This window comes from Chloroflexota bacterium (assembly GCA_009840625.1).
Lineage (GTDB): Bacteria > Chloroflexota > UBA11872 > UBA11872 > VXNJ01 > VXNJ01.
This window is the reverse complement of record VXNJ01000010.1, coordinates 1-230,686: the sequence shown is the minus strand read 5'-3', so window position 1 is coordinate 230,686 and position 230,686 is coordinate 1. Positions and strand designations below refer to the sequence as shown.

The window sequence follows — 230,686 nt, the reverse complement described above, 5'->3', positions numbered from 1 at the left end:
CGATTCGCGGGGTTGACCGCGGTCGTCCGGCGCTGTCCGCGCCGGGGCCCAACTTACGATTTAGGAGGGTGCGCGGCCCGCTGACCGGGCCCGGGGCTTCGATTTGAACCACGAATTCATCGGCGAGTTGGCGATCATCGGCGCGTTGGCGGTGGTGACCACGCTCGGCTTGCACCGGATTGGGCTCCCGCCGATAGCCGGCCTGCTGGTGACCGGCGCAATTGCCGGTCCGCACGGCCTCGGATTGATCGGCGACACCAACCGCATCGAGCAGATCGCCGAACTGGGCGTCATCCTGCTGTTGTTTGCGATCGGGCTGGAATTCTCCCTCTCGCGGCTGCGGTTCATCTGGAAGGCGGTCGCGGTCGGGGGCTCGCTGCAGGTCGGCATCACGACCGCGGCAACCCTGGCGATCCTGATGGCCGCCGGCGAAAGCGCCGAGCGCGGAATCGTTTTCGGCCTCGCGGTGGCGCTCTCCAGCACGGTGCTCGTGCTGCGGGTCCTGTCCGGGCGGGGCGAATTGGCCGCACCGCACGGCCGGTTCATCGTCGGCGCCCTGATCTTCCAGGACCTGCTGGTGATACCGCTCACCGTGCTGATTCCGGTGCTGGCCGGGACTTCGAGCCAGTACTTCCTGCTTGATGCTTCCTGGGCCATTGTCCGGGCCACGATCGTGGTCGTGGCCACCCTGGCGGTGGCCAAGTACCTGGTGCCGCGAATATTCCGCGCCGTCGACGCCACCCGCACGCGCGAGGTGTTCCTGCTCGCGATCGTGGCCGTTGCGCTCGGTTCGGCCTGGGGGATGAACCAGCTGGGGCTCTCGTTTGCGCTGGGCGCCTTCCTGGCCGGCATGCTGCTGGCCGACACCGATTACGGGCATCGTGCCACCAGCGACATCATTCCCCTGCGCGATGCGTTCGCGAGCTTTTTCTTCATCTCGCTGGGGATGATCTTCGACTGGCGAGTCCTCGTCGAATCGCCGGTGCTGGCCATCCTGATCGTCACCGGCCTGGTTTTCGGCAAGGCGCTGATCGCGTCGCTGGCTTCGCTGGCGATGCGGAACCCGGCCGGCGTCGCCTGGCGGTCCGGCATTCACCTTGCCCAATTCGGCGAGTTCGGTTACGTGGTCCTGCTGCTCGGTGCCAGCGCCGGTTTGATCGAATCCTCCGAGGTAAGCCTCATCGTCACGACCGGAGTGCTGAGCATCCTGCTGTCGCGGCTGCTGATGCACTGGGCGGGGGGACTGCACGCCGGGGAGGCGATGCTGCGCCCGCTCGCGCGGCTGCTGCGCGCCCGCGGCGTGGATGAAGCCACCCCCCGGGACTCGACGCTAAGCGACCATGTCGTGATCGCCGGGTACGGGGTCGCCGGACGACTGCTGGCGCAGACGCTGGACCAGGCCGGTTTTCCATATCTGGTGCTCGAACTCGACACCGAGAAAGTCCGGGCCGGCCGGGCCCGCGACGAACCGGTTTACTACGGCGACATTACCAGCCCGGAAGCCCAGGCCCACGCCCGGATCAAGTTCGCCCGCGTGATGGTCCTGCTCATCGATGATCCGTCCGCGATTCAGCGCGCCGTGGTGGCCGCCCATGCCGAGTCGCCGCAGCTGCCGATCCTGGCCCGGGCCCGGAACCTGCGCGAGCGCAACCAGCTGCTCCGGCTCGGCGCCGGCCACGTCGTCTGCGAGGAGCTCGAGAGCGGAGCCGAGATGGCCGCCTGCGTGCTCAAGACCCTGGGCCTGGAAGGCACGTCGATCCGCACCGAGCTGAGCCGCGCCCTGATCCTGACGCAGTCGGAGAACCTTACCGACATGACCGGATCGTGGATCGACTCGGCTGACCGCGAAACGCGCTAGCCGGGAGCATTCGACTCCGCGGCCAGATGCCCTCCGGAGGGGCCGCCGGCACGGCCGTTCATGCCGGTTCAGCCGGCTGAAAGTCGGGGTGCCAGGTCGATAGGTGATCGCGGTGCGTCGGCGAGTAGGCGCCGGGCTTGAAGAACCTGTCGTAGAAGTCAAGATCCAGGTGGTGGACCTGCATGAACCACATAAGGTGCATGGTGTCGACGGTCCCGGGAAACTTCCCGTACGTGTCGTAGATGTAGTTGCAGACTGCCTTGGCGCAGGCTTCCCCCTCCGGGCTGGTGTCGGGGATGCCGGACTCGTACCGTTCGTTGGAAATCGTGTGCGGGACTTGGCCGCCGCGCTCCAGGAACTCGCCGAGTCCGCCGCGGGTGCCCGCGATGATCGAATCCACGGCGGCGTCCATGTCGGCGAAATAGGGCGGGCAGTAGCCCTCGAACACCCCGTCCATTCCCACCGGGTTGCGTACCAGCTGCATCCCCTTCGGAGCCACCGTACGAAACCCCATTTCCTCAAGGACCTCCAGGGACAGGAAGCCGCAGTGCATCCACCCGCCCAGGCCCATCGCCTCGGTCGCCAGGAACATGTTCTGGCAGGCGATCGCCGCCTCGTTGAACGTGAAGTAGATCGCTTCCCGCTCCAGGACCGACAGCGGCAGCGCTTTTTTCTTGTCCAGGAAACCGCTATCGGCCCATTCCTGGGTCCCGGCGGGACGGAAATCGTAGCGATCGTCGACCACGTAGAACCCGCCGCCGGTACCCCCGGCGAACCGGCCGCCCTCGCCGTCGACCATCTGGATGGTCAGGTTGATCAGCGAAGCGCTTACGTCGCAAACCGGCATGAAGAGGGTGCAGCCCGGACGGTTGTTGTCCCAGTAGTTGTGGGCAAACATGGGCGGCGCGCGACGCGGAATGTCAAGCCGGCCGTCCTTTAGTTTCCGGCGGTTCTTAAGGTACTGCGCCACGACTTGCGACCGATCGCCCTCCGATTCGACCTCGCGCATGCGCTTGGCGGCCGAATCCTGCAAGTCCATAACGTAGACCCCGGAATCGTTGGTCAGGAACAACTGCGTCCGATGGACCGAAAGCGCGCTCCCGAACGTGCGGCCCGCGCCGCGGATCATCGCCCCCGGGCGGGCCAGGTCGGAAAGGACCGTTCCCGAAATCCCCATCCCGGCGGCGACCAGCAGCGCTTCCTCCAGCGGGTCGAGCGGCAGCGGGGGCTGTTCGGACTTGTAGCGGAAGGGTCCTTCGTCCAGTTCGAACCCCATTCCGAAACGGCGCGAGCGGCGCCCGTACAGGGCCTCGAACAGCGGGTACTGCCAGACCCGGTTAACGTGCGCCGAATCGTCGGTCGGACCTACCATCTGTCCCTCCTCACCTTGACCGGGTCGCCGCACGACGACCCCGCGACGTTGCGCCACAGGCCTCGACGCACCCGCCCCGGGGAATCGCCCGGCCGGATCGGTCGTTGTCCGCGCCTGATCATCCTATTGCCCGGCCGGATCGGTCGCCGGCGCGTCGGCTGCCAGTCCTAGCGGCGCGCCCGCGCCGGACCTTTACCGCCAACCGCAGAATGAACGGCATCAACAAAATCCCAGCCGGGAAAGCTGAGACGATGACTGATTTTTCGGGCAAGGTCGCGATCGTCACCGGCGGCGCGCTGGGCATCGGCCGGGCCGGCGCCCTGGCCTTTGCGCGCGCCGGAGCGGCGGTCGTGATCGCCGACATAAACGAGCCTGAGGGCAGGCGCACGCTCGCCGACATCGAGGGCGGCGGCGGCCGGGGCCTATTCGTTCAAACCGACATGGGGCACAGCGCCGACTGCAAGGCCTTGGTGGATGCGACCGTGCAAGCGTTCGGGAGCGTCGACATCGTCTTCAACAACGTCGGAATCCAGCCCCCGGATTCCTACGTGGACGCGGTCGAACTGGACGAGGACCTCTGGGACCGGATCATCGCGGTCAACCTCAAGAGCCGCTTCCTGATGGCCAAGTTCGCGATCCCGCACATGCGGGCCCGCGGCGGCGGGGTGATCATCAACACCGCCAGCGTCCAGGGCCTGCAGTCGATGCCCGGGGTTTCGGCTTATGCGGCCAGCAAGGGCGGCGACCTATCGCTCACGCGGCAGCTGGCGATCGATTTCGCCCGCGACAACATCCGCGTATTGGCGATCTGCCCGGGGACCATCGACACCCCGCTGGTTCGCGCCGCCACCACCCACGTCGGCGGCGACATCGATCTGGCGCTCCTCGATTACGGGGAAGACCATCCGCTGGGCAGAGTCGGTCAACCCGAGGAAGTTGCCGCGGTAGCGCTGTTCCTGGCCAGCGAGCAGGCCTCGTTCATGACCGGCAGTCACGTCGATGTCGATGGCGGAATCCTGGCCGTGGGCAACTGGGCCGGCGGCGCCGGGGCACAGACTTAGCCGCCGTCCGCTCCCGCCCGGCCACCGTAGGAGAGTACCCGGGCACCGCTTGAATCGAGCGTGATCAGTACCCTCGATCCGCCCGCTCCGGAAACCCGTTCGGCCAGTTCCCGTAGTTGCTCCGGCTCCATGGTCCCGGCCGTTCCTTCGGCTTCGGCCCAGGCAAAGGTCTCGACCCGGTAACCAAGCGTCCGCTCGATATCGGCGACTATTCCTTCGGCGCCGGGGCCCGAAAGCACCGTCACCGATCGGCGCCGTGGCTTGGCCCGGGCCGGCTCGAGTTCCCGGTCGTTGCGGTTTATGTGCCAGAAGTAAAGCAGGAACGGCAGCGTCGCCGCCGTCGCCCCGACGGCGCCGCGGCCCTCGTACAGGAACTCCAATCCGAAAACCCCGGCCAGGACATCGTTTAGCAGGACGTACAGCAGGAAGCTGAGACTGCCGGTCAGGACGAGCGCGGCGGCGCCGAGAACGCTGAAAACGAATACCTTGCGCGCCACCGCCGATTGCTCTTCACCACCCGGGAGCGCCGCCCTCTGCTGCGCGAGCCGCCAGTACCCCAGGAAGACCGGTGCCCCGACCAGGGCCAGGGCGATCGCGGTCGCGAGCGGGTCAAGCTGCGAGCCGGCGCCGACCAGGATCCCCTCGTCAGATCGCAGGAGCGATTCGGCCAGGTGCGCAGTCGCGATGCCGATCGCCGCCGACAGAGCGGCCAACCCGAACCCGGCCAGGGAGTAGGTGTAGACCCGCGACCCGGAGACCGCTGCCAGCGGCGATTCATCGACTTCTCGCAGCAGAATCGCGCGGTGGTAGACCCAGATCGCCAGCCCGACGACCAGGGTCGCGATCCAGTTGGGCGTGGCCGCAAAGTGCGACGCTGTTTCTTCGGCCGGGTTGCCGATCAGCCAGGTAAGCAGCATCACGCCGACGGCGGTAACCGCGATCATCGACAAGAGGTAACCGCCAAGCAGTGCGGCCGCGTAAACATACGCCTGCCGCAGCGCCGAATCCCCCGAACCGGCGCCGAAGTACAGGAAATGGGTGCTCCAGGCTGCACCGCCGGTCAGCGCCAATGCCAATCCCGAGACCATGGTGTCTCCCCAAAGCCGGGCGTCGGTCGAAAGCAGATCGCCGGGTCCGAATGCCGCCTGGTAGCCGGCATCAACGACTGCGAATACCGCCATTCCGACCCCGGTGGCGCCGATGATTAGGGTGATTGCAGCGGAGCCGTAGACGTAAAAGCGCCGCGCCGCCACGCCGGGGCCGGCCGACACCGGGGCCGAGCCGACGTGCCAGTGGTATACCCACACCGCGCCCCAGACTATGGCGAACGACCAGGCCGAGGGATCGAATTCCCCGCCGCGCCCGATCTCCAGCAACCAACGCACGATCTCGTAGGCGACGACCAGCAGGAATACGCCGGCTATGGCCAGCACCAGATAGACGTACAGGCTGCGCAGCAGCGCCTGGGCCTCGGCCGGGCGGTCCAGCGAGCGCTGGATATGGCGCCAGTGGATCCCCCACACCGCCAGTCCGACGACCGTCAGCGAGATTCCAATCGCCAGCGGCTCGCGCGAGGCCGCGATCACCAGTTCGCCGAATAGGCCCTCGAGCGCGAACCGAACTATGTAGTAGACCCCGCCGGCGCCGACCAGGAGCCCGATCAGGGCGGCCAGGTAGAAATAGCAGCGGCGCACCGACACGGCGATCGGCTCGCCCCCGTTGGCCGCGCCCGCAGCCCTCCGGCGGGAGATCGCAAACGCGATCGCCACCGCTATCACCAGCGGCGAGAGCAGCACGAGAAACGCCAGCGCCACGTCTAGGTCCATCGGTTCGCTCTCAATCTGCGCCCGGCCCGGTCACGGCTGCGGCGGAACCGGCGCTTCGGGAGGCGCGGGCGGATCCGGGCAGCCGTAAAACGGCCGCGGATACTCGCTGAACCGCCATGCCCCGTCACCACCGACCAGCCGATACCGGCGCTCGTGGGTCCACTGATTGGCGGCAAACGGCCCCTCAAACTCTGATTCGGTCACCCGGACCGTCACGATCAAGGTGTCGCCGACCATTTCGGTTCCCTGCAGCGTGACCCGCGCGTCGGCGGAGCTTCGATCGCGGAAGGGCAAATTGTCCTCCAGCGGGCATGCCTGCTGGAGCTCGTCGGACAGCAGCGCGTAGGCGGCGTCCCAATCGCCGGCGGCGACCGCAAGTTCATATTCCTGCACCAAGGCCTCCGCCGACCCTCTCGGGAATTCGGCTTCGCGCTCGACAATGGCGGCGATTGCAGCGGCCAGCATCAGCAGCCCGAGCAGCAGCACCCCGCCCGCCGCCAGCAGGGTTCCTCGCCTTTCCTTAAACCCGTCCACCGCCGCCTCCCTTGTCTCCTCAAACCCCTTACGGTTCCGGAGTTGCGATCGGATCGATTCTCGGTCGCGATGCGGTTCCCGGCAATCGCCGGTTCGGTCGGGCCCCAAACCGGCGAGCCCGTTCCGGAGTCCGGCGCCCCGCGCGCCGCCCAGAATATCGTGCCGACCGGTTTCCGAGAGTGAGCCCCCGATGCCCCTGGCGGTCTACGATTGCCGGACCGACATTGCCAACCTGCTGGTAACGCCGCAGATCCGCGCCCGCTTCATGCGCCTCGAACCCGGCGAGATCGCTGCAACCCACTCGCACGACCTGGGTCAGGAGGTTTTCCTGGTGCTCTCCGGCCGGGCCGAATTCACAATCGCCGGCGAGGTGGCCGAGGTTGGTCCGGGCCAGCTTTGCGTCGCCCTGGTCGACCAGCTCCACTCGGTCCGCGCGCTGGGCGAGGAGCCAATGACCATGTACCTTTCGGTCACCCCGCATATCCAGCCGACGCACACCTTCTGGCGATCGGACGGGCAACGGCTTCCGCACCGCTTCGCGCCGTCGGCAGCGTACGGTCACCGGACCGACAGCGCCACACCGCTGCAAGAACTCCTGAACCGCCTGCAGTCGGCGACCAGGGCACTGCGGGACTCGGCCCAGCACGCCGGTTCGGTCCAGTCCGCCAATTCCGGGGAATTGACGCGGGCGATCGAGGCCGGCGACCTGGAAGGCGCCGACGAACGGCGCGACCTGATCTGGGACGCGCTGTCAGAGGTCCACCGACGGTCGGCCGAACTGGCGGACATCTGGAACCACGTCGCCCCGCGGGCGGGCCGAACATGACTGCGGCCGAGCCCAGGGTCCGGATCGGAGTCATCGGCTGCGGCGCCATCGCCCAGGTCCAGCACCTCCCGTTCCTGTCCGAATTGGCCGAGGAGTTTGAACTGAGAGCGGTCTGCGACGTTTCCCCTGGCGCGGTCGACCACGCCGCCCGGCTGTTCCACGTGCCCTTGAAGTTCACCGATCACCGCGAGATGCTGGCCGCCGACATCGACGCGGTCCTGCTGTGCCAGTCGGATCCGAAGACTGCGGCGATCATCGACTGCCTGGAGGCCGGCAAGCACGTCTTGGTCGAAAAACCGATCTGCTTTTCGCGGGCCGAATCCAGCGCCATCAACGAGGCGGTCGCGAGCGCGGGCAAAGTCGCCCTGGCCGGTTACACCAAGCTCTACGAACCGGCTTTTGAGCGTGCCCGGGGCGAAGTTTCGTCGATGAAGGATGTGCGCTTCGTGCAGGTCAACCACCTGCACCCGAGAAATGACCTGCACGTGGCACAGTTCCGCACTCGGAGCTTCGACGATGTCCCGCCGGCGGTGGTCGAGCAAAACAGCGCCGCCCGCGCGGCGGCGATTCACGAAGCGATTGGTGAAGTCGAGCCGGCGATCATTCGGGCCTTCGGGCTCCTTTCGGGAAGCCTGATCCACGATCTATACGGGCTGCGCGCCCTGTTCGGGCGGCCGGCAACGGTAGCCAGCACCGAGATCTGGCAGGACGGGCTGGCCGTATCAACCACCCTCCAGTACGCTCCGGGGTTTCGCTGCGTGGCCACCTGGGTAGATCTCCCCGACCTGTGGAACTTTCACGAAACGCTGGAGGTCTACAGCCCCCGCAAACGCGTGTTGATCTCCTACGAAACCGGGTTCTCCCGCGCGCACTCCCGGATCCGCATCCACGGCATCGACAAATCAGGTTCGACGTATTCAACCGAGCCGGCCCTGGACTGGGAAAGCCCCTTCCGCCGCGAGCTACGCCATTTCCACGCGTGCATCACGCGCGGCGAGCGGCCCCGTTCGCCGATCAGTGAAACCGGCCATGACATCGATCTGATCATTGAAATCATCAAAGCCCATCTCGATCGGCCCTAGCCAATGAGCCTCCGGGCGCATTCGGCCTGGATCCTGCGCTGATTTTTGGCCCAGGGGCTGTAAACACGACAGGGTCAATCCGCCGGAACCAATTGCCGTGAGCCGGCGATATGGGATCCGGTTTCTTCGATCCGCAGTGTCCCGAATTTCGGTTTCCGGAGGTCCAACGACTATTGACGTCAAGCGTGACATCGTCACCGTCGTTGTCACCGCTGTTTTCGTGATCATCAGCCCAATGTCCACTTATCGTTGTCCAATTGACGGTCATTACGATTCGTGACAGTGTCACTGACATTGTCAACGTACTTGGAGGATCAGGATGCCGGGTTGGAAGGTCCATTTCGACTTAGTTGCGGACCTCTCCCGCCAAGGGCGGCGCGAAAAAATCGCCGCGATCTGCGCAGTCACTCAGGTATTGACTGCCATTCCCATCCCTCCGCATGTGCGCGAGCGCCTGAACAACTTGAACATCATTAGGGCAGTCCGCGGCACGACCGGAATTGAAGGGGTCGAACTCACCGAAGAGGAAGTGGCAGATGTAGTCAATTCCGAACCTAGCGCCCCTGTGCTGCCGGTCGGCCGTGAGCGCGAACAGACTGAGGTGCGGAATGCTTACGCGCTGATACAACGCATCCAGGGACTATTGACGGCCGAGCCCGACCGGCCGCTGACCGAGGAGCTGATCCGCGAATTCCATCAGGTCCTTAGCCAATACATCAGCTACCCCGACAACGATCCAGGCAGGTACCGCCGCCACTCGGCCGTCGAGAGCGGGGGTTCTTTTCGCTACCCGGCGCCGGGTGAGATCCCGGGTCTGATGACTGGATTCATGGACTGGCTGAATCGCGGCAGGGGCCGGTCCCTGGACCCGATCGTGCGGGCGGTCGCGGCCCATTTCCTGTTGGTGAGCATCCACCCGTTTGGAGACGGCAACGGACGCACCGCACGGGCCGTCGAGTGTTACCTGCTTTTTCAGGCACGCATCAACGTGACCGGGTTCTACTCGCTGGCCAACTTCTACTACCAGAATCGAAACGAATACGTCAACCGGTTGAATCAAGTCCGATTCGAATCGGACCCCGACATCGGCCCGTTCATCGACTTCGCACTCGAGGGGTTGATTGCCGAGCTTGAGGAAGTGCGCAGAACGCTGATCGACAAGGTACGAATCAGCGCATTCCGCGACTACGCGATCGACCGGTTGCGGATCGCGGGAAGGCTCGGGACGTCTCCCGGCGAACGTCAATTGTCATTCCTGCTCGAACTCGGTTCTGGAACGGTTGCCTTCGCCGACCTGTTGGGCGGACACCATCCGCTTGCGTTAATCCACCGGCACGTCGGTTCCCGGACGCTGCGCCGCGACCTGCGTGAGCTCGAGGATATGGATCTAATCGTCGTGGAATCCGGCATTGTCCGCGCCCAGCTTGAGATCATGGACCAGTTCACGGCGTGGCCGGAACCCTTTGGCTGAGCAGGCGCCGCTTTCCGGGCGAGGAAGCTGATCGAAACCAGCTGGCTCGTTTGCCGGTAGCGGGTGAGGGCGGATTCCAATCTCGGGCTGCAAACCATGCCGCAGGGCCAGCGACGTTTGATTTTGCCGCTGTTTATGGATTCCGCCTGCGCGGCAGCCAGCGTCCGACCCGTTCGCAGTATCCCGCGTATTCGTCGCCGAACTGCCTGGCCAGGCGCGGTTCCTCGTATATGCGAAGAGATAGAGACAAAAAGGCAAATATCGCAACCCCGTAAATCGCCACCGCGACCGACCCAAAAAGCACCGCCCAGCCGGCAATGATGGCCAGCACCGCCAAGTACATGGGATTGCGAACGTACCGGTAAAGACCACGCGTGACCAATTGCCGGGGAGCGTCCATGGGCGCCGGCGTTCCCCGGCCGAACCGGACAAAGTCCCACGCGCAGCGCGCATACACGGCAACGCCCAGGGCGAACAAAAGCCCGGCGGCCGCGGCCGCCGGGCCGGCCGACACGGACCTATCGCCGGCAAGCAGCAGCGGCACAAGAACCGCGAAAACGCCCTGCGAAATGACCGCAAAGATGGCGGACTTCAGATACAGCATCATGGCGACCGCGGGGCCCGGTCGGTTTCGGAGGACCTGCCGGTACTGGTACCGGGGAGTTCGTTATCCGGAGCGTTCGGCGAGCGTGAGTTCGTGGGCACGGGTTCTTTCTTCGTCAACCGCCTCGAACCAGTCCTGCAGGCGGGCGCCCATCATCGCGACCCGGTCCGGGTGTTCGGCGGCCAGATCGGTACCCTCGAACGGGTCTTCGGCGATGTTGTAGAGCCGCGGCGGCGGCGGGTCGGGGATCACCAACCGCGGATCGGGATCATCCATCAATCCGGTGACGTTCTCGGGGTGGTACTTGTATTCGATGTCGGTCTCCACATAACGCCGGAAGGCCGCCTCGTCGGCCGCCGTCCGGTAGCCGATGTCAAGAACCGGGCGCACCAGCTTCCAGTCGCCGTCGCGCATGGCGGCATTTGTTTCGGCGATCGGCTGATACATGTTCCACTGCCAGAAGCGGGCCGGCGCCGGCCGCGAGCCCTCTCCGCGCAGCTGCCCGAGCACGCTCGCACCGTCCAGCGGCAGGCCTCCGGGCCGCTCGATCCCGGCGGCGTCAAGCAGCGTCGGCAGCCAGTCGCAGAAGTGAACCATTTCCCCGACGCGCAGGCCGTCCCCGGGCAGGCCGTCGGGCCAGCGCAGCAACATCGGCACCCTGATGCCGCCCTCCAGGACCAGCGCCTTGCAACCGCTGAACCCGCAGTTGAACCGCGTAGTGTCGACGCTGACGCCTGCGGGTACCTGGTCGTCGCGCAATCGGAACGCGGGACCGTTGTCCGAGCTGAACATCACCAGCGTGTTCTCGGTCAGGCCGCGGCGGTCGATTTCCTCCAGGATCCGTCCGATCCCGCGATCCATGACCTCGATCATGGCGTAGGTGAGCGCCACTCCCCGCGAGAGCCCCATGGCCTCGTAACGTGCAACTTCGGGCTCGGGCGCCTGGAGCGGTGAATGCGGCGCGTTGTACATCACGGCCAGCAAAAAAGGGTCGGCCTCGTGCCGGGCGATGAACGACAGCGCTTCCTCGGTCAGGACGTCGGTCAGATAGCGTCCGTCGGTCGGTCGGAAGGTGCCGTTAACGTCAAGCCGCCAGCGGTAGTAATCGGCCCAGCCGCCGCGAAACCCGACGAATTCATCGAATCCGCGGGCGTTGGGGTGGTGCAGCGGATCGAGCGCCCCGTTGTGCCACTTGCCGACGAGCCCGGTGGCGTAACCGGCGGATTTGAACGCATCGCCCAGAGTCACCTCGCGGGGCGAGATCCGGTCAAGGCCGCGCGTTTCCTGCGGGGTGATCGCGCCCGTGCGGTGCGGATAGCGGCCGGTCAGCAGCGCCGCGCGCGATGGCGAACACACCGGCGAGCCGGCGTATTGCTGGGTAAGGCACAACCCCTCCCGGGCCAACCGGTCGAGGTGGGGTGTCCGGATGAGGTCGTTGCCGAACGCCCCGAAATCGCCGTAGCCCATGTCGTCGGCGAGGATCAGCAAAACGTTCGGGCCGTTCATCGTGCTCAACCCTCCGCGGGCGGTACCAGCACGCTGAAGCCGATCCGCTTCATTTCGATTCCCTCGACCAGGATGTGGACCGAATGGGGGCCGTAGCGCTGGATCTCCAGATCGTCGAAATTCAATATCAGGGTCTGCGCGGTTTCCAGCTTGGTGGTCGGCTCGGGGATCTCGATCGCCCCCTTGATGCTCACCAGTTCGCCCCCGTCGGCGTCGATGATGTCAAACTGAACCCGCTTGCGCCCGGCCTCGGTCTTGTGGGCCCTGAATCGCGCGACCACGCACAGTCGATGGTGGCGCTGGGGAAGCTCGGCCGCGTAGATTGTGTCGAATCCGATGCCGAGGGCCGAGACCTTGCCGGCTTTTTCGGCATGGTCGCAAAGGAATGCAAAGTCAATATCCATGGGAGCTTTTCCAATTCTGCGGATATCGGGCGGCGGTTCATGTCCGTAACCGGTCGAACGTCGGCCGGGCCAATTCCGGCGGTCCGGACCCGGTGAGCAGCGGTGGCAGCCGCGATCCGGATAACCGCTCCGGCCGCGATTCGGGATCGATGCAAAAGAGCGGCCGGCCGGGACCGGCGGGCCGAGATACGGCCGCGCTGCTTGACGAGCAGATGGCCTACTACCGGGCACGCTCGCCGGAATACGACCAGTGGTGGCTGCGCGCCGGCAAATACGACCGCGGTCCCCGCTTTCTGCGGAGTTGGGACGAGGAGACCGACCAGGTTCGCGCGGCGCTCGATGAATTCGGCCTACGCGGCCGGATCCTCGAAATCGCCTGCGGCACCGGCTGGTGGACCCCGCAGCTGGCCGCCGGCGCCGAGCAGGTTACGGTGATCGACGCCTCCAGCGAGATGCTCGCGCGCTGCCGGGCCCGCATGGCGGCCGCCGGGAGCGATGCGGCGAAGCTGGAGTACCTGCAGTCCGACATATGGGAATGGCTTCCCGAACGCCGGTTTGAGGCGGTGTTTTTCGGATTCTGGCTCTCGCACGTTCCCGAGGTTCGCTTCGACAGCTTCTGGGAACTGGTTGACGGCGCCCTGCTGCCCGGTGGGCGCGTCTTCTTCGTCGATTCGGCCGAATCGACCGGTTCCAGTCGAATCGGGGACCTGGCGGGGACTCCGGAGACCGAGCGGCGAGAACTCAACGACGGTCGGCGCTTTGATGTCGTCAAGCGCTACTTCGAACCCGGATGGCTGCGGCAGCGGCTGGCCGGAATCGGCTGGGACATTCAGGTGCAGCGCACGGCCCGGTTCTTCATATTTGCCCAGGGAGGGCGAATCGCCGACTCCTAGCCCGCGGAGATGCAGCCACCAGCGCCGACGGCACGTGCCCGACGCCTGCCGGGCGCCAGCCCGGGGAATGGCGCTCCGCCGGCCGAGGCGTAGCAAAATGATTCCGGCGATCGGTGGCGGGCGGTAACGATTCCCCGGACTCGCGATTCCTCCCGACCGCGATGGGCCTAAAGGAGCAACAAATTGAAAATCACCGACGTTAAGGTGGATCTCTTCACTTGGCATTCCGAGCCGTGGCAAACCGGCGTCGGAACCCAGTTCAGCGAGAGCCAGCTCGGCCTGGTCAGCGTGGAGACCGATGCCGGCGTGACCGGCAACGCTTTCCTCGGCAGCCTGCATGTGGGTGCCGATCACTACGCCAAGGGGCTCGTCAAGTTCCTCAAGCCGCTGCTGCTGGGCCGCGACCCGCAGGACATCGGCGCGATCTGGTGGGAGATGTGGAAGCAGAACCGGAAAGCTTCGGTCCAGGCGATCGGGGCGGTCGACATCTGCCTCTGGGACATCAACGGCAAGATCGCCAACCAGCCGATCCACCGCCTGCTGGGCACCTGCCGCCATTCGGTGCCGGTTTATTCCTCGACCGCGCACTGGGATTCCGACGCCGAGTACGTCGAGGAGGCGCTCCGGTTCAAGGAGCAGGGCTGGCCCGCCCACAAGATTCATCCGCATGGCCAGCCGGCCGCCGACATCCGGCTCTGCGAGGTGGTGCGCGACGCGGTCGGCGACGATATGAAACTCATGCTCGATTCGATGTGGGCCTACCAGTACGAAGACGCCCTGCGGGTGGGCCGGGCGATCGAAGAGCTGGACTTCTACTGGTACGAAGACCCGCTGGTCGAGGAGGACATCTACAGCTACGTGAAGCTGCACCAGAAACTCGACATCCCGATCATGAGCACCGAGTCGGCGCCGGGCCGGTTCTACGGGATGGCCACCTGGATTACCCAGTACGCCACCGACTACCTGCGCGGCGACGTGGCGGTGACCGCCGGAATCACGCCGCTCCTGCGGCAGTGCAACCTGGCCGAGGGATTCAACATGAAGTGCGAGATCCACCACGGTGGCAATTCGCTCAACAACGTGGCCAACCTGCACGTGACGATGGCCGTCCAGAACTGCGAATTCTTCGAGTTCTTCCCCTGCACCGGGGCCAACATGTACGGGCTGGTGGAGGACATCGACATGACCGGCGGGGTCGTGCACGCTCCCACCGGCCCCGGCCTGGGCTACGAGATCGATATGGACTTGGTGCGGCGCGAGTACACCGCCACGATTTCGTGACCGGGTCAATCGCGCGCTGATGGACGGGGCCGCCATCGGGTCCGCTCGGGCGGGGCGGACAACGTTTTGAAACGCAGTCTGGTGACCGGCGGGGCCGGCTTCCTGGGCCGCCACCTGGTTTCCGGCCTGGCGGCGCTCGGCGACCGCGTCCTGGTGGTCGACACCGCCCCCGGCCCGGTGGATGGAGCGGTCGACCACGTCCGCGCCGACGTGCGCGATAGGGCCGCGATGTTTGAAATCGCGGGGGATTTCCGGCCGCAGATCGTGTATCACCTGGCCGCCCAGGCCGACCCGCGTCGGGCCCACGCGGATCCGGCGTTCGACTTGGACGTCAACGCCGCCGGAACCCTGACTACCGCGCTGGCGGCACTCTCGGCCGGGGCGGAACGGTTCGTGTTCGTCTCAACCGGCGGCGCCATGTACGGCGATCCGGCGGCAGCCCAATTGCCGGTCGGCGAGGACTATCCGCCAGCGCCGGTCTCCCCGTACGGACTGTCCAAATACTGCGCCGAGCTGTACCTGGATCTTCTGGGGCGCACGCGGGGGCTATCGTATTCGATCGTCCGCCCGGGCAACATCTACGGTCCCGGCCAGGACGCCAGCTCCGAGGTCGGGGTAGTCACGATCTTCCTTGACCGGATGCTTACCGGCAAGATTCCGCAGCTGCGCGGCCGCGGGCTGCCGACGCGCGATTACGTCTACGTCGACGACGTGGTTGCAGCGATCCTGCTGGCGGCCGAGCGCGGTGCGCCGCGGCCGTACAACATCGGGTCCGGCCGGCAGACCTCGGTCCGGCAAATATTCGACGAAATCAGCAACCGGCTGGGGTTGGATGTCGAACCGGAATTGGCCGAGCTCTCCCCCGGCGAGGTCGGCCACATGGCGCTGGATTGCAGCGCCGCGGCGCGGGATCTCGGCTGGGCCCCCCGGATTCCTCTCGGCGAAGGATTGGACCGCACTATCGCCTGGGCGCGGCGGCAGTCCGCCAGCGGGGTCCGCGGCTAGGAGACCTCCACCTTAAATTCCGGGTCGATCAGGTACTGGCGAACCTCGTCGAACCGGTCGATCTCGACCAGGGCGACCATTTCGTCGCCGACTTCGAGTTCCAGGTTCGGTTCCAGCGGAATGATCTTGCCGCCGCGGATGACCGCGCAGACACTGCAGCCGTGATCGGCAAGCTTTAGTTCGCGCAGCGGGCGACTCAGCGCGCGCGACTCGGGGGCGAAGCGGAACTCGACCAGTTCGTGTCCGCATTCCTGCAGGCGCATCAGGTGGACTACCCCGCCGCCGGTGCTCACGTCGCGTTCGATCATCGAGAGCACCAAATCGGTCGCGCTGACCATTTCGGTGATGCCCAGGGTCCGGAAAACCGCCGCGTTTTCAGGGTCATTGACCCGGGCGATGATGCGGCAGTTCTCGCCGGCCAGCATCATCGCCAGCTGGGCGATGATCAGGTTGTCCTCGTCGTGGCCGGTCATCGCGCAAACCAGCTGGGCGCGATTGACCCCGGCCTCCTGCAGCCAGCGCCCCTCGCAGGCATCGTGCGAGAGGACCATGCCGCCGAGTTCGGCGTGCAGTTCGCGCGCCCGGGCGGGGTTTTTCTCCAACACCACCACCTCGTTGCCGCGATCCAGCAACTCCTGGGCCAAGTGGTAGCCGACCGTCCCTCCGCCGCAGACGATGATGAACACCGCGCTAGCCGGAATCCTGCAGCGCGTCGCGCAGCATCTGCGCGCCGATCCGCGTCGGGCAAACGGTGCGCAGCCCGAGCGCGGCGTAAGCGTCTGAGCGCACCGGATCGTAGCAGCGCGCAACCACCTGTTGGACGTCATACACGCGCTGGGCGATCTGGGCGATCATGATGTTGGTGTTGTCGCCCTGGGTGGCGGTCACCAGCGCGTCGGCGCTCCGGATGCCGGCGCGCTCAAGGAGCTTGCTGTTCTTGGCGTCGCCGACCATCGTCGACCCTCCGAAATCGGGCGACAGACGCTTGAACGAATCCGCCGAGCGGTCCACTATCACGACCGCGTCGCCGGCCGCGTCCAGCAGGTTCGCGAGCTGCGCGCCGACGCGCCCGCAGCCAATTACGATCACGTATTTGCGGCGCGACCGATCGCTCATCCGGGCTCACCCCGACTGGTTCATTTATCCGGTTTTGGTTCCGCCCGATTCTTGCGCAAACGCTGCGCGTTCGCGCGCCGCCATTCCTCCATGCTGTGCCGCAGGCCGATTTCGGGATGGGCCTGTCCGTAGGCGAAGTCCAGCGGTGCCTCAGGCGGCAGGATCTGCGCGCTTTGCAGAAGCGATTCCATTTTTTCCATGTATTGGGTCAGGGCGCCGATCCGTCGATTCAATTCCGCCTCGCCAAAGTCCCGCACCAGCATGATTTGCCCCAGGCATTCCTCGAATCCGCCGACCGGATCGGGGCGGGCGCGCAGGTACTGAACGCGCTTGTTGGGCCAGGTGAGCCAGGCGCCGTGCCAGGCGAACATGAATTTGAGGAAGTAGTCGATCCCGGCGGCGAAGTGCGCGTGCGCCAGACGCCCGTCGCCGCGCTCGTACCAGGCCAGCGCCTTGGCCGGCCGCAGGTGGTAGTTGACCTGGTAGTAGAGATCGATGAGACGCTCGCGGCGCAGCCGGGCGGGATATTCGGAGACCCGCTCCAGGATCTCGGCACAGGAGCCGTCACGTTCCCAGACCAGCAGGCCGCCGGCCAGCAGGTGGCGCTCGAGTTCGGATGCTTCGCCCGCCGCCAGGCGATCCAGGTCGACCCGCTGCGCGTCCATGTGCAATAGGTCAGGGTCCTTGGGCAGCTGCTCGGAGCGCCCGAAATAGCGTTCGAGCCGCGGCGACCAGACGAAATCGCCCGGCACTACTGCCAGGTCCAGCGGGCGAAAGAGCAGGAACATGTCCACGTCGGAATCGGCGCGGGCGTCCCCGTGGGCGACCGAATCGGTTACGACCGCGCCCCGAAAGCTCGGTTCGCCGGCCAGGCGCGCGGCGATGAAGTCGCGCACTTGGCCGATCTTGCGGCGGCTGTGCGGGTTGTCGGGTGCCGACCGTTGCAAAACGTCTTGGCTCAAGGTCTAGGGTGGTTGCCGGGGCGCCGACAGCCGGTTTGAATCCGGCCGCTCGGCTTACGATTTATTTGGATTTGAAGCGGAGGGTCCAATGCTCTACGAACTTCGCGAGTACTACACCGAACCGGGTCTAATGTACAAGCTACATGCCCGCTTCCGCAACCACACGCTGGCGATCTGGGATCGCCTGGGCATTGAGGTGGTCGGGTTCTGGGAAGAGCTGGTCGGCAACAACCAGCGGCTCACCTACATCATCCGCTTCAATGACATGGCCGACCGCGAGGCCAAGTGGGGGGCATTCATCAGCGACCCCGAATGGCAGCGGGTCAAGGCCGAGACCGAAGCCGACGGGCAATTCGTGTCCTGGGTCGAGAACCGCCTGATGCGGCCGACCGACTACTCCCCGCTCGCCTAAGGGTCTCCGGCTATGGCTTGGGAGCTTGGGAATCCCTTTGACTTGACCGGCAAGGTGGCGCTTGTCACCGGCGGCGGCCGCGGCATCGGCAGCGGTTTTGCCAGGGCGATTGCCAATGCCGGCGCCGACGTCGTGCTGGCCGCCCGGTCCAAGGAGCAGCTTGAATCGGTCGCCGACGACATACGGGCAATGGGCCGACGGGTTGTGGTCGCGCCCACCGACGTCTCCGACCTGGACCAGGTCCGGTCCCTGATGCAGCTGCCGACCGAGGAGCTGGGGCGCTTCGACATCTTTTTCAACAACGCCGGCACCAACCGCCGCCTGCCGATCGCCGAGGCCACTCCCGACGACTGGGATGCGGTCCACGACGTGAACCTGCGGGCGGCGTTCTTTGCCATGAAATACGCGATCGGGCCGATGCTGTCCGGCGGCTACGGGCGAATCATCAATACCGCCTCCTTGACCAGCTTCATCGGCATGGCCGGTAATTCGATGTACGGGGCGTCCAAAGGCGGCGTGGCCCAGATGACCAAGGCGATCGCCACCGAATTGGCCGAGACCCCGATCCGCGTCAACGCGATTGCCCCCGGCTACATCCGCACCGCGATGACGGAGGCCCGTTACCACCAGGACGAGTTCTCTTCGTGGGTGCTTTCCAGGGTGCCCATGCGGCGCTGGGGCGAGCCCGCCGATCTTGGCGGAACGGCAGTGTTCCTATCCTCTCCTGCCTCCGAATACGTCACCGGCCACGTAATCCCGGTCGACGGCGGCTGGATGGGGGCCTAGCAGCCGCAACGCCATGAAATCGGCGCTCCTGATCGGGGCCGGCGGGATAGGCAACGCCTATGCCGCCCGGTTCTTCTCTCACGTTGCCGATCGCGCCCGTATCGGGGCAGTCTGCGACATCGTTCCGGCGGCCCGCGATGCCCTGGGCGACCGCCTGGGGCTGCCGCCCCAGCGGCGTTACGCCGACGCAAGGACCGCGATTGCCGATGCGGACGCAGATTTCTGTCTGATAACGACCCAGCCCTGGTACCACCTAGAACCACTGCTGGAGGCTTGCGCGGCCGGGCTGCCGGTCCTGATGGAAAAGCCGATTACCTCCGAACTCGACCAGCTCGCGCCTATGGCCAAGGCGGTGGCCGGGTCCGGAATCCGCTGCCAGGTTGTGCAGAACTACCGCTACACCAAACGGATGCTCAGGTTCCGCGACCTACTGCGCGAAGGTCGGGTCGGGCGCCTGCAGTACGTGCAGGCGAGATTCGCCGACGACTACCGCGCCTACGGGTCATGGGGCGGGCCCAACCCGTTCCGCCACGAGATGGACGACCCGATGGTCTTGGACGGTTCGATCCATCACCTCGACATGCTCCGCTACCTGACCGGCGGCGACCCGCAGCAGGTATACGGCAGCGCGTTCAACCCGGCCTGGTCTTCTTTCAAGGGGCATTCCGCCGGCCTCTACGTGATCGAATTCGACAACGACACCCGCGCCGCCTACGAGGCCAACCTGCAATCGGCTGGCGAACCCAACAGCTGGTACCGGGAGTACTACCGGGCCGAATGCGAGGACGGGGCGATCACCAGCGTTGACGGCGACACCATCGTCGTCACTCGCGCCGGCGCCGTCGAGGAAGAGATCCCGGTCGGCGAGGATCCGCGCCAGGGACACGCCCGGGTGCTCGAGCAGTTCCTTAACTGGCTGGAGCGCGACATAGAACCCGAATGCACCTTCGCCGACAACCTAAAGAGCGTGGCCTTGATGTTTGCCGCCCGGGCCACCGGGCACAGCCGCCGGGCGGTCTCGGTTGGAGAATTCCTGCCCGGGCCGAACTGAGCGATCAGCCGGTCTGTTCGGCCACCTGCTCAAGGTCGGATCGCACCATCATCGCGATCAGTTCCTCAAAACTCACCCGCGGCCGCCAGCCCAGCTGCGCTTGTGCCTTGGCCGTGTCCCCGCACAGCAGCATCACTTCGGCCGGGCGCCGCATCGCCGGATCGGCGCGGACGTGGTCGCGCCAGCTGAGTCCGGCTTCCGAAAACGCCGTCGCCACCATGTGCTCAACGGTGTGGGTGCGACCGGTCGCAATAACGAAATCGTCCGGCTCGTCCTGCTGCAGCATCAGCCACATCGCCTCGACGTAGTCGCCGGCAAAGCCCCAGTCGCGCCGCGGCGAAAGGTCGCCGAGCCCGATCTCCTCGTCCAGTCCGAGTTTGATCCGCGCCACCGCCCGGGTGACCTTGCGGGTGACGAACTCCAGTCCCCGGCGGGGAGATTCGTGGTTGAAGAGGATTCCGCAGGAAGCGTGCAGCGAATGGCTCTCGCGGTAATTGACGGTAATCCAGTGGCCGTAGGCCTTGGCCACCCCGTAGGGGCTGCGCGGGTGAAAGGGAGTCGTTTCACTTTGCGGGGATTCGGTCACCTGACCGAACATCTCCGAGGAACTGGCCTGATAGAAGCGGATTGAATCGTCGACCGTCATGATCGCCTCCAGCATCCGTAGCGGTCCCAGCCCGGTGACCTGCGCGGTCAGCTCGGGTTGCGACCAGGATGCCTGCACGAAGGAGGCCGCGCCGAGGTTGTAGACCTCATCGGGGCGGTGGTCGGCGAGCACCCGCACCAGCGATCCGCCGTCGGTCAGGTCACCATAAACCAGCCGGATCTGATCGTCGAGATGGGCGATCCGCTCCAAGCGGTCGCTGCTGGCGCGGCGCAGCATCCCGATCACCTCGTAGCCCTTCGACAGCAGGAATTCAGCCAGATAAGAGCCGTCCTGGCCGTTTATCCCGGTAATTAGCGCTTTCGGCAATCTCGGTCCTTATTTCCTCAGGATCTCATCTTCGCCGCCAGCGCGGCCCGCTCGCGCAGCAGGGTGGCGGTGGCGATCGCACAGGCGATGCACATCAGCCCGGCCGACGCCAGCAGGATGACTGCCAAATCGTAAGCCGATTCGGCCACTAAAAGGTAGCCGGCGGTCTGCAGGGCGGCCGCCGGCACCAGCACCCAGGCGATCCAGCGTACGCCGGCGGCGATCAGCATGTAGACCAGGTAAAGGGCGATCGACAGCAGCGTCGCCCCGCCCAGATAGATCTGCAGCAACCCGGCGTCGGCGGCATAGTTGGGCCCCACCAGCGCCAGGTGCAGGAATCCGGGCGCGACCAGCGCCGCCAGCAACGGCCCGGCGGCGATCGCCGCCGCCGCCAGCGAGCCGCGCAGCAGCAGGTTTCGGTCCAGCCGTCCTTCGCCGAACATGTCCCGGAACCGCGGCAAAAGCAACTGCCCGACGGTGAAGCACCCGTAGAAGCTGATCCGGCCCGCGAACGCCGCCGCCACGAATGGTTCCAGGCCGGCCCCGGGAAAGCGCCAGTTGGCGATGATCACGTCCACCGACTGGGCCCCGAAGATCGCGAACGTGGCCGGGACGGTGCCCAGCTGGGTTAGCAGCAGCGCCCCTAGGTTGGGGCTGGCCGGCGCCCGGTCGCCGCCGCGCGGCCGCAGCACCCAGATCCCCAGCCCGATCCCGGCCACGATTCCCAGCGAAAAACCCGAAAGCGCGCCGGTCAGGCCGAACCCGGCGACCACCAGCCCGATCGCGAGCAGCACGCGCGCGCTGGCATCCACCAGCAGGTTGATCCCCAGGGCGATGAACCTCGCCGTCCCCTGCACCGCCCCGCGCGCGGTGGCCAGCACCAGCGACAGCGGCAGGATGCAGAGCAGCGGGACCAGCACCCAGTTGCTCTCGAATCCGAATACCTCGCGCAGCTGTTCCGACAGCAGCGCCAGCAGGATGCTGACCGCCAGGGCGGTGCCGGCCCCGACCGCGTTGGCGCGCAGGGCGAACGACCAGACCGCGGCGCGCTGCCGGGCCGCCGCCAGGGCCCCGGCCCCGACCGCGACCGCAGATTGGAACGCGTGCCCGGGAAAGAGCAGGATGGTCACGAACGAGACCAGCGCCAGCAGCTGGGTGTACTGGTCCGGTTGGAGCAGGCGCGCCATCGAGACCTGGTAGATGAACTGCAGGCCGTTGGCCACCGAGGCCATCAACAGAAAGGCGGTCCCGCCGCTGCCGCTGCCCCAGGCCCAGCGCAGTTGCTTGCGCAGCGTCGCGCCGAGGTTCACGTGAACTCTTGGCGGAACCAGGCCAGGGTCTTGAGCAGGCCGTCCTCAAGCTCAACCCGGGGCTCCCAGCCGAGTTCGGCGCGGGCCCGCGAGATGTCGGGGCAGCGCCGCACCGGATCGTCCGGCGGCATGGGCAGGAACTCCAGCGGCGAATCCGAGCCGGTGGCCGCCAGCACCGCGCGGGCCAGATCGAGCACCGACCGCTCGTCGGGATTGCCCAGGTTGTAGACGCGGCCGCAGGTCCCGGGCACCTCCATCGCCTGCGCGATGCCCTCGGCCAGGTCCTCGACATAGCACCAGCTGCGCGTCTGGCGGCCGTCGCCGTGGATCGGCAACGGACGGCCCTCGAGCGCCCGGCGCAGGAATTCGATCAGAGCCCGGCCATCGTCGGGGTTCATGCCCGGCCCGTAGGTGTTGAAGATCCGCACGATCCGCCCGTCCAGGCCGCGGCGGCGCACCGCGGTCATGGTCAGCGCCTCCCCGAAGCGCTTGCTCTCGTCGTAGCAGGCCCTTTCCCCGACCGGGTTCACGTTCCCGAAGTAGTCCTCGCGCTGGGGGTGCTCCAGGGGATCCCCGTACACCTCCGAGGTCGAGGCGAAGAGGAAGCGCGCGCCGCGCTCCAGGGCCAGCTCGATGAGGTTGGCGGTCCCGCTCGAATTGGCGGCGATGATCGCTTCCGGAATCTCGCTGAAGTGTCGCGGACTGGCCGGCGATGCCAAGTGGAAAACGTTGTCAACCGGCCCGAACTCGAATTCGCCGGTAACGTCGCAGGCAACGTATTCGAACCCGGCTTCGGCGCGCAGGCCGTTGAGATTGGCCTGCGTGGCAGTGGCCAGGTTGTCAGCGCAGATTACCCGGTGGCCGCCGCCGAGCAGCCGCCGGCAGAGCCGCGACCCGATCAGACCGGCACCCCCGGCTACGAGTGAAATCGGCATAGCCATACCTGGAGCGGTCGGGGGATCGGAAGCGCAGCCATCAGGATCGGCGCAGCGGCCGGCGCGTCTGCGGCATTATGGTTGATATTGGGGCTTATATACCAAAGTTGACAGATCATCTCTGGCACTGTAAACTCAGGTATATAGACGAAGGGTAAAACGATGACACAGAAAGCTCCCGGACGACATTACCGCGATGGAATCTCGCTGCTTGAATTAGCAGACATGTTTCCAGACGAAAACGCTGCTCGTGAGTGGTTTGAATGCATTCTGTGGCCGAACGATGAGCGCCCCTGTGCTCGCTGCGGATCAGTCAATACGCACGAAGCCAATCACAAAACGATGCCTTATCGCTGCCGTGATTGCAAGAAGTATTTCAGTGTCAAGACTGGCACTGTAATGGAAGGCTCTCCGCTCCCGCTTCGCAAGTGGGTTTACGCAATCTACTTAGACGTTACTTCGCTCAAGGGCGTTAGCTCCATGAAGTTGCACCGCGACTTGAAAATCACGCAGAAAGCTGCTTGGCACATGCAGCAGCGCATTCGTGAAGCGTTTTCCAAGGGCCCAATAACCCCGTTCGCAGGTCCTGTGGAAGTCGATGAAACCTACATCGGCGGCAAGCGCAAGAACATGCCCAAAAGTCGGCGCAATTTGCTGACTGGGCGCGGCGCGGTTGGCAAGACCGCCGTCGCCGGAATCAGAGATCGCAACACTGGTCATGTCGTTGCTTCTGTCGTTGCTTCTGTCGTTGAACGGACGGACGGCTCGACACTGCGCGGATTCATTCACGAACGAACTCAGCGCGGCGCGACTATCTACACAGACGACGCGAGAGCTTACCAGGGACTTCCGAATCACCAAGCAGTCAAGCACTCGGTTGGCGAATACGTCAATGGGCAAGCTCACACGAACGGACTTGAATCGTTTTGGGCAACGCTAAAGCGTGGTTATCACGGAACGTTCCACCACTTTTCGGCCAAGCACGTTCAGCGCTACGTCAACGAGTTCGCGGGCCGCCACAACATTCGTGATCGCGACACTGTAGAGCAAATGGCGATCATCTCTCGCGGGATGGTCGGCAAGAGACTACGCTACAGGGAATTGATCTCGAATGGCTGAGCCAAACTGGGCAAATCGAACGCTCTTTCATCACGACAACTTAGCAGTTCTGCGCGGAATGAATTCAGAGAGCGTTCATCTAATTGCGACTGATCCGCCGTTCAACAAGGGGCGCGATTTTCACGCGACTCCAGACAGTCTTGCTGCTGGCGCGAAATTTCAAGATCGATGGTCTTGGAAAAACGATGTTGAGGGCGAGTGGATTGATCAAATCAGAGACGATTGCCCCGCCGTTTGGGAAGTAATTGACGCTGCTCGCGCTACTTGGGGCGACGATATGGGCGCATTTCTGTGCTTCATGGGAGTGCGCTTATTGGAAATGCATCGAGTGCTTAGAAAAGACGGAACACTTTATCTGCATTGCGATTCAACTGCCAATCATTACCTGAAAGCACTGCTTGACGCGATTTTTGGCATCAAGCAATTTCTTGGCGAAATCGTCTGGAACAAGCAAAACGGAGTCAAAAGTCGTCGTCGGTGGGGCAACGAAAATGACATGCTGCTCGTCTATTGCGTGCGCATGTCAAAGCACACGTTTAATCCTGATGAACCGATGTGCCGCCGCCCCTTCGCAGAAACAAGCCTCTCAATGCATTTCAATGCGCGAGATGAACACGGCAGACGTTATCGAGAGCGCGTGATTCGCGGCAAAAAGTATCGATACTACGCTGATCACGGACGATTTATCGGCAATCTGTGGGGCGACATTCCCTCAATGCTTGCCAATACACCCCTAAGAAGTGAATCTACTGGCTATCCAACTCAGAAACCGTTAGCACTACTTGAGCGCGTAGTTGTCGCTAGCTCGAACGAAAACGACATAGTGCTTGACCCGTTCTGTGGTTGCGCAACTACTTTGATAGCTGCTGAACGCTTAAAGCGTCAATGGGTTGGTGTCGATATTTGGAATCACGCGCATCAAATCGTAATTGACCGTTTACAGAATGAAGGACTACTAGGTCCCGAAGGCGAACGCGAGTGGCTGATCAATTTCGGTCAAATCCACTATCAAAATACCCCCCCCCTTCCGCACTGACAATGGCGCTCCAGCAGTTCCTGCATTTCAAGTCACAGAGCGTTACGCAGAGCCTCCCGGCAAGCGTATGACTCGTGCTGAAATACTTGATTTTCTGATCGCTCAACACGGCTCGAAGTGCCAGGGTTGCGACCGCGAATTTGACGATCCGCGCTATTTGCAACTCGATCACAACACTCCACGAGCAGACGGCGGAATGAACCACATCACCAATCGTGTATTGCTCTGTGGGCCGTGCAATCAAGTCAAGTCGAATATCTACACGCTTTCTGGTTTGCGGCGCGTGAATCGTCAGCGTGGATACATGGTGAAAGGTGGTGCGTGATGGCGGGTCCTGACAAGATACGCGTAACGGTAGCGAAAGTGCTTCAAACACTTATCGACTTGTGCGAACTTGATTCTGAACAGGATTGGTATTTCCCAGCAGCGCAAGTTGCGCACGAGATGAATGCTGGAAGTGATGGCTACGGCTTTGTCGTCGCCGTGCTAGATACGTGCGTTGAAGAGGGCAAAGCCGTCTCAAAACAAAGTGAATTCGGCACGCTGTATCGTGCAGTGAGCCAAGAAAGAGAAAGCAGTTTTATTCATGTCTGAACAGAAGAAGCGCAAGCGCGGACGGAGAGCTAATTACGGTGCTGCTACACCCAAGCAAGTCGGAGCTGCATTGCTCAACTACCGACCGAAGCCAAAGCAGAAGAAAGCGAAGAAGTGAGATTTGTCAACTTTGGTATATAAGCCCCTTGATATTAGCCGCGACCCGAACCCTTCCTCCAAGAGCACGAGCCGCCCCATGGTCGACAATCCCGCCCGCCTTCTGCTGGGTCCCGGACCCTCACCGGTTGACCCGCGAATTACCGCCGCCATGGGCGAGCCGGTTATCTCGCACGTGGACCCGGTATTCGCCAGGACCCTGCGTGAAACGGCCGATCTGCTGCGGCAGGTGTTCGGCACCGCCAACGAGGTCACATTTGCCGTGTCCGGAACTGGTTTTTCGGGGATGGAGACGGCGCTGATCAACGTCATCGAACCGGACGATACCGTCATCGTCGGTATCAGCGGTTTCTTCGGGGTCAAAGCTCAGGAGATCTGCGAGCGGATGGGGGCAAACACGGTGGTGGCCACGGCCGGCTTCGGCCGCCCGGTGGAGACCGAGGACGTCGTTGAGGCGTTGGACGCCAATCCCGGCGCCAAGGCCGTATTCGTGGTCGCGGCCGAGACCTCGGCCGGGCTGCGGCAGCCGTTGGCCGACATAGCCGAGGCGTGCCACGCCCGCGGCGCGCTGCTGATCGCCGACATGGTCACCCTTCTCGGCGGCGCCGAGGTGAAGGCTGACGAGTGGGGCGTGGACGTGGCCTACGCCGGCAGCCAGAAGTGCATCGGCACCCCGCCCGGGACCGCACCGATCACGTTTTCGCCGCGCGCGGTGGAGGCGATAAAGGCCCGGCGCACACCGGTCGGTTCCTGGTACCTATCGGCCCTGGACATCGCCGCCTACTGGACCGGCGAGATCCCCTATCACCACACGACCTCTTCGCCGGTGATCGTCGGGCTGAAGCGAGCCCTGGAGCTGATCGTGGCCGAAGGGATCGCCGAACGCGCCCTCCGCCACGAGCGCAACGGCGCGGCCCTGCGCGCCGGATTCGAGGCGATGGGCCTGGAGATAGCCAGCCTGGAAGGCCGGCGACTGGGCATGCTGACCCCGGTAGGGATTCCCGACGGGGTCGCCGACGCCGAGTTCCGGGCCGAACTGCTCGAACGCTTCAATACCGAAATCGGCGGCGGGCTGGGCGATTGGGCCGGCAAGGTCTGGCGGATCGGGCTCATGGGATACGGATCCGACCCCAAGAACGTCTACCACGTGCTGAACGCCTTCGAAGTGCTTCTGGCCGAGCGCGGGGTTCAGATCCGGCCCGGGGCGGCCGCGGCGGCGGCTTCGGCGGTTATCACCGCCGGTTGACATCAGCCGGAGAAGGTCAGAAGCCGGTAGCTTCCAGCGCCGCGTCCACAAACCCGAGAAACCGGACCGTTTCCGGCAGGTAATGGTCCGCCAGGCTCTGCGGCGAGATCGCCGGCAGGACCAATTCGCCGTGGTCGATCAAACCGGAATCAAATAGCTGCCCGCGCGGTCCGAACTGCTCGACCAACAACTGCGAGCCCTGATGCGGAAAGTAGGGGTCGCCGCTGAAATGGAACACCACCGCGCGGCCGGTTCCGCCACCGACCCAGAAGGTCGGCGAGAGTTCCGAGAGCAGCATCCTCAGGCGCGGCGGCAGGCCGGCGACGACCGTTGGCACATGGCGGTGGTCGGTTACCCGGAACAACTCCAGCACCGCCCTTCCGCTGCTACTCAGGTGTCCCGTCAGTTCCGGGCCGGCCGAACCCGGGTCGTTGAAAACGGGTTTGAGGCGAACCGCGTCGGCGGGACTTATTTGGGCCAGCACGGTGTCGCGTACGACCTGCCCGACGAAGCCGGCGGGCCGGTAGGGAACGGGTTGTCCGCGGTGCTCGAATTGTCCGGTCAGCACCGCCGCGAGCAGCTGCTGCAGTTCGCCGTAGGGGCCAATCGCCACCACCGGCGGCGGGTCGGCGCGGCGGCTGGCGGCGATCATGCCCAGCGATCCGCCGACCGAGATTCCCACCACTGCGTCGGCCGGATCAGCGCCGCCGATCGCCGCTTCCATAACCCCCACGTCTTGGGCGTGCAGGCGCAATTCGCGGTAGGCGAACAGTTCCGGGACCGCGACCTCGAACCCGACCCGCGCCAGCGACCGAGCCAGCACCACCAGCGGGCCGTAGTTGCGCCCGTCGCGGACTACCCCGTTGGCCAGAACCAGGCGCGGACCGGCCAACCAGCGTCCCGACCCCCAAACGCTGACCGGAAGATCGGTCCCGGCCACCCGCAGAGTGTCGATCTTGAGCTGCGGCGCCGGGGCGTGCCGGGTCACCAGTGCGACATTGCCCGAGGTGGCGTTAAGGGCCACCAATTCCATCCCGCGAAGCTTGCGGTCGATCGGGATCAGGAGCAGCAGGCACACTGCGAGCGGCAGCAGCAGCCAGCGCAACGCTCGCTCGGGACCGCGTCCCGTTTGGCTAACTCCGGGGTCGGCCGATCCGAGCCACCCGGTCCGGCCCTATACCGATTCCGGTTCGGGCTCGGTCGGCGGGCCGGTTAGCGGTTCGTCCGGCTCCTCGTCGGCATCCAGTTTGCGGCGGTATTCGTCATAAACGAACAGGCCTACGGCGATCGCCAGAAGGCCAACGACAACCATGCCGACCAAGGTAAACAGCGCAACGACTAACCTGCCTAGCAATGCGGGCCCTCCTTCGCCGGTGAGTGCGACCTGCGCGGTCGCCAAAGATTTCGAACAGGGCCAAGTTTAGGGCCGGCGCGCTCCGACCGTCGCAAATGGGCCGGATCAGATCCCGAACATCTCGCGGATCGCGGCGCCGGTTCGCTCCAGATACTGGCCGTACGGTGTCGGTTCAAATCCCAGGTCGGTGACCGTATCGGTCGTGTCGTAGTAGTCGAAAGCCCGCGATTCTTCGAGGAATCCGGCATCCTCCGGCGCCATCATCAGCAGCCCGTAATAGTCGGCCGAGTAAGCGCTCCCGCGCATGCGCCAGCTCTCTCCGCCGGCGACGTTGTAGGTCCGACCGACCGTGGAAGGGTCCTTGGCGGCCTTAGCCAGCGGGCCGGCCGCGTCCTCCAACAGCACGAATTCCATGCGCTGATCGGCGGTAAACGGCCAGGGCTGCGGCGGCATGAGCGCCTCAGCCACGGCTACGCCCGAGACCCGGAGGATCGTCACCGGGATTAGCGATTCGGCGATCAGAGCCTCGCTTTCGACCTTGGAGCGTGCGTAACTGCCCACCCCGGCCAGCTCGCGGTCGCAGCTCACCGGAGGCGCGCCCGCCTGCGTGTTGCCGTAGACGACCACCGACGAGGAAAACACCAGGCGTGCATCCGGGCAGCTCGACGCAATCGCCGCCAGCACGCTGGCCGTACCGCCGACGTTCACCTTCAGGGCCAGCGCCTCGTTCTCGTCGGCCACCGGCGGCAGGACCGCCGCCAGGTGGACGACCACATCGCAGCCCGCGAGGGCGCCGGCCACGTATTCACGGTCGGTGATGTCGCCGGGGAATACGTCGATGCCGGCTTCACCGGAAAGGCCCTCGAAGTTGGCCTGCGGCAGGTCCAGGATCCTCAGCCGTGCCCCCCAGGCGCGCAGGTCGGCCGCCACCAGGCGACCGATGCGCCCGGCGCCGCCGGTGATCGCAATCGTCGGGTTGTTCTCAGGCAACTGGCTCGTCCGTTTGGCTGAAAGGGAGCGCGGCACCACCGATTCTGGTCAAACGCGTCCGCGGTCCGACAGCAGGCTTCCGATCTTTTCCTGGGCGGCGTTTTCGGCGGCTGCGATTTCCAGGACCGATTCGGAGAGCGAGGCCAGGAAACCGGGGACCTCTGAATCGGCGATCGGAAAGGACGCCCCGTCCGCGAGTTCGGCACCGAGTTCCTCGATCGCCGCGGCCGCCGCCAGGTTCTGCTCGCCGGCGTCGGGACCGGAATCCAGGTAGCCGGTGCGCGCCGCGGCCAGCCCGCGCCGCAGTTCGGCCAGCGGGGGAACTTCATCCGGCAGGGCCGCGCGGGCCAGTTCCTGCCAGGAGTCCGCCAGCGCGTCGTAATCGCCGGCCAGTTTCACCAGCTCCTTTTCCTCCAGCCGAACGCCGGCCTCGCGCAGGAATTGGGCCATCAGGCGGCGATGCAGGCAGCCGTCGCCGTCATAACTCTCGATAAAGCGCGTGATCGATGCGAGTCCGGCAAGCAGGCGGTGGCCGATCGGAAACGCCGTGGTCCAGGCGTGCTTGCCGCCGGATCCGGCCAGGCGCCGGCCCCAGGTCTCCAGCGCCGCCAGCGAAAAACCGGCCACGCGCGGGTTCTGCAGCGCCCGCCAGCCGTATTCCAGTCCGCCCCATACCAGGTCTTGTAAGCCGGCGTTGACCGGTCCGGGGGCTATTTGCAGCAGGCGGTTGCGGTGTTTGCGTATCCGCGCCCGGGCTTCGGCCAGCGACCCTGCTTCGATGCCGATCGGGTCCGGCGCCAGATCGCCCAGCCAGATTTGTCCGCCGGCCTCCCCGTAGACCGACAGGGTGTGGTACCCGCCGCCTTCCAAAAACCCGCCGAGGCCGCGATACGGCAGCGAACCGGCGTCGACCCAGGCAACCACCGGCCGGCCGCGTTCCAGCCATTGCCCTAGGGTCTTGGCGGCCGCCTTTTTTCCACCGGATTCAAAAACCTCGCATTCGAGGCCCAGCCGGCCGGCCACGCCCCGGTACCAGGCCAGCGAATCATCCCAGTGGCAGCGTCCGGCAAGGTAGAAGGACGAGAAATCGTTCTTCTCGTAGACGAACTGAAACACGCCGCACCCGATGCCGCCCCCGATTCCGAAAAGCATCGCCTCGCTGGCATCGCCGCCGAGTTCGGGTAGCGTTATCCCACAGCCCTCAAGCTGGATCGCCAAAGCCGTACAGTCCGGATCCAAGCCAGGCCGATGCCAAGAAAATTCCCGGTTCAAATTGGCTCCACCTGTTGCTGCGCGCCAGCTCGTGCCGGCGGGCGATATTTTGCCTCGCCGGGTCGGTTGGCGCCCTCGCCGAATGCCCTTTCGCGTACTCTTTGGCGGGCCAGCCCCCTTAGCTCAGTGGATAGAGCACCGGCCTCCGGAGCCGGGTGCAGGCGTTCGAATCGCCTAGGGGGTACCAGGTAGTGCGACAGGCATCCGGCAGCGATCTGCAGGCCCGGTTCGCCGAAATCGTCGGGCCCCGGCGGGTGCGCTCCGACCCGTCTTCGCTGGCCGCTTACGGCATCGATGCCACGGTCGGTTACCGCGGTTATCCGGCGCTGGCGGTTTTCCCAACCACCGCGGCGGCGGCGGCGTCCGCTCTCGCCCTGGCCGGATCGCTCGGCCTGGCCGCAACCGCGCGCGGCGGGGGCACCTCGCTGGCCGCCGGCGCGACCCCGCTGGACGGGTCGATCGTGATCTGCACCGAGCTGATCGATCAACCGTTGGTGGTCGATCCGGATGCCCTGAGCGTGCGTTGCGGCGCGGGCGTAAAGACCGCCCAGATCGATGCCGCCGCTGCCGAATTCGACCTTTTTCTGGCACCGGACCCCGGCGCACGCGCCATATCGGTGATCGGGGGAAACGTTGCCACCAACGCCGGCGGCGCGCTGGGCCTAGCGTACGGCGTGATCCGCCACCACGTCCTAGGGCTCGAATACGCAACCGTGAACGGCCACATCCACCATGTGCGGCGCGGCGGCGCCGACGAGGGAATGGTCGACCTGCTGATTGGATCCGAGGGCACATTGGGCCTGATTACTGCGGTTGACCTGGCGCTGCTGCCGGCCCCGCCCCGCCGCCACAGCCTGGTGGCCCGCTGTGTCGACGCCGCTGCCGCGGCCCGGGCCACGATTGCCCTCCTGGAACGGGGGTTCTTGCCGGCCCGGATCGAATTCATGGACGATGTGGCGGTGCGCGCCGTTCAGGCGGCTCGCGACCGCGGGCTCGACCTGTCGGTCGGGGCCTACCTGTTGATCGAATTCGTCGGCCGGGGATCGCGCCCCCAGCGCCAGGTCGAGGCGGCGCTCAAAGCGTTGCAGGGAACCGGCGGAATCGATGCCGAAAAGGTCGCCGGTCAACGCGAGCGATCCTACTGGGAAGCCCGCCACGCGATCACCTCCTCGCTGGCCCGGGTGCGGCCGGGCAAGATCGGTGAGGACATCTGCCTGCCGCGCACCCGCCTGCCCGATGCGGTCGACCGGATCAAGCAGATCGCCGCCGAGCTGGACCTGCCGATCGCGCTGTTCGGTCATATCGGCGATGGGACCCTGCACCCCAACGTTCTCTACGACCCGCTGGACGAGGACCAACGGCACAGGGCGGCCGCGGCGCTGGGCCGGATTGCCGAGACCAGCATCGAACTGGGTGGGGTTCTCTCCGGGGAGCACGGGCTTGGTCGGGTCAAGCGCGACCATCTGGAGGCGGCTTTCGACTCCGACACCCTGGCCGTGTTCCAGCGTTTGCGCGACGCCGCCGATCCGGGCGCGGTGCTGAACCGGCCGCTTCAGTGGGTTGGGCGTTAGCCGACCGTCGCCGGAGACGAATCCCGTGACTGCTTGAACGTGCCAACCGCCGGGGGTTCGTAGAACGATCCGTCCACGAACTCTTCGGCGGCCTGGAAGGCAGGAATGTTGGCGTAGGCGGCGTTGGGGAACTGGCGGTTGCGCAGGTCATCTCCCAGGAGGCCCAGCTGGATGGGAGCAGCGGGAACGCCGGGATGGAATTCCATCACCGCGGCCTGGAAGTACTGGCGGATGAAACCGGTCGTTTTGGTCGGAATGTGCAGGGTGCCGGGCAGGTTGTTGTCGGCACGCGCTTCAGTCTTGGGGAACCCGAATGACTCCACTCCGCCCAAGTCTTCAAAGAATTTGGCGAATCCGACAATCGTCCCGTCAACCGCGTAGTCGGAAACCTTGTGCCCCCAGGGGCCCAGCAGGGTCCCGGGGAAGTTGTTGAACTTGCCGGGCTCGACCCCCAGGTCCGGGGATCCGTCTTCGCCACCGCCGAAGTAGTCCCAGGCCAGGCGGCGCTCGATTACCCAGATCCCGCCTAGGTCGCCGCGGCGGTGGAAATCGACGACCCCGCGCTGGTAGTACTGGGTAAGCGTGTTCTCCTCAATCACCAGCACCTCGGAGGTCGGCAGGCCCCAACGGGTCACTCCCCCGGTACGGGTGTAGTGGTCCATAAAGTCGGCCGTAAGCCGCTGCCCGTCTACTGTGGCAGAAAGCCGTGGAATGTTGTGGGCCAGGTTGGGGTTTTCGCCGGAGGGGTCTTCCTGGTAATGCGAGTCCTCGATCAGCCAGCTACCGAAGGGTGCCGGCGCCGGGCCGGCGACCGGCGGTGTGCCGCCCCCGTCCTCGCGGATCGTCACCTTGGCGATAGCGATCGTCGTACCGGTCCCATCCAGGCCTGACAACCGCATCGTGAAGGTGTCGTCGAGGCCGTCGTCGATCGTCTCCTCCGGTATGTCGACCGCCACCGCGTAGGTCCCGGAGAAGTTGCGCTCGCGGTCGCCTTCGGCGTAGAGCCGGTAGGTCGCCGGCCGGGCCCGGCCCTCGATCAACCCCGGCAGGTCGACGCTGGCGTCCTCGGCAAACGGGTTGTCCTCGGCCGTGTCCGAGGCCAGGACCTCGAAATCGATCGCCGGACGGTTCACGTTGTTAAAGCTCACGATGAAGGCGAGCGTCCCGCCTTCGGCAACCTCGTAACTGGATCGGTCAAAGCCGTATTCGACGCCGGGCCGGATGAACTGGCTGCTGTCAAGCGCTATCCGCTGGTGTTCCTTGAGGTCCCCGAGCACATGGGCCGGCAAATCGGCGGCCAGGAATTTGTCGCCGGTTCGCGGACCGTGGTTGCCGCGCAGATCGATCAGCACCTCCTGCTCAAGCTCCTCGGGGTAACCAAGAATCCGGTCGGTGCCGATGTCGGCAAAGATCCCACGCGGCAGGGTCGAGAGTTCGTTGCCGGACAGGTCTAGCAGGCGGACCCCGGTGAAACCGTCCAGGTCGCCGGCGGCCAGCGATCGAATCTCTTCGTCGGACAGGTCGAATTCGCCCAATCCGGCAAGGTCGGCGCGCGAGATGTCTCGGCAGCGCGATTCGTCGAGCAGTTCTTCGATGTGGTCGAGGATCGTGCGCGCGCAGACCGGGGTGGTTGGGGAATCGTCGTCGACCACGATGAGGTCGGCTTCGTCACGGCTGCCCGCGCGCCGCAGGTATCCGTCGACATAGTCGTGCAGGGGGGCGTCGCTGTCGCCGAACAGCAGGTCCGCCCGGGCCGGCGCCAGCTTACCCATTTCGGCCCTGTCGTCGGCCACCACCAGGTGCGTGATTTCGATCTTGTCGGGCCGCGAGACGCCTTCGATCTCGTCGTCGTCGTGGACCGGAATCAAGCCCGCGTAAAGCGCGCCCGGGCCGTCGCCAGAGCGGGCGTAGAGCCAGCGCACGTACTCGGCGTCGTCGCGCTGCGATTCGTCGTTTTGCTCGGAGTAGATGCGGTGTCCGAAGTAAAGCTCGGTGGCGGCGCCGATGCGCCGCGCGTCGGCCAGCGCCTGAGCGTCGGGTCGGTCGCCCCAGCTCACCGCCACAAGCACCGCCTGGCCCTCGGTCGTGGTGTAGCGATCCTGGGTCAGCCCGTTGAATGTCCCGCCGCCGTCAAGCACCAGCGTGTAGGAAACGTCGTCGCCGTCGTGGCTGAGCGGGATCGAATCGGGATCGATGTCGGCGACGGTCAAGCCGGTGCCGTCCGGGCCGGGGTTGCCGCGCAGGTCAATGATCAGAAATGGACTGAAGCCGGTGAACTGGTCGGGGTCGGGAGCGAAGCGGGTGATGCCTTTGTCGCGCAGGTCCAGTTCGCCGATCGAGGCTAGTTGCGGGTTGGTGACCTCATCGCACTGCGACCAGTGGATGTCTAGCGCGTCCTCAATGGCGGCCTTCAAATTGGCCTCGAAACCGCAGATGCCAGGCGAGCCGCCGACCCCCACCAGCGCGCTGGCCGGCGTGGACAGGAGGGCCAGCGCCAGCGCCCCCGATGCCAGCAGCAGCAGACGCCGGACGATGCCGGTGCGGCCGACGGTCACGACCGCGGGGAGTTCTGGGTCAATTGCGACACGCACAATTTTCGCCGCGCCGGCAAAGTCCGATGGCGTTCAGGCCAGGCGCCCGAGCAGCCCCGCGGCCTCCTCGGGATCGACCGCGCGCCCACCCGTCCGGTGCCCGGACGGGTCGAAGCAGTAACCGCCGACCTCCCAGAATCCGGCAAAGCCCAGCCCGGCCAATCGCAACAGGGAATCGCCTTCGAAAAGCTCCGGCTCCAGCGGGATGCAGACTCCATCGCAGCCGGCGTTGGCCAGCAGGCGGGTGACCCGCGCGGCCAACCAGAGGGTCCTGGAGCCGCCACCGAACTGGCCGAAGAGCTGGGTGGCGGGCGAGATCGAGCCGGCCCGGAAGGCGCCCTGCATCCGCGAGACCGGGATCTGGCCCGGAGCCGTGCCGGCGTCATCGTCGGCGGTCGCATAGGTGAACGCGCATTCTTCAAAGCGCAACGCCGCAACCCGCGAGACAAGCCCCAGCGGGCCCATTGCTATCGCTACGGTTGGGCCGGTGGCCCGCGCCAGGATCTCCAACGGTCGGAGCGCTTCCCCGGGATGCTGCGGCAGGACCGCGATCTTTGTAATATCCGCTCCGAGCGCGGCCAGGCGCTCGAAGCGCGATTCAAGATCCGGCGGGGTGGAATTGAAATCGTGCTCGGAAACTACGATCTTGGTCCCACCGCGTTCTCCCAGCAGCGGATACAGATCGGCCTCCACGTCGACGTACGCACAACCCAGTTCGATGGCCTGCCTGAGCGGGCGCAGGCGTTCGTCCGGACCGCCGTCGGCAAATCCGCCCTCGGCACGGGCGCGATTGGTGATCAGCAGCGGCGGCCCCTGGGCGGCCGCCAGGACCGGGAGATCGTAGCTGCCCATCATGTCCAGCCGCAGCTCGATCAGATCGGCGCGCCCGGAGAGTTCCCCTAGGCGCACCAGTGCCGCATCGGTATCGGCGGGGCCTATGGCCACCGCAATTGCGCTCATCTGCGTTGTTGGAGGCGGTAAGGCGGAAAATAGTTGCGGCGCCCTGCCGATCCGGCCGGGCCCGCGATCATTTTGCGCTGGCCCGTTCGGGCCGCGTTTCCCCAGGAGCACCCATGGCCAAGGTATTGGGGTTCACCTCGTCCATTTCCGGTCCGCTCGTCGACCGCATTCGCGACATCGTCACCGGCGCCGGACACGAATACGTCCAGGGTCCGTCCTACTTCGGGATTCCCAGCGAAGAAGACGTCACCGACAGCCTGCTTCAGATCATGCCCGAAATCGCCGGAGTCATCCTCGGCGGCCAGCCGGTCAACCGCACGGTCATCGAGCGCTCTCCCGAACTGAAGGTGATCGCCCGCACCGGGGTCGGATTCGACGCCGTCGACCACGAGGCCGCCGCCGAGCACGGCGTGGCGGTGACCATCACCCCGTACGCCAACGCCGATTCGGTGGCCGAGTTCGCGATGCTGCTGGCCTTGGCGCTATCGCGGCAGTTGCCCGGCAACCACAAGAGCGTTGCCTCGGGATCGTTCAAGCGCGTCATGGGGCGTGACATCTTCGGCCAGACCATCGGCATTGTCGGACTGGGCCGGATCGGGCGCCGGGTCACCGAACGCGCCCAGGCCTTCGGCATGAAGGTGATCGCCAACGAGGCCTACCCGGACATGGAGTTCGTCACTTCGCGCGGCATTGAACTGACCGATGTCGACGACCTGGTAAGTCGCGCCGACGTCGTTACCCTGCATGCCCCGAACACCCCCGAGACCTACCACCTGATCAATGCCGAAAGACTGGCGACGATGAAGCCGACCGCCATCCTGGTCAATACCGCGCGCGGCCAGCTCATCGACGAGAAGGCGCTGGCCGCGGCCCTGCGTTCCGGGCAGATCGGCGGAGCCGGCCTGGACGTATTCGAGTCCGAGCCGCTCGAGGACGACTCCCCGCTGCGCGGGCTTGACAACCTGATCATGGCCCCGCACGTGGCCGGGGTCACGTCGGAGTCGACCATGCGCATGGCCGAGGACGCGGCCCATACCGTGGTCGACGTGCTGTCGGGTTCGTGGCCGCGCGAGGTCGTCGTGAACGGCGTCTACAGCCACTAGCGGTGTGCCGCCGGCCCTGATGTGCGCACCACCGGGCAGTTGGGCCCGGCCGTGATCCTCTCGTTCGATCTTGACGGGGTCATCTACCGCGGCAGCAACCTGATCGAGCACGCCGCCGCCGCGGTCAATCAGGCCCGCCGGCACGGATATCCGGTCTACTTCGGGACCAACAACACCCACTACGGGGCCGAGGCGATTGCCGCTCGGCTCAGCGATCTGGGTATTTCGGCCCGGCCCGAAAACGTTGTCTGCGCCGCCGACGCCACCGCCTGGGTCCTGGCCGAGCTGGACCCGCCGGCCCGGCGGGCGCTGGTCATGGGGACCGAGCACCTGGCCGAGGAGATCGAAAAGGCCGGCATCGAAACGGTGCGGTACCTCGACGACGGGTCGGTCGACGTGGTCGTGGCTAGTCTGGACCTGGACCTGAGCTTCCGCGTGCTCTCGCACGCCCATTGGGCCCTGCGCCACGCCGGAGCGCGGCTGGTCGTGCCATCGCACGACCGCAACTTCCCCTGGTCGTCGGGCTCGCTGCCCGGCGGCGGCGCTTTGGCCACGGCGCTGTCCTATTCGGCCGAAGTCGACCCGATCATGGTCGGCAAGCCGGCCACCCGGATGTTCGACGAGATCCTCAAGCGCGAGAACGCCCGGCCCCGCGACCTGGTGCTCGTGGGCGACAACCTGGAGACCGACATCGGCGCCGCCAAGGCGCTGGGGGCGCGCTCGGTGCTGGTCTTTACCGGAGTTTCCGACCGGGCCGATCTGGAGCGCACCGCCGCGGCCGATCGGCCCGACTTCGCGATTCCCGACCTCTCACGGTTCCCGTGGGAGGAGCTGGCCGGGCCCTGAACCGCCCCACCTGATCTGAACGTACTTTTGATTGAATGAGTGAATCGAATTTTCAAACCCCCGGAAAGGGCCGCGGCGGTGCGCTTTGACAGCCTGGGCCAGTTCCTGGACCACCTCGACAAGGCCGGGGAGCTGCGCCGGATAAAGGCGCAGGTCGATCCCGATCTGGAAATCACCGAGATCGCCGACCGGGTGATGGCCGCGCCCGACGGCGGACCGGCGCTGCTATTCGAGAACGTCAAGGGTTCGCCCTTCCCGCTGGCGATCAACGTCTTCGGCTCGGCCCAGCGCACCGCCTGGGCGCTCGGGGCCGAGCAGTGGGGCGAACTCGAGCACCGCATCGCCGCCCTGCTGGACCTGGTCATGGGCGGGCCGCCGCAGGGCATCCGTGCCAAGCTGGCCGCCCTCGGCGATCTCTCCAAGGTCGCCCGCATCCAGCCGCGCCAGGTCTCTTCCGGGCCCTGCCAGGAAGTGGTCGAGACCGAGAACCCTTCGCTGTCCCAGATCCCGATCCAGAAGTGCTGGCCCGAAGACGGCGGCCGCTACATCACCATGCCGCTGGTTTTCACCCATGACCCCGCGACCGGCAAGCGCAACGTCGGCATGTACCGACTGCAGGTCTTCGACGAGCAGACCCTGGGCCTGCACTGGCAGCTGCACAAGGGCGGGCAGGAACATTTCACCCGTTCGCAAGGCACCGAGCGCCTGGAGGTCGCGGTCGCGGTCGGCGCCGAACCGGCCATGATCTACGCGGCGACCGCTCCGCTGCCGCCCGGAATCGACGAGACGGTCTTCGCCGGGTTCCTGCGCCAACGTCCGGTCGAGATGGTAAAAGCGGTCAGCGTCGACGTCCAGGTCCCGGCCAGCGCCGAATTCGTCATCGAGGGCTGGGTCGATCCGGCCGAAATGCGCATCGAGGGACCGTTCGGCGACCACACCGGCGTCTACTCGCTCGAAGACCCCTACCCGGTGTTGCACGTGACCGCCGTAACCCGGCGTCGCGACCCGGTCTACATTTCCACCATCGTGGGCAAGCCGCCCAAGGAGGACCGCTTCCTGGGCGGGGCCACCGAACGCCTCTTCCTGCCGCTGGTGCGCCTGATGATCCCCGAGCTGGTGGACATGCACCTGCCTTACGACTCGGTGTTCCACAATTTCGCCATCGTTTCGATCCGGAAGCGTTATCCCGGCCACGCCCGCAAGGTGATGCACGCAATCTGGGGGCTGGGCCAGTTGATGTTTTCCAAATTCGTAATCGTGGTCGACGAGAACGTTGACGTTCAGAACCTGCGCGAGGTCCTCTGGCGGGTCGGCAACAACGTCGATCCGGCCTACGACATAGAACTCTCCGCCGGGCCGACCGACACGCTAGACCACGCCGCCCGCGAACCGAATTACGCCGGCAAAATCGGCATCGACGCAACCATCAAGCTGGAGTCGGAAGGTTTCCGCCGGCGCTGGCCGCCCGACATCGTAATGGACCCAACAATCACCAAGCTCGTTGATCGCCGCTGGGAGGAGTACGGACTGTGATAGCTACTGCAAGATCGACGATCGCCGCACACCCTTTTTGGGCGCTGCTGATCGCGTTGATCATATTTGTGCCCGCCGGTGGCCTGGCCTGGTGGCTGGGCTCTCCGCTATTCATCGACCAGAGAGTCAACGAGGAGTTCCCGCGCCTGGTCAACGCCACCGTACCCGGCAACATCAATCCGGCCGATGCCGAGGTCGTGATGATGACCATGGAGAAGATCTCCAACCCGGTGGCCGAACCGATGATGGAGCCGGTCACCACGCCGGCCCCGTCGGTCGCGGCTCCGGATGTCGCCGAAGTGCCGGCTGACCCGGTCGCCCTGCTGGAAGGCGGGTTCTTTGGCGCCGACGCGTTCCATCAGGGAGACGGGTCGGCTACCGTCTACGACCTGGGCGACGGGAGCCGGGTGCTCCGGTTCGAGGAATTCGAGGTCACGAACGGACCCGACCTGCGGGTACTGGTCACTCCCGATCCCAACCCCTTCGATCACGCCGCCCTGGTCGAGGCCGGCTACACCGAACTCGGCCGCCTGAAAGGCAACATCGGGAACCAGAACTACGACATTCCGCCCGATGTCGATACCGAATCGATCGGATCGGTGATCATCTACTGCGCGCCATTTCACGTGATCTTCGCCGTTGCCCCGCTAAACGCGGTGTAGGCCGCAAATGGCCGCCCTGCGCGCCGCGCCGCGCCGCCTGTCGGTATATGCCGCCGCGATCCGCTTCGAACACACGGTCTTCGCCCTTCCGTTCGCCTACATGGGCATGCTGCTGGCCGCGGGCGGCTGGCCGGGCTGGGGAGACGCGCTCCTGATAACCGCGGCCATGGCCGGCGCGCGAACCGGCGCCATGGCGGCCAACCGATTGATCGACGCCGAGATCGACGCCCGCAATCCGCGCACCGCCGACCGGGCCCTGGTTACCGGCAGCATGCGGCGCCTGGAGATGGCCGCCCTGCTGGTTGCGGGGTTTACGGTCCTGGTGGTCTGCGCGGCCCTGCTCGACCCGCTGGCCCTGGCGTTGAGCCCGCTGGCGATCGTAATGGTGACCCTCTACCCCTACGCCAAGCGTTTCACCTACCTTTCGCACTGGCTCCTGGGGCTGGCCGATTCGATCGCCGCCGCCGGTGCCTGGATCGCCATCGCCGGCAGCCTTGAACCAGCCGGGGCACTGCTGGCCCTGGCGATGGCGTTCTGGATCGCCGGGTTCGACATCATCTACGCCTGCCAGGACATAAGCGTCGACCGCGCCCAGGGTCTGCATTCGATACCGGCCCGGTTCTCGCTACGCACGGCGCTCTGGCTCTCGCGCGCCTCGCACCTCGTAACCGTGGCATCGCTGACCGGTGTGGGCCTGCTGCTCGGGCTGGCCTGGCCGTTCTGGACGGGAGTAGCGGTGGTGGGTGCAATCCTTGTATACGAGGCGCTGCTGGTGCGGCCCGACGACCTTTCTCGCCTGCAGAAAGCTTTCTTTGAACTCAACAGCTACGTTTCTCTGGCCCTGCTGGCGGCCGTCGTGATCGCGCTGCTGGTGCCGTGAGCGTCACCCCTTCAGGCCGCATTGCGCTCGGGGTATCCGGGGCCTCCGGCGCCGTCCTGGCGCTCCGCCTAGCCGAGGCGGTCCTGGCCGCGGGCTGGGAACTTGAAATCGTTTGTTCGGGGTTCGGTCGCCTGATGTGGCGGTCCGAACTGGGTCGACCCTTCGAGGAGGACCTGCAAGAACTTTCGGCCGCCGGTCCGGTCCGCGCGCACAAGCCGGGCGACCTGGCGTCGCCGCTGGCCTCCGGGTCCTATCCGGTCGACGCCTACGCGATCGTTCCGGCATCAATGGCCACGGTCGCCGCGCTCGCCAGCGGGGTCGGCTCCAATTTGATCCACCGCATGGGTGACGTGGCCATGAAAGAGCGGCGCCGACTGGTGCTAGCTCCTCGGGAAAGTCCGCTCTCGCCGATCCACCTGGCCAACCTATTGCGCCTGGCCGAAGTCGGGGCGATCATTGCCCCGCCCATGCCGGCTTTCTATGAGCGCCCAGACTCGCTCGACGAGGTAATCGAAGCGACCGTCGACCGACTGATGCTCTGGACCGGTGTCAGGACCACCCTGCCACCAGACCGACAATGGCGGTCTGGCCAGTAAGCGGAATCAATCGGAATCGCCGGTGATAGTTGGAATTCGGATTCTGCAGCTGCCCTGGGGCTGCGCTTCCTGCTGTGCAACAGGGGCGGCGAAGGCCCGCCGGCGCGACCTTTGAAGGACTGAATCACGGCGTCCGGCGGCGAACGTTTGTATTTGCCGGGAGATTCGGCGGCGCAACGTCCGCTTGACGGCCAAAGTCCCGTACCCGACCCGATTCCGCCGCAATTTTTCGGCCCGATTGGCACGGTTCGCCGACACCCCGCTCCCGCTCGGACGCCGTGCTCCGGATCGGCCTCCTTTGACGGGCGTGGGCCGAAGTAGTAATCTGCCTTCATGGCAAATCCCAACTCCGAGACACCGGCCGGCTACCTGATCCCGACCGACGGGATACCTCTGGACGTACTCCAAAAAGTGGATGGCGCTAGCCGCCAGCAGATCATCAGCGACACCTATCCGTATCCGACCAAGCTGTCCCGGCGAATGTATGAAACCCAAAAAGCCGAGTTGCAAGCCGAGCTCCTGAAGTTGCAGCGGTGGGTGCAGGAGACCGGCCAGCGCATCGTCTTGATCTTCGAAGGGCGGGACGCCGCCGGCAAGGGCGGGACGATAAAGCGATTCATGGAGCATCTCAATCCCCGCGGGGCTACGCTGGTCGCGCTGCCTGCACCGACCGAGCGCGAGCGGGCCCAGTGGTACTTCCAGCGCTACGTGCAACATTTGCCCGCCGGCGGGGAGATAGTCTTCTTCGACCGCTCGTGGTACAACCGGGCCGTGGTCGAGCCGGTGATGGGGTTTTGCACTCCCGCCGAGACTCTGCGCTTCCTCCGACACGCGGTTGTCTTCGAGGAAATGCTCATCAATGAGGGAATTCACCTCTTCAAATTCTGGTTCTCGGTGAGCCGGGAAGAACAGCTCAGGAGGGTCCTGTCCCGCGCCCGCGACCGGCTAAAGCAGTGGAAGGTCAGCGACGTCGATCTTCGATCTCTGCCCCTCTGGGATGAGTACACCGAGGCCAAGAAGGCAATGTTTGCAGCCACCGATACCAAGGCCTCGCCTTGGGTCGTCATCAAGTCCGACGACAAGAAGCGCGCGCGCCTCAATTGCATGCGCTACGTCCTGCGCAGCTTCGAATACCAGCCGGACGTGGCTCAACGCGTGGCCAAGCCCGACCCCAAACTAATCGGCGCCGCAAAAAAACTCTACGCCAAGGGCGAAGTCTGGTAGTAAGGAGGCGAGGTCCGGCTCAGACATTCGTCTAGCTACCTTGCCCTTCGGTGCACCGGACCGGTAACCCGTCAACGGGGCGCCGGCCGATGCGAATCGGCGCGTCGCAACGCCCACCGCCAACCAATTCCTCGGCCAAGAGGTGGTCATGCCAAAGCAGCCCAACATCCTGATCGTGATGAGCGATGAGCATTCACCGCGCTTCAGCGGCGCCTATGGCCATCCGTTCATCGATACGCCGAACATGCAACGCCTGGCCGACGAGGGAGTCACCTTCGAGAATGCCTACTGCAATTCCCCCGTATGCGCACCGTCCAGGGCTTCGTTCATGGCCGGCCAGCTGTTGCCGAGCGTCGGGGTGTGGGATAACGCCGCCTCCCTGAGCAGCGATGAGGCCACCTGGGCGCATTTGCTAAATGCCGCGGGCTACGAGACCGTTCTGTGCGGCAAGATGCACTTTCAGGGCCCCGATCAATCGCACGGATTCAAGCGCCGCATCCTCTCGGATTGCCACGGCGACTGGGATCTGCGGCTGACCGCCAACTGGTCGGAGTGGCGCCCCGAAAACGCCGCGTTCGGCAAGAACCTCTTCACCGTGGCCGGTCCCGGCGAAGACGATTTCTCGGCCTACGACGAGGCCGCCGCCGCCCGGGCCAGCGGGTACATTCGGGGCCGGGCCGACAGCGATCACCCCTGGGCCATGCTGGTCGGATTCATAACCCCGCATTTCCCGTTCGTGGTGCGCCGCCCCTACTGGAACAAGTACTACCCCGAGCACGCCGACCAGCCGGAAATTCCGGCGCATTTTGAAAGCATGCACCCCCATAACCGGCGCATGGCCGAGTGGTTCTCCTACATCGGCGTCGACCCGGATCTGACCGCTCGCTCGCGGGCCGCCTACTACGGACTGATCGATTACTGCGACTTCCGTCTCGGGCAGGTGCTTGACGCCCTCGAGGAATCCGGACAACTCGACGAGACTCTGGTCGTCTACACGTCCGACCACGGCGACAGCGCCGGCGAGCACGGCATGTGGACCAAGCAAACGTTTTTCGAGGATTCGGTTCGGGTTCCCCTGCATATCCGCTGGCCGGGCAGGGCTCGATCCGGGCTACGCATAAAGCAGCCGGTTTCGCTGGTCGATTTGACGCGCACGATCCTTGACGCGGCCGGCGCCGATTCGCCCGACTTCTGGGCGGGCGAGAGCCTGCTGCCGTTGGCCGACGGAGCCCCGGAGACGGCCGGCGAAGTGATCGCCGACTACACCGCGGTCGCCGCCAAGGGCCCCTGCCGGATGGTGCGCGTCGGCGAGCTCAAATACAACTACTATCACGGCCACGGCAACGATTCCGAGGAATTGTTTGACTTGGCCAGCGACCCCCGCGAGCTTGTAGACCAGGTCCGCAACCCCGAATTCGCCGCAGCGCTCGCCGAACTGCGCGCCCGGGCCATGCGCGACTACGATCCCGACCGGATCTGCGCCCGGGTCCTCCGCTCGCAACAAAAGCGCCGTTTGATCGACGCCGGCCAGGGCCACACCCCGGCGGGATACTGGAAGCCGGGAAACCCCTGACCCCGACCCGGCGCCCGCCGGGCTGGGATCCGACCGCGAAGCAATGAGCGACGACCCTTCGTACACCGTCTATTTCGCCGGCCCCCTTTTCGATCAAAAGGACCTGGCCGGCAACGCCCTGCTCGGATCCCAAATTCACGAGCAGTCCGGCGGCCGCTACCAGTGCATCCTGCCCCAGGACCTCGAGCAGCGCGGCATCGGCCCGATGGGAATCCGCGACCAGGACCTGAAGGCGGTCATGGAGTGCGACCTGGCGCTCTTTAATTTCGACGGTTCGGAGCTCGATTCTGGGACGGTGGTCGAATACGTTTACGCCAAGATGCTGGACATCCCGGCGGTGATCCTGCGGACCGATTTCCGGCATGGCGGCGACCAGCGGCCGGACATGGACCCCTGGAACCTGATGGTCTCGTTTTTTCCGCGCACCCGGATCAGGCACCTGAACGGGATGAGTTGGTACCAGCAATCGCTTGGCGAAGGCGGGGACGCCGCGGCGGTCGCGGCCCGCTACCATCGGCGAATCGCTGGCGAGGTGGTCAAGCTGCTCGACGAGGTTCGCGGCGACACCCCGGTCATGGAGGGCGGACCTGCGGGCGCCGAATGCGCCTACCGCTGGGCGGTGCTCCTCGCCGGCGGCGGCCTGCCTGCCGCAGTTTCCGGAGACGGATCCCTCGACGCGGCCGTCCAAGGCATCGTCTCGCGAAAGTCCGCCCGGGGGCTGCTGCATTGAGTGCGCCCACCCGGAGCCCGACGCTCGTGCCCGCAGCCGAATTTGTTCCAACTTGCAGGCAGCTCGGAATATTGAATCTGGAACTGATCCGATGAAGCTAACGCCCTTCACAATCTATTTCGCCGGCCACCTTTTCGATCACAAGGACCTGGCCGGCAACGCCCTGCTCGGATCCCACATCGACGAGCAGTCCGCGGGCCGCTACCAGTGCATCCTGCCCCAGGACCTTGAGCAGCGCGGCATCGGCCCGATGGGAATCCGCGACCAGGACCTGAAAGCGGTAATGGAGTGCGACCTGGCGCTCTTTAATTTCGACGGGTCGGAGCTGGGTTCGGGCGCGGTAGTCGAGTACATGTACGCCAAGATGCTGGACATCCCGGCGGTTATCCTGCGGACCGATTTCCGGCACGGCGGCGACCAGCGGCCGGACATGGACCCCTGGAACCTGATGGTCTCGTTTTACCCCCGCACTCGCGTAAGGCACTTGGACGGGATGAGCTGGTATCAGCAATCGCTTGGCGAAGGCGGCGACGCGGCGACGGTTTCGGCCCGTTACCACCGGCGGATCGCCAACGCAGTCATAGAGATGCTCGACGAGGTTCGCGGGGATGAACCGGTATTGGAGAGAGGGCGCGAATCTGCGGCCGGCGTTTACCGCTGGGCGGTGCAGTTCGCCGGCGGGGGCCTGGCCCGGTTGCTGGCGAGCGATCAACGTTTGGACGATGTCATCGCGCAAATCGTTGCGCGCAAGATCGACAAGGGCCTGTTGGGTTGACCCCTGCGCGCCCCGCAACCCGCAGTCAGCAGGGCGCCAGCGCGAACGGTTAGGGCGTTGCCGCACCGGCCGGTGACAAATCCAATAGGCCGGCGGCTGGCCCGGAGGGACTGGAATCGGCAAATGGCCCACCCTGCTGGCCAACACCTCCACCCGCTGATCGTTCCCGTCTCCATCGGGATGGCGGTTCGGGGCCGGCGTCCAATCCGGTCTCGGCCCGATTCAAGAGCGGCGGCGGTAAACGCGGCACGCGATCCCGGCGTTGGGTGAAAGTATGTCCGCGGTCAGCTACTTGTTTCAGACAGCTACTTGGTAATACCGTATAGTGGGATCATGGACTTTACGGACAACTGGACGACCCAGTTAAGAAAAGGCGCCCTGGAGCTGTGCATGCTCAACATCGTGGGCCAAGAACCGGTTTACGGATACGAGATCGTCAAACGCCTGCGCGGCGTCGAGGCTCTTGTGATCCGTGAGGGGACCGTTTACCCCATCCTCAGCCGTCTGCGGCGCGAAGGATTGGTGAGCACCACGCTCCGGGAATCGCCGGAAGGACCGGCCCGCAAGTATTACGAGTTGACGCCGCGCGGCAAGCGATTGCGCCAGGAGATGAACCGTTACTGGGTAGTCCTCAAAAAGGGAATGGACGCGCTCAACACGGAGGGTCCGGAATGATGGCGGCGCAACCTACGTTCACCGAAACCGCGCGCAGCGATCTGAAACGTTACCTGCGGCGCGTCAGGCACGCGCTGCGGCCGCACCCATCCGTCGACGCCGACGAGGTGGAGCTCGAAATCAAGGGGCACATCGAGGCCGAGCTGGCAGGCGAGCCCGAACCGGTCACGGCCGAGCGCCTGCACGGCGTCCTTGACCGGCTCGGCAGCCCCAACGACTGGGTCCCGGAGGACGACCTGCCGGCCTGGCGGAAACTGCTGCTCCGCGTCAGTACCGGGCCCGAAGACTGGCGGCTTGCCTATCTCTCGCTCGGCCTGTTCGTAGCAAGCTGGATACTGGCACCGGTTGCCCCGCTGCTCATATTCGCCAGCTTCCTGGTCGCCCGGGCCGGATTGCGGCTGCTCGAGGAACGCGGCGAACCCGCCGGCGCCCGCAAGTGGTTCTTCTACCCGCCGCTGGTGTTCATCTATCTGGTCATCGCGATCATCGCCGTGATATTCCCGCTCGCGGTCACCGTGGGCATGGCGGCGGACCCCAGCCTGCCGCCCGATCTTTACGGCATCCGCGGAGTCGTTTCGGAGTGGATCGACCTGCCGGGCTGGCTGGCGGCGGCCCTGCTGGCCGTGTTGTTTAACGGGATCTGGTGGCTGGGTATCGGACTGGCCCTGGCACGGCTGACACGTGCCTTCCGAGCGGTATTCTGGCCGTTCGCCGAACGGACCCAGAAGCGTCACGGCCTCCGCATCGCTTTGGTCGGCGCCGCCATCGCCGCACTGTCGGGATCAGCCCTCGCGCTGATGGCCTAGGGGGAAGCAAAAGCCGGACCGCAGTTGCGCGGTCGCGCCGTCGCAATAAGGCCCGAGGCGGGTCGGTTGCCGCCCATTGCCGCGTTACCGGATTCGGCGAGATTGCGATCGCCGGGCGGGTCGGAAGTAGACGGCGGCGTACATCTAGGCCATGGCCGCGCTGGCGGCGCGGATCTTTGCCAATTCATCCCCGTCCAGCGGGGTGCTTGCCGCCGCCGCGTTGGCCCTGATCTGGTCGGGCGATTTAGCGCCGGTAATGGCGCAGGTGACTGCGGCATGCGCAAGCACGAACCCGACCGCCTTATCGACGATGCTACGGCCCGATTCGTCCAAATCGCCGACCGCGTCGGCGACTGCCAGCTCTTTCAGGTACAGTTCGCGCCGCTGGCCACCATTCCAGCCAGCGCGGACGAAATCTGCGAACTTGGACCGGGCGTCGTATTTGCCGGTCAGGACCCCCTGGCCCAACGAGCCCCGGATCAGGGTGCCGATATCCCGCTCCTGGCACAAAGGCAGCGCCGCCCGCTCGGCCCCGCGGCGCACGATCGAGTAGTCGATCTGGGCGATCGCGCATTCGCCATCGGCGTCGAATTTGGCAATCACGTCAGCATTGCCCGAGGAGACTCCGAAGTGACGGATCTTGCCCTGTTCGCGCAGGATCCTAAATCCCTCGAGGTAGATCGCCGGGTCTGGAGGATCCTCGTCGTGGCACTGGAAAAGATCAATGTAGTCGGTGCCCAGTCGGTGCAGGCTGGCGTGGCAGGCGTTTACGATGTGCAGCGGGTGGGTGTAGCGCTGGGGATGGCCCTGGCGGTATAGCAGGTGCCCCACTTTCGAGGCAATGAAAACCCTCTGGCGATCGGCACCTAGGGCCTTGCCAAGCCGCTCTTCGCCCAGCAGCGGGCCGTAATTGTCGGCGGTGTCAAATAGGTTGATCCCGGCGTCGAGCGCCGCGCGGACGGTGCCGGTTGCAGTCGCGTCGGACAACTCGCCCCACTGGTTGCCAAGCGCCCAGGTGCCGAAACTGACTGCCGACACTTCCCAGCCGGTCTTGCCCAGGCGGCGGTAATTCACTCAAATTCCCCATGCGCGGATCGGGCGATCGCCCTTTGATTCAGGCTCCATTGTGGGCCCGGCCTGCGCCCTCAAGTCCGCTGCGGGGACGCTCCTGCGGCGAGCGGTCAGGTCATATCGGCGCTGCATTCGCGGATTGTTTCCAGTTCTTCAGAAGTCAGACTGACGGCTCCCGCTGCGGCATTGGCGCGGATCTGCCCGGGTGACTTGGCACCGGTGATGGCGCAGGTTACGGCCGGGTGCGCGAGCACGAACCCCAGCGCCAGTTCGACCAGGCCGCGACCGGGCCGACTCAGCTCGCCAACCGCTGCGGCGACCGCCAGTTCCTTGAGAAACAACTCGCGCCGTTCCCCGTCATTCCAGCCCGAGCGGACCGAGTCGCCAAAGCGAGTCTCCGCGTCGTATTTGCCGGTCAGGACCCCCTGGCCCAGCGAGCCCCGGATCAGGGTTCCGATATCCCGCTCCAGGCACAAGGGCAGCGCCGCCCGCTCGGCCCCGCGGCGCACGATCGAGTAGTCGATCTGGGCGATCGCGCATTCGCCATCGGCGTCGAATTTGGCAATCACGTCAGCATTGCCCGAGGAGACTCCGAAGTGACGGATCTTGCCCTGTTCGCGCAGGATCCCAAATCCCTCCAAAAACACCTCCACGTTGTCCGGGTCGGCCTGGTGGCACTGGTAAAGGTCGATGTAGTCGGTGCCCAGTCGGTGCAGGCTGGCGTGACAGGCGCTGACTATGTGCAGCGGGTGGGTATAAGCCTGGGCATGTCCCTGGCGGTTGCCCAGGTTGCCGACCTTTGTTGCAATGAACACGCTTGACCGCTCCGAACCGAGCGCTTTGCCCAATCGCTCCTCGGCCAGCAGCGGTCCGTAGCCGTCGGCGACGTCGAATAGGTTGATCCCGCAATCCAGCGCCGCTCGCACGGTGTCGCGGGCAGTATCGTTGCTCAGGTCGCCCCACTGGTTGCCCAGCGCCCAGGCGCCCACGCTAACCGGCGAAACGTCCCAGCCGGTCTTGCCAAGTCGGCGATATTCCATTGTTCTGGCCCGCTCTCAATAGCTGCCGCGCGGACTGCCCGGCAGCGAATGCCAGAACACGCCGCGGCGGCGATTCCGCAATTTGATCCGCGACCATTTTGGGTACCGGAGTGTGCGGTAGGCGTCCTAGCCTGTCCAACCGTCGCGGCGCCGGCCCAGTTCCGGCCGGCCGGGGTTGGCGGCCGCATAGGCGCATCCATCCCGCAGCGGGCAGTCGCCGCAAAGCGGGCGCTTGCGGCAGAAGTTCTTGCCGTGCTGGATGAGCAGGGCATGGTATTCGCCGGCCAGTTCGGCGCTCGGAGTGATCGCCGATAGCACTTTTTCGCGCAGGTGGCCACGATCTGGGTCGGGGCCGATCAAGCCCAGCCGGGACCAGATGCGGACGGCATAGGTATCCACGACGAAGGTCGGCCGCCGGGCCGCGAACAACATGATTGCGTCGGCGGTCTCCGGACCGATTCCCCAGCAGGAAAGCAACGCCTCCCGCAGCTGCGGGGCGGGTAGGGCGAGCAGATTGGCCAGCGACCCGTGCTCCAGGCACAGCCTGGCGAATTGCTCCAGTTTGCGGGCTTTCTGGCGGAAGTAGCCGGCCGGCCGGACCAGTTCGGCCAGCTCGGGCGCCGGCACCGCCGCCAGGTCCTCGATCCGGGTCAGATCGGCGTCGGCCAGGCGCTCCAGCGCCCGTGCAGCGTTGCTCCAGTTGGTGTTCTGGCAGAGGATCGCCCCGGCGCAGATGTAGTCGGCCCGGCCGGGCCAGGATTCCGGCCACCAGCGCTGCGGGCCGTAGGCCGAGACCAGGCGGTCGTAGACGTCCAGCAGCCCGCTCGTGGTCGGGCCGCCCGGATCAGTCGCCCGTGAAACCGTACCCATCGGAGCGATCTGCGACCAGGGCGTTGGCGGTGCTGATCAATTCATCAACCGTGATCGCGCCGACCTGGCCGCCGGCCCGCAGCCGTAACGATACCTTGCCGGCGGCAACGTCCCGGTCGCCGGCGATGAGCATGTAGGGAATCTTCTGGTTCTGGGCATGGCGAATCTTGCGGTTCATGCGCTCGGAGCGGGCGTCGACTTCGGCCCGCAGACCGGCTTCGCTCAGCCGAACGGCAACCTGCTGGCAATAGGCCAGGTGACGGTCGGCGATCGGAATGACCTGAACCTGCACCGGGGCCAGCCAGAGCGGGAAGGCGCCGCCGTAGTGCTCGGTGAGGATTGCCGCGAAGCGCTCGATGGAACCCCAGAGCGCCCGGTGCACCATCACCGGACGCTGCCGCGAGCCGTCCTCGGCCTCGTATTCGATTCCGAACCGCTCCGGCAGGTTGAAGTCGACCTGGACGGTCGAGAGCTGCCAGAGCCGCCCGATCGCGTCGCGAATGTGGACGTCGATCTTGGGTCCGTAGAACGCGGCTTCCCCGGGAACCCGTTCATATTCCAGACCCGACCGCGTCAGCGCCTCGACCAGGCCCGATTCGGCCAGCTGCCAGAGATCGTCATCGCCGACGTACTTGTCCTTACCTTCCTCGTCGCGGACGCTCAGGGCCACCTGAAGGTCGGTGAAGCCGAACACCGCGAGCATGTCGCGGGCGATCGTGAGCGCCGCCTCGATCTCGTCGGCGAACTGGTCGCGGCGACAGAAGATGTGGGCATCGTCCTGGGTGAAGCCCCGGACCCGCAGCGCGCCGTGCAGGACCCCCGATTGCTCGTAGCGATAGACGGTTCCCAGTTCGGCATACCGCAGCGGCAGATCGCGGTAGCTGCGCGTGCGCGAGGCGTAGATCTTCACGTGGAAGGGGCAGTTCATCGGCTTGTTGATGAAAGACTGGTTCTCCAGCTCCATCTCCGGGAACAGCCCGTCGCTGTACCAGTGGGTGTGGCCGCTGGTTTCCCAGAGACCCTTGCGCCCGATGTGCGGCGTATAGACGATGTCGTAGCCGCGGTCGCGGTGCTCGGCGCGCCAGTAGTCCTCCATGAGCTCGCGCAGCATCCCGCCGCGCGGATGCCAGAGCACCAGCCCGGCGCCGACTTCCTGGTTGATCGAAAAAAGGTCCAGTTCGCGCGCCAGGCGACGGTGATCGCGGCGCGCCGCCTCCTCCAGGCGTTTCAGGTAGGCCTTGAGCTCGCCCCGGGTCGGAAAGCTGGTCGCGTACAGCCGCTGCAGCTGGGGGTTGTTCTCCGAACCCTTCCAGTAGGCGCCGGCCACCGAAAGCAGCCGGAAGTGGCCCACTCCGGCGGTGCTGGCAACGTGGGGGCCGCGGCAAAGATCCACGAACGGCCCGCAGCGATAGAGCGAAATCTCCTCGCCGGCCTCGATCAGGTCCCTTATCGCCTCGACTTTGTAGTCCTGCCCCATCTCCGCAAAGGATTCGGCGGCCTCGTCGCCGGCGATTACCTCGTATTCGAACGGGTGGGCCGCCTTGGCCAATTTGGCCATTCGTTGTTCGATCTCGGCAAAGTCCTCGGAGCTCAGCGGGCGCGGCAATTCGAAGTCGTAGTAGAAGCCGTCTTCGATCGGAGGGCCGAAGCCGAACTTGGCTTCGGGGAACATCTCCTGAACCGCCGCCGCCATCACGTGGGCACAGGAATGACGCATGCGCTGCAGGTCGTTCATCGGGGGAGCGGGCCGGGGCGGGGCAAAATTTAGCCCCCGATTATCCGAATACGCGAGCCCCGAATAGCCCGGCTGGGACCCCTTGCTTTACCTCATATTGCACCTGGCCGGCATGGTCGCGTTCGTCAACATCGCCCGCTACGCGCGCAACGATCCGCGCGGATTCTTCGTAACCGGGGCCGTCGGTTATTGCTCGGCCGCGGTAATCGCCGCGATCTGGTCGTTGACGCTCCACGGCGGCATTTCACTCGAGCTGCCGGCGGTCCTCTTCGGGGCATTCCAGGGATTTGCCTTCCAGTTCATGTACCTGGTGGTCTTCATCATGGTCGGCCTCGGCGGCATGGCGGTCACCTCCACGATCAATCGCATGACGATACTGGTGCCGACCGTGGGGGCGATCCTGATCTGGGCCGAGCAGCCGACCCCGGAGCGCTACCTGGGCATCGCGGCCATCTTCCTGGCCCTGCCGCTGCTGGGCCTCCAGGCCCAGCGCCGGGCGGTCCAGGCCAAGATGGGCAGCTGGTTGATGCCGCTGCTCGTGCTGGCTTCCTTCTTCCTGCTGGGCGGCGCCGAGCTCGGCGCCAAGTGGTTCGTCGAAGCGCGCGTTGCGGCCTCCCCCTCCGACTACACCTTCTGGCTCTTCCTGGCCGCCGGCGCGAGTTCGCTGATAACCTGGCCGCTGGCCAACCGGATGGCGCGTCGCGAATGGGACCGCACCACGCGGGCGGGCGTTACTCCGGCACCCTTCCAGCTGCAGGTGAGCCCGCGCTCCATCGGGTTCGGCCTCGGCCTGGGAGCGGCCAACTGGGGGCAGGCGACCGCGCTGGTTACGGCCCTGACGGTTTTCGATGCCTCTTTCGTTTTCCCGCTGGCTTCGGCCAGTTTCGTGATCCTGGTCTCGGCAATCGACTTCGTGTTCTGGCGTCAGCGGTTTGCACCGCTGACCGTTCTGGGCCTGGCGATCGCCGCCACCGGGGTTGTGCTGGTCAATCTGGACCTGGGCCTGTCCGGAGTGTTCGGATAGGGGTCCGGCCGGGCCGTGGCGGCGGCGAAAATTGCCTTCCCGACTACGCTTCGGCCAATCAACACCCTGCCTGGCGGGCGCTCCTTGCTTTACCTACTTTTGCATCTGGTCGGGGTGCTGACCTTTGTCAACATCGCCCGCTACGCGCGCAACGACCCGCGCGGATTCTTCGTAACCGGTGCCACCAACTACTCGTTCGCCATGCTGGTCGCCGCCGCCTGGGCGCTGGCGACCCGCGGCGGAATTTCGCTCGAGCCGGCGGCGGTCATTTTCGGCGCCTTCCAAGGATTCACCTACCAGGTCATGTACCTGGTCCTATTCGTCCTCATGGGTCTCGGCGGGCTGGCCATCAGCACCACCATCAACCGCATGGCGATCCTGGTTCCCACCATTTACGCGATCCTGGTCTGGGGCGAACAGCCGACTCCGGAGCGCTACCTGGGAATTGCCGCCATCGTCCTGGCCACGCCGCTGCTGGGACTCGACGCCCAGCGCTACGCGGTCCGCACCAAGCAGGGCGGCTGGCTCCTGCCGGCCATGATCCTCATTTCCTTCGGCCTGCTGGGGGGATCCGAGATCGGCGCCAAGTGGTTCGTCGAGGCCCGCGGCGCGTCCGACCCGGCCGACTACGCCTTCTGGCTGTTTGCCGCCGCCAGCGTATGTTCGCTATTGACTTGGCCCCTGGCCAACCGGATGGCCCGCCGCGAGTGGGAGCGCAACCAGCGCCCGGGCCAGGCCCCGACGCCGTTCAAGGTCCAGGTCAACCCGCGCTCGATAGGGTTCGGGATGGCCCTGGGGACAGCCAACTGGGGCCAGGTGGTCGCCCTGATCTCCGCCCTCACGGTCTTTGACGCCTCGTTTGTTTTCCCGTTCGCCACCGCCAGCATGCTGGTCCTGATTTCAGTCATCGACTACGTCTTCTGGGGACAGCGGTTCTCGAAGGCCACGATTACCGGCCTGGTCGTGGCCGGGGTCGGGGTGGTCCTGATCAATCTCAACCTGGGCTTTGCCGAGGTGTTTTCGTGAACCCGGTGACCCGGCGCGGCGCCTTGCGCCTGCTCGCCGGTTCGCTGGCCTTGGCCGCCTGCGATCAGGCCCCGGCGGGCCGGGTCGGGCGGGCCGAGCGACTCGAGGTCGGCAAGCTATTGCCATCCGCCGCCCTGGAAGATCTGGACGGGACGCCGGTCGAACTCGCCGCCCTGGCGGGAAACCCGATCGTTATCAATTTCTGGGCTAGCTGGTGCGGCCCCTGCCGCCTGGAAATGCCCGAATTCGACCGGATCTGGCGGTCCGGCGAATACCCCGAGCTCGGACTGTTGGCAATCAACGTGGCCGAGGGGTCGTTCGTGGCCAGCCAGTTCGCCGATGAATTGGCGCTGCAGATCCCGGTGGCGCTGGCCGATCGCGCCGTGGCCGCCCGGCTGCTGGGGACCGCCAGCCTGCCGGTGACGGTCTTTGCCGATTCCGACCAGGTAGTCCGCCACATTCGCTTCGGGGTCTTGAACGAGGCAATCCTGCGCGAGCAGATCGAGGCCGCGCAAGCCTGATGCCCTGCGGAGTCTGGCCCAGACCGGCCCCGGCCACTTCGCTTCGGCCGCACTGCGTGAGCGCTGAGGAAGACCGTGAATAACGCACGGCTCGATCGGTACGGGGGCTGGACCGGCAAGAAGTTCTCACCCAGCGGTTACTTTCGGACCGAGAAGGACGGTCGCTGGTGGCTGGTCAGCCCCGAGGGCAACGGCTTTCTCAGCTTCGGCATCAACCACCTGCACCCGGAGTTCTGGAACCAGGCCTACAACCGCGCCGCCTGGCGGGACCGCCTGGGGTTGGACGATCTGGACGGGCCGGGTTTTGCGGTCGCACTAAGGCGGTGGTTCCTCGAAACCTGCCGCGGGTACGGGTTCAATACCGTCGGAGTCCACGCGGATCTGGCGATAGCCAACCTTCCCCGCCCGGCGATGGCCTACATGCTGCCGATCCAGTTCGTCGATATCCCGCACTGGCAGGACGATGTTCCCGATGAGAGCTTCGTCGACGTGTTCGCTCCGGAATTCGAGCGCCGCTGCGACCGGCTGGCGGCCGAAATCGCCGGCCCGGCCCGCCAAGACCCTTATCTGCTCGGTTACGCGATGACCGATTGCCCGTTGCTTACCGAGGAAGACTGCCGCGAGCGTCCCGACACGATCGGCGGCGCCGCGCGCGGGTCCCGGGTCGGCTGGCCGCAACGGTTGCGCAACCTGGGCCAGCGCGCGGCCGGCAAATCCGCCTACGTGGAGACCGTCCGCGGGCTGTACCGCGACGACATCGCGGACTTCAATCGAACCTACGGTACCCGGTTCGACTCATTCGCGGCCCTTGCGCGGACCGCCGACTGGCGGCCGGGCAGCGACCCGGCCAATCCGGACGAGACGCGCGACAACACGGTTTTCCTGCAGCGGGTCGTGGACCGCTACTACCGCACCGCGCGCGATGCGATCACCCGTCACGACCCCAACCACCTCTTCTTCGGCGACAAGCTCAACGCAAACACCGACTCACTCGACACCGTGCTGCCGGTGACCGCCCGTCACACTGACGTGCTCTTCTACCAGATGTACGGACGCTACGCGGCCCAGCAACCAGGCCTTGAACGGTGGGCTGAGAAAGTAGACCTGCCGGTAGTCAACGGCGATTCGGCATACACGATGATCACCGCCGACATGCCCCGCCCGTACGGTCCGGTGGCCGACGATCTGGGCCAGCGCCGCGACTGGACGGTGGAATTCTTCCGCGCGGCGTTCGCCCGGCCCGAATTCGTCGGCTGGCACTACTGCGGCCTGGTCGACGCCCCCAATCGAATCGCCCGCAAGCGCGGCCGTCAGCATTCCGGGCTCATCGACGGATTCGGCGAACCCTACCCGCTGCTCCGCGAGGCGTTGTCGGACTGCGCCGACGAACTGTATCGCCTGGCCGGCGCCGACCAGTAGGTTTGCCTCTCGAACCGCCCGCGCCGGCGTTTACAGGGAGAGCGCCTGCCGCAGCTCCTCGGGGTCGGCGCTCTGGATCCGGAGCGGCGGATCGGAGCGTCCCAGGGCAACCTCCGGGTCCTTCAGGCCGGATCCGGTCAGCACGCAAACCACCCGGGACCCGGCTTGGAGCAGCCCGCGCTCGGCGCGGTCCTTGAGTCCGGCCACCGAGACTGCCGAGGCCGGTTCGCAGAACAATCCCCAGCGGGCCAGCTGGCCGTAAGCCTCGAGAATCTTGGCATCTTCAATGGCCTCGATCGATCCGCCGGCCTCGTCGCGGGCCCGAATTGCCTTTTCCCAGTTTTCGGGGTTCCCAATTTCGAGGGCACTGGCCACGGTGGAGGGATTGGCGACCGGCCGCCCGCTGACTATCGGTGCGGCGCCGGCGGCCTGGAAACCGCGCAGGACCGGCAGCTCATCGATCAGGCCGGCATCGGCGAACTTTGCAAAGCCGCGCCAGTAGGCGTGGATGTTGCCGGCGTTGCCGACCGGAATGTAGAGCTCGTCCGGCGCCGACCCCAGCTCGCTGCAGATTTCAAACGCCGCCGATTGCTGGCCCTGCAGCCGGTACGGGTTGACGGAATTCACGTGCACCACTCCCGGCACCCGCGCGCAGATCTCCTTGGCGACCTCCAGGCGGACATCGAAATTCGCGTCCATTACTACCACGTCCGAGCCGTAGACCTGCGCCTGGGCCAGTTTTCCGCGGGCGATTGCATCCGAGACCAGCACCACGCAGCGCAGCCCGGCCCGGCCGGCGTAGGCCGCTGCCGCTGCCGAGGTGTTGCCGGTCGAGGCGCAGATGACCGTGTGGGCGCCGCCTTCCAGGGCCTTGCTGATCGCCAGCGCCATGCCGCGGTCCTTGAACGATCCGGTCGGGTTGCAGCCGTCGTACTTGGCCCAAACCTGGCCGGCTCCGGTGTCCCGTTCCAGGGCCGGTAGGCGCACCAGCGGCGTATCGCCCTCGCCCAGCGAAACCCTGGGGGTGGAGTCGCCGACCGGCCAGAAGCGCTGCCAGCGCTCGACGACTCCGGGGCGCAGCGGCTCCGGCTTCAGGAGATGTCCTCGATCCGAATCAGGGTCGCGATCCGGTCGGTGATTTCCAGTCCGCCGGCCTCAGCCACCGCTGCCTGCATGTCCTTTTCGACCGCTTGATGGGTAACGATCACGAGCTCGGCCAACGAGGCGTCGTCGTCGGTCTCTTTCTGGGTGACGGCGGCGATCGATACTTCGTGGGCGCCGAACACGCTCCCGATCTGGGCCAGTACGCCCGGCTGGTCCTTGACCCAGAGGCGCAGATAGTAGCGCGAGCGCACCCGCTCGATCGGCCTGAACGAGCAGCTTGCGCCCACCCGCAGCGGCACCCGCGCATGGGCCCCAAGGGCCAGGTTGTGGGCCAGGTCGATCAGGTCGGCCACGATTGCGCTGGCGGTCGGTTCGGGCCCGGCACCGCGGCCGACGAAAGTCGCGTTGCCAATCAGGTCGCCCTGGATCCGAACCGCGTTCTCAACGCCGCCGACCTGGCACAGGAGGCACTCGCGCGGGATCATCGTCGGATGAACGCGGGCCTCGACCGCACCGTCGTTGAGACGGGCGATGGCCAGCAGCTTGATCCCGTAGCCGAGATCGGCCGCGGCCCTGAAGTCGGCGGCAGCCAGACCGGCTATCCCCTCGCGAAAGATGCTCTCCGGCCGGACTTCGATCCCGAACGCCAGGGTCGCGAGCACCGCCAGTTTGTAGGCGGCGTCGTGTCCCTCGATATCGTTGGCCGGATCGGGCTCGGCGTAACCGAGTCGCTGCGCGTCCGCCAGTACCGCGCCGAAGTCGGACCCTTCCGCCGCCATCCGCGTGAGGATGTAGTTGGTGGTGCCGTTGATGATTGCCTCGACCGCCGAAAACTGGTTGGCGGTCAGGTTCTGGCGAAACGGGCCGATCAGCGGAATTCCCGCCCCGACGCTGGCCTCGAAGTAAAGGTCGACGCCGCGTTCGGCGGCATGGGCGAGGAGCTCGGCGCCGTGGTGGGCCATGACTTCCTTGTTGGCAGTTACAACGTGCTTGCCGTTGGAAATCGAGGCTTCGATGAGCTCGCGCGCCGGGTCCAGCCCGCCGAGGAGTTCGATCACCACGTCGATGTCGTCGGCCGCCACGATCCGCTGCGGGTCGGTGGTCAGAACGCCCGACGGCGGGGCAATCGGGCGCGGCCGATTCGGGTCGCGCACCAGGGCCCGCTGCAGCTTTAGCCCGCGGCCGACGGAGGCGGCCAGCTGCTCGCTCTTGTTGAACAGCACCGCCGCCACGCCCGCGCCGACGTTGCCCAGACCGAGCATGCCGACCCGTATGGGGCCCGAATCAGACAATCGATTCCCCGTTTGGGCTGTCGTCCGGGTCGCTTTCATCGTCAGGCAGGACATCGTCGGGCAGGTCGATCAAGCCTTCCTGGTATAGCCATTCGATCGTCTCGTCGAGGCCGTCTTCGACGTCGGTGAATTCCAGGCCCAGCTCCTGGCGCGCCTTGGTGGCGTCGAAGCTGTGTCCGAACAGGGCAAAGTCGATGCCCTGCTTGGTCACCACCGGGGCCTCTCGCGGCCGGAAGATGCGGCGAATCGAGTCCATGTGCTGGAGCAGGCGCAGCTGCCACGCCGAGACCCGCTGCAGGTTGCCCTTCACGCCCGCCACGTCCAGCGCGGCGATCAGGAATTCCTCGCGCGTCATGTTGCCACCGCTGAGGATGTAGCGCTCGCCGGGGCGTCCGCGCTCGTCGGCGGCGATTATTCCCTCGACCACATCGTCGATGAACACGTAAGCCGAATCGGTCGCCAGCGTCGCCACCGGGCGCCCGCTGAGCAACGAAACCAAGCGTCGCCCGTTGTGGCGCAGGTCGCCCGGCCCATAAACCATCGCCGGGCAGACGATCGTGACCGGCAGGCCTCCCTCGGCCTCTTCCAGCACGAACTGTTCGGCCTCCCACTTGGAGCGCTCGTAGGTGGTCAGAAAACTCCCGCGGTGCACTGTGTCCTCGTCGCCGATCTCAAATTGCGGCTGCCCGATCGCCGAAGCCGAGGAAACGTGAACCATCTTTTCGATCCCAGCCGCCGAGGCGGCGTTGAGCACATTGACCGTGCCGCCGGTGTTCACGTCGAAATACTCGCGCTCGTCGGCCAGCCATTCGCTGAACGCCCCCGCTAGGTGGAAAACGCGGCTGCATCCCGCCAATGCCTCGCGCACGTCCTCCGGATCGGTAATGTCGCCCTCCACCAGGTCCAATTCCAGGTCGCCGAGCGCGTCCTCGTCGCTGCCCGGCCGCACCAGGGCGACCAGCTCGTCGCCGCGCTCGGCCAGTCGGCCCGCCAGCCGGCGCCCGATGGTTCCGGTGGCCCCGGTGATCAGAGTTGGCATGCCGGTCAGCGCCCTGCCAGCGCCTGCGCGCTGCGGCCGATAACGTCAATCGCGATCTCTACGTCCGCATCCCCGACTTGGTGGTGCAGGACCAGGCGCGAGACGTTCCCGGAGCGCGCGACCGGCCCGATAAGGACTCCCTCCGAGCGGGTCCGCTCCACCAGCGCGTCGGGACGGATGAGCGATTCATCGATCTCCACGTACACCATGTTGCTGGCCGGTTCGGGATTCCTGACCGCCAGTCCGGGTGCGTCGCCGAGAGCCTGCGCCAACCGGCGCGCGCGGGCGTGGTCGTCGGCTAGCTTGGCCGGCATGTCCTTGAGGGCGATCAAACCGGCCGCAGCGATCACCCCGGCCTGTCGCATTGCCCCGCCAAGCAACTTGCGCTTGCGACGGGCGCGGGCGATGAATGGCGGGTTTCCGACCAGCATCGACCCGACCGGCGCCCCCAGGCCCTTGGACAGGCAGAACTGCACCGAGTCGGCCGCCGCGGTCAGCTCGGCAACGGGGCAGTCCAGGGCGGTGGCGGCATTGAATATGCGCGCCCCGTCGATGTGCAGCGACAGCCCGCGGCTCCGAGCGAGCAGGCCGAGCTCGTCGATCGCCGATTTCGGGGTGGGCAATCCGCCGGCGCCGTTGTGGGTGTTTTCGACCCAGATGAGGCGCGGCTCGGCCAGGTGCGGATCCTCGGGCAGGATCCGTTCCTCGACTAGGTCGGCGGTGAGCATGCCGTCGGGTGTGGGAATCTTCTCCAGCGCAATACCGGCCAGCGCGGCGTATCCGCCCCCCTCGTGGATCCCGACGTGAGCGCCGACTTCGCAATAGGCCAGCTGCCCGGGATTGGTGTGCACCAGGGTGGCAACCGCATTGGCCTGGGTCCCCGAGGCCAGCAGCAGACCGGCCTCCTTGCCGAAGATCTCGGCAGCGGTCGCCTCAAGCTCGTTGACGGTCGGGTCCTCGCCGTAGACGTCGTCGCCGACCTCGGCTTCGGCCATCGCCGCGCGCATCGCCGCGGTCGGGCGGGTCACGGTGTCTGATCGAAGGTCGATCGGCTGGGGCATGGTCGGGGCGAACGGGCTGCGGATTATTGGGAAATCAAGGTGGGCAATCAATCGCTAGTATCGCCCACCCCGCGCCTCCGCCAGCGGCGCGGCGCCAACTGGCCGGCGCCGGCCAGCCCGATCGCCGCCAGCGCCAATCCCAGCAGCGGGGCCGCCAGCGACAGGGCGCCGCCGACCGCAGCCGCAAAATCGGCTCCCGCCAGGGCGCCGAATCGGCCCAGCGCCGGTACCCGCGCCTGGGCCATGTCGGCCAGTTCCAGGCGCAGCCAGTTGATCGCCAGCGCCAACAGCGCTCCGGCCAGGGGGGCCAGGATCCCTTCGCCCAGGAGGGCCCAGCCGCAGGCCGCACCCACCAGGGCCCGCGCCACCCAGCCGACCGGAGTCCAGAAGAACCGCAGGGCCGGCAGCTTGTCCAGCACCAGGTCCACGGCCAGCAGGGCCAGGATCGCCAGCAGCCCGGCCAGGCTGGACAGCGTTTCCCGGGCGGCGAAATCATCTGTTCCGAATCCGATCCCCAGCGCCATTCCCAGGATGGCCAGGGCGATGAACGGAGACATGCCGGCGGCGGCGGCGAGCCCCGCGGCCAGGCTCAGGTCTTCAATCCCCACGCAATCGTCCCCACGCCGCGCCGCCGGCGCTGCGGCAGGCGTAGACCCGAGCTTCCCGGCCGCTGCGACGCCGGTACCCTTCGGCCAGCGCGGCGCTGAACTCGGCGGTTCGGTCCGGCTCAACGAGCGAGACCGTGCAGCCGCCGAATCCGGCCCCGGTAAGCCGTGATCCGATCAGACCGGGCGCATCGTGGGCCGACTCGACCATCGCGTCGAGCTCGGCGGACGATACCTCGAAGTCGTCGCGCAACGATCGGTGCGAGGCGGCCATGGTCTCGCCCATTACCGAGCGCTCGCCCCCTGCGAGTGCCTCGGTCATTACCTCCACGCGGCGGTTTTCGCCGACCACGTGGCGCAGGCGCCGGTAAATGAGCGGCGATAGCTCGGCGCGGCGGTGCTCCAGCATGGCCAGATCGACTTGGCGCAGGCTTTCCAGGTCCGGCGATTTTTCGGCCAGCCTGGCCAGCCCCTGCTCGCATTGCGAGCGCCGCTCGTTGTAGGCAGACGCCGAAAGCCGGCGCTCGGAGCCGGTGTCGGCCACCACTATGGCCAGGTCCCCCAGCGGAATGTGCCGACGGGATCCGTCGCCGCAGTCCAGCAGCATCGCGTGGCCGGGTTGTCCGTGAATGCAGATCGACTGGTCCATCACCCCGCAGGCCAGGCCCACGAATTCGTTCTCGGCCCAGTGACAGGCCGCGACCAGCTGCTCGGGGGACGGATCGATCCCGTTGACCGCGGTCGCGGCCATGGCCGTCGCCCCCTCCAGGGCGGCCGAAGAGGAAAGGCCCGCCGCCACCGGCAGGGTCGAATCGAGGGTCAAGTCAAACCCAGCCCACGGCCGATCGGGCACCGGCGGGCGCGCGAGCGCGGCCAGGACCCCCCGCACGTAGCGGCCGAATTCGGGCCCTCGGCCCTCATCCTCGGAGCCGATGCCGAACTCGTCGGCGGAACCTAGCGAGAGCGATCGCACCCGGACCATTGCGTCGCCGCGCACCCGGACCACGCCCCGGATCTCCAAGTCAAGCGCCACCGGCAGGACCAAGCCTCCGGTGTAGTCGGTGTGTTCGCCGATGAGGTTCACCCGGCCCGGCGCGCGCACCCAGAATTCCGCGCCGCCGGCCTTCTCGGCCAGGTCCGCCGCCCAGGCGGGCGGGCTAACCCGATCTGGCAAAGTACTCGTTAACCGCGTCGTATTCGGCCCGGTCGCCGATATCCCACCAGCGCCCGCCGAAGGTGCAGCCGTACACCGGCGTCTGGCGGTGCGCCCACTGCAGGAACCCGCCGATCAGGTCCAGGTTGTGGCCCTCATCCGAGAAACGCTTGAAAAGCGCAAGATCGGCGGCCCGGTACATGTAGAGGGCCACCACTACGGCGCTGGAGGACGGGTTCGGCGGTTTTTCCACGAACGCGGTGATCCGGGCCTGATCGTCCAGGGTCGCGTTCGAGTAGCGCTTGGCGGTCTCGAGCGACCCCACGTCGTACAGGGCGGCGCATGATCCGCGGGCGGTCAGCAGGTCGGCCATTGGCTGCAGGTCGAAATCAAAGATGTTGTCGCCGGCCATGATCAGCAGGTCGTCGTCGATGGTTTCGTGCTCGATCGCAAAAAGAACGTCGCCGACCGCGCCGAGGCGGTTCTCGTTGGTGGTGGTGCCGTCGTTTAACACCGTGACCGCGCGGTCTCCGCGGTAGCCCGACCGCCAGTCCCGGAAATCGGCGAAGAAGCGGTCGTTGGTCACGATCACGGCCCGATCGACCCGGGTGAGAGCGAACGCCCGTTCCAGTACCCACTCGATCATCGGGCGCCCGGCCACCGGCAGGAGCACCTTGGAGCAGTCGCGGGTCAGCTCACCCAACCGGGTCCCGTAACCTCCGGCCAGAATCAGCGCCTGCACCGGCCCCCTCGCAGCTAGAACGTCACCGGATCAATGATCCCACGGCGCCTCATAGAATCGCTCCCGATCCTGAGATCGCAACCGCCAATTGCACGAGAGGGGCGGCCCGGAAGCCCGGGCGTGAATGGACTCGACCCGCCGCGAACGCGCTCTGGGCACAGCCGGGGTTTTGATCCTCCTGTTGGTTATCTGGCTGGTGGTGACCCGTACCGGTGCCCAGCAGGAACCGCCGGCCGCCGTGCTGGGCCCGATGGTCGATCAGCCCCAGGTGCCCGCACCGACCCTGCCGCCGGCACCGACCGCGGCGCCCACGCCCGAACCCACCGCGATCCCTCTCACCCACCGGGTAGTTGCCGGCGAGACCCTGGCGTCGATTGCCGAACAGTACCGCCTGACACCGGAAGCGATCGCGATTGCCAACGGCATTGAGGACATCAACCAGATCCGGACCGGCCAGCTTCTGAGTCTGCCCGAAGCGGACGTCCCGCTCGAGCTGGCCACCGGCGAGCTGCCCGGCTGCCGTTTTCGGGTGGACTCCGGCGACACGCTATGGGGAATCGCCACCGACTATTCCGTTTCGATCGAGTCCCTCCGCGAGATCAACGGACTCAGCGAGGACCAGAGCCTCCTGATCGGGCAGGTCCTCCAGATCCCGCCCGAATCGCCGGCCTGCTAGGGGGCTTTCAGAAAAAGCAGTTGTGGGCCAGCTCGTCGGCCACGCTTGAGTGGGCGCCGTGCCCGTGAAAGAGCTTTGTCTCCCTGGGCAGGGAGAGGATCTTGGCCCGGACCGCGCCCAGGTGGCCGCGGTAGTACGAGGCCCCCATTCGGGTTCCGCCGACCGAGCCGGCAAAGATCGTATCGCCGGTAAAGACGGCTCCCGGCACGTGCAGTCCGCAGCAGCCGGACGTATGCCCGGGCGCGTGCAGGACCGAGAACCGGTACCGGCCGAGCTCGATCAGGTCGCCGTCGTCGAACCCGATTACCTGCGGCGCTGAAACCCGGTCCACTTCGGAGCTGTGCACGTAAACCGGCACAGCCCCGCGCGCTAGCAGGCCCTCGAGCGAATAGATGTGATCGGCGTCGGCGTGGGTCAACACGATGCCCAGGAGCTGCCGGTCGCCGATCGCCGTCAGCATGTCCTCCAGGGGCGCGCCGCAGTCGATCGCCACGCAGGATTCGCCGTCACCCAGCAGATAGGCCCAGACCCGGTCGGGGGCAAAGTAGAGGCTCTCTACAACCGTCCCGTCACCGAGGTCGGGGTCCGGCCGCTGCGGCAGCCAGCCTTCCTGGGCCAGTTCCCAGAGCTGGGCCGCCCTTAGGCCGAGCGCCTCGGCCAGGGCGCCGGATTCCGATTCGGAAGGGTCGCGCCGGTATCCCTCGAACGCCGCGACGACGGCTGCCTCGACGTCGCTGGCTTCGGCCAACTCCTCGACGCTCAAGCCGTTGCCGCGGCGCGCTTTGCCGATCACGTCGCCAAACTCGTCTTCGAGCATCCACTCCGCCATGGGTGCGCCCTCTCAGCTGCGGACGGCGCCTTCAGGCTTCTGCATAGTCCCAGCGCTCGGCCGCAAATTTGGAATCTTGGGCCGCTAGGTACCCGGCGCGCGTCAACTCGGGTTGGTATTCGTCTACGATTTTGGCCCCGACCGCCGCGTCATCCCAGAGCAAATCGATGACCATGTGCGACATCAGGATTCCGGGGTCGATGTAGGCCCCGTCCAGATCGGCCACCGCCCAGTCCTCGGCGTGATTCGAGCCCACCATGCCGGCCATCTGGGGCTGCAGGACCGGCATGATGCGCGAGAGGTCCCCCATGTCGGTGCTGCCCGGTCTGTGACCTTCATACACGACGCTGCCTTCGCCGAAAAGTGGATGCGCGTTGCGGGCGCAAAGATCGGCCAGGGCCCGGCAGTTGGTCAGCGGCATGTAACCGGGCAGGTTGGCGATCTCGACGCCGGCGCCGAGCGCCATCGCCCCGGCCCGCACGGCCCTGTCCACCTTGGCCTCGGCGCGAGCGATCGCCTCCAGGTTCGCCCCGCGCACGAACGTCTCCATCGTCACCTCGTGCGGTATCACGTTTACGATGTCGCCGCCCCGCGTGATGATGGGGTGTACGCGGGTGCAGTCGGCATCCGGGAAGGTCTCGCGCAGCGCGTTGATCGCGGCCAGCGCGACCTGGGCCGCATATAAAGCGTTGGTGCCAAGGTGGGGCGCCGCCCCGGCGTGGGCGGCGCGACCGAAGAACGTGATCTGCTTTACCGCGCACCCGTTTTCCGATTCGCACAGCATGACCTTGGCCGGCTTGGAGGAGGAGTGCACCAGCACTGCCATATCGATGTCGTCGAAGGCGCCGTCGGCGATCATTTCCGGCTTGCCGCCCAGAAACCGCATCCGTCCCGCATCAACCTGTCGCTTGCGCCAGCCGATCTCGACGTACTCCTCAGCCGGCACCGCCATGAAGACGATTCGTCCGCTGAGACCGGCCAGCAGCTCGGAGCTGGTCAGGGCGCGCGCGGCGGCGGTCATCGTGGCCAGTTGGGCGTTGTGCCCACAGGCGTGGGCGGCGCCGGTTTCCGGGTTGGCGCGCGGGTGCCCGGGCACCCCGATCGCGTCCAGTTCGCCCATCACCGCCACGGTCGGTCCGGGGCGCCCGGTATCGACCACGGCTTTCAGCCCGGTTATTCCCAGTCCGGTGCGGACGTCGAGGCCGATTCCGGACAGCTGTTCATATGTCCGTTCCGAGGTATGGAACTCCTTGAATCCCAGTTCGGGGTCGTCCATCACCGCTTCGCCGAAAGCGATGATCGATTCGCGGGCGCCGGTGATCCGCGCCGTCGCCGCATCCTTGGCCGCCTGCTTGCTTCTGGCCATTGCCAGCACCTGATTGCTGCTTTTTTCCGTATTACTGGCGCCCCGACCGGGGCCGCCCCTTAATCTTGACAATGATGCTTCCAACTCCTCGCTGGGCCCGCGCTCTGCCGACCGTCGCCGGTGCGGTGGCGCTGCTGCTTGGCGTATTGGCCGGATGCGGCGAGGAGGCCGCGCCGGAGCCCGTCGGCACGCCCTCGCTGGATGCCGACCTGTCCGGGCCGATCCGGGTCGAAATCACGACCAACAAGGGTTCACTGGCCGGCGAGCTCTATCCCGACGTCGCCCCATTGGCGGTGGCCAGCTTCGTGCACCTGGCCGAGCAGGAATATTTCGACGGGGTGATCTTCCACCGCATCCTGCCCGGGTTCGTCGTCCAGACCGGCGACCCGACCGGCACCGGCGCCGGCGGCCCCGGATATCAGTTCCCCGACGAGCCGATTCCCGCAAACCTGAGCTACCAGCGCGGCACCCTGGCGATGGCCAACAGCGGACCCAACACCAACGGCAGCCAGTTCTTCATCTGTCTGGCCGACCTGAGCCAGCGTTTGCCCCGCAACTACACCATCTTTGGCCAGATCGACGAAGGCCTGGAAACGCTCGATGCGCTGGCCGGGGTCGGTCTGACCCGCAACCCGGCCACCAACGAACTCTCCAAGCCGACCGAGTCGGTCATTGTCGAGTCGATCCGCATCCAGCGGCCCTAAATCCGGCCGGGCACTCCGGCTGAGTTTTTCAAAGCTTGCCCGCTACCAACATTGCCCGCACGCGTACTATCTCGGATACGTTGAACGGCATCGCCCGGCGTTCAGCGCATGGCCGTTCTTCGGGTCGCTCATTCACAAGGTCCTCGAAGACCTGTTCGGTCGGACTCGCGACCGGGCAGCCTCTTGGGAGTGGCTGCGCGACCGCTTCGAGGAACGCCTCGAGGGCAGTTACGGATTCCTGGTTTCCTCCGACGCGGCCGATTTCCGAGCCCGCGGGTTGGAGATCCTTGGACGCTTCTGGCGCGAACACCGCCCCGCGGTCGGCCACGGCGACCTGGTTGAGGAGCGCTTCCGGGCACAGATAGGCGGGTTCGACGTCAGCGGCGTTATCGACCGCATCGAAATCCGGCCGGGCCGGACCCGAATCGTCGACTACAAGTCCGGCCGGTCCGCCGGCAGCGACCACGATTTCCGCCAACTTGAGTTTTATGCGCTAGCCGCGGACCGGTCCTTGGGTCGACAGCCGGACGCAGTCGCTTACCACTTCTTGGGCGACGGCGTCGTGCTCGAGCGCGAGCCCACCGCCGATTCGCTTGCGGCTACCGAGCAATGGGCCCGCGACCTTGGCCGGGGCATCGCCCGGGCCGACTTCGAACCGCGCCAGGGGCCGCACTGCCCGAACTGCGATTTCTTCCGGGTCTGCGAACCGGGACGCAGTTGGCAAAGGGCTAATCGCGCCGCGCCTTGACCGGAATGCCTGATTAGCAGCGGGCGCACCCGGGGTTCAACGCCGCGCGCGCGTCGAGGCTGTTGAATACGACGCTTAAAGAGCTGTCCGCGTTTCTCGCTCTGCTCTGATGCAGCTGCCAGGCTGCTGGGCCGGCCTAGCCGGCTAGCGGAGCCTCAACATTGACCAGGTCCTCGAATTCGCTCCGGAACTTGCGCAGTGCCCCGACCACCGGCCGGTAGGCGAACTGGCCCAGCCCGCAGAACGAGGAGGCCATCGACTCGCCGATCTCCTCAAGCAGCTCCAGGTCGGCCGGCTCGCCTTCGCCTTCCAGCATCTTTTCCAGGATCTGCACCAGGTTGGGGGTGCCTTCCCGGCAGGGGATGCAGAAGCCGCAGCTTTCTTCCTCGAAGAACAGCGCGTCGCGCAGCGCGGCATCGACCATTGAGACGGTTTCGTCCATCACGATGCAGCCACCGGTCCCCAGGATGGTGTCGTACTGGGCGATGCTGGCGTCCATCCGAGCATCCAGCTCGTCGGCGGTCAGCACCCCGGCCGAGGCGCCGCCCGGTTTGAAGCCCTTGAGCTCGCGCCCCTCCGGCGGTCCGCCGCCGAAATCGTAGATGAGCTCGCGCGCGGTGACTCCCAGCGGGAGTTCGAAAAGCCCGGTGCGCTGAATCGTTCCGGACAGGCAGTAGACCTTGGTTCCGGCGTTCTCGTCGCCAATCCCCAGGTCCTTGAACCATTGCGCGCCGTTCTCCAGGATCGGGGCGATGTTGCAGAAGGTCTCGATGTTGTTGATCGCGGTCGGCTTTGACCAGACGCCGGAGTTGGTCGGAAATGGGGGCTTGAAGCGCGGATTGCCGCGCTTGCCCTCTAGTGAATTGAAAAGGGCCGTTTCCTCGCCGCAGATGTAGGCACCGGCGCCGCGCCGCAGGATCAGGTTCACGGCGTAGCCGGAGCCGAGCGCGTTCTCGCCCAGGATTCCGGCCGCAAAGCACTCATCGAGGGCCGCCTGGACGCGTTCAATCGCCAGTCCGTACTCGCCTCGGATGTAGATATAGCCGGTGTGGGCCCCCACCGCGTACGCGGCGATGATCATGCCTTCGATGAAGTTGTGCGGGTCCTCTTCCAGGATGGCGCGGTTGCAGTAGGTGCCCGGTTCGCTCTCGTCGCCGTTGGCCACGACGTAGCGCGGCAGGTTCGGATCCGAGCGCACGAACTTCCACTTCAGACCGGTCGGGAAGAAGGCCCCGCCGCGGCCCTTGAGTTCGGATTCCTCCATCAGCGAGATGATTGCCGTCGGCTCCATTTCATTGAGCGCGCGGCGAGCCTGCACGTACCCGCCGCTGGCCTGAAAAGACGCCAGGGTGTGCGAGTCGGGCTTGCCCAGATTGCGGTTTACGACCCGGATTTCTTCCATTGCCACCCGCCTATTCGGTGCCCAGGATCTGATCGACGAGCCGGACCGCGCCGGCCTCGTCGATCGGGCCGTGCACGTCCAGCCCGACCAGCAGCGCCGGCTGGCGGTCGCACTGGCCCAGGCAGGAGACGAGCTCCAGCTTCAACTTGCCGTCCGCAGTGCTCTGGCCGTTGCGGATCCCGGCCCGCGCCTCGATTGCGGCCGCAATCCCGGGCGCTCCGGCGATGTGGCAGGAGAGGTCCCGGCACACCCGCACGATGCTGCCGGCCTGCGGTTCGGTATAGAACATCGTGTAGAACGTGACGACCCCAAAGACGTGGGCCTCGGGATAGCCGAGTTCCTCGGCTATCACTTCGATCGATTCGGGGCTCACGTACCCGAAGAGTTCCTGGGCCACGTACAGGGCCTCCATCACCGAACCCGGGTCTTCTTTGAGCGGCGCCAAGCGAGTCCGCAGGGTCTGCAGACGGTCGCTGGCGGGCGCGGGCGAATCGATCATGGCAAGGGTGGGGGTGGCAAGGGCGGGAAATTCTATAGTTGATCTGGGTTCGACCCCTTAGTTAGGTCCATCGGCAGTGTCTTCCAGGCAGCTATCGCGCGCCCAGAAAAACCAGCTCCTCAGCCTCCTGCGGCAGTGGCGCTCGGCATCGCAGGATGTCGATCGATTGCTGGGCGGGGCCGGCTGGACCGGATCCAGTTTCGACATCGCCCAGCTGCGGGCGGCCTGCGACCGGCGCACCGACATCGAGGAAAGCCTCAAGTCGTTTTGGACCGCCGCCGAGAACTGACCCCGGTCGTCCGCCTGGTGGCGGCCCTTCTCCTGCTGGCGACCGCAGTTGCCGGCGCCCCTGTTGCCGGGGCCGCCACGCCGCAGGTCGAGGAAACAATCTACCTGCGCGATGAAATCGGCAACAACCCGATCCTGAGCCACAACATCCCCAATCTCCTGCTCACGATCGACGGTGTCGAGCACCGGGCAACTTTTCGCGACCACTTTCTGGCCACCGGCGCCGAGGCGCGCTGGGGGCTGGCCACCTCCGAGGTCCTGGTCGAGGAGGCTGGATCGCTCACCCAGTACTACCAGCGCGGGGTGGTCGACTATCACCGACGCCCCGATCTGGGCAACGCCTGGGTCCTGGAACGCCGGCTTGCCTGGGACTACGTCGGCGGGGGCCGCGCCAATTCAGTCGATCAGGGGACCGAGCCCGACATCCGGAACCCGCATCCCGGAAGAGAGCTTGGCCCATGGGGCCACCGGGTTTCCGATTTCGACTTGAACGGCAACGAGATCGGATTCCGCCGGTTCTTCGACGAGCTCGGCGGCGTGGCCAGCTTCGGGCTCCCCAAGACGGACGCCCGCATCGATACCGGTTCGCCGGGCACGTTGCTTGCCCCGGGATCCACGACCGGTTTCGTTCGTCAGTACTTCCAGGCCGCGGTGTTCGAACACCACCCGTCCGACCCTCGGGCTCCGGTGAAGCTCTCGCTGCTCGGCGACGTGCTGCGCAACATTTCCTACCCCGACCAGTACTGGTATTCGCTGGTGCCGTTCCGCGGGGCCCCGCCGCTCGCCAAAGGCGACCCCTATGAACTGCTGGAGGTCGTTCCCCCGTCGTCGACACCCTCCCCGGCCAATACCCTGCCGCCCGGGGAACTCTACGCGTTCGGTTCGCGCACCGCCGGTCTGCTGGTGTTCGACGGCGAGGGGTGGCGATCCGTCGAGGTTGCAAATTCCGAACTGCTGTCCGACACCGTCCGATCGGTTACCACCGACCGCCGGCGCGGCCTCTGGTTGGGCACCGACGGCGGGGCCTACTATTTCCCCTACTTTGACCCGGGCGGCAACGTCTTGATCGATGCGGCCGGCTCCGGCCTGGCCGCCAACACCGTGCTCGACGTAAGCACGGATTCGGGGCAGATCGTCCTGCTGGCACTCCAGGATGCCGGTCTGGCCCAGTACATTCAGCCCGTGTTCGGATCCACCCGCGGCTCCTTATCGGACGTCCCCGTCGGCCCCGCCGGCCTGCCCAGCCGGAACGTGCGGTCCGCCGTCCTGGCCAGCGACCGGCCACCCCAAATGTGGGTGGCCACCGACGCCGGACTGGCCCATTTCGACGGCCGCGTTTGGGCCACGATTGACAGCCGCGCCGGGCTTCCCAGCAGTGATATCACCTCGGTCGCAGTAGCCGGGTCCGAGCTCTGGGTGGGTACCGCCGCCGCCGGTCTGGCCGCCTCGCTGACCGGTCTGGCCGGCCCGTTTACCGGCTACGGCCTGGCCGACGGTCTGCCGAGTCTTGCCATCCGGCAAATCCTGGCCGCCAGCGACGGTTCGGTTTGGGTGGGAACCGATTCCGGGCTGGCCGTGATCTCTCCCGGTGAGTTCGACTTCAGCTTTTTTGACGCTGACTCGAGTCAACTTCCCGGTGACGACATCCGCGGCCTGGCCGAGGATTCGACCGGTGCAATCCTCATCGCCACCGACGCCGGGGCGGCCCGATACGATCCGGCCTCCGATTCGTGGGAGGTCTGGAATTCCGCCAATGGCCTGCTCGATGAAGACCTACTGGCGGTTGCCGTAATTCCCGCCCTGGTTTAGTCGGGCCACGGCGTTCGCTGGCTGACGATCCGGTCGGTCGGCCACCAGCGCTCGCGCACCCGGCCGACGAGATATAACGAACCGGTAACACAAACCGCGCCGTGCGGTCCGGCCATCCCGATTGCCGACCGTAGCGCTTCATTTGGATCGGCGATCGCCCGCGCGTTTTCCACCCCGACCAATTCCATGAGATCCCGCGCCGGATAAGCGCGTTTGACGTAAACGTCGGCCTGGGTGAAAACGACCTCATCGGCGGCGGCGGCGATCGGCTCAAGAACTTCCTTGGCTTTCTTGTAACCCATCACCCCTAGCACCGCCACCAGCTTGCGCCGCCCAACGATTCCCGGCAGGGTCCTGGCCAGTGCTGCCGATTTCTGAGGGTTATGCGCCCCGTCGAGGATCACCAGCGGCCTTTTCGACGCCAGCTCCAGGCGGCCCTGCAGGCGCGTCCGGGCCAGCGAGCGGGCCATCGCGTCAATGTCAGGAACCGACACCCCGGCCAGTATTTCCTCCACCGCTCCGCAGGCCAGCGCCGCATTCTCGGCCTGCCAAGCGCCGTCCCCCAGCTCGACCGGTCCCAATCTCAGCGTCTTGCCGCGGTATGTGAAGCTGGTTCGGCCGCCGCCGCGGTTGACCACCCAGTCAGTACCTTCACGCAACCGCTTCAACCGGGCGCCGACCCGGGCGCACTCATCATCGATCGCGGCATCGATTTGTTCTCCCTGGGCAATGGTCACCAGCGGTCTGCCGGCCCGGGCAATACCGGCCTTGTGCCAGGCGATTTCGGCAACGCTTCCGCCAAGCGTTGCCTGGTGATCCAGTCCGACCCTGGTGATCACGCTGACTTCCGGTTCGGTGACGTTGGTCAGGTCATAGCGGGCGCCGGCGCCACACTCGAGCACGAGAAAGTCGGGTTCTGCCCGTGCGAAGTGCCCGAAGGTCAGGGTGACCCAGGCCGACCCGTAACGTAATTCGAATCCCGGGTCGCGCTGGCACATCTTCTCGGCGGCGGTAAACAGCCAGTCGGTCGAGGCGGCAAATTCCTCCGCCGAGGCCAGTTTTTCGCCGAGCACCAGTTTTTCGGTGGGGGACTGTAGGTACGGCGTCTGGTGAAGACCCACCTTGAGACCGCAAGCCTTCAGCAGCGATCCGATCAGCTGCGCCGTCGAACCCTTTCCGGAGGTGCCCGCCACCTGGATCACCGGGTATTGCAGCTGCGGGTTGCCGGCAGCTCTCAACAGCGCGCGCATCCGCCCGAGCCTTGCCTCGCCACGCTCTATTGCCGCGGAGCGCGAGTAACGAGGCGTTGATGCGTCTCCGTACCCGGAGCGGATCAGTCTGAGCAGCCGCGCCTCAGTGGCGGTTACCAGCGCCAGCTGGTCGGCTGCGGGCAGCTGGGTTACCCGACTAGGAAGTACGCCGGAAGCAGAAGCGCGAACACGACCAGGGCGGTGATCGCAATGCGTAGGATGTCGGTCCGTACGTGATCGAGCCGAGGAAGATCATGCTTCGGCGCGCGCCGCGGACTGCCTCTGGCCAACTCGAACTACTCCCTTTGGGGTGGGTTTGCAATCGCTGCCGAACGATTATCCCGGCCAAATTGACGCTGGCTGCAACCCAGCGACCAATAGAACGAATCAAAGTAGATGAATTATTGAGCCGTAAGAGTCCATAGTAGGCGCTGTCGATTGTTCAAACCCACCTTCCGGGCAGGGAGCGGATATCCCGCTCAAGGGTTGTCCAAATGCCTGTCGGTTCGTTTTCAGTGCGGCCACCGCACTGCGGGGATCAAAGCCAGCCGGCGAACTTAGCGAGGTCTTTAAACAGGCTCTGAACGCGGTCGACGGCGCTCCTATCGGGTCGGTCCCGGATCAGGTTGCGAACTGTTTTTCGAGCTCCTCGAACAGGACGCGAGTTTTCCGGTCCTGGGAGATTCGCACGTCGGCGCGGCGGATGGCGTTCAGGATTGTTGAGTGCGTCCGCCCGCCAAGGTACTGTCCGATCGCGGCCAATGGTTGATCGGTAAATTGGCGGAGCGCGAACGCGCACAGGTTGCGGGCTTCGATGACCGAGCGGGAGCGACTGGTGCCGGCGAGCAGCTTGATTTCTACCTGACAGAGGCGCGCGACCGCGGCTATCACCGCGTCAGGGTTGACCGGCGCGTGGGCGGCATCGTCGTAATGCGCCAGCAGCCGGCGTGCTTGATCCGTGGTGATCGACTCGGAGCGCAGTCGGGATTCGGCAACCAGGCGGTTGAAAATCCCGGTCAGCTTGCGAAAGTCGGCGATGTTGGATGATGCCAATGCGGTGCGGACGCCGGTCGGGAGTTCGACGTTGGCCCGCTTGACCAGGTGTTCGACAAAGGCGAGCCGCAACTCGAAACCCGGCGGCTGGATGTCGACGACGATACCGGCGGCGAATCGGGAGCGCAGACGGGCGGGGAGCTCATCCATCTCGGCTGGGCTGCGGTCGCTGGCCAGCACCACCGCGCCGCCGTTGGCGGCGACGGTATCGAAGGTGTGGAACAACTCCTCCTGGGTGGCCCGCTTGCCGGCTACGAAGTAGACGTCATCGAAAAGCACGATGTCAGCCGATCGATAGCGTTTGCGCAGCGATTCGGGTGAATTGTTGCGCAGCGCGCTCACCAGCTGGTTGGTAAACTGCTCAAGCGTGCAGTAAAGGGACCGGCGGTCCCGGCCGGCGGCGGCGGCGATGGCGCGCAGGAGGTGGGTCTTGCCGACTCCGCAGGGTCCGTGCAAGAACAACGGGCTGAACGAGTTATTGCCGTCGGCGATCGATTGGGCGGCGGCGTGGGCGAGCTGGTTCTCGGGGCCGACGACGAAACCATCTATGCTGTACGGGGCGCGCAGGATTGGCGGCGCGGGCTGGGCGCGTGGTTTGGTTGGGTGGGAGGTTCGGCCGTTGGTGCTGCCGGCGGCGAGAGTTTGGTAATTGATCTGCAACTGTCGGCCGGCGGCCGCCGCTACGACGCGCTCGACCTCGGCACCATGCTTGCGCTGGGCGGCGGCGAGGACGAATGCGTTGGGTAGCCCGATGGTGATGGATTCGGAATCACTGGAGAGCAACGCCGATCCCGAAAACCAGGTCGAATACTCATGCTGACCAATAGCGTCGGCGAGCTTGTCGGCGACCTGGGGCCAATTTGTGGATCGAAGCAAAGAGCTCCCTTAAATGTCCGGCGGCGCGGCTGGGGGGCGTTGTGGGCGCAAGGTCAAATTTGCGTTAGTTGTGTGATTTCCGCAACGCTTCAGGCATGCGTGGGAATGTATGGGTTTGTCGATTGAGACCATCCGCCGGGTTGTGGGTCGGATAAGGCTCGGCTCGCGATTTGAAAGGGATGGGAGAACCGCAAAATTTCCTGTCGACAAGGTTTGAACAATTGAGCCGGGCGGTGCGTGTGAAAGTAAATGTCGGGCGCTCGCAAGCGTCGCGGCGGTGCAATGTTGAACGTTTGTCAAGAAATTGCGACGGCCGACCGACATTTAGATTTGTCATAACAAAAGCGCGCGGAGAATTTGGCGGTCGCGGCCCAGCGGGGCGAACGGCGAGAGATTGGGGGCGAGGGTGAACGCGGAACCGATCGAGGGCTACGAGGCCGAGGACCTGGCCCGCCTTATGGCGCTTTTGATCGATTTCCTGTTCGCCGGCGGAACGATCAGCGTGGTCTACGTGATGGCCGCGACGCTGAGCCAGATTCCGGTGATCGGAGGCGGGGTGATATTCATCGCGCTGACGGCGAACGCGGTCATCGGAATCGGATATTGGCCGCTGTTCTACGCGGTGTATGGTGCGAGCCCGGGGAAGGCGGTAATGGGACTGCGGATCGTTGATCGGAAGACCTCTAAACCGGCGGCCAACGAGACGATGGTGATCCGCGGATTGATGCAGGCGTTTCTGTCCCCGGTCTTCGTCGGCGCCATTTACTGGTGGAAGTACCTGGACAGCGATGGATTGACGGTGCACGACCGGGTGACCCAGACCAAGGTCCTGGTGGTGACCAACCCGGCCGACAGCCCCCTGCTGCGGATGCGGCGCGACCTGCTGGCGGCACTGGGGATTCGCCGCTAGCCGGCGGTCAATCGACCAACCGGGACCGTTGCTGGAAGGAGCGCTTGATCTGGCGTAGGTGTGCTCGGTCGTCGGAAGCGGCGGTGGGGAAGAGCGGGCCGGTGGCCAGGTTATAGCGGGATGGTCGGAAAACGGCGGCGTTGGCGCGCATGAAGGAGAGCTGGGCGACAGGGAGGCCCGCGTAAAGGATCAGCGGAGTGCTGCCCAGGTTGGCCAACTCAAGGGTCAGGCAACCGCGGTAGTGTGGATGGACGTATGGAGCGGTGGCGATCACCAGGCCGACCCGGCCGTAGGAGGATCGCGAGGCCACCGTGGCGGCCAGGTCGCCCGGCAGGGCGATGTATTCGAGGGTCGCGGCCAGGATGAGTTCGCCGGGGTGCAGGTTATAGCTCTCGCCAAAGGCGAGCTGGCGCTCTTCGAGCAAACGTGCCACCCCGGTCGGATCGGAGTCGATCAGGTCGATGGCGGCGGTGGCAGTGCGCCGCATGCTGACGAACCGGGTACCCAGGCGTACGTCAATTGCCGAACCGGTCACCCGTGAGGAGCCGAGTGGCACGATCGCGAGGTCTTCGGACTTGTCGGGGCTGAGCAGACGGCGATTGAGCTCCTCGTCGGAGACCGCCGGCAGCGGCAGCGGTTTATCGGTCAAACCGGAGCCCCCTCGAACGCGGCGCCGAAGGAAAGAAGTTCGAGCGCCTTGGTCACCAGTTCGTCTTTGCGCTGCCGCAGCAGCAGGCGGTCGGCGCCGGGTGGACCGGGCAGCCGTACGAAGCGGCGCAGGCGATCGAGTCCGACGTGATTGAACACCGCCGAAGTGGCCAAGATCGCACGGGCGCTCGGCCATTGTTCGGTCTCGGGCGCGCCGATAATCTGGGCCGGCGGAATGCCGTTGCCGAGCAAGTCGAGGAGCGCGGCGGTCTCGGCCGCGCAGTCGGCGGCCCGGTACGGCTCGGGTTCGAGGCGGCGGGCGGTCGCAAGCACGGACTCTAGCTCGTGCGGCGGGATCGCGGCCGCGTTGGCCGGATCCGGGGCGGCCCGCGTCCAGGCCCGCCCCAGCAGGCCCGGCAGATCCGGTCCGTAGCCAAGCTCGGCAAGGGCGTGCCGCACCACGACGATCCGGTCGCTGAAGGCCCCGGCGTCGGATGCCGCGGCGAAGAGTAGTTCGTCCAGATAGGAAAAACCCAGCCGGCGTGCCCCGATAGCGTCGGCGACGTGCGTGCCGCCAGCCGGTGACTCGGTTGCGGCGGCGTCTAGCTCCAACTCCGGGATGGAGTGACCGAGCAGCTGGCAGAGTACGCCGGGGTCACCGGCGCGGGCGGCCGGATAGGACAGGACGATCACGTCGCGGTGGGATAGGTACTCGCCGGGAGCCAACTCGCGCAGGCGCCCGGCAAACTCGCGATCGCCCCCGGTCAGCCGGTCAATCAGGCCGTCCAACAGCCTGCTGATTCGCAGGAAACCGCTTCCCCCGGCGCCTGCGCGGAGGACGACCAGGGAGCCGGGAAATGATCTGTCCACGGCCGCGCTCACCGGGCCGAGCAATTCGGAGTGCGAATGCTGGCTGCGGCGACCGTCGGTCAGCGGCAACAGGTCGCGCATGATTGCATCGAGCTCGCGGTTGGCCAGCCGCAGATCGGGATCGGGCCCCTCCTGTATGTACGCGACCACCAGCGACGCAGCGTGCCCGCCGAGGAAGGCCAGCTCGCGCACCGTCGGGTAGTCGCTGACCGCCGCCAGGCCGAAAAACAGGCGGGCGCCGCAATGCGCGGCGTACTCGGCAGCCGCAGCCGTGGCCGGCCGGAGCGGATCGGTCATGTCCGCCGGTTCCCAGCACCCCGGCCCGGCGACCATCCCATCCCTAGGGGAGGATCAGGAAGTCGCCGTGCAGCCAGTTGCCGTTTGCGGTTTCGTACCAGGTGACCCCGTCGACCTGCTGGGTCTGGCCGGTCAGCTGGACCTGATCGCCGTCAGCCAACTGGGTAACCACCTGGGAATTGGTCAGGCTAGGGGCATCGCGGACATTGAGTTGCGCGCCGCCGGTTGAAACGGTGGCCACGACCGAGGTGTCGGCGGGTTCAGGCGCGGCGCTGCCTTCGGGCGGAATCTGCAATTCCTGGCCGGCGAAGATCTGGCCGGGATCCGAGAGATCGTTGTATTCGGCAAGATCGGCGACGGTCACGCCAAGGCGGCTGGCGATGTCGAAAAGGGTGTCGCCCGACTGCACCGTGTACACCCCGGCCGGCGGTTGCGTCGGCGCGGGCTCCGGCGCCGGAGCAGGCGCCGGGGTCTGCACGACCGGCGGAATTGCAGTGGGCAGCGGCGTGGGGGCCGGGGTGGCCGGCGCGGGCGCCACCGTTGCCGGGTCCGGGTCGGGTGCGATCGTGGCCACCGGTGCGGCGGTGACCGCGGGCGTCGGCGTCGCCACCGCCACATCAACCTCTCCGGCATCGCCACCGAAGAAGGCGTTCACAATGAGAATCACGATCAGGGCGACGATGAAAAGCGGTACCAGCAAGAAAGTCAGAAACAGCCGGTAACGGCGTAATTCGCGCATCATTTTCTAGCCAAACCGCTCCTCGGCAAACGGGTCGCCGCGCATGTGGTAGCCGTTCAGTTCCCAAAAACCGGGCCGGTCGGCGGCGATGAACTCGATCGCGGCCAGCCACTTGGCGCTCTTCCAGGCGTACAGATGGGGTACGATCAACCGCACCGGCGCCCCGTGATCACGGTCGATCGGCTCGCCGTTGCGCTCGAACGCGAATATGTTCTCGGGCCGGTCGAAGTCCTCGAGCAGCAGGTTGGTGGTGTAACCGCCGTAGCAGTGCAGCATGATCGCACTGGCTTCCGGCAGCAGATTTACCCGCTCCATGAGCCGCTTCACCGGAACCCCCGACCAGTCGTTGTCCATCATCGAGAACCTGGTCACACAGTGGAAATCGGCGTGGAAGGTCTCGTATCCAAGTGACTTGAACTGCTCGGCGTCGAAGGTCAATTCCTCTTCCACCAGGCCCTGGACGCTTAGTTGCCAGGCGCTGATTGGAATGTCCGGCGTGGGGCCGTAGGTAAGGACCGGCCAGTTGTCGACCAGGTGCTGTCCGGGCGGGACGCGATCGCCGTAGGCAGCCAATTGCGCGGCGCGGCGCTCCGCCCGCGACTTGGTGCCGAACAAGTCCAAGTAACCGCCCTCCCGATAATCAGCAGCGGGCCCAATTACTAGGTTATTTGATGGATCAATTTTTGCCCCCTTCGGCGACTGAACCCGCATACCGGGTTGACGCCTACCCGCCCGATCTGCCGGGGCTGCCGTGGGTGGTCTACCGGCGTGTCGGCGACAGGCTGCTGCGGCTTTGGTTCCGCTATCCGGAAAAGGCCGCGGACCGGGCCCATCCGGCGGTCCTGTTCTTTTTCGGGGGCGGGTACAGGATCGGCACGCCGACCCAGTTCGACTATCAGGCGCGGGCCCTGGCCGCGGCGGGCGTGGTTGGAATCTTGGCCGATTACCGCGTCGCCAGCCGCGACGGCGTCACCCCGGCCGACTGCGTCGAAGATGCGCGGGCGGCGTTCGCGCTGGTGCGCACCAGCGCGGAGCGGCTGGGCCTGGATGCGGCCCGAATCGCGGCCGCGGGAGGCTCGGCCGGCGGACACCTGGCGGCCGGTCTGTCGACGTTTGCCCGCCCCCAATCCGGCCCGGGGCCCAGTGCCCTGGCACTGTACAACCCCCTGCTGGTCACGGCGCCGCTGCCCGGGATCTTCGAGCTGGACCCGGAACGGGTGGAGTTTTTCGAAAAGGCGATAGGGTGGCCGGCAAAGTCGATTTCGGCAGCCCACCATCTCGGCCCGGACCTGCCGCCGACCCTGATCATGCACGGGGAGGACGACGCCCTGATTCCCTGCGCGTCGGCGTCGGCGTTCGACCGATTGGCCGGCCGGCTCGGCCTGGACTGTCGGCTGATCACCTACCCGGGGGCCGATCACGGCTTCTTCAATGCCGGCGCCAGTCAGGGCAACTCGCGCCTGCGCGATACGACCCGGGAACTACTCCGGTTCCTTGGCCGGATCGGCTGGATCGAAGCAGAGACCGCCGTTTAGACCGGCCAGGCCGGCAATTGCCGCTGCGTACCCTTCGGAGGCCCCGCTGCCCGGGAAACCGGATCCCCAGGCCAGGCGCCGGCCACCCAGCGAATCCTCAAGGCCTGCCAGCGCCTCGGCAAAATCCGCCGCCGCCGGGCTGTCGCCGACGACCAGGATTCCGATCCGGGGGTCGCGGGCGGCGGTCAGCAGCCGGCCGACCGAGCTGCGGGTAACGGCCGAGCGCGGCACCTCCAGGAAGAACCGCCCACCTTCCAAGCCGCTCACATCGGCCGGCTCGGTCAGGTAGATCAGCTTGCCGGCGTCCAGGACCCGCTGGGCGGCTTCAGCGTCCGCGGATAGGGTGGCGGAGTCGAATCGTGCCCCGATTACCCCGGCCTGGCCAATCGCCGGCGAGCCGGCGGCGCAGATCGCGCGCACTTTGTCCGGGTACATCTCCAGCGCGGCGCTCAGATAGGAGTGGTCGAGTCCGTACTGCGGGGGCTGGACGATAACTGCCGCGTCCACGCCGTTGACTCCCATCGTGATCAGGAGTTGTTCAACCGGCGCCGCCGCGGGCGGTTCGCCGGCCTGCGGGTACCGGTAGAGATTGAGCGAAAAGACGCTGGCGAAACCGTCAATGCGCATCAGGCGGCCACCACGCTCAGGATGGCCGAGTCGGACGCATTGCCGGCGGTGTCGATGGCCCGCGCCGAGAGGGTGTGCGGGCCGGCGAAAGCTCGCCAGCTGACGCTGTAGGGCGCCAGCGCGTCGCTGGCGATGCGCAGCCCGTCGACATAGAAGTCGACCCGCGCGACCGCGGCGTTATCGCTGGCCAGGGCGGTCAGCCGATTGGGGCCGGCCGAAATCAGCGGCCCGGGCTCAGACACCGCCAATTGGACTTGCGGCATTTGGCGGTCGATGACCAGCGCGCGCACGATTTCGTCGCTGCTGCCGTCGGGGAATTCGATCCGGGCCCGCAGCATGAGGGGGCCGTCGGGGAGGTCAGCGACCGGCAACCGCCCCAGGACGTCCGGGTCGGATTCCTCCGGCCCCGGCCCCGGGAGGGGCAGCCACTCCGACGGCCGGCGACCGAGTCCGTAGCTCAGGGTCGCGCCGGCACCGCGGCCGCGCACCGCGGTCTCGCTGGAGAGCACCGCCCCGGCCGGCGGGGAGGCCAGGATCAGGCCCGCCGGCGGGCGCAGGAAATCAAGCTCGTCAGCGTATTCGCGCGGTGCCGGCGCGAGCGGATCGTCGCTGGCCTGTTCCTGCTGCCACGACCAGGCTTCGGGTGGCAGCGCGACCGCTATCGTTTCTTCGATTTCGGCGGCAGGGGCGTCGGGGCCGGCGAGTTTGCCGGATGGCCCGTGGATCAACAGCGGCACATGCAGGTCGTCGCTGCCGAAAGGCTCGGTTCCGGCAATGAAAACCTCGCTGATCGGGTTCGGCGAAAAAGGGCCCGGGAGCAGGCCGGAAAGGGGGTCGATCTCAACGTCGATCAGACCCGGCGGGCGCTCGAAGGGTACCGGCTCGGGGGCCAGCCGAGAGTGGGCGATTTCCATGGCCGCGTGCCAGATCGGCAATGCCCCCCGCGAGCCGGGAACGTCGGTCATCGGGGTGTTGTCGGCATTGCCCACCCAGATCGCGGCGGCGAGCTGGGTCGAATAACCGGCGGTGGCGGCATCGCGGAAATCGTTGGTGGTCCCGGTCTTGACCGCAGCCTGGTGCCCGGTGACGAGCATGTTTGCGTTCGGTCCAAAAACCGCCTGGCGGGATACGGCGTCCGACAGGATGTCGGTAATCAGGAAGGCGACCCGTTCGTCGACGGCCGGTTGCGGCGCCTGGCGCTGTGGCCCCGAGACTTCGATTCCGCGGCTGTCGGTTATTTCCAGGATCGGGTTCGGCGGACGGTACAGCCCGCCCTGGCCGAAAGCCCCGTAGGCGCTGGCCAGATCAAGCAGCGGAACCGCTGCCGAGCCGAGCGCGAGCGCCGGCCCGTAGTCGGCCGGCCCCCCGGCGACCGTCAGTCCGAGGGCGCGGGCGGTGTCCAGTGTCGCCTCCACGCCGGCCAGCTGCTGGGCCTTGACGGCGGGAATGTTGAGCGAGTTGGCCAGGGCGAAGCGCATCAGTACCGGCCCCCGGAACCGCAGGTCGTAATTGCCCGGTTCGTAGGGTTCATCGTTTCCGAATTGCGGGATCGAGACCGGCACGTCGTAGAAGAGGGTGGCCGGGGTCTGGCCCTGTTCAAGCAGGGTCGCGTAGGTGAACGGCTTGAAGGCCGAACCGGGCTGGCGCGGCGCCAGGGCCATGTTTACCTGGCCGTCGATGTCTTCGTTTCCGAAATCGACGCTTCCGATCATCATGAGGATGTCGCCGTTGCCCGGGTCGAGCACCACCACCGCGGCATTGTGGGCGTTGTGCCCGCCCGCCAATAGGGTGGCGACGTGCTCGCGGACGACCGCTTCGACTTCGCGTTGAACGTCGAGCCGCAGCGTGGTCCTGACCCGCCAACCCTGGGTGGCCACGTCGGGACCATATCGCTCCTGCAGGTATTCGGCCACGTAGCGGAAGAAGTGCGGGGCCGGACCGAAATCGGGGTCCGGCGACGCAAACACCAGGGTTTCGGCCTTGGCGTCGCGGACGTCGTCGGCGGTGACAAAGCGGTTGCGCTCCATCAGGTCGAGGACGTTGTGCTGGACCCTGGTAGCCGAAGCCAGGTCGGCGAAGGGGTTCAGCGCCGTCGGCGCGCGCGGTATGCCGACCAGCATTGCTGCCTCGGCCAGGCTGAGTTCGTTAACGCTCTTGCCGAAATAGGTATCGGCGGCGGCCGCGATTCCGTAGGCGAGGTTGCCGTAGTTGTTCTGGTTCAGATACAGGGCCAGGATTTCGTCCTTGGCCAGGTCCTGGGAGAGTCGGTAGGCCAGGACCACCTCGCGGAGCTTGCGCTCCAACGTCTGTTCGGGCGAGAGCAGCGAGTTCTTGACCACCTGCTGGGTAATGGTCGAAAAGCCCGACACTATGTCCTGGGCGCGCAGGTTTAGCCAGGCGGCGCGCACCACGGCGCGCAGATCGAACCCCGGGTTGTCATAGAAGCTGGCGTCCTCGGAAGCCACGACCGCGTCCTTGATCAGCTGCGGGATCTGGTCGGGGGCCAGCAGGGTGCGGCGGCCTTCGTCGATCAGTTCGCCTAGTTCGACCCCGTCGGCCGAGTAGATCACCGTGCTTTCGAACAGTTCATCCGAAAAATCGGCGACCGCGCCGACATCCGGCAGGTCCTCGAAGATGGAATTGACGAAGGGTGCCGACAGCAACAGCGCCCCCACCAGGGCCCCCGCCACGAATACGGCGAAAGCGCCCGCCAGCCCCAGCCCGATCGCCGCGACCGACGCCAGCGCCAGCGCCAGGGGTCGCCGGCTCCGGTCCGGCTGGAGATTCAAGCCGCGGTTCAGCATAGGATTCGCGTTCGCAGGGCGGACGGGCTTCTAGGGAATTCTGGGGGCAACCGCGACCCTGCGCCAGCGGCGGCCGGCCGCCGCTGGTATCGGTGGGCGCAACAGGACTTGAACCTGTGACCTCACGGATGTGAACCGTGCGCTCTGGCCAACTGAGCTATGCGCCCGCGCCGCAATTTGATCCACAGCGTGCGAGTCTAGTGCCCTTTCCCGGGCTGCGCCAAAGGTTCTGCCGAAGCTTGCTGGCGGCCGGAGAGCGGCACGGCAAAATTTGATTTGCATGGGCGTGATGACGAAGGAGATTTAGGCGATGGTTGCATCGAAGGGCCGACGGCTGGGCGCGTTCTTGATCGACTCCGTGCTGCTGTCGATTGCCACCGGCCTGTTGGCGGTCGTTTTGTTCGTGTTGGCCTACGGCGCCGACAGCGACGAGGCCTCGGTGGCGATTTTCCTGATCGGCGGACTGTTGGTGCTGGTGCTGGTTTTCGCCTACAAGTTCATCCTGGAACTGACGCCGTGGCGGGCCACCTTCGGGAAGAAGATCCTGGGCATCCGGATCGTGGCGGCCGACGGGTCGGAAGCCGGCGCCGGCGCCATCATCGGGCGCGAACTGCTCTACGTAGTGTTCAGCTCGATTTCAATCGTTAATCTGATCTTCTACATCATGCTGGCGGTCGACGACGATGCCCGCGGCTGGCACGACCATCTGGCCTCGACCAAGGTGGTGATGGGCTAGGAGTCCGCCGCCGCCGACTCTCCGGGGCCGGCGGCGATGCCCGGCCAGTTGAGCATCTGAATCTCGACTTCTTCGCCGCGCCCAACCCGAGCGCAACCCTCGGGGATCACCGCCAGCGCGTCGGCCCGGGCCAGCGAGGACATGATCCCCGAGCCCTGGGCGCCGGTGGGGCGGCATTGGAATTCGCCGTCGCGCTGCCAGACCAGCACGCGGGCGTAGGTCCGGCGCCGCAGGTCTCCCGGAATGGCGTCGATAGCGCGGGCCCGGACCAGCGGTCGCTGATGGTCGGTGCGCCCTTGCATGGCCAGCAGCAGCGGGCGCCCGAACAATTCGAAAACGACCAGCCCGGAGACTGGGTTGCCAGGCAGGCCCAGCACCGGGGTCCCGGCGATCCGGCCGGCCGCCAACGGCTTGCCCGGTTTCATCCGGATCCGCCAGAAATCGATGTGGTGCTGGCCGATGACGTGCTTTACCAGGTCGTGATCGCCGACCGAGACGCCGCCGATCGTGAGCACCAGGTCGGATTCGGCCGCCGCCCCGAGCAGGGCGGCGCGGACGGCGTCGAGCCGGTCGGCGACTATCGGCCGCCGTTGTGGCCGCCCGCCGTGCTGGGCGACGAGCGCTGCCAGGGCCCAGGCGTGGTTGTTGCGGATCTGGCCGGCGCGCGGCTCGGTGTCGATTTCGACGACTTCATCGCCGGTCGGGACTATCGCCACGCGGGGCTTGCACCGCACCGGCACCCTGGTCCGGCCCAGCGACGCCGCTACCCCGACCGCGCCCGGCGTGACAACCGTGCCGGCGGACAGCGCGGTGCTTCCGGGGGCAAGGTCCTCACCGGCCCGGCGGATCGCTTCGCCGGGTTCGGCGGGACAGAGGACCGCGACTGTGGAGCGGTCCTGGCCGCCCGGTTGCTCGCCGGCCCGCCCCCAGTCGACCCGGTCGGTGTCCTCGAACCCGACCACGGCGTCGGCGCCGACCGGAATGGGCGCACCGGTCATGATGCGCACCGCCTGTCCGGGGCCGACCGGACGCGGGTCGCTGCTGCCCGCCGGCTGCTCGTAGATGACCTCCAGCCGGACCGGGGATGCCGAGCCGGCCGTGGCCACGTCGGCTACGCGCAGGGCGTACCCGTCGAGCGCCGAATTGTCGTGCGGCGGAACGGGCGCGCGCGCCCGAATGTCCTCGGCCAGGACCATCCCGGCGGCGGCCTCCAAAGCGACCTCTTCCGAGCCGAGCGGCCGCGCCAGGGACAGCACTCGGCCGAGTGCGTCCTCGACGCTCAGCAGGTCGTCCATACGGAGCCTTTCATAGGGGTAATCAAGCGGATTGGGGGTGAGCCGACAGTCCGATTTTGACCGTATCCGAGGGGGTCTCCAAGAAGGGGATCGACCTTCGAATTCATATAATGCCACCTATTCGCGGAATCAAATAGCCGGAACGGCTTTGCGTGTCTGATCAACTTGCCAAGGCCATCGAGTCGCTGCGCCGCGGCGGGCTTGCGATCCTGGTCGACGACCGCAACCGCGAGAACGAGGGCGATGTGGTAGTGGCGGCGGAATTCATCACCGCCAATGCAATTACGTTCATGGCCGAGCACTGTCGCACGATGATCACGATCCCGATGACTGCGGCCCGATTGGCCCGGCTGGGAATCGACCTGATGGTCAAGGCCAACAGCGGGCCGGAGCACACTGCGTTCACAGTCTCCGTCGATTACCGCCACGGCACGACCACCGGCAGCTCGGCGGTGGATCGCGCCAAAACGATTCGGGCGCTGGTTGACGAGACGGCCAAGCCCAGCGACTTCGCCTCCCCCGGCCACGTTTTTCCGCTGCGCGCCCACCCAGACGGCCTTGGGGCGCGCCGCGGCCACACGGAGGGCGCGATCGAATTGATGAAACTGGCCGGACTCTACCCGGCCGCCGCGATATCCGAAGTCCAGGGTCGGCACGGAAAGATGCTGGACAAGGATGAGCTGATCGAATTCGCGCACCGCTTCGAAATGCCGATGGTCCGGGTTCAGTGCATCGCCGAACACCTCGCGGAGGTCAGTCAATCCCCCGCGGAAGCCGGGACGGCGCTGCCGACGGGACAAATCAGCGCTTAATATTTGCTGCCGAGCACCGGTGCTCGGCAAGACCGCTTTCCTCTGTAGCTCAATTGGTAGAGCGGGCGGCTGTTAACCGCTAGGTTGAAGGTTCGAGTCCTTCCAGAGGAGCCCTCTCCACGTCCGGGCGACCCGGAAACGCCAATCTGCTACCCACCGCCCCCGTCGCGCGCATGTGCATTGCCGGGGCATGGCAACGCCCGGGCGGGTTTCCACCCTGGCGGGTGTGGTGACATTCCGTCCAGGCGCAGGTGTCGTACGTGCCTCAAGAAAAGAGCATTGCGCATTGCACCCGCTCGGCCCGACGATTGATATCGATCGCAGAATCAAGGCCAACTTCGGGCGAGGGAATCCGGGACATGTTTGATCAAATCGCAGGCGGACGGACCGACGCAGTATTTGAATATCTGGGTTCCGGAAATCCGGTTGATTCGACCGATGCTGCCGGAGTGTCGCTTATCCGCTGGTGTGCTTATTACGGCGACGTCAGCGCGATCAAGTTTCTGTTGGCCAACGGAGAGTCGCTCGACGCACTGGGGGCGAATTTCGACCTCAACGGAGCCTCCTTTCACGGGCACTGGCAACTCTGTCAATTCCTGATCGAACAAGGAGCGGACGTCAATCGGCCGCTGCCCGGCACATTGGAAACACCATTGCACGCAGCTTTCTGCAAATCAGACCAACCGGTTTTTGACTTGGTTGCCGATGTCCTACTCGCGGCAGGGGCGGACCCAAACTCGACCACGGCGCCGGCGGTTCCAACCGGTAGCTTCATGCGCGACTGCAGGACCAAGGCAGAGACGCCCTTGCGCCGCGCGGCGGCTTACGGGGGCGAAAACGCGATCCGAATGCTGCTCGACGCCGGGGCGGCGGTTGACGCCCGCGACATGAATGGTGATTCGCCGCTTTCCTGGGCAAGTTGGCATCAACGACCGGCCCACATCCTGGCGATGCTTTGCTTTGGGCAACACACGATTCATCCCGAGGCCGCGCAGCAATCGGCCCGGGAACGGGCAGCCGGTTGGCGGGGCATGGAAAAAAGCTTGGCGGGAACTCCCACCCACGGTCCCGCAATGAGCGAACCCCGCTAGCGGGAATCAAACGGCGGGCTCGAACCACGACTCCCAAACCCCCGGCGGTAATGCCTCCTGGGGGTCCTGCGCGGTTCGCTAATCGAGATCGACCACGAGCGGAAAGTGGTCCGAGGCCTCGGCCGCGGGTGGCCGACGGTAGATTCTGGCCGAGCTCAGGCGTGCGGCCAGACCCGGCGAGACGTGTATGTAGTCCAATCGGGCTGGCGAGAACGGCGATTCGAAAGCGGCTGGGGTGGGTATTGTGTGTCCCTCGCGTTCCGGGTGCAATCGCGCGTAGGCGTCGACAAATCCTGCACCGGCGATCATCCGGGAAACACGCTGATCGAGTGCTCCGCCGGCCGCGTGACGGACGAATGTCGGCAGCGTTAGTCCCCGCACCGGAACGTGGTCGAAATGGCTGATCAGGTTCAGATCGCCAAGCAGGATGGCCGGGGCTGCAGGATCGATAAGGTCCAGTGCGGCCGCGACCTCGGCGTGTCGCTGACGTGGCCCCAGCGGGGAGAGATGCGCGGCCAGGGCCTGAATCAGACTGCCCTTCCCATCCTCGAGCTCCACGAGCGCCAGACCGTGCCAGAAGCCCGCGCGCAGGAACCGCGATCGGGCGATCCGCCAGGGGCGGCGGGTGAGAACGCCGATGGGAAACCCTTCACCGACGAATATCTCCCCGGCCATACCGGCCGCGTTGGCAAAACTCTCGAAGCGTTCGCGACCGTGGTCCTGCCAGTCGACCAGTTCCTGCATCGCGATAAGGTCCGGGTTGATTCCCTTGACAACGTCCAGGAGGAGGCGGTCCCGGCCCCGGATCGGCCCCAGTTGGGCACGTCCCCCCTCGAAGGTGTTGTACGTCGCGATGCGCATCGCTATCGCCGGTCAAGGAGCCGGTTCTGCAAGTAGTTCGAATGGATCGGCAACGCGCACCCGCTGCCGTAGACGGTAGGCGTCGGCAATAGCAAAGCAGGCGGCGAGGGTGCGCAGGTTATCAAGGCAGTGCGTCTGACACGGCCGACCCTCGCGCACCTGGCGGGCGAAGTCTTGCAGTTGTGGCCGGAAACCGTCTTCGGTCCCGCCGCTGGCCTGAACCAGATGTGGGACACCGTCCGGATCGCGGTCAACGTAAACGCCGAATCCGCGACCCAGGTCGTTGACGTGGATAGATCCCTCTGGCCCGCAGAGTCGCCACCGGCCTTCGTAGGTATCGGTGTGCCCGCGGCTCTCGCGACTTGCGAACATCGATGCCGACTGGCCGCCTTCCATTTCGATCAGGGCGAAGAATACCGCCGCCGAACTGTGGGAATTGAACGGCACGCCGGGCGCCAGCGCCTGTACCGCGGCCACGTCGCACCCGAACCAGTAACGAAGCAGATCGATGTAGTGGACGCCGATTTCAAAGAGCATTACGTCGCGTTCGCGGGCCCGGTAACCGTAAGCGGGCAGCATCCGGTGGGCCGAGCATTCCACGAAGGCGATCGGGCCGACCGCATCTTCCTCCAGCAGCCGCCGCACCGCCCGGGCGAAGGAGCTGTACCGATAGTTCTGATTCACTGCGAAGGGGACCTGGCTACGGCGAGCGGTCTCCGCCAGGGCCAGGGCTTGATCCGGGTCCAGGGACATCGGTTTTTCGGTCAGCAGCGGGTGCCCGCGCTCCAGGCAAAGCCGGGCCGCGGAGAATCGATTCTCGGCCGGCGTGAGCATCAAGACCGCCGCCTCCGGGAAGTTGCGCAAAGCGATCTCGAGATCGGAATAAACACGTTCCACTGGTAGCTGGCCCGCTGCCAGCAGGCGCTGCCGGGCCCCCGCATCGGGGTCGCACGCGGCCACCAGCTCCCAGTCAGGGTTGTCGGCCAATGCTTCAAGCCAATCGCCCGAGATGCCGCCCAGGCCGGCGACGACAAGGGGTAATGGCGCCGTTTGAATCAATAGCTTCGCCCAGAATTTGACCGCATGATTGCTAGCGAATGTTAGAAGCGCTGTGGTTCTGACGCCGCAACCGCGGCCCGATGGACCGCCCGCCCGCCGCCAACGGCGTCTGTCCTTGGGCGAACGCGGCGAGGCGTTGGCGGGCCTGGCCCAGGGCTTGCTCGACGTGCTGATCATCGGCGGCGGGATCACTGGCTGCGGCGTGGCCTTGGAGTGCGCCGCGCGCGGACTGTCCACCGGGTTGGTTGAGGCGCGCGACTTCGGGGGCGGCACGTCTTCGCGGTCTACGAAGCTGATCCACGGGGGCCTGCGCTACCTTCGCCACTTCGAGTTCGACCTTGTCCAGGAGGCAGCTCACGAAAGACGCCGGTTGGGGCAGCTGGCCCCCGGACTCGTGAGCGAATTCCCGTTTGTGCTCCCCTTTTATGGCGGCTCCTGGTCAGCCGCGCAGTTGCGGGTCGGACTATCAACCTACGACCTGATGGGCGGGTTTGGCGGTCATTCCCGCAATGTGGGGGTTTCACAGGAACGGCTGCGGAGCCGCTTTGCGCCGCTGCTAAATGGCGGGGCGCGCGGCGCCTATCAGTACTTTGATGCGCTGACTGACGATGCGCGGCTGACAATCCAAGTCGCCAAGACCGCCGCCTCGCTGGGCGCGCGCCTGGCCAATTACCTTCCGGTTCAGGCGATCGAACCGGCCGCCGGCCATTACCGGGTGATCGTGCGCGACGGCCTCGGCGCGGACGAGCACACCCTGCGCGCCCGCCGGGTGGTCCTGGCGGCCGGGGTCTGGCTGGATGAACTCATGGGGATGATCGAGCCCGGCTGGGAGCCGGTGATAGCCCCGGCCAAGGGGATCCATCTTTTCATGCCGCGCGGCGCGCTCGGACCCGACTGCGCATTTACGCTTTCGGCGCCTTCCGACGGCAGGCTGATATTTGCCATTCCCTGGTATGGCCGGCTGATGATCGGTACCACCGACACTCCCTATCGGGGACCGTTGGCCGATCCGCTGCCGGACCCGGAAGGGGCCGCCTATCTGATCGAATCGATCGACGCCCGCCTGCCCGGGCTGGGGATTGGCCAGGCCCCGATCATCGGGGCCCAGGCCGGCGTACGACCGCTCATTCGCGAGGAAGGCGCCGATCTCGAAGACACGTCAAGGCGGGAACGGTACCTGCGGGGGCGCAGCGGGGTCATCGCGGTCGGCGGAGGCAAGCTCACCACCTACCGCCAGATTGCACGCCGCCTGGCCGACCTGGTGGCCGCCGAACTCGGCGCGAGCTTGCCGCCGCCGGTGCAGGCCGATACCGGTCGGATTCCGGTCAACCGGCGCATCGGCGAGCCGTCCGGATCGGCCCTGGCTTCGGTGGCCGACCCCGGCCGGTCCGAGGTGTTGCGGATCGCCTACGGCGAAGGGGCGGGTGAGATCGCGCGCATCGCCGCGCGCGGACACGGCCGGATGATTCCCGGCGCGGACCTATCCGAGGCCGAAGTGCGCTACGCGGTGGCCCACGAGATGGCGCAGACGCCCGAGGATCTGCTGGCGCGCCGGCGCCGGACCTTCCTCGTCGAGGAGGGTAACGGCGAGGCCGCGGCAGGGCCGCTGGCCAGTTTGTTGGCGGACCTCCTGGGGAGATCCGGAGACTGGGCCGAGGAGATCGCCGGGAGCTATTTGGCGACCGTCCGGGCGCACCGCGGCGCGGTCTGAACGGTTACTGGGAGTTGTTGGCCGGAGGGTTGCGGTGGCGGGCTTCCAGGATCAGCTTTTCGCTCTGCGGCATCAGCGGAGAGAGCGCGAAGTCGCCGCAGCGGGCGGTGATTTCCAGCCCGGCGTGTTCCAGCAGCAGGGATAGTTCCCCCGGAAACACGGGACGCGTTTTGTACTCGAAGACGATGGTGTTCTCGCGCGTGCGTTCGGTTCGCGGCGGGGCGAACTCGTGGTGGAACATGATCCGCTGGAAGTTGGGGTCGACCACCGTGGTTCCCTTGTATTGCAGCGTTTCATTCAGGTGCTTGTTGAACACGTGCCGGGGGCGCTCTTTCTGGACGTGGTACTTGCCCGTGCACTCCAGATAGGGCGACTGCTTGTAGGTGATGTACAGCGACCCGTCGGGATCGAGGTGATCGCGACAGCTTTGCAGCGTCAGCAATATGTCGGCGGGGTTTAGCAGGTGCGCCAATGAGTCGGCGCCCAGGAGGATGAGCCCGAAGTTGCGCCGCCGTAGTTTCATGTCCTGCATTCGACGGCGAAAAAAGACCGCCCGCTTCTGCAGTTCGAGATGCTCCGCCTTGGCTTTGGCCAGCTTGACCATTTCAGGGTCGAAATCGACCCCGGTGACCCTGAAGCCGGCTTCGGCCAGCGGGATCGCTACGCGTCCGGTGCCGCAGGCAACGTCCAGGATTGTCGGGCTGCCGCGCTCCTCGGCCAACTTGATGTACATGGGCACGTCACCGCGGAAATCACCGGTAAGTGCTTCGTAGAAGTGGGTGAAATCCTTGGGCCACGCGGGTAGGGTGTCGGGATCGGAAACAGGGCTAACAGCCAATGCGGCGACTCCGTAAGGCGGTGCTGGGACGGTGCACGGGGAAAGACTCGGTGAATGATTCTCGGCGAGTCTGGGTCACGGCATGGCGCGCCAGCGTATACCATTGGCGCGAGAAGGAGTGTAGCTCAGTTGGAAGAGCAGCGGTCTCCAAAACCGCCGGTCGGGGGTTCGAGTCCCTCCACTCCTGCCAAGGCCGAAGTGGCGGAATTGGCAGACGCGCTGGTCTCAAAAACCAGTGAGGGCAACCTCGTGTCGGTTCGAACCCGACCTTCGGCACCCCGACTAGCCGGGACGCTGTTTACTGGGCGTCGATCTCCGGAATATCCAGGTCCATCCCCGGATAGATGGTGTTCGGATCAGCACCATCGAAGCGCCACTTGTTCTTCTGGAAAATGATTTCCCACTTGGTTTCGTCGCCGTATTCGCGTTCGGAGATCGAACGCAGCGTCTCGCGCGGCATCACCTTTACGGTGTGGCGCACTGGCAGATCACCTGACGACTTTTTGCTTCCGAAAAACCCCAATTTCCACCTCCTGGACGGCGCCCCGACACCGGTCTGCGGCCACTCCACATTTGGAACACGGTTTGCATTCTAAGCGCGCCGCATTGCCGTCGGTGGCAGCAATCTCGGCGACCCGCCGCCTCCGGTTGAGGCCCAGTGCGCCGCTCGATTCGGGCTTTAATTTGGCCGCGGTCAATTGCAAAGGGATTTGCGGGCGATTGAGATTCGAGGACGTGGTGACGAAAAAGTGCCACGGGGGCCGCAATGGGCCCGTTTAACCGGCGCCTGGCGGCTCTGAACCGCAGCGTCGATTCATTGGTGTGCGTGGGCTTGGACCCCGATCCGCAACGCCTGCCGGCTGACCTGCCGGCCGACGCGGGCGGGGTGGAGCGATTCGTCTTAGCGGTAATCGATGCCACTGCCGGATTTGCCTGCGCATTTAAACCGAATCTGGGTTTCTACTTGGCCATGGGCGCCGCAGGGGCGAGGCTGCTGGAAAGCCTGCGCGAGCGGGTCGGGCCCGACCGACTCCTGATCGGCGATGCCAAGTGGGGCGACATCGGCAGCACGATGGCCGGCTACGCGCGCGCCCGCGACGCATTTGGATTCGACGCGGTAACCGCCTCCCCCTACATGGGCTGGGAAGCGGTAGCCGGCCTCGGCCTGGACCCGGCGCGCGGAGTCTTTATGGTTTGCCGGTCTTCCAACCCGGGCGGCGGGTCGGTTCAGTTGGCCGGCGATACGGCCGAACCCATTTATCTGCAACTGGCGCGCCAGGCCGCCGCCGCCAACGTGCACGACAACTGCGGGCTGGTGCTGGGCGCATCCGATGTCGACTCGTTGCGCAATGCGCGCCGCGCGGCCCCCCGGCTATCGGTCCTCTTGCCCGGAATCGGCGCCCAGGGCGGCGATCTGGCGGCCTCGCTCGATGCATTGGCCGCAGACCTTGGTCCCCCGCCGACGCTGATTAACGCCAGCCGCAGCATCATCTACGCGGGTTCGGGTCCCGACTTTGCGTCCGCGGCGGCGACGGCCGCCCAGAGCATGCGCGACCGGATCAACTCCGCCCTTACGGGTTTGTAGACTTTTGCCGCACTGCAAAGGGCGCATAGCTCAGCTGGCCAGAGCGCCACGTTGACATCGTGGAGGTCACAGGTTCAAGTCCTGTTGCGCCCACCGAGCAGGCTGCTACATTCTTTTCGCGAAAACACGCGAATCGGAACAGTCTTCCAACTAAACTTCAACAGCTTTTCTGCTGTGCAGTCTCTAACCCGCCTATGGCATTGAGGTATAACGTGGCCTACTCCGTCGTCAGCAACAAATCAGGCAAGACCTACTTCCTGCATTCGCGGGATGTCGAGCTGAACGGGGGTCGGATGCAGACCATCTACTATTTCGCTGGCGATGCCCGCCCCAACGCCATTGATGCCCTGCCCGCCGGCTACGAAGTGACTGAAAACGCCCGCACCGGACTGCCGATCCTGCGCAAGAAGCGTTAAGCGTCGCGGCCGGCGTCCGGGAGGGAAGCTCCCGGGCGGACGCCCGGCAGGAGGCCGGCGAACCTCAATCGTCTTGGAGCCGGTCGACCTGGGCGGCCAATTCGAAATCCAATTCAGTCAAGCCGCCGGCGCTATGCGTGCTGACCGCGATCCGGACCCGCCGGTATCTGATGTCGATATCCGGATGGTGATTTAGGCGCTCGGCGATCGCGGCCACTCCGCCGACGAATTCGATCGCGGCCACGAATGTCGCAAGGGTAAATTCCCGCGCGATCTGCCCGTCGGCAACGCTCCAATCGGGGGCGTCCTTTAGGCGCTCGGCCAGTTGTTCAGGGGTCAGTAAGTCGGGCATCGGCAATCCTGTTTCGCTTGTAAAATCCGGGCGGCGCACAAGGGCGGCTTAAAAGCCGGCGAGGAGCACCCCGAATCACCTACATCATCACCGACGCCTGCATCGGCACCAAAGACGCCTCCTGCGTCGATGTTTGCCCGGTCGACTGCATTCATCCGCGGACCGACGAGGATGAATTCGAATCGGCGGAAATGCTCTACATTGATCCGATCGAGTGCATCGACTGCGGAGCCTGCGAGCCCGCGTGCCCGGTGGAGGCAATCTACCCCGACTTTGATCTGCCCGACGACAAAGCCGAGTGGCTGCAGGTCAATGCCGACTACTTCAAGTCCGAATAGGGACTCCCCGCCCTACCGAGTCGGCTAGGCGCCCCGAACGGGGCTAGCAGAGTGGGCGCCGACAAGTTCTTAGACGGCGTGCTGGTGCTGGACTTTTCACGGGTCCTGGCCGGGCCGTTCTGCACGATGACGCTCGGTGATCTGGGCGCCCGGGTAATCAAAGTCGAACCGTTGGGTGGCGACGAGGCCCGTGGCATGGGTCCGTTCCGGGACGAACAGAGCCTGTACTTTGCCAGCGTCAACCGCGGCAAGGAAAGCGTGAGCCTGGACCTGAAGGACCCGCGCGCCCGGGCCGCCGCCCAGACGCTGGCCGGCCGGGCCGACGTCCTGGTCGAAAACTATCGGCCGGGGACAATGCAGCGCCTGGGTCTGGGGTACGAGCACCTGGCGGCCCGGAATCCGGCCCTGGTGTACCTTTCGCTCTCCGGCTTCGGGCAGACCGGACCGTATGCGGACCGCGGCGCCTACGACGTAATCGTGCAGGCGCTGAGCGGGCTAATGAGCATCACCGGACCGGAAGGCGGGCCGCCGACCAGAGTGGGGGCGTCGCTCGGGGACCTAGTTCCGGCCCTTTACGGGGTAATCGCGGTCCTGGCGGCGCTGCTGCAGCGGCGCTCCTCCGGCCGCGGCACCTGGATCGACCTGGGCATGCTCGACTCGGTGTTCGCGGTGCTGGAAAACGCCCTGGCGCGCTTCCAGGCCAGCGGCCAAAACCCCTCCCCGCTCGGCAACCGCCACCCATCGATCACCCCGTTCAGCACCTTCGCTGCGGCCGACGGGCCGATCGCGATCGCCTGCGGAAACAACGCCCTGTTCGAGCGCCTGTGCCAAGCCCTGGATGCCGGCCGGGTCGCCGAAGATCCGCGTTTTGCCAGCAACGCCCTGCGGACGCGCAATCAGGCCGAGCTGGCGCTGGCGATCGAATCGCGGCTGGCGACCGGCACGACCGCGGACTGGGAAAGACGGCTGCTGGCCGCCGGGATTCCGGCAGCGCGGGTGAACCAGATCTCGGACCTGCTGGCGGACGAGCACCTGCGCGAGCGCGGGATGCTGACCCAATTGCACTTAGACGGAGAAGCCGACGCGATCACCATTCCGGGCACGCCATTGCGAGCCAGGGGATTCGACCGGGCGGTGGCGGAACGGGCGCCGACACTAGGCGAACACACCGCGAGCGTGCTGTCCGAACTGGCCGACTTCGATGCCAGAGCGCTGCGCGAACTACTTGACGGCGCCGTGGCCGGTGACGGCGGTGGCAACCGAAATTAAGCTCGCCCGCCGCCGGCTGCTGCAGATGCTGGGAGCCAGTGCGGCGGTCGCGTTGGCCGCCTGCGACGGTCCGGGTCGGTCCGCCCCGGCAGCGGCCACGGAACCGCCCTCGCCGACCCCTTCGCCACCGATCCTCCGGCCAGCGCCGGCTCCGCCCGCGACGCCGGGCCCGCCGCCAACGCCGCTGGCAATCGAGGTGTCCGAACCCCGGCCGGTAGTACTGGAACTGGAACTCGCCCTATCCTGGCCCGCCCGTCCGCTCGGGGCCTTGGCGGAGAGCCTCGACGGGACCCGCTGGCAGGCGTCGATAACCCCCACCGCGGCGACGGCGATCGACCAGCTCCACGGGGCGGCCGCGGCCGCCGACCTGGTTTCCCCAACCTATCCGGCCGCGCTGGCGGCCACGGGCGCGCTGGCCGTGCTGCCGCCGGGGACGGTCCGATCCGGACGATCCAGCTGGCATCGCGCCGCGCTGGCGACCGGCAACGCACCGGATCAGAGCACCGCGGCGCTGCCGCTCGCGATGTCGGCGAAGCTGTTTACCTACCGGCACGACCTTCTCCCGCCGCCCGCGGACCTGCCCGCTTGGCGCTCGGCGGCCGCGGACCTTGCCCGTCACGACGAGCGCTTCGTGCGGTTTGCCGGCATCGATCTGACACCGGCGGTGCATGATCCGCGCTGGCTGCTGTTCGCCGGCCCCGATTGCGGTCCGGATGGCTGCTACTCGCGCCGCGGATCCGGGTTTTTCCGATCGCTGTTCGCCGACCCGGGCATCGCCTTCCGGCGCGACCACCCACGCACTGAATGGCCGCTCAGCGCGCTGGCGGCCGGAGCGGCGGCCAGCGGGCTGGAAGACTGGCGGCGGGTCCGACGGCTGATTCGCGGGACGCCCCTGCAGGGGCGGCTGGCGACCGCGCCGCCGCCGCATGGGTTGGGCGCCCTCGAAGGGGGAGGGAAACTCTGGCTGGCAGTGCCGGCGGGATCAGGCGGGGCCGGACTCGAAGCCCTGGCCGACCTGGACCTGCACGCGATCAGCGCCGCCGTGGCGGAGGCCGGGAACTTGCTGCCGACTGATGTTTCGGCGTTGGCCGACCTAGCCGGCGAAGACGCCAATCTGGGCCCGCTGCTGGACCCGCAGCTGCGACTTTATGACTGGCGCATGGCTTTGGGACCGGTGCTGGGGGCGCTGGCGGGCGTGACCCACCGAGCGCTGGCGCTCGGAATTCAACCGGTAGAGGAACTGCTGGGGCGGTTCGAGCGGACGGTGGCGCAAAGCCCGCGATAGAGAATTGGATCGATCCCCTGAATCGATCACCCCTCTCCCCTATCCAGACCGTGCTCGAACAACTCTCGCCCCACCTCTATCGCTACCGCGACACTTGCAACGTCTACTTGGTCGTTAGCGGAAGTGCCGCCCTGGCGATCGATTTTGGGTCCGGTGAAATCCTCGGCGAATTGGCCGGGGCCGGGGTTGATCAGTTGGAGTGGGTCCTGCACACGCACCATCACCGCGACCAGTGTCAGGGCGACTGGCGACTGGACGGCACCGACACCCGGATCGCGGTGCCGCGCCGCGAGATTTCATTTCTCAATTACGCCGGGAGCTTCTGGCGCCACAAGCGCACCGTATCCAACTACGAGATGCAGTCGGAATTCCAGACCCTGGCCGAATCGTTGCCGGCCCACGCCCGGCTGCCCGATTTCGAATACTTCCGCTGGCGCGAGTACTCTTTCGAGGTCCTCCCCAGCCCCGGGCACACCAAGGGATCGATCAGCTTGCTGGCCGAGATTGACGGTCGCCGGGTGGCCTTCTGCGGCGATTTGATCGCCGCGCCCGGCAAAGTGCACCGGATCCATGACCTGCAATGGGGCTACAACGAGCTTGACGGGATAAACGCGGCCGCGGTCTCGCTGCGCACGCTGGCCCGGGGCCGGCCCGACCAGCTGCTTCCATCACACGGCGAGGCGATGGACGATCCGGCCGGAGCTATCGAACTGCTGCGGACCAACCTGACCCAGCTCTACAACGTCGCCAAACACACTCCCGAGGTTCCGCGCGAGCCGCAGATCTCGACCGGCCACTATATGCGGCCGATTTCCGAGCATGTTTGGGCCAACCGCAACAGTGAATCCAACTTCTACGCACTGGTGTCCGACAACGGGCGGGCGCTGCTGCTGGACTACGGATTTCCCAGCACCGACCACGGCTTTCCCTTAAGCCGCTTTGGCGATCACTCCTTGCAGCAGTTGAAAGAGGTCGCGGGAGTCGAAAAAATCGACGCCGTGATCCCCAGCCACTACCACGACGACCACGTGGCCGGAATCCCATTCCTGCAGGAGCGCTACGGCGTCGAGGTCTGGGCGCACCGGGTGTTCGCCCCGATCATCTCCGACCCCCTGCGCTACAACCTGCCCTGCCTTATGCGCGAACCTATCCGGGTCGACCGCGTGCTCGAAGACGGCGAGGAATTCGAGTGGGAAGGTTACCGGCTGCAGGCCTTCCACGCCCCCGGCCACACCCACTACGCCAGCCAAGTGTTTTTCTCCGCCGACAATATCCGCTACGCGCTCACCGGCGATAACATCCTGGGCTCGCAGACCGGGCCGCGGCTGGGCGGTCCGATCTACCGCAACCGCTACAACGTCGGGAGCTTCCGGCCGACCCTGCGGGCGCTGTCAGAGTACTCGCCGCAGCTGCTTTTGACCGGACATTCCGGGGCATTGTCGGTCGATCACGAGCAACTGGACGAGCTGATGGCAAAGACCATCGATCTCGAACGTGCATTCAAAGACCTGGTTGTCGATCCCGACGAGGTCAACTTCGCGCTCGATCCGCAGTTTTTCTTCGTCCGTCCTTACTGGGCGTTCGCGTCCGCCGGCGAGGAAGTGGAGCTGGAAGTCCATCTGACCAACCACTGTGCGCACGCGGCCGAATTCGACATCCGCCCCAATCCGCCGGAAGGCTGGGCGTTCACTCCGGACCGCATCAAGGGCAGTCTCCGGGAAGGCGAGTCGGTCCGCCTGCAGCTGCGCCTCAGGGTCGCGGCCGACGCCGCGCCGGCGCGGCGTCGGGTGGCCACGTACGACCTGACTCTGGCCGGCCGGCGGTTCGGCCAGGAGGCCGAGAGCCTTATCAGCGTGTCCGCCAACGACTGACCGGCCGCTGATGTTCGGGCCAATGCGACGCCCGGTGCAACGGCGCTTGGCAAGTGTTGGGCGGCCGGGCCGGGTCGCTGCCGGCGCGGCGATCCTGGCCGTGCTGCTGCTGGCCGGTTGTGATCTGGGCGGGGCGGAGACCGTACGGCGGGTTGCGACCCTGCCTTCGCCCCCGCCGCCGACGGTTGCCCCGAAGCCGGAGCGACTGGAGCTGGTGCTTGACCGCGGTCGCCTCAGCTGCGGCGTCAGCGATTCCCGGCCCGGTTTCGCAAGCCCCGGGGACGACGGGGCATACGACGGGCTGGAGGTGGACTTCTGCCGCGCCCTGGCCGCCGCCCTGCTGGGCAACCGCGGGGCACTGGACCTGGTTCCGCTTGGCGGGGACGACGCGCTGGACGCGCTCGCCGAGGGACGGGTCGACGTGCTCCTGGCCGGTACGGCGCTCACCCAGGGCGCGGATGTGCAGGCCGGGCTCGATTTCGCCGCCCCGCTCTACTTCGACGGCCAACAGCTGCTGGGCCACGCCGCGCGTGGCTACTCGGCGGCCAGCGACCTGGCCGATCTGGCCGGAGCGGTAGTTTGCGTGCATGCCGGCTCGGACGCCGAGCGGCGGATCGCGGCGGCCGCCGAGGGAATCCGGCTCAGCTCGCAGCTGACGGCCGCGGCGGCGCTGGCCGAGTTCGCGGCCGGCAACTGCGACGCCGTCACCAACGACAGCTCGGACTTGATAGCGGCCATGGCGGCCAGCCCCGAGGGGGCCGACTGGGCCCTGTTCCCAACCAGGTCGCTCACGGTGCGGCCGCTGGCGGCGGCCGTTCAGGATGGCCAGTCGCGCTTTGCCGACGCGGTGCGCTGGACCCTGTTCGCGCTGCTGATCGCCGAGGAGCATGGCATTAACTCGCAGAACCTGGACCTGGCCCTGATCGATGCCGGCGTTGATCTGGCGCGCCTGTTCGGGGTCGGCCCGTCCGAGATGCAATCGGCGATGGGAATCCCGCACGACGCGTTCTACCAGGCGGTTTCGCAGGTCGGCAACTACGGCGAGATCTTCGAGCGGAATCTGGGCCGTCTGGGGGTGGCCCGAGGGTGGAACGGCCTGTACCGCGACGGCGGACTGCACTACCCGGGGCCGGTCCGCTAGGGATCCGGCTCGGGCAAAATTTCCCGGTCGCTTTCGCGCCCAGCAACCAGCCCCGGAGCCGCAACCTGCCCATGTCACCCCAAGATCCCATCCGCCTGGTGGCGATAGATCTCGACGGAACCCTGGTCGACGACCGCAACGAAGTCTCCCCGCGCGTCGCAGGCGCCATCGAGGCGGCCCGTGCCGAAGGGGTGGAAGTTGTGATCGCGACCGGGCGGATGTTCCGCTCGGCGCTCAAATTCGTCGACGAGCTTTCACTCACCGCACCAGTGATCTGCTATCAGGGGGCCCAGATCCGCGACCCGGCGTCGGGGGCGGTCCTGCACGAGCGGCTACTGGGTCAACGGCACGCCGCCGCGGTGATCGAGTTCGCCAGACGGCATCGGGTGCATGTGAATGCGTTTGCCGGCGACGAACTCTACATGGCCGAACTGACCGCCGAGGGTCGCTTTTATTGCCGGCTTTCCGGGATCGAACCCCGGCTGGTGGGCGACCTTGGCGCCTGGCTGGACCGGGACCTGGTCAAACTGGTCCTGGTAACCGACAGCGGCGATTCGCGCCAGCTGGTCGGACGGCTCGTCGAGGCCGTTCCCCGAGAGATAAACATCACCCGTTCGCACCCTCGCTTGGTCGAGGCAATCGACGGGCAGGTGGACAAGGGCGATGCTCTCGCCAGACTCAGCCAGATCATGGACATCCCGATCAGCCAGATCATGGGGATCGGTGACAACCTCAACGACCTGCCGCTGGTCAAGGCGGCCGGGTTCGGGGTTGCGATGGGAAGCGGGGCGCCGGAGACCAAAGCGGCGGCCGATTTCGTTACCGCGCCGTACGAGGAAGACGGCGTCGCGGTGGCGATCGAGCGCTTCGTACTGGGCTGAACGGGATGCCGGGTGCCGACCTGGACCGCGGTGTCGCCCTGCTGGAGGCCGGCGGCGTGATCGCCTACCCGACCGATACCGTTTTCGGATTGGGGGCCCGCATCGACCGGACGGAAGGCGTGGCGAGGATCCTGCAGATCAAGGGCCGCGATCCGGGCCGGGGCATGCCGGTCCTGGTGGCCGATCGCCGGCGAGCGCTTGCCCTCGGACTGGCCCGCCCCGGATTCGCAGAGCTCGCGGGGGCGTTCTGGCCGGGGCCCTTGACTCTGCTCTTACCGACCGCATCCCCGATCGATGCGGTGGTGGCCCCCGGTGGCGTGATCGGCCTGCGGGTGCCAGACCACGGGGACCTGTTGGCCCTGCTCGATCGGCTCCCGACCGGGATCATCGGCACCAGCGCCAATCGCAGCGGCAGCCCGGCGCTGACTTCGCCGTCGGCGGTGCGGGCCGAGCTGGGTTCGGTGGTCGACTGGATCCTGCCCGGCCGGTGCCGGCTAGGGGAGCCCTCCAGCGTGGTTGACCTGACGGTCGATCCGCCGCGGATCCGGCGGGTCGGGGCGCTGGCCGGCGCCGAGCTGCGCGCAATCTGGCCGGCCCTAGCCGCCGAACCCTAATCTGAGGCCGGGACGCCCGCTCGGAATTTGAGGACCATGAAATGAATATCGCAGTCACGGGGGGCGCCGGCCGGGTTGGCGAGGTAGTCTGCGCCCACGCCGCCGCGCGCGGGCACACCCCGATCGCGGTCGACAGCGACCTGCAGCGGCTGCTGCGGGTCGGTTCGGGCGCCGAATTGCGCCGCGCCGACGTTTGCGACCTGGGACAGGTGACCGCGGCACTCGACGGGGCCGAAGCCGTGATTCACCTGGCTGCGATAACGCACCCGCGGTGGGACTCCGCCCCCGAGGTATACGGTCGGAACACGCGCATGACGATGAACGTTTTCGAGGCGGCGCGCCTGCTCGGGATCGGGCGCGTGGCGCAGGCTTCGAGCGAGTCGACCCTGGGGTTCAGCTTTGCCTATCGGCGCCACGGACCGGACTGGTACCCGATTACCGAGGACCATCCGTTGCGCCCCCAGGACGGTTACGGCCTAAGCAAGCTGGCCGCCGAACAGATTGCCCAGGCCTACCAGCGTCGCTGTGAGATTGACTCGGTCAGCTTTCGCTTTTGCCGCATCATCTACGCCGACGCCTGGGAAAAGGTGGTAGCCCCTCTGCGGCCCGCCACCGGTTTGGGGGCGCACCAGCTCTGGTCCTACGTTGCGGTCGAAGACGCTGCCGATGCCCTGCTCGCGGCGATCGAAGCGCCCCTCCGGGGGACCCATGCGGTGTACGCCACGGCCCCGGATACGTACATGGACGAGCCGACCGCCGAATTGATGGCGGAGCACTATCCCGAGGCAACCCTTCGGGGTGGACCCCATCCGGCCAACGTGGCGGTCATCAGCTCGCAGCGGGCGATGGACCTGCTGGGCTGGCAGGCCGGCGTGAATTGGCGGTCGCGCCTCAAATAGCTGCGGCCCCGGCCGCGGTCAGGTGCAGGGCAGCGAAACCGGGGCGGCGTCCGGGCCATCAAGGGTTGCGGTGTCACCGTCGTTGTTCCAGACGTTGCGTCCTCCCCAGGGTTTGACGTCGCCGCTGGCGCGGCCGGATGCGACCACCAGCGACCCCGAAGCCGGGATCTGGGTACCGGGTGCAAACGTGTGTTCGTTGCGCCTTCCCTCGTCGGAAATAGTCCAGCCCGCCAGCTCAAACCCGGCCGGCCCGGTGATGACCACCAATTCACCGCCGGCGTCGCAGCTGGCCAGGGATAGCGCGCCGGCGTTGTCGACAGCCGGCGGCTCGGCATCCGGCGGCGGCCGGGTGGCGGTCGTTTCTTGAGTCGGGGTCTCCGGGGTGGGGCCAGTTTCCGGGCAATTAGTCAGAATGCGCCCCAGCGCGATCAACTCGTTTACGTCCACGCTCAGCGACCAGCGGTGCTTGACCCGGACCCAGGCATCGGCGTAGAAGCAGTGGCTGCCCGCATCGGGAGGCAACCATTCGCCCGGGTCCTTTTTGCCCTTGGAGCGGTTGGATGACGCCGAGACCGCGATCAGCGAGTGGGCGTAGGTCTCGTCGTTGGCAAAACGCTGACTGGTCGAGCGGTCCCACTCCCAGCCGCCTGACTCGTGCGCCTCGGCCAACGGGACCAGGTGGTCGATGTCGAATTCGCGTGCGACGGTGGTGGAGCGCCCGTCAAACACCGAATACCAGCTGCCGTCGGGAAGACGTTCGGCCGCCAGTACCTCGCAGCGGGTGTTGCAGCCGTCGCGGTCGAGATCGCTCCAGTGCGGCCAGTCGTCGCGGTCGTATTCGGCGTCGTGTTCGGGTTTAACGTCGAGCTCATTGAGCAGCGCGGCGGCACCCGGTTCAATCGGAATCGCAGTCGGTGCCGGTGTCGGCAGCGGCGGTTCCGGCGGCGGCACTCCACCGACCGTCACCCGGTCGCCGGGGCCAAATCCCATGCTTGCGAACCAGCCGCGGTTGACTTCGAGCGCGTACCGGTAGGGTTGCCCGGGGTTGATGGACTCGAGACTCTCGGGTTCGCCCGGCAGGACCGTCAGGACGACTCCGTCGGCGTCAAGGAAGGCGATATCGAGGCCCAGGTACGTATTGCGCATCCAGAATCCGCCGCTGGTGTCGCTGGAAAATTCGAACAGCATGCCCTCGTCATCGCCGAGCGTGCTGCGGAACATCAGGCCGCGGGACCGGAGTTCGGGCGAATCGGCGATCTCGACGCTGAGTTCGACGATCCGGCCGCCGGCGCTGCGGACTTCCACCTGCCGGATTGCAAATTCGCACGGCGTCGGTACCTGGGTGCTGCATGTTGCCTGCGGAGGTTGCCGGGCCGTGCCTTCCGCGGACTCCGCGCCGTCCGGCAACGGTTCGTCGGCAGCCTCGGGACCGGGTGTTGCGGGCGCGGTGGGGGTGGTCGCCGGAACAGTCGGCTGGGCGCCGGGTCGATTGGGATCGCCGCCGCCTGCGGTCGTCGGGGCGACCGGTGCGGCAGCCGGTCCGGGGTCCGGACTCGGCGGCGGCGACGGCTCGCCACAGGCCGTCAGCAGGCAAAAAACCGATAGCAGGACGGCGGCCCGGAGCAGGCGTCTGCGGCCGCTCCCGGGCGGGATTCGGCGACCGGCTTCGGCTTTACTCAACCGTTACGGTCTTGGCCAGGTTGCGGGGCTGATCGACGTCGCAGCCGCGGCGCACGGCAATGTGATAGGCCAGGAGCTGGAGCGGCAGGACGTAACCGATGGGGTTGAGCAACCTCGGCAGTTCCGGCAACTCAAACATCCAGTCGGCACGGCGGGCCAATTCGCCGTCGCCCGCGGTGCCAAGCGCGAGGACCGGCCCGTCGCGGCTCTTGACCTCCTCGAGGTTGGAGATCATCTTGGATCGCATGTCGTTTGAAGGCGCCAGGACCACGGTCGGCACGCGATGGGTGATGAGGGCGATCGGTCCGTGTTTGAGCTCGCCGGCGGGGTAACCCTCGGCATGGATGTAACTGAGCTCCTTGAGTTTCAGGGCCCCCTCCAGGGCGGTGGCGTGCATGGTGCCGCGGCCGATGAAGAAAACGTGCTCGACCCTCTCAAGGGGATGGGCGATCTGCTCGGCCTGGCGGTCCAGCTCCAGCAGCCGGTCAAGCTGCTTGGGGAGTTCGGCGATGTCCTGGAGGAGCCGGGCGGCGTCTTCTTTGGCGAGATGGCCGCGGGCCTGTCCAAGCGAGACCGCCAGCAGGTACAGCAGCGCCATCGAAGCGACGTAGGTCTTGGTCGAGGCGACCCCGATTTCCGGCCCGGCGCGGGTGCTGATCGTGGCCTGGGCGGCGCGGGCCAGCGACGACCCGGGAACGTTGGTCAACGCCAGCAGGGCGGGCTCGCCATCAATCGCCGCAACCGCCTGCAGGGTGTCGAAGGTTTCGCCGGACTGGGAAACCGCCACCACCAGGGTGCGGGAACCGGGCGGGACCGGTCGGTGCTGGAATTCGGCCGCGTTTTCGATCTCGGCCGGCACCCCGGCGATGTTCTCCAGGTAATGCCGGCCGACCAGGGCGGCGTGCAGCGAGGTTCCGCAGGCCAGCAGCAGGACCCGCTCGATCTCGGCCGGCGGCACGGCGAGTTCGGCCAGGCCGCCGAGCTCGACACGGGACCGGCCGGCCAGTATCCGTCCCTGGAGCGTGTCGGCCAGGGCCCGCGGCTGCTCGAAAATCTCCTTCTGCATGAAGTGCCGGTATGTGCCGCGCTCGGCCAGGGCCGGGGTCCAGGGGGCGTGGGAGATTTCACGCCGGACCGGCCCGTCGGGCCCCCAGACTTCGATCGCGGAGCGGCTAATCCGGGCGACGTCGCCGTTTTCGAGGTGCATTATTCGGCGGGTGTGGGGGATCAACGCGGGAACGTCGGAGGCGATGAGGTTCTCGCCCTCGCCGACCCCGATCGCCAGCGGGCTGTACTGGCGCGCGGCCATGATCACGTCCGGCTCGCTGGCCCAGAGTGCGATGAACGCAAAGCTCCCCGAAAGGCGGGCGGTGGTGCGCTGCACCGCCCTGGCGAATCCGGCTCCTTGCCGCAGCTCGCGCGCAATCAGGTGGACGATTACCTCGGTGTCGGTCTCGGACGCAAAAACTACGCCTTCCTCGGCCAGCTCGGCGCGCAACGGCCGGAAGTTGTCGATGATTCCGTTGTGCACGACCGCCACCCGGCCGCTGCTGTCGGTGTGCGGATGGGCGTTGGGGATGTTGGGCCGTCCATGAGTGGCCCAGCGGGTATGCCCGATTCCGGAATTGGCGGCGATCGGCTGTTCGTGTACCGCCGCCACCAGGTTCGCCAGCTTGCCGACCCGCCGAATTACCTGCAGATCGGATCCGTTGGGAAAAGCCACTCCGGCCGAATCGTAGCCCCGGTATTCGAGCCGCCGCAGGCCTTCTATCACGACCGGCGCAGCCGCCTGCGGGCCGCAGTAACCGACTATTCCACACACCCTGGATCAGGTCCTTGCGAAGCTGGCGGAGACCGCGGGTAAACCCATTAAAAATCTAAACTCGTATTACCAACTAACAACGGGGTTAGGGGGAGGTGGACGATGGGTCCGCTTGAATCTGCACTGGCGCAGTTTGATGCGGCGGCCGACCGCATCGATTTGGACGAGAACCTGCGGCGCAGGTTGCGCGCGATTAAGCGCGAACTGACCGTGAATTTCCCGGTCGAGATGGACGACGGGACCGTAGAGGTGTTCCGCGGTTATCGGGTTCATCACAACATCTTCCTCGGACCGGCCAAGGGCGGACTACGCTACCACCCTGAGACCGACGCGGGCGAGGTGCGGGCGCTGGCCATGCTGATGACCTGGAAATGCGCACTCGTGGGCTTGCCCTTCGGCGGCGCCAAGGGCGGCGTGGCGGTCGATCCGGCTCGGCTCTCGAAGGTCGAGCTCGAAAACCTGACACGCCGTTACGCTACCGAAATAATCCCGCTCATCGGGCCGGAAATGGACATCCCGGCGCCCGACGTGGGGACCGACGCCCAGGTGATGGCCTGGATCATGGACACGATCTCCATGCACCGTGGCTACTCCGTTCCGGCGGTCGTGACCGGGAAACCGGTCGAAGTGGGCGGGTCGGTCGGCCGGGCGGGGGCGACCCCGCTGGGAATCCTGCACTGCACCCGCGAGCACCTGGCCAGCAACGGAAAGTGCGGCGACGGGATGACGGTGGCCATCCAGGGCGCCGGCAACGTCGGGTTCGGCGCTGCCCGGCAGTTTTCGGCCGGCGGATTCAAGGTGGTGGCAATCAGCGATGTGCAAGGCGGGATCTACGATCCGCGCGGAATCGACGTGGACCGTCTGGAGCGGCACATGGCCGAGGCGGGAATGGTGCCCGGCCTTGACGGTTCGGATGCCATCAGCAATGCCGAATTGCTGGCCCTGGACGTGGACCTGCTGCTCCCGGCCGCCCTGGAGGGCCAGATTCACGCCGACAACAGCGAGTCAGTTCGCGCGGGTCTGATCGTGGAGGGCGCCAATGGCCCGGTCGACTTTGAAGGCGATCGGATCCTGCGCGAGCGCGGAATTACCGTGCTGCCCGACATACTGGCCAACTCCGGTGGAGTCACGGTGTCTTATTTCGAGTGGGTGCAGGGGCTGCAGCAGTTCTTCTGGGACCGCAAACGGATCGTGACCGAACTAGATCGCCATTTGCGGCAGGCCTACCGTCAGGTGCGGGCGTTGGCCGAAGACGACGGCTGCACCCTGCGCGATGCCGCGTGGGCGGTGGCCGTCCGGCGGGTCGCCGATGCCGCGCGACTGCGCGGCGTATATCCCTAGCACCGGGCTGCGATTCCCAACCGGCAGCCTACTCGACGGATAGGTGCATGTCGGCAAAGTCCAGAAAGCACCGCCAGTCGTATTCGGTGACGGCGTGCCCGCCAGTTCGCACGTGGTAGCCGACGTCGTGCATGACCGGTTCATCGACCGGTGGCCGTTCGGTTACCCTGAGCCCGCGTTTGCCGAGCAGCTCGTAGGCCGGGCCGGCCTCGCGGGTCGCCAGGAACTCACCGTGCGGGTCGGCCCAGACATCGTCCTCTCCGCTGGCCACGTACACGGGTCTCGGCGCGACCAGGGCCAGGAGCATGTGCTGGTCGAACGGCATTTCGTTCTCGCGTCCGTTGTAGGCCTTGTAGTTCCCGCAGAACCAGTGCGGGAATCGCACGTTGCAGATCTCGACCGTTTCCCCGGAAATGTGCCGCGAAAGGGCCGCCCCGCAGCCGCCGGAGTTGATCGGGATCACCAGCGCGAAGCGCTCGTCGGTTACTCCCGCCCAGAGCGCGGTCTTGCCCAAGCGAGAGTGGCCCATGACGGCCACCCGGGACGCGTCGACGGCAGCGTCCAGCTCGAGGTAGTCGAGGGCCCGGCTCAGCCCCCACGCCCAGGAGGCGATGCTGCCCCAATCCGAAGGCGTACGGGGTGGGAATAGACGGTGGATTCCATTCTTGAATCCGTCGTCAAAGTCGGGATCTATGTCTCCGTAGCAGGCGGTCGCGAGACCGTAGCCACGCAGCAGCACGTTCTCCAGTTGCCAGCGCGGCGCCGATTGGCCGCGGGCTTCGACGTTCCGGTCGGGGGTAGGGAGCACCCAGCCGCTCGGGCGGCGGATCGCCGGGTCATCGTGCACTCCATGGTTGCCACGGAAGTTAAGGCCCAGGAATGTCGCCACCGGAGCGTCGTTCCCAGCGGGGGTGTAGAGCAGAAGTTCCATGCCCGGGCCGTCCGGGTCGGCAGAAAAGTCGATCCTTACCTGCTTGCGGTGGGCCAGGCCGCCGAGGGCGTTGGCATCCTGTTCCAGGACCCTGAATCGGACCTTGTCGGGGGGCGGCGGGGCTGCGCCGAACATCTGATCGGTGAACAGATTGAGCAACTCGGCGCGTCGGGCCGTCCATTGCTGAGGGGTCTCCACCTTCTCCCCGTCGGCCATTTCAAGTAGCTCAGGCAGCTCGTACGGCGGAACGGCTTGCTCGTCGAAGTTGAAACCGTAGGGACAACTGTGAATAGAAAAGTCGGAAAGCTCGTCCGGATTGAGCGAGACCAGGTCCCACCAGAGTTCGGCGCCGCGACCGTGGCGCGACCAGGCGCCAAGCGCCAGCACTGATACGGGCGTTTCGGCTCCGGTCGGTTCCCCGGATTGACCAGCCTCTGCCACCGTTTCATCCCTCCCCGACACGCTGCGCCGCTAGCGCAATACCGAATCGGCCGGCCCGGGCCGGCGCAACGAACCATTCTTGCCCAATTGCGCAGCCGGACTCCGTGGGCGCGGACGGCCGGTTATTGGGGCGGGTCGCGCCCTTCTTCCGAGTCAGCCGCATCGGCCTCGGCGGGCTCGGCCGAGCCATTTGATCCATTGGCGCCGTTGGACCCGTTGGGGGCGATTAGCTGCGGTGCCGGACCGCCAATACCACCGGCGCCCATCAGCGCGTATTCGGGCAGAACCCGCGGTCCGCGCCCGGATGCCAGCAGGTCGTCGTGCTTGGCGATGATGTCGATAACGTCCTGGCCGTCCAGTTCGTCGCTTTCCAGCAGCCCCTCGGCTATCTCGTGGACCGCTCCGGCGTAGGTCGTCAGCAGGGTCTTGGATTTCTTAAATTCCTGCTCGAGCACCTGCTCGATGCGGGTCTTGGTCTCCGGATCGAGCTGGCCGCCGCCCCAGGGGGCGTAGGAGAAAAGACCACCGTCCATGCCCCACTGGGTGAGCATGAAATAGGCGGTCTGGGTCGCATGGTGCAGGTCGCCCGAGACCCCGCTCATGCGGGTTCCGAGGAAAAGCTCCTCGGCGGCGCGCGATGCCAGCGAGATCTGGATGTGGGCCAACGCCTCCTCGCGCACCAGGGTGTAGCGCTCCTCGAGCGGTTTGGCCGCAGCGAATCCGAGCGCATCGCCGTGGCGGATGATCGTCACTTTGGCGATGCGGTGGTGCGGCAGTAGCTTTACCTGGGCGATGGCGTGGCCGGCCTCGTGGTAGGCGATCCGGCGGCGCTCATCCTGCGACATGTTGCGGATCGGCTCGCGCAGACCGTATTCATGGTCCTCGCGGGCCCGCGTGAAGTCGGCGTAGTTGATGGCGTCGCGCCCGTCGAAGTGGGCGTGGATTACCGCCTCGTTGACCAGGTGCTTGATCCCGACCGGCGAATAGCGGATGGTGTCGTTGGCCATCCGGTCCAGCGGCATCTGCTCGTGGCGGACCTTGGCCAGGTAGTAGGCGATGATGTCCTTGCGACCGTCAAAGTCCGGGAAGTCGATGTGGATCTTGCGGTCGAAACGGCCCGGCCGCAAAAGCGCCTGGTCGAGGGTATGGGCCAGGTTGGTTGCCCCTACCGTCAGCACCGGGGGCGGCGTGGCGCGCTCTTTTTTCAGGCCGAGGCGGCGCAGCAGTCGGGCCCGCCAGTCGTTGTCGAAATTGGGCGGGTCCATCTGCAGCAGGAGTTCGTTCAGGATCATCATCCCGGGGTTTCCGAAAAGGCCCCCGACGGTGCCTGATCCCTGCCCGGAGGTCTGCGCCGAGCGGGCCATGCCGATGGCGTCGATCTCGTCGATGAATACGATCGCCCCGCCGTGTTTCTTGGCCATCTTGCGGGCTTTGGAGTAGAGCATCATCACGCGCAGGTTGCCGACGCCGAAGAACATGTTCGAAAAACCGGGTGCGGAGGCGTAGGCGAACGGCAGTCCGGCTTCGGTAGCCATGGCCTGGGCCAGGTAACTCTTGCCCGAACCGGGCGGGCCTTCCAGCAGCAGGCCGGCAGTGTAGGTGCCGCCCATCTGGCGCACGTCGCTCTGGCCCCTCAGGATGGTCACGACCCGGCGCGCGACCTCCAGGATCTGGTCGTTGCCGCGGTAGTCAGTGAATGTGACGCCGGTTTCACCGGGTTGGACCCAGTAGATCCGGCCGCGTCCCAGGAAGAGGAACAGGGCCGCGAACTGGACGATCATGAACGCCGCGCCAAGCAGGAACTGGGCGATCGTCAGGAAGATTCCGGCCATCGTCTCGGTGGCCGTCACCCAGAGGGTGATCATCGCCACGGTTACGACCAGCCACAGGACGGTCTTGTACTTGTTGGCGATGACGAAGTCGATCAATCCACCCGAATTCGCCAGGCTCGCCCGCTGGCGGATGTCCAAGCCCTTTTCGTATTCCTCCGCCATCTCTATCCCAACCCTCGATGTGCGTTATCGACTTAAACCGCGGGACCGCCGAGCGCGGTCGCGCCGTGGGCGATTCTAGGTTCTAGATAAAGATGCCGGGCTCCCGGTTCAGATGCCCAGTTCCTCCGCCAGGGCCACCAGGTCGGGCACCTCGAGGTCGAACCCGGAGCCGTCGTCGGGCTCCTTGCCCGGTCCCCATTCGGTTGGACGGTGCACGAACGCGGTGCGCATCCCGCAGGAACGGGCCGCCTCCAGGTCGTTTGCATGCGCGGCCACCATCAGCACCTGGTCGGGCCGCTGCGCGCCGACCAGTTCGATCGCCTTGTTGTATGCGGCCGGTTCCGGCTTGTAGGAGTTGGCCATCTCGACCGAGATCACCATGTCCCAGCCGAGTCTGGCGAATTTACCCATCGTGGCGAGCATGTCGCTGTCGCCGTTGGATAACGCACAGACCAGGTAGCGCTGGCGCAGCCGCCAGAGTCCGTGCGCCGAGTCCGGCCAGGCGCGCAGGTGGTGCCATACCAGGTTGAGGCGGTCCAACTCGGCGTCCGGCAGGTGGTCCAGTCCGAACGCGGGGGCGACCTCGGCCAGGATCTCGCGGTGCAGGTCGTTGAGGCGCTCGCGCGGGCGCTGCCCGGAATTTACCTCCGCCAGCTTGCCCGAATAACCCGAGCGCCATTTTTCGGCGAACTCGTTCGCGTCAAGGTCGATCCCGTGGCGACGGGCCAGCTGGCGGCCGGCTTCGGCCACCGACGTGCGCCAGTCGACGACCGTGCCGAAGACGTCGAAAGTGAGCGCGCGAATCCCCGCCGGGGCAATGTCTTTCACAACGGTTTGCTCCTAACCCTGGTCCTCGGTCCAGCGACGGAAACGGGCCGCCTGGGGCGATGCGATCAGCGCGTCGTAGTCGCCGACGCCGACGTCTTGGGCCCACTGCGAATATGCGTCGACGAGACGGTCGCGCGTCGCCGGGTTCGACTCGGAGATGTCGCACAACTCGGTGCGGTCGGCGGCCATGTCGTAGAGTTCCCACCCGCCAGGATGGCGGTTGACCAGCTTCCAGTCCCCGTCGCGCACCGCGCAGTTGTTCTCGTGCTCGATGATGATCGGCCGCTCCCGGCCGATCGGTTGTCCAGACAGCGCCGGCAGGAAACTCTCCCCGCGCACCGGGGTGATCGCATTACCGTCGTACTCGCTCGGATACTGCTGACCGGCCGCGGCCAGGAACGTGGGCATGAAATCGCCCACCCAGGCCGGCTGGTGGCCGATCGAACCGGGTTCGATCACGTCGGGCCAGTGGGCCACGAACGGAGTGGCGATCCCGCCCTCGTGGGTGTAGTGCTTGTAGAGCCGGAAAGGAGAGCAGGAGGCATTAGCCCAGGGCAGGTCGTAGCTCATGTAGGTGGTCTCCGGGCCCGGCATGAGTCCGGGAACGTTGCCCGATTTGACCGCGCGTCCGTCGCGGGTGCGGGCCGGGGCGGTGTCGGGGATGCCGTCTTCGCGGAGCATCTCAGCGCAACCGCCGTTGTCGGACAGGAACATGATCAGAGTGTTGTCCCACTGGCCGGAAGCGCGCACCGCGTCCAGGATCTTGCCGATCCCCTGGTCCATGCGATCGACCTGGGCCGCGTACACGGCCATGCGCGCGTCCTCCCAGTCCTTGTCGGAAACGTCCTCCCAGGCCGGGGCGATGGGATCCCGGGGGGTGATGTCCCAGGTCTCGGACAGGATTCCCATCCCGTTGAGCTCCTCGTGGCGCCGCCTGCGCAGTTCGTCCCAGCCGATCCGGTAGCGCCCGCGGTAGCGGGCGATGTCTTCTTCCAGGGCATGCAGCGGCCAATGTGGAGCGGTGAAGCTGGCGTAAAGCAGGTACGGGTTCTCGCCCGAGTGTTCGCTAACGAAGGCGGCCGCGTTCTCGGCGATGGCGTCGGTGAAGTAGTAGCCTGGGTATTCAATGTCGCAGATCTCGTCATCGCGCATCAGGGAATGCGGATCGAAGAAGTTGCCCGAGCCGGCCAGGATCCCGTAGAAGCGGTCAAAGCCGCGCTGCCGCGGCGTGGGGTGGGAGTCGTCTCCGATGCTGGGGATCACGTCACGCCAGGTGCTGCAGGGATAGTCGCCGCCGACGTGCCATTTGCCGGCCATGTACGTGGAATAGCCGGCCGGCTTTAGAGCTTCGGCCAGGGTCACGCAGCTGCGGTTCAGGTATCCCTGGTACTGGGGCGGCCCCAGCGCGACCGACATGTGTCCGATACCGGCCTCGTGCGGGGCCAGCCCGGTCAGCAGGGCGGCCCGCGTCGGGCAGCAGCGGGCGTAGTTGTAGAACTGCGAGAACCGCATCCCGCCGGCCGCCAGCGCGTCGAGGTTGGGAGTTGCAATCTCCGATCCGAAGCAGCCGATATCGGAGTAGCCCATGTCATCGGCCATGATCAGGATGATGTTTGGCCGGGCCGCGGCGCCGGTGGGATTTTGATTGGCCATGACCGAAAGTGCCCCCGCTTGGACATGTTGCGACAGCGTATTTGAATGTCGGATGTGCCGCCGGGTGCCATTTTCGGCATCGGGGAGCGCGCGGAACGCGGCCCTACCCGGTTTACGGGCGCGGTTTTCGAAAATTTGGCAAGTTGCCGGGAAGGGGCGGTATCTGATGGCTCGCACATGGGCGGTTCGATGCTGAGACTATTCGGGCTTCACCCGGTGGCAGCCGCAGGCGTAATTGCGGTCGACGTCATGCTTTTTGGTGCAACGTCCGCGACGCTGGGAACGGGTTGGGTAGTTTCGGTCCCGGTCGGGGCCGCCCTGGGCATCGCGATTGCTCTGATTCAGGTGCGGGGGTCGCCACGCGACGACCTTGGAGTTGCGGTCGGAAAGGGGATTTTGGTGGCCCTGCTTACCGCGATTCCAACCCCCTTGCCATCCGTGATCGTGCTCGGCGCGGGCGCCGCCGGGGCGCGGTCATGGCTGGCGGCGCGGAACGATCGCAGAAAGCTGGACCGGCCGGCTCCCCGCTGATTTGATTGGACGAGTCTGCCGGATGAATGACTTTCCGGGCGCGGTTGATCTCGCCGACTTGATTGCCGGTCAAAGCCACTCGCGGTAGCGGGCGGCTTGCGGCAGGGCGATTAACTGGCTCCAATCGCTGACCCCGACCTGGTCGGCCCATCGCTGATAGGCGTCGAGCATCGAGTCGCGTTGGCGGGGGTTGACGGCGGCCATGTCGCATAGCTCGGTGCGATCCCGGGCCAGGTCGTAGAGTTCCCAGTCTCGCCCGTGGTGGGCAACCAGCTTCCAGCGCCCGTGGCGCACCGCGCGGTTGTCCTCGTGTTCCCAGAAGATTGGACGCTGGCGGCCGATTGATCCTCCAGTAAGCGCCGGCAGGAAACTCTCGCCGCGAACCGGGGCGATCGGGTTGCCTTCGTGCTCGCTCGGGTACTTTCCGCCAGCCGCGTCCAGAAACGTGGGCATGAAATCTCCGACCCAGGCCGGCTGGTGGCCGATCGCGCCGGGCTCTATGGTGCCTGGCCAATGAGCAATGAACGGGGTGGAGATCCCGCCCTCGTGGGTGTAGTGCTTGTAGAGCCGGAAGGGCGTGCAGGAGGCGTTGGCCCAGGGCCTGTCGTAGCTGAGCCAGGTCGATTCGGGCCCGGGGACTAACCCCGCGTGATTGCCGACCCGGATCTGATCGCCCAGCCGGGTCTGCCGCGGGGCGGCGTCGGGAATTCCGTCTTCTCGCAGGAATTCAGCGCAGCCTCCGTTGTCGGAGAGGAACATGATCAGGGTGTTGTCCCACTGGCCTGATGCGCGCACCGCATCCAGGATCTTGCCGATTCCCTGGTCCATGCGGTCGATCATCGCCGCATATACGGCCATGCGGGCGTCTTCCCAGTCCTTGTCGGATACGTCCTCCCAGGCCGGGGCCGCGGGGTCGCGCGGAGAAATATCCCAGGTCTCGGACAGGATTCCCATCCCGTTTAGCTCTTCGTGGCGACGTTGGCGCAGTTCCTCCCAGCCGATCCGGTAGCGCCCGCGGTAGCGTTCTATGTCCTCTTCGAGCGCGTGCAGTGGCCAATGGGGAGCGGTAAAGGCTGTGTAGAGAAAAAAGGGGCTGTCCCCGGAGTGCGCCCGGATGTAGTCGGCTGCGTTGGCGGCGATCGCGTCGGTTAGGTAGTAATCTCCGTATTCGATTTCGGTGAGTTCATCGTCGCGCATTAGGGTGTGCGGGTCGAAGTAATTGCCCGCGCCGGTCAGGATCCCGTAAAAGCGGTCGAATCCGCGCTGGCGCGGAGTCGGATATCCGGCCTCGCCGATGCGGGCTTTCTCGCGCCAGGTCCGCATCGGAAAGTCCCCGCCGACATGCCATTTGCCGGCCATATAGGTCGAATACCCGGCCGACTTCAAGGCTTCGGCCAGGGTGATGCAGTTTCGGTTCAGGAACCCTTGGTAATGGGGCGGCGCAAGGTTGATCGCCATGTGACCGATTCCGGTCTCGTGCGGGTAGAGGCCGGTCAAGAGTGCGGCCCGGGTCGGGCAACAGCGGGCGTAGTTGTAGAACTGCGAAAACCGCATCCCGCCGGCCGCTAGCGAATCGAGGTTGGGGGTGGCGATCTCGGAGCCGAAGCAGCCGATATCGGAAAAGCCCATGTCGTCGGCCATGACCAGAACGATGTTGGGCCGGGCCGCGACACCGGGCGGTTGATCGTCGAGCCCGGATCGATGGTGGCTGGGATCCGGGGAGATGCGAGAGGGCCCGGGCGCGGCGGATGGAATCAGTCGGGCCGCGACTCGGCAGCGCGGCGAAGTCGCTCCTTATCGTCTTCCTGCCAGCTGCGCAAGCGCCCTGCCTGGGGCATTGATATGAGCTCTTCCCATTCGCGTACTCCCAATTCGCGTGACCATTCGGCGTGGGCGGCGGCCATCACGTCGACTTGTCGGGGGTTGGCGGCGGCAAGATCCTGCAACTCGGTGCGATCGGCATCCATGTCGAACAGCTCCCAATTGCCGGGGTGGCGGCTCACCAGTTTCCAGTTGCCGTCGCGCACCGCACGATTGGATTCATGCTCGAAGAAGATCGGGCGCTGTCGACCGATCGAATTCCCGGACAGGGCCGGCAGGAAGCTCTCTCCGCGCAGCGGTTTGATCTCTTCCCCGCCGCGCTCCCGCGGATAGCTGGCGCCGGCTGCTTCAAGGAAAGTTGGCATAAAGTCCCCGACCCAGGCCGGTTGATGGTCGATCGAACCGGGCTCGATCACCGCCGGCCAATGGGCAATGAACGGAGTTGAAATCCCGCCCTCGTGGACGTAGTGCTTGTAGAAGCGGAAAGGCGTGCAGGACGCGTTCGACCAGGGCAGGTCGTAGCTCAGGCAGGTGGTCTCCGGGCCGGGGATACGACCTATTTCATTGCCGATTTCAATTGGGCGACCGTCGCGGGTTCGCCGCGGGTGTTGGTCTGCCACCCCGTCCTCGGAAAGGAATTCGGCGCTGCCGCCGTTATCGGACAGAAAGATGATCAGGGTGTTGTCCCACTGACCGGAAGCGCGCACCGCGTCCAGGATCTTGCCGATTCCCTGGTCCATGCGGTCGACCATAGCAGCGTAGACGGCCATGCGCGAATCCTCCCAGTCCTGGTCGGGCACGTCTTCCCAGGCCGGGGCCTCGGGATCGCGCGGCGAGATTTCCCAGGTCTCGGACAGGATTCCCATCCCGTTGAGTTCCTCGTGACGCCGCCTTCGCAGCTCGTCCCAGCCGATCCGGTAGCGGCCCCGGTAGCGCTCCACGTCCTCTGCGGGGGCGTGCAACGGAAAGTGCGGGGCGGTAAACGCAACGTAGAGCAGATACGGGTCATCGGCGACGTGCTCGCGCACGTATTTGGCCGACTCGTCGGCTATCGCGTCGGTCAGGTAGAAATTCGGGTAGTCGATCTCGCAGAGCTCGTCGTCACGCAGCAGGGTGTGCGGGTCGAAGAAGCTGGCCCCGCCGGTCAGGATTCCGAAGTAGCGGTCGAATCCACGCTGGCGCGGGGTGGGATGATCGGGTTCGCCCATCCGCATCTCCTGGCGCCAGGTCCGGAACGGATAGTCGCCGCCGACGTGCCACTTGCCGGCCATGTAAGCCGAATACCCAGCCGGCTTGAGGGCCTCGGCTAGGGTGAGGCAATTCCGATTCAGGTAGCCCTGGTAGGGCGCCGTGCCCAGGTTGATGATCATGTGCCCGATCCCGGCCTCGTGCGGGTAAAGACCGGTGAGCAGCGAGGCCCGCGTCGGGCAGCAGCGGGCGTAGTTGTAGAACTGCGATAACCGCATCCCGCCCCCCGCCAGCGAGTCCAGGTTGGGAGTGGCTATTTCGGAGCCGAAGCAGCCGATGTCGGAGAAGCCCATGTCGTCGGCCATGATCAGGATCACGTTGGGACGGGCTCCCGCGCCCGCGGTTCGCGGGCCGTTGCCGGGCCGGGTTTCGGTCATTGGTTCGGGTCGGCGACCCTTCTAATCCCCCTGGGTGGAAGCGGTGTTCTGGAGGCGCTGACGCTGATAGGCCATGTCGTCGCGGGCGATGATCTGCTCCCAGGGAACGACCAGCGCGCCGGGCGCCCACCCGTCGTAGAGACCGACCAGCTCGGCAAGCCGGGCCCGATTGCTGGCGGTCAGGTCCTCCTGCTCTGTGCGGTCCAGCGAGAGGTCGTAAAGCTCCCAGTCGCCGGGGTAGCGGCGGACCAGCTTCCACTGCCCCAGGCGCACCGCCTGGTTGCCCTCGTGTTCCCAGTAGATCGGCCCGTCGCGGCTCCAACGGGCATCCTGGAACGGCTCCAACAGGCTCTGCCCGCGCAACGGACGGACGTCGTAATCGTTGTAGGTGCCGGGATAGGCGGCCCCGGCGGCGGCCAGGCAGGTCGGCATCACGTCGATGAGGTGGCAGGGCGAGTCGACACGCAGTCCGGGACGGATCATCTCCGGCCAGCAGGCGATGAACGGGGTTGAGATTCCGCCTTCGTGGGTCCAGTGCTTGAAGCGCCGGAACGGAGAGTTGGAGGCGTTGGCCCAGGAGATGTCGTAGCTCATGTAGGTGTTTTCAGGTCCCGGCAGCACCGACTCGGCGTTGCCCAGTTTCATCGGGCTCCCGTCCCGGGTGCGGGTGGGCGAGAACTCGAAGAATCCGTCCTCCTTGAGGAACTCGGCGCAGGCGCCGTTGTCGGAGAGGAACATCACCAGGGTGTTTTCGGCAATCTCCATCTGCTCGAGCTTGGCCACGATCCGTCCGACGCCCTGGTCCATCCGGTCGATCTGGGCCGCATAGACCGCCATGCGGGCGTCCTCCCAGTCCTGGTTGACCACAGCGTCCCAGTCCCGCTGGCCCGGATCGCGCTTGCTGATCGGCCAGCTTTCGTCCAGGATGCCCATCCCTTTCTGCTCTTCGTGACGGGCCTGGCGAATCTTTTCCCAACCCTCGCGGTAGCGGCCGCGGTAGCGCTCGATGTCTTCTTCCAGGGCGTGCAGCGGCCAGTGCGGGGCGGTGAAAGCAACGTAGAGGAAGAAGGGATCCTCGCCGGAACCGTACTCGCCGATGTAGTCAACCGCCCGGTCGGCGATCGCATCGGTGTAGTAGAAGCCCTCGGGCGCTTCGAGCGGCTCGCCGTCCTCGGTCAGGGTGTGCGGGCTAAAGTAACTGCCGGCCCCGGTCAGGGTACCGAAGAAGCGCTCGAATCCGCGGTCGGTCGGCTGCGGCCAGCTCTCGGATCCGACCGAAGGGATGTCGGGGTTGGACATGAGGTAATCGCCGCCGACGTGCCATTTGCCGGACATCAGGGTGCGGTACCCGGCCGGCCGCAGCGCCTCGGCGATCGTTACCGCGTTGCGCGAGAGATAGCCGCGGTAGCCGGCGATGCGCAGGTCGGTAGTCATGTGACCGACGCCGGCCTCGTGCGGATAAAGACCGGTCAGCAGCGAGGCCCGGGTGGGGCAGCAGCGGGCGCAGTTGTAGAACTGCGTAAAGCGCGCCCCGCGACGGGCCAGGGCGTCGATGTTGGGCGTGGAAATCTCCGAACCGAAGCAGCCCAGATCCGAATAGCCCATGTCGTCCGCCATCATCAGCACGATGTTGGGTCGTGCGTTTTCTCCGGGTGTTGGCAAGCTCGCTCCGCCCTTCACTGTCAAGGAACTGCCGGCCCGTGCGCCGGTGCCGGCATTATCAAATCCCCGCCGGAAGGAGTCCCGGCGGGGATGCTTTTCGGGTCGCCCTGCCGCTATGGCGGGGCGGTTCGGGGCCTAGCCGGCCAGTGAGTTGTGCAGACCGGTCCAGTCGTCGAGCTGGTTCAGCGTCACCGCGTCGGTGATCGCCCCGTCAGCGTTGGCGCCCGCCGCATCCGAGATCGCCGATACGGTCTCGGCGGCGTGGTTGTAACCCGCGATCGCCGCGTTTGAGGCGTCGATTACCGATTGGTCGATGCTGCCGCCGTTCTGGTCGATCACCCACTGCTCGAATTCCGGATACGAGGGCTTCTCACCGCGCAGGTAGGCCAGGGCCGCGTCGCGATCGACGCCGAGGCCGTCCAGCACCATTTGGTCGAAACCCATTCCGCATTCGTCGTACTCGTCGTCGAGCATCCCGGCGGTTGCCAGGGTCACTTTCAGCCAAAGCCGCGGCAGATGCAATGCTCCCAACGGGCCGACTTCGCCCGATCCGATCAGCGGAATCATCTTTGCCATGATTCGCTCCTTTCAAAGGCCGCTTCCCAGCCCCTAGTATGGCGACCGGTGCGGGGCGAACGTGGATTCATGGCAGGGCCCGGCCGGGGCTGGTGGGAATCACCGTCCGGATTCGGGTCGGCGGCCGCAATTTCTATCAGGATTGATATTGCGTGCGCGGCCGGAGTTTGGCGAAGGGAAAACCATGCGCCGAAAGCCGGCAGCGGCTTGATTTGCAAAGAGCCCGGAGAACCGGAACCATCAGAAATCTCGCCGACCCTGACGACCCGATGGATCGCTTCGTAATCTTCAACCCGGCCGCGGGGCGCGGCGCAGGCGCCCGCCGCCTTCCGATCTACAGGGAACTGCTCGACCGTCACCTGGGGACGTACCGGTGGGCGTCGACGACGGCTCCCGGCGAAGAGGCCGCGCTCGCGGGGGCGGCCCTGGCCGGTGGCGCCCGGCTGGTGGTCGCGGTGGGCGGCGACGGCACGTGGAGCCAGGTTGCCGATCGCGTGGCGTCGAGCGGGCGTTCCGACGTCGACCTCGGATTGTTGGCGGCCGGGACCGGGAATGACTTCGCCAGAAGCCTCGGAATCAGTTACGACGATCCGGAACGCGCGGTGGCGGCGCTGGCCGCCGGCCGGACCCGCCGGATCGACGTGGGCCGGGTGGACGCCGAATGGCGCCGCTGCCCACGGCCGGAGGCGGCGGGCGCGGAACCATGGCGGACGGCGCCCCGTCATTTCCTCAACCACGTGGGGTTCGGCTTCGACGTGGCCGTAATCGACGCCGCCCTCCGCCTGCGCTTCCTGAAAGGCGGGTCGCTGTACCGGGCCGCCGCCCTGCAGCAGCTTTTCTTGTATCGCGGTCTCCACCTGCGGGCCTCAGACGGGACAGACTGGAACGTTGATGGGCGGAGGCTGTTGCTGACGATATCGAACGGCCGCGTTTTTGGCGGCGGCCTGCCGATCGCCCCAGATGCCGACATGGAGGACGGACTGCTGGACGCCTGCGCGATCGCCGATGCTTCCCCGCTGGGTCGAGCCCGTCTTTTCGGCCTGGCCGTCAAGGGCCGACACCTTGGCGCCCGGGAAGTCTGCCACCGCCGGCAGCGAACCTTCACCGTACGGCACGACGGCCCGTTGCGCTATGAGGTTGACGGCGAAGTCCTGCAGACCCGATCCGGCCAGGTCCGCGTTAGGGCGGTACCGGGGGCGTTGTCGGTAATCGTGCCGTAGCGAGTGGCCGCAAAGAATTGGCCCGAATCGGAGCGGTCGATTACGCGATGATCTAGGCGGGCCGACCGATATGAATCTGAGCCGCGAGGCTCTAGTGGGCAGTCCCTAAAAGTTGTCGCGGGGCGGCGGCTGGCAGGACCCGGGCGGGCTGAAGTACCGGGTTCGGAACTCGTGGCCGTACTGGCCGAAATCCCCAAGCGCGTAGGCACAAACGATGCAGATCACCGAAGTAACCCCCCTGCTGGCCGATGGCGGCTGGGCGCCGTATGCCTACGTGAAGGTTGCCACCAATGCCGGGATCACCGGCTACGGCGAATGCACCGACTGGCGGATGCCGTACGCGCTGACAGGGGCGGTGCGCGACCTAGGACAGGCTCTGGAGGGCAAGAACGCTCTCGACATCCCCGCCCGCATGCTGGAAATGCAAAAACTCACCGAGCAGTCGCCTGGCGGAATCAGCCAGCGCGCTATCGCCGGGATCGAACTGGCCCTTATCGACGTCAAGGGCAAGGCCTACCAGGTCCCGGCTTACGACCTGATCGGCGGCAAGGTGCGCGACCGGGTGCGGCTCTACTGGTCGCACTGCGGGACTTACCGGGCCCGCTGGGCCGATTTCTTGGGCACTCCCCCGCTCAGGACCTACGACGACATTGAGGCCCTGGGACGCGAGGTGGTCGACCGCGGTTACACGGCGCTGAAGACCAACATCCTTGTTCCCGGAGACCCTCCCTGGACCCAGATCACCGAAGTACGCGAGTCAATCAAACCCACGATCGAACGCGCCCGCACCCAGCTCGAGGCCTTCAAGCGGGGCGCCGGCGACTATTTCGACACCGCCCTGGACATCAATTTCTGGTTCACCACCCAGGAGGCGATCCGCATCGCCGAGGGACTTGAGGACCTGCACATGCTCTGGCTGGAGGTCGACTCGTTCGAGCCGGACTCGATCCGCCAGATCACCGACTCGACTTCGTTGACGATCTGCTCGGCCGAGAGCGTGAACACCTACCGCGACTACAAGCGCTTCCTGGACATTCGGGCGATGGACGTGGCGATGTTCGACCTCCCCTGGGCGGGCATGGCCGAATCGCTGGCGATCGCCGCCCAGGCGAAGGTGCAGGAGTTGGACGTTGCCCCGCACAACTATTACTCCCACCTGGCCACGTTCATGTCCGGCCACCTCTGCGCCACCCTGCCTCATCTGAAGATCATGGAAACCGACGTGGACGCCTGTCCGTTGCGCGAGCTCTACGTGACCGAGCAGCCGAAGATCGAGGACGGCTACCTGGTCGTCTCCGACGCCCCCGGTTGGGGTACCGATTTGGACGAGGCCGCCATCGCCGCCAATCCGTGGCGGGGCAGCAAGGTGGGCACTTGGGACGACATCCTCAAGCGCAAGGCCCGTTAGGGTTGGACCGCTGTCCTATATTGAAAACTTGGAAGCAATGACAATTCCGCGGCCGCACGATTCGTTCGCCGCGCCGCGCTAGGACCGGCTGATGCACGAACTCTCCGCCTCACAGCAACAGGGGACCCTGGTGCTCTCGGTGGTCGGCAGGGTCGAGGCGGGCAACGCTCCGGAGTTGGAGCGCGAAGTGGTGGCCGAGATCGAAAAAGGCTCAACCAGCATGGTCCTGGACTGCAGCCGCCTGGACTACATCGCCAGCGCCGGGCTGCGGGTGCTCCTGGTTGTGGCCCAGCGAATCAACGACGATGGCGGGCGGTTCGCGGTCGCGGCGGTCCCGCACCGGATTCGCGAAATCCTGGCGATTTCAGGGTTCGATCAGGTGATTGCGGTCGCCGACTCCCCCGAACAGGCGATCTCGGGATTTAACTAGGCCGCCGCGCCCTACTGGGCGTAGCCGCCGGGACGGGAAGCCGACACCGCGTCGTCGCCGGCCGCCCAGCCCGATTCGACCACCATCCGGTCGAATTCGGCCCCGTTGACCGAGCCCACGCGCCGGGCGAATTCGTCGAATTGGGCACTCATCTTGAGCACCCGCGCGGGCTCGCTTTCGGCCAGGTTGGTCAGCTCGGTACGGTCTTGCTCGAGGTTGTACAGCTCCCAGGGTCCGGGGTGCCGGCGCACCAGCTTCCACTCGCCGTCGCGCACGCAGCAGTTGGCCTCGTGCTCGATGAATATCGGATCCTGGCGGCTCCAGGCCTGGCCGGCGAGCGGTTTGATCAGGCTCTCGCCCTCCATGGGGATGTCGCGGCCGGCGGCGGCGGCCGAATAGTCGGCGCCGGCGGCTTCGACGAATGTCGGCATCAGGTCGAGGATGCAGGCCGGCGAATGGACGATCCCGCCGGCCGGAATCTCCGCCGGCCAGTTGGCCACGAAGGGGGTGGAGATCCCGCCCTCGTGCACGTAGTGCTTGAACAGCCGGAACGGCGTATTGGAGGCGTTGGCCCAGGGCAGGTCGTAACTCATGAAGAAGTTTTCGGGACCGGGCTCGGCGTCGTAATGGTTGCCGTAGGTGACCGGACGCCCGTCGCGGGTCTGGGTCGGGCAGATACCGATGTGTCCGTCCTCGCGCAGGAATTCGGCGCAGCCGCCGTTGTCGGAGAGGAACACGATCAGGGTGTTGTCGCGCTGCCCGGTCTGCTCCAGGCGGGATACCAGCCTTCCGATGTTGCGGTCCATCGCCTCGATCTGGGCCGCATAGGTGGCCATGCGCGAAGCTTCCCACTCCTGGCGGGGACTGTTCTCCCAGGCGGTGGAGAGTTCGTTACGGGGTGCAATGTCCCACTTTTCGTCCAGGATCCCCTGGCCCTTGAGCTCCTCGTGGCGACGCTTGCGCAGTTCGTCCCAGCCGACCTGATAGCGCCCCTGGCAGTTGGCGATGTCCTCGGGACGGGCGTGCAGCGGCCAGTGCGGGGCCGTGTAGGCCATGTACAGGAAGAACGGGTCGTCGGGTCCGCCGTGGCCTTCGAGCATTTCCAGGGCGGCGTTGGTGATCGCATCCGTCAGGTAGTAGTCCTCGCCGGCGCTGACCGCCACCGCGCAGTCGTTGCGAACCAGGGTTATCGGATCGAAATAGCTGCCACCGCCGGTGAGGATCCCGTAGTGCTGATCGAAGCCGCGGGTGTAGGGAGTCGGGTGGGTCGGGTCGCCGGCTTCGTCGGTCCCCTCGCCGTAGTCGCCGCCGACATGCCATTTGCCGGCCATAAATGTGTTGTAGCCGGCGGTCTTGAGGGCCTCGGCGATCGTCACGCAGTCCTGGTTCAGATAGCCCTGATAGGGCGCGACGCCGAAATCGGCGGTCATGTGACCGACCCCCGACTGGTGCGGGTGGCGGCCGGTGATTAGCGCGGCCCGGGTCGGGCAGCAACGGGCGTAGTTGTAGAACTGCGAAAAGCGAGACCCGCCGCGGCCGAGGGCGTCGAGGGTCGGCGTATGGATCTCGGACCCGAAACAGCCTATGTCCGAATAACCCATGTCGTCGGCCAGGATCAGGATGATGTTGGGGCGGTCGGCGGGCATGGGGAGGAGTGAACTTCCGGAGGAGGTGGCGGTGTGATACCGGTCGCGGCGGTAGCCAAATTGTGCCGTGGCTGCGCGACGCCACCGCCCGCATAATCGGGCCGGAGCCGCAACCGGGCGATACCTGCAGTCAGGAGCAAGCGATGGCCGGCAACGGGCAGTACCTGATCGACTATGCGGCCTCGCCGAAGGCCCGGATGACACCGGTCCCGATAGGAGCGGTAACGCTCGAGGATGGATTCTGGGGCCGGGTCTTCAAGACCAACTGGGAAGTGACCATCCCGCACGTGTTCGAGCACGTGCGCGAGGACTTGTTCGATAAATTCCGCCGGGCCGCCGACCCCGGATTCAGGCCCGCCGGCGAACCCTCGGGATCGAACCGGGCCCGCGAGGCCAACCTGCACCGCTGGATGGAGGCGGCCGCCTGTTCGCTCTCGCACCCCCACAACGAAAGCACCGCCGACTGGATTCGCCAGGCCCTCGACCTGATCGAGCCGGTGCAGGACTTCGACGGTTACCTGCATGTGAACCTGGCTCCGCGCAATCTGGCCGACCGGCGCTGGCGCAACGGCGGCCTTAACGAGCTCTACGCCTCCGGGCACCTGATCCAGGGTGCGATCGCCCACTACCGCAACACCGGCAGCGAGCGCTACCTGGCGATTGCCCGCCGGGTGGCCGATCACATGTGCGATGTGTTCCTGTCCGCCGGCAGCCAGATGCAGCCGTCGCACCCGGTGGTCGAGATGGCCCTGGTCGAGCTGTACCGGGTGACCGGCAGGCAACGGTACCTGGAACTGGCCTGCCACTTCATAGAGCATGTCGGGACCCTGGAGATGGAGGAGATTGCCGGCCACTCGGTGCACATCACGTTCCTGGCCTGCGGAATCGTCGACGCCTACGCCGAGACCGGCCGGGCCGAGTACTGGGATGCCTCCGAGCGCCTCTGGCACGACATGGTCGGCCGCAAGATGTACGTGACCGGGGCTCTGGGCGGCCGCCGCGTGGGCGAGGCCATGGGGCACGATTACGAACTCCCGCACGAGCATGCCTACGCCGAAACCTGCGCGGCGATTGGGTCGGCGATGTGGAGCCTGCGGGCTCTGCAGGTCAGCGGCGAGGCGCGCTTTGCCGACCTGATGGAGCTCTGCTGGCACAACTCGATCCTCTGCGGGGTCAACTTGGCCGGCGACCGCTTCTTCTACGACAACCCGCTGCAGTCAAGCGGGCGCGGCTACTTCGATCCCTGGCGGCCCAAGCTCTCCCCCTCCAACCACGACTACGAGTACTACCACAGCTGGCTCTCGGGACCGACCCGCCAGGAGTGGTTCTGGGTCGATCGCCCGCGCTACCGGCACATGTACCGGGTGGCCTGCTGTCCGCCCAACCTGACCCGCAGCATCGCCCAGCTGCCAGCCTATTTCTACTCGCACTCCCCGGGCCGGCTTTGGGTCCACCTATACGGCCGGAACCGCCTCGACTTGAATACCGCGGAGGGTCGCCTGAGGCTTCGCCAGGAGACCGAATACCCCTGGTACGGGCGGATCGAACTGGAAGTTGAGCAGTGCCCCGAAGGCGAGTATTCGATCCATCTGCGAATTCCCGGCTGGGCCCGCCGGGCCCGGGTCGTGTGCGGCGGCCAGGAGCGGTCGGGAACCCCGGGCAGCTATCTGGAGATTCGCCGGCGCTGGGCGGCCGGCGAGAAGATCACGCTGGAATTGCCGATGCCGGCCGAGTTGATCAGCGCCGATCGGGCAGTCGCTGAGGCGCGCGACAGCGTGGCCTTAAAACGCGGCCCGCTGGTGTACGCGATCGAAGAGCCGGACCATCCCGGCGAGGACTTTCGGCGCCTGCGCGTCCCGGCCGGGATTTGCGCCGAGGACGTTTCCGTCGTCCCCGAAACAGACCTGCTGGGCGGGACGGTCACGTTGCGGACTCCGGGCCTGCGGGCGCCCAATGGGGAGCGCCCCCTCTACGCGCCAGCCGATTCCGATTCGCCGGCGGCGGAAGCGGTGGACCTGAAAGCGGTGCCGTACTTTGCCTGGGACAATCGCGACCACCACGCCCAGATGGCCATCTGGCTGCCCCGTCACCGGGGCCCCATCGGCGAGAGCTCCAGCGCCTAGCCCCGGCCCGAACCGGCGACCGGGATGCCGGAAATGAAGTCCGGCCTGTACCTGGATCACGTGCTGATCGCGGTGCACGACCTGTCCGCCGCCGCCGCCGCGTACACCGCGCTCGGGTTCAAGGTCACCCCGGAAGGCCGGCATCCCGGGCGCGGCACCCACAACCGGCTGATGGCGTTCGGGCCCGAGTACCTGGAACTTATTGCGGTCCATGATCGGCGGGCGCAGCCTTTCCGGCCAAGCATGGACCGATTCCTGAGCTCCGGCGAAGGGCTGTACATGTTTGCGCTGGGAACCGGCGACATTACCGCCGCCAGCGATGCCATCCGGGCGCGCGGTACCGACGTAGGCGATCCGGTCCCGGGGCGGCGGGACGCCGGCGAGAGCCCCGGATACACCTGGCGGAGCGCCGACCTGGGCCGGGTCCTACCCGGGAGCGAGTGCTTCCTGATCCAACACGACCACTCGATTACCGAGCGTTACACGCAGCCACCGCAGCCGCTTGTCCACCCCAACCGGGTCAGCGGCATCAGCCATATCACCCTGGCGGTCCGCGATTCCGCCGCCGCCGCCCGGGCCTGGCACGCGGTTCTCGGAGTCAGGTTCGCGCCGCCGGAACCGCGCGAAAGGGCTTTGCGTTACCGCCTTGCCCTCGGCAACTGCTTCCTCGACCTGGAATCGCCGACCGGCCGGGGAGCCTTGTCGGAGTTTCTCGCCACCCGCGGCGAAGGGCCTTTCGAACTTGGGCTAAGGACGGTTGATTTCGAAGCCGCGACGACGACGATGGGTCTTTCCGGTTCGGTCGTTGAGACGCCCGAAGGCCGCTCCGTTGAGATCGGCTGCTCGCTGGCGGCGGGGGCCAGGCTGCGGTTGGTGGAAGGCTGACCGAATCGTCGGTCGGGCCGGGCCGCCCCGTCCGCGCCGCGAACGCTCAGACGTCGATCATGACCTTACAGGTGCCGGGCCGCCCGGCGCTGGCGAATTCGAACGCCGCTACCGAATCTTCGAGCGGGAAGCGGTCAGTCACCAGCCGGGCCACCGGGATCCGCCCGCTGGCGGTCAGATCGATCGCGGTCGGGTAGTTGTGGGCGTAGCGGAACACCGTGGCAAGGTCGACCTCCTTGACCATCGCCGCCACCAGGTCCAGGTCGGTCGGCTGTGGCCCCATCCCGACCAGCACCACCCGGCCGCCAGGGGCGGCGGCGTCGACCAGGGTCTGCGGGCCGCTTGGATGGCCGGAGCATTCGATTCCGACGTCGGCCCCCCTCCCGTTGGTGGCGGCCATTACGGCCGCGTCCAGCGACTCGGACCGGGCGTCGACAATGGTCTCCGCGCCCAGTTCGCGGGCGCGTTCCAGGCGGTCGGGAACCACGTCGGCCACCACCACCTGCGAGGCCCCGTAAGCGAGGGCGGCCATGAGGGTGACGCAGCCGATAGGGCCGGCCCCGTTAACCGCGACTACGCAGCCGGGCCCGACGCGGCCACGGTTGCAGGCGTGTACCCCCACCGCGAGCGGCTCCATGAGGGCGCCTTCGTCGAGGGTCATCCCGGCGGGCAGCTTGTAGGTCATCGCCGCCGGGTGCAGGGCGAACTCGGCCAGCACGCCATCTATCGGCGGGGTCGCCCAAAACCGGACGTCCTTGCAGAGGTTGTAGCGCCCGATCCGGCATTCGCGGCAGTCCCCGCAGGGGACGCCCGGCTCCATGGCCACGGCATCGCCCGGCGAGAGCGACCGCACGCCGTCGCCGACCGCTTCGACCACGCCCGCCGCCTCGTGTCCCAGGACCATCGGTTCCTCGACGACAAAGTCGCCGATCCGGCCGTGCTCGTAGTAGTGAACGTCGCTGCCGCAAACTCCCACCGCCTTCACTTTGACCCGAACCTGGCCCGGACCCGGTGCGCCGGGAGCGGGCAGTTCCGACAGCTCCAGGTCGAGCGGGCCGTTAAGTACTAGGGCCTTCATCGCACTCCCTTTCGCTGGGGCCGGGCGGGGGTCGGCTGCATGGAGCCGCCGCGGCGGGCGCGCCGGGCTTGGTCTGTCAAGTCTGGCCGAACCTGCACGAATCTTGGAGCTATCCCTTCCTGAGGTCGTGACTCTGCGGCGCGCGTCGGGCGCACCATGTCGCGCGGGAGCAATCACGCCGCGCCGCCGACTAGATTAGTTGGACGTTGGTCCGGGATTGTTCCAAACCCCGGGGAACCGAGAGGGGGCGGAGCCAGGTGCCCAACCGCAAGATTCCGGAAGCAGACCCTTACGACCGCAGACGCGTCAAGGTCCTCGACAGCGAGATTTCCTACATCGACGCCGGAAGCGGTGACGCAATCGTATTCCTCCACGGCAACGGCACTTACTCCTATGTGTGGCGGAACATCATTCCGTTCGCCGAGCCGTTCGGGCGTTGCCTGGCGCCGGACCTTATGGGATGCGGGGACTCGGGGAAGCTGCCCGGGTCCATGTATCGCATTGCCGACCAGACCAGGTACCTGGATGCTTGGTTCGAGGCGTTGGAGCTCGGCGATCGAATCACGCTGGTGCTGCACGACTGGGGCGGGCCGATCGGGTTCGACTGGGCCCATCGCAACCGGGACCGGATCAAGGGCATTGCCTACATGGAAACTCTGGTCCAGCCGCTGGAGTGGGACGATTGGCCTGAAATCAGGCGGGACCTGTTCAAGCAATTCCGATCCCCGATGGGCGAAGACCTGGTTCTGAAGGACAACTTCTTCATCGAGACGATAGGCACCCGCATGGTCGGCCAGCTGCCGGAAGCGGTGATGGATGCCTACCGGCGGCCGTACCTGGAGCCGGGCGAGTCGCGGCGACCCACGCTCACGTTCACCCGGGAGTGCCCGATCGGCGGGGAGCCCGCGGACGTTATCGAAATGATTGATCGGGTCGGTCGGTGGTTGTCGGCCAGCGAATTGCCGAAGCTTTTCATCAACGCCTATCCGGGCTCGATCCTGACCGGACGACAGCGCAACTTCTGCCGATCCTGGCCGAACCAAAAAGAAAGGACCGTGCTGGGAATCCACTACATCCAGGAGGATTCGCCGTTCCAAATCGGCGAGGCGATCGCCGACTTTCTTAAATCGATGCGCTGAGACGGAGCCCTTTGCGGCGGTCAGCCGATCTCGCGGAACTGGCGCGAGAACAGCGGCGGCACGTGGGCAAGCAGGCTGGCAAGGCCGAGCAGCTGCAGGCTTGCGGCGGGCCCGAGGGCGTCGGCCAAGAACCCGCCGAGCAGGTAGCCGGCCGGGACCATCTGGAACGAGAGCGCGAAAAGCGCCGCCATGCGCGCCCGCATCGGCGCCGGGACGGCCGTGATGATTACGGTCTGGACCGAATTCATCCAGAGCGGCGGCGAAAAACCCATCAGGATTCCCGCCGCGATCGCCTGCCAGAGCTCCTGCGACAAGCCGATGATGATCATCCCGGTCGCCCACAGGACCCCGCCGGCCAGCATCGCCAGACCCTTGCGCGGCAATTGGCCGTAAGCCAGCAGGGCGACCGTGCCGGCCAGGCTGCCAACCCCCTGGCTCGCCACGACCAGCCCGAATCCGGCCGCCCCGGCGCCCAGTTCGTCGCGGGTCATCGCCGGCAGGATGATCGAAAACGGCGCCCCCAAAATTGACAGCAGGGCCAGGTAAAAGACCCAGGCCAGACCGGGTTGGGTCCTGACGAAACCGATCCCGATCAGCACCTTGCGGATCAGGTTGCCGGTCGTTGGCGTTCCCTCGACCGGTGTCGGCGGGGTGCGCAGTATCAGCACCGTCGCCACCAGGTAGGCCAGGCCGAGCGCGTAATAGACGGAGTCGATGCCGAGCCGGGCGGCGGCGTACCCGGCCAAAGCCGGGGCGACGAAATTGATGCCGAACCCGAACCCGTTGACCAACGCGTTGGCGGTCAGCAATCGCTCGGGTCCGACCAGGCCCACGATATAGACCTGGTTGGCCGGGAACGCAAGATAGTAGGCCGCGTTCAGGGTCGTGGCCAGGGCCAGCAGCTGTACGGCGTCGATGATCTGGGCCGAGATCAGGAACCCGGTCAAGAAGCACAGGAAACCGGTCGCGCCACGGGTCCAGAGCAGCATCTGCCGAGGGTCGCTGCGGTCGGTAATCGCCCCGGCGAAGAAGGACAACGGACCGGTCACAACCACCGGCAGGCCGTTCACCAGTCCCACCCAGGTGGATGAATTGGTCAACTGCAGGACCAGCCAGCTCTGGATGGTCCCGCGCAGGAAATGGCCGGAATGGTAGATGCCGGTCGACAGCCACAACAGCAGGAACCCCGGTTGATGCAGGGTGTCGAGCGCCGTCGTCGGGCGATGGGGTCTCATGGGGCGGGGAGCGGTATTGGGATGGTCGGCCGGACCGGGTCAACCGATCTCGCGGAACTGGCGTGAGAACAGCGGCGGCGCGTGCGCGAGCACGCCGGCGACACCGAGCAGCTGCAGGGTAAGGGCGGGCCCGAACGCGTCGGCCAGTACCCCGCCGAGCAAGTAGCCGAGCGGGACCATCTGGAACGAAAGCGCAAACAGCGCCGCCATGCGGGCGCGCATCGGCGGCGGCACCGCGGTCATGATCACCGTCTGGGCCGAGTTCATCCAGAGCGGCGGCGAAAAACCCATCAGGATACCGGCCGCGATCGCCTGCCAGAGCTCCTGCGACAAGCCGATGATGATCATCCCGAGGGCCCAGACCACCGCCCCGGCGAGCATGGCCAACCCCTTGCGGCGAACCTCTCCGACGGCCAGGAAGACAGACGTGCATATGAGGCTGCCGATGCCCTGGCTGCCGGCGATCAGTCCGAATCCGGCGGCCCCCAGTCCGAGCTCGTCGCGAGCCATCGCCGGCAGGATCGCCAGGAACGGCGAACCGGAAATCCCCAGCATGGCGACGTAGAAGACCCAGGCCAGGCCGGGCTGGGTCCGGACGTAGGCGATGCCGGCCAGCACGTTCCGGAGCATGTTTTCGCCCGCGGTAGATCCCTCGACCGGGACCGAGGGCGTGCGCAGCAGGGTGAGGGTGGCGGCCAGATAGGCCAGACCGAGCCCGTAGTAGACCGAATCGATCCCCAGTTGGGCGGCGGCGTATCCGGCCAGGGACGGCCCGATGAAGTTGAAGCCGAACCCGAACCCGGTTACCAGCGAGTTAGCGGCCAACAACCGCTCCGGGCCGACCAGGGCCACGATGTAGGTCTGGTTGGCCGGAAAGGCCAGATAGAAGGCCGCATTGAGGGCGGTCGCCAGGACCAGCAGCTGGTAGACATCGATAACCTGCGAAGTTATCAGGAACGCGGTCAAGAAACAGGTGAACGTCGAAGCGGCGCGGGTCCAGATGATCAGCAGGCGCGCGTCGCTGCGGTCGGTAATCGCCCCGGCGAAGAAGGACATCGGCGCGGTAACGATCACCGGCAGGCCGTTCACCAGTCCCACCCAGGTGGATGAATTGGTCAACTGCAGGACCAGCCAGCCCTGGATCGTGCTGCGCAGGAAATAGGCCGAGAAATTGATGCTGGTGGAAATCCACACCAGCGCGAAGCCGGGCTGGCGCAGTGCATCTAGCGCGATCATCGCTCAGCCTGCCGCGGCGGGGCCGCAACGGTCGGGGCCGTCATGGACGGTTTGGAGAGGGACTGGTTCGGCTGGGCTAGGTTGCCGCCCGGCGGTCGGGCGCGCAGCGGGCGGTGCGCGGTCGGGGGTGCGGATCGACCCTCGGCAATGGACTGGTTCGCAGTCGGGTCACTAGCTCGGGGGAGCGCCAGCTAGCCATTGCAGTTCATCGCATTTACTGGTCTTGGAAACCCGGTTACGGCGCCGCAATTCGCGCATCTGCCGGACTCGCCGATTGTAGGGCTTGGTAAGGGGTTCTGGGGGTCAAGAATAGGGGTGGTCAAATTCCCAGAAACTCCATTGCCCAGAGGCCCCGAAGATGCCGATTTCGACCAGTTCCAAGTGGCCCGTTCTCACCAGTTACCCGCAGGACCGATTGCGGGCGATCGGGATGCCCCTGGGCGGTATCGGCACGGGGTGCGTTTCGCTCGGCGGGCGCGGCCAACTGCGCGACTGGGAGATCGTGAACCGGCCGGCCAAGGGGTTTTCACCCCGTCAGCGGCTGGGCAGCGCGACGTTTTTTGCAATCTGGCTCAAAGCCGGCGACGGGGAGCCGCAGGCGCTGTCGCTGGAAGGGACGATCGATCAGGCCGATTACGAGGGTTTTAGGGGCAGCGAGGTTCCCAATCACGGGCTGCCGCACTGGCGCGAGTGCTCGTTTCACGCCGCCTACCCGTTCGGCCAGGTCTGCCTTTCGGATCCGGCGGTGCCGGCCTCGGTGCGGATCGAGGCGTTCAACCCCCTGATCCCGGGCGATGCCGACGCCAGCGGAATGCCGTTCGCGGCCCTGCGCTTCGTGGTGGCCAACGAGTCCGAGTCGGAGCTGGAAGCCTCGATCTGCGGTTCGCTCGATAACTTCATCGGCACCGACGGCAATCGCGGGCAGCCCGATGCAAACCGCAACCGCTTCCGGCAGGGGGACGGCTTCCAGGGCATCTACATGGATTCGGAGGGCGTTGCGCCCGGCTCCGAGCAGTGGGGCACCATGGCCCTGGTTACAACCGCTCCGGAGTGCAGCTACCGGACCGCCTGGCCCAACCCCGGCTGGGGCAACTACCTGCTGGACTTCTGGGACGAGTTCGCAGCCGACGGCAAGATTGCCGACCGCCCCGCCGAGGAGTCGCTGGCGGTCGGATCGCTGGCGGTGCCGCTCAAGGTCGCACCGGGCGAAGAGGCCTCGGTCACGTTCCTGCTCAGCTGGCACTTTCCCAACCGACTCACCTGGGACATGCATCGCATGGGTGCCGACTGCTGCGCCGACGGCGACTGCGGCTGCGGGCAGCCGAGCGACTGCTGCGCCGATGACGATGGCTGCTGTGAGGGGACCGGCAATCCGGACTGGATCGGCAACCACTATGCCACCCGTTTCGACGATGCCTGGGAGGCGGCCGCGGCCGCGGTCGGGCAACTGGATGAACTGGAGCGGCGCAGCCTGGAGTTCGTGGGCGCCTTTCTGGGCACGGACCTGCCGGGCGCGGTCAAGGAGGCGGCCCTCTTCAACCTCTCGACGCTCAAGTCACAAACCTGTTTCCGCACCGCCGACGGGCGTTTCTACGGATGGGAGGGCTGCAACGACGCGGTCGGCTGCTGCCCGGGCTCCTGCACCCACGTCTGGAACTACGAGCAGGCGCTGGCCTACCTGTTCGGGGACCTGGCCCGCAGCATGCGCGAGGTCGAGTTCGCCCACGCGACCGACGCCGAGGGCAAGATGTCCTTCCGGGTGATGCTGCCGCTGGAGGGGCGGGCCACCGAGTTCGTATCGGCCGCCGCCGACGGCCAGCTGGGTTGCGTCATGAAGCTTTACCGCGAGTGGCGCCTCAGCGGAGACGACGACTTTCTGGCCGAACTCTGGCCACACTGCAAGCGGGCGCTGGAGTACTGCTGGGTCGAGGGCGGCTGGGACGGCGACCGCGACGGGGTGATGGAAGGCTGCCAGCACAACACCATGGACGTGGAGTACTTCGGCCCCAACCCGCAGATGCAGGGCTGGTATCTCGGTGCGCTGCGCGCAGCCGAGGAAATGGCCCGCCACCTGGGCGAGCGCGACTTCGCCGAAAAATGCCGCCGCCTGTTCGAGGCCGGCAGCGCCTGGTCCGACGCCAACCTATTCAACGGCGAGTACTACGAGCACCAGATAGTCCCGATCGGCAATCCGGCCGAAATCGCGCCCGGTCTACGCATCGAGTCGATGGGCGCGCGCGACGTTTCCGACCCGGACCTGCAACTGGGCCCGGGCTGCCTGGTCGACCAGTTGGTCGGGCAGTTCTTCGCTCACCTAAACGGCCTCGGCTACCTGCTGTCGCCCGAGAACGTGGCCGCCACCCACGCGGCGATCATGCGCCACAACTTCCGCCGCTCCTTCTTCCACCATTTCAATCACGCCCGGACCTACGTCCTCAACGACGAACAGGCCCTGCTGATGGCGACCTGGCCGCGCGGCGGGCGCCCCAAACGGCCGTTCCCTTACGCCAACGAAGTCATGACCGGATTCGAGTACACCGCCGCCGTGGGCATGATCCTGGAGGGCCAGTTGGCCAGCGGGTTGGAGGTGATCGAGGCGGTCCGGGCCCGCTACGACGGCCGGCGCCGGAACCCCTTCGACGAGGCCGAATGCGGCCACCACTACGCCCGCGCGATGGCTTCCTGGGGAGCCGTTCTGGCCCTTTCCGGTTACCAGTACTGCGGGGTCAGCCGGCAGATGCGATTTGCGGCACGCGAGCAGTTCGCCTTTTGGTCCAACGGGTCTGCCTTCGGGCGCTGCCGGATCAGCGCTAACGGCGAGGGCTGGGAGGTCGAACTCGGCTGCTCGGAAGGCCGACTGGATCTCGAGGGCTTCGAATTGGACGGGGCCGGAGCGGCCGAACTGTCCGCTCCCCTGTCGATTTCGGCCGGCGCGTCGGTGACGCTGCGAGTGGCCTGAGGGGTAAGCCTCAGCCGACCCGCTGGGCGCTGAAAACCAGAGTCAGCTGCACGTCGTCATCCACCCCGGCCACGCGCGGCACGCTGGGGATCTGCAGATCGAAATCGGACCGTAACACCTCGGTGCTGGCCTCGCCGTTTATCTGATCCTCGGAGGCAAGGGTGACACTCACGGCCCAGACTGTCGAGACGGTGATTTCACGGATGGTCAGATCGCCCACCACCTCGAAATCGACCTTGTCGCCTACCGCCACCGAGTCCGGCAACCCGCGCAGTTCGGTCGGAGCAAACGAGATGAACTCGTAAAGGTCCTGGCTTGATTCCAGGATCGAATTGCGGATGGCGCGGTCGCGGAAGGGGTTGTCGGTTTCCAGGGTGCGGGCGTTAATCAAGATCGTGCCGAGCTGTGAAGCGGCAGGGTCGGCCCAGTCGATGACGATGTCACCGGCCGCCTCGTCGGTGATACCCAGGGCGGTGAACGGGGCGTTGTTGAGGATTTCGTCCACGGCGAAGCTGGCCGTGGCGTCTCCGTCGCCGAAGCGGTAAAGCACCGCATCACCGCTGGGCTCAAGCGCCGGGGCCGGAGTCGGCGCAGCGGTCGGCTCGACCGGGGTCGGGGCGGGCGGTTCGGGAACCGACTGAACTGGCGCGGGAGTTTCCGCGGGGGCGGCGGCCGGTTGGGCGGCCGGAGCCGGCGTGGCGGCCGGGACGGTCAGCGTCGGAGCCGGCGTCGGGCCCGAAGCTTCGGGCGAACCCTGCATCCACCAGATCGCAAACCCGGCCACCAAGGCGATGTCAAGGACTATGAATGCGACCAAGATCGGCCGCCATCGGCGTCGGAGAAAAGCGATCATCGGCTGTCCTGGGGGCTATCGGAGATTCGTGCGGCCCTGTCTGGCCGCGATCAGTGAACGCCGAGCCGGAAAAGATCGCGCGGCGGGTGCGGGTAGCGCTCGACCAGCAGGTGCTGGAGCAGCAGGTCTCGCATCTGCTGGCGGAACCGGCGGTGGGTTGGGTCGGCTGCTAGATTTTCCTGCTCGTCGGGGTCGGCCGCAAGGTCGAACAGCTGCTCGCCCGCCCCCTCCCCGTACAGCGAATAGCGGGCGTCGACAGTGCGGACCGTCTTGACCCAATTGCCCGGCAAGCGCGAGTCCAGGTTGTTAAACGACTCGATGAATACCGCCTCGCGCCAGTCGGACGGGGTCCGGCCGCGGGCCAGTTCGAGCAGCGACCTGCCCGCGCAGAAAGGGGCGGCCGGCTGCCCGGGGACCGGGCGCCGCTCGTCCGGCATTGGACAGGGTAGGCCGGCGGCCTCCAAGATCGTCGGGTAGATGTCCTCGATAGCGGCCAAATCGTCGCAGACCTGCCCTTGCGCCAGGCCCGGCCCGCTGATCAGCAGCGGCACCCGGACGCAGGCGTCATAGTGGAAGCTGTCCTTGAAAATCAGGCCGTGATCGAGCAGCAGGTCGCCGTGATCGGCCAGCGCGATCACGTAGGTGTCGCGCTGGCGCCCGGCGTCCGCCAGCCCGTCCAGGACCCGCCCCAGCTGGCGGTCAAGGTGCACCATGTCGGCGAAATAGTGCTCGCGCGCGGCGCGCCATTCGTACTTCTCCGCCACCGCGGCGCGGGCGCTGAAGGCCGGCGGAGCGAGTGGGTCGTCGCGCCAGGCCGCCGGCACCGGTTCGGGGACGTAATCGAAGTTGACGAATCGCCGGAAACCGCGCGGCGGAGCATAGGGATTATGTGGCTGGACGTAGCCGATCTGGCAGAGCAGCGATTGGCCGGGAGGGGTAGAGGCGATCGAATCAAGGGCGCGGTCGGTGATCCAGTTGGACTGTGAAACCCTGGCCGGAAACGGCAGTTCGTAAACGTTGCCCGGCATCGGCAGGCCGGCCATCAGCTCGGCGAGGTTTTCGCGCTGCGGGCCGTATTCGGAAAACTCGTCCATCTCGCGCGCCCAGATGGTGGTCAGGACCGCGCGGAAGTGCTCGGGATGCTCGGCCCGGACCCAGTCGAGCCAGGCTCCGCCGCGCGGGTCCTCGGTGATGTGCTGTTCGCTGAACCCGTAGGGTCGGTAGTCGGGTTCCAGGCTCTCCCAGTGGGGCCGCAGGTGCAGCTTGCCGCAGGCGGCGGTGTGCCAACCGGCCTCGGAAAGCGCTCCCATGAAAGTGGGCAGTTCGGGCGAGAGCGCATAGCCCAGCTGCATGACGCCGTGGGCGCTGGAGCGCAGGCCGGTGGCGATGCTGGCGCGGGCCGGGCTGCAGACCGGGTTGGTCGAGAAGCAGCGTGAGAAATAGGTGCCTTGGCCGGCCAGGCGGGCAAAGTTCGGCAGGTCGGCCGCCCCGCGCAGGCCGGCTTCCAGCCAGGACGCCGCCAGCTGGTCATAGACGATCAGGACGACGTTGGGCGTCGCCACAGGCCGGCTCCTGGACCGGTGCGGGTTGTTCTAGTCGGCGCTGTTCTCCAGCAACTCGATTTCATACCCGTCGGGGTCGTCGATGAACGCCATTTTCAGGTTGGCGAACGCCGATCGCCAGTCGTCCGGCCAGATCTCGACGCCTTTTTGCTCCAGGCCCTCGCAGTAGGCTGTCAGGTCGTCGACGCCGATCGCAAAGTGCATGAGGTCCTCGGGAACGGCGAGATCGTAATCGGGCGAATAGGTCAGCTCGAGGGTGTGGGCGTTGCCGGGCAATTCGAGGTGCGCGATCTGGTTTCCGTGCGGCGAACGGGCGCTGCGCGATTTGACGACGAAACCGAAGTGTTCCTCGTAGAAGCTGATCGAATTTTCCAGGTCGGCGACCCGGATGCGGGTGTGGAGGAACGTGTTCATGGGTATGCGAGACCTTTGACCGGACTGGCGGCATTCATTCCAAAAATTTTCCTGTAACCCGTCGGTTGGGCCGCGGCCGAATCAATCGCGCTCGTAGACCGAGATGTGGCCGGGACTGGCGGCCGTGAAGGGGGAGCGGTGCCAATCGGCCCAACGCGAACGCAACCGCAATCCGGCCAGCCGGGCCATTAGATCGAGCTCGGAGGGCCAGGCGTAACGGATTTCCACCGGGAAGATCTCTATTCCGGCGGACGAGAGGCGCAGATGTGAAGAAACAACCGACTGGGTGACCGGATCGTGGCGGTCGAGATTGACGGAGACGCTGTCTGGCGCTATGTTTCCGGCCGAGATGTGCTGGCCGCGCTCGAAGCGGCCCATGTCGGGTACGAAGGCCTCGATCACCAGGGCCCCGTCGTCGACAAGGTGGCGACCGACCGACTGCAGGCAACTGACCTGCTCGTCCTGACTGGTGAGGGCAAAAAATGTGTTGAAAACAACAAATACCAGCGAATACGACGTCCCCAGATCGAACCGGGCGAAGTCACCGAGGTGCACCGGAATATCGGCCCCGCCCGGTTTCTGGCGCATTTTTTCAATCATGGCCGCGGATGCATCCAATCCTTCGACGTTCACTCCGCGCCGCGCCATCGGCAGGGCAATGCGCCCGGTGCCGATCCCCAGCTCTAGCGCCGGGCCGTCGCCGGCCAGTTCGGCGAGGATTTTGATTGCGGGATCGACTGCTTCGGGGGTGTCAAGGTGGGCATGGACCTGGTCGTAGACCTCGGCCCAGCGGTCGCCGTACGTGGATGCGTCGTTTTCCATCAAAAGACTGTACAGCCCGCATCGGAGCAGTCCGACTGCAGTCCGGATCCGGGGGCGGGGCGCGGGCCCGGTTAACCCCAAAATTGGGTCGGCCGGACCTGGTTCCGGCGCAGTTGCTTCCCGATGTCGACCGAGGGTTCGCCCGGCCGCCCGATCGATGCCCCAATAAGGAGAAAACCGATGGATTCGCGTGTGGCCTGGATAACCGGTTCGGGTCGGGGACTCGGCGCGGCGATCGCGCGGCGCCTGGCGGCCGACGGCCTGACCGTCTGCCTGAGCGACCTGGACCTTGCCGCGGCGCAGGAAGTGGCCGCGGAAATCGAGTCCGCCGGCGGCGCGGCGCTGGCCATGTACGGCGACGTGACCGATCAGGAATCGACTGATTCCAACATCGGCCAGATCCTGGACAGCTACGGAAGGATCGATGTCCTGGTGGCCAACGCCGGCATCATCATCGCCGGTCCGCCGGAGGAATTGGACATTGAAAAATTCCAGAAGATTCTGGATGTAAACACTCTGGGCGTCTGGCGCTGCAACCGGGCGGTGGTGCCGACCATGAAGCGGCAGCGCAGCGGCAAGATCATCAACTGCGCCTCGATCGCCGGCCACCGCGGCAGCAAGGACAACGCGATCTACTGCGCCTCGAAGTTCGCGGTCGTGGGACTGACCCAGGCGCTGGCCCACGACATGGCCGAATTCGGCGTCACCGTCAACGCTTACTGCCCGGGGATCGTCGATACCGACATGTGGGTCTATATGGACAAGGTCCGCAGCGACCTGATGGGCCGCGAGCTCGGCGCCGGATTGCAGGCGGCAATCGACCAGATTCCCCTGGGGCGCGTCGAACAGCCCGAGGACGTAGCCAATTTCGTCAGCTTCCTGGCTTCGCCCGACTCGGATTACATGACCGGCCAGTCGGTGAACATCTGCGGCGGGCTCCACATGCTCTGATGCGCATGGCGCAAAGGGCAGTACGGCAACTTCTGGCAGATTGAACGCAACCGCTAACCAGACCACCCGAAGGGCCCGGACGGACAGCCTATACCTGGACCCCTGGGACCATTCCAGCGCTCTATTGGAAGCCGATCTGCCCGCACCGGATCAGGCCGAACCAGATGACGTCGACGTAACCGTAGAGACCGACGGGCCCTGGACCGCGCTGGCGCCGGCGGGGCCGTCTGCGGCCCCGCCAGTCACGTTCGTCGACGGAGTTCGCAGGACCCACGCGCGGCTCTATCACCAGGGTCCGGATGGGGTCGCGGTGCCCGGACTGTGCGCCTCGATCGCGGCCGGCAGCTGCACCTGGGAACCGGACGCCGGTCCGGCCCGTTCGCACTTTGGCGTGGTTCGCGCGCGGCGGGTCTGCCTGTTCGGGAACGGCAAGATGATCAAGCTTCCCGCGGCCGACGGGGTCAAGTTCGAGTCGATATCGAGCCCGGCCCACGACCTACCCGGACTGAGCGCGGCGCTCAACCAGCGAATGCGCGAGCTGGAGCTCGGGATCACGCGCGACGCGGACACCGGCGCCGGAATGCTGGTAGCCGACGGCCGGCTGGGCCGGCTGGGCGACGTCGAGGTGATCGGATACATCAAGTCGCATCACCGCACCTATCTGCAGGATCAGGCGCAGCGTCGCCTGGCGGGCGAGTTGGCGGCGGGTCAGCGCACGCCGCTCTTTGCCATCGGAGGCGCGGTCGAGGTCTATTCCTGGTACCTGGGCCTGTCCGCCGACGTTGACGCCCCGCCCTGGGCGGGAGTTGCCCGCTGCGAGGTCTCGGCCGCGCTTGGCCCTCAGCGCGCGGCGCAATTGGCCGACCAGGCGACGGCGCTGCTGCCGCGCGCGGTCCTGCCGCCCTGGCGCGAGGCGCGCTCGCCCCAGAATCTGGGCCCGATCGCCGCCCTGGAATGGCAGCTGCGACGCGAGCTGGGCGACGCCGGATTGCTGCGGCGCGCGATCGAGCTGGCGGTGCGGGCGTGGGAGGACGGGGAGTGAGCGGCGGGCTCGACCAGCGCGTCGGCCTGGTCAGCGGGATCGAACCCTCGGCCAGCGGCGAGTTCGTGGTCGCTCTGGATCCGCAGGCCCACCTCGCGGTTGACGACCTGGTCTGCGTGCAGAGCACGGTGCCCGGCATCCCGGACCCGGTCCTGACGTTCGGGATCGTGACCGAGAACCACGCCACCCTGGAGGGGGCCCAGTACCAGTCCGACACCCACCGCATCAGCGACGAGGGCCTGCGGCCGGCGCAGTTGGTCCGATCGGCACAGATCGCCGTCACCCGGATACTGCCGGAGGTCTGGGTCGCTCCCAGCCCCGGCGCGCCGGTATTCAGGGTCGCCGGCGAGCGTCGCCGCCAGGCGATCTACCACGACACGATGAGCCGGCCACTGGCGGTCGGAGTCGACACCCGCGGCGAACCGGTCTTTATCGACGTGCGCTACTTCGACGGCGACAGCGGCGGGCACATGTCGATCTCGGGCATTTCCGGAGTGGCCACCAAGACCACCTACGCGCTTTTCTTCCTGCGGCTGCTGGTCAGCGGCGGACTGGGCCCGGAGGCGGCCAACACCAGGGTTCTGGTCTTCAACGTCAAGGGCGAGGATCTGCTCTGGCTGGACAAGCGCTCGAACCAGTTCTCCGCCGAGGACGAGCGCGCCTGGCGCCGGCTCGGGACCGAAGCCGGCCCGTTCGCCCTGGCCGGCGGCGCCGGCTCGGGACCGAGCGTCTCCTTCTGGGCGCCGGCCGCCCCGGCCGCGCCGGACACCGTCGTTCCCGACGTGGCCGGGCGCCAGGACGGCGTCGGGGCCTTCTACTGGACGCCGCGCGAGTTCGTGAAACAGGGACTGTTGCGGTTCGTGTTCGCCGACCCCGCCGACGAGCGCTCGCAGCTCGGATTCGTCGAGGAGCGGGTCCGCACCCGCCTGCAGCGCGAATGCCAGGCGGCCGGCCGGAACGGGGCGCTGGTGCTGGACGGAAACCGGATCGAGGACCTTGGTTCGCTGGCCCGGGCAATCGGGCAGAAGCTTGAACCCGAGGACGACCAGGAAGCCGATTACGCCTGGACCGGCCGGGTGGCCGCAGGGACCATTTCGGCGTTCATGCGCCGCCTGCTGGCGGCCGCCTCCCCGATGCGGCTGGGCCGGCTGGTGCGCTGCGGCCCGCCGCGCGGCATCGACCGCGGCCTGGCCAACCTGACGGTGGTCTCGATCGCCAACCTTCACGAGCACGCCCAGCGATTCGTGGTCGGCGCGCTGCTCAAGGAGACCTTCGAGGAAAAGGAACGCACCGGCACGCGGCTGCCGCTCTCGGTGGTGATGCTGGACGAACTGAACAAGTACGCGCCGCGCAGCGGCGATTCGCCGATCAAGGAGATGCTGGTCGACATCGCCCAACGCGGCCGCTCGCTGGGGGTGCTGCTGGTGGGCGCCCAGCAGAGCGCATCGCGGGTCGACGCCTCGGTGCTGGACAACGCCGCGATCAAGGTCGTCGGACGCATGGACGCGGCCGAAGTGATGCACGACCAGTACGGCTGGATGCTGCCTTCCATGCGCCAGCGGGCGCGGCTGCTGCGCCCCGGGCAGATGGTCCTGCAGCAGCCGACCGTGCCCGTGCCGCTGACGCTGCGCTTCCCGCGCGTGCCGTGGGCCACGCGCGCCGACGAGGTCGCCGACGACCCGGCGGCCGATCCTTTCGCCGGCCTTGCCTAGCCGGGCATGAGGGTCCTCCACACCGCCGACTGGCACCTGGGCAAGAAGCTGGGCCGGTTCGAACGCTACGCGGAGATGGGCCAATTCGTTAACTGGCTGGTCGAGATCTGCGAACAGCGGTCGGTCGACCTGGTGCTGATCGCCGGCGACCTGTTCGACACGCCATCGCCACCCAACCACGCGGTGTCGCTGGCCACCGAGGCGCTGCAGCGCCTGACCGGGCTGGGCGCACAGGTGGTGGCGATCGCCGGAAACCACGATTCGGCCGATTACTTTGAAAACCTCAACCGTTTCTCGGAACTGCACGGCGTCCACCTGGTCGGGCGCCCGCGCGGGCCCCAACAGGGCGGGATCCTGCGGGTCCAGACCCGCTCCGGTCCCGCGGCGGTGGCGTGCTGTCCGTACCTGCGCGAGCACGCGGTGGTCGATTTTTTTGCCGAGAGCGGCGAGCGGCACGGCGCCTACAAGCAGCGCCTGGGGGCGGTCATGTCGGCGCTGGACCGGGGACTGGCCGACTATCCCGATTGCGTGCGGCTGCTCATGGGGCATCTGGCCACTGACGGGGCGGTCCTCTCGCTCAGCGGGTCCGGACGCGAACCGCGCGGCGAACGCACCCTGACCATCGGCAACGCCTACGTGGTCTCCGGCCAGCAGTTGCCGCAGGTCGCCCAGTACACCGCCCTGGGGCACATTCATGCCGCGCAGAGGGTGCCCGCGCCCGGACTGGCCCGCTACGCCGGATCGCCGCTGGCGCTGGATTTCGGGGAACGGAAAGACCGCAAGCAGGTGGTTCTGATCGACGTCGCGCCCGACCGCAGCGCCGCGGTGGAGCCGATCGACGTGCCGCCGGGCCGGCGGCTGCGCTCGGTCAGCGGCAACTGGGACGAGCTGGTGGCACGGCGCGAAGAGTTCGGCGGCGACTACCTCTCGCTGACCGTAACCGGCGCTGACGCCCCGCGGGCGTTGTTGCAGCGCGCGGCCGAGACGTTTCCGCGGCTCGTGCGCGCCCACCCGGTTGCGGCCGGCGGCCAATCCCAGGAGCCGGGTCACCGAATCGACCGCGACTGGACCGAGATCTACGCCGAGTACGTGCGCTCGAGTGTCGGCGGCGAACCTCCCCAACCGCTCCTGGAGGAATTCCGCAGGGTTTACGCGACGGTGACCAATGCGTCCGATTGAGCTGACGCTCAAGGACTTTAGGTCCTTTCAGGGTAGGCACAGCTTCTCCTTCGCCGGCCGGCGCCTGGTGGCGGTGGCCGGGCCGATCGGGGCCGGCAAGACATCGATCCTGGATGCGGTTGCCTACGCCCTCTACGGGCAGACCCCGAAACTGGGGCGCGCTTCGGCGGCACTGATCAACCAGGAGGCCGTCGAGATGTCGGTGAGGCTGCGGTTCAGGGTGGGCGCGAGCGCCTGGGAGGTGGAACGGCTGGCGCGCCGCCGCGGTGCCGGCACCGCGGCGCTTTACCCCTACTCGGAGCCCGACGGCCGCAACACCGTGGAGCTGCTCAGCGGCGCGCGCAACGTCAATGCCCGCATTGAGGAAATCCTGGGCATGGATTTTGCCGCCTTCTCGCGCTCGATATTGCTGCCGCAGGGCGAATTCGCGCAGTTCCTGCAGGCGACCGCGGCCGAAAAAGACCGGGTCCTGAAGGGCGTGTTCGGACTGGAACGAATCGACCGCATGCGCCAGCTGGCGCGTGAACGGGCTCTGGCGGCGGCGCTGGATGTGACTAAGGTCTCTGACGAGCTGGAGGAGTCCGAATCCGCCGCCGCCGAAATTGAAAAGCTGGAACCCATGCTGGAACGAGCCGCTGAACGAGCGGCCGCGGTCGGCGCGCTGCAGACGCAGGCCGCAGATCTGGACGCCGGCGAGCAGAAGGTGGCCAGCGCGCTGGAGAGATTGGATGCGGACGCCCGCGCGCTCTCCCGAGCCGCGAACCGGCTGCGCCCGGAGAAAGAAATCACGGCGGCAGTCGCGGCCGCCGACGACGCCGCCGAAAAAAACCGCGGAGCGGCGGACCTGGTGCGGGCCGCCCGCGAAAAGATGGAGTCGACCGAGGCCGAAATGCGGCGGTTCCTGGGCGACCTGGGTGATGAGGCGGGCCTGGAGCGGGCCCGGGAGGCCGTGGACGAGCTGGCAATGCGGAGAAAGGGCGCGGCCGAATCGTCAGCGGAACTCGAAGGCGCCGCAAGGGCGCAGGCCGACTCGCGCCGGGAACTTGAGCGACTGGAGCTTGAGCTGGAAGAGGCGACCGCAGCGGCCAGCGCCCGCGAGCGGAGCCTGCGGGCGGTCCGACGTGAACTGGAGATCGCCAGGGAAAGGGTGGATGAACTGGAGCGGGCCGACATGGCAATGACGTTGCGCGAACACCTGGGCCGCGACGATGAGTGCCCGGTGTGCGGTCGTCTGATCAGCCAGTTGCCGGAGGGACACGTCCATCCCGACCTGGATACGGCCCGGGGCCGGTCCCGGCGCGCGGCCGCCGATCAGGATCGCGCCAGTGAAGCGCTGGCGGCCGCGCGCGAGCAAGCGGCCGGGCTGGAGGCGACCCGGACAGCGGCCGCGGCTCAGGCAAGCGAAGACCGGCGCGCGTTAGAGAAGGCCCGCGCCGACGCCGCGGAAGCGGCCGCCAGTCTCGAGCGGGCCGCCGAGTCCGCCGCCGGACTTCTCTCGTCCGACGACCCGGAATCAGCGCTGGCGGACCTGGAAACGCGATTTGCCGGCCTGCGCCGAGCGGCCGCCGGAGCCGCCGGTGAATTCGCCTCATCGGTAGCCGCCGAGGCGGATGTTCGGGTTGCGGGCGAGGCGGCGCGGGCCGACGCACAGGCGCTCGAACTCGAGCTGAGCGTGATCGCCGGGGAGATGGGGGTGCGGCCGAAGGACGCGGACCTTCCCGAAATGGGTGTCGCAGAGCTGGCCCGGCGCCTGCGCGATCATGCCCGGCAACGCCGCCGCGAGTTGGCCCGCGAGCGGGACTCGCTCACGCGTCGGGCGGCCGAGCTGGCCGAGGAGCGCCGCGATCTGCTGACCCGGTGGGACGTCCCCACCGGCGAGGGGGTCAACGATTTCGCGGCGCGGATCCACGCCGAGGCCGCCACCCTGCGCGCCCGCGAGCGAGAGCTCGGGCAAAAGGCGGCGCGGGGTGCCGATTTGGCGCGGGCCAAACGGGAACTCGAGCGCCGCCGCCGTCACCTGGAGCGCCTGGGTGAAGACCTGCGCGACAGCCGGTTCCTAAAGTACATGCTCGCCGGCAAGCGGGCCCAGTTGGCCGAGCTTGGCGGGGAGCGGATCCGCGAACTTACCGGCGGCCGATTCGGCTTCTCGCCCGGGGACCGGTTCGAGATAGTCGACTTTGGTGCCGCCGACCCGGAACTGCGGGTGCGCGGATCGGACACCCTTTCCGGGGGCGAGACCTTCCTGGCCTCGCTCAGCCTGGCGCTGGCGCTGGCCGACCTGGTAGCCGGACAGGGCGGACGGCTGGGCAGCTTCTTCCTGGACGAGGGTTTCGGCAGCCTCGATGCCGATCACCTGGCCATCGCCATGGACGGAATCGAGCGACTGGCGTCGGAGGCCGAGGACCGCCTGGTGGTTCTGGTCTCGCACGTCCCCGGGGTGCAGGAGAGAGTAGAGGATCAGATCGTCCTCGGCGCGCCGGCCGGCCCGGGCGGCGGTTCCAGGATCGTCTCCGGCGCCGTCCCCGCCTAGACGGGTATCCCCGGGATGGTCGCGATCTGCACCGGGACGAGTTCGTCCTCGATGTAGACCCCGTCGGCAAAGTACATGCCGGTGGGATGGACCTTGCCGGTCACGGTGATTTCCGCCAGCAGGGCAAGGGCCGCGTATTCGGGTTCGTCAAGAATCCCGAACAACACCGGCTGAACGCGGTTCTTTTCGTCTATCAGCTGAACGACCGCCGATTCGGGGCCGATCGGAACCAGGTCGATGCGGCTGCCGGGAGGCGGCCGGAGCAGGGTTCCGGGAATGACCTCGCCGGTCAAGGTGGTGCGGCTCTGATAACGCTCCTGGCCCAAGTCGTGCAGTTCGGTAACGCTGAGGGCCCCGTGCGGGCGCCCGCCGCAGCCGGTCAGCAGCAGGGCCAGTACCAGGGTTGCCGCCAGCGCCGCCCCACCGCGCCGCTGGCAACCGGCGGCGATCAAGCGCTGATGAAGGCGACCGCCAGCGCCTCGCGTCCCACGTGCGCGCCAATGGCCGGCGCGAGCGGTTCGGCGTCGTGCGTGTTTCCACTCACCTGAACCCGGTCCAGGATCGCCGTGCGCAATGATTCGAGCTGGCGTGGATCGCCGGAGCTGACGAACCCGATGTCGATGACCCCGTCGGGGGCGTTTTCGGCGGCGAAGTCAACCAGCATGGAGATCGCCCGCCGCATGCTGCGGGCGCGGCCGACCGGCTGCAACTCGCCCTCGCGCAATTCCAGGATTGGTTTGAATCCGAGCATCGTCCCGATCAGCGCGCGGGCGTTGCCGATGCGCCCGCCGCGGCGCAGGTACTCCAGCGTCGGCACCGCCACCGCCAAACGGGTCCGATCGCGCAGTTTTTCGAGTTCGTCGAGGATGGCGTGCACGTCGCTACCCCCTTCGACCATGCGGGCCGCGGCCAGCACCAGCAGCCCGGAGGCGGTGGTTGCGTTTAAGGAGTCGAAGACGTGAATGTGGGCGTCGGGGAACTGGGCGGCGGCCTGGGTGAATGAGGAGTAGGTGCCGCTCAATTTCGAGGAGATTGTTATCCCGAGCACGTCGTCGCCGGCCTCGACGTGCGGGCGCATGGCGTCGGCCACCTCGGTCGGCGTCGCCTGCGAGGTTGTGGGGTGGTCGGACGAGGTCTCAAGCAGGTCGTAGAAGCTGTCGGAGTCGAGATCGACCTGGTCCAGGTAGTCGGTCGTCCCGAACAGCACGTGCTGCGGGACCACGGTGATCCCGTAGCGTTCGACCTCGTCTGAGGGGACCGAGCAGGTTGTGTCAGTAACTATTCGGATCGCCATCTGTTGCCTCAACATCCACAGTTCGCCACGCTGTGGAGGGCTCCGATTTGCGCCCTGCCCGCGCGGTGGCGCATTCTATTTGCCGAATCGGTGCAAAGTGGCGATCGGGTCGCAGATCAGGAGCGTGGGGCCCAGTGTCGTTGTCGGAAGTAGACGAGGCCGATGGCCGGGATTACAGCAAATATCAGCGGGAGAAACGCGTCGCCCGGCTGCACGCCGAGCGCGATCGACGCGCTCAGAGCCAGGTCGGCGAATATGTTCAACCCCAGCAGCGCCAGCACGACCCGCTGGGTAGACGGCGAGGCGGAAGGGGCCAAAAGGCCCACGACCAGCGCGACCGCGGCAATCGGGTGCAGCGCGACCAAGACGCCGCGCGAGACGATGTCGGCCCCGTCGGCAAAGCTCCCGACCAACGCGGCGCCTCCGGCCACCAACACTTGAAAGACGCCCAAGACAAGCATCAGGACGTGGAGCAATTTCATCGCCGCGCTACCCCTCATCCGGTTCGCACCTCACGTCTGCGTGCTATCAATTGCCAAATCTCCCCGCGCTGAGACTTCCACCCCAAGCATCGATTTGCTGGCCGCTCTGGATCCCGAGCGCTCGGCAGGCGGCCGAGCACGACGGTGAGCCGGGTGGGAGTCGAACCCACGACCAACGGATTAAAAGTCCGCTGCTCTACCAGCTGAGCTACCGGCCCGGACCAAGAGCACCGGGGAACCCGAGGCCGTAGTCCAAGGGTAATTTTCGCCGTCCGCCGTTATCCGGGGGCCAAGGAGGAGGCGACGGTTGCTGGGAAGACAGCTGCGATCCACCCTCGGCGGGCCTGCAAGCGGTGGTAGGTTCGGCAATTAAGGAATCGCTATTTAACGTCGAAAGTTATTGAGCAAGACCTGCCGGTTCGCTTAATAAACTCCTGTGTGGTCGGAATCGACGCGGGGCCGACGGGCGGAGCAATCTGGACTGCGATGAAGACTGTATCCCGGTTGCGAGCGATTTCGAGGTCGAACCGAATTTCTTCCCGTCGGGCGGCGATATTGATGGGCAATTCGCCGCGACGCTATACCGCGCCGAGTCACTCTGCAGGTTCGGCGGTGCCTTCTGAACGCTCGGCCACGCTTTCGACAGCATCATCGGCAAATTCGCCAGCTTCGATAGATTCTTCCGAAACCGCCAGGCCGGCAACTTCCTCGCCCTCGTTGAGGCGTTGGACGATCATCCCCTGGGCATAGCGGCTCTGGGTCCGCAGCTCGCCCAGCGACTGGCGGATCATCTGGCCGGAGTTGGAGAGCAGGAACATCTGCGCTTCGGGGTCTGCGAACACCTGCGCGGCCACCACGTGACCGGTCTTGCGGCGCAGGTTTATTGCTTTTAGCCCCTTGCCGCCGCGCCCCTGCGGGCGAAATTCGCCGATTTCCATCTTCTTGCCGTATCCGCCCGAAGTGATAACGACCACGTAATCGTCGTCGTTTGTCAGGTCCATCCCGACCACCGAATCGTCATCGGAGAGCCGGATCCCAAAAACGCCGCCGCTGGTTCGCCCGCTTATCCGCACGTCGTCCTCGTGAAAGTGGATTCCCATGCCGTTGCGGGTCAGGAACATCACCCGGTTGTCGCCATTGGAGGTGCGAACCCAGCGCAACTCGTCGTTTTCCTCCAGACGCATCGCCAAGAGGCCGTTGGAGCGCACCGTGGCGTAGCGGGCCAGCGCGGTCCGCTTGACGTATCCGCGAACCGTGCCGAAGACCAAGTTGAAGTGCTCCTCGAAATTGCGGATCGCGATCGGAGCCGTGACCTCCTCGCCTCGCTCAAGCCGCACCAGGTTGGCCAGAGCGTAGCCGCGCGCGCTGCGCGACATCTGCGAGACGTCGAATCCGCGCAGCTTAAATACCCGACCGCGGTTGGTAAACAGCAGCAGGTGAGCATGCGTGTTGGTCAGGATCAGGTGGTTGATCCCGTCCTCGTCCTGGTCGACGGCCACCCCCCGGATGCCTTTGCCACCGCGGCCCTGCGACTTAAAGACGTGGCTGGGAACGCGCTTGGCGTAACCCTTCCTAGATATGGTGATCACCACCTCTTCGTCCGGGTTCAGGTCCTCATCGGACATGTCGGTGGAGAGCACGTCCACGATCTGGGTGCGGCGCGGCGTTCCAAAGCGGGCCTTGAGCTCCTGGGTCTCCTCTTTGATCACGTCCAGGACCTTGCTGCGGTCGCCGAGGAGTTCGACCAGTTCGCGTATGCGGGCCTGGATTTCCTCCAGCTCGTCGCGCAGCTTCTGGGTCTCCAGCGCAACCAAACGCCTTAACTGCATGTCCAACACTGCGTTGGCCTGGATCTGGGAGAGCTCGAAGGCCTCCATCAATCCTTCGCGGGCGTCGTCGGTAGTGGGGGCGTTGCGGATCAGCTCGACCACCTCGTCGATGTTGTCCAGCGCGATCAGGAATCCCTCGAGCACGTGTTCGCGGGCCCGGGCGCGTTCCAGTTCGAAGCGCGCCCGACGCTCCACAACCTCGACCCGGTGGTCGATGAAGTGCGAGAGCATCTCGCGCATGCCCAGGGTCTCGGGTTGGCCGGCGACCAGACTGACCGCGTTCACGCCGAAGGTCGACTGCAGGGCGGTGTGTTTGAGCAGCTGGTTGGTGACGCTGCGCGGGAATGAATTGCGCTTGAGGACGACCACGATCCGCATCCCGTTGCGGTCGGACTCGTCGCGAATGTCGACTATGTCGTCGATCACCTTGGCCTGCGCAAGTTCGGCGATCTTGACTATCAGGCGCGCCTTTTTCACCATGTACGGCAGCTCGGAGATGATGAGCGTTTCGCGTCCGTTGTCGGCCGTCTCGGGGGCGATCCGGGCCTGCATGGTGATGCTGCCGCGCCCGGACGCATAGGCGGTTTTCACGTTTCGCCGGCCGATTTTTCCGCCGGTCGGAAAATCGGGACCCGGCATGATCTTGAGGAGTTCGTCGACCGTCAGCTCGGGGTTATCGATCAGGGTGCAGATGGCGTCGGCGACCTCGCCCAGGTTGTGCGGCGGAATCTTGGTGGCCAGGCCGACCGCGATTCCGGCCGCCCCGTTGACCACCAGGTTGGGGAACTTGCCCGGCAGCACCGCCGGCATTTCGGCGGTCGTGTCGAAGTTGTCGACGAAGTCGACGGTGTCCTGACCGATGTCGGCCAGCATGGCCTCGGAAACCCCGTTCAGCCGCGCCTCGGTGTAGCGCATCGCGGCCGGCGGGTCGTCGTCGATCGATCCGTAATTGCCCTGCCCGTCCACCAGCGGGACCCGCATTGCAAAATCCTGCGCCAGGTGAACCAGGGCGTCGTAGATCGCCCCGTCCCCGTGGGGATGGAATTTACCCATCGTGTCGCCAACGATGCGGGCGCTCTTGCGGTGCTGGCTGCCCGCCCGGGCGCCCAGTTCGAGCATCGAATAAAGGATGCGGCGCTGGACCGGCTTCAGGCCGTCGCGCACGTCCGGCAGGGCGCGCGAGACGATTGTGCTCATGGCGTAGTCGAGGTAGGCGGCGCCGATCTCGCTCTCGAATACGACGTCCTCGGTGTGCCCGATTCGGTCCAGGTCGCCAGAGTCGTTCATAGGCCTACGCGATCTCGCCGGCCGGACCGGCGTCGTTGTCGGCGCGATAGTCGCCGCTGCGTCCGCCGGATTTCTCCAGCAGCCGGATGCCGCCGATCCGGATCGCGCGGTCGAGCGCCTTGCACATGTCGTAAACGGTCAGCGCGGCCGCGCTGACGGCGGTGAGCGCCTCCATCTCGACACCCGTGGGCGCGAGCGCCGAAACGCTGGCCCGTACCCTGACCCGGTTCCATTCCGGTTCCGGTTCGAGTCGGACGTTCACCTGGGTGAGCGGCAGCGGGTGGCAGAGCGGGATCAGTTCGGCGGTGCGCTTGGCGGCCATCACCCCGGCCAGCTCGGCGGTGGACAGGACGTTGCCCTTACCTGACCCCTTAGAGGAGTCTTGGACGGCCGCGAAAGCGGCCGCGTTCATCGTCACCAGGCCCTCGGCCAGCGCCCTGCGCTGGGTGGCGGGTTTGCCGGAAACGTCGACCATCCGCGGACGACCGGATTGGTCAAGATGCGAGAGTGGTTGCTGGGGCGCGGAGATCAATGCGTAAAGGGTGCCTTTCCGGGTAGCAAATTATAAGAAATCGGGGCTCCGTGTTTGAGGCTCGTATGATATTTCCGGACCGGACCGCCGCCGCGCTAACCTTTGGCTACCGTCACCTTTCCAAAGATGCGCAAATGTCTGGTTCTGCCAGCCGTGGTCCGGGTATCGCCGCCTATGCAGCGACCATGGCCGCCTTCTTCCTGATCCTGTTCGCCGTTCACGGCGCCCTGGGCGACGCCCTGCCGGCCGCCCTGCAGGATCTGGTGGACTCGCTGCCGGTGCCGTTGCCGGGCATCTAGGCCGGCCCCGATGGCGACCGCCGCCCCGAGTCCCTGGTTGCTGCGATCGCGTTCCCCGCGCGGATCCTCCCCCCGCCGGCGCGGCGGTTCGCAGGGCCGCCGAAGTCGATCTCCGCTGGCCATGTACGGGGTCGATCTGACCCGCCGGGCCGGAGCCGGCGGCCTGGACCGCGTCATCGGGCGCGGCGCCGAGACGCGCCGGGTCCAGGAGATCCTGCTGCGGCGCAACAAGAACAACCCCCTGCTCGTCGGCGACGCCGGGGTCGGCAAGACCGCGATCGTCGAGGGGCTGGCGCAGCGCATCGTGGCCGGCAGGGTGCCGCCCCAGTTGCTCGAACAGCGCCTTATCACCCTGGATCTTGCGGCCATGATTGCCGGGGCGCGCTACCGCGGTGAATTCGAGCAGCGGATAAAGCTGCTGCTCAAGGAAGTGGCCGAGGCCAAGGACGTAATCCTCTTCATCGACGAGATCCATTCGATCCTGGGCGCGGGGGGTGTCAGCGGGACGATGGATGCCGCCGGCCTGTTAAAGCCGGCCCTGGCGCGCGGCCAGATCCGGGTGATCGGGGCTACCACCTGGCGCGAATACCGGCGATTCTTCGTGCGCGACGCAACCCTGCAGCGGCGCTTCCAGACGGTCGCGGTGGAGGAGCCCGACCCCGAAGATGCCCGGGCGGTCCTCGAAGGTCTGCGCGAGACCTACGAGGAGTTTCACGGCCTGCCGATCTCGGACGAGGCGATCGAGGCCGCGGTGCGGCTCTCGGATCGCTACGTCCCGGACCGCCAGCTGCCGGACAAGGCGATTGACCTGATCGACGAAGCGCTGGCGCGGCGCAAGACCGACCGCCTGATGCCGCCGGACGAGATCAAGAAGATGCGCAAGGAGCTGACCCGTTTCCGCGAAAAGCGGGCCGAACTGGCGGTCGACGGCGACCAGGCGGACCTGTTGGCCGAATTTGCCGCCGAATCGCGGCTGCGCGAGAAATTGATCGTGGCCCGCCGCCGCTGGTACCGCCGTCTGCAGCAGAGCGCGACCCCCATTGGCGAGAAGGCAATTGCGGAGGTAGTTGCCGGGGCGACCGGGATCAACCTGGCCGATCTGACCGCGACCGAGTCGGGCCGGTACCTGGAACTGGAAACGCGACTGCGCCGGTCCCTGGTCGGCCAGGAGCAGGCGGCGCGCGAAGTCGCCAATTCGCTCAAACGGGCCGCCGCCGGCCTGAAGGCGCGGGAGCGGCCGATAGGGGTCCTGCTGCTGGCCGGCCCCTCCGGGGTGGGCAAGAGCGAGCTTTCCGAGCTGCTGGCCGAATTCGTGTCCGGCAGCCGCGACAAGCTGGTGCGGATCGACATGTCCGAACTGAGCGAACCGTTCTCGGTCTCGCGCCTTATCGGCGCGCCGCCGGGCTATGTCGGCTACGACGAGGCCGGCCGCCTGACCGAGGCCGTGCGTCGCGAGCCGTATTGCGTGGTCCTTTTCGACGAAATTGAAAAGGCGCACCCGCAAGTGCTCTCCCTCCTGCTCCAGATCATGGACACCGGGGCGCTCACCGACGCGGCCGGGCGCAAGGCTGATTTCCGCCACGCGATCGTTCTGCTTTCGACCACCGCCGGCGGGCGCGGCGGCGGTGGAATCGGGTTCGCAGGGTCCGGTCCGGGCCGCATCGAGCCGGTCGATCCCGACCGCCTGGCCGGCGAGTTGCGCCGCCGCCTGGCGCCGGAATTTGTGAACCGGATCGATCGCATCGTTCCCTTCCGCGAGCTGGCCGAGGAGGACTACCGCGAAATCGCGCGGCGGCTCTTGGCGGCGGTGGCCCGACGGGCCGATGGGCAGGGCGCCCGGATCGAGTTCTCCGGCGCGGTTCTGGAGGCGCTGATCGCGCGCGCCCTGGAAGCCGGCAACGGGGCCAGGCCGCTGCGGGCAGCGGTCGAGCACGAGATAGAAGAGCAACTGGCTGCGGCCATGATCGCCGCCGGCCAGGACGGCCCGCGTGACTTCGAGGTGGGATACGCGGACGGACGGTTCGAAGTGACCGAGTCGGCGGCGGAGCCGGTTTAGGAGATTTGGCCGCGACCGCGCGGCTAATCTATGTGCTATGTTCGTGCGGTCTGGGATGTGGCGGAACGACCTAGGTAAGGCGGAGGATTGAAACTACTTGGCCGGGGGTCCGGCAAGGGGCCCGACCTGTGGGTAGAGTGCGGCGGCTGCAAACGGATGCTGCACCGGCGCCGCGAGTTCGAACAGAACCTTCACGTTTGTCCGCGCTGCAACTGGCACGGGCGAATCGGAGTCTTTCAGCGGCTTGAAATCCTCCTCGACGAGGAGTCCGATTTCGAACAGGTTGGCCAGGACCTGGTTACCGGCGACCCGCTGGGCTTTAAGCGCGGCGAACTCAGCTACGGCGATCACCTGGCCCGCTACCGCGAGCGCACCGGCCTCAGCGAGGCCGCAATCGCCGGGCGCGGGCTGGTCGGAGGCCGGCCGATTGCTCTGGCGCTGATCGATTTCCGGTTCCTGGGCGCGTCGATGGGCACCGTCGTGGGCGAGAAGGTCGCGCTGGCGATCGAGCTGGCCGAGGCCGAACGAATCCCGCTCCTGATCTGCTCCTGCTCGGGCGGGGCACGGATGCAGGAGGGCATGCTCTCACTGATGCAGATGGCCAAGACCGCCGCCGCCCTGGAGCGGTTCGGCCGCGGTGGCGGACTCTACATCTCGCTGATGACCGACCCGACCCTAGCCGGGGTGACGGCGAGCTTCGCCTCGCTGGCCGACGTGATCGTGGCCGAACCGGGGGCCACGGTCGGATTCACCGGGCGGCGGCTGATTGAGCAGATCGCCAAGCAGAAGCTGCCCGCCGACGCCCAGAGCGCCGAGTTCATGCAGAAGCGCGGGATGATCGACCTGGTCGTGCCGCGCCGCGCGCAGCGCTCCACGATCGTCGGCCTGCTCGAACTCCTTGCCCCGCAGGAAAAGGTCGCCGCGGAGGCGTCGGCGTGACGATCCTGGAATTCGAGCTGGGGCTTTCGCAACTGCGCGCCGAACTGGACGAGCTGCAGCGCGACGGCAACGGCTCGCCGGGGAGGATCGAGCGCCTGAAGCAGCGCTTAAAGAACGAGACCGACGCGGTGTTTGCCGAACTTACCGACTGGGACCGGGTGCAGCTGGCGCGGCACCCCGACCGCCCGCACACTCTCGATTACGCCAACTGGTGCTTTTCGGGCTTTATCGAACTTCACGGCGACCGCAACTTCGGCGACGATCCGGCGATCGTCGGCGGGCCGGCGAGGCTGGGCGAGCAGTCGGTGATGCTGATCGGCCACCAGAAGGGGTCCGACGCGCGCGACAACCTGGCGCGCAATTTCGGCATGGCCAGCCCGGAGGGTTTCCGCAAAGCGCGCCGGCTGATGCTGCTGGCCGAAAAATTCGCCCTGCCGGTGATAACTCTGCTCGACATACCCGGCGCCAGCCCGGTGCTGGAGGCCGAGGAACGCGGCCAGGCCTGGGCCATCGCCGACAACCTGCTGACGATGGCGGGCCTGAGGACCCCGATCCTGACGATCGTGATCGGCGAGGGCGGCTCCGGCGGAGCGCTGGCCCTGGGAATGGGCGACCGGGTCCTGATGCAGGAGAACACCATCTATTCGGTGGCCTCGCCGGAGGGCGCGGCCAGCATCGTCTGGCGTGATTACAAGTACGCCGAGACCGCGGCCGAGGCGCTGAAGCTGACCCCGCGGCACCTGATCGAGCTCGGGGTAATTGATGGAATCGTCGCCGAACCGCCCGGAGGGGCCCACACCGACGGTCAAGAGGCGGCCCGGTTGCTGCGTGAGACGTTGACGGCGCAATTGGACGAATTGACCGCTATTCAGACCGCCAGCCTGCTGGAAGCACGCCACGCCAAGTACCGCGCCATGGGGGTTGAACACCTGCGCCGCGACCCCACGGCCGGCAAGAGCGGGCCGGACGAGGATGGTGGTCCGAACCGAGGCTGACCGGCGCCCGGCTTGCGTCCGGACGCTGGGAGCGTCATGGGCCGGGAACGGAAAAGCGCGGTTTAGTCGGTAACCGCGGGCGGCATCGCCCGGCGCGGACGGCCCAACTACTGAAAGTCCTCAACCACGTCCAACAGCTGGGCGGTCAGTTTGCGGTTGGTCCCGACCGCGGCGTCGAGCGGGAAATCGACGATCGTCTGGTTCACCAGCGCCGGCATGTGCCCCCAGCGACCGCGTTCGGCCAGCGCCACCGCGCCGCGCCCGAGGCGCGTGCCCAGGACCCGGTCGTAGGCGCTTACCGTGCCGCCTCGCTGGGTGTGCCCGAGAACGACTTCGCGGGTCGAATAAGGGGTTCCTTCGGAGATCGCGGTAGCCAGCCGGGCGGCCAGCCGGCGGGTCGCCAGCAGTTCGTGACCAAACTGGTCGCGCTCGTCGACCCGGGCTGATGTGTCGCCCAGACCCGCGACCTGGGCACCCTCGGAGACGACCACCAGCGCGTAAGGCTGCCCGGCCGCGTGGCGGCGCCCCAGCACCGCGATCACGTCGGCTACGTCGGTCTCGGTCTCGGGCAACAGCACATAGTCGGCGCCGGCCGCTATTCCGGCGTAAGCCGCCACCCAACCGGCGTCGCGGCCCATGGTCTCGACCACGATCGCGCGGCGGTGCGAGCGGGCGGTGGTGCGCAGGCTGTCGATGGCTTCGGTCACGCGGGTGATCGCGGTATGGAAACCGATGCAGTAGTTGGTCCCGGTCACGTCGTTGTCCATCGTTTTGGGGGCCCCGACCACCGGGTAGCCGTCGGCGGCCAGCTGGGCGGCCACCGAGAGCGTGTCGTCGCCGCCGATCGCCACCAGGGCGTCGATCCCGCCGGGGTCGAACAGGCGGGTGACACGGGCGTAGGTGGCATCGTCGCGGCGCGGATCGGTGCGCGAAGTGCCCAGCATGGTCCCGCCCTGGTAGATGATTTCGGCAACGTCCTCGGGGACTAGCTCGGAGTAGTCGTCCTCCAGCGCGCCGGCCCAACCGTTCCGGTAACCGCGGACGGTCCAGCCGCGCCGGGAAGCCTGCAGAACGACTGCGCGGATTGCTGCGTTGAGGCCGCAGCAGTCGCCGCCGCCGGTGAGCAGACCGATGGTTCGTATCTGCCTTTCTGCCATCGCAATTCAAACTTTCGGGTGGATCTTTTGACGAAGGTCGGCAATCCAAATGATGAACAATGCGCGCCGATCGGCCGGCAATGGAGTTTGAAACCCTCACCCTGCCGCTGCCGCCAGGGAGCGGATTGGCGGGCCTGCGCATCCTGCACCTCTCCGACATCCACGCCCGCGGCGCCGGCTCGGCGGCCGTCCGCGCGGTCGGGGACCTGGCCGGCGTCGACTGTGACATCGTCTGCCTCACCGGAGATTTGGTTGAGCGCCCCGACGGCATGGATCCGCTGGGCCGGGCCCTGGCCGGGCTTTCGCCGAAGCTGGGAATCTACGCCTGTCCCGGAAACCACGACCGCCAGCTCCCGCCCGGCGTGTTCGAGGAGGGTTTCGAGCGCTGGGACGTGGAGCTGCTGGTCAACCGGAGCCTGGTGCTCGAACACGCCGGGACCCGGTTCAACCTGGTCGGGACCGATGATCCCTACCACTACCGGCACGACCTTGCCGTCGCCTACGCCGGCGTTGACGAAAGCCTGGGGGTCCTGCTGCTCATCCACACCCCGGACGGGGTCTTCGATCTCGGCGGCCGGCGCAGCGACCTGGCCCTGAGCGGCCACACCCACGGCGGGCAGGTCTGTCCGCCGTTGCTGCCCGTCTCCACCAACACCCGCAATCGACTGCCGGACGCGCAGGGGGTAATGCTCCTGGACGGGTACCTCTGTCACGTCAGCGCCGGATTGGGCTGGTCGACCGTCCCCTGGCGCTGGCGTTGCCCCCCGAAGTCCCACCTGCTGGAGCTGGTCGAGGTATCGCCCTGAGGGCCCCGACGGCGCTCGGGTCCCGGGAGCCGGCCTGCGATGATTGCAGGTTCAGAGAGCAAGTGACGGGCATCCATGGGTAAGGACTCGGCCGATCCGCAGATAGCTCCCTACGGTTCCTGGGAGTCGCCAATCGACCCGGCGATGCTGACCGAGGGCGCCCTGCGTTTCGATGAAATCGATGTCGATGGCGACGACCTGTACTGGGTCGAATCGCGGCCCGATGAGCAGGGTCGCTACGCGGCGATGCGCTACACCGGGAGCGGCGAGTTGGCGGAGGTCTCCCCGCCCCAGCACAGCGCCCGCACCCTGGTCCACGAATACGGCGGCGGCTCGTTCGCGGTCTCCAACGGCGTGAGCTACTACTCGAACTTTGCCGACCAGCGCCTCTACCGTCGGCCCGTGGACGGCTCGGAAGAGGCGATTCCGCTGACCCCCGAGGGCCCGCTGCGCTATGCCGACGCCAGCGTCGACGATCGCCGCGACCGGCTGATCTGCGTCGTGGAGGACCACCGCCGGGAGGGACTCGAGGCCGAGAACTACCTGGCCGCGGTGACAACCGACGGGGCGGAGGCGGAACCTACCAAGCTGCACGCCGGCTTCGACTTCTATTCATCGCCGCGCCTGAGCCCCGACGGCCGCCTGCTGGCCTGGACCTGCTGGAACCATCCGAACATGCCCTGGGACGCGACCGAGCTCTGGCTGGCCGAAATCGCCGCTGACGGCGGGCTGCTCGGGTCGCGCCGGATCGCCGGCGACGCCGGGGGCGAGGTCTCCGTCATCGAGCCGCAGTGGGGCCCGGACGGGACTCTGTTTTTCGTCTCCGACCACTCCGGCTGGTGGAATATCCAGCGCTGGGACGGCGACGGGTTCGCGCCCGTAAATTGCCTGCCGGCCGAGTTCGGGCAGCCGCAGTGGGAATTCTCGATGTCCACCTACGCGGTACTGGACGAGCGCCGCCTGGCCACCCAGTACGCCAACGCGGACGGGCACCGGCTCGGAGTGCTGGACGTCGAATCGGGCGAGTTGAGCGAGATCAAGACTCCGTTTAACGCGTTCGGACATTTCACCGCCGCCTGCCGGGGCCGGATCGTCTTAGCCGCCGCCGGTCCCGCCGTCGGGACCGCGATCGTCGCCATCGACCCGCGCAACGGGGAGGTCGAGACGCTCCGCGCCTCGTCGGGCCCAGACCTCGACCCTTCCTTTGTTTCCGAGGCCGAGGCGATCACATTCCCCACCGCAGGAGGCCAGGCCGCGCACGCCTTCTACTACCCGCCGAACAATCCGAGGTTCGCGGCGCCTGCCGGCGAGCTGCCGCCGTTGCTCACTTTCATCCACGGCGGCCCGACCGGCGCGACCGGCGCCGGCTTCAGCCTCGCCGTCCAGTTCTGGACCACGCGCGGTTTCGCGGTGGTCGACGTCAATTACCGCGGTTCGACCGGTTTCGGCACTGCCTACCGTCGCCTGCTGAACGGCAACTGGGGGGTCTTCGACCGCGAAGACTGCGAAGCGGCCGCCAGACACCTGGTCGACCGCGGTTGTGTCGACGGTAAGCGGCTGGCCATTCGCGGCGGTTCGGCGGGCGGCTATACGACCCTGTGCGCGCTGACCTTCGGCGAAGTGTTCACGGCCGGCGCCTCCTACTTCGGCGTCTCGGACGTGGCGGCCCTGGCGCAGGACACGCACAAGTTCGAGTCGCGCTACCTCGACTCGCTGATCGGGCCCTACCCCGAGCGGGCGGATCTCTATCGGCGGCGCTCGCCGATCAACGCGGTCGACCGGCTGTCCTGCCCGGTCGTCTTCCTGCAGGGCCTTGAAGACAAGATCGTGCCCCCCGACCAGGCCGAGCGGATGGTGGAGGAACTGCGCCGCAAGGGTCTGCCGGTCGCCTACCTGCCGTTCGCCGGCGAGCAGCACGGGTTCCGGCAGGCGGCCAACATCCAGCGCGCTGCCGAGGCGGAACTTTCTTTCTACGGCCGGATCTTCGGGTTCGCGCCGGCCGGGGACATCGAGCCGGTCGAGATCGCGAACCTCTAGTTGCCTCCTGCCCTCAAGATCTCGGTGTCCGGTTCGCGTGCCGCCGCGGCGTCGGCCCCGTGAAACCGCCCCTGCTCCCGGCCGAAAGCGCGCCTCCCGGGACCGACCGGAACCCCGGCCGGAGCGCTTCGGAACCCGCCCTGCGCCCCATGGGGATCGAGACCGAGTACGGAATGATCTGCCTCGGCTTCGAGGGGCCGGTGGACTTTGCGTTTGAGGCCTCTACGCTGGTGCGGGCGGCCGAAATCGAACCGGTGTTCCGGGGCTGGGACTATTCGCACGAGGACGGCCGGCTGGATCTCTTCGGCCAACGCCATCGCCTGGCCCGCGATCCGGGCGATCTGGCCGACAACCGGCGCCGCAGCGCCGGGCTGTCGCGGCAGGAGCTCATCGCCGACACGGTCCTGCCGAATGGCGCGCGCTACTACAACGACCACAACCACCCCGAGTACTGCACCGACGTGACCCGCTCGGTCTTCGAGCTGGTCCGCCAGGACGCCGCCGGCGAGGCGCTGTTGCTCTCCTGCCAGAGAGTCCGCAACGCCGCCGGCCTGGAGGGCCAGGTCCTGGTGGTCAAAAACAACACCGACTACCACGGTCGCTCCTATGGCACGCACGAGAACTACCTGGTCGACCGCCGGCTCGACCTGCGGTTCCTGATCGGCCAGCTGGTCCCGTTCCTGGTCTCGCGGATCGCCCTGACCGGCGCCGGCAAATTCGGCAGCGAAGGGCAGCACGCCGACCGGTCGGTCGGGCTGCAGATATCGCAGCGGGCCGATTTCTTCGCCCGCGTCAGCGGCATCAACACCACCACCGACCGCCCGATCTTCAACACCCGCGACGAACCGCACAGCCGGCCCGACCGCTACCGCCGCCTGCACGTGATCTGCGGAGACGCCAACCGCTCGCACTACCAGACGGCGCTCAAGGCGGGCCTGACGGCGCTGGTGCTGGATCGGATCGAGGCCGGCCACGACTTTGGGGTCGCACTCAACGACCCGGTCCGGGCGATGCGCACGTTCTCGCGCGATCCGGGCCTTGAGGCCGTGGTCGAGACTTCGCGCGGGCGCCTGGCGTTGCTGGACGTATTGGAAATCTACCTGGACGCGGTGACCGCGTCGGCGCCGGGATCGGGTGAACGCGCCTGGATCATCGGCCAGAGTCGCGAACTGCTCGACCAGCTGCGCAGCGATCCCTCGGCGGCCGCCGACCGGGTCGACTGGTGCGCCAAAGCCGGGCTGGTCGCCGCGCTCGAGGACGGCGGGGAACCACTTTCCGGTTCCGAGCTGCAGCGCCTGGATCTGGCCTACCACTACCTCGATCCGCGCTACTCGACGCACCTCCAGCTGGTCGGCCAGGGCCGGATGCGCTCCCTGGTGGCGCCGGAGCAGGCGGGCGCGGCCCTGCGCCGCGCGCCAAGTGACACCCGGGCCCGCTTGCGCGGCCTGCTCGTTGCCCGATTCGGCGGGCTGATCGAGGCGATCGAATGGGACTCTGTGCAACTGCGCCTCGGCGGCCGGGGGGTGCGGATCGATCTGGGCGCAGTCCATTCGGGCGATATCGACGAACTCTCGGCCGCGGCCGAGCGGGCGGCCGACGCCGCGGCCCTGGAGCGCGCCCTGGCCCGCTCCGGACTGGTCGCGTTCGGGGAACGATAATCGCGGCACCTTGGTGATAGCCGGGTCGATTTGAGAGGCAGGTTGCAGGTGCGTTCAGATCAAGTCGACGCCGGTCCCGACCGAATCTGCCTGGAGACCGACGCACCGGCCAAACCGGACACCGAGACCGAGACCGATCCGGCCGAGGCGCCGGACGAGGGCAAGGAAGAGGAGCTCGGCGAGCGGGTACGGCGGATCATCCGCGAAATCCCCGATCCGACGCCGCAACCGGGCGGGCAGTAGAAGGCCATGCAGGACGCGCTGTTCGGGACCGAAGTCGAGTTCGGCGTAACCGGCGCGGTCGACGCGCCGCTGGCGGCGGCGATGGTCAAGACCGAGATCTTCGACGGCTACCGCTACGGGGTGGTCGATCCGGCCCCCCGCGAGTGGGGCGAGACCCCCGCCAACGGCGGTTTTCTGTTCAACGGCGGGCGCCTGCTGATCGACTCCGGGCACCTCGAATACGCCACTCCCGAATGCCGCACCCTGGCCTCGCTGGTGGCCCAGGAAATGGCCGTCGAGCAGATTCTGGGCGAGACGGTCGGGCGATTGGGCAAGGACGAGAGCATCTATTTCGTCAAGAGCAACACCGACTACTGCGGCAACACCTTCGGCTACCACGAGAGCTATTCGATGCGCCGCCGCCCCGACGACGACCTGGTCATCGCCGGGCTCATGCCGTTCCTGGTCACCCGCCAGATCTTCGCCGGGGCCGGGATGGTCTTCTTCGGCGGCCGCAACGAAGTGGCCCGGTACTTCATTTCGCAGCGGGCCCAGTTTGCCGACGTGGGGGTTTCGCGGCGGGTCCGCTACGGCGGCCGCCCGATCATCAACCTGCGCGACGAGCCGCTGGGGACCAGGGCCCGCCTGCACGTGATCATCGGCGACGCCAACCGTTCCGAATACGCCACCGCGCTCAAGATTGGCACCGCCGCGCTGGTAACCCAGCTCCTTGATGGCGGCTGGACCCAGCCGCTGACGCTCAGCACGCCGGTCCGCGATCTGCGCCAGATAGCGGCCAACACCGAGGGCGACTGGACGGTCCAGGACGAGCGCTACGGGTCGGTGTCCGCGGTGGAGGTGCAGCGCCTTTACCTGCACGAGGCCACGCGGCGCTTCGCCGGCCGCGATGCCGACACCGACTGGACGCTGGAGAACTGGGCCGCCGTGCTCGACCAGCTGGAAAGCGACCCCGAAAAGCTGAACGGCAAGTTGGACTGGGTCACCAAGCGCGGCGTGCTGCGCGAGGTCGCCGGCGAGAGCGAATCGGGCTGGAGCGACCGGGACCTGCTCAAGGTCGATCAGGCCTATCACATAGTGGGATCCGAGCAGAGCGTGTTCGCCGCCCTGCGCGAGCGCTCCGAGATGGGTTTTCTGCTGCCGGCGCCGGTGGCCCGGCGGGCGATCGCCTCCCCGCCCACCGACACCCGCGCGTTCGCCCGGGCCCAGGTCCTGCGGGCCCTGGCCGAGGCCGGCGCGGCCGATCACGTGAACTGGCGGCGGCTGCGCAACGGACTGTCCGACTACGCCCTGTGGGAGGGCCGCCTGTACCGGGTCTATTCCTACATTGACGGCTGGGAGGAGATCGAGGCCTCCGGAGCCTGGGACGTGGTGCCCTACGTGCTGGACTGGGAATCGATCGCGGTCAACGGCGCGGTGCTGCAGATCAGCGATCCGTTTGAACGCTATGCCGAGGATTCGGCCGCCTTCGCCGGGCAGATCGGCCAACTGCTCGAAGAACCCCCCTACGACGAGGCCGAATTCGAGGAAGACGATCTCGACCCGGAGGAGGGCCTTTGAACCCGGCCCTGGCGGCGATCTGGGAATGGGCCGGCTACGCGGTGCGCTCCGCCGGCTGGAAGATCCGTACCGGCCGGATCGAGGAGGCGCTGGCCGGGATCGAACTGTTCGAGCGGCTGTCCCCGGAATTTCGCCGCCAGCTGGCCCGGCGCAGCCGGCTGCTGATCGCCGAGCCCGGGACGGTCATCACCGAACCCGGCATGCGCGACCGCAATCTCTACGTGCTGGCGGCCGGCTCGGTGCGACTCTCGGTGCCGAGCCATCCCGACGAGGGTCAGCGGCGCGGCTGGCTGGTCGGCGAGGGCGCGGCGTTCGGCAACTTCGAAAGGGTCCTGGGGCTGCCGGAGATGATCCACGCCTCGGCCGAGGCCCACAGCGAAGTCCTGGTCCTGGATGTCGGCTCGCTGCTCGGCGGGGAGGTCCAGCGCTCCGATCTGACCGCGGCCCTGAACGAGTCGTATCTGCGGACCGTGTTCGCCGCCTACCTGCGCAACATCACCTACCTGGCCCAACTCGAGGACGAACAGATCGAATCGCTGGCGGCGCGCTTCAGCTGGCGGCGCCACCCGGCCGGGGCAATCCTCTACCGTCAGGGCGACTACGGCACCGACTTCTACTTTCTGCGGCGCGGCCAGGCGCTGTTGCAGGTCTCGCACTTCGACCGCGGCCGCGGTCGCCGCCGGACCCGTTTCCACGAACTCTCCGAAGGCGACCACTTCGGCGAACTAGCCCTGCTCGGGCAGACCGCGCGTCCGGCTTCGGTGCGGGCGATCACGGCGCTCTCGACGCTGGTGATCCGGCGCGACGCGCTGCTGGATTTTTACGCCGAATACCCGCAGACCCAGAGCGGCATAGAGCAGGGGATGCTCGACTACGTCTCCTCGCGCGCGTGGCTCGAAAAACACGACTTGCCGTCACCGCCGCGGCCGGACGTGAACTGGCTGGAGCCGATGCACGACGACTCCAGAGTCGAGTGGCTCAAGCGCAGCAGCGGCGATTCGGTTGCCGGGCTCGGCGCGTAAACCGCTATCCGACGCTGGCCCCGGACAGGCCCAGCAGGTAGACGAAGTAGGGTGTGGAGGGGAACTCGACCGTCCACTGCCGGGCGCCGCTCAGGAATGCGGGCAGCGGCAGGAACCCGAAGCGCTCGATCGCCAGCTGCAGTTGCATGGCCCCGTCCGCGGTGGCGGCGGTGGCCCGGCCGGCAAAGGCAACGTACACGTGCCCGCGCAGTTCGCCCTCGATCGAGATCTGGGAACCGTCGATGCGCGCCCGCGCCCACTCCAACTGCGGCGCCGCCCGGCCCGAGGCCGCCACGAAGTGGTTGAACGCCACCGCCGAAATGCCGATCTCGCGTCCACCGGCGGGATCCTCCACCACCGTCGAATCCTCGAGCACGGTGGCGAAATTCGGGGCCTCCGCCTCGTACCCGGCCAGGCGGCCGGCGCTCTCGGACGAGACTCCAGCCAGTTGCGGGACCGGCAGGATGCCGACGACCGCGGCAAGGTAGGCAACGTAAACCAGGCCCAGCGCGACGATTGCAAAGACGCCGAGCAGCACGGCCCGGAAGATCAACCCGATCACGGCCTGGAATAGCCCATCGCGGAGGCTTGATAGGGGTCCGGCATTGTCAATAATGGGCCACACGATTGCCGTTCAGGCGCAGCCGGTGAGATAGGCCCTGGCCCAGATGGAATATCGCACGTTCGGCGACTCGGAGCTGGAAGTCTCGGTGATCGGGTTCGGCGGATGGCCGATGGGCGGGTCAAATTACGGCCTGGTCGACGACGGCGAAAGCAAGGCCGCGGTTCGGCATGCGTTCGACCTGGGAATCACCTGTTTCGACAACGCCGCCGTCTACGGCGTGGGCCATTCCGAGCGCGTGATGGGGGCGGCGCTCAAACCGATACGCGACCAGATCGTGCTGGTGACCAAGTGCGGGCTGGCCTGGAACGACGAGGTCAAGCGCGTCGAGCGCAACGGCACCCGGGAAAGCGTCTTAGCATCCTGCGAGCGGAGCCTCAAGGATCTCGGGACCGACTACATCGACCTGCTGCTAGTCCACTGGCCCGACGTTTACACCCCCTTCGAGGAGACGATGCGGGCGCTCGAGGAACTCCGGCAGGCCGGCAAGATCCGCTACGCCGGGGTCTCCAACTTCATGCCCGAGATGCTGGAGGAGTGCCGGCGGCACCTGGGGATCGTGGCCAATCAGATGGGATATTCGCTGCTGGAACGCCGGATCGAGCGCGACGTGATGCCATGGTGTGAAGAAAACGGGATCGGGATCATGGGTTATGGTTCGCTGGCCCACGGCCTGCTCTCGGGGGCGATGGGCGCCGGCCACCAGTTCGAGACCGGCGACTGGCGGGCTACCGGTCACGCATTCGGACTGCCAATCTTTGACCGCGAAAAGCACTTCCCGGCCAACGTGGAGGTCCAGAACCGGCTCCGCGCGATTGCCGAACGCGAAGGCCACACCCTGCCCGAACTTGCGACGGCCTGGGTTCTTGCCCACGAGGTTGTGACCACCGCGCTGGTCGGATTCCGGACCCAGGCCGAAGTCGACGAGGCCGCCCGCGCGGCCGACTGGAAGCTCACGGCCGAGCTCTACGCCGAGGTGGCCGCGATCTCCGACGAGGCCTACCAGCGCAACGTCGCCGAAGAGCTGTTGACTCCGCCGATCGGAAACTGGAATCCGTGGAATCGGCAACCGCAGCGGTTCGGCACCGCCGGACTCTCGCCCTCCGATCGGACAAACGACTAGGTAACAGCCGCTCGCGCGGCGCCTTGAGAATCCCGGCCGTCCTTTTCCGGGCTCGTGAATAATCGGCCGCCGGCAGGTAGCTTTGAGGGACGAAGAGGGACGTCGAATCCGTCAATAATGGGCGGTCAATGCGCCCCGCGGACGCTCACCCTGCGCGGCGCCCGGGAATGGATGGACAGCGATGGAATACCGCAAGTTTGGTGATTCGGAACTCGAGGTCTCGGTTGTCGGGTTCGGCGGCTGGCCGATGGGCGGAAATTACGGCGAGTCCGACGACAGCGAAGGCCAAGCTGCGGTGCGGCGCGCGCATGAATTGGGGGTCACGTGCTTTGACAACGCCGCCGTTTACGGGCAGGGGCACTCCGAGCGGGTGATGGGCGCGGCGCTCAAACCGATACGCGACCAGATCGTGCTGGTGACCAAGTGCGGACTTGACCGCGACCCCGAGGGCGGCGGAGTGATCCGCAACGGCACCCGCGCCCACGTGCTGGAGTCCTGCGAGCGGAGCCTCAAGAACCTGGACACCGACTACATCGACCTGATGCTGGTCCACTGGCCGGACATCTTCACCCCATTCGAGGAGACTATGCGGGCGCTGGAAGAGCTCCACCGGGCCGGCAAGATCCGCTACGCCGGGGTGTCGAACTTCCTGCCGGACATGCTGGAGGAATGCAAGAAGCACTTCGGCATCGTCGCCAACCAGATGGGCTACTCGATGCTGGACCGGCGCATCGAGCGCGACGTGATGCCCTGGTGCGCGCAGAACGGGATCGGGATCATGAGCTACGGCTCGCTGGCCCACGGCCTGCTGTCGGGGGCCATGACCGCCGAATACGAATTCAAGCCGAACGACTGGCGCTACTCGGGCAACGCCTTCGGACTGCCGCTTTTTGATCGCGCGAAGCACTTCCCGGCCAACATCCAGACCCAGGACCGGCTGCGGGCGATCGCCGAGCGCGAGGGCCACACCCTCCCCGATCTGGCGCTCTCCTGGGTGGTCTCGCACGAGACGGTAACCACCGCGCTGGTCGGATTCACCACTCCGGGACAGGTCGAGGATGCGGCCCGCGCGGCCGAGTGGAAACTCTCGCCCGAGCTCTACGCCGAGGTGACCGCGATATCTGACGAGGCCTACCAGCGCAACGTCTCGGGCGAGATGATGGCCCCGCCGGTGGGAACCAAGAACGCCTGGAATCCCAACCCGACCAAGTTCGCCTGACCGTGGTCGCCGGGTGAGGCGTTGAACCGCCCGGGCCGGACCGCGCGCGGCCAGGCATTGCCAGAATTGGCGGCGCCAGAACCGCGCCGGCGCCGTGTCGGCCGCGTAGCCAGGGAATAGCCAAGAACGCCATGGAATACCGCAAATTCGGAGATTCGGACCTCGAGGTCTCAGTAGTTGGTTTCGGCGGCTGGCCGATGGGTGGTACCCAGTACGGCGAAGTCGACGACAGCGAGGGCCAGGACGCGGTGCGGAGGGCCTTTGACCTGGGGGTCACGTGTTTCGACAACGCCGCCGGCTACGGACTGGGTCATTCCGAGCGGGTGATGGGCGCGGCGCTCAAGCCGATCCGCGACCAGATCGTGCTGGTGACCAAGTGCGGAATCGCCTGGAACGACGCCGAAAAGCGGATGGAACGCAACGGCACCCGCGCCCACGTGCTGGAGTCCTGCGAGCGGAGCCTTGAGAACCTGCAGACCGACTACATCGACCTGCTGCTGATCCACTGGCCCGACGTCGATACGCCGTTCGAGGAGACGATGCGCGCCCTGGAAGAGCTGCAGCAGGCCGGCAAGATCCGCTACGCCGGGGTCTCAAACTTCATGCCGGAGATGCTTACCGAGTGCAAGAAGCACCTGGGGATAGTCGCCAACCAAATGGGCTACTCGATGCTGGAACGCCGCATCGAGCGCGACGTGATGCCTTGGTGCGAGCAGAACGGGGTGGGGATCATGAGCTACGGCTCGCTGGCCCACGGCCTGCTTTCGGGCGCGATGCCGGCCGACTACCAGTTCGAGACCTGGGACTGGCGCGATTCCGGCCATGCCTTCGGCATGCCGTTCTTCGACCGCCAGAAGCACTTCCCGGCCAACGTCGAAACCCAAGACCGGCTGCGGGCGATCGCCGAGCGCGAGGGCCACACCCTGCCCGATCTGGCCCTGGCTTGGGTGCTCTCGCACGAGGTCGTATCCACCGCGCTGGTCGGGTTCCGGACCCCGGCCGAAGTCAACGACGCCGCCCGCGCGGCCGAGTGGAAACTCTCGCCCGAGCTCTACGCCGAGGTGACCGCGATATCCGACGAGGCCTATCAGCGCAACGTCGCCGACGAGATGATGGTCTCTCCCAAGGGCGGCTGGAATCCCTGGAACCGCGAACCGCAGCGGTTTGCCGGCGGCGGGCGCGATCTGCCCGAAGACGAGGCCGAATAAGGCCGGCCGGGGACCGTTGGAGGAAGAGCGTCTCTACTCGCTAAAAGAGGCGCGCGCGCTGCTGCCGGCCACCGTTCGCCGGCTGGAGCAGATCGCCGAGCTCCGCGGGCAGATGCGGGCCTGGGGGAGCGCCGCCGAAGGGATGGCGCCGGCCGAGGGCGACGCACCCGGACTGGACGAACTGCTCGCGTCTATGAACGCGCGTTTGCGCGAGCTCTCCGACGACGGGATCCTGGTGCGCGACCTGCGCAGCGGGATCATCGATTTCCCGGGCCGCGACGCCGACGGACCGCTGTGCTGGTGCTTCCGCCTGGGCGAACCTGACATCCTGTACTGGCACCGCCCCGACGAGGGCTTCGCGGGCCGCAAACCGGTCGCTGAAGATTGCTGAAGGCTGGCCGGCGCCGCGCTGAATATGCCCCAATATGTAGGAATTTGTCGGGTTTGAACAGGAAATAGGCCCCAACATTTTGGGTGCGGTAAGCATTCGGGGTCTTCCAAATTGCGCGCGCAAGGGTTAGACTAAAACCCGTTCGAGCCGGGAGATTTGGGCACGCGCCAGCGTGCAACGGACGCGGACAAGAGGCGGCGATTCGCTCCCCGTTGAGCAGTTTTAAGGAGCTTTGGCGATGGCGCTCGATGTAGGTGCCATGTTGGTGCGCAAGCGCGATGGTCGCGTTGTTCCATTCGACGTAAAGCGCATCCGCGACGCGATGGCCAAAGCATTCCGTGCCGACCTCGGAGTACCGGTCGATCAACCGCTGCCCGAAGCGCTGGAAGCCGAGGTAGAGGGCATCACCCGCGCGGTCGTGGAAGGGGTGTCAACCAAGGCCCTGACCGACCCGGGCGCCGACGTCGAGTTCATCCAGAACAACGTCGAAGAGGAACTGATGCGGCGCGGCCACTTCACGATCGCCCGCTCCTACATCCTCTACCGCGCCGAGCGCACCCGCCTGCGCTCGATCCGGCGGATCGTTCAGCCGGCCGACCAGATCCGCGAGCCCATCCATGTAATCAAACAGGACCAGTCGCGCCAGCCTCTGCAGGTCGCGCGCATACGCGCCGAACTGTTCGAGGTCTTCCGCGGATTGGACGGCCGTTGCTCGATCGACGACATCGAGGACGAGGTATTCCTCTCGCTCCACGACGGAATCTCTTCGGCCGACATCCAGCGCGCCCTCATCCTGGTGGCCCGCCAGTGCATGGAGCGCGAACCGGCCTACGACCGCGTCGCCACCCGGTTGCTGCTGCGCCTGATCTACCGCGAGGCCCTGGGCATCGCTCCGACCATCACCGAACTCGACGTGCCTTACCGCAAGGGCTTCGTACCCTACCTGCAGGCCGGCGTCGAGGCGGGAAGAATCGATGCCAAGCTGCTGGAATTCGACCTCGAGCGCCTGCAGCTGGCGCTGCGCTTGGACCGCGACGACAACTTCCGGATCCTCGGTCTGCAGACCCTTTACGACCGGTACCTGCTGCACATCGACCAGCGCCGGATCGAGACCCCGCAGTACTTCTGGATGCGGGTGGCGATGGGGCTGGCCCAGAACGAGGATGACCGCGAAGCGCGGGCAATCGAGTTCTACGAGGTCCTCTCGCGCTGCCTTTTCGTGTCGGCCACGCCGACCCTGTTCAACTCCGGCACGCCGCATCCCCAGCTCTCGTCCTGCTACCTCTCCACGGTCAGCGACGACCTGGAGGGGATATTCAAGTGCATCTCCGATAACGCCTCGCTGTCCAAGTGGGCCGGGGGGCTGGGCAACGACTGGACCCCGATTCGCGCCACCGGTTCCCACATCAAGGGCACCAACGGCGAGAGCCAGGGCGTGATCCCGTTCCTCAAGATCGTCAACGACACCGCGGTGGCGGTGAACCAGGGCGGGAAGCGCAAGGGCGCCGTCTGCGCCTACCTGGAAACCTGGCACCTGGACATCGAAAGCTTCGTCGAGCTCCGCAAAAACACCGGCGACGAGCGCCGCCGCACCCACGATATGAATACCGCCAACTGGGTCCCGGACCTGTTCATGCGGCGGGTTGAACAGAACGGTCGCTGGACGCTGTTCTCGCCCGACGAGGTGCCAGACCTGCACGACCTATACGGCAAGGCCTTCACCGAGCGCTACGAGCACTATGAACGCCAAGCAAAGCGCGGGCAGATCCGCCGCTACAAGGAAGTCGAGGCGCGGGATCTCTGGCGCCAGATGCTCTCGATGCTCTTCGAGACCGGGCATCCCTGGATCACGTTCAAGGACCCGTCCAACATCCGCTCGCCGCAGGACCACGTCGGGGTCGTGCACAGCTCCAACCTGTGCACCGAAATCCTGCTGAACACATCCTCCACCGAGACCGCGGTCTGCAACCTGGGTTCGCTCAACCTGCCCGCCCACACGACTCCCGAGGGAATCGACGAGGAGCTGCTGGCCAAGACCGTCGCCACCGCGATGCGGATGCTGGACAACGTCATCGACATCAACTTCTATCCGACTCCGGAGGCCCAGCGCTCCAATACCGCCCACCGTCCGGTCGGGCTGGGCGTCATGGGTTTCCAGGACGCGCTGTACATCCAGCGCATTCCCTACGCCTCGCAGGAGGCGGTGGAATTTGCCGATCTTTCGATGGAGCTGATTTCATACCACGCGATCCTGGCCTCGTCCGAGCTGGCCGCCCAGCGCGGGCCGTACCCCAGCTACCAGGGGTCGAAGTGGGACCGCGGGCTGCTCCCGATCGACACCATCGATCTGCTGGAGCAGGAGCGCGGCGAACCGGTCGAGATGAATCGCGACCGGACCCAGGACTGGGGCCTGGTGCGCTCGCGGATCAACCGCGACGGAATGCGCAATTCCAACGTTCTGGCAATTGCCCCGACTGCGACGATTTCCAACATTGCCGGGGTCTCGCAGTCGATCGAGCCGATCTACCGCAACCTCTACGCCAAGTCGAACCTCTCCGGGGACTTCACGATCCTGAACCCGTACCTTGTTCGCGACCTGCAGCGCCTGGACCTCTGGGATAGGCGCATGATCGAGGACCTGAAGTACTACGACGGCGTGCTGGCCGAAATCTCAAGAATCCCCGAGGATTTGCGGCGTCTCTACCTGGCCGCGACCCAGATCGAGCCGGCCTGGCTGATCGAATGCGCGGCCCGTCGCCAGAAGTGGATCGACATGGGTCAGTCGCTGAACCTCTACATTGCCACCCCGTCGGGGAAAGCGGTCGACGAGATGTACTTCCTGGCTTGGCGGCGGGGCCTGAAGACCACCTACTACCTGCGCTCGTTCGCCCCTACCCAGATCGAAAAGACGTCGATCGACATCAACGCCCGCGCCATCCAGCCGCGCTGGATGAAATCCGAGTCGGCCTCGTCCCGGATCGCGGTTAAGCGCGCCGAAGCCCCAGCCGAAGTCCGCTCCACCGTCAACGGGCTGGTGTGCGACCCGTTCGACGAGGAATGCGAGGCCTGCCAGTAGGCAGCCTCCCGGCGCGGTCCCGATCGGGACGGCCGGCAATTGATAAATACGCCGGCGCCGCGGGCGTTGGCCGATTGGGCCGTCGGCGGTGAAGGCCGTCTTCTGGGATCTTGACGACACCGTCCTGGACACGCTGTCCGGCCGGGCCGACGCCCTGACCGCAACCTATGAAGAAATCATCGGCGAGCGACCCGACGCGCGCGAACTCTGGCGCATGCACCTGGGAGTCACGATTGAAGCGCTGGCCAAGGAGCTCACGGGCAACGACTGGCCGCGATTCGTCGAGCGCTACCGGGCAATCTATTACGCGAGCGAGGAACCGCTCGAGCCCTACCCTGGAGTGGTCGAGACCCTGGAGGCGCTGAGCTCCGACGGGCTGGAGATGGCCATCGTTACCTCGAAGATCTCCTGGGGCGCCAGGGGCGAGTTGGAGCGCGCCGGACTGCTGGATTACTTTGCAGCCGTGGTGGGCTGGGACGACTGCGCAAGGCCCAAACCGGCGCCCGACCCGCTGCTGGTGGCGATGGAACGCACCGGGCAAAAAGAGCCGGCGCAGATCGCCTACGTGGGCGACGTGCCGACCGACGTCCAGGCCGCCCGCGCGGCCGGCTGCCGTGCAATCGGGGCGAGCTGGGGGTCGCTGGATCCGGAGCGGCTGCGAGCCGCCGAACCGGACCTGCTGGCCGAACATCCATCTGCGGTGCTGGCATACGTCCGCCGGAGTCGGCGGCCGATCGCCTGACGGCTGCGCCGCCGGTTCCGGGCCGGTTGGGACGCCCGCAATTGGGATATCCTGCGGAAGCTGTCCCGTATCCGGCCCCTGAGCCGGCCGCCACCGGGCAGGATCCCGAAAACACTTCGGTCCGGCAGGGCACTGCGAGGTAAATGCAGTCCGATGAATCCAGATATCGAACGCGTCGGCGACCTGCTCCAGCAGTTGGTTGCAATCGATTCGGTCAACCCAGACATGCCGGGCGGCGAGAGGGGCGAAAACGAATACGGCGATTTCGTGGCCGAATTCGGCCGGGATCTGGGCCTTGCGGTATCCCGCCAGGAGGTGGTCGACGGGCGGGCCAACGTGCTGCTCGAACTTGACGGCGGCCACGAACGCACGCTGCTTTTCGACATCCACCTGGATACCGTGCCGCAGGAAGGCGATCTGGGGAGCGCCCGACCGGTGCGCGACGGAGGACGGATCTACGGACGCGGCGCCTGCGACGTCAAGGGCTCGATGGTCTCGGCGCTGTTCATGTTTGAGCGTCTGGTCCGCGACCCGCCGCCGCTGAACGTAGCCCTGGCGGCGGTCGTCGACGAGGAGTACCGCAAGCGCGGGGCGCATCATATGGCGGCCGGTATTTCCCCCGACGCGGTGGTCGTGGGTGAGCCAACGTCACTGCAGCCGGTAATCGCCCAGAAGGGCATCCTGCGATTCGCGATCGAGGCGGCGGGCAAATCGGCCCACACCGCCAATCCCGAATTGGGCAGCAACGCGATCTACTCGATGCTGGACGCCATATCCGTGCTGCGCGCGCTGCCGCCGGAAGTAATGCCCGATGCTCCGCACCCGCTCTGCGGCAAGGGGCAGCTGACGGTTTCGACCATATCCGGCGGGGTCCAGGTAAACGTGGTCCCGGCCAGCTGCCGGGCGATGGTCGACCGGCGGATGCTGCCCGGCGAGGATCCCATGGCGGTCTGGGCGGCGTTCGTCGAACTTTTCTCCGGGCGGGAAGCAATCACCGTCGGGGAGCCCTATGCAGCCGAGGCCGGCGTCGAGTCCGGCCCCGAGGCGCCGATCGTGCGCGCCGCCGCCGCCGCCTGCGGCAGGCTGGGCCGGACCGAATTGATCGGGGTTCCCTACAGCACCGATGCGGCCGCCTACGCGCCGTTGGGACGCGATTTCGTGGTCCTGGGTCCTGGCGACATCGCCCAGGCGCACTCCAACCGCGAATACGTGGAGCTCGCCGAAGTTTCCGCCTGCGTGGGGGTGTACGAAGATCTGGTACGGTCGTTTGCCGAGGAGGATGGCAGAGGTTGATCGATCCAGCCGGCGCGCTCGTCTCCGATCTGCGCGCGATCGCGCGCCTGACCGACGAACTGGCCGGCGGGTCGGCACAGGCCGCCGCAGAGCTGCGGGCGGCTATGGCCAGGGTCGAGGAACAGGCCCGCGCGTGCGAGGATCGGCAGCTGCGCCACTTCCTGCAAAAGCACAGTTACGCCAAAGCGCTCGAGTACCTGGAACTTTCGACCGCCTGAAGCGCGCGCCCCGCTTGGGACGGGGTTGAGCGGTCTCGCTAGAGGGCGATTAGCTCGCGGGCCAGCACCAGGATGCTGGTGATCACGATCACCGTCACCACGAGTTGGCGGAACCGTCGGGCGTTCATGTGGCGGGTCAGCCGCACCGCCAACAGGTAACCGACCGCCACCATCGGGGCGGCGGCGACCACCAGCAGGAGACGCTCGCCGGTGAACAGGCCCTCCAGGTAGTAGCCGGCCAGGGCCACGCCGTAGGCGACGGTCGAAAAGTAGGCCACCGCCGCCCGCAGCTCCTGCCGGCCCATGCCGCTGCCCAGGAAAAAGAGCACGATGATCGGGCCGCCGATCGAGAGGCCGGAGACCAGGGCGCCGGTCAGGAATCCCAGCAGCGGGCCGGTGATCCGGGGCTTGGGAATCCGTCTCTGCGGGTTGGTGATGATCAGGACCGTGACCGCCAGGACGAGCAGCGCGATGCCGATCCGCAGGTAGGTCGGATCCATTTCGCTCAGCGCCCACACCCCGATCGGGGTGCCCAGCACGCCGGCCAGGACCATCGGCGTTAACTCGCGGAACCGCAGCCGGGCGCGGGTTTCGATCAGCACCAGCGCGAAGGCCAGCACCGCCACCGAGTTGACCACGATTACCACCGTCTGCGGGTCCAGGAAGAGCAGCAGGAAGGGGGTTGTGGACAGGGCGAACCCGAACCCTATTGCCCCGATGGTGAATCCGGCCAGGGAGAGCACCAGGGCGGCGCCCGCCACCTCCAGCGGACCGATCATCGGCAACCCGCCCGGAGCGGGTTCGCCGAATAGGCGCGGCCGCGGCCGGTCAGATGGATTTGAGCAGCGCCACGTCGTCCTGCAGCGGCCGCAGGATCAGGGCGGCGGCGATCATGAACAGCGCCATCACCAGGTAGACGATCGTGAATCCGTGCAGTTGGCCGCCGCGGTTGCCCAGGTCGAGCACTATCCCGGCCCACAGGGTCCCGACCGCGTCGCCGCCGGCGCCGGCGAAATTGGCCAGTCCCAGATAGAGTCCGGCGCTGTTGGGGTTGGGGATCTTGTCGATCAGCAGCGCCCAGTCGCCGGCCGAGAACGCGCCCAGCGCGAACCCCAGCATCGCCACCGCAAATCCCAGCGCCGCGATGTGCACGATGAAGGCGGCGCAAATAGAGCCCACGCAGCCGCAGGTGCAGGCCACGTAGACCACCGTCTTGCGCCCGAATCGGTCGCCGATCACCCCCGCCGGCCAGGCCGAAGCGATCGTGGCCAGGAGCAGGAGTCCGAGCAGGATCGAGGACCACTGCCCGGGGTTATCGACCTCCAGGCGGTCGCGCAGGTTAAAGAGCAGGGTGTTGTCGGCAGCCAGTATGGCCCCGAAGAAGACCAGCCGCGAGGCGACCACGCGGACGAACGCGGGCTGGGCTTTCAGGTAGGAAATGACCTGCCCGAACTCGCTGCGCAGCGGGGGCTGCGGCGCCGCCGGCGCGGTCGGCCCCTTGGGGATTAGCAGGAACGCCAGCAGCCCAGCGAAGGCGACCGTCAGCCCGCCCACGAACACGAAGCCGCCCGGATTGCCGGCATCGAGGAACACCCCGGCGATGGTGGCCCCGATGACGGTGCCGCCGATGTTCAGGATCCCGTTGATCGAGGATGCGCGTGCCATCTGGGTGGTCCCGACAAGGTCGGGCAGCACGCCCTTTATCGCCGCCCGCGAGAAGTTCTCGGAAATCTGCTGGCAGAGGATCAGCGCCAGCAGAGCCAGGTAGGTGGCCGTCAGCGACATCAGCAGCACGAACACCGCGGTGCAGATCGCGCCCAGGATCAGCATCGGCCGGCGCCGGCCCCAGCGCGACCAGGCCCGGTCCGAGATCCCGCCGGCCAGGGGCTGGACGATGATCGCCGCGGTCACCCCGACCGCGGTGATGACCCCCAGCATGGTGCCCTTGATGTCGGGGCCGACCAGCTGCTCGACCCGGTCGGGCAGGTACACGATCGCGAACCCGCCCCAGAGCAGCGAAAGCCCCAGCCAGTAAATGTTGAGCCGCACCAGCATCAGCGGCGAGAGCGCCTGCCGCGAGGCGTAGGCCAGGGCCGCCGGCGATACCGACATTAGTCCAGGAAGCCGGTCTGGGCGTTATGGCGCAGCGCCTGGTCGATAAGGACCAGGGTGCACATGGCCTCTACGATAGGCACAGCCCGCGGCAGGACGCAGGGGTCGTGGCGGCCGCGTCCGCCGAATTCGACTTCGTTGCCGTCATCGTCGACGGTGCGCTGGGCCTTGAGGATCGTGGCGGTCGGCTTGAACGCCACCCGGCCCACGACGTCCTCGCCGTTGGAGATTCCGCCCTGGATCCCTCCGGAGCGGTTGGTGCGGGTCCTTACCCGCTGCTCCTGCATGTAGAACTCGTCGTTGTGGGTCACCCCGGAAAGCCGGGTGCCGGCAAAGCCGGTACCGATCTCGAACCCCTTGGCCGCCGGCAGCGAGAGCATCGCCCGGGCCAGCTCGCCGTCGAGTTTTCCGAACACCGGCTCGCCCAGTCCGGGCGGGACTCCGCGGCAGACGAACTCGACCACCCCGCCCAGCGAGTCCCCGTCCTTGCGGGCCTTATCGATCCGCTCGTAGATAAGGGCGGCCGCGCGCGCGTCGGGGACCCGGGTAGGACTCAAATCGACCGTCTCGCGCGAAATGCCGGCCATGTCCACCGGGGACTCGATATCGGCCACCTGCTTGACGTAGGCAACGACCTCTATCCCGTACCTGACCGCCAGCAGCTTGCGGGCCACCGCCCCGGCCGCAACCCGCCCGATCGTCTCGCGCGCCGAGGCCCGTCCGCCGCCGCGCCAGTTCCGGATCCCGTACTTGGCCTGGTAGGTGTAGTCGGCGTGCGAGGGGCGGTAGATGCGCCGCATGTACTCGTAGTCCTTGCCGCGCGCGTCCTCGTTGCGCACCACGATCGAGATCGGCGTCCCCAGGGTCACCCCGTCGAACACGCCCGAGAGGATCTCGGCGCGGTCGTCCTCGCGCCGCTGGGTGGTGATCCGGCTCTGGCCGGGCCGGCGGCGGTCCAGGTCGGGCTGGATGTCGTCGGCCGAAAGCTCAAGGCGCGGCGGGCAGCCGTCGATCACCGCCCCGACCGCCTCGCCGTGCGACTCGCCCCAGGTGGTGACCCGGAAAGCCTGACCGAAGCTGTTGCTCATCGCTCGTCGTCTACCTCTTCGCCGAACCGGTGGCGGATGAAGTCGCCGATCGTGTACTGGACGTTGCGACGCGCCGCCGCCGCGACCGAGGTTACATACCAGCGGTGAATCCGGGCTAGCATCTCATCGCGTCGTTCGGCCTGGGCGGGATCGTCCCAGAGGTTTACGAGCTCGTCGGGGTCGGCCTTCAGGTCGAACAGCATTCCGCGCTCTTCGCCCAAAAATTCCACGCACTTGAAATCCCGGGTGCGGAGCATGATCTGGTACTCGATCGCGTTCATCACGGTGTCGCGCGAGAGCTCGGAGAACACCTCGTCGCGGCCGGCGGCCCCGGCGCGGCCCTCGAGCTGCGGCAGCATGCTTGAGGCCTGGAAGTGCCCGGGAGTCTCAAGGCCGGCGCACTCCAGGACCGTGGGGCCCAGGTCGAACCAGCTGTAGAGGTCGTCGATCGTTCGCCCGCCGGTGAACTTTTCAGGCGCCCAGACGATGGTGGGTACCCGCGTGACGCAGTCGTACATGTTCCATTTGGCGTACATGCCGTGATCGCCCAGGGATTCGCCGTGGTCGGAGGTGAAGATCACGATCGAATTGGCCAGCAGTTCGTGACGCTCGAGCGCGTCCAGTATCTGGCCGACCTTGTTATCGATCATCTCGCAGTTGGCCATGTAATAGGCACGCTGGCGATGGCGCCGCTCGCGCGAGGCCCGCGAATCGTGGACGACCGCGTCGACGTCATATTGCTCGAAGAATGCGCGCAGCTTCTTCAGCCCCTCGGGCTGGGCCGCCATCTCGGCCTCGGTGACCTCGAGCATCGGTATCTCGCGCTGCATGTATTTTTCGGCCACTTCGGCCAGCGGGTCGAATGGCGGATGCGGTCCGGGGAAGCCGATCTCCAGGAACAGCGGTTGCGGCAGCGGCCGCGAGGCAGCGCTGGTGTCCAGCCAGCGCACCACCGAGTCGCCGACGAATTCGTCGGGATGCAGGTGACCGGGCAGCGGCCATTCGAACGCCCCCAAGCGTTCGGCGTAGTCGGGTACCTGTTTGCGGTAGGTGTGGCGACCGGGTTTTTCCAGGTCGTGGGCCAGGATCGCTTTGTCGAGCTCGTCGAAGAATTTGAGCGGGGCGTGGAAGCGGTCCTTGTTCTCGACCACGTAGCGTTCGTGGAATCCGGCGGGAGCGTCGTACGGGCCGGTGTGCATCTTGCCGATGTTGACGCAGTGGTACCCGGATGCGGCCAGGTCCTCGACCCAGCACTCGCGCCAGATCGAATCGTTGCGCAGGACCCCGGCGTTGTGCGGTGTCATCCCGGAAAAGAGCGCCGCCCGCGCCGGTCCGCAGACCGGGGCGTTGACGAAGACGTTCGAGAAAACGACGCCTTCGCTGACCAGCCGGTCAAGGTTCGGGGTGTCCATCCAGGGACAGCCCAGGGCGGCGATCGTGTCGAATCGCTGCTGATCGGTGATGATCAGCACGATGTTGGGGCGATCGTTGGCCAATTAGACGGTCCGGCGAGCGAGTCTGCGTCGATGTTGATTTTTAAGAATAGGGACGCTGCCGCGACAGGGTGGTTGCGCCCGGCCCTTTCCTTATTCTTTTATTGGCGTCCGCGCACCTTTAAGGGTTTCAACGGCGGGGTGGGCAGGCGCCTTGTTGGCGCTACGTTTATTGGAGTTTGCTAGTGCAAGCGATCAAGTACGCGGCGCCCACCAGCATTGCCGACGCGGTCGAAATCCTCGATCAGCACGGTTCCAAGGCCCGCATGTTGGCCGGCGGAACCGACCTGATCGTGCAGGTCCGGGAATGGGTGCGGGACGTTGACGTTTTCGTCGACGCCAAGCACATTCCCGAGTTGACCGAGATCGCGGTCGCCGCCGATGGCGGGGTTACGCTGGGGGCGGCTGCTCCTTGTTATCAGATCTATGCCAATGCGGCGATCACCGAATCCTTCCCGGGAATCGTTGACGCTGCGACCATCATCGGCGGGACCGGCATTCAGGGCCGGGCGTCGATGGGCGGAAACCTCTGCAACTCGGGGCCGGCGGCCGATTCGACCCCGCCGCTGATCATCTACTCGGCGGTCTGCAACATCGCCGGGCCGGGCGGCACGCGCCAGGTGGCGGCCGAGGACTTCTGCACCGGCCCGGGCCAGAACGTGCTGGCCGAAAACGAACTGCTGGTTTCGCTCACGCTGCCGCCGCAACCGGCCGGTTCGGGGGCCCACTACCTGCGCTTTATCCCGCGCAACGAGATGGACATCGCGGTGGTTTCGGCCGGCGCCTGGGTCCAGCTCGACGGCGACACCATCACCGGCGCGCGGATTGCCCTGGGGGCGGTCGCGCCGACCCCGCTTTACGTCGAAGCAGCCGGCGCGGCGCTCGTCGGGCAGACCGCCGGCGAGGAAGCCTACGAGGCTGCCGCCGCCCACTCGGTCGCGGCGGCGTCGCCGATCACCGACATGCGCGGCACCATCGAGTACCGCCAGCACCTCAGCGGCGTTTTGACCAAGCGCGCCCTGCGCGGCGCCGTGGCCCGCGCCAAAGGAGAGTCCCACAGTGCCCACTGACCTGATCGCGGGCAAGACCCACATAACCACCACGATCAACGGCGAGCGCACCGACTTTCTGTGCGAGCCCCGCGACTCGCTGCTGGACGTGTTGCGCGAGAACCTGCAACTGTACGGGGCCAAGGAAGGCTGCAACAACGGCAACTGCGGAGCCTGCAACGTGGTCATGGATGGCCGCCTGGTCAACAGTTGCTGCGTGCTGGCGGTCGAGTCGGCTGGCTGCGAGATCGAGACCATCGAGGGAGTCGGCGAACCCGACAAGCTCCATCCGCTGCAGCAGTCGTTCCTTGAGAACGCGGCCCTGCAGTGCGGGATCTGCACCCCGGGCTTCATCATCGCGGCGAAAGCCCTGCTGGAGCAGAATCCGGACCCAAGCGAACACGAAATCCGCTGGTGGCTGGCTGGCAACCTCTGCCGCTGCACCGGCTACGACAAGATCATCCGAGCGGTCCAGGACGCGGCCGCGCGCATGCGGGAGGAAGCCTGACGATGGCAACTGAAACCCACCTGGTCAAGACCGGGGACTTCAAGGTCCTTGGCAAATCGCCCGTCCGGCATGACGGCGTCGACAAGGTAACCGGCCGCGCCGCCTACGGATCCGACATCTGGCTGACCGGCCAGCTGTACGGCAAGGTGCTGCGTTCCCCGCACGCCCATGCCAACATCCTCTCGATCGACACCTCGGCGGCCGAGGCCTACCCGGGCGTTCATTCGGTCATCACCAGCGCCGACCTGCCGGAGCCCAAGACCGGCCTGACCGATATCGGCGAGGGCGGCCTGCAGTCGACCAAGTTCAAGGCCATGAACATGCTGGCCACCGACAAGGCCCTTTACGACGGGCACGCGATCGCGGCCGTGGCGGCGTCCGACCCGCACACCGCCGAGGAAGCGGCCCGCCTGATCAAGGTCGAATACGAGGTGCTCGACCCGGTTATGACCGCGCGCCAGGTGCGCGACGGCGACGGCCCGGTGATCCTCGATGAGATCCGGACCATGACCGAGGGCGAGGCCGGCGACGACCCGTCAAACGTCGCCGAGCACCGCATCTACGAGGAAGGCGACGTTGCGGCCGGATTCGCGGCCGCCGACCACATCTTCGAGAACGTGTACGAGACCGCGACCGTCCACCAGGGCTACATCGAGACCCACAACGCCTCCGCGCTCTGGCACGAGGACGGTCACCTCGAGGTCTGGTGCTCCTCGCAGGGCGCCTTTGCGATCCGCAACGAGCTCCAGGACCTGCTGCAGATGCCGGTCTCCAAGATCAAGGTGATCCCGATGGAGATCGGGGGCGGATTCGGCGGCAAGACCACCTCCTACCTCGAACTGCTGGCCGCGGTGATGTCGCGCAAGAGCGGCCGCCCGATCAAGATGGCGATGGACCGCAACGAGGTGATCCGCGCCACCGGGCCGACCCCGGGCACCTGGATGCGAGTGAAGATCGGCGTCACCAACGCCGGCAAGATCACCGCCGTGGAAGGCGAATTCTGGTTCGAGGCCGGGCCCTATCCGGGCTCGCCGATCCACCCCGGCTGCGTGTGCGCGTTCGCGCCCTATTCGACCACCAACGTCCGGGTCGACGGCTACGATGTCCTGGTGAACAAGCCGCACTCGCACGCCTATCGGGCGCCGGGCGCGACGATGAGCGAATTCGCGGTCGAGACGACCGTCGATGAGATCTGCGAGAAGCTTGGCTTCGACCCGATCGAGTTCCGCCTGCAAAACGCTTCCAAGGAAGGCGACTGGCGCGCCGACGGCCCGCCGTTCCCGCGCGTGGGCAACATCGAATGCGTCGAGGCGATCCGCGACTCGGACCACTGGCAGAGCGACCTGGGCGAGCCCTCGGGCCCGAACAAGGCTCGCGGCCGCGGAGTGGCTTCCGGGTTCTGGTTCAACGCCGGCATGACCTCCTCGGCTTCGGGGCGGGTCAACGCCGACGGCACGGTGACACTGATCGAGGGTTCGACCGACATCGGCGGCACCCGTACCTCGGTCGCCATGCAGATGGCCGAGGCGCTGGGAATCTCCGAACAGGAAATCATCCCGATCGTGGGACACACCGACGAAATCGCCTTCACCGCCGTGACCGGCGGGTCGCGGGTGACGTTCGCCACCGGTTACGCCGCCTACGAGGCGGCCCGCGAAATCCTGGCCAAGATGCGCGCGGCGCTGGCCGGGCTCTGGGACGTGGAACCCTCGGCGGTCGAAGCCGTCGACGGTTACTTCATCGGGGCCGGCAACGAACTCTCGTTTGCCGAAGCGGCCGCGCTGCTCGGCGAGCACGAGCTTGAAATCGTCGGCAACGCCACCGTCAACCCCACCCAGCGCGGTGCGTCGTTTACGACCCATGCCGCCGACGTGGAAGTCGATCTCGAGACCGGAAAAGTCGAAATCCTGCGCTACACGATTGCCCAGGATGCCGGCAAGGCGGTCTACCCGCCGTACGTGGAAGGCCAGATGCAGGGCGGCGTCGTCCAGGGCATCGGCTGGGCTCTCAACGAGGGCTACTGGTACGACGACGAGGGACGGCTGCGCAATCACAGTCTGCTCGACTACCGCCTGCCGACCGCGCTCGACCTCCCGATGATCGAGACGATCATCGTCGAGGTGCCCAACCCCGGCCACCCCTACGGGGTGCGCGGGGTCGGCGAATCCAGCATCGTGCCGCCGCCGGCGACGATCGCCAACGCGATCTTTGCCGCCACCGGCAAGCGCCTGCAGGAACTGCCGATGTCTCCGCCGACCGTCCAGGCGGCGCTGGCTAACGGGTCCTCCTAGGGGGGTCGCCCCAGAGACGATGCCGCGGGTCCACGTGCCGCGCGCCCTGCGCGAGCATACCGGCGGCAAAGTTGAAATCGAGCTCCCCGGCCGGACGGTCGGGGAGCTTATCGACGCTTTAGAGGAGCGTCACCCGGGCATCAAGGCGCGCTTGGTCTCCGACGAGACGACCCACGGCCTGCGGCCGGGCCTGGCGATCTGGCTGGACGGCCACGACCTGGCGACCGGGGTTCGCACCAAAGTGCCGGAGGACTCGATCGTTTATTTCGTGCCGGCCCAGGCCGGCGGAGGCTAGTTCCGGCCCCTAAAGGTCAGTTCGGCCACGGCGCTCTTGTCCAATTCGCCCTTGCCGGCATCCATCAGGCGCACGAACTGGGCCTTGGTGGCGGACGCCAGCGGCAGGTTCAGCCCCTCTTCGGCGGCCAGATCAAGGGCTATCCCCGAGTCCTTGGCGGCATGGTCCGCCGAGAAATAGACCTCGTGGTCGCGGTCGCGCATGTCCTCGCCGTCGGTCTCCAGCACGCGCGAGTTTGCCCCGGTCTGGGAGAAGACCTCCATGACCATGTCCAGGTCCAGGCCCAGCGCGTCGGCCAGGCCCAGGCCTTCGGCCAGCCCGGCGGTATTGATGTTCATGACCATGTTCACCAGCGCCTTGACCTCGGCGGCCTGGCCGACGGAACCGATGCGGCGGACTTCGCCCAGATCGGCCAGCAGCCCGGCGGCGCGGTCCTGGGCGGCGTCGGAACCGGCCGTCATCAGATAGAGGGTCCCGTCGCGGGCCTGGGTGATCGAAGAGGCCATGCAGGCTTCGAGGGCCTCGGCCCCGGCGGCCGAGACCGCGGCGTCGACTTCGCGATGGATCGCCGGCGAGAGGGTCGCGCAATTGATGAACAGCTTGCCGGTGGCCCCTTCCAGGAGGTTGTCGCCGTCGGCCATGTAGATGTCGCGCATCGACTGGTCGTTGGTCACCACGGTGATGATCACGTCGGCGCTGGCGGTGGCGCCGGCCAGGCTATCGGCGACCTGGCAACCGACGTCGTTGGCCACGACCATCGCCATGTGCTGGTTGGTGTCGATCACGCTGGCGACGGTGTAGCCGCAGTCATTGAGGCGAAGTGCCATGTTCGACCCCATGCGACCAACTCCCACGAACGCGACTGTCGGTTTGGATTCGGCCATCGGTTACCCCGCTTGATCATTTAGTCCGGTTTGGAATAAGCGTATCGACAGGCCGGCCGGCCGGGTCGCCAATTCGATCCTTCCGGGCCCCGCCTGCACCGGATCGATTGGGGGCGACAAGCGAATTCGGCGGCGCGCGCCAGGATCGCTCCCTCGCCCGGCCCAGCTTCAATTCAAGGGGTGGAAGTTGTCGACAATTCGGCGCCAAAACAACTTGGTTGGAGGATTTCCGGACGGGATTGTGGAGGGATGACCCAGGATTTAGTCGGCTGTAGCCTTCCGGACGGGCTGATCGCGACCGGTAGCTCGCCCGTCTTCGAGCGCGGTACATTGCCCGCCGCTCTGCAACAGGAGCACTCCCTCGCCGAGGGTTTCTGGGCCGTCCTGCACGTCTTGGCCGGAAGCGTTAGGTTCGAGGACCTTCAGACGGGCGAAATCCGGAGAATTTCCGCCCCCGGCCGCCAGGTCATTTGCCCCCTGGCGCCGCACCGCTTGATCGCCGACGGCCAGTTTCGGTGCCGGATCGACTTTTTCAAATCACCCATTACGGACCCGGGATAAGCGTAATCCGGTCCGGCCAGTTCCCGTCCCAGCTAGGTTGCACCGCCGATCAGTACGGCAATTCGACGGCGCGGGTAAGGAACTGCATGTAGGAAGAAGCCCGGCGACAGGCGTCGGCGTAGACATCGATGAAATCGGTTCGGTAAATCTGCTCGTGGGTAAACGGCAGCGAAGCGATGTGGTCTTTGCGCTTGAGGTCCTCCAGCAGCGGGTGTTCTTTCGGGAACCCCTTGGGCGGACGCTTCAGCGAACGCCCGTGGCGATTGAACGCCGCGGCGAAATCCCGCTCGGTGACAATGCCGCGCCACTGTCCGGGGTCGGCGACGATCGCCTCCCGGATCTTGGTGAGGGTGGGTGTGTCGGGTCCCCACAGGCCGATTCCGGCAAAAACCTCCTCCGGAGCCAGGTGCAGGTAAAAACCGGGCGCGTGGGCCGACTTGCCGAATTCATGCCGGAACTGCGCCGCCGCCTGAGTCTTGTAGGGGGATTTGTCCTTGGAGAACCTGACGTCGCGGTAGATCCTGAACATCGAGCCGCCGTTTCCGCGCGGGTCGGCCACAAAGTGCGGGCTGATCGCCTCCAGTTCGGGGGCGAAATCCTCGATGAAGCGCTGCAGCGGCCGCTTGACGTGTTCTTCGTAGCGCCGTTTGTTGGCCTGAAACCATTCGCGGTTGTTGTTTTGCCGCAACTGGCGCAGGAATTTGAAAAGCTCGGGACCAAAGTGGGCGTTCATCGCAAATAGAACCTCTTCCGGCAGTGGCAGGCCCGGGGGACCGTCAGCCCTGGTCGAGCGCCCCGATCGTGCCCAGGAATTCGCGCATCATGGCCAGGCACTCCTCCGGTTCCTCCAACTGCAGGAAGTGGGTCGAGTCCGGAATGAAGTCGTAGTTGACGCGGGCGATTGCGCTCAGGTCCAGGCTCGGTAGGTAGGAGTAAGGGATCGTCGGATCGGCGCCGATCACCTGGATCGGGCATTCAATCGCCTCCAGGTCCACCGCGACCGCAAAGGCGCAGGCGTATTCCATGATCCGGGCTTCGTATTCCTTGGGGCACCGCAAGGTGAATCCCTCACGACTGCGGTTAGGGCGCAGGGTCGTGTCGGCGATGAGTTGGTAAACCCCCGGCACCATTCGCTGGTAAATCGGAATGACCGAAAGGACTTCAATCATCTTGATCTTGGTCGGGATGTTGTCGGCCCGGCGGCGGGCCATTGCCGCCGCGCGATTGGCGGCCGCCTCGAACTCCTGGTAGTCGCGCCCCGCTTTGGTGATCGGCGGATCGATCAAAACCAGCGCCTGGTAGTTGGCGCCGAGGGCGGGGGAGAGCAAAGCAATGAGCGCCGAAACCGAGTGGTATAGACCTATCGCGGGCTTTTCCCCAAAGTTGGCGGCGACCGCTTCCAGGACCCGATCGTGATCGTCGACCATGTTCGGGATGTTGTGACCATCTATGTCTCCGACCGGGTTTCGGCCGTGGTTGCGCAGGTCGTAAACGACCAGATCGAATTCATCTTCCAGCAGCGACCAGAACGGGTAGTACATATCGCTGGCCAGGCCGTTGCCGTGGCTGACCAGGATGCGTGGGCCTTCGGGGTTTCCGTGACGTCGCAGCAGGATCGTTGCGCCGCCGCCCAGGTCGAGTTCGACCGAGGCGTTTGGCTCGGGGATGAACCAGATCCGTTCAGGAGATGAAGACAAGTTAGGGCAACAACTTCGTGATACTGCCTATTCGTGAGTACCCAACGGCACTTTCCCAGGGCCTGAATCGCCGGATTTCACCGCCGTCCGATTGACGGCGGCTGCGTGCCGCCGCGACCCCTGCCACTTGCGATTTCAGCGGGCCGGGTTCCCGACCGCGCCGGCAAGGCCGAACCGCCGCTGGAAGCATCAGGTCTCGGAGTTTTGCGCGCCTGGGGAAATCCGCCCCGCGGAGCCGGCCCGGCGTGGGGTCAGGCCGCCTTGGCGTCGATGAAATCGGCCAGTTGCGCAAGATCAGTGATCGACGTGCAGTCTTCGATTGCAAACGTGATATTGAATTCTTCGGCGACCAGTTTGCCAAGCGCCACCAGATCGAGTGAAGAAACGCCGGCGTCAGCGAGACTGAAATTCAGGTCGGCCGGAATGTCCAGCGACTTGCCGTCTACTTCAACGTTTTCGCTTACCAGCTTGCGCAGGCGTTCGGCGGTGGATGCCATGTACCGTCTCCTTGATTCCGGGGTGGGAACCGGCATCTGCCCACCTCGCATTGACAAAAAAGGTTATCCGGAATCAAGTTGCCGGCGGCGCTATTTGTGTCAGGGTTGAAACGCTGGGATTCCGAGGTAAGTCGCGCAGTAATTCAGCAGGATTGCGGATTCGATGCGTCCGAGCCCCAATCCGGTGCGAGGGAATGGCGGTGACGCGACAACGCCGATCCCCTGGACCGCGAGCGCGGGAGAGAGCACGGCTTCCAGAACTGGATTCCCGCTGATCAGGCCGCCGGCGCCACCGCGAACGCGTCTGACCAAGGGCCGGCGCCGGCGCGATTGCGGGCCCGAATCTGAAATTCGTACGAAAGATCGTCCTCGAGACCGTCAAGAACCAGATTGAGGCCGGCGACGGGATCCAGGCGGCCGATCATCGTCCAGTATCGGTCGGATTTCTCTGGGGTCCCGGCATATATGTAGCGCAGGTCGTAGCCAGTGATTTGACTTCCTCCGGTAATGTCCGGCGGAGACCAGTAAATCTCCGTTCGAGCGGGGCTCCGCGCGACCGCGGCTATTGCGGGCGGCGAGGGCTTGCCCGGGGTGCGCACGATCACCAGCGCGTAGATGCGAACCCTGCTTGAATCGGCCGACTGCACCCGCAGCAGCAGAATGTTCGGGCCCGAGGCGGTATCGAACTGGAAACCGTTGCCCGGTTCGCCGTCGGCATCGGGCAGCGGGAGGGGCCCGCCTGAGCCGACCGGCGGCGCCAGGAATTCGAAAACCGCCGCCGGGTCGATCGTTCGGGGCTCAATGGTGATGCGTTCGGACTGGTGATTGACCAGGCGGCGCAGGTAACTCGAACCGATGGAATAGTTGGAAAACTGCCCGGCGACCCCGATCGCCTCCAGGCCAACCTCGCCCGGTTTGGCGAGTTCGATCGCAAAACTGTATGTCTGCTCGGAGGCCGGGTTTGAAACCCGGATGCTCAGTTCTAAGGGTTCCCCGTCCGGCGGCAGCCGCGACAGATTGATCTGAAACCCGTCGGACCGGGGATCGGCGTCCACCAGCGGGACAAGATCCGGGCCCAGGTAGCTGACTTCGGAGCTTTCATTGAATAGTTCCGGCGCCAGCGAGAGTTGCGCGGAGACGTCGCCTATTTCCACGAATAGCCGGTAGCGGGTGTCGCCCGGCGAAAAAGCGGGCAGCAATCGGCCGAGGTTCAGCGGCAGCGCACGGATTCCGACGTCGCAGAAAGAAAGCCCGAGCCGGGCGAAATCGTGGTACTGCAATACGTCGGCGCGGAGCGTTGCCGGCAGACAGCCCCCCAATCGGTTGCCGGCGAGGCGCAATGTCCCCAGGGCCGGCAGATTCCCGAACGACTCGGGGACGGGCCCGGTGAACTCGTTGCCGGCCAGCCCCAACCCGATCAGCTCAGCGGCGTTGCCGAAGGAGGTCGGGAGCGGACCGGACAGTTCGTTCTCGTCAAGCGAGAGCAGCAGAAGTTTGGGCAATTGGGCCACCTGGTCCGGCAGGGGTCCGGAAAGCCGGTTGCCGCTCAGTTCCAGGATCACCAGCTCGCTCAACTGGCCGAAGGCGGACGGGATCTCGCCGCTCAGGCGGTTTTTTCTGAGGTCGAGATTCCGCAACCGGACAAGGTCGGCGATCGCGGCCGGCAACGGGCCGCTCAACCCGTTGTCGCCCAACTCGAGCTCGACGACGCGACCGGCGTTGTCGGTGTTGACCCCGTGCCAATCGCCGAGTGGATCTTCGGACAGCCATCCCTCGCTTCGGGACCATGCGGGGCCGCCGGTGGTTTCATAGAGCCGGATCAGGATGTCACGGTCCGGGGCCAGGCGCTCCAGGGCCAGCTCGAATCCGCGCCCGTTTTGACCGTCGGCCGGGGTCACCTCGATCAGGATGCTGTTCGCACCGACCGCCAGGTCGACCTGGTGGCCGTTTTCGGCGACCTGATCGGCATCGGGCGGGGAGATGTTCACGGTCGCCCCGGGATCAAGCGCCAGCGGTTCGACTCGCACCCGCCCGCGTTCGAAACCGACCCTATGCGAAAACTCTCCCGCCTCGATGCCGGCGAATATCGGGCGGCCATCGACCAGCACCGCGTACAACCCCGCTTCCCCGGCCCGGGCGGGCGAGAACCGCAGACTGTAGCGGTATTTCAGGTCCCCCGAGATCACCTCCACCGACATCAGCGGCGGGAGGTCATCGGCGGTCAATTCGGCAATATCCAGCTGAAAGCCGCCGGTCTGGCTGTCGGCGTCGGCAAGGATCCGACCGTTTGCGTCAAGAAACGCGACCGCTTGCAATTCTTGGTATGCGAAGAGCCTTAGCGAAACGTGTCGCGAACTCTCGGGGGCGGGAACGTCTACGACGTAATCGTGGCGGGCTGAATCGAATTCGGGTCGGATTTGTCCGGGCGAAACACTTATCAGGCTCAGGGCCAGGTCGCAGAACGGTCTGCCGCCGAATTCCAGCAGGTCGATCGTGGAGCGGAGGCGGCGAATCTCGTTAGGGGCGCAGCCCTCGAAGCCGTTCCCTTCCAGGAACAGTTCGCGCAATCGCGACAACTGGGCAATCTCCTCCGGGATCAATCCTTCAAGCCGGTTGTGGGCGAGGTTTAGCCAGCGCATGCGGCCAAGATTGCCAAGCGCGGCCGGGATGGAGCCGCCAAGCCGGTTGTTGCTCAGGTCTAGATGCTCTAGTTCGGCCAGCGACGCCAGCGACGGCGGGATCTGGCCCTCGAGCTGGTTGCCGGACAGGTCGAGACTGAGCAGCCCAGGAATGGAACCGATCGACTCGGGCACCGGCCCGGCGAGGAGATTCCGCTCGATCCCGAGCTCGAGCAGGGATTGCAGGCGACCGATGTCGTCCGGGATTTCGCCGCTGAGCCGGTTGCGGCCGAGACGCAGGTCGGAAAGCGCGTCCAGGTCCGGCAGCCAGCCTGGCAACTCCCCACTCAGTCGGTTACCGTCCAGATGCAGCGATCTGATCCGCGATGATCTGCCCAGCGAATCCGGGATCGGTCCGCTCAACTGGTTGTCGTTGAGCCGCAGACGGGTGAGCGCCGGTAAGCCGCCGAATCGGTCCGGGATCGTTCCGCTGAAAGCGTTGTTGTCGAGCTCGAGCACCTGTAGTTGAGCGACCGAGAAAAGATTCGGCGGGATCGGCCCCGAGAGCGCGTTGTCGCTCAGGCGCAGGTACTGCAGTCCGGAGAAGTCTCCGAACCACGGCGGAATCTGGCCGGTCAGTTGGTTTCCGCCCAGATCGACCCACCGCAGGTTCGCCAGCGATCGCAATCCGCCCGGGATCGGGGCGGTCAGGTTCGCGTTTGCAAGGTCCAGGTCCTGGAGGGACTCGAGCTCTCCGAGCCAGCCGGGTATCGCGCCGGTCAGCGGATTTCCTCCCAGCGCCAGCCGGACTACGCGGCTCAATTCGGCCATTTCCTTCGGCGGCGGCCCGGTAAGCGAATTCGAGCTCAGGTCGAGCACTTCAAGTGATGAAAGCTCCGCCAGCCAGGCGGGTATCGGGCCGGAGAGGGAGTTGCCGCCCAAATCCAGGTGCGAAAGGGTCGCGAGCGCCGAGAGATCCGGTATTTGGCCGGTCAGCTGGTTGCCGCCGGCCCAGAGCTCGGTCAAGTTCTCCAGCTGGCCGAGCCGCCGCGGCAGCGAGCCCGAAAACCGATTGCCGCCGACCCGCAGGACCCGCAGATCGGCCATGTCGCCGAGTCCCGCAGGAATCGGGCCCCTGAATACGTTGCTGGAAAGATCAAGGTGCTGCAGACCGTCAAACCTGGCGATCGCGCTCGGCACCGGGCCGGTGATGATGTTGCCCGAAAGATCTAGCCGCTGCAGGCGCGTGGGCGGTCCGCCGGGGATTCGGAGGCGTCCATTCAGTCGGTTGCCGGAAAGGTCAAGTTCCGCCAGATCTGCGATGCCGAACAATCCGGCCGGGATTTCACCGGACAGCGAGTTTTCCGCCATCAACAGCCGTTCGAGGTTTTGCAGGGTTCCGAGCGAGGCCGGAATCGGACCATGGAACCCGTTTTGACTCAAGTCCAGGTGGGTCAGGCGCGAAAAGTTGGCCAATTCCCGGCGGACGCGGTCGATCAGTCGGTTGCCGCTCAAATCGAGTCGCTCGAGCGAGCTCAGCTCATAAAACTGGTCCGGGATGCCGGCGACCAGCTGGTTGCCGGAGAGGTCAAGGATTTGCAGTCGCGGAGCTGCGCCCAGGGCGGCCGGAATCGAACCGCTGAAACGGTTGTTGGCCAGACTTATCGTTCTGATCGCCGGGAGCCGCCCGAGTCCGAGGGGGACCGCGCCGCGGAGCAGGTTGTTGCTCAGGTCTAGCGCTTCGAGGCCTTGAAGTTGATCGATCGCGGGCGTGATTTGCCCCCGCAGGCGGTTGGAAGCCAGAGCGATTGCGGTGACCCTGCCGGCTTCATCAGTGGTGAGGCCGTACCACTGATCCAGCGGGGCCGGGCTGTTCCAGTTGTCGGAATTGAGCCATCCCGATCCGCCGGCGGCTTCGAATAATTCGGCAAGAACCGCCCGGTCCGATGCGGGCGACGATTGCGGCGCCACGATCGCCGCGTCTGCGGTCGGCGCCGCGCCGCTGAAGCCCAGCACCGCCGCCAGGATCAAGGCCAGGGGACGAATCACGCGTTAAGCCGGACCCCAAGATTGCCCGGTAGCGGAACCAGTTGCCAGCATTGGGTCCGAATTCTGTGTCTGCAAATCAGGGTGCCGCCACCAGTGAAAGTCCCTTCAGGGCACCCATTCTTGCAAGGTGCGAGGGAGCGGAAATGGCGGCGTCTCGCGTTTGAGATCTAAATCGGCCCGATCGGCGAGCCGCCCGGCTGCAAGAATCGCGCGGCGTCAATCCCCAACCCATAGCTCTGGAAGTTCAGCGCCCGTGAACGCATCGCCAAGCTCCGCGGCTACCTCTGCCCGGGAAACTCCGGGCTCGATGCCCAACATCGTGTTTCTGATGAGTGACGACCACGGATGGCATGAAACCGGCTACAACGGGCATCCGATCGTGCAGACGCCGGTCCTGGATGAAATGGCCTCCGAAGGGCTCCGACTCGACAGCTTCTATTCCGGCGCACCGCTCTGCTCGCCAACTAGGGCGAGCGTGATGACCGGCCGTCATCCGAATCGGTGCGGAACGTTCGACCCGGGCTGGTCGATCCGGCCGGAGGAAATAACCATCGCGCAGATCCTGTCGCGGGCGGGCTACGCCTGCGGCCACTTTGGCAAGTGGCATCTCGGTCCGGTGAAGGCCGATTCGCCAACCAATCCGCGGGCAATGGGGTTTGAGGAATACCTCTCGCACGACAACTTTTTCGACATGGACCCGTACCTTTCGCACAACGGCGGCGCCCCTGAGCAATACGAGGGTGAAAGCTCCCAGATCGTCGTCGATGCGGCCAACCGTTTCATCTCGGATGCGCGGGCAGCCGGGCGCCCGTTTTTCGTGGTGGCCTGGTTCGGATCCCCGCACGAGCCCTACAGCGCACTTGATGAGGACCTTGCCACCTACGGCGATCTGCCGGAAGAATTGCAGCAGAGCACAGCGCAGATCACCTCGCTTGAGACCGGAGAGCAGGTGCATGTTCGACTGGACAGGGTGCTGCAGGCGCGTTATGCAGAGATCACTGCGATGGACAGGGCGATCGGCGATCTGCGCCAGCACCTGTCCCGGGAGCAGATAAGGGATGAGACTTTGCTCTGGTACTGCGGCGACAACGGCGCGCCGCGGGAGAGCCGGTTCGCCTCGCCAATGCGCGGTTACAAGGGACTCGTTTACGAGGGCGGTATCCGGGTTCCTGCGGTTATCGAGTGGCCGGGCCGGTTCAGGGATCCAATGCGCGTGTCGATGGACTCGGTCACCAGCGACATCCTGCCGACATTGTGCGAGCTGACGGGACAGCCATTGCCCGATCGCCCCTTGGACGGCATCAGTTTGGTGCCGGCCATGGAAGGTGAAGCGGGCGACCGGCCCGATCCGATCTGCTTCTGGAGTTTTGGCGGCAGCGTGGCGGATGACGCTGAGCCATATATCGATCCGGACCTTCAGTCCGGCACTTGCCCGCTTGCCAAATTAATGGACGGAAAATTCACCCGCGACTTCGAAAACTACCACCATCCGGAGATCCGGGAAGACGATTTCGAGGGACCCCGCGCGGTCCTTGATTCGCGATACAAGCTCGTCATTGATGGAGAGCCCGGAACCGGCCAGGAACTATTCGATATCCGAGCGGATGCATCCGAAAAAAGGGACCTTTCAACGGCTCAACCGCAGGAAGTTGAACGTTTGGGGGCCAAATTGAAGGAATGGCAACAGTCCGTGCTGGAGAGTCTGACCGGCGCCGATTACGCCTGACCATTCAATTTGCGGCGTTCCGCTCAGAGGAACCGCGCTGATTAATCGGTAGGCCCACCTGCCGCGGACCTTTGTCGGGTGGAATGGGTGATGGGTTCGACGGCGCCGCTTGCACTGCCAGGTGTTGCCGTCCTTTGCTCAATTCGCCAAGCGTCCGGTTAGCCGGATTTGAGCAACCGGGCAGCCGGCGATTCGCCTCGCATTCCGAACAGCCGCTTCAACATGGTTATGGCTACCATCCTTACCCTTTTGGCGATCTCTATTATGAGAGCCATAATAATTATGAAGAAGATATGATTCTGCTGGGAGGGTAGCTCATGTCGACAAGGGATGAGCTGCTCGCCAGGATCGGTGAATTGGCGGAATCGATTTCAACCGCCGGCTGCATGGACGCGAAGGGATTCGCCATTGACGGCGACCTGACTCTCCCGCAGATTGGGGTCCTGTATGTCCTCGCTTCCGGCCCGGCCAAGATCACCGAAATCTCGCAGGCCCAGGGAATGGCCCCTCCCAACGCCTCGAGCATGGTGGAGCGCCTGGTCAGGAAAGATCTGGTGGAGCGCGTCTCCGACCCCAAGGACAGGCGGGTCGCCCTGGCCCGTCTGACCCATGCAGGCAGAGAGGTCATTGACACTTTGAATCGAAGCCATTACGAGGCCATGGAGAAGATCGCGGCGTTCCTGTCGGTGGAGGAGCTTGAAGTGGTCGCTCAGGCGTTGGAGGTTTTCCAACGGGGAGTCGAACGCCTTGAGGCGTTCGACGAGGCCGATCGCGCACTCCAAGGTGCCACCTGAGGTGAACGTCTCGGATCGAATCGACAAAACCAACCAACAACTGGAGGCGGCGAGATGGCAATGAGCGCGGAAACGTCAAGGATTTCGATCGAAGGCGAATCCATGGGTGCTGTTCACGCGAGTGAGCTGACGAAGTTCTACGGCAAGCACCGTGGCATCGAAGGTGTGGACCTGGACGTCCGGCAAGGCGAGGTGTTTGGTTTTCTTGGGCCAAACGGTGCGGGAAAAACGACGACGATCAGGACGTTGCTGGATGAGATCAGGCCCACCGCCGGATCCGCGACCATCCTCGGACTGGACACGCATCGAAATTCCGTCGAAATCCGCAAGCACATCGGTTACATCCCGGGAGACCTCGCGCTGTACCCAAACCTGACCGGTTGGGACACCCTGACGTACTTTGCAAATATGCGGGGCGGCGTTGACTGGTCCTACGTCAGGGAGCTGGCCGAACGACTGGACTCCGACCTTTCGAGAAAGGTCGGAGATCTTTCGACGGGCAACCGGCAAAAAGTCGGGGTCATCCAGGCCTTCATGAACCGGCCGGAACTGCTGATCTTGGACGAACCGACAGCTGGACTTGACCCGCTTATCCAACGGGAGTTTCAGAACTTGGTGCACGAAGTGACCGCCGAAGGGCGCACTGTCTTCCTGTCCAGCCATACGCTGTCCGAGGTCCAGCGCGTCGCCGACCGAGTCGGAATCATCCGCGGCGGCTTTCTCATCGCGGTCGAGTCAGTCGCAGAGTTGAGGTCGAAGGCCATTCGCCGCGTGGAGTTCGTGCTTGACCGGCGACCGGAAGGCTCGGATTTCGAGAGCGTGCCCGGTGCTCGCAACGTGATCGCAAACGACACCCACGTCGAGATGTCTTTTGAGGGAGACATGGGCGAACTGTTGAAGGCCGCCACCGACCGTTACAACGTGGAGGACATCAAGACGAGCGAAACCGATCTTGAGGAGATTTTTCTCACCTACTACCACACCGATGAAGTGGCCAAGCAATGACGCTGGCGAACATAACCCTCAAAACGGCGCGCGATCGCTGGCTCGGGTGGGTCATCTCGGCCGTTAGTCTCGCGCTGCTGCTTTTGTTCGGGATGGCAGCCTATAGGGAAATCGACCTCACGATTTACACCGAATTGCCCGAGGCGTTTCGCTCCTTGTTCGGCATCGGGGAGGGCGTTGACGCCGGGGGCTTGGCGGTCGGCTACATTCTTGGTTCCTTCGGGGCATTCGTGACGGCCGCAATGGCGCTCGTTTTCGGTAGCGCAGCGATTGCTGGGGAAGAGCGGAACGGGACTATGAACATCCTGCTCGCAAATCCCAAGAGTCGCACGCACGTCCTTTTGTCCAAAGCCGCTTCCCTCGTCGTGCTGGCCGCCCTCACTGTTGCCATCCTGTGGGCTTCGGTCTACCCGGCGGCCGCCTTGATGGATGTTGAAATCAGCGGCCTGGAAGTGGAAGCCCTGGCGCTACACCTTTACGTCAACGCCGTCTATTACGGAATGCTGGCTCTGGCCATCGGCGCCATAACCGGCAATCGCGACACGGCATCGGGCGTGGCCGCTGGGATCCTTGTGATTTCCTTCTTTGCAGTCGGGCTCTTGCCCCTTGTCGAGGGGCTGGAGAACCTGCGCAAAGCATTCCCTTGGTACTACTTTGATGGGAGTGACCCGATCTACAACGGCATCGCGTGGGACCACCTGGCAGTTCTGGCTTCAGCGTCCGTCGTGCTCTTGGTCGCCGCCATGGTCGGGTTCGGCCGCCGTGACCTCAAAAGCCAATCCGTTGGGACCTCGCTACTGGACAGAATGCGGAGCAATCCGATCCTCAACCGGATCGTTGGGCGACTTGCCGGTTCGGCCAGGGTGTCGTCTATATGGCTGAAGACCGTCTCCGATTACCAGACCCTGCTTCTGGTCACATCGGCTGCCATGTTTCTAGTCATGGGCGTCATATTGGGGCCAATGTACGCATCGTTGACGGAGGAGACGCGCGTTGCGTTCCACAATTTCCCCGAGGAGTTAATCGCGCTCTTTGGGGGCGGCGAACTGGGCACTCCGGAAGGTTGGTACACGCTGGAAACATTTGGCTTGATGGCCCCACTTGCCGTCATCCTGGTGACGGCTGTCACGGGCGCCGGAGCCCTCGCTGGCGAGGAGTCGCGACGCACGATGGGGCTGTTGCTGGCCAATCCCATTCGCCGTTCCAGAATCGTGATCGAGAAATCCGCGACCATGACGCTTTTTGGGATCGCAGTCGGTATCGCGACGTTCGCCGGCGTGTCCTTGGGGTCGGTGTTCGGTGACCTCGGGATGTCTTTTGTCAACATCGGCTCGACCGCTGCACTCCAAGTGTTGTCAGGCCTGGTATTCGGCTTCCTCGCCCTAGCAATTGGCGCCGGCACGGGACGTGCGTCGGCTGCCATCTATGGAGCTGTGGGCGCAGCTCTCGTCTCACATCTATTGACGTCGCTGGTAAAGATCAACGACGGCCTTGCCGGTATTGCGTGGCTGTCACCCTTCCACTACTACCTGGTCAGCGACCCTTTGAATACCGGGATGGATTGGGGGGATGCCCTCGTATTAACCGTGTTGTCCGCGGCGCTCTTTGGCCTGTCGATATTCCTGTTTCAGCGACGAGATATCAGGCAGCGGGGATAAGAACTCGCTCGAATTGGCAAATGGATCGATCTCGCCTCGGTACGTCCAGCAAGAGCGAGGAATTTGATTCATAGCCGTCTTTCCGGAGGCTAATCGGCCGCTGTCGCCCGGGTGATTGCGAGCCATTCATGGTCGCTAATCTCGTCTCGCGCTGCCAATTTGAGCAATTCACCGACGCGTGAAGGGGCTCGCCGCGGAATCGCGGGCAGCTAGACATAATGCAGTTTATATCTTGTCGAATCGCGCAAAACGCGACAACCGAGCGGTATTCGGCAATTCAGGTTCACTGAGCAGCAATGCGTCATGTACGTGGCTTCCATCACGAAGACGAGACACGACCAGCGGCGAATGCGCCCGACGCACTTTGCACAACGGCACGGCAATATGCACTCGGATGGTCGATAGGCGGGCGAAAAAATGCTTCTAACTGCGAAGCGGAGATTAATTCCTAACGTTTAAGTCTTCGAATGTAATTCTCCGGAAGCTTCGGAATATCCGGGAGGCAATAACTCGGCGGTTTTCCCATCCGGGTAGAGTTCAATCATTCGATTTCTGTGCAATTTGCGCAATATGGATTTGAAGTATGCAGTGTTCCGACATTCGACCCACTGCTGCAATTCGGCAGTGCTTACTGGATTGGGGGTAGTGGCTAGCAACACGAGTACCTGGGATTGAACGCTCAAATTCGGATTAAGAACACGCCGCGAGTGTGGTCCTTCCCAGACCAACGGTACTCGAGGTTGAACTAGGTTGTCGACGATAGATTGGGCCTCGTGAATTTCAATTTGGTGGAAAACGCGGATCAATTCCCCTAACACCCAACTGCTCGTAGCCACGACAAATGCCGCATCCATGTGATTGGGATCTACATCACCGCCGATATGGCCGACTCCTCGATTGTTGCGCACCTCGTAAAGAGCGGGAAGAATTCTGGGCAATAAGATACGCAAAGACCTTGGAATGCACTCGTGCTGCTCCAGTTGACGGCAAGCACGAACAAAGTTCCGGGGCTTGGAAAGCTCGGCCGGGAACTCGCCTTAAGCATAGCCTTCAAGAATCGTGTATACGATTTCACAGAACCTTCCACCGCTGAGCTCCGATGGCAACCATCTGCGTTCGAGGAAAGATTGATTGATTCGTCGGTATTCGGCGATGAGCGGATTGCGAAGGTTGTCGGGCAGGGCACCTAAAGCGGTGTGTTGAATCACTGGGGTTGGCGCTCACCTAGGTGCGCCCAACCGTCCGGGGTGATGAAAAATCCATTTGACGATTTTTCGCAGAACCCCTTTGAAACGTTTTTGTTGAGACTATCTGCCGCATTTCCCAATCGTTTTTGTTGGTTTTCTCTTAAAGCGTGACTGACGTCTCGAGTTGTCAGCGTCGATTGGCCACGTTTGCTCAACCATGCGGCAGTAGCCAAAAACCGTTGAATCTGGACCGAATCGCCTCCCTTTGACCTCAAATAACTTGCAAGCGACTCGGTAAATTGGTCGGCCGCTTTCGGTTCGTTGGAAGATTCAGGAGCGATTGGATTGTTGCTGCGGATTCTCCCGGAACCAATTGCGTCGATTAATGACGCTACTTGCTGGTCGAGCCAGGATTGGCCCCCTTCCCCTTCGAAGCTGACATCACCGACTTTTAGAGAAATTTTGGCGCGGTGTTCATCCGGTTCAGGCATGATGTAGGCCTTTCAAGTGATAGTTGTGCTCGCCGAGTATAGCACGACTAGCACAACCATCATCGTGCCACTCGTCCAGTGCATGCGAAAGATCGGGAGATTCTGGCCTCGGAAAGTTTGGTTGCGAATTGATCTCAATTGGGCGTTCGTGTGCCGGTCGAAACAGCACAGATTTGGCTATCGTTGCTAGCCAAGCGAGCCCGTGCTGCCAATTGGCGCTACGGCATTGAATTCTTGTGATTCGGGCACGGCGAGCACTGTCGGTAATTGAGTAGATTTTGGCTCGCGAATGGCATTCTGAATGCCGAGGTCGAATCGGCAAATGCAAACGTGCTGATGCGTTATTGATCGAATAGTTGATAGTGATTGGCGGCAAGCGAATTTCGATCGATTGGCAAAAAAGTACCCTGTACCAAGTAAAGGAAAATCTGTCGTAGTGGACTAAAATGTTAAGGGATGGCTGATTGTAGTCCAGGTGCGACGGATGGAAGGTTCTCAAGGAAATTCCGACAGTCACATAGGTGTGGACGATACGGAGGAATGGCAAGAACGATTATTCCACTTGTCGCAAATCGCGTTGAAGGGGAAGAAGCGAGACTTGGTATTGCAATTGCGAAATTTGGCCAGGGAATGCCGTTCAACGAATCCCGAATTTGCGGATCGATTGATGGCGCTCCTGAGGAATGCGCCGGTTAAAGGAGATTCGACGCGTCAAATCGAATCTTCCGGTATTCCACTTGATGGCAATTCGCGATTACCGTTGATTCGAGTCTTGGAAACTCCAACTCTGGAAATAGAACCCATATACGTATCGCGCGTGTGGGGACTTTTGAATCAAATCGTGCGCGAGAGGATCAGTGCAAGCGCACTTGCGGAATCGGGGATTGACCCTACGAGGACCGCATTGTTCATCGGTCCGCCGGGAGTTGGCAAGACGCTAGCAGCGAAGTGGGTAGCCCGTGAACTTAAGCGGCCACTCGCGATTCTTGATTTGTCGGCTGTGATGAGTTCGTTTCTTGGGCGAACCGGCAATAACCTACGTGCGGTCCTGGATTTCGCTAGAAGCCGGGAGTGTGTTCTTTTGCTGGACGAGCTTGACGCTGTTGCTAAGCGGCGCGATGACGTGGGGGAAATTGGGGAGCTGAAAAGACTAGTTACAGTTTTACTTCAGGAAATCGATGAGTGGCCCGCACGGGGCCTGTTGTTAGCGGCGACCAATCACTCGAAATTGTTAGACCCTGCAGTTTGGCGTAGATTCGAACTCATTGTTGAGTTTCCGCTTCCAGAAAGAGAGTTGATTGGGTCTTACGTCAGAAATCAGATGAAGTTTAAAAAATCGGATCCTTGGCCCGAATTGTTCGCGCATGCCTTGGATGGCGAATCGTTGAGCCAAGTTCGCCACGTCGTGGATAGAGTGCGACGATATACCGCAATCGAGGATTGCAGCATTGAAGTCGGGTCTGTCGAAATCCTGAGTCAAATCGCGAGATCTGCTCCCACGAATATGCGCCGCAATCTCGCAATCGCAATTGTGTCTGAAGGGCTAATGTCGCAACGGGAGGCAAGTAGAACCACCGGTGTAAGTCGAGACACCATTCGCAAATATGTCCACGAACAGTCGGTCAGCGGCAGATAACATGGCCAGCCGGCGGAATTATTTGCTTGGATATGGCGAAACTCTCACCGAACAAATTGAAGTCAAAGAAGGCGGTGGGCCCAAGAAACCTCCATATGAATTTGCCGAAGCGAAGCAACGTGTATCGGCAATGTTGGCCAACACTGCGAACTCATTGGATCGGTTGCCTGCAAGCGTATGCCCGAGCGGTGAGTCGGTTGCTTCAATCGTGCTTCACCCCGAATACCTGGCAAAGTCGTACTCACCGGCAGGAGCCCTGGAAAGGCTGGGGTTGCGAACGATTGGGAGCCGGTCAGTCTCAGTCTCACCGGAGAAACAGACACGCAAATCCGCACGTGATTCCGATGTATCGACCGAATTGTTTGTCGCTGGCAAAAGGTCAGCGTTTAGGTCGTTGTCGCTGAGCATTCCAAATTGGTCAAGAATTCATCCTGCAGCCAGGCATTTAACAAAACTCGAAACAATTGCGGCTGTTGACGCGGAGTCCCGACTCCGCCAATTACCAAGCGAACCTGATCGTTTATTGCTTGAGGTTGTGCTGCACGCCAGCGAGCACGAGCGCGACCGATTTATTTTGGCCGGCCTAAAGTTTTACCTCCAAGAGTTGGGCTTGGAATGGGATTTCGAAAACGTGTTTTTTGCTGGAAATTTGTGCTTCCTCCGAATTCACGCGAATCCCTCAGAAGCTCAAGAAGTGGCGCGTTTCTCATTCCTGCGGGTATTGCGCGAGATGCCAAGGCTGCGTGTGGGGCAGAAAACGCTTTCAGTTGTCTACGAACCTAAACGAATCGAACTTCCTATAAAGCCCGCAGTGGATCCTGGGATTCGGGTGGCAATCTTGGACGGAGGGATGCCTTCCGACAGCCCCCTAAATCGGTGGGCGAATGTTCGTGACGTACCTGGTGTGGGGGAACCCGGAATCGAGTATTTGGCACACGGCGAACGAGTTACGTCTGCGTTGTTGTTTGGCTCAATCGCATCTGCTACTCCTGATTCGCCACTTTGCCGCGTAGACCACTTCCGGGTGCTCGACAAGGAATCTGAAAACGATCCGTATGAGCTGTATGAAGTACTAAAGCGCGTCGAATCTGTGTTGGGCCAGGGGGGCCACGAATACGTCAACTTGAGCATCGGACCTGAATTGCCGATTGACGACAACGAAGTTCACGCTTGGACGGCCGTACTGGACGAACACTTGTCCGATGGAAGGTCATTCATGGCCATCGCTGCTGGGAACACAGGGGACGAGCCTTCATTCAATGCGCTTAAGCCGTGGCGAGTCCAAGTTCCATCAGATTGTGTAAATGGAATCACTGTTGGTGCGAGTAACAAATCGACACGAGACGGCTGGGAGAGAGCGGCGTACAGTTCGATTGGCCCAGGAAGGTCACCCGGGATTGTGAAACCCGACCTGATTGCGTTCGGGGGGAGCGACATGGAGCCATTCTGGGCAGTAGACAGCTTGAATCCAGGGAAGGCGTCCGCTTTGCAAGGTACGAGCTTTGCGTCGCCTCTTACCATGCGGTCGGCCATTGCGGTGCGGACGCACTTTGGCGCTGTTCTAAGTCCTTTGGCCATAAAGGCGCTACTGATTCATTGCACTCAACCCGGGACATTTGAGAGGTCGGAAATTGGTTGGGGCAAACTGCCGGACACGTTAGACGAAATGGTCATATGTCCCGACAACGGCGTGCGCATTGTCTATCAAGACGTAATTAGCGCAGCCAAATACAAACGAGTCCACATCCCGCTACCTGAAATTGACGCTCCTGGGTTTGCAGAAATAACCGCCACTTTTTGCTTTGCGACGCAAATCGACCCGGAACACCCAGGCAGTTACACCAAGAGCGGACTCTCGGTTGTGTTTAGACCCCATCGGTACAAGTTCGCGCGGGATGATTCACTTCACCCAAAATCGGAATCTTTCTTTCGACCTGGTGGGCTGTACGCGAATGAGCATCAACTCCGAAGGGATGCACACAAGTGGGAAACGACGCTGCATCGCCGCAAAAGAAAAAGACTTTCTAGCTTGAAAGAACCGGTGTTCGACATCCACTACGTTGCTCGATCAAAAGGCGGCAGCACATCCTCCGCGAGAAAAATCCGGTATGCGCTAGTTTTGACCATTAATGTTCCGAGGGCCGACGACTTGTATAACGAGGTTGTCCGGCAATACGAAGCTCGACTAGCGCCTTTGATTCCGGTGATTGAATTGCCGATACAACTTGATATGGATTGAGTGCTTCAACCGAGGTGTCAAACCGCAATTTGAAGTGATGTGGCCCCATCTACGAAGACTACGCGGGCAGCCCGACCATTCGGATTTCCTTTGTTCAGTTCAATCGTAAAAGTCACCTGCACACGGGATTCGGAAAAACATAATCACGTTTATCTCTAATGCTCTTCGGCCGCTAGCAAAAGCCGCTCGGAATCGACGCCAATTCCTAATCGCTAGTCGGTCATTCGATCAAAAAAGCGCTCGTTGGCGAATTCAAATCAGCGCTTGAATTCGTCGCCCGTCAGCTCTCCCGCTCTTCCTCGGTGACATCCAGGAAGTACTGCTCCAAGGACGTCTCCTCGGCCGCCATCTCGGTGACGTAAACCTCTGCCTGTCCCAGCGCAGTGCTGATTTCCGGCGACCTGTCACTGACCGCTGCAACCAGCAGCGAATCACCGTCATCTTCCACGCTCGTCACCCAGTCCAGGCCCTCCAAGACTTCGACCGCCCTGGCGTTGTCGGTAGTCCTGAGCCTTACCCGCTCGTCGCCGCCGGGGCGCACCAGGTCATCGACGTTGCCCTGGGCTATTAACTTGCCCTTGGAAAGAATGGCGACGCTGTCGCAGACCTGCTCCACCTCGTGCAGCAGATGACTGGAGAGCAATACCGTACGTCCCCCGGTCCCCAGGCTCCTTATCAGATCGCGGACCTCGGCCATGCCGGCCGGGTCCATACCGTTGGTGGGTTCGTCTAGGAAAAGCAGTTCGGGATCGCCCAGCAGGGCATAGGCCAGGCCCAGCCGCTGCTTCATTCCCAATGAATAGGTCCGGAAACGGCTGTCGGCACGGTCGGACAAGCCAACCTTCTCCAGCAGGTCGTCCAGCTCGGCCGCATCCGATCTTCCCCCGATCCCCTGGAAGTAGGCCAGGTTGTCGCGTCCGGACAGGTAGGGATAGAAGGCCGGTGTCTCGACAATCGCCCCCAGGCGCCGCAAGGATTCGACGTGCGGGGAGTTAGATCCGAACAATGTGAAGCTGCCCGCGGTGGGCTTGACCAGCCCCAGCAGCATCCCCATCGTCGTGGTCTTGCCGGATCCGTTCGGGCCCAACAGACCGAAGATGCGCCCGCGCGGGACCTCCATCGAAAGTCCGTCGACGGCCAGGATCTCACCGTACCGCTTGGTCAGCCCGTCCGTGCGAATGACGAAGTCGTTCAATTCGAAACCCTTGCCTATTCGCCCTTGGCGCCGGCGATGTCCCGGCGCAGAAAAACCCAGAATGCCGCGACGCAGAAGATCACCGTATAAGCCAATATCACCAAGAACGCCTGTAGGGTTTCGGGTTGATTTGCAGCTGAACTTGCCCCATTGATCTCCACGGTCACGGCCCCGGATTCAATCCATTCATTGACGTTGTTGCCTAGCAGGAAGTCGGCGATCCGCTGCCCCCAGGACGTCACGTTTAGGATCGGGGCCGCTATGAGTTCGATCACGTAGTAACCGAGCGCAATCGCGATGCCCGCGGAGGCGGACTGTGTAAGAACGGCCAGGCAGACGCTGAGTCCGATGTAGGGGGCAAACGCGTAGATTGCCTTGCCCCAGGTGATAAAGACATCGGACCACTCACCCGGTTCGGCCAACGTCCCGGTTTCTTCGGGCGGGATTATTCCCGCGATCAGGCTGGCGGCAGCGGTAGCGACGGCAATGACTGCAGTTGCGGCGATTGACAGCAGCAACAGGAGCACCAGCTTCGATGCCAGGAACTGCCAGCGGCCAGCGCCGCGGGTTAGAGCCGGGCGCAGCGTGCCCCATCCATATTCGGAGCCGATGTGCGAGGCCGCGAGGATGATCAGAAGGATTGGTGCCAGTCCGACCGTCCCTGAAATGGCCCCGGAGATTGACCGCGGGATAGTGAACGCACCGCGCAACTCGTCTGTCGGCAGGGTGTTGGCGCAGTTCTCGGCCTGCCATTGCGTCAATTCGGCCAGAAACTCGGCCTGCCGCTCCTCAGGGAGTTGCTCTATTCCCTGAGGGAGGCCTTCGTTCTCAAGACTTACGCACGTGGCCTCGATCCTGACGGATTCACCGTCGACCTCCTCGGTAATCGAAAAGGTCTGTGATCCGCCGGCAGTGAACTGCTGCAAGGACTCGTTGTGATAGGCGGCGTAAGTGAACCATTGCGCTGCCTGCATGAGCACAAGGATGACTGCAAGAAGGATCCACGGCATCCAGCGGCGCCGGAGTTTGCGCCACTCCCACAGAGTTAAGCGCGAAACTTCAGCTACCATTTGCACCCATCCCGAAGTCTCAATTCGGACATCATCGCGAATCCATAGTTCGATTCAATCGATCCATTGGCAAGCACTTGGGTCCGGTGCCAGTCACGCAACTTTCCCAGAAGCGAAATCTAAGGGGTTCACTGGTCACCCGTATTGGTTTATCTACGGGCATGCCATGAGCGTTCATTATCCCCGGAGTGGTGTAGGTGGCGCAGGTTCAACCAAGCCGATTTCGACGGCAAATCCCTGATTGCCAACTCCGGCATCCGCTCGGAAGTCCTACTAACCCAGTGCCCGGGCGTCTGGGAACTGCATCTACGACCCAACGGATCGACTTAGCCCGGGCCGATCAATCCTCAGTCGTTGTAGATGTAAGTGCAGGCGCAAATTTGGCCTGGGAAGCGACAGAAACGGCTGCCGAGCCCGGTCAATTGCGGCGTCTGCCGGCTGCCCGGCAAATGAATTTCCAATAATGGCCAAACGAACGCCGATTGCCCGGAAACGCGGAGGTGCCGCAATGGCCGAACGCCGCCCCAACGTCCTGTTCCTCACGTCAGACCAGCAGCGCTTCGATTGCCTGGGCGTAAATTCCGACGGCTACGTGCAGACGCCGGCCATCGATCGCCTAGCAGCCGAAGGGGTCAACCTGACCGGCTGTTACGTGAACAATCCGGTCTGCGCGCCGTCGCGCGCCACCCTGCTGACCGGTCGCTACCCCCGCAATCACGGCGTCACTTCCAACGGCATCGCACTCTCAGAGGACGAGCTGACGGTTGCCCAGATCCTCTCCGATGCCGGCTATCGGACCGGCAACCTGGGCAAGCTGCATTTCGTGCCGCTTGGCACGCGCGATTTTGACCGCCCGCATCCCGGTTTCGGCTTCGACGTACACGTAAACGCCGACGAGCCGGGCTGCTTCCCTGACGACTACATCCGCTGGATTCGTCAGGTCGCCCCGGGCATGGAAGACAAGGTCGGCATACCGCACCCGATAACCGGCGATCGCAGCAAACACTATTGGGATTTCGAGGCTCCCGAGGAACTCTCATATACCGCCTGGGTGGCCGATCAAACCATTGGGTTCATCGACGCCGCTGGCGACACGCCGTGGTTTGCCGTCGCCGGGTTTTATCTTCCGCACGCGCCTTGCAATCCGCCGGCCGAATATGTAGATCGCTATCCGGCCTCCGGCGTGCCGCCACCCGACGTGGTGCCCGGCGAACTGGACGACAAGCCTGAAATGGTGCGCTATCTCGCCGAGAGCCTGCTTCCGGACACAGACGAAGAGGTAACCCAATATCGGCGTTACTACTACGCTTCCTGCACCATGATCGATCACCATTGCGGACGGGTGATCGAGCATTTGCGGCGCTCCGGTCAACTCGACAACACCATCGTGGTCTACTTCTCAGATCACGGCGACGCCTGTGGCGACAACTACACCCTGGGCAAGCACCAGGCCCACTACGATTCCTTCATGAAGGTGCCGATGGCCTGGCGTTGGCCGGGTGGCCTGCCCGGTGGGCGAACGTTCGAGGGTTTCTTCGAAGGCGTAGATCTGGTGCCGACTCTGCTTGAGGCCCTCTCGCTGCCTATCCCGAAGCCGGTCGACGGGAGCTCGCTCTGGGGGCAACTTGTCGGTGGCGACGGACCTGGCAAGGACTGTGTGCTGATGGAATACTTCGATCCCGGCATCGAGGAGGTCGTCCACGAAGTTCCCAAAGCCACCCGCTATACGCTGAGCGGATGGTCGGTGCTCACACTCATTGACGAGCAGAACAAGTACTGGATTGACGGCGAGGGTAACGAGATCCTCTACGATCGCAAGGCTGACCCTGGCGAGCATGTCAACCTGGCCGGCGACCCGGCCCATTCCGCCGCGCTGGGTCGAATGCGAAAGGCCCTGCTAGTCAAGCTGGCTTCGACATACGATCGGCGGCACCGCAAACTGGCTTCGGTCTAGGCTGTCGTTCCTCCGAGTTGATGCGGCAAGCGAACGATTTTTGAATTGGGGAGGTGCCGCGCAAGGAGGTCTGCTGCGAATCCAAACTCAGCAAAGTTATCTTCGAGTGAACCTCGAAGACACGATATGCCGCTGCCTTCTGCGCGCTCTGACACTGACCAGAGAAATCGGCAGCGTTAAGGCCTCCGGCCGCGCGCTAGGGCGATCCCCAGCCGAGCAGTGGCGACCGAGCTACGATCACACCATTGATTTCGTGCTCGCAGGCTAATTGGTAGGCCATCGACGTCAATCGGTTCCGGCCAGATCACGCATTCGCGTGTCCGTTAAGCCGCAGCCGATTAGTTCAAACGTGCAGGATGTAGCGGGCCGCCGGTGAGAGGCTTTCGATCGTGCCCGGGGAGAGCCAATCGGCCTGGACCTGCTGCTGCTTGGCATCGCGGCGCACGTAACAGCCATGCAGCACGCGGCGTTGCTCGTTGCTCCGGTTTTGCGTTCCGCCGTGCCAGCAGTGGCCGTTAAAGATCACCACTGTCCCCGCCGGCGCCAACACCAACTCCTCGGCCGGATGCGGGGCGAGCGGGTCGTCGACTACGTCCTTGGGTAGCTTGCCAAGCTTGTGGGATCCGGGAACGATGCGGGTGGCGCCGTTCTGGGGAGTGAAATCGTCAAGGATCCACAGCGATTGGCATACCCGATAGCCCTTGTCGTCAGGCGTCCCCATGGCGTCGCAGTGGAGCGCCTGGAGGCCGTGGCCCGGTGGGCAATTGCGGCCGTTGAGCGAGTCGAAGTGGATTTCATCCTTCATGATGTAGGCCATCGCGGCCAGGACGCGGGGATGGGTGTAGCAGGGTCGGAAACAGTCGCCCTTGTCTACCAGGTTGGCCAGCCGCCCAATGTTGGCTTCCTTCCCCTCGTAATACTCATCGCCCGCCAACTCACCCTCGGCTGCTTCGATCTCGTCGAATCTGGCGCGGATCGCTTCGAGCTGCGATGGACTCAATACCTTTTCAAGGTACGTGTAGCCCCGCTCGTCGAGCTCCTTTTTTTCATCCTCCGACAACGATTCGTCGGTAACACCCAGTTGGGCCAATGCTGTATTCGTATCCACCTCTGCCCCCCACCTTCAAGTCGCGCGCCTGTTGCGCGGAGGCCACGTCCACCTAGCCCAAGTATTGCAATTTCCGGCTAAGTTGGAAGGCGGTCGGCGGCCGATTCAAACGTGAATCAAATAGCGAAGAGGCGGACTAAATTCGTCGATCGTGGCCGAAGAAAGCCAGTGTGCCTGGTCGGTCTGCTGCTCGATCTGGCGCGCCAACCAGAAACAGTGGACGGCCCGACGCGGCCGACCGGTTCGGTTGACGGTGCCGCCGTGCCAGGTGATGCCGTTAAAAATGATCACCGACCCGGCCCGGCCGAGGGCCAATTCCTGGTCCGGGTGCTCGGCCTCCGGATTGGCCATGTGATCGCGCGGTTGCGCCAGCAGATGGTGGGTTCCCGGCACCAAACGAGTGGCACCGTTGTCGGGAGTGAAGTCGTCCAGCATCCAGAGCGAATTGCAGGAGCCGTAGTTCTGCACCACCGTCGCCGTTACCTGATTGTCACAGTGCAGGGCCTGATTGCCTCGGCCCGGTGGCGCCGAGCGCCCATTGAGGGAGCCCAAATGCATTTCGCCGCCGACGACGTGCCAAACCGCGGCGAGAACCTTGGGGTGAGAGTAGCAGAGGGCAAATTCGGAACCCTTGTCGACTAGATTGGCCAGTCTCCCGACATCGGCCTCGGGTTTGGCCTCCCTGCCTTTGCCATCCTCAAGCGCAAGTAACCGATCAAATCGCTGCCGCATGGCAGCAAGTTGCTCGCCGCCGACCATGTCCTCAAGAATCAGGTAGCCCCGCTCGTCGAGCTCCCTTTTCTCTTCCTCCGACAACGATTCATCGTTGACGCCCAGTTCGGCCAACGCTGTCTTCGTATCCACATCCGCCCTCCGCCTTCAAGTCGCGCGTCTGCCGCGCGGCGGCCACGTCCACCTAGCCCAAGTATTGCAATTTCCGGCTAGGTTGGGCAGCGACATGGCAACCGGTTTTTCCGTGAATCAAATAGCGCAGGGTCGAACTCAACCGGGCGATGACGGAGGGCGAAATCTAGTGTGCCTGGACGGACTTCTGCTCGATTTGGCGCACCAGCCAAGAAGAGTGGATTAGTCGTTGAGCAAAGCTTCAAATCACTTGGCGAGCGTTGAATTCAGGTATCCGCCATCGCAAACGACGATTTCCCGGATTTGGCGCACAAAGAATGGAGTAGCTGGTGAACCTAGTGCGTTTCTGCGACCGCCAAGGATTTATCGATTACCTCTATCGAGTCTGATAAGTCTTCCTCGCTGATTACCAAAGGCATCGAAAACGTGATCGACCCCGCATGCGGAAACACCGGCAGGACACCGCCTTCCACGCAAGCCCTGAATGTAGCTTCTGCAAATGCCTCCGCCTGACCCCTGGTAAACGACGGGTTTCTGAAGTCGAGCGTGAGCATAAGGCCGGCGGAGCGAACCTCACGGACGCTGGCGTGTCTGCTAGCAACCTCGTCGAGCCGAACTCGGGCAATCTGGCCCAGCGACTTGGATCGATCGGCAAGAGCCGCTGTCTCCATGATTTGGAGCGTCGTTAATGCCGCCCGCGCGGACATTGCGTTTTTCTCGTGCGTCACGTAACCGATGTCAGATTCTTGCGGGAGGTCCAGATCCGGGTTGATGATCATGCCAGCAACCGGCATCGCAGCCCCGCCCAGCGCTTTACCCACGGTTGTCACGTCGGGACGGAATCCAAATCGTTCGTGATTGAAAAGTTGTCCGGTCTTGCCCAGGCCGGTGGCAATTTCATCCATGACCATCAATGTGCCGTACTCATCGCATAACGCTCGTACTTCACCCCAAAACCAATCGGGCGGAACATGGGCGTAGTTGCGAATGGTTTCGGCAACGACTGCAGCAATATCGCGTTCGTATTCGAAGACCGTGCGCATTGCATTAAGCGAATGACGGGCGTAATCCTCTTCGTCAAGTCCTAGATGCTCGTCACCGTGGCGCCAGGGCGGAGGGACCTTGAGCGTGCCCGGCAACCGGGCCGAGCATCCGGCGATCGTTGTAGCCGCCGCCAACGCTCAGAGCTCCGGCGTTGCGCCCATGGAATGAGTCGTAGAAGGAAATGGTTTTGTACCGATTGGTGGCCGCTTTGGCGACGCAAATGGCTGCGTCATTGGCATCGCCACCACTCGGCGTCAGGCCCACCTTGGCGTTTGGATCTCCCCACATTCGGGCAAGCGTTTCGCCAAGCTCGATAGACGTTTCTGAAGTCAATCCCCTGGGCGCCAGGGTGAGTTGGTCCAATTGCCGGTGCAGTGCTGCGACCAGTACCGGATGCCGGTACCCGATGTGGTGCGCGTTGTTGCCGTATAGGTCTGCGACCCGCCTGCCATCGGAGTCTTCAAGCCAGATGCCTTCGGCGCGGCGCACCGACATTACGCACGGGGCGTTGCTGTTTCCTTGAATCGAAAACGCCATGTCGCGCTTGAGGAGCGAGCGCTCGCCCGCAGTATTGGTCTCGATCGACCATTGGTTGCGTGGCGTCAATGACTCGGTCGCGCTCGGCATCTTGCACCTCAACTACATCCCCCGCCGCCCTGGGTCCAGCGACCGCGGTTTTGACTGCCAGATTCTTGCCCGCACCCGCAAACTAAATGGCAACCCCGACCCGCGGGCCCGCTGGTTCGAAACGATCCGGCCGCGTGCAGCACACCCGCTGGATATCCTGGAGCCTTCCCTGGACATTTTTCGCCAATTGCCGCATCCAAAGTCGGATGAATCCGTTACCGGGCCGATTGGGAAAGCGCGAGCGAGCGTTTCGGTTCGTGAAATCGGCCTCGGCGGACCAGTGACTGCTCTTTTCTCGCACCGGGTCCGCGACCTGATACACGGATGCAGCACCGCATGACGAGGGTCCCCCGGTTCGGTTCGATCGCCGGACTCAGGCCCAGGACGATCGCACCGTTGCTGCTGGTGGCTTTTCTGGCCACCGGCACCTGGATGACGGTGTTGTCTTTCCTCTCGAGCTTTGCCGCCAAGGAATTCAACGTCGGTATCTGGTCGGCGGCCTTGATCATGATTGCGATTCACACCGGGTCATTCACTGTTGGCGGTGCGCTATCGCTGAAGGTCGTGAACCGTTGGGGTTCGAAGATCACCTACTCTGCCGGGATCGGAATCCTGGCGTCGTACACGGTTTTCTTAGGAGTAACCCAAAACTTCACCCTCGGAATCCCACTGGGGCTATTGGCCGGCCTGGGACTGGCGATGCACTGGACCGGCTTCCAGAACTACGTGGTCGAAGTTGCCCCGGCCCAACATCGAGGCCTGGTATCCGGTACGGCGTCTTTCGTCGTGGTCGTTGGGATCGGATTGTTCGGACTTGCCTTGGGGTTCGCAACCGGCGACGGAGGATTCATCCGGTTCGCGGTGATCGCCGGATCCATGGTGGGCATGGCATTCGTGGTGGCGCTGAAATTCCTTCCGAACCTGGGGCAGGCGGCTACCGCGCATGGCGGAAGTTTTCTGGCGGGGTTCCGCGATCCCAATCTTCGACGAATGACCTATGTCCGGTCGGCCCACGCCGCCGCCTACGCGCTGTTCACGCTTATGGCCGGACCTCGGCTGTATGAGGTCGGCGGCGGGCTCGAATACGTAGGAGTACTCGTATTTGCCGGCTCGATCGCCGGTGGGGCCGCGCAGCTGGTTGTGGGACGAATGTCAGACCTGTTTGGACGCACCGGGGTCCTTTACTTTTTGCTGATAACGTCGGTTTTCCTCTGCATAGGCTTCCCTCTGGTCGACAACATCTACCTGCTGCTGCTGATCTCATCCTTGAACTGGTTTGCCCAGACCGCGTTCCAGGCGATGATGGTGGCCCTCGGCGGGGATATTTCGCCGCGCGGCCAGACTTCCAACGCGATGGCCCTGCTGACGGCGTCGTTCTCCTTCGGCATCGTGGGTGGTTCGCTTTATGTCGGGCTCTTCTCGACGACTGATTGGCCTAACACCGGGTTCTTCATCACCGCGGTGCTGCTGGCGGCCGCCACGGTTGCCGTGTACCGGATGCGGGCGGGGCTGGCGCGAGTTAACAACGTGGCGAATCGGCCGGTCGAATCCGGCATTTGAAGCGGCCGACCACGGCTAACTTTCGATGAGCCTGAATCGGAACTCCCAAGGATCGCGTCCCGCAGCGGCCCCCGCAGCTCGCAGTCCGGATCAGCCCCAGACGAGCCTCCGCAGCCGCCCATTCATTGCGATCAACCTCTGCTTTGCCCTGTCGGTCGGCGGCTGGATTCCGGTATCGGCGTTGTTGGCGATTTTCATGCGCGAGCGCCTGCAGGCCGGCGTCATCGGAGCGATGGTGGCCGTGATCATCATCAACTCGCTCTCTGCCGGCGTAAGCCTTTTTGCCGGAACCCTCGCCGCCCGCTGGGGAAGCCGCCGCACCTATCTGCTCGGCGCGATGGGGATCGCCATCTGCACCGCGCTGCTGGCCGCCGCCCAGGAAAGCTGGCACGTCATTGCCCTGGCCCCGCTTTTCGGATTGGCCGCGCCGTTTCACTGGACCGGCGCCAATATCTACATCCTGCAGGCGGTCGATGCCCGTCGTCGCGGGACGGCCACCGGAATCGCATCGTTCGTTATGGTCCTCGGACCGGGTCTGGCCGGCCCGCTGCTTACCGCGATCGGGACGCAATTTGGCCTCTGGGCGACGATCCTGGGCGGGAGCGGGCTGTTGTCGCTGGCCTGGGCTGGAGCCTGGATCCTGCTGCCGGAAATCGGCGGGCCCCAAGCGGGACCTGTTCCCGGCCGCAGGCCGTCGATTACGGACTATCCCAGACTGCTGTTGGTCCGGGCGATCCTGATTACCTCCGCGGCGCGTTGGATTTCGGGGTTCGCGCACGGTGTATTCCAACTGGTTTCAGCGCTGGTCGTCCTCGACCTGACCGGACAACTGTCGACGGTGGGTTGGTATCTTTCGGCCGCCGCCATCGGCGGAGGGGCCTCGCAGGTCGTGATAGGACTCGCATCGGATCGATTCGGAAGGCGCAATCTGCTTGTCGCGGCGATGCTGATCGGCGCGACGTCGGCCCTGCTCTACTGGCGCCCTCAGAGCCTGGCCCTGCTGCTCGCTGGATCCGCCCTGCAGTGGTTCGGGCAAGCCTCTTTCCAGACGCTTATCTCGGCCATCGTCGGTGACATCGTGGCGCCCCGCGACCTGGCGACGGTTTCCGGAATGCACGTAGGGTTCTTTTCGCTCGGCGTGGTTTGCGGGGCTTTGGCCGCCGGTCTTTTGTGGGCGTCGGATCCGGGCCTTCCCTTCCTCTTGGCCGCGATTTGCTTTTTGCCGGTAATAGTGGGATTGTTCTATTTGCCCCAGCGAACGATCTCGATCTGAAACAACCGATCGGCAAACCGGGAATTAAATGTCGATTCCATACGATCCTTCACCGCCGCTGGTAACTCCGGCCCAGGTGCTTAAGGAACAGTGCGAACGCCAAGGCGTTCCGGCCGCGTCGTTGCGGTTGCCGCCGGTTCTCGTTGGAACTTTCCAGGGTGCCTCCTTCAGCCACCTAATCGCCCGAGTCGGGGCCGACCAGCCGTCGTCGCGATCGGACGGAACCGCGATCGAGACGGGAGTCACGGTCGGAAAAACGTCAGGCGGGGATCCGATTGCGGTGGCGCGATTGCCGGCCGGTGCCCCGGCGGCGGTAATAGCACTTGAGGAGGCCATTGCACGAGGCGTGCGATCGATCCTGGTAGTCGGATCCGCCGGCAGCCTGCAGCCGGACGTCCCGGTCGGCAGCACCGTCATCGTCACCGATGCCGTTCGTGAAGAGGGGACCTCCTATCACTACCTGCCGTCCGGAGAATCCGTTCGGGCCGACCCGGAGATCGTCTCGCTGTTGACGCGATGCGCCGGGACTGTCGGGGCCGAACCGACCAAGGGTCCGGCATGGACCACCGACGCGCCCTACCGGGAGACGATCGGCTCAGTTGAGCGGCACCGCACCGCCGGCGTAAAGGTCGTCGAAATGGAAGCCTCGGCGATATTTGCGCTGTCGCAGGTTCGCCGCGTGCGCGCCGGATTGCTGGTTGCCGTGAGCGACGAGCTATTCGATTCCTGGCGACCCGGATTCCACGATCCTGCCTACCTGGAATCGCTCACCCGATGTGTCGACGCGACGATCGCGGCCGCCGAGCAATTGACGGCAGATGAACGGACCCATTCCGCCGGCCCGACCTGAGGCGGGCGTGGCCGAATACGCGTTCGGGGATTCGCCGGTCGCGGCCGAGAGGTTGTCGCTGCTGGCCCAGACCTACGCCGCTTCGTCGCGGTCGTTTCTGCGCGCATCGGTTGATTTCCGTCCGGAACTGGCGGCCGATCTTGGCTGCGGACCGGGTCATTCGACCCACCTTCTGGCAAATGCCCTGAAACCCGCTCACACAATCGGGTTCGACAACTCGAAGAGTTTCCTTGCGCAGGCTTTGGCGACCAGCACCAAATCTGTCGGATTCGAGCTGCACGACATCACCGTGGCGCCATTCCCGCGCGGGCCATTCGACCTGATGTATGGCCGATTCGTCCTGACGCATCTGCGGGATCCGAAATCAGTCATCGAGACCTGGGTCAGCCAGCTTTGCCCGGGTGGGATCCTGTTGATCGAAGAAGTGGAGTTCATCGACAGCCGAATCGACGAATTCGTCCTCTATCTGGGCATCCAACAATCGATGCTGGCTAGCCAGGCCAACGCGCTATACGTGGGGCCTCTACTGGGCATGATGACCGGATTTGAAAACGCGCGATTGATATCCAGCAATGTCACCAGGCTGGACGTAGCGGCTCCGCGCGCGGCGAGCATGTTTCACATGAATCTGGCGTCGATTCGTGAGCGCGAATTTGTTCGCGACAACTACGACGTGTCAAGAATCGATGAGCTTTACCGGGGCTTGCTGGCGATCGCCGATTGCATATCCCAGGTTTCTGCCCACCCGGCGGTCAAATGGGGCCTGCGCCAAATTTCGCTTGAACGGGCCCCGTGAATAGCCAAAGCGATTCTTGACCTCTCAAGAAGCAACTGAACATAATTCACGTTATGTTTAGCCGCGCGCGTCGGACTTGAACCTGAAACCTTTGGTCAACGGCGGGCGACCGTGCTGCGGGGGCATTTCGTCCGGCAATAGCGCGTCCAACGCCCGCGCCATGCCGCGGGCCTTGTCCAGGGTTTCCTGGTACTCGGAATCCGCGACCGAATCATGAACGATCGCGCCGCCGACGTGGCAGTATGCCCGCCGGTTGGCGACCGTGATCGTCCTGATCGCCACGTTAAGGTCGCAGCGACCGTGGGCCGAAAAGTAACCGATCGCTCCGGTGTAGACCCCGCGGACGGTCGGCTCAAGTTCATCGATGATCTCTAAAGCACGAATTTTCGGAGCTCCGCTTATCGAACCACCGGGCAGGATGGCACGAAGCGTTCCATCCAATCCAACTCCGGTCCTCCTCTGGGCGGTGACCGAAGAAGTCAATTGATGGACTTGCGAATACGACTCCAGTTCCTTGAACTGGGGCACGGCGACGCTGCCGGTTTCGGCGATCCGGCCGAGGTCGTTGCGTTCCAGGTCGACGATCATGGAATGCTCGGCGGCATCCTTGGCGCTGTTTCGCAACTCATCCGCCAGGCTGGCGTCTTCAACGGCGTCGCGTCCGCGGGGCCGCGTTCCCTTGATCGGTCGGGTCTCCAGGTGCTGACCGTCGACGAGCAACAGGCGTTCGGGTGACGATGAAAGCACCTCCACGGATTCGCCTCCCTCGCCGACCGTGGCAATGTAAGCCGCGAAGGGAGCGGGACTCACCCGCCGCAACCTCAGGTAGGCGTCGAACCCGGATATCGCCAGCGGGGCGGAAAAGCGCTGCGAGAGATTGACTTGATAAATGTCTCCGGCTTCGATGTAGTGACGGGCGGCTTCGATCCGCTCCAGGTACTCGGACCTTTCCATGTTCGATTCGAACCGGGTCGGCCCTCTGGGGCTCCCATGATCGCCGCCCGGTGGTGATGCCAAATTGCGCTCAGCATCTGTGCCGGCGAGGCGCATCGACAGCTCTGCAACCCCGGCCGGGGTGCCGCTCAGCCAACCTTTTTGATTCAATCTGTCCCAAACCAGGGCCGCGTCATACCAACCGATCACAAGGTCGGCGGCGCCAACGTCATCGATCGTGGTCGCGGGTAGCGACTCGATGTGCCGCGCCAGCTCAAACCCCAGGTAGCCAATGGCGCCCCCCGCAAACGGCAGATTCGGCGAATTCGTAGCAGAGTGGCGAGCAAGAAATCCTTCTTGCTCTGATTCGATCAGTTGCGCAGCAACCGCAATCGGATCGGCTTCCGATCGCCAGGTCCTTTCTGCGCTCGTGAAGCGCAATTGAGAACCCCTGGCGTCCAATGTCCAGCGGGGGTTCGCGGCAAGAATCGACCAGCGACCGCGTACCGGGTGGGCCAGAGCCGAATCGAGCCACACGAACCCGGGGTGATGACGCAATGCGTTGGCCGCGCGCTCCGGTCCATTAATTCCGGAATTGCCCGTCCACTCCTTGATTGCCCAGCTTCGGTCGGTCAATTCGTCGGCCGACCCCCAACCTGCCGGCTCACGCAGACCGCGCGCCGGGTTTTGCGAATAGAGACTGCTTCCTCGAGCCGCAAATCGCGAATCGGGCCAGGACATGCGGTGTCGCGGATCAAGTTGAAATCAAAGGGCGCCGATGGCATCGGGCAGAAAGACTCGGTGCAGATGTGAGCTTGAATTCAAATGTTGGCTTAAAGTGGCCCAACAAGTTGCGATTTGAGCCCGCTCAAGTTCCTTCAATCCCCATCGAATTCAATTACGCGTTTCAAAGGCGAGGAACAGCTTGGATTCACCCCGGAAATTGCTGATCAGCGGCGGCGGCCGCGGAATCGGTGCGGCAACTGCACGCATGGCGGCCGAGCGCGGATTCTTCGTCTGTGTCAACTACCGCCAAAACGCCGAAGCAGCCGCCGATTTGTTGAGCCAAATTCGTGATGGCGGTGGCGACGGAATGGCAATTCAGGCAGATGTCGGGGACAAACACGAAGTTTCAAGGATGTTCAAAGCAATCGATTCGCTGCCCGGAGAACTGTCCGGTCTGGTGAACAGCGCCGGCGTGGTGGCTCCGTCGAGGAGATTCGAGGAGACCGACGATCTGCGTTGGCAGCAGATCTTTCGGACCAACGTTTTCGGAACCATGCACTGCACCAGGGCGGCGATAAAACGAATGAGCCGCAGATACGGCGGCGGCGGCGGATCTATCGTGAACGTATCTTCGACCGCTGCCAGTAGCGGTTCGCCGGGCGAGTACGTGGACTACGCGGCATCGAAAGGCGCTGTCGACAGCTTCACGATCGGAGTGGCACGCGAGGTTGCCACTGACGGAATCCGCATCAACGCCGTCCGGCCGGGATTTGTCCTTACCGAGATCCACGCCCAGAGCGGCGACCCGGAGCGGGTGCAGAAGCTTCGGCCCAGGTTGCCGATGCGCCGTGGCGGCGATGCCGAGGAAGTGGCCGCCGCGATTCTGTGGTTGCTGTCTGAAGAGGCTTCTTACGTCACCGGCGCTTGCATCGACGTGACCGGGGGCGCATAGCGGTTCGACTCGTCTTGGACGATTCGCGCGGCAGACCCGGCTTGCTCGAGCAACACTAATTCCCGATTCGTGGCGGCAACGAAGAGCGGCGCGTCTTTGGGAGCCAAGAAATTGCCCGAACCCTAGTCGAACCGTCCGGTAACCGCCCGCGACGCAGTGTAAAAGAGTCGGTGTCGTCCTGGCTCGCTCGCTTGATTGAGCGCCCTTCGTGGATCAATTGCATGACATCCCTTACGCCCCAAGACCAAGAGCGCTGGCCCATAATCCGGTCCCAACCGCGCACCTTCTACAAGACTCCCGTGTGCGACGACCTGGAAACGCTCGATGCGCAGGTCGCATTCATAGGAATGCCCTTCGACCAGGGCACCTTCGGCAGGCCCGGAGCCAGGTACGGACCGGATGCCATCCGGGACGTTCCGCGCGGCCACCTGTACTCGGATCCCATGGGCGCCGGGCGTGAAGCCGAGGGGATATTCGACGTCGATGCCGGAACCGAGTTGCTTAAAGGCGTGACCATGGCCGACTGCGGCGACATCACCGTGCTGCCCTCTGATGTCGAGAGCAACTTCGACAAGCTGACCCAAGCGGTAGAAAAAGTCTCAGATCGGGGCTCCCTGCCGGTGGTTATCGGCGGCGATCACGCCATAACCTTTCCGGCGGTGAGGGGACTGAGCCGTTTCGCCCCCCTGAACATCGTCCACTTCGATGCCCATCTGGACTACACGCACGATGTGCAGGGGGTCTTCTACACCCACGGAAATCCGATCCGCCGCTGCAGCGAGCTGCCGTTCGTGGACCGGATTTCGTCGGTCGGGATTCGACGCGCCCGCCGTTTGCAGTACGAGGAGATGCTGGCCGACGGAATCCTCATCATTACCCCCAGGCAGTTCCGCCGGTTGGGACCCCGGGGAGTCGTCGACCAAATCCCCGAGAGTGAAAACCTGTACATCACCCTCGACATCGATGTCCTGGACCCCAGCCGGGCGCCCGGCACCGGGACCCCGGCAATGGGTGGTCTGATGTACGAAGAGTTGCGGGATTGTCTGGAGGAACTGCTAAGCCGGCACAATCTGGTGGCCTTCGATCTGGTCGAGGTGGCGCCGGCTTACGACTCCTCGCAGATCACCGCCGAGGTGGCCTCCCAGCTGATCATCGACATCCTCTCGGCCCGCTTCCCTCCGGCCTAGACACCGGCTTCACGCCGGATCCGTCAGCCGGAAGGCCAATTCCGTGAAACGGCCCGGTTATGGCCGCGGCCTTAAGGGAATCGGACGAGTTCGGCGATCATCCACGGACCTCCGGCCGCTGCCGGCAACGCTTTTCTCCGCCGGACTGCGAGCGGATCCCCTTCGAATGCGGCTGGCGATCGCACGGACTTGTCGCTGATTTAGAAGCCTTGCCTGGCGGCAAATTCGATCCCCAAAATATGCAAAAGTTGCAGCAATCGAATCAATCGCGTTGCAACTAGCAAATACCCTTTGGTTCTAGCTCAGATCACAGTTGCGTATCGCGAAAATTGGCACGCAGATTCAGTTGAGCAACTCCCCGTGACCGTTTCTGCCCTGCATCCGGTGCGATGTCGGATTGGAAGCCCGATCGTCGCTTCGCGGGGAAATTAGCAAGAGAAGGGCAAGAGGTTGGGTCGAATTCTCGATTGGGCCAGCCGCTTGGTAACGGCCCGGCCCTGGATAACTCTTGCCGTATTTGCGGTCGTCACGGTCGTATTCGTTGCCGGATCCGGTTTTCGCCAACCGACCGCCCCCAACGATGCATTCCTGCCCGGGGACAGCGACGTAGCCCGGGCGCTCGAAGAGGTTGACAACCTGTTCTCGGAAAACGCCGGCGTCAAACCGGTGTACATCGTTTCCCGCGGAGAGCTGCTGACGCCGCAGGGGCTCGCCCAGTTGGACAGCCTTGTCGGAGCGATCCGGGCCGACCCGGATATCTCAGGCGTGCTCCCACCGGCGAACCCGGTATTTGCGCCAACCGAATTCTTCAAGTTGCTGTTGGGAGTGACCGAATTCGGCGCCGTCACGCAGGAGCAGGTCGATGCCGCGGCGGAATCGATGCGGGCCTCGCCGGAACTGGCGGTCGCGCTTGAAAACACCACCGGGTTCGACACCGCCGGATCGCCGATCGGCCTGGCCACCGTCCTGATTCGCGACGCCGACGTGGACCCCATGACTGCCGCGATGTTACGCGCCGACGAACTGGCCGCCGAATCCGCCGGACCCCTGACGATCAGTACGGTTTCAAACGCGACCATCGAGGAAGAATTCCAGGACGCGACCACCAACGGGACCGCGCCGTTGTTCGGCGCCGCGCTTTTGGTGATCGCGATTCTGACCTTCCTGTTCCTGCGTACGATTTCGGACTTGGTCGCCACCCTGGCCGGGATATTCGCCTCGCTGATGTGGGTCGTCGGACTGGAGGGCTGGTTGGGCCCGGACGCTCTGAACCTGATCGGCCCGCCCAACGCGCTCACGGCGATGGTCCCGATCATCCTGATCAGCCTCACCGTGGACTATTCGATCCAGGCAATCTCCCATTACCGGGAGCAATTGATTGCCGGCGAGTCCGCCGTCCGGGCGGTTCAGTTCGGGCTCCGCAACGTCCTTATCCCGTTGACGCTGGCGGCCATCACCACCCTCGTAAGTTTCATGACCAACTTGTTCTCACCCATTTCGGCGATCGGGGATTTCGGCGTGGTTGCCGGCCTGGGGGTAGGTCTGAGCCTGATCGTGATGCTCACGCTGGTCCCGGCGGTTCGGACGATCATCGACCGCCGGCGCGAAGCCCGCGGGGTGTTGAAGTCGCCGCGGCCGATCGCCCAGGCGCTGCCGGGCATTGATCGGTTGGCTGGATTCCTGGGCAAGTCGATCGCCCGCAACGCGACCCCCTACATCCTGGCGGTGGCCCTGATCAGTGTCGGGCTCGGCTACGCGGTGACCGATCTGGAGACCGATTTCGGGATCCGCGACATCCTGCCGGCCGACGGGCAGTCGATCAACGACCTGGACGCCATTGATGCCGCGGTCGGCGGGACGTCCGAGCTGGTAAACGTTCTGGTGAAGGCGGAAATAACGGATACGCGGACGTTTCTGAACGTATTCGAGATAACGGACGCATTCGCCGATGAGCAGACCCGCCCGCCCGCCGCGTCGGGGCCGATCGACGCGTCGCTGGCACTGGAAGTGCGCAAGTTAGTAGATCCGGGCAGCCCGCAGTATGACCCCGAGCTGGCCAGCGCCTTTCACCTGGCCACTGACGGATTGATACTCGACCCAACCAAGATTCAAGCGTTCCTGGACCTGCTGGCCGAAAAAGACCCCGAGGGCGTGCGACGGGTGCTGGTCAACAATCCGGACGGCACCGACACGCTCTTGCTGCAGTTTGGGGCGGTGACCATCGACAACGAGGAAACCGAGGCGATGCTGGACGACGTCGACTTCCTCTGGTACGCCAACGAAGACGCGGTCAATGTGGCCTCGCCGAACATCCAGAACCTGGCGATTCAGAAGGAAATAACCGCTCGCCAGACCGAGGCGATCATCACCACCATCATCGCGGCGCTCATTATCCTGGTGGTCTTCTTCTGGGCAACCCAGCGCGAACCGGTACTCGGGATCGTTGCGGTGGGTCCGATCGCACTGGTGCTGATCTGGGTCCTGGGGACGATGGCGCTGCTGGACATTCCGTATACGATCATCACCTCGATAATCACGGCCCTGTCCATCGGAATCGGTGTCGACTACACGATTCACGTCATCCATCGCTACCGCGAGGAATTCACGAAATCGCGCGATCCCGAGGATGCAGCCGTTCGGACGCTGAGCACGGTGGGGTCGGCCTTGCTCGGATCGGCGTTGACCACCGCGCTCGGGTTCGGCGTTCTGGTGTTCTCCCCGCTCGAATCATTCGCCCAGTTCGGAATCGTGGCTGCGATCACGATCGCCTACGCCCTGATCGTTTCCATCCTCCTGGTGCCGCCCGCGATGACGGTCTGGGGGGCGTTCAAAAACATGCGCCTGCAGTCAATGGTCGAACGAATGTGGGAAGACCTCGACGTGGCCATAGAGGAATCGCACCGACGACACGAAGGGGCGTGATGATGAGCGCCGCCGGGCGCCTGCGGGTGCCCCGCGTCAATTGGAATGACCCGGTTGCGGGTCGCCTTAAGGGTCCCGTCTGGTATGCGCTGAATTCGGCAAGCGCCGGGGACGCAATGGTCCGGCGGTCGATCCGTATTCTCTGATTCAGGCTTAGTGCCCTGGTGCAGGGCAGTCTGGATCTTGCCAATTGCCCGAAGAAGTAATCTGCGACTCCAACGTTGAAGTCCCGATGCGGGACGGGGTGCGCTTGGAGTGCGACGTGGTCCGGCCCCGGCCACCAGGGAAATACCCAGTGTTGGTTGTCCGCAGCCCCTACGGCAGGGAAGCCTATGTCGATGATCCGGCCCACTCAGTCTGGTTCTTCGCCCAGCGTGGATATGCGGTTGTAACCCAGGACTGCCGGGCCCGATTCGGCTCCGAAGGTGACGGTTACGATCCGCTGTTTCAGGAAGTAGAGGACGGCTACGACACGGTGGGGTGGGCTGCCCGGCAATCCTGGTCAAACGGGCGTGTCGGTACGACCGGCCAGTCGTATATGGGTGCCACCCAGTACACCCTGGCGACCAACAATCCCCTGCCGCCCCATCTTCAAACGATGGCGCCGGTTTCAGCGTCCTCAGATTTCCACCAGAGCTGGGTCTACCACACCGGCGGGGCGATGGAATGGGGCTGGATGGTCCCTTACGCGATCCACAAGGGCATCAACACCCTGGAAAGGATGGGCCGGACCGACCTGGTGAATGAGGTCGAGATGTACCTGGAACCGGGAGAGAATTTCGCCCGACCGCTCACCGGTGATTGGTACCGTCACCTGCCGCTTAGCGACTGGGCGGAATTGCTCAAGGAAACCGCTCCGTACTTTAGGGACTATCTGGCCAACGAGCGCGACGGACCCTACTGGTGGCGCGTGAACTTGAACCGCCACCTAGCCGGAATCTCCGTGCCGATGCTGCACGTCAGCTCCTGGTACGACATCTTCCTGGAAGGCGCCCTAAACGCCTTCGCGGGCATCTCCGAAAAAGGCGCAAACCAGCTGGCGCGCGAGAACCAGAAGCTGCTGGTCGGCCCCTGGGCCCATCTGCTCCCGTACAACAAACCCACCTCGGGCGATACCGGCGAAATCGACTTCGGTGATGAGGCCCGGATCGAGCTCCACGATTACCTGCTGCGCTGGTTCGATCACTGGCTCAAGGACTCTGATACCGGAATCATGGACGAACCGCCGGTCCGACTGTTCGTTATGGGCGAGAACCGCTGGCGGGACGAGAACGAGTGGCCGCTGGCGCGGACCGAATACACGCGGTACTACTTTCATTCCGACGGGTATGCCAATACCCGACACGGATCAGGATCGCTTTCGTTGGCCCCGCCTGGTGATGAACCGCCGGATTCTTACGTTTACGACCCAAGCGACCCCGTGCCAACGCACCGGGGCAACACCCTGATCATTCCCTACGGGGTCGCGGACCAGCGGGAAGTGGAAGAACGAGCGGATGTGCTGGTATACACGTCCGATGCGCTGGACGAGGATCTTGAAATAACCGGTCCGATAAGTGTCAATCTGTTCGCCTCATCGGATTCGACGGATACGGATTTCACCGCCAAGCTGGTGGATGTGAGGCCCGACGGCTACGCTCAGAACCTCCAGGACGGAATGATCCGAACCCGATTTCGCGATTCGACGTCGGACCCCTCGCCCATCGTCCCTGGCACGGTTTATTTCTACGTGATCGACTTGTGGGCGACCAGCCACGTCGTCCGGGCGGGGCATCGATTACGGATTGAAATTTCCAGCAGCAATTTCCCGCGCTTTGACCGAAACCCGAATACCGGCGCGCCCTTTGGACGGGATGATCGTTTCATCACCGCCCGACAGGAAATCCATCATTCGGTGGCTCGCCCGTCGCATGTCGTTCTGCCGGTAATTCCAAGGTAGGGAGCTTCCCGGAATTGGACCGGGTGGCTCGTGCCCTGGTCCGGCGATGACGGGGCAAGGACGCACGAATTCGTCTCGAGATGACTCCGCCGATTGCGTGGACCGGTGGGCGGTAGCCGGCAGGCTGCGCGACGGGGGCGTACTGATTTGCGAAGGACTCAATTCGCCCAAGTAATGCGCTCTGCCGGGAAGTCAGAAGGGCAAGAGGCCGCCCTAACCGGCTGCGACATCACCTCGAAAACGGTTAAAAACGGCTGAATTCAATCGCGGGCGGCGCAGCAGCGCTTAATGCAATCCCGGGACGACCACCGTGCCGCCCTCGGAAGCTCTATGCGTTTTGTGCCGTGAGTTCGTTGCGTCCCGCGTAGATTCCCGCCCCGACTGCAAACAAGCAGACTGTTCCGACCGCAAGGATCAGATTGTTTACAACCAGAATCACTTCGAAATCAGGACTGGCGGTGTGTTGCGCGAACATGATGGTGGCCAGCGACGCCACACCCACAGCTACCAACCCGATTGCGGCAATCTTGTGGATTCCCGTCGAGCTGAACCGGGGAGCCAATCCCAGGCCGGTAAGGAACGATGCAAACGGATAAATCATGATGGCCGCGAGAAAAACACCCGACATTGCGACTTGGAGTTCCAAAGCGGCATGGAGATACCCTTCGTCACCGTCGGCTATCTGGACCAGGAAAATCACCAGATGCCTCATTCCCATGCCGACCGCGAATACCGCCCAGCCGAAGAAGCTGGTGCCGACGCCGAACCGCAGCAATGAGGCGGCAATACCAGTTTCATGCCTCGCCGCGCGGTACAGCGCCATGAACCCGTACGCATAACCCAGCGCACCGATGATTCCCAGCAGAGTCAGCACATGGGACAGACTTGGATAGTCGCCGGTGACATCCATCGCGGCTTCAAAATTGGTTTGATCAACCGGTTCGATCAAAGCCACCCCGGGGTAAAAGAGCCCCGCGACGATCATCAACACCGCCCCGAGCATCAACGCAATGCCCGCCAAGCGGTTTTCCGCGCTCGTAATTCCGCTGTTCATTAGTCCCGTCTCCTTCCCCAGGCGCTGCCGATCCGACGTAAAAAGCGCCACATTCCCATGATGGCATCAGGCTGTAGTTTCCTGAACTTCTGCTGGATCTGGCAGGAATCCAAGGTCGGTTCGTTGTTGAAATCCCCTCAACTTTCAGAAATTGCCTCTTGCCTTGACGGTTGCCCGGTTCTCTTAACCGAATGTGGACTGCGATGAATCGAAAGTTGAATGGTGCAGCTACTCGGACCACGATTCCTGAATTCGAATCGGCCACGCGAGATTGCATAGCCGCAGGCGAACGAATCCGGGAAATGGGTAGCCCCCTTGGCACGCTGGCCGGCAAATTTCGAATCGGTTGCCGAATCGCCGCCTTGCGATGTTGACGCTGCGCCGCTTCGCTGCCGTCCTGATCGGGATGGTTTTTGCGCTGGCGTTGCCGGTGGCGGTATTCGCAGTCAGGTTCGATCAGACGCTTCTCAGCGCCAACTACTACACCGACCAACTGCGCGATCGCGGCGTTTACGAGTTCTTGATGGTCGACCTTCTTGAATCGGCGGCCCGCGATGCCCTGAATTCCCCGGCGGAGGCGCTTGAGTCGTCTGAGGCAGAACGATTTCTAGAAGAGTCGGATCTCACTGCCGAACAAATCGTTGATGCCGTCCACCAGGGGCTTTCGCCCGAACAATTGCAGGCATTGGTCGAACCGGCGATCTTGGAGTTTGTCGGATACGTTACCGCCGAGCAGGACGAGGCCCGGATTCGATTCGACGCCGGACCGGTCGCCCGCGGCCTGCTGCGCGGTGGGTTGGACCTCTTGTGTCAAGGCGGGTTCTACGAGTGGGTAGTCGACGCTGAGATCTTGCCGGCCGTCGGCGAATACTCCGAGGACGCGTTGTCGGCCGACCCTGAATTCGTTGCTCAGATCGTGCGTCAAGTCATCACCCCTGGCTGGTTGGCTGCGACGGTTGAAGAAGTCGCGGTTCCGGTAGTCGACTACGTGTTCGGCGAATCTGAAGGTTTTGCGATCCGGGTGGGCCTATCGGAATCGCAAGCCGCAGTTGTCGCCAGCGAAGTTGCAGAAACGCTTCCGGGAGAAGAGCTGGTGGGCCTCGTCCGAACGCACGTGCTCACCCCCGCGATCGCCGACGAAATCAATTCGATCGAAGACCCGCAGCTCGGTTTTACACCGCCCCCCGAAGCAGTTGCCGCCGCGATTCTGAGTGATTCCTCCTCTGGGTCGATCGAGCGCCAGCTTGACTCCTTTGCGAACGAATTGGGCGGTTACCTGGCCGGGCGCAGTGATGGCTTCAGCACCCAATTCGACTTCACTGCGACCAAGGACTCGGCCAGATCCGAACTTGAATCCCTGGTACGCGGGCAAATCCTGACAGAACTCGAATCGCTCCCGCAATGCTCAGGCCAAACGGACTCGATCGGTGCCGTCGCGGGGGAAAGTCCCCCAACTCTGCCGACGTGCCTGCCTCCCGAGGTGACTCCGGAGGAGTTGCTGGACCAGAGCTACGCCGAGACTGCGACCGCGGCCAGCGACCAGGTGTTAGATGCCATTCCAGACCGTATCGCGTTCTCGGAATCGGATCTGAATGATGCAACCGATCTCGTTGCCGGCGCCGGATCGTTCGAATCAATCGACGATTGGCGAAACCTGGTCGGCGAGGGATTCGAATACACGCATCTCGATATGCGCGCTGATCTGGAAAGCGCCGGAGACCTTGAAGAATTCGACGAGTTTCGCTCGTTTTTTGCCGACGGAATAGTGATCTCGGCGGACGGTTCTTCGTCTGAAGGATTCGCGGCGGACGCTGCAGCAGAGTTGGAAGAATTCCGGAACTGGGTCGCCGAATATCGTCGCGGTGTATTGGTCTCTATCGCCGTGGCGGCGGCTCTGCTCCTGATTGCGGGTCTACTTGCCGGCAATACCGGACCGAGTCGGTTGCTTTGGGCTTCGGCCATCCTTCTTGCGCCGAGCCTGTTCTGGTTGGTAATCTTCTGGCCCGCATTTGAAATTGGATTGGGAGCCGCTGAGGAGCTAGCTAAGTCAGAAGTGGATGTTTCGGATGCCGGGTCTTTTTCAGATACAGCAATCCTGGCAAGCGATTACTCGATTGAAACAGCCTTTGCCATTGCCGGCGACTTCATGAACGGCCCTCAACTAGCATTCGGAGTTTTGTCCGCACTAGCCGTTGCGGGAATATTCGGTGCCCACGATTGGAAACAGCGCTTGCGGTCACAGGTCAATCAGGATGGGTCTTGACGTCCAATTCGGAGTGCTCTTCTAGCCGCGATTCCGTCAACTACCGCAACCGGCTGCGGCCAAAAATGCTTCCCGAAATGGGACTTTCAATAGGTGCGACTAGAGCTAATCTCATTTATTTCTAGCGCTTCAATCCACTGTATTGGGTGGTCGGTAGCCTGGGTAGCGGCGAATTTTCGGCGGTCGCATTCGGATCGAATTGGAACGCCGACGGGCAAGCTCGGTTCGAACAATTCGTGATTGCGCACGGATCTTGATCCGGTGGCTTGACGACTGATCAAACGTCGTCGGGCACCCTCCGTGCGGTTGGGTCCAATTCCAACGCGGCTATAGGGTTTTGGTCGGACGAATTCGACGCCAATCCGGCTACAAGCTGTGAAACTACTTCCTGAGTAGCGCCTTCAATCGTTGAATTCCACTTGCTTGCCACCGAGTTGGCTGGCGTTCTCGCTGATGGTCCGACGGGCGTTTTCGTCGTAACCGTCAGGTTCGTGGCCCGTCACATCGACCAATATGCTTACGTCCTCACCAAGGTGAGCTACGATGGCGTCGACGATTTCGGGAAACTGAGCGTTGGCGCGCAACGGATCGAGTTCGAAATTCCCGAAGAATCGAGTCGGGTTGGACCTTGCGTCGCCCTCCGGGGGATCATCGCCCCCACCGTTTACTTCTTCTTCGCCACCCCCACCGCCGTTGCCAGATTCAATCTGCGAAGGGTGGACGAGCCAAGTGTGCACGTTGATCGGCCCCTCGGGTTCGTAGCCAAAGAGGTCATCCGGTATCAGTTGCTCGTCGATCTGGGCGATCGCTGTAACCAGTACGTGCCGGGAAGAAAGCCGCGCAAGGTACGGATAGCGGCAATAGGCTTGCCAGAGCGCAGATACTACGATGCGCTGCTGCTGGTTCCACAGCCGGTGATCGTCCAGGTCCATCCGAATCCGGCGCGGGCTATAAGCGGTAATCAGACGCTCGTCGGACTCCAGGCGCGCGGCCGCCATTGCTGCAATCGGCCCCTCTGACCTGAGCAGACCGACCTGCCATTCAACGTCGGACGAACCGGGTCGCTGAGAGGGCGAGAGCAGATGGCGAAACGTCTGCGCCAGAAGGCTGTCCACGCGGGTTTTAGCATCACCTTGCCGGTCCCGGGCCTGGGCCTGTTGATGAGGAGTGAGGTCCAGCCGTTCGGCATCAGCAACGATTGACCGCCAAGCCAGCAGTAGCCGTGCGGCCTGGCGAAGCTCGGCAAGGCGTTCCGAATCAGCGGCCACGAACACCAGCAGGTTGCGGTTGACGCGCGGCCCGGCCGATCGCTGGCCCAATATGTGTTCAGCCAAGCGCACCGCCACCGAATCCGTATCCCGTCCGGAATGGGTGAATTCGGGGTCCAGGATAACCAGCCGTACTCCGTCGTCGCGGTCGTCGACATCGCCGGGTCCGGAAGCAAACGGATGAACTCCCGCGAATGGTCCACGGTCGCGCTGGACAGCGATCAAATCGCGAATCAGCAAGTCTGCGTCGGCGTCGGAAAAATTCGAGACGGCGCGTTCGTTGGCCATGCGGGTTACGTTGGGCTGCAGCGAATACCAGTACTGTCCTCCGTCGACGTAGAGATGATTCGACCGGCGGGCTAGTTCAGATAACGCATCGCGAAATTGCGTTGGCGGCTCGCCCGGCTGGACCGAACCAAGAGCAACTTGCCCAACGTCGATACGCTGGTTGCCGGCTTGGCCTGGTGCGGATCCCATATAGACGGTTCGGGCCACACGGCGCGCCGCCGAATATCGACCGAAATGGCGATGCTCGGAGTCGATCTTGTCGGGTTCTGAGTTCTTTCCGTCCACGTCGGATTTGATCACCGGGTCCCAGCCGTCCTCAAGGTACTTCTTCAGTTCTGAAGAGAACGCGCTGGCGTGAATCGGCAGAGTTCCCGGCATGATCAACAGTGATTTGTCTGTAGAACGCCACAATTCGGCTATCGCAAGTGCCATCAACCGCAGCACACCGCGGGTGCGTTGAAATTTGTCCAGCGACGACCACTGGCTGAACAGGTGATCAAACAGTGCCGGGTGGACAGGGTACGTGGCCAGCATCCGTTCACGGTAAAGAGGCTCTGCGGCTTCGGCAGGAAATTCCTGTCGGTGACGCCGATACATCCGCAAGTAGGAGTCGATCACCAAGTCGCGTTCACGGGCGCCTTCAGGTGAAATCTCATCGAACAACCGGCGCCTGACGATCTCGAACGACTCGTCGGCTTGGGCTGGCTGCCACTGCGAGGCCTTGCGGGCAATCACGTTATGTAATCTGTCCAGGGCTAACTGTCCCCTACGTCCACCAACCTCCAGATCCGAAGACGGAACCGACACCAGCGCCATCACTCCCTGGACCCGCTCAACGTTTTCGGTCAGCGCCTGGGCGAAGGTGAATTGGGTATCAAAGTACCCGCCCGGAAGCCGTTCGCCGTCACCGGGATCGCGCAGGTCGCGGGCATACGCCACCCACTCATCGATGAGGATTAGCGCAGGGCTGCACATCTGGAACAGCCGCGCCAGGGATTCACCGGGGTTGGTTCCAGTCTCGTCGGCCTGGCGTACGACCTCGTACCCTTCGCGACCGCCGAGCTGCCAGGCCATGTGTCCCCAGAGAGTGTTGAGCGTTATGCCGGGAGCTACCGTAATGGGGTCGCCCGCCTGGAGTTGCGTGCCGACCAGCACCGCCCGTGCAACTTTCCCCGGCAATTGCAAATCTTCCTCGGCCAGCGCTTCCCCGACCCCGGGAAGTTCGGCAGCATTTATCCCAGAAGCGAGGTGATAGAGCGCAATGAGGCTGTGGGTCTTGCCACCGCCGAAATTGGTCTGTAATTCCACGACCGGATCGCCGCCGCGACCGGACAGGCGTTTGGCTGCTCCGGTGATCAGACCGCGCAGCCCTTGGGTCAAATACGTGCGGGCAAAAAACGTGCGCGGATTAAGGTACTGGGAATCAGCATCGCCCGAGTGCACGGCGTGCAGGTCTGCGGCGAACTCGGCCTCCTCGAAGCGATTGGCCGCAACGTCCTCGTGTGGGGCAATCACGTCTCGCCAGGAACTCAAGCCAGATTCGGGTTCGCCACTGGTCTGCCGTTCGACGCGACGCTGCTGGGTTCGCCGCTCCGCATCGAATACCTGGCGCTGCAATTCGATCCGCAATGATCTGATCTGAGTGCGCTGCTCGGGCGCCCGAAAAGCCTCTAGGACCCGCTCCATCGTGTCCAAGGCCCGATATGCGTCGTCGGAACTGAAAGCCTCCTGGTGGGCCCAGCGGTTTCGCACGTCGCGCAGTTCAAAAACCAGCGAGCGGTGTCCATTTGAGAACTGCCTGGACCATAAATTGCGCCACAGGTCAGGGGCGATGATTCCGGAAATCAACAGCGAGAGGTCCGCTCGGTTGGCGCGTCGGGTTGGATGTCCTGAAGTTGAAGAAACTTTGTTAGGCCAATCGGGTCCAATAAAGGAAACGAGCGCGCGATCGACCGGCGCGATTAGTCCATCACGGACCAGTTCAAGCGCCTTGCCCACCCGTTCAACGTTGGTAAGAGCCATCGTTCAATTCCTGAAAACTTTTGAGTGCGTCATATCAAGTCAGATTGCTCAAGGATTGCTTCGCGCGAACGCTCGATGATTACCGGCAAGGCCAAAACCAGTCCGTTGTAGGAGCGAGCGGCCGCGGCGTCGCCGCGTTCGTTCGCCGCGCGATAGAGCATGTATGCAAGATCCCGCACTCCCTCGCGAAGGCTTCCCAATCGGGCGTAGAGTTGCCCGGCCTCCATCTCGGAAACCTCGAGCTTGCCTGCAAGATGGTGGACCGCTTCCCATACCGTGGGGCGGGCATCCTGATCAGGATTCCATGCAGCGCCCGATTGTGAGAGCCTTGTGAGTCGGAATTTTCCGGCGACCGCGGAACCGATGGCGGAGGCATTAATGCCATCCAGCGAGGTGCCGCGCGCTTGGGCAATTGAGTCAGCATTTCCGGAAGGGCCTGATTCGAATCCGTACTGGCGGTACCAGTCGTAAGCGAACCGACTATCAGCGTCAAGCTCCACTTCAACTCCGCTGAAGAATTCATCCAGATACTGATTGATCAATGCCAACGCTGCTGATGCTTTCATGTTCTGACCATCGGCCTGAACCACGCCTGCAAAGCCGGAGAAAATCTTCATGCCCGGACCGATGCTCGCCTGCGGTAGGTCAACCGGCGCGATGTTGCTCTGCAGCAATAGTCCAAGCGCCTCGGGCAATCGAGATCGCAAAGTCGAGACAAATTCGGCACGATTTACAACCGCGGAGTTCTCCCCCCGCGGTCGGCATGTCAACACGACAGATGAAGCCAGCGCGTTCGCCGCAAGTGCGTTGGATCGAGCCTGTCGTTCGGTCCTGATCGGCCAGGTGGCGGTAATCTGCAGGCCTGCATCCACCATCGCCTGCAAGAACGTCGACCATCCGCTCTCCCTGCCGTCCCTACCCTCCTCGGCTTTGTACGCATAAAAAATTGAGATCGGGAAGTCGGTGCGGTGCTGTGAAGCCAGTTTGCTCAAGAACTGTCGCATGCCGTTTTCGAAGTGATCACGCGCCTTATCACGCCCGCCGTGTCTAGAGGGGTCCGCGATAAGTTCCTCGGCTTTGGGCGTGGCGAGAGTCTTACATTCATCCGGCCATACATCGCTCAGATTCCGCCTTAACCAAACGTAAAAGAAATCGGATATATCCGAGTAGTCGATGTTGTCGTAATAAGGCGGGTCGGTACAGACAATCGCGGAATTACTCGAAAAATCCCACGCGCGGGGGGGGGGGGGGGGGGGGGGGGGGGGGGGGGGGGGCGGGCGGGGGCGGGGGGC

General features: G+C 65.1%; 196 protein-coding genes, 7 tRNA genes and 2 pseudogenes (1 of these 205 cut by a window edge). 112 read left to right on the top strand and 93 right to left on the bottom strand.

Going from position 1 to position 230,686, the window contains the following annotated elements; genetic code table 11:
• On the top strand, positions 1–16 hold the end of the coding sequence (locus tag F4X41_07515) for a PQQ-dependent sugar dehydrogenase (GenBank protein MYB16863.1). 1,103 nt of this gene lie to the left of the window's left edge; the window shows 16 of its 1,119 coding nt (coding positions 1,104–1,119); its start codon lies beyond the left edge, outside the window; the stop codon is at positions 14–16.
• Positions 17–103: 87 nt separating this feature from the next.
• The gene (locus F4X41_07510; protein MYB16862.1) at positions 104–1,858 is read left to right on the top strand and encodes a sodium:proton exchanger; all 1,755 of its coding nucleotides are present in this window, start codon (positions 104–106) and stop codon (positions 1,856–1,858) included.
• A 58-nt stretch (positions 1,859–1,916) separates the two neighbouring features.
• Here the strand turns inward: F4X41_07510 and F4X41_07505 are convergent, their stop codons facing one another.
• Complete coding sequence (locus F4X41_07505) at positions 1,917–3,230, bottom strand: hypothetical protein (protein ID MYB16861.1); 1,314 nt, start codon at positions 3,228–3,230, stop codon at positions 1,917–1,919.
• A gap of 251 nt (positions 3,231–3,481) precedes the next feature.
• Here F4X41_07505 and F4X41_07500 point away from each other — a divergent pair, with 251 nt between their 5' ends.
• A complete protein-coding gene (locus tag F4X41_07500; protein MYB16860.1) occupies positions 3,482–4,291 on the top strand; it encodes an SDR family oxidoreductase in 810 nt (269 codons plus the stop codon).
• Here the strand turns inward: F4X41_07500 and F4X41_07495 are convergent.
• Complete coding sequence (locus F4X41_07495) at positions 4,288–6,117, bottom strand: hypothetical protein (protein MYB16859.1); 1,830 nt, start codon at positions 6,115–6,117, stop codon at positions 4,288–4,290. The genes F4X41_07500 and F4X41_07495 overlap by 4 nt on opposite strands.
• A gap of 30 nt (positions 6,118–6,147) precedes the next feature.
• Positions 6,148–6,582 (bottom strand): hypothetical protein, encoded by a 435-nt coding sequence (locus F4X41_07490; protein MYB16858.1) that lies wholly within the window; start codon positions 6,580–6,582, stop codon positions 6,148–6,150.
• Between F4X41_07490 and F4X41_07485 the strand changes: the two genes are divergently transcribed.
• The 3 genes from F4X41_07485 (at position 6,557) to F4X41_07475 (ending at position 10,030) form a co-directional block, all read left to right on the top strand.
• On the top strand, positions 6,557–7,477 hold the full coding sequence (locus F4X41_07485) for a cupin domain-containing protein (protein MYB16857.1): 921 nt from the start codon (positions 6,557–6,559) through the stop codon (positions 7,475–7,477). The two genes, F4X41_07490 and F4X41_07485, sit on opposite strands and share 26 nt — an antisense overlap.
• On the top strand, positions 7,474–8,559 hold the full coding sequence (locus F4X41_07480; protein MYB16856.1) for a Gfo/Idh/MocA family oxidoreductase: 1,086 nt from the start codon (positions 7,474–7,476) through the stop codon (positions 8,557–8,559). The genes F4X41_07485 and F4X41_07480 overlap by 4 nt, the downstream gene beginning before the upstream one ends.
• Positions 8,560–8,878: 319 nt before the next feature.
• Entirely contained in the window at positions 8,879–10,030 is a 1,152-nt protein-coding gene (locus F4X41_07475; protein MYB16855.1) for a Fic family protein, read from the top strand.
• A gap of 133 nt (positions 10,031–10,163) precedes the next feature.
• Here the strand turns inward: F4X41_07475 and F4X41_07470 are convergent, their stop codons facing one another.
• The 3 genes from F4X41_07470 to F4X41_07460 are packed head-to-tail and all read right to left on the bottom strand — an operon-like array spanning position 10,164 to position 12,544.
• Positions 10,164–10,637, bottom strand: coding sequence for an isoprenylcysteine carboxylmethyltransferase family protein (locus F4X41_07470; GenBank protein ID MYB16854.1), 474 nt, complete (start codon positions 10,635–10,637; stop codon positions 10,164–10,166).
• Between the two features lie 60 nt (positions 10,638–10,697).
• Positions 10,698–12,140, bottom strand: a complete 1,443-nt coding sequence (locus tag F4X41_07465; protein MYB16853.1) for a sulfatase-like hydrolase/transferase — start codon at positions 12,138–12,140, stop codon at positions 10,698–10,700.
• A gap of 5 nt (positions 12,141–12,145) precedes the next feature.
• The gene (locus F4X41_07460; protein ID MYB16852.1) at positions 12,146–12,544 is read right to left on the bottom strand and encodes a hypothetical protein; all 399 of its coding nucleotides are present in this window, start codon (positions 12,542–12,544) and stop codon (positions 12,146–12,148) included.
• A 149-nt stretch (positions 12,545–12,693) separates the two neighbouring features.
• On the opposite strand from F4X41_07460, the gene F4X41_07455 reads away from it, so the two are divergent.
• The 3 genes from F4X41_07455 to F4X41_07445 all read left to right on the top strand — a co-directional run bounded on the left by F4X41_07455 (position 12,694) and on the right by F4X41_07445 (position 15,723).
• Complete coding sequence (locus F4X41_07455; GenBank protein ID MYB16851.1) at positions 12,694–13,437, top strand: class I SAM-dependent methyltransferase; 744 nt, start codon at positions 12,694–12,696, stop codon at positions 13,435–13,437.
• Positions 13,438–13,620: 183 nt separating this feature from the next.
• On the top strand, positions 13,621–14,718 hold the full coding sequence (locus F4X41_07450) for a mandelate racemase (protein MYB16850.1): 1,098 nt from the start codon (positions 13,621–13,623) through the stop codon (positions 14,716–14,718).
• A gap of 66 nt (positions 14,719–14,784) precedes the next feature.
• Positions 14,785–15,723: an NAD-dependent epimerase/dehydratase family protein gene (locus tag F4X41_07445; protein MYB16849.1), complete on the top strand. Its 939-nt coding sequence runs from the start codon at positions 14,785–14,787 to the stop codon at positions 15,721–15,723.
• On the opposite strand, the gene F4X41_07440 is transcribed toward F4X41_07445, so the two are convergent.
• From F4X41_07440 to F4X41_07430, 3 genes are read right to left on the bottom strand one after another with little or no spacing between them, the layout of a single operon-like run.
• On the bottom strand, positions 15,720–16,532 hold the full coding sequence (locus tag F4X41_07440) for a TrkA family potassium uptake protein (GenBank protein ID MYB16848.1): 813 nt from the start codon (positions 16,530–16,532) through the stop codon (positions 15,720–15,722). The genes F4X41_07445 and F4X41_07440 overlap by 4 nt on opposite strands.
• Positions 16,414–16,839, bottom strand: a complete 426-nt coding sequence (locus F4X41_07435; GenBank protein MYB16847.1) for a TrkA family potassium uptake protein — start codon at positions 16,837–16,839, stop codon at positions 16,414–16,416. Before F4X41_07435 ends, F4X41_07440 begins: the two co-directional genes overlap by 119 nt.
• A gap of 20 nt (positions 16,840–16,859) precedes the next feature.
• Positions 16,860–17,735, bottom strand: a complete 876-nt coding sequence (locus F4X41_07430; protein ID MYB16846.1) for a hypothetical protein — start codon at positions 17,733–17,735, stop codon at positions 16,860–16,862.
• A gap of 154 nt (positions 17,736–17,889) precedes the next feature.
• Here F4X41_07430 and F4X41_07425 point away from each other — a divergent pair, with 154 nt between their 5' ends.
• The 3 genes from F4X41_07425 to F4X41_07415 are packed head-to-tail and all read left to right on the top strand — an operon-like array spanning position 17,890 to position 20,050.
• Entirely contained in the window at positions 17,890–18,213 is a 324-nt protein-coding gene (locus F4X41_07425; protein ID MYB16845.1) for an NIPSNAP family protein, read from the top strand.
• Positions 18,214–18,225: 12 nt separating this feature from the next.
• Positions 18,226–18,999 (top strand): glucose 1-dehydrogenase, encoded by a 774-nt coding sequence (locus F4X41_07420; GenBank protein MYB16844.1) that lies wholly within the window; start codon positions 18,226–18,228, stop codon positions 18,997–18,999.
• 13 nt (positions 19,000–19,012) lie between these two features.
• Positions 19,013–20,050 carry a Gfo/Idh/MocA family oxidoreductase gene (locus tag F4X41_07415; GenBank protein ID MYB16843.1) on the top strand — a complete coding sequence of 346 codons (1,038 nt, stop codon included), beginning with the start codon at positions 19,013–19,015 and terminating at the stop codon, positions 20,048–20,050.
• Positions 20,051–20,054: 4 nt separating this feature from the next.
• Here F4X41_07415 and gmd read toward each other — a convergent pair whose 3' ends face one another.
• Genes gmd through F4X41_07400 form a run of 3 tightly spaced genes read right to left on the bottom strand, consistent with a single transcriptional unit; the run spans position 20,055 to position 23,268 of the window.
• Positions 20,055–21,023 (bottom strand): GDP-mannose 4,6-dehydratase, encoded by a 969-nt coding sequence (gmd, locus tag F4X41_07410; protein MYB16842.1) that lies wholly within the window; start codon positions 21,021–21,023, stop codon positions 20,055–20,057.
• A gap of 17 nt (positions 21,024–21,040) precedes the next feature.
• Positions 21,041–22,333, bottom strand: coding sequence for a hypothetical protein (locus F4X41_07405; GenBank protein ID MYB16841.1), 1,293 nt, complete (start codon positions 22,331–22,333; stop codon positions 21,041–21,043).
• Entirely contained in the window at positions 22,330–23,268 is a 939-nt protein-coding gene (locus F4X41_07400) for an NAD-dependent epimerase/dehydratase family protein (GenBank protein MYB16840.1), read from the bottom strand. Before F4X41_07400 ends, F4X41_07405 begins: the two co-directional genes overlap by 4 nt.
• Before the next feature lie 162 nt (positions 23,269–23,430).
• Here F4X41_07400 and F4X41_07395 point away from each other — a divergent pair, with 162 nt between their 5' ends.
• The 5 genes from F4X41_07395 (at position 23,431) to F4X41_07375 (ending at position 27,380) form a co-directional block, all read left to right on the top strand.
• The gene (locus F4X41_07395) at positions 23,431–24,387 is read left to right on the top strand and encodes an IS1595 family transposase (protein ID MYB16839.1); all 957 of its coding nucleotides are present in this window, start codon (positions 23,431–23,433) and stop codon (positions 24,385–24,387) included.
• Positions 24,380–25,423 (top strand): site-specific DNA-methyltransferase, encoded by a 1,044-nt coding sequence (locus F4X41_07390; GenBank protein MYB16838.1) that lies wholly within the window; start codon positions 24,380–24,382, stop codon positions 25,421–25,423. Before F4X41_07395 ends, F4X41_07390 begins: the two co-directional genes overlap by 8 nt.
• A 67-nt stretch (positions 25,424–25,490) precedes the next feature.
• Positions 25,491–25,748: an HNH endonuclease gene (locus tag F4X41_07385; GenBank protein ID MYB16837.1), complete on the top strand. Its 258-nt coding sequence runs from the start codon at positions 25,491–25,493 to the stop codon at positions 25,746–25,748.
• Positions 25,748–26,017 carry a hypothetical protein gene (locus tag F4X41_07380; protein MYB16836.1) on the top strand — a complete coding sequence of 90 codons (270 nt, stop codon included), beginning with the start codon at positions 25,748–25,750 and terminating at the stop codon, positions 26,015–26,017. The genes F4X41_07385 and F4X41_07380 overlap by 1 nt, the downstream gene beginning before the upstream one ends.
• Before the next feature lie 196 nt (positions 26,018–26,213).
• Positions 26,214–27,380: an alanine--glyoxylate aminotransferase family protein gene (locus tag F4X41_07375; protein MYB16835.1), complete on the top strand. Its 1,167-nt coding sequence runs from the start codon at positions 26,214–26,216 to the stop codon at positions 27,378–27,380.
• A gap of 16 nt (positions 27,381–27,396) precedes the next feature.
• On the opposite strand, the gene F4X41_07370 is transcribed toward F4X41_07375, so the two are convergent.
• From F4X41_07370 to F4X41_07355, 4 genes are all read right to left on the bottom strand, one after another.
• A complete protein-coding gene (locus tag F4X41_07370; protein MYB16834.1) occupies positions 27,397–28,485 on the bottom strand; it encodes a hypothetical protein in 1,089 nt (362 codons plus the stop codon).
• A gap of 69 nt (positions 28,486–28,554) precedes the next feature.
• Positions 28,555–28,734, bottom strand: coding sequence for a hypothetical protein (locus F4X41_07365; protein ID MYB16833.1), 180 nt, complete (start codon positions 28,732–28,734; stop codon positions 28,555–28,557).
• 105 nt (positions 28,735–28,839) lie between these two features.
• Positions 28,840–29,763, bottom strand: a complete 924-nt coding sequence (locus F4X41_07360; GenBank protein MYB16832.1) for an NAD(P)-dependent oxidoreductase — start codon at positions 29,761–29,763, stop codon at positions 28,840–28,842.
• A 9-nt stretch (positions 29,764–29,772) separates the two neighbouring features.
• Positions 29,773–30,942, bottom strand: coding sequence for a DUF4872 domain-containing protein (locus F4X41_07355; protein MYB16831.1), 1,170 nt, complete (start codon positions 30,940–30,942; stop codon positions 29,773–29,775).
• 166 nt (positions 30,943–31,108) lie between these two features.
• On the opposite strand from F4X41_07355, the gene F4X41_07350 reads away from it, so the two are divergent.
• Together F4X41_07350 and F4X41_07345 are read left to right on the top strand one after the other, a co-directional pair.
• Positions 31,109–31,183: transfer RNA gene (locus tag F4X41_07350), tRNA-Arg, on the top strand.
• Positions 31,152–32,567 carry an FAD-binding protein gene (locus F4X41_07345; GenBank protein MYB16830.1) on the top strand — a complete coding sequence of 472 codons (1,416 nt, stop codon included), beginning with the start codon at positions 31,152–31,154 and terminating at the stop codon, positions 32,565–32,567. Before F4X41_07350 ends, F4X41_07345 begins: the two co-directional genes overlap by 32 nt.
• Here F4X41_07345 and F4X41_07340 read toward each other — a convergent pair.
• Both F4X41_07340 and F4X41_07335 read right to left on the bottom strand, forming a co-directional pair.
• On the bottom strand, positions 32,564–35,122 hold the full coding sequence (locus tag F4X41_07340; protein MYB16829.1) for a leucine-rich repeat domain-containing protein: 2,559 nt from the start codon (positions 35,120–35,122) through the stop codon (positions 32,564–32,566). The two genes, F4X41_07345 and F4X41_07340, sit on opposite strands and share 4 nt — an antisense overlap.
• Positions 35,123–35,191: 69 nt before the next feature.
• A complete protein-coding gene (locus F4X41_07335; GenBank protein MYB16828.1) occupies positions 35,192–36,118 on the bottom strand; it encodes a type I 3-dehydroquinate dehydratase in 927 nt (308 codons plus the stop codon).
• A 113-nt stretch (positions 36,119–36,231) separates the two neighbouring features.
• Between F4X41_07335 and F4X41_07330 the strand changes: the two genes are divergently transcribed.
• From F4X41_07330 to F4X41_07275, 12 genes are all read left to right on the top strand, one after another.
• Positions 36,232–37,221: a phosphoglycerate dehydrogenase gene (locus F4X41_07330; protein MYB16827.1), complete on the top strand. Its 990-nt coding sequence runs from the start codon at positions 36,232–36,234 to the stop codon at positions 37,219–37,221.
• Between the two features lie 21 nt (positions 37,222–37,242).
• Positions 37,243–38,067, top strand: a complete 825-nt coding sequence (locus F4X41_07325) for an HAD-IIA family hydrolase (GenBank protein ID MYB16826.1) — start codon at positions 37,243–37,245, stop codon at positions 38,065–38,067.
• A 78-nt stretch (positions 38,068–38,145) separates the two neighbouring features.
• Entirely contained in the window at positions 38,146–39,600 is a 1,455-nt protein-coding gene (locus tag F4X41_07320) for a menaquinone biosynthesis decarboxylase (GenBank protein ID MYB16825.1), read from the top strand.
• The gene (locus tag F4X41_07315; protein MYB16824.1) at positions 39,597–40,262 is read left to right on the top strand and encodes a DM13 domain-containing protein; all 666 of its coding nucleotides are present in this window, start codon (positions 39,597–39,599) and stop codon (positions 40,260–40,262) included. Before F4X41_07320 ends, F4X41_07315 begins: the two co-directional genes overlap by 4 nt.
• A 7-nt stretch (positions 40,263–40,269) precedes the next feature.
• Complete coding sequence (locus F4X41_07310; protein MYB16823.1) at positions 40,270–41,142, top strand: 4-hydroxybenzoate octaprenyltransferase; 873 nt, start codon at positions 40,270–40,272, stop codon at positions 41,140–41,142.
• Positions 41,139–41,738 carry a UbiX family flavin prenyltransferase gene (locus tag F4X41_07305; protein ID MYB16822.1) on the top strand — a complete coding sequence of 200 codons (600 nt, stop codon included), beginning with the start codon at positions 41,139–41,141 and terminating at the stop codon, positions 41,736–41,738. The genes F4X41_07310 and F4X41_07305 overlap by 4 nt, the downstream gene beginning before the upstream one ends.
• 333 nt (positions 41,739–42,071) lie before the next feature.
• The gene (ppk2, locus tag F4X41_07300) at positions 42,072–42,962 is read left to right on the top strand and encodes a polyphosphate kinase 2 (protein ID MYB16821.1); all 891 of its coding nucleotides are present in this window, start codon (positions 42,072–42,074) and stop codon (positions 42,960–42,962) included.
• A 148-nt stretch (positions 42,963–43,110) separates the two neighbouring features.
• Positions 43,111–44,535 carry a sulfatase-like hydrolase/transferase gene (locus F4X41_07295; protein ID MYB16820.1) on the top strand — a complete coding sequence of 475 codons (1,425 nt, stop codon included), beginning with the start codon at positions 43,111–43,113 and terminating at the stop codon, positions 44,533–44,535.
• Positions 44,536–44,578: 43 nt separating this feature from the next.
• On the top strand, positions 44,579–45,265 hold the full coding sequence (locus F4X41_07290) for a nucleoside 2-deoxyribosyltransferase (protein MYB16819.1): 687 nt from the start codon (positions 44,579–44,581) through the stop codon (positions 45,263–45,265).
• 91 nt (positions 45,266–45,356) lie between these two features.
• Entirely contained in the window at positions 45,357–46,040 is a 684-nt protein-coding gene (locus F4X41_07285) for a nucleoside 2-deoxyribosyltransferase (GenBank protein MYB16818.1), read from the top strand.
• A 333-nt stretch (positions 46,041–46,373) separates the two neighbouring features.
• Positions 46,374–46,715, top strand: a complete 342-nt coding sequence (locus F4X41_07280; GenBank protein ID MYB16817.1) for a PadR family transcriptional regulator — start codon at positions 46,374–46,376, stop codon at positions 46,713–46,715.
• Positions 46,715–47,521, top strand: coding sequence for a hypothetical protein (locus F4X41_07275; protein ID MYB16816.1), 807 nt, complete (start codon positions 46,715–46,717; stop codon positions 47,519–47,521). Before F4X41_07280 ends, F4X41_07275 begins: the two co-directional genes overlap by 1 nt.
• Positions 47,522–47,665: 144 nt before the next feature.
• On the opposite strand, the gene F4X41_07270 is transcribed toward F4X41_07275, so the two are convergent.
• The 4 genes from F4X41_07270 to F4X41_07255 all read right to left on the bottom strand — a co-directional run bounded on the left by F4X41_07270 (position 47,666) and on the right by F4X41_07255 (position 52,237).
• A complete protein-coding gene (locus F4X41_07270; GenBank protein MYB16815.1) occupies positions 47,666–48,595 on the bottom strand; it encodes an aldo/keto reductase in 930 nt (309 codons plus the stop codon).
• A 107-nt stretch (positions 48,596–48,702) separates the two neighbouring features.
• The gene (locus F4X41_07265; GenBank protein ID MYB16814.1) at positions 48,703–49,632 is read right to left on the bottom strand and encodes an aldo/keto reductase; all 930 of its coding nucleotides are present in this window, start codon (positions 49,630–49,632) and stop codon (positions 48,703–48,705) included.
• Positions 49,633–49,758: 126 nt separating this feature from the next.
• Positions 49,759–50,502, bottom strand: a complete 744-nt coding sequence (locus F4X41_07260) for a hypothetical protein (protein MYB16813.1) — start codon at positions 50,500–50,502, stop codon at positions 49,759–49,761.
• Entirely contained in the window at positions 50,477–52,237 is a 1,761-nt protein-coding gene (locus F4X41_07255) for a threonine--tRNA ligase (protein ID MYB16812.1), read from the bottom strand. The genes F4X41_07260 and F4X41_07255 overlap by 26 nt, the downstream gene beginning before the upstream one ends.
• An 82-nt stretch (positions 52,238–52,319) precedes the next feature.
• Here F4X41_07255 and F4X41_07250 point away from each other — a divergent pair, with 82 nt between their 5' ends.
• The 4 genes from F4X41_07250 to F4X41_07235 all read left to right on the top strand — a co-directional run bounded on the left by F4X41_07250 (position 52,320) and on the right by F4X41_07235 (position 56,227).
• The gene (locus F4X41_07250) at positions 52,320–53,261 is read left to right on the top strand and encodes a hypothetical protein (GenBank protein MYB16811.1); all 942 of its coding nucleotides are present in this window, start codon (positions 52,320–52,322) and stop codon (positions 53,259–53,261) included.
• Positions 53,262–53,345: 84 nt separating this feature from the next.
• Positions 53,346–54,287: a hypothetical protein gene (locus F4X41_07245; protein ID MYB16810.1), complete on the top strand. Its 942-nt coding sequence runs from the start codon at positions 53,346–53,348 to the stop codon at positions 54,285–54,287.
• The gene (locus F4X41_07240; GenBank protein MYB16809.1) at positions 54,182–54,808 is read left to right on the top strand and encodes a TlpA family protein disulfide reductase; all 627 of its coding nucleotides are present in this window, start codon (positions 54,182–54,184) and stop codon (positions 54,806–54,808) included. The genes F4X41_07245 and F4X41_07240 overlap by 106 nt, the downstream gene beginning before the upstream one ends.
• Before the next feature lie 75 nt (positions 54,809–54,883).
• Positions 54,884–56,227: a hypothetical protein gene (locus F4X41_07235; protein ID MYB16808.1), complete on the top strand. Its 1,344-nt coding sequence runs from the start codon at positions 54,884–54,886 to the stop codon at positions 56,225–56,227.
• Positions 56,228–56,257: 30 nt separating this feature from the next.
• On the opposite strand, the gene F4X41_07230 is transcribed toward F4X41_07235, so the two are convergent.
• From F4X41_07230 to F4X41_07200, 7 genes are read right to left on the bottom strand one after another with little or no spacing between them, the layout of a single operon-like run.
• Positions 56,258–57,307, bottom strand: a complete 1,050-nt coding sequence (locus F4X41_07230) for a threonine synthase (GenBank protein ID MYB16807.1) — start codon at positions 57,305–57,307, stop codon at positions 56,258–56,260.
• An 11-nt stretch (positions 57,308–57,318) separates the two neighbouring features.
• Positions 57,319–58,677, bottom strand: a complete 1,359-nt coding sequence (locus tag F4X41_07225; GenBank protein ID MYB16806.1) for a homoserine dehydrogenase — start codon at positions 58,675–58,677, stop codon at positions 57,319–57,321.
• A complete protein-coding gene (locus F4X41_07220; GenBank protein ID MYB16805.1) occupies positions 58,616–59,662 on the bottom strand; it encodes an NAD-dependent epimerase/dehydratase family protein in 1,047 nt (348 codons plus the stop codon). The genes F4X41_07225 and F4X41_07220 overlap by 62 nt, the downstream gene beginning before the upstream one ends.
• Positions 59,663–59,667: 5 nt before the next feature.
• The gene (locus F4X41_07215; GenBank protein MYB16804.1) at positions 59,668–60,723 is read right to left on the bottom strand and encodes an aminotransferase class I/II-fold pyridoxal phosphate-dependent enzyme; all 1,056 of its coding nucleotides are present in this window, start codon (positions 60,721–60,723) and stop codon (positions 59,668–59,670) included.
• A 47-nt stretch (positions 60,724–60,770) separates the two neighbouring features.
• Positions 60,771–61,331, bottom strand: coding sequence for a DUF4126 family protein (locus F4X41_07210; GenBank protein MYB16803.1), 561 nt, complete (start codon positions 61,329–61,331; stop codon positions 60,771–60,773).
• Positions 61,321–62,544 carry a galactokinase gene (galK, locus tag F4X41_07205; protein ID MYB16802.1) on the bottom strand — a complete coding sequence of 408 codons (1,224 nt, stop codon included), beginning with the start codon at positions 62,542–62,544 and terminating at the stop codon, positions 61,321–61,323. The genes F4X41_07210 and galK overlap by 11 nt, the downstream gene beginning before the upstream one ends.
• Complete coding sequence (locus F4X41_07200) at positions 62,486–63,223, bottom strand: nucleotidyltransferase family protein (protein MYB16801.1); 738 nt, start codon at positions 63,221–63,223, stop codon at positions 62,486–62,488. The genes galK and F4X41_07200 overlap by 59 nt, the downstream gene beginning before the upstream one ends.
• A gap of 124 nt (positions 63,224–63,347) precedes the next feature.
• On the opposite strand from F4X41_07200, the gene F4X41_07195 reads away from it, so the two are divergent.
• Complete coding sequence (locus F4X41_07195; GenBank protein ID MYB16800.1) at positions 63,348–63,899, top strand: LysM peptidoglycan-binding domain-containing protein; 552 nt, start codon at positions 63,348–63,350, stop codon at positions 63,897–63,899.
• 7 nt (positions 63,900–63,906) lie between these two features.
• Here F4X41_07195 and F4X41_07190 read toward each other — a convergent pair whose 3' ends face one another.
• Positions 63,907–64,728 carry an MBL fold metallo-hydrolase gene (locus F4X41_07190; protein MYB16799.1) on the bottom strand — a complete coding sequence of 274 codons (822 nt, stop codon included), beginning with the start codon at positions 64,726–64,728 and terminating at the stop codon, positions 63,907–63,909.
• A gap of 31 nt (positions 64,729–64,759) precedes the next feature.
• The gene (locus F4X41_07185; protein MYB16798.1) at positions 64,760–66,094 is read right to left on the bottom strand and encodes an amidohydrolase; all 1,335 of its coding nucleotides are present in this window, start codon (positions 66,092–66,094) and stop codon (positions 64,760–64,762) included.
• A 74-nt stretch (positions 66,095–66,168) separates the two neighbouring features.
• Here F4X41_07185 and F4X41_07180 point away from each other — a divergent pair, with 74 nt between their 5' ends.
• Positions 66,169–66,798, top strand: coding sequence for a peptidylprolyl isomerase (locus F4X41_07180; protein MYB16797.1), 630 nt, complete (start codon positions 66,169–66,171; stop codon positions 66,796–66,798).
• Positions 66,767–67,546: a PD-(D/E)XK nuclease family protein gene (locus F4X41_07175; GenBank protein MYB16796.1), complete on the top strand. Its 780-nt coding sequence runs from the start codon at positions 66,767–66,769 to the stop codon at positions 67,544–67,546. Before F4X41_07180 ends, F4X41_07175 begins: the two co-directional genes overlap by 32 nt.
• A 136-nt stretch (positions 67,547–67,682) precedes the next feature.
• Here F4X41_07175 and nuoF read toward each other — a convergent pair whose 3' ends face one another.
• Together nuoF and F4X41_07165 are read right to left on the bottom strand one after the other, a co-directional pair.
• Positions 67,683–68,948 (bottom strand): NADH-quinone oxidoreductase subunit NuoF, encoded by a 1,266-nt coding sequence (gene nuoF / locus F4X41_07170; GenBank protein ID MYB16795.1) that lies wholly within the window; start codon positions 68,946–68,948, stop codon positions 67,683–67,685.
• Positions 68,949–68,958: 10 nt separating this feature from the next.
• Positions 68,959–69,447 (bottom strand): NAD(P)H-dependent oxidoreductase subunit E, encoded by a 489-nt coding sequence (locus F4X41_07165; protein MYB16794.1) that lies wholly within the window; start codon positions 69,445–69,447, stop codon positions 68,959–68,961.
• Between the two features lie 76 nt (positions 69,448–69,523).
• Between F4X41_07165 and F4X41_07160 the strand changes: the two genes are divergently transcribed.
• Entirely contained in the window at positions 69,524–69,736 is a 213-nt protein-coding gene (locus F4X41_07160) for a hypothetical protein (protein ID MYB16793.1), read from the top strand.
• The gene (locus tag F4X41_07155) at positions 69,715–71,544 is read left to right on the top strand and encodes a hypothetical protein (GenBank protein ID MYB16792.1); all 1,830 of its coding nucleotides are present in this window, start codon (positions 69,715–69,717) and stop codon (positions 71,542–71,544) included. Before F4X41_07160 ends, F4X41_07155 begins: the two co-directional genes overlap by 22 nt.
• On the opposite strand, the gene F4X41_07150 is transcribed toward F4X41_07155, so the two are convergent.
• Both F4X41_07150 and dnaA read right to left on the bottom strand, forming a co-directional pair.
• Entirely contained in the window at positions 71,541–72,794 is a 1,254-nt protein-coding gene (locus F4X41_07150) for a bifunctional folylpolyglutamate synthase/dihydrofolate synthase (protein MYB16791.1), read from the bottom strand. The two genes, F4X41_07155 and F4X41_07150, sit on opposite strands and share 4 nt — an antisense overlap.
• A 621-nt stretch (positions 72,795–73,415) precedes the next feature.
• Positions 73,416–74,723 carry a chromosomal replication initiator protein DnaA gene (dnaA, locus tag F4X41_07145; GenBank protein MYB16790.1) on the bottom strand — a complete coding sequence of 436 codons (1,308 nt, stop codon included), beginning with the start codon at positions 74,721–74,723 and terminating at the stop codon, positions 73,416–73,418.
• A 406-nt stretch (positions 74,724–75,129) separates the two neighbouring features.
• On the opposite strand from dnaA, the gene F4X41_07140 reads away from it, so the two are divergent.
• Complete coding sequence (locus tag F4X41_07140) at positions 75,130–75,633, top strand: RDD family protein (protein ID MYB16789.1); 504 nt, start codon at positions 75,130–75,132, stop codon at positions 75,631–75,633.
• Positions 75,634–75,640: 7 nt separating this feature from the next.
• Here the strand turns inward: F4X41_07140 and dcd are convergent, their stop codons facing one another.
• The 3 genes and pseudogenes from dcd to F4X41_07125 form a co-directional block, all read right to left on the bottom strand.
• Positions 75,641–76,477, bottom strand: coding sequence for a dCTP deaminase (gene dcd, locus F4X41_07135; protein ID MYB16788.1), 837 nt, complete (start codon positions 76,475–76,477; stop codon positions 75,641–75,643).
• Positions 76,478–77,803: 1,326 nt separating this feature from the next.
• Positions 77,804–78,190 (bottom strand): annotated as a pseudogene (locus F4X41_07130) (LysM peptidoglycan-binding domain-containing protein).
• 3 nt (positions 78,191–78,193) lie between these two features.
• A complete protein-coding gene (locus F4X41_07125) occupies positions 78,194–78,898 on the bottom strand; it encodes a sulfite oxidase-like oxidoreductase (protein MYB16787.1) in 705 nt (234 codons plus the stop codon).
• On the opposite strand from F4X41_07125, the gene F4X41_07120 reads away from it, so the two are divergent.
• Positions 78,859–79,722, top strand: a complete 864-nt coding sequence (locus F4X41_07120) for an alpha/beta hydrolase (protein MYB16786.1) — start codon at positions 78,859–78,861, stop codon at positions 79,720–79,722. The genes F4X41_07125 and F4X41_07120 overlap by 40 nt on opposite strands.
• Here F4X41_07120 and F4X41_07115 read toward each other — a convergent pair.
• The 3 genes from F4X41_07115 to F4X41_07105 all read right to left on the bottom strand — a co-directional run bounded on the left by F4X41_07115 (position 79,669) and on the right by F4X41_07105 (position 83,320).
• On the bottom strand, positions 79,669–80,349 hold the full coding sequence (locus tag F4X41_07115) for a hypothetical protein (protein MYB16785.1): 681 nt from the start codon (positions 80,347–80,349) through the stop codon (positions 79,669–79,671). The genes F4X41_07120 and F4X41_07115 overlap by 54 nt on opposite strands.
• Positions 80,349–83,138 carry a penicillin-binding protein gene (locus F4X41_07110; GenBank protein ID MYB16784.1) on the bottom strand — a complete coding sequence of 930 codons (2,790 nt, stop codon included), beginning with the start codon at positions 83,136–83,138 and terminating at the stop codon, positions 80,349–80,351. Before F4X41_07110 ends, F4X41_07115 begins: the two co-directional genes overlap by 1 nt.
• 108 nt (positions 83,139–83,246) lie before the next feature.
• Positions 83,247–83,320 (bottom strand) — tRNA-Val (locus tag F4X41_07105).
• Between the two features lie 143 nt (positions 83,321–83,463).
• Between F4X41_07105 and F4X41_07100 the strand changes: the two genes are divergently transcribed.
• Entirely contained in the window at positions 83,464–83,889 is a 426-nt protein-coding gene (locus tag F4X41_07100) for an RDD family protein (protein MYB16783.1), read from the top strand.
• Here the strand turns inward: F4X41_07100 and F4X41_07095 are convergent.
• Entirely contained in the window at positions 83,886–85,184 is a 1,299-nt protein-coding gene (locus F4X41_07095) for a molybdopterin molybdotransferase MoeA (GenBank protein MYB16782.1), read from the bottom strand. The genes F4X41_07100 and F4X41_07095 overlap by 4 nt on opposite strands.
• A 152-nt stretch (positions 85,185–85,336) precedes the next feature.
• Here F4X41_07095 and ribB point away from each other — a divergent pair, with 152 nt between their 5' ends.
• From ribB to F4X41_07080, 3 genes are all read left to right on the top strand, one after another.
• Positions 85,337–85,996: a 3,4-dihydroxy-2-butanone-4-phosphate synthase gene (gene ribB, locus F4X41_07090; GenBank protein MYB16781.1), complete on the top strand. Its 660-nt coding sequence runs from the start codon at positions 85,337–85,339 to the stop codon at positions 85,994–85,996.
• Positions 85,997–86,034: 38 nt separating this feature from the next.
• Positions 86,035–86,107 (top strand) — tRNA-Asn (locus F4X41_07085).
• A gap of 248 nt (positions 86,108–86,355) precedes the next feature.
• Entirely contained in the window at positions 86,356–87,087 is a 732-nt protein-coding gene (locus tag F4X41_07080) for an ankyrin repeat domain-containing protein (GenBank protein ID MYB16780.1), read from the top strand.
• 78 nt (positions 87,088–87,165) lie between these two features.
• Here the strand turns inward: F4X41_07080 and F4X41_07075 are convergent, their stop codons facing one another.
• Together F4X41_07075 and F4X41_07070 are read right to left on the bottom strand one after the other, a co-directional pair.
• Positions 87,166–87,948 carry a hypothetical protein gene (locus F4X41_07075; GenBank protein MYB16779.1) on the bottom strand — a complete coding sequence of 261 codons (783 nt, stop codon included), beginning with the start codon at positions 87,946–87,948 and terminating at the stop codon, positions 87,166–87,168.
• A gap of 12 nt (positions 87,949–87,960) precedes the next feature.
• A complete protein-coding gene (locus tag F4X41_07070) occupies positions 87,961–89,184 on the bottom strand; it encodes a Gfo/Idh/MocA family oxidoreductase (protein MYB16778.1) in 1,224 nt (407 codons plus the stop codon).
• Here F4X41_07070 and F4X41_07065 point away from each other — a divergent pair.
• Positions 89,036–90,718: a glycerol-3-phosphate dehydrogenase/oxidase gene (locus F4X41_07065; protein MYB16777.1), complete on the top strand. Its 1,683-nt coding sequence runs from the start codon at positions 89,036–89,038 to the stop codon at positions 90,716–90,718. The genes F4X41_07070 and F4X41_07065 overlap by 149 nt on opposite strands.
• Positions 90,719–90,722: 4 nt before the next feature.
• On the opposite strand, the gene F4X41_07060 is transcribed toward F4X41_07065, so the two are convergent.
• Complete coding sequence (locus tag F4X41_07060; GenBank protein MYB16776.1) at positions 90,723–91,556, bottom strand: methyltransferase domain-containing protein; 834 nt, start codon at positions 91,554–91,556, stop codon at positions 90,723–90,725.
• A 114-nt stretch (positions 91,557–91,670) separates the two neighbouring features.
• On the opposite strand from F4X41_07060, the gene F4X41_07055 reads away from it, so the two are divergent.
• Positions 91,671–91,746: transfer RNA gene (locus F4X41_07055), tRNA-Trp, on the top strand.
• A gap of 2 nt (positions 91,747–91,748) precedes the next feature.
• A tRNA-Leu gene (locus tag F4X41_07050) sits at positions 91,749–91,832 on the top strand.
• A 22-nt stretch (positions 91,833–91,854) separates the two neighbouring features.
• Here the strand turns inward: F4X41_07050 and F4X41_07045 are convergent.
• Positions 91,855–92,037 carry a hypothetical protein gene (locus tag F4X41_07045; protein MYB16775.1) on the bottom strand — a complete coding sequence of 61 codons (183 nt, stop codon included), beginning with the start codon at positions 92,035–92,037 and terminating at the stop codon, positions 91,855–91,857.
• 285 nt (positions 92,038–92,322) lie between these two features.
• Between F4X41_07045 and pyrF the strand changes: the two genes are divergently transcribed.
• The 3 genes from pyrF (at position 92,323) to F4X41_07030 (ending at position 93,557) form a co-directional block, all read left to right on the top strand.
• Positions 92,323–93,141, top strand: a complete 819-nt coding sequence (gene pyrF / locus F4X41_07040) for an orotidine-5'-phosphate decarboxylase (protein MYB16774.1) — start codon at positions 92,323–92,325, stop codon at positions 93,139–93,141.
• Between the two features lie 19 nt (positions 93,142–93,160).
• Positions 93,161–93,234: transfer RNA gene (locus F4X41_07035), tRNA-Val, on the top strand.
• A 119-nt stretch (positions 93,235–93,353) separates the two neighbouring features.
• Complete coding sequence (locus tag F4X41_07030; GenBank protein ID MYB16773.1) at positions 93,354–93,557, top strand: hypothetical protein; 204 nt, start codon at positions 93,354–93,356, stop codon at positions 93,555–93,557.
• A 64-nt stretch (positions 93,558–93,621) separates the two neighbouring features.
• On the opposite strand, the gene F4X41_07025 is transcribed toward F4X41_07030, so the two are convergent.
• Entirely contained in the window at positions 93,622–93,909 is a 288-nt protein-coding gene (locus F4X41_07025) for a 4a-hydroxytetrahydrobiopterin dehydratase (protein MYB16772.1), read from the bottom strand.
• 74 nt (positions 93,910–93,983) lie between these two features.
• On the opposite strand from F4X41_07025, the gene F4X41_07020 reads away from it, so the two are divergent.
• From F4X41_07020 to F4X41_06985, 8 genes are all read left to right on the top strand, one after another.
• Entirely contained in the window at positions 93,984–94,247 is a 264-nt protein-coding gene (locus tag F4X41_07020) for a ferredoxin family protein (GenBank protein MYB16771.1), read from the top strand.
• Between the two features lie 51 nt (positions 94,248–94,298).
• Entirely contained in the window at positions 94,299–95,516 is a 1,218-nt protein-coding gene (locus tag F4X41_07015; GenBank protein ID MYB16770.1) for a CoA transferase, read from the top strand.
• Positions 95,500–96,801: a hypothetical protein gene (locus tag F4X41_07010; GenBank protein MYB16769.1), complete on the top strand. Its 1,302-nt coding sequence runs from the start codon at positions 95,500–95,502 to the stop codon at positions 96,799–96,801. Before F4X41_07015 ends, F4X41_07010 begins: the two co-directional genes overlap by 17 nt.
• A 50-nt stretch (positions 96,802–96,851) precedes the next feature.
• Entirely contained in the window at positions 96,852–98,672 is a 1,821-nt protein-coding gene (locus F4X41_07005) for an MBL fold metallo-hydrolase (protein MYB16768.1), read from the top strand.
• 10 nt (positions 98,673–98,682) lie between these two features.
• Complete coding sequence (locus tag F4X41_07000; GenBank protein ID MYB16767.1) at positions 98,683–99,813, top strand: transporter substrate-binding domain-containing protein; 1,131 nt, start codon at positions 98,683–98,685, stop codon at positions 99,811–99,813.
• Positions 99,814–99,884: 71 nt separating this feature from the next.
• Positions 99,885–100,694 carry an HAD family phosphatase gene (locus tag F4X41_06995; GenBank protein ID MYB16766.1) on the top strand — a complete coding sequence of 270 codons (810 nt, stop codon included), beginning with the start codon at positions 99,885–99,887 and terminating at the stop codon, positions 100,692–100,694.
• Positions 100,695–100,699: 5 nt separating this feature from the next.
• Entirely contained in the window at positions 100,700–101,308 is a 609-nt protein-coding gene (locus F4X41_06990; protein MYB16765.1) for a threonylcarbamoyl-AMP synthase, read from the top strand.
• 41 nt (positions 101,309–101,349) lie between these two features.
• Complete coding sequence (locus F4X41_06985; GenBank protein ID MYB16764.1) at positions 101,350–102,207, top strand: NAD(P)-dependent oxidoreductase; 858 nt, start codon at positions 101,350–101,352, stop codon at positions 102,205–102,207.
• Positions 102,208–102,225: 18 nt separating this feature from the next.
• Here F4X41_06985 and F4X41_06980 read toward each other — a convergent pair whose 3' ends face one another.
• Both F4X41_06980 and glmS read right to left on the bottom strand, forming a co-directional pair.
• Positions 102,226–103,512, bottom strand: coding sequence for a hypothetical protein (locus F4X41_06980; protein MYB16763.1), 1,287 nt, complete (start codon positions 103,510–103,512; stop codon positions 102,226–102,228).
• A gap of 367 nt (positions 103,513–103,879) precedes the next feature.
• Positions 103,880–105,709: a glutamine--fructose-6-phosphate transaminase (isomerizing) gene (gene glmS, locus F4X41_06975; protein ID MYB16762.1), complete on the bottom strand. Its 1,830-nt coding sequence runs from the start codon at positions 105,707–105,709 to the stop codon at positions 103,880–103,882.
• A 102-nt stretch (positions 105,710–105,811) separates the two neighbouring features.
• Between glmS and F4X41_06970 the strand changes: the two genes are divergently transcribed.
• Positions 105,812–107,050, top strand: coding sequence for a Glu/Leu/Phe/Val dehydrogenase (locus F4X41_06970; GenBank protein ID MYB16761.1), 1,239 nt, complete (start codon positions 105,812–105,814; stop codon positions 107,048–107,050).
• A gap of 28 nt (positions 107,051–107,078) precedes the next feature.
• Here the strand turns inward: F4X41_06970 and F4X41_06965 are convergent, their stop codons facing one another.
• The 4 genes from F4X41_06965 to F4X41_06950 all read right to left on the bottom strand — a co-directional run bounded on the left by F4X41_06965 (position 107,079) and on the right by F4X41_06950 (position 112,897).
• On the bottom strand, positions 107,079–108,272 hold the full coding sequence (locus F4X41_06965; GenBank protein MYB16760.1) for an acetylxylan esterase: 1,194 nt from the start codon (positions 108,270–108,272) through the stop codon (positions 107,079–107,081).
• A 272-nt stretch (positions 108,273–108,544) separates the two neighbouring features.
• Entirely contained in the window at positions 108,545–110,416 is a 1,872-nt protein-coding gene (locus F4X41_06960) for an AAA family ATPase (GenBank protein ID MYB16759.1), read from the bottom strand.
• A gap of 108 nt (positions 110,417–110,524) precedes the next feature.
• A complete protein-coding gene (locus F4X41_06955; GenBank protein MYB16758.1) occupies positions 110,525–111,244 on the bottom strand; it encodes a haloacid dehalogenase type II in 720 nt (239 codons plus the stop codon).
• Between the two features lie 12 nt (positions 111,245–111,256).
• Positions 111,257–112,897 carry an arylsulfatase gene (locus F4X41_06950; protein MYB16757.1) on the bottom strand — a complete coding sequence of 547 codons (1,641 nt, stop codon included), beginning with the start codon at positions 112,895–112,897 and terminating at the stop codon, positions 111,257–111,259.
• A gap of 216 nt (positions 112,898–113,113) precedes the next feature.
• On the opposite strand from F4X41_06950, the gene F4X41_06945 reads away from it, so the two are divergent.
• Positions 113,114–113,428, top strand: coding sequence for a hypothetical protein (locus F4X41_06945; GenBank protein MYB16756.1), 315 nt, complete (start codon positions 113,114–113,116; stop codon positions 113,426–113,428).
• A 69-nt stretch (positions 113,429–113,497) separates the two neighbouring features.
• Here the strand turns inward: F4X41_06945 and F4X41_06940 are convergent, their stop codons facing one another.
• From F4X41_06940 to F4X41_06925, 4 genes are all read right to left on the bottom strand, one after another.
• Positions 113,498–115,069 (bottom strand): arylsulfatase, encoded by a 1,572-nt coding sequence (locus F4X41_06940; protein ID MYB16755.1) that lies wholly within the window; start codon positions 115,067–115,069, stop codon positions 113,498–113,500.
• A 113-nt stretch (positions 115,070–115,182) separates the two neighbouring features.
• A complete protein-coding gene (locus F4X41_06935) occupies positions 115,183–116,874 on the bottom strand; it encodes an arylsulfatase (protein MYB16754.1) in 1,692 nt (563 codons plus the stop codon).
• A gap of 21 nt (positions 116,875–116,895) precedes the next feature.
• Positions 116,896–118,494, bottom strand: a complete 1,599-nt coding sequence (locus tag F4X41_06930) for an arylsulfatase (protein ID MYB16753.1) — start codon at positions 118,492–118,494, stop codon at positions 116,896–116,898.
• A gap of 177 nt (positions 118,495–118,671) precedes the next feature.
• A complete protein-coding gene (locus tag F4X41_06925; GenBank protein MYB16752.1) occupies positions 118,672–119,112 on the bottom strand; it encodes a DUF5069 domain-containing protein in 441 nt (146 codons plus the stop codon).
• A gap of 269 nt (positions 119,113–119,381) precedes the next feature.
• Between F4X41_06925 and F4X41_06920 the strand changes: the two genes are divergently transcribed.
• From F4X41_06920 to F4X41_06910, 3 genes are all read left to right on the top strand, one after another.
• Positions 119,382–120,332 carry a diacylglycerol kinase family lipid kinase gene (locus F4X41_06920; protein ID MYB16751.1) on the top strand — a complete coding sequence of 317 codons (951 nt, stop codon included), beginning with the start codon at positions 119,382–119,384 and terminating at the stop codon, positions 120,330–120,332.
• A gap of 214 nt (positions 120,333–120,546) precedes the next feature.
• Positions 120,547–121,740, top strand: coding sequence for a mandelate racemase/muconate lactonizing enzyme family protein (locus tag F4X41_06915; protein ID MYB16750.1), 1,194 nt, complete (start codon positions 120,547–120,549; stop codon positions 121,738–121,740).
• A 91-nt stretch (positions 121,741–121,831) separates the two neighbouring features.
• Complete coding sequence (locus F4X41_06910; GenBank protein ID MYB16749.1) at positions 121,832–122,170, top strand: STAS domain-containing protein; 339 nt, start codon at positions 121,832–121,834, stop codon at positions 122,168–122,170.
• A gap of 11 nt (positions 122,171–122,181) precedes the next feature.
• Here F4X41_06910 and F4X41_06905 read toward each other — a convergent pair whose 3' ends face one another.
• On the bottom strand, positions 122,182–123,816 hold the full coding sequence (locus F4X41_06905) for an arylsulfatase (protein ID MYB16748.1): 1,635 nt from the start codon (positions 123,814–123,816) through the stop codon (positions 122,182–122,184).
• Between the two features lie 143 nt (positions 123,817–123,959).
• Between F4X41_06905 and F4X41_06900 the strand changes: the two genes are divergently transcribed.
• Together F4X41_06900 and F4X41_06895 are read left to right on the top strand one after the other, a co-directional pair.
• On the top strand, positions 123,960–125,939 hold the full coding sequence (locus tag F4X41_06900; GenBank protein MYB16747.1) for a hypothetical protein: 1,980 nt from the start codon (positions 123,960–123,962) through the stop codon (positions 125,937–125,939).
• Between the two features lie 24 nt (positions 125,940–125,963).
• Positions 125,964–126,824 (top strand): VOC family protein, encoded by an 861-nt coding sequence (locus F4X41_06895; protein ID MYB16746.1) that lies wholly within the window; start codon positions 125,964–125,966, stop codon positions 126,822–126,824.
• Positions 126,825–126,870: 46 nt separating this feature from the next.
• Here F4X41_06895 and F4X41_06890 read toward each other — a convergent pair whose 3' ends face one another.
• Positions 126,871–127,902: an NAD(P)-dependent alcohol dehydrogenase gene (locus F4X41_06890; GenBank protein MYB16745.1), complete on the bottom strand. Its 1,032-nt coding sequence runs from the start codon at positions 127,900–127,902 to the stop codon at positions 126,871–126,873.
• 272 nt (positions 127,903–128,174) lie between these two features.
• Between F4X41_06890 and F4X41_06885 the strand changes: the two genes are divergently transcribed.
• Positions 128,175–129,041: a haloalkane dehalogenase gene (locus tag F4X41_06885; protein ID MYB16744.1), complete on the top strand. Its 867-nt coding sequence runs from the start codon at positions 128,175–128,177 to the stop codon at positions 129,039–129,041.
• A 20-nt stretch (positions 129,042–129,061) separates the two neighbouring features.
• On the opposite strand, the gene F4X41_06880 is transcribed toward F4X41_06885, so the two are convergent.
• Both F4X41_06880 and F4X41_06875 read right to left on the bottom strand, forming a co-directional pair.
• Positions 129,062–130,276, bottom strand: a complete 1,215-nt coding sequence (locus F4X41_06880) for an MFS transporter (protein ID MYB16743.1) — start codon at positions 130,274–130,276, stop codon at positions 129,062–129,064.
• 39 nt (positions 130,277–130,315) lie between these two features.
• A complete protein-coding gene (locus F4X41_06875) occupies positions 130,316–131,512 on the bottom strand; it encodes an MFS transporter (GenBank protein MYB16742.1) in 1,197 nt (398 codons plus the stop codon).
• A gap of 358 nt (positions 131,513–131,870) precedes the next feature.
• Between F4X41_06875 and F4X41_06870 the strand changes: the two genes are divergently transcribed.
• The gene (locus F4X41_06870; GenBank protein MYB16741.1) at positions 131,871–134,471 is read left to right on the top strand and encodes a hypothetical protein; all 2,601 of its coding nucleotides are present in this window, start codon (positions 131,871–131,873) and stop codon (positions 134,469–134,471) included.
• A 10-nt stretch (positions 134,472–134,481) separates the two neighbouring features.
• On the opposite strand, the gene F4X41_06865 is transcribed toward F4X41_06870, so the two are convergent.
• From F4X41_06865 to F4X41_06850, 4 genes are all read right to left on the bottom strand, one after another.
• The gene (locus F4X41_06865; protein ID MYB16740.1) at positions 134,482–135,288 is read right to left on the bottom strand and encodes a YceI family protein; all 807 of its coding nucleotides are present in this window, start codon (positions 135,286–135,288) and stop codon (positions 134,482–134,484) included.
• An 86-nt stretch (positions 135,289–135,374) separates the two neighbouring features.
• Positions 135,375–136,886, bottom strand: a complete 1,512-nt coding sequence (locus tag F4X41_06860) for a sulfatase-like hydrolase/transferase (protein ID MYB16739.1) — start codon at positions 136,884–136,886, stop codon at positions 135,375–135,377.
• 30 nt (positions 136,887–136,916) lie between these two features.
• Positions 136,917–137,300, bottom strand: a complete 384-nt coding sequence (locus F4X41_06855) for a VOC family protein (GenBank protein MYB16738.1) — start codon at positions 137,298–137,300, stop codon at positions 136,917–136,919.
• An 81-nt stretch (positions 137,301–137,381) separates the two neighbouring features.
• Positions 137,382–138,122 (bottom strand): class I SAM-dependent methyltransferase, encoded by a 741-nt coding sequence (locus F4X41_06850; protein MYB16737.1) that lies wholly within the window; start codon positions 138,120–138,122, stop codon positions 137,382–137,384.
• A 180-nt stretch (positions 138,123–138,302) separates the two neighbouring features.
• On the opposite strand from F4X41_06850, the gene F4X41_06845 reads away from it, so the two are divergent.
• From F4X41_06845 to F4X41_06825, 5 genes are read left to right on the top strand one after another with little or no spacing between them, the layout of a single operon-like run.
• A complete protein-coding gene (locus F4X41_06845; GenBank protein MYB16736.1) occupies positions 138,303–139,073 on the top strand; it encodes a glucose 1-dehydrogenase in 771 nt (256 codons plus the stop codon).
• A 40-nt stretch (positions 139,074–139,113) separates the two neighbouring features.
• Positions 139,114–140,115: a hypothetical protein gene (locus F4X41_06840; protein ID MYB16735.1), complete on the top strand. Its 1,002-nt coding sequence runs from the start codon at positions 139,114–139,116 to the stop codon at positions 140,113–140,115.
• Positions 140,112–141,827, top strand: coding sequence for an ATP-binding protein (locus F4X41_06835; GenBank protein MYB16734.1), 1,716 nt, complete (start codon positions 140,112–140,114; stop codon positions 141,825–141,827). Before F4X41_06840 ends, F4X41_06835 begins: the two co-directional genes overlap by 4 nt.
• Positions 141,828–141,833: 6 nt before the next feature.
• The gene (locus tag F4X41_06830) at positions 141,834–143,006 is read left to right on the top strand and encodes an exonuclease SbcCD subunit D (protein MYB16733.1); all 1,173 of its coding nucleotides are present in this window, start codon (positions 141,834–141,836) and stop codon (positions 143,004–143,006) included.
• Positions 142,993–145,536 (top strand): SMC family ATPase, encoded by a 2,544-nt coding sequence (locus F4X41_06825; protein MYB16732.1) that lies wholly within the window; start codon positions 142,993–142,995, stop codon positions 145,534–145,536. Before F4X41_06830 ends, F4X41_06825 begins: the two co-directional genes overlap by 14 nt.
• On the opposite strand, the gene F4X41_06820 is transcribed toward F4X41_06825, so the two are convergent.
• The 6 genes from F4X41_06820 to moaC form a co-directional block, all read right to left on the bottom strand.
• Entirely contained in the window at positions 145,533–145,988 is a 456-nt protein-coding gene (locus F4X41_06820) for a hypothetical protein (protein MYB16731.1), read from the bottom strand. The two genes, F4X41_06825 and F4X41_06820, sit on opposite strands and share 4 nt — an antisense overlap.
• Positions 145,985–146,845, bottom strand: coding sequence for a DegV family protein (locus F4X41_06815; protein ID MYB16730.1), 861 nt, complete (start codon positions 146,843–146,845; stop codon positions 145,985–145,987). Before F4X41_06815 ends, F4X41_06820 begins: the two co-directional genes overlap by 4 nt.
• Before the next feature lie 101 nt (positions 146,846–146,946).
• Positions 146,947–147,312, bottom strand: a complete 366-nt coding sequence (locus F4X41_06810) for a hypothetical protein (GenBank protein ID MYB16729.1) — start codon at positions 147,310–147,312, stop codon at positions 146,947–146,949.
• 145 nt (positions 147,313–147,457) lie between these two features.
• A tRNA-Lys gene (locus F4X41_06805) sits at positions 147,458–147,530 on the bottom strand.
• A gap of 375 nt (positions 147,531–147,905) precedes the next feature.
• On the bottom strand, positions 147,906–150,428 hold the full coding sequence (gene gyrA / locus F4X41_06800) for a DNA gyrase subunit A (GenBank protein ID MYB16728.1): 2,523 nt from the start codon (positions 150,426–150,428) through the stop codon (positions 147,906–147,908).
• 4 nt (positions 150,429–150,432) lie between these two features.
• Positions 150,433–150,903 carry a cyclic pyranopterin monophosphate synthase MoaC gene (moaC, locus tag F4X41_06795; protein MYB16727.1) on the bottom strand — a complete coding sequence of 157 codons (471 nt, stop codon included), beginning with the start codon at positions 150,901–150,903 and terminating at the stop codon, positions 150,433–150,435.
• 366 nt (positions 150,904–151,269) lie between these two features.
• On the opposite strand from moaC, the gene F4X41_06790 reads away from it, so the two are divergent.
• From F4X41_06790 to F4X41_06780, 3 genes are all read left to right on the top strand, one after another.
• Positions 151,270–153,315, top strand: a complete 2,046-nt coding sequence (locus F4X41_06790; protein ID MYB16726.1) for an ATP-dependent Clp protease ATP-binding subunit — start codon at positions 151,270–151,272, stop codon at positions 153,313–153,315.
• A gap of 156 nt (positions 153,316–153,471) precedes the next feature.
• A complete protein-coding gene (locus F4X41_06785) occupies positions 153,472–154,254 on the top strand; it encodes an acetyl-CoA carboxylase carboxyl transferase subunit beta (GenBank protein MYB16725.1) in 783 nt (260 codons plus the stop codon).
• Entirely contained in the window at positions 154,251–155,249 is a 999-nt protein-coding gene (locus F4X41_06780; GenBank protein MYB16724.1) for an acetyl-CoA carboxylase carboxyltransferase subunit alpha, read from the top strand. Before F4X41_06785 ends, F4X41_06780 begins: the two co-directional genes overlap by 4 nt.
• A 107-nt stretch (positions 155,250–155,356) precedes the next feature.
• Here the strand turns inward: F4X41_06780 and F4X41_06775 are convergent, their stop codons facing one another.
• Complete coding sequence (locus F4X41_06775; GenBank protein ID MYB16723.1) at positions 155,357–156,406, bottom strand: ATP-dependent 6-phosphofructokinase; 1,050 nt, start codon at positions 156,404–156,406, stop codon at positions 155,357–155,359.
• A 59-nt stretch (positions 156,407–156,465) separates the two neighbouring features.
• Between F4X41_06775 and F4X41_06770 the strand changes: the two genes are divergently transcribed.
• The 6 genes from F4X41_06770 to F4X41_06745 all read left to right on the top strand — a co-directional run bounded on the left by F4X41_06770 (position 156,466) and on the right by F4X41_06745 (position 163,729).
• Entirely contained in the window at positions 156,466–157,212 is a 747-nt protein-coding gene (locus F4X41_06770) for a hypothetical protein (GenBank protein ID MYB16722.1), read from the top strand.
• A gap of 75 nt (positions 157,213–157,287) precedes the next feature.
• Positions 157,288–159,249 (top strand): S9 family peptidase, encoded by a 1,962-nt coding sequence (locus F4X41_06765; GenBank protein MYB16721.1) that lies wholly within the window; start codon positions 157,288–157,290, stop codon positions 159,247–159,249.
• Between the two features lie 149 nt (positions 159,250–159,398).
• Entirely contained in the window at positions 159,399–160,907 is a 1,509-nt protein-coding gene (locus F4X41_06760) for a proteasome accessory factor PafA2 family protein (GenBank protein ID MYB16720.1), read from the top strand.
• A 48-nt stretch (positions 160,908–160,955) separates the two neighbouring features.
• The gene (locus F4X41_06755; protein ID MYB16719.1) at positions 160,956–161,150 is read left to right on the top strand and encodes a hypothetical protein; all 195 of its coding nucleotides are present in this window, start codon (positions 160,956–160,958) and stop codon (positions 161,148–161,150) included.
• Positions 161,151–161,156: 6 nt separating this feature from the next.
• A complete protein-coding gene (locus F4X41_06750) occupies positions 161,157–162,707 on the top strand; it encodes a proteasome accessory factor PafA2 family protein (protein MYB16718.1) in 1,551 nt (516 codons plus the stop codon).
• On the top strand, positions 162,704–163,729 hold the full coding sequence (locus tag F4X41_06745; protein MYB16717.1) for a cyclic nucleotide-binding domain-containing protein: 1,026 nt from the start codon (positions 162,704–162,706) through the stop codon (positions 163,727–163,729). The genes F4X41_06750 and F4X41_06745 overlap by 4 nt, the downstream gene beginning before the upstream one ends.
• A 4-nt stretch (positions 163,730–163,733) precedes the next feature.
• Here F4X41_06745 and F4X41_06740 read toward each other — a convergent pair whose 3' ends face one another.
• Positions 163,734–164,291 carry a hypothetical protein gene (locus tag F4X41_06740; GenBank protein MYB16716.1) on the bottom strand — a complete coding sequence of 186 codons (558 nt, stop codon included), beginning with the start codon at positions 164,289–164,291 and terminating at the stop codon, positions 163,734–163,736.
• A gap of 106 nt (positions 164,292–164,397) precedes the next feature.
• Here F4X41_06740 and F4X41_06735 point away from each other — a divergent pair, with 106 nt between their 5' ends.
• From F4X41_06735 to F4X41_06700, 8 genes are all read left to right on the top strand, one after another.
• A complete protein-coding gene (locus F4X41_06735; protein MYB16715.1) occupies positions 164,398–165,474 on the top strand; it encodes an aldo/keto reductase in 1,077 nt (358 codons plus the stop codon).
• Between the two features lie 181 nt (positions 165,475–165,655).
• Positions 165,656–166,693, top strand: coding sequence for an aldo/keto reductase (locus F4X41_06730; protein ID MYB16714.1), 1,038 nt, complete (start codon positions 165,656–165,658; stop codon positions 166,691–166,693).
• 131 nt (positions 166,694–166,824) lie between these two features.
• Positions 166,825–167,901: an aldo/keto reductase gene (locus F4X41_06725; protein ID MYB16713.1), complete on the top strand. Its 1,077-nt coding sequence runs from the start codon at positions 166,825–166,827 to the stop codon at positions 167,899–167,901.
• A complete protein-coding gene (locus tag F4X41_06720) occupies positions 167,831–168,292 on the top strand; it encodes a DUF2203 family protein (protein ID MYB16712.1) in 462 nt (153 codons plus the stop codon). Before F4X41_06725 ends, F4X41_06720 begins: the two co-directional genes overlap by 71 nt.
• A 238-nt stretch (positions 168,293–168,530) precedes the next feature.
• Positions 168,531–171,368 carry a ribonucleoside-diphosphate reductase subunit alpha gene (locus F4X41_06715; protein ID MYB16711.1) on the top strand — a complete coding sequence of 946 codons (2,838 nt, stop codon included), beginning with the start codon at positions 168,531–168,533 and terminating at the stop codon, positions 171,366–171,368.
• 46 nt (positions 171,369–171,414) lie between these two features.
• The gene (locus tag F4X41_06710; GenBank protein ID MYB16710.1) at positions 171,415–172,110 is read left to right on the top strand and encodes an HAD family hydrolase; all 696 of its coding nucleotides are present in this window, start codon (positions 171,415–171,417) and stop codon (positions 172,108–172,110) included.
• Positions 172,111–172,263: 153 nt separating this feature from the next.
• Positions 172,264–173,403, top strand: a complete 1,140-nt coding sequence (locus tag F4X41_06705) for a M20 family metallopeptidase (protein ID MYB16709.1) — start codon at positions 172,264–172,266, stop codon at positions 173,401–173,403.
• The gene (locus F4X41_06700) at positions 173,400–173,621 is read left to right on the top strand and encodes a hypothetical protein (GenBank protein MYB16708.1); all 222 of its coding nucleotides are present in this window, start codon (positions 173,400–173,402) and stop codon (positions 173,619–173,621) included. Before F4X41_06705 ends, F4X41_06700 begins: the two co-directional genes overlap by 4 nt.
• A 38-nt stretch (positions 173,622–173,659) precedes the next feature.
• Here F4X41_06700 and F4X41_06695 read toward each other — a convergent pair whose 3' ends face one another.
• From F4X41_06695 to F4X41_06680, 4 genes and pseudogenes are all read right to left on the bottom strand, one after another.
• Positions 173,660–174,400 (bottom strand): sulfite exporter TauE/SafE family protein, encoded by a 741-nt coding sequence (locus F4X41_06695; GenBank protein ID MYB16707.1) that lies wholly within the window; start codon positions 174,398–174,400, stop codon positions 173,660–173,662.
• 49 nt (positions 174,401–174,449) lie between these two features.
• A complete protein-coding gene (locus F4X41_06690) occupies positions 174,450–175,733 on the bottom strand; it encodes an MFS transporter (protein ID MYB16706.1) in 1,284 nt (427 codons plus the stop codon).
• Positions 175,733–176,821, bottom strand: a complete 1,089-nt coding sequence (gene aroC / locus F4X41_06685; protein MYB16705.1) for a chorismate synthase — start codon at positions 176,819–176,821, stop codon at positions 175,733–175,735. The genes F4X41_06690 and aroC overlap by 1 nt, the downstream gene beginning before the upstream one ends.
• A pseudogene (locus tag F4X41_06680) lies at positions 176,818–178,302 on the bottom strand (sulfatase-like hydrolase/transferase). Before F4X41_06680 ends, aroC begins: the two are co-directional and overlap by 4 nt.
• A gap of 197 nt (positions 178,303–178,499) precedes the next feature.
• On the opposite strand from F4X41_06680, the gene F4X41_06675 reads away from it, so the two are divergent.
• From F4X41_06675 to F4X41_06660, 4 genes are read left to right on the top strand one after another with little or no spacing between them, the layout of a single operon-like run.
• On the top strand, positions 178,500–179,384 hold the full coding sequence (locus tag F4X41_06675) for a xanthine dehydrogenase family protein subunit M (GenBank protein ID MYB16704.1): 885 nt from the start codon (positions 178,500–178,502) through the stop codon (positions 179,382–179,384).
• A 4-nt stretch (positions 179,385–179,388) separates the two neighbouring features.
• Entirely contained in the window at positions 179,389–179,871 is a 483-nt protein-coding gene (locus tag F4X41_06670; GenBank protein MYB16703.1) for a (2Fe-2S)-binding protein, read from the top strand.
• 2 nt (positions 179,872–179,873) lie between these two features.
• Positions 179,874–182,162, top strand: coding sequence for a xanthine dehydrogenase family protein molybdopterin-binding subunit (locus F4X41_06665; protein MYB16702.1), 2,289 nt, complete (start codon positions 179,874–179,876; stop codon positions 182,160–182,162).
• 19 nt (positions 182,163–182,181) lie between these two features.
• A complete protein-coding gene (locus F4X41_06660; GenBank protein ID MYB16701.1) occupies positions 182,182–182,457 on the top strand; it encodes a MoaD/ThiS family protein in 276 nt (91 codons plus the stop codon).
• Here F4X41_06660 and F4X41_06655 read toward each other — a convergent pair.
• The gene (locus F4X41_06655; protein ID MYB16700.1) at positions 182,454–183,341 is read right to left on the bottom strand and encodes an NAD(P)-dependent oxidoreductase; all 888 of its coding nucleotides are present in this window, start codon (positions 183,339–183,341) and stop codon (positions 182,454–182,456) included. The genes F4X41_06660 and F4X41_06655 overlap by 4 nt on opposite strands.
• A 249-nt stretch (positions 183,342–183,590) precedes the next feature.
• Here F4X41_06655 and F4X41_06650 point away from each other — a divergent pair, with 249 nt between their 5' ends.
• Positions 183,591–183,902 (top strand): DUF1971 domain-containing protein, encoded by a 312-nt coding sequence (locus tag F4X41_06650; protein MYB16699.1) that lies wholly within the window; start codon positions 183,591–183,593, stop codon positions 183,900–183,902.
• 49 nt (positions 183,903–183,951) lie between these two features.
• Here F4X41_06650 and F4X41_06645 read toward each other — a convergent pair whose 3' ends face one another.
• The 4 genes from F4X41_06645 to F4X41_06630 all read right to left on the bottom strand — a co-directional run bounded on the left by F4X41_06645 (position 183,952) and on the right by F4X41_06630 (position 190,763).
• Positions 183,952–184,635 carry a DUF2461 domain-containing protein gene (locus tag F4X41_06645; protein MYB16698.1) on the bottom strand — a complete coding sequence of 228 codons (684 nt, stop codon included), beginning with the start codon at positions 184,633–184,635 and terminating at the stop codon, positions 183,952–183,954.
• A gap of 43 nt (positions 184,636–184,678) precedes the next feature.
• Complete coding sequence (locus tag F4X41_06640; GenBank protein MYB16697.1) at positions 184,679–185,599, bottom strand: alpha/beta hydrolase; 921 nt, start codon at positions 185,597–185,599, stop codon at positions 184,679–184,681.
• 251 nt (positions 185,600–185,850) lie between these two features.
• On the bottom strand, positions 185,851–186,147 hold the full coding sequence (locus tag F4X41_06635; GenBank protein ID MYB16696.1) for a hypothetical protein: 297 nt from the start codon (positions 186,145–186,147) through the stop codon (positions 185,851–185,853).
• Positions 186,148–186,371: 224 nt separating this feature from the next.
• On the bottom strand, positions 186,372–190,763 hold the full coding sequence (locus F4X41_06630) for a hypothetical protein (protein MYB16695.1): 4,392 nt from the start codon (positions 190,761–190,763) through the stop codon (positions 186,372–186,374).
• Positions 190,764–191,070: 307 nt separating this feature from the next.
• Between F4X41_06630 and F4X41_06625 the strand changes: the two genes are divergently transcribed.
• The 4 genes from F4X41_06625 (at position 191,071) to F4X41_06610 (ending at position 195,946) form a co-directional block, all read left to right on the top strand.
• Positions 191,071–192,489, top strand: coding sequence for a sulfatase-like hydrolase/transferase (locus tag F4X41_06625; GenBank protein MYB16694.1), 1,419 nt, complete (start codon positions 191,071–191,073; stop codon positions 192,487–192,489).
• 317 nt (positions 192,490–192,806) lie between these two features.
• The gene (locus tag F4X41_06620; GenBank protein MYB16693.1) at positions 192,807–193,283 is read left to right on the top strand and encodes a MarR family transcriptional regulator; all 477 of its coding nucleotides are present in this window, start codon (positions 192,807–192,809) and stop codon (positions 193,281–193,283) included.
• Positions 193,284–193,385: 102 nt separating this feature from the next.
• Positions 193,386–194,288 (top strand): ABC transporter ATP-binding protein, encoded by a 903-nt coding sequence (locus F4X41_06615; GenBank protein MYB16692.1) that lies wholly within the window; start codon positions 193,386–193,388, stop codon positions 194,286–194,288.
• Entirely contained in the window at positions 194,285–195,946 is a 1,662-nt protein-coding gene (locus F4X41_06610; protein MYB16691.1) for an ABC transporter permease subunit, read from the top strand. The genes F4X41_06615 and F4X41_06610 overlap by 4 nt, the downstream gene beginning before the upstream one ends.
• Before the next feature lie 1,204 nt (positions 195,947–197,150).
• Here F4X41_06610 and F4X41_06605 read toward each other — a convergent pair.
• Positions 197,151–197,624 (bottom strand): hypothetical protein, encoded by a 474-nt coding sequence (locus F4X41_06605; protein ID MYB16690.1) that lies wholly within the window; start codon positions 197,622–197,624, stop codon positions 197,151–197,153.
• Between the two features lie 484 nt (positions 197,625–198,108).
• Between F4X41_06605 and F4X41_06600 the strand changes: the two genes are divergently transcribed.
• Positions 198,109–199,260, top strand: a complete 1,152-nt coding sequence (locus F4X41_06600; protein MYB16689.1) for an AAA family ATPase — start codon at positions 198,109–198,111, stop codon at positions 199,258–199,260.
• Positions 199,229–201,499: a S8 family peptidase gene (locus tag F4X41_06595; GenBank protein ID MYB16688.1), complete on the top strand. Its 2,271-nt coding sequence runs from the start codon at positions 199,229–199,231 to the stop codon at positions 201,497–201,499. The genes F4X41_06600 and F4X41_06595 overlap by 32 nt, the downstream gene beginning before the upstream one ends.
• 280 nt (positions 201,500–201,779) lie before the next feature.
• Here the strand turns inward: F4X41_06595 and F4X41_06590 are convergent, their stop codons facing one another.
• Complete coding sequence (locus tag F4X41_06590) at positions 201,780–202,619, bottom strand: ABC transporter ATP-binding protein (GenBank protein ID MYB16687.1); 840 nt, start codon at positions 202,617–202,619, stop codon at positions 201,780–201,782.
• 89 nt (positions 202,620–202,708) lie between these two features.
• Positions 202,709–203,764 (bottom strand): ABC transporter permease subunit, encoded by a 1,056-nt coding sequence (locus F4X41_06585; protein MYB16686.1) that lies wholly within the window; start codon positions 203,762–203,764, stop codon positions 202,709–202,711.
• Positions 203,765–204,227: 463 nt separating this feature from the next.
• Here F4X41_06585 and F4X41_06580 point away from each other — a divergent pair, with 463 nt between their 5' ends.
• Positions 204,228–205,718 (top strand): sulfatase-like hydrolase/transferase, encoded by a 1,491-nt coding sequence (locus F4X41_06580; GenBank protein ID MYB16685.1) that lies wholly within the window; start codon positions 204,228–204,230, stop codon positions 205,716–205,718.
• 343 nt (positions 205,719–206,061) lie between these two features.
• Here F4X41_06580 and F4X41_06575 read toward each other — a convergent pair whose 3' ends face one another.
• The 4 genes from F4X41_06575 to F4X41_06560 all read right to left on the bottom strand — a co-directional run bounded on the left by F4X41_06575 (position 206,062) and on the right by F4X41_06560 (position 209,361).
• Positions 206,062–206,826, bottom strand: coding sequence for a phytanoyl-CoA dioxygenase family protein (locus F4X41_06575; GenBank protein ID MYB16684.1), 765 nt, complete (start codon positions 206,824–206,826; stop codon positions 206,062–206,064).
• Between the two features lie 105 nt (positions 206,827–206,931).
• Positions 206,932–207,690: a phytanoyl-CoA dioxygenase family protein gene (locus F4X41_06570; GenBank protein MYB16683.1), complete on the bottom strand. Its 759-nt coding sequence runs from the start codon at positions 207,688–207,690 to the stop codon at positions 206,932–206,934.
• Between the two features lie 335 nt (positions 207,691–208,025).
• The gene (locus F4X41_06565) at positions 208,026–208,868 is read right to left on the bottom strand and encodes an aminotransferase class III-fold pyridoxal phosphate-dependent enzyme (GenBank protein MYB16682.1); all 843 of its coding nucleotides are present in this window, start codon (positions 208,866–208,868) and stop codon (positions 208,026–208,028) included.
• Positions 208,786–209,361, bottom strand: a complete 576-nt coding sequence (locus tag F4X41_06560) for an aminotransferase class III-fold pyridoxal phosphate-dependent enzyme (GenBank protein ID MYB16681.1) — start codon at positions 209,359–209,361, stop codon at positions 208,786–208,788. The genes F4X41_06565 and F4X41_06560 overlap by 83 nt, the downstream gene beginning before the upstream one ends.
• Before the next feature lie 324 nt (positions 209,362–209,685).
• Between F4X41_06560 and F4X41_06555 the strand changes: the two genes are divergently transcribed.
• The 4 genes from F4X41_06555 to F4X41_06540 are packed head-to-tail and all read left to right on the top strand — an operon-like array spanning position 209,686 to position 213,840.
• Positions 209,686–210,921, top strand: a complete 1,236-nt coding sequence (locus F4X41_06555) for an MFS transporter (GenBank protein MYB16680.1) — start codon at positions 209,686–209,688, stop codon at positions 210,919–210,921.
• A gap of 25 nt (positions 210,922–210,946) precedes the next feature.
• On the top strand, positions 210,947–212,194 hold the full coding sequence (locus F4X41_06550) for an MFS transporter (protein ID MYB16679.1): 1,248 nt from the start codon (positions 210,947–210,949) through the stop codon (positions 212,192–212,194).
• A 28-nt stretch (positions 212,195–212,222) separates the two neighbouring features.
• Complete coding sequence (locus tag F4X41_06545; GenBank protein ID MYB16678.1) at positions 212,223–213,044, top strand: nucleoside phosphorylase; 822 nt, start codon at positions 212,223–212,225, stop codon at positions 213,042–213,044.
• Positions 213,013–213,840: a class I SAM-dependent methyltransferase gene (locus F4X41_06540; protein MYB16677.1), complete on the top strand. Its 828-nt coding sequence runs from the start codon at positions 213,013–213,015 to the stop codon at positions 213,838–213,840. Before F4X41_06545 ends, F4X41_06540 begins: the two co-directional genes overlap by 32 nt.
• A gap of 57 nt (positions 213,841–213,897) precedes the next feature.
• On the opposite strand, the gene pabB is transcribed toward F4X41_06540, so the two are convergent.
• A complete protein-coding gene (pabB, locus tag F4X41_06535; protein ID MYB16676.1) occupies positions 213,898–215,514 on the bottom strand; it encodes an aminodeoxychorismate synthase component I in 1,617 nt (538 codons plus the stop codon).
• A gap of 205 nt (positions 215,515–215,719) precedes the next feature.
• Here pabB and F4X41_06530 point away from each other — a divergent pair, with 205 nt between their 5' ends.
• The 4 genes from F4X41_06530 (at position 215,720) to F4X41_06515 (ending at position 222,499) form a co-directional block, all read left to right on the top strand.
• The gene (locus F4X41_06530) at positions 215,720–216,451 is read left to right on the top strand and encodes an SDR family oxidoreductase (GenBank protein MYB16675.1); all 732 of its coding nucleotides are present in this window, start codon (positions 215,720–215,722) and stop codon (positions 216,449–216,451) included.
• A gap of 221 nt (positions 216,452–216,672) precedes the next feature.
• Positions 216,673–217,638 carry an agmatinase gene (gene speB, locus F4X41_06525; protein MYB16674.1) on the top strand — a complete coding sequence of 322 codons (966 nt, stop codon included), beginning with the start codon at positions 216,673–216,675 and terminating at the stop codon, positions 217,636–217,638.
• Positions 217,639–218,088: 450 nt separating this feature from the next.
• A complete protein-coding gene (locus tag F4X41_06520; GenBank protein ID MYB16673.1) occupies positions 218,089–220,560 on the top strand; it encodes an MMPL family transporter in 2,472 nt (823 codons plus the stop codon).
• A 232-nt stretch (positions 220,561–220,792) separates the two neighbouring features.
• On the top strand, positions 220,793–222,499 hold the full coding sequence (locus F4X41_06515) for a CocE/NonD family hydrolase (protein MYB16672.1): 1,707 nt from the start codon (positions 220,793–220,795) through the stop codon (positions 222,497–222,499).
• 328 nt (positions 222,500–222,827) lie between these two features.
• On the opposite strand, the gene F4X41_06510 is transcribed toward F4X41_06515, so the two are convergent.
• Positions 222,828–223,553 carry a hypothetical protein gene (locus F4X41_06510; protein MYB16671.1) on the bottom strand — a complete coding sequence of 242 codons (726 nt, stop codon included), beginning with the start codon at positions 223,551–223,553 and terminating at the stop codon, positions 222,828–222,830.
• A gap of 367 nt (positions 223,554–223,920) precedes the next feature.
• Here F4X41_06510 and F4X41_06505 point away from each other — a divergent pair, with 367 nt between their 5' ends.
• The gene (locus tag F4X41_06505; protein ID MYB16670.1) at positions 223,921–225,816 is read left to right on the top strand and encodes a hypothetical protein; all 1,896 of its coding nucleotides are present in this window, start codon (positions 223,921–223,923) and stop codon (positions 225,814–225,816) included.
• Between the two features lie 401 nt (positions 225,817–226,217).
• On the opposite strand, the gene F4X41_06500 is transcribed toward F4X41_06505, so the two are convergent.
• Together F4X41_06500 and F4X41_06495 are read right to left on the bottom strand one after the other, a co-directional pair.
• Positions 226,218–229,394: an ATP-binding protein gene (locus tag F4X41_06500; protein ID MYB16669.1), complete on the bottom strand. Its 3,177-nt coding sequence runs from the start codon at positions 229,392–229,394 to the stop codon at positions 226,218–226,220.
• 29 nt (positions 229,395–229,423) lie between these two features.
• Complete coding sequence (locus F4X41_06495; GenBank protein ID MYB16668.1) at positions 229,424–230,386, bottom strand: hypothetical protein; 963 nt, start codon at positions 230,384–230,386, stop codon at positions 229,424–229,426.
• Between the last annotated feature and the right edge of the window lie 300 nt (positions 230,387–230,686).

Excerpts from the sequence above, each read along its gene's own strand:
- F4X41_07505 (MYB16861.1), bottom strand. The coding sequence starts at position 3,230 with ATGGTAGGTCCGACCGACGATTCGGCGCACGTTAACCGGGTCTGGCAG.
- F4X41_07500 (MYB16860.1), top strand. The coding sequence starts at position 3,482 with ATGACTGATTTTTCGGGCAAGGTCGCGATCGTCACCGGCGGCGCGCTG.
- F4X41_07495 (MYB16859.1), bottom strand. The coding sequence starts at position 6,117 with ATGGACCTAGACGTGGCGCTGGCGTTTCTCGTGCTGCTCTCGCCGCTG.
- F4X41_07485 (MYB16857.1), top strand. The coding sequence starts at position 6,557 with ATGGCGGCGATTGCAGCGGCCAGCATCAGCAGCCCGAGCAGCAGCACC.
- F4X41_07490 (MYB16858.1), bottom strand. The coding sequence starts at position 6,582 with ATGCTGGCCGCTGCAATCGCCGCCATTGTCGAGCGCGAAGCCGAATTC.
- F4X41_07480 (MYB16856.1), top strand. The coding sequence starts at position 7,474 with ATGACTGCGGCCGAGCCCAGGGTCCGGATCGGAGTCATCGGCTGCGGC.
- F4X41_07475 (MYB16855.1), top strand. The coding sequence starts at position 8,879 with ATGCCGGGTTGGAAGGTCCATTTCGACTTAGTTGCGGACCTCTCCCGC.
- F4X41_07470 (MYB16854.1), bottom strand. The coding sequence starts at position 10,637 with ATGATGCTGTATCTGAAGTCCGCCATCTTTGCGGTCATTTCGCAGGGC.
- F4X41_07465 (MYB16853.1), bottom strand. The coding sequence starts at position 12,140 with ATGAACGGCCCGAACGTTTTGCTGATCCTCGCCGACGACATGGGCTAC.
- F4X41_07460 (MYB16852.1), bottom strand. The coding sequence starts at position 12,544 with ATGGATATTGACTTTGCATTCCTTTGCGACCATGCCGAAAAAGCCGGC.
- F4X41_07455 (MYB16851.1), top strand. The coding sequence starts at position 12,694 with ATGCAAAAGAGCGGCCGGCCGGGACCGGCGGGCCGAGATACGGCCGCG.
- F4X41_07435 (MYB16847.1), bottom strand. The coding sequence starts at position 16,839 with ATGAGCGATCGGTCGCGCCGCAAATACGTGATCGTAATTGGCTGCGGG.
- F4X41_07425 (MYB16845.1), top strand. The coding sequence starts at position 17,890 with ATGCTCTACGAACTTCGCGAGTACTACACCGAACCGGGTCTAATGTAC.
- F4X41_07420 (MYB16844.1), top strand. The coding sequence starts at position 18,226 with ATGGCTTGGGAGCTTGGGAATCCCTTTGACTTGACCGGCAAGGTGGCG.
- F4X41_07415 (MYB16843.1), top strand. The coding sequence starts at position 19,013 with ATGAAATCGGCGCTCCTGATCGGGGCCGGCGGGATAGGCAACGCCTAT.
- F4X41_07400 (MYB16840.1), bottom strand. The coding sequence starts at position 23,268 with ATGCCGATTTCACTCGTAGCCGGGGGTGCCGGTCTGATCGGGTCGCGG.
- F4X41_07395 (MYB16839.1), top strand. The coding sequence starts at position 23,431 with ATGACACAGAAAGCTCCCGGACGACATTACCGCGATGGAATCTCGCTG.
- F4X41_07390 (MYB16838.1), top strand. The coding sequence starts at position 24,380 with ATGGCTGAGCCAAACTGGGCAAATCGAACGCTCTTTCATCACGACAAC.
- F4X41_07385 (MYB16837.1), top strand. The coding sequence starts at position 25,491 with ATGACTCGTGCTGAAATACTTGATTTTCTGATCGCTCAACACGGCTCG.
- F4X41_07380 (MYB16836.1), top strand. The coding sequence starts at position 25,748 with ATGGCGGGTCCTGACAAGATACGCGTAACGGTAGCGAAAGTGCTTCAA.
- F4X41_07375 (MYB16835.1), top strand. The coding sequence starts at position 26,214 with ATGGTCGACAATCCCGCCCGCCTTCTGCTGGGTCCCGGACCCTCACCG.
- F4X41_07335 (MYB16828.1), bottom strand. The coding sequence starts at position 36,118 with ATGAGCGCAATTGCGGTGGCCATAGGCCCCGCCGATACCGATGCGGCA.
- F4X41_07330 (MYB16827.1), top strand. The coding sequence starts at position 36,232 with ATGGCCAAGGTATTGGGGTTCACCTCGTCCATTTCCGGTCCGCTCGTC.
- F4X41_07310 (MYB16823.1), top strand. The coding sequence starts at position 40,270 with ATGGCCGCCCTGCGCGCCGCGCCGCGCCGCCTGTCGGTATATGCCGCC.
- ppk2 (MYB16821.1), top strand. The coding sequence starts at position 42,072 with ATGGCAAATCCCAACTCCGAGACACCGGCCGGCTACCTGATCCCGACC.
- F4X41_07295 (MYB16820.1), top strand. The coding sequence starts at position 43,111 with ATGCCAAAGCAGCCCAACATCCTGATCGTGATGAGCGATGAGCATTCA.
- F4X41_07290 (MYB16819.1), top strand. The coding sequence starts at position 44,579 with ATGAGCGACGACCCTTCGTACACCGTCTATTTCGCCGGCCCCCTTTTC.
- F4X41_07285 (MYB16818.1), top strand. The coding sequence starts at position 45,357 with ATGAAGCTAACGCCCTTCACAATCTATTTCGCCGGCCACCTTTTCGAT.
- F4X41_07280 (MYB16817.1), top strand. The coding sequence starts at position 46,374 with ATGGACTTTACGGACAACTGGACGACCCAGTTAAGAAAAGGCGCCCTG.
- F4X41_07275 (MYB16816.1), top strand. The coding sequence starts at position 46,715 with ATGGCGGCGCAACCTACGTTCACCGAAACCGCGCGCAGCGATCTGAAA.
- F4X41_07265 (MYB16814.1), bottom strand. The coding sequence starts at position 49,632 with ATGGAATATCGCCGACTTGGCAAGACCGGCTGGGACGTTTCGCCGGTT.
- F4X41_07260 (MYB16813.1), bottom strand. The coding sequence starts at position 50,502 with ATGGGTACGGTTTCACGGGCGACTGATCCGGGCGGCCCGACCACGAGC.
- F4X41_07255 (MYB16812.1), bottom strand. The coding sequence starts at position 52,237 with ATGAACGACCTGCAGCGCATGCGTCATTCCTGTGCCCACGTGATGGCG.
- F4X41_07225 (MYB16806.1), bottom strand. The coding sequence starts at position 58,677 with ATGTCCTGCCTGACGATGAAAGCGACCCGGACGACAGCCCAAACGGGG.
- F4X41_07220 (MYB16805.1), bottom strand. The coding sequence starts at position 59,662 with ATGCCAACTCTGATCACCGGGGCCACCGGAACCATCGGGCGCCGGCTG.
- F4X41_07215 (MYB16804.1), bottom strand. The coding sequence starts at position 60,723 with ATGCCCCAGCCGATCGACCTTCGATCAGACACCGTGACCCGCCCGACC.
- F4X41_07195 (MYB16800.1), top strand. The coding sequence starts at position 63,348 with ATGGACTCGACCCGCCGCGAACGCGCTCTGGGCACAGCCGGGGTTTTG.
- F4X41_07190 (MYB16799.1), bottom strand. The coding sequence starts at position 64,728 with ATGGCGGAGTGGATGCTCGAAGACGAGTTTGGCGACGTGATCGGCAAA.
- F4X41_07185 (MYB16798.1), bottom strand. The coding sequence starts at position 66,094 with ATGGCCAGAAGCAAGCAGGCGGCCAAGGATGCGGCGACGGCGCGGATC.
- F4X41_07180 (MYB16797.1), top strand. The coding sequence starts at position 66,169 with ATGCTTCCAACTCCTCGCTGGGCCCGCGCTCTGCCGACCGTCGCCGGT.
- nuoF (MYB16795.1), bottom strand. The coding sequence starts at position 68,948 with ATGGAAGAAATCCGGGTCGTAAACCGCAATCTGGGCAAGCCCGACTCG.
- F4X41_07165 (MYB16794.1), bottom strand. The coding sequence starts at position 69,447 with ATGATCGATTCGCCCGCGCCCGCCAGCGACCGTCTGCAGACCCTGCGG.
- F4X41_07150 (MYB16791.1), bottom strand. The coding sequence starts at position 72,794 with ATGCGCGCGCTGTTGAGAGCTGCCGGCAACCCGCAGCTGCAATACCCG.
- dcd (MYB16788.1), bottom strand. The coding sequence starts at position 76,477 with ATGGCCGAGCGCCCGTGCGATCTTGGCCACTTCGGCGGTGTTCAATCA.
- F4X41_07120 (MYB16786.1), top strand. The coding sequence starts at position 78,859 with ATGGATCAATTTTTGCCCCCTTCGGCGACTGAACCCGCATACCGGGTT.
- F4X41_07125 (MYB16787.1), bottom strand. The coding sequence starts at position 78,898 with ATGCGGGTTCAGTCGCCGAAGGGGGCAAAAATTGATCCATCAAATAAC.
- F4X41_07115 (MYB16785.1), bottom strand. The coding sequence starts at position 80,349 with ATGCGCATTGACGGTTTCGCCAGCGTCTTTTCGCTCAATCTCTACCGG.
- F4X41_07100 (MYB16783.1), top strand. The coding sequence starts at position 83,464 with ATGGTTGCATCGAAGGGCCGACGGCTGGGCGCGTTCTTGATCGACTCC.
- F4X41_07095 (MYB16782.1), bottom strand. The coding sequence starts at position 85,184 with ATGGACGACCTGCTGAGCGTCGAGGACGCACTCGGCCGAGTGCTGTCC.
- F4X41_07080 (MYB16780.1), top strand. The coding sequence starts at position 86,356 with ATGTTTGATCAAATCGCAGGCGGACGGACCGACGCAGTATTTGAATAT.
- F4X41_07075 (MYB16779.1), bottom strand. The coding sequence starts at position 87,948 with ATGCGCATCGCGACGTACAACACCTTCGAGGGGGGACGTGCCCAACTG.
- F4X41_07070 (MYB16778.1), bottom strand. The coding sequence starts at position 89,184 with ATGATCAGCACGTCGAGCAAGCCCTGGGCCAGGCCCGCCAACGCCTCG.
- pyrF (MYB16774.1), top strand. The coding sequence starts at position 92,323 with ATGGGCCCGTTTAACCGGCGCCTGGCGGCTCTGAACCGCAGCGTCGAT.
- F4X41_07025 (MYB16772.1), bottom strand. The coding sequence starts at position 93,909 with ATGCCCGACTTACTGACCCCTGAACAACTGGCCGAGCGCCTAAAGGAC.
- F4X41_07000 (MYB16767.1), top strand. The coding sequence starts at position 98,683 with ATGTTCGGGCCAATGCGACGCCCGGTGCAACGGCGCTTGGCAAGTGTT.
- F4X41_06995 (MYB16766.1), top strand. The coding sequence starts at position 99,885 with ATGTCACCCCAAGATCCCATCCGCCTGGTGGCGATAGATCTCGACGGA.
- F4X41_06990 (MYB16765.1), top strand. The coding sequence starts at position 100,700 with ATGCCGGGTGCCGACCTGGACCGCGGTGTCGCCCTGCTGGAGGCCGGC.
- F4X41_06985 (MYB16764.1), top strand. The coding sequence starts at position 101,350 with ATGAATATCGCAGTCACGGGGGGCGCCGGCCGGGTTGGCGAGGTAGTC.
- F4X41_06970 (MYB16761.1), top strand. The coding sequence starts at position 105,812 with ATGGGTCCGCTTGAATCTGCACTGGCGCAGTTTGATGCGGCGGCCGAC.
- F4X41_06960 (MYB16759.1), bottom strand. The coding sequence starts at position 110,416 with ATGGCGGAGGAATACGAAAAGGGCTTGGACATCCGCCAGCGGGCGAGC.
- F4X41_06950 (MYB16757.1), bottom strand. The coding sequence starts at position 112,897 with ATGGCCAATCAAAATCCCACCGGCGCCGCGGCCCGGCCAAACATCATC.
- F4X41_06940 (MYB16755.1), bottom strand. The coding sequence starts at position 115,069 with ATGGCCGACGACATGGGCTTTTCCGATATCGGCTGCTTCGGCTCCGAG.
- F4X41_06935 (MYB16754.1), bottom strand. The coding sequence starts at position 116,874 with ATGACCGAAACCCGGCCCGGCAACGGCCCGCGAACCGCGGGCGCGGGA.
- F4X41_06930 (MYB16753.1), bottom strand. The coding sequence starts at position 118,494 with ATGATGGCGGACGACATGGGCTATTCGGATCTGGGCTGCTTCGGTTCG.
- F4X41_06925 (MYB16752.1), bottom strand. The coding sequence starts at position 119,112 with ATGGCAAAGATGATTCCGCTGATCGGATCGGGCGAAGTCGGCCCGTTG.
- F4X41_06920 (MYB16751.1), top strand. The coding sequence starts at position 119,382 with ATGGATCGCTTCGTAATCTTCAACCCGGCCGCGGGGCGCGGCGCAGGC.
- F4X41_06915 (MYB16750.1), top strand. The coding sequence starts at position 120,547 with ATGCAGATCACCGAAGTAACCCCCCTGCTGGCCGATGGCGGCTGGGCG.
- F4X41_06910 (MYB16749.1), top strand. The coding sequence starts at position 121,832 with ATGCACGAACTCTCCGCCTCACAGCAACAGGGGACCCTGGTGCTCTCG.
- F4X41_06905 (MYB16748.1), bottom strand. The coding sequence starts at position 123,816 with ATGCCCGCCGACCGCCCCAACATCATCCTGATCCTGGCCGACGACATG.
- F4X41_06900 (MYB16747.1), top strand. The coding sequence starts at position 123,960 with ATGGCCGGCAACGGGCAGTACCTGATCGACTATGCGGCCTCGCCGAAG.
- F4X41_06895 (MYB16746.1), top strand. The coding sequence starts at position 125,964 with ATGCCGGAAATGAAGTCCGGCCTGTACCTGGATCACGTGCTGATCGCG.
- F4X41_06890 (MYB16745.1), bottom strand. The coding sequence starts at position 127,902 with ATGAAGGCCCTAGTACTTAACGGCCCGCTCGACCTGGAGCTGTCGGAA.
- F4X41_06880 (MYB16743.1), bottom strand. The coding sequence starts at position 130,276 with ATGAGACCCCATCGCCCGACGACGGCGCTCGACACCCTGCATCAACCG.
- F4X41_06875 (MYB16742.1), bottom strand. The coding sequence starts at position 131,512 with ATGATCGCGCTAGATGCACTGCGCCAGCCCGGCTTCGCGCTGGTGTGG.
- F4X41_06870 (MYB16741.1), top strand. The coding sequence starts at position 131,871 with ATGCCGATTTCGACCAGTTCCAAGTGGCCCGTTCTCACCAGTTACCCG.
- F4X41_06855 (MYB16738.1), bottom strand. The coding sequence starts at position 137,300 with ATGAACACGTTCCTCCACACCCGCATCCGGGTCGCCGACCTGGAAAAT.
- F4X41_06850 (MYB16737.1), bottom strand. The coding sequence starts at position 138,122 with ATGGAAAACGACGCATCCACGTACGGCGACCGCTGGGCCGAGGTCTAC.
- F4X41_06845 (MYB16736.1), top strand. The coding sequence starts at position 138,303 with ATGGATTCGCGTGTGGCCTGGATAACCGGTTCGGGTCGGGGACTCGGC.
- F4X41_06830 (MYB16733.1), top strand. The coding sequence starts at position 141,834 with ATGAGGGTCCTCCACACCGCCGACTGGCACCTGGGCAAGAAGCTGGGC.
- F4X41_06825 (MYB16732.1), top strand. The coding sequence starts at position 142,993 with ATGCGTCCGATTGAGCTGACGCTCAAGGACTTTAGGTCCTTTCAGGGT.
- F4X41_06815 (MYB16730.1), bottom strand. The coding sequence starts at position 146,845 with ATGTTGAGGCAACAGATGGCGATCCGAATAGTTACTGACACAACCTGC.
- F4X41_06810 (MYB16729.1), bottom strand. The coding sequence starts at position 147,312 with ATGAAATTGCTCCACGTCCTGATGCTTGTCTTGGGCGTCTTTCAAGTG.
- gyrA (MYB16728.1), bottom strand. The coding sequence starts at position 150,428 with ATGAACGACTCTGGCGACCTGGACCGAATCGGGCACACCGAGGACGTC.
- moaC (MYB16727.1), bottom strand. The coding sequence starts at position 150,903 with ATGGTCGACGTTTCCGGCAAACCCGCCACCCAGCGCAGGGCGCTGGCC.
- F4X41_06790 (MYB16726.1), top strand. The coding sequence starts at position 151,270 with ATGGCGACCGCCGCCCCGAGTCCCTGGTTGCTGCGATCGCGTTCCCCG.
- F4X41_06785 (MYB16725.1), top strand. The coding sequence starts at position 153,472 with ATGCTGCACCGGCGCCGCGAGTTCGAACAGAACCTTCACGTTTGTCCG.
- F4X41_06775 (MYB16723.1), bottom strand. The coding sequence starts at position 156,406 with ATGGCAGAAAGGCAGATACGAACCATCGGTCTGCTCACCGGCGGCGGC.
- F4X41_06770 (MYB16722.1), top strand. The coding sequence starts at position 156,466 with ATGCGCGCCGATCGGCCGGCAATGGAGTTTGAAACCCTCACCCTGCCG.
- F4X41_06765 (MYB16721.1), top strand. The coding sequence starts at position 157,288 with ATGGGTAAGGACTCGGCCGATCCGCAGATAGCTCCCTACGGTTCCTGG.
- F4X41_06760 (MYB16720.1), top strand. The coding sequence starts at position 159,399 with ATGGGGATCGAGACCGAGTACGGAATGATCTGCCTCGGCTTCGAGGGG.
- F4X41_06750 (MYB16718.1), top strand. The coding sequence starts at position 161,157 with ATGCAGGACGCGCTGTTCGGGACCGAAGTCGAGTTCGGCGTAACCGGC.
- F4X41_06735 (MYB16715.1), top strand. The coding sequence starts at position 164,398 with ATGGAATATCGCACGTTCGGCGACTCGGAGCTGGAAGTCTCGGTGATC.
- F4X41_06730 (MYB16714.1), top strand. The coding sequence starts at position 165,656 with ATGGAATACCGCAAGTTTGGTGATTCGGAACTCGAGGTCTCGGTTGTC.
- F4X41_06725 (MYB16713.1), top strand. The coding sequence starts at position 166,825 with ATGGAATACCGCAAATTCGGAGATTCGGACCTCGAGGTCTCAGTAGTT.
- F4X41_06715 (MYB16711.1), top strand. The coding sequence starts at position 168,531 with ATGGCGCTCGATGTAGGTGCCATGTTGGTGCGCAAGCGCGATGGTCGC.
- F4X41_06705 (MYB16709.1), top strand. The coding sequence starts at position 172,264 with ATGAATCCAGATATCGAACGCGTCGGCGACCTGCTCCAGCAGTTGGTT.
- F4X41_06695 (MYB16707.1), bottom strand. The coding sequence starts at position 174,400 with ATGATCGGTCCGCTGGAGGTGGCGGGCGCCGCCCTGGTGCTCTCCCTG.
- F4X41_06690 (MYB16706.1), bottom strand. The coding sequence starts at position 175,733 with ATGTCGGTATCGCCGGCGGCCCTGGCCTACGCCTCGCGGCAGGCGCTC.
- aroC (MYB16705.1), bottom strand. The coding sequence starts at position 176,821 with ATGAGCAACAGCTTCGGTCAGGCTTTCCGGGTCACCACCTGGGGCGAG.
- F4X41_06665 (MYB16702.1), top strand. The coding sequence starts at position 179,874 with ATGGCAACTGAAACCCACCTGGTCAAGACCGGGGACTTCAAGGTCCTT.
- F4X41_06660 (MYB16701.1), top strand. The coding sequence starts at position 182,182 with ATGCCGCGGGTCCACGTGCCGCGCGCCCTGCGCGAGCATACCGGCGGC.
- F4X41_06655 (MYB16700.1), bottom strand. The coding sequence starts at position 183,341 with ATGGCCGAATCCAAACCGACAGTCGCGTTCGTGGGAGTTGGTCGCATG.
- F4X41_06650 (MYB16699.1), top strand. The coding sequence starts at position 183,591 with ATGACCCAGGATTTAGTCGGCTGTAGCCTTCCGGACGGGCTGATCGCG.
- F4X41_06645 (MYB16698.1), bottom strand. The coding sequence starts at position 184,635 with ATGAACGCCCACTTTGGTCCCGAGCTTTTCAAATTCCTGCGCCAGTTG.
- F4X41_06635 (MYB16696.1), bottom strand. The coding sequence starts at position 186,147 with ATGCGAGGTGGGCAGATGCCGGTTCCCACCCCGGAATCAAGGAGACGG.
- F4X41_06625 (MYB16694.1), top strand. The coding sequence starts at position 191,071 with ATGCCCAACATCGTGTTTCTGATGAGTGACGACCACGGATGGCATGAA.
- F4X41_06620 (MYB16693.1), top strand. The coding sequence starts at position 192,807 with ATGTCGACAAGGGATGAGCTGCTCGCCAGGATCGGTGAATTGGCGGAA.
- F4X41_06615 (MYB16692.1), top strand. The coding sequence starts at position 193,386 with ATGGGTGCTGTTCACGCGAGTGAGCTGACGAAGTTCTACGGCAAGCAC.
- F4X41_06610 (MYB16691.1), top strand. The coding sequence starts at position 194,285 with ATGACGCTGGCGAACATAACCCTCAAAACGGCGCGCGATCGCTGGCTC.
- F4X41_06605 (MYB16690.1), bottom strand. The coding sequence starts at position 197,624 with ATGCCTGAACCGGATGAACACCGCGCCAAAATTTCTCTAAAAGTCGGT.
- F4X41_06600 (MYB16689.1), top strand. The coding sequence starts at position 198,109 with ATGGAAGGTTCTCAAGGAAATTCCGACAGTCACATAGGTGTGGACGAT.
- F4X41_06595 (MYB16688.1), top strand. The coding sequence starts at position 199,229 with ATGTCCACGAACAGTCGGTCAGCGGCAGATAACATGGCCAGCCGGCGG.
- F4X41_06590 (MYB16687.1), bottom strand. The coding sequence starts at position 202,619 with ATGGAGGTCCCGCGCGGGCGCATCTTCGGTCTGTTGGGCCCGAACGGA.
- F4X41_06585 (MYB16686.1), bottom strand. The coding sequence starts at position 203,764 with ATGGTAGCTGAAGTTTCGCGCTTAACTCTGTGGGAGTGGCGCAAACTC.
- F4X41_06580 (MYB16685.1), top strand. The coding sequence starts at position 204,228 with ATGGCCAAACGAACGCCGATTGCCCGGAAACGCGGAGGTGCCGCAATG.
- F4X41_06560 (MYB16681.1), bottom strand. The coding sequence starts at position 209,361 with ATGCCGAGCGCGACCGAGTCATTGACGCCACGCAACCAATGGTCGATC.
- F4X41_06555 (MYB16680.1), top strand. The coding sequence starts at position 209,686 with ATGCAGCACCGCATGACGAGGGTCCCCCGGTTCGGTTCGATCGCCGGA.
- F4X41_06550 (MYB16679.1), top strand. The coding sequence starts at position 210,947 with ATGAGCCTGAATCGGAACTCCCAAGGATCGCGTCCCGCAGCGGCCCCC.
- F4X41_06545 (MYB16678.1), top strand. The coding sequence starts at position 212,223 with ATGTCGATTCCATACGATCCTTCACCGCCGCTGGTAACTCCGGCCCAG.
- F4X41_06540 (MYB16677.1), top strand. The coding sequence starts at position 213,013 with ATGAACGGACCCATTCCGCCGGCCCGACCTGAGGCGGGCGTGGCCGAA.
- pabB (MYB16676.1), bottom strand. The coding sequence starts at position 215,514 with ATGTCCTGGCCCGATTCGCGATTTGCGGCTCGAGGAAGCAGTCTCTAT.
- speB (MYB16674.1), top strand. The coding sequence starts at position 216,673 with ATGACATCCCTTACGCCCCAAGACCAAGAGCGCTGGCCCATAATCCGG.
- F4X41_06515 (MYB16672.1), top strand. The coding sequence starts at position 220,793 with ATGCGGGACGGGGTGCGCTTGGAGTGCGACGTGGTCCGGCCCCGGCCA.
- F4X41_06510 (MYB16671.1), bottom strand. The coding sequence starts at position 223,553 with ATGAACAGCGGAATTACGAGCGCGGAAAACCGCTTGGCGGGCATTGCG.
- F4X41_06505 (MYB16670.1), top strand. The coding sequence starts at position 223,921 with ATGTTGACGCTGCGCCGCTTCGCTGCCGTCCTGATCGGGATGGTTTTT.
- F4X41_06500 (MYB16669.1), bottom strand. The coding sequence starts at position 229,394 with ATGGCTCTTACCAACGTTGAACGGGTGGGCAAGGCGCTTGAACTGGTC.